216 protein-coding genes, 10 tRNA genes and 1 riboswitch (1 of these 227 cut by a window edge) are annotated in these 229,794 nt (G+C 55.2%); of the genes, 96 read left to right on the top strand and 130 right to left on the bottom strand.

Annotation, left to right across the window (positions count from 1 at the left end):
- Positions 1-60: 60 nt before the first annotated feature.
- Both purH and purD read left to right on the top strand, forming a co-directional pair.
- Positions 61-1,650, top strand: coding sequence for a bifunctional phosphoribosylaminoimidazolecarboxamide formyltransferase/IMP cyclohydrolase (gene purH, locus RY075_RS01415; RefSeq protein WP_022650212.1), 1,590 nt, complete (start codon positions 61-63; stop codon positions 1,648-1,650).
- Between the two features lie 15 nt (positions 1,651-1,665).
- A complete protein-coding gene (gene purD, locus RY075_RS01410; RefSeq protein WP_109949090.1) occupies positions 1,666-2,958 on the top strand; it encodes a phosphoribosylamine--glycine ligase in 1,293 nt (430 codons plus the stop codon).
- 47 nt (positions 2,959-3,005) lie between these two features.
- Here purD and RY075_RS01405 read toward each other — a convergent pair whose 3' ends face one another.
- The 6 genes from RY075_RS01405 to nudC form a co-directional block, all read right to left on the bottom strand.
- Positions 3,006-3,698: a DUF1481 domain-containing protein gene (locus tag RY075_RS01405; protein ID WP_045332535.1), complete on the bottom strand. Its 693-nt coding sequence runs from the start codon at positions 3,696-3,698 to the stop codon at positions 3,006-3,008.
- An 11-nt stretch (positions 3,699-3,709) separates the two neighbouring features.
- A complete protein-coding gene (gene hupA, locus RY075_RS01400; protein ID WP_002445246.1) occupies positions 3,710-3,982 on the bottom strand; it encodes a nucleoid-associated protein HU-alpha in 273 nt (90 codons plus the stop codon).
- A gap of 186 nt (positions 3,983-4,168) precedes the next feature.
- Positions 4,169-4,759, bottom strand: a complete 591-nt coding sequence (locus RY075_RS01395; protein ID WP_003862310.1) for a YjaG family protein — start codon at positions 4,757-4,759, stop codon at positions 4,169-4,171.
- A gap of 41 nt (positions 4,760-4,800) precedes the next feature.
- The gene (gene nfi, locus RY075_RS01390; RefSeq protein ID WP_003862312.1) at positions 4,801-5,472 is read right to left on the bottom strand and encodes a deoxyribonuclease V; all 672 of its coding nucleotides are present in this window, start codon (positions 5,470-5,472) and stop codon (positions 4,801-4,803) included.
- 9 nt (positions 5,473-5,481) lie between these two features.
- Positions 5,482-6,546: a uroporphyrinogen decarboxylase gene (gene hemE / locus RY075_RS01385; RefSeq protein WP_022650209.1), complete on the bottom strand. Its 1,065-nt coding sequence runs from the start codon at positions 6,544-6,546 to the stop codon at positions 5,482-5,484.
- 38 nt (positions 6,547-6,584) lie between these two features.
- Positions 6,585-7,358 (bottom strand): NAD(+) diphosphatase, encoded by a 774-nt coding sequence (nudC, locus tag RY075_RS01380; protein WP_022650208.1) that lies wholly within the window; start codon positions 7,356-7,358, stop codon positions 6,585-6,587.
- 95 nt (positions 7,359-7,453) lie between these two features.
- Here nudC and RY075_RS01375 point away from each other — a divergent pair, with 95 nt between their 5' ends.
- The 10 genes from RY075_RS01375 to RY075_RS01330 all read left to right on the top strand — a co-directional run bounded on the left by RY075_RS01375 (position 7,454) and on the right by RY075_RS01330 (position 16,240).
- Positions 7,454-7,951, top strand: a complete 498-nt coding sequence (locus RY075_RS01375) for an Rsd/AlgQ family anti-sigma factor (protein ID WP_022650207.1) — start codon at positions 7,454-7,456, stop codon at positions 7,949-7,951.
- A 54-nt stretch (positions 7,952-8,005) separates the two neighbouring features.
- Positions 8,006-8,115, top strand: a riboswitch (TPP riboswitch).
- 79 nt (positions 8,116-8,194) lie between these two features.
- Positions 8,195-10,090 (top strand): phosphomethylpyrimidine synthase ThiC, encoded by a 1,896-nt coding sequence (thiC, locus tag RY075_RS01370; protein WP_023315206.1) that lies wholly within the window; start codon positions 8,195-8,197, stop codon positions 10,088-10,090.
- Positions 10,090-10,731: a thiamine phosphate synthase gene (gene thiE, locus RY075_RS01365; protein WP_003862319.1), complete on the top strand. Its 642-nt coding sequence runs from the start codon at positions 10,090-10,092 to the stop codon at positions 10,729-10,731. Before thiC ends, thiE begins: the two co-directional genes overlap by 1 nt.
- Positions 10,718-11,473: a thiazole biosynthesis adenylyltransferase ThiF gene (gene thiF, locus RY075_RS01360; RefSeq protein WP_032608234.1), complete on the top strand. Its 756-nt coding sequence runs from the start codon at positions 10,718-10,720 to the stop codon at positions 11,471-11,473. Before thiE ends, thiF begins: the two co-directional genes overlap by 14 nt.
- Positions 11,457-11,657 (top strand): sulfur carrier protein ThiS, encoded by a 201-nt coding sequence (gene thiS, locus RY075_RS01355; RefSeq protein WP_003862324.1) that lies wholly within the window; start codon positions 11,457-11,459, stop codon positions 11,655-11,657. The genes thiF and thiS overlap by 17 nt, the downstream gene beginning before the upstream one ends.
- A gap of 1 nt (position 11,658) precedes the next feature.
- Entirely contained in the window at positions 11,659-12,426 is a 768-nt protein-coding gene (gene thiG, locus RY075_RS01350; protein ID WP_045347362.1) for a thiazole synthase, read from the top strand.
- Complete coding sequence (thiH, locus tag RY075_RS01345) at positions 12,426-13,553, top strand: 2-iminoacetate synthase ThiH (RefSeq protein WP_048209868.1); 1,128 nt, start codon at positions 12,426-12,428, stop codon at positions 13,551-13,553. The genes thiG and thiH overlap by 1 nt, the downstream gene beginning before the upstream one ends.
- Before the next feature lie 339 nt (positions 13,554-13,892).
- Positions 13,893-15,434, top strand: coding sequence for a sensor domain-containing diguanylate cyclase (locus tag RY075_RS01340; protein WP_232967781.1), 1,542 nt, complete (start codon positions 13,893-13,895; stop codon positions 15,432-15,434).
- 180 nt (positions 15,435-15,614) lie between these two features.
- Complete coding sequence (locus RY075_RS01335; RefSeq protein WP_010425948.1) at positions 15,615-15,923, top strand: PTS sugar transporter subunit IIB; 309 nt, start codon at positions 15,615-15,617, stop codon at positions 15,921-15,923.
- Positions 15,923-16,240, top strand: a complete 318-nt coding sequence (locus RY075_RS01330; RefSeq protein ID WP_003862327.1) for a PTS lactose/cellobiose transporter subunit IIA — start codon at positions 15,923-15,925, stop codon at positions 16,238-16,240. The genes RY075_RS01335 and RY075_RS01330 overlap by 1 nt, the downstream gene beginning before the upstream one ends.
- 50 nt (positions 16,241-16,290) lie before the next feature.
- Here RY075_RS01330 and rpoC read toward each other — a convergent pair whose 3' ends face one another.
- From rpoC to RY075_RS01265, 13 genes are all read right to left on the bottom strand, one after another.
- Positions 16,291-20,520 (bottom strand): DNA-directed RNA polymerase subunit beta', encoded by a 4,230-nt coding sequence (gene rpoC / locus RY075_RS01325; protein ID WP_338627988.1) that lies wholly within the window; start codon positions 20,518-20,520, stop codon positions 16,291-16,293.
- Between the two features lie 76 nt (positions 20,521-20,596).
- A complete protein-coding gene (gene rpoB, locus RY075_RS01320; RefSeq protein WP_008503453.1) occupies positions 20,597-24,625 on the bottom strand; it encodes a DNA-directed RNA polymerase subunit beta in 4,029 nt (1,342 codons plus the stop codon).
- A gap of 319 nt (positions 24,626-24,944) precedes the next feature.
- The gene (gene rplL / locus RY075_RS01315) at positions 24,945-25,310 is read right to left on the bottom strand and encodes a 50S ribosomal protein L7/L12 (protein ID WP_002445276.1); all 366 of its coding nucleotides are present in this window, start codon (positions 25,308-25,310) and stop codon (positions 24,945-24,947) included.
- A gap of 66 nt (positions 25,311-25,376) precedes the next feature.
- The gene (gene rplJ, locus RY075_RS01310; RefSeq protein ID WP_003862338.1) at positions 25,377-25,874 is read right to left on the bottom strand and encodes a 50S ribosomal protein L10; all 498 of its coding nucleotides are present in this window, start codon (positions 25,872-25,874) and stop codon (positions 25,377-25,379) included.
- 289 nt (positions 25,875-26,163) lie between these two features.
- Positions 26,164-26,868: a 50S ribosomal protein L1 gene (gene rplA, locus RY075_RS01305; RefSeq protein ID WP_006810530.1), complete on the bottom strand. Its 705-nt coding sequence runs from the start codon at positions 26,866-26,868 to the stop codon at positions 26,164-26,166.
- 3 nt (positions 26,869-26,871) lie between these two features.
- The gene (gene rplK, locus RY075_RS01300) at positions 26,872-27,300 is read right to left on the bottom strand and encodes a 50S ribosomal protein L11 (protein WP_003862340.1); all 429 of its coding nucleotides are present in this window, start codon (positions 27,298-27,300) and stop codon (positions 26,872-26,874) included.
- 156 nt (positions 27,301-27,456) lie between these two features.
- Positions 27,457-28,002 carry a transcription termination/antitermination protein NusG gene (nusG, locus tag RY075_RS01295; RefSeq protein WP_003862341.1) on the bottom strand — a complete coding sequence of 182 codons (546 nt, stop codon included), beginning with the start codon at positions 28,000-28,002 and terminating at the stop codon, positions 27,457-27,459.
- A 1-nt stretch (position 28,003) separates the two neighbouring features.
- On the bottom strand, positions 28,004-28,387 hold the full coding sequence (gene secE / locus RY075_RS01290) for a preprotein translocase subunit SecE (protein ID WP_003862342.1): 384 nt from the start codon (positions 28,385-28,387) through the stop codon (positions 28,004-28,006).
- 227 nt (positions 28,388-28,614) lie between these two features.
- Positions 28,615-29,799 carry an elongation factor Tu gene (tuf, locus tag RY075_RS01285; RefSeq protein WP_014885484.1) on the bottom strand — a complete coding sequence of 395 codons (1,185 nt, stop codon included), beginning with the start codon at positions 29,797-29,799 and terminating at the stop codon, positions 28,615-28,617.
- 118 nt (positions 29,800-29,917) lie between these two features.
- Positions 29,918-29,993 (bottom strand) — tRNA-Thr (locus tag RY075_RS01280).
- Positions 29,994-29,999: 6 nt separating this feature from the next.
- Positions 30,000-30,074: transfer RNA gene (locus RY075_RS01275), tRNA-Gly, on the bottom strand.
- 116 nt (positions 30,075-30,190) lie between these two features.
- A tRNA-Tyr gene (locus RY075_RS01270) sits at positions 30,191-30,275 on the bottom strand.
- 8 nt (positions 30,276-30,283) lie between these two features.
- Positions 30,284-30,359: transfer RNA gene (locus RY075_RS01265), tRNA-Thr, on the bottom strand.
- Between the two features lie 317 nt (positions 30,360-30,676).
- Between RY075_RS01265 and coaA the strand changes: the two genes are divergently transcribed.
- Positions 30,677-31,627, top strand: coding sequence for a type I pantothenate kinase (gene coaA / locus RY075_RS01260; protein ID WP_015569977.1), 951 nt, complete (start codon positions 30,677-30,679; stop codon positions 31,625-31,627).
- A 42-nt stretch (positions 31,628-31,669) separates the two neighbouring features.
- Here the strand turns inward: coaA and dppF are convergent, their stop codons facing one another.
- The 9 genes from dppF to RY075_RS01215 all read right to left on the bottom strand — a co-directional run bounded on the left by dppF (position 31,670) and on the right by RY075_RS01215 (position 42,081).
- Positions 31,670-32,683: a dipeptide ABC transporter ATP-binding subunit DppF gene (gene dppF / locus RY075_RS01255; protein ID WP_023315202.1), complete on the bottom strand. Its 1,014-nt coding sequence runs from the start codon at positions 32,681-32,683 to the stop codon at positions 31,670-31,672.
- Positions 32,680-33,663: a dipeptide ABC transporter ATP-binding protein gene (dppD, locus tag RY075_RS01250; protein ID WP_022650197.1), complete on the bottom strand. Its 984-nt coding sequence runs from the start codon at positions 33,661-33,663 to the stop codon at positions 32,680-32,682. The genes dppF and dppD overlap by 4 nt, the downstream gene beginning before the upstream one ends.
- 10 nt (positions 33,664-33,673) lie before the next feature.
- A complete protein-coding gene (gene dppC / locus RY075_RS01245) occupies positions 33,674-34,576 on the bottom strand; it encodes a dipeptide ABC transporter permease DppC (protein ID WP_003862349.1) in 903 nt (300 codons plus the stop codon).
- Between the two features lie 9 nt (positions 34,577-34,585).
- Positions 34,586-35,605, bottom strand: a complete 1,020-nt coding sequence (dppB, locus tag RY075_RS01240; protein ID WP_006810536.1) for a dipeptide ABC transporter permease DppB — start codon at positions 35,603-35,605, stop codon at positions 34,586-34,588.
- Positions 35,606-35,766: 161 nt separating this feature from the next.
- Positions 35,767-37,374: a dipeptide ABC transporter periplasmic-binding protein DppA gene (gene dppA, locus RY075_RS01235; RefSeq protein ID WP_003860756.1), complete on the bottom strand. Its 1,608-nt coding sequence runs from the start codon at positions 37,372-37,374 to the stop codon at positions 35,767-35,769.
- 621 nt (positions 37,375-37,995) lie between these two features.
- Positions 37,996-38,072, bottom strand: a tRNA-Pro gene (locus RY075_RS01230).
- 91 nt (positions 38,073-38,163) lie between these two features.
- Positions 38,164-39,858 carry a kdo(2)-lipid A phosphoethanolamine 7''-transferase gene (eptB, locus tag RY075_RS01225; protein WP_023323998.1) on the bottom strand — a complete coding sequence of 565 codons (1,695 nt, stop codon included), beginning with the start codon at positions 39,856-39,858 and terminating at the stop codon, positions 38,164-38,166.
- Between the two features lie 239 nt (positions 39,859-40,097).
- Complete coding sequence (locus RY075_RS01220) at positions 40,098-41,300, bottom strand: MFS transporter (RefSeq protein WP_022650195.1); 1,203 nt, start codon at positions 41,298-41,300, stop codon at positions 40,098-40,100.
- A 238-nt stretch (positions 41,301-41,538) separates the two neighbouring features.
- Complete coding sequence (locus RY075_RS01215) at positions 41,539-42,081, bottom strand: lipase (RefSeq protein ID WP_022650194.1); 543 nt, start codon at positions 42,079-42,081, stop codon at positions 41,539-41,541.
- Between the two features lie 160 nt (positions 42,082-42,241).
- Between RY075_RS01215 and tag the strand changes: the two genes are divergently transcribed.
- Together tag and RY075_RS01205 are read left to right on the top strand one after the other, a co-directional pair.
- A complete protein-coding gene (gene tag / locus RY075_RS01210; RefSeq protein ID WP_022650193.1) occupies positions 42,242-42,823 on the top strand; it encodes a DNA-3-methyladenine glycosylase I in 582 nt (193 codons plus the stop codon).
- The gene (locus tag RY075_RS01205) at positions 42,801-43,241 is read left to right on the top strand and encodes an N-acetyltransferase (RefSeq protein ID WP_022650192.1); all 441 of its coding nucleotides are present in this window, start codon (positions 42,801-42,803) and stop codon (positions 43,239-43,241) included. Before tag ends, RY075_RS01205 begins: the two co-directional genes overlap by 23 nt.
- Here the strand turns inward: RY075_RS01205 and RY075_RS01200 are convergent.
- The gene (locus RY075_RS01200) at positions 43,210-45,579 is read right to left on the bottom strand and encodes a molybdopterin guanine dinucleotide-containing S/N-oxide reductase (protein WP_338627987.1); all 2,370 of its coding nucleotides are present in this window, start codon (positions 45,577-45,579) and stop codon (positions 43,210-43,212) included. The two genes, RY075_RS01205 and RY075_RS01200, sit on opposite strands and share 32 nt — an antisense overlap.
- A 122-nt stretch (positions 45,580-45,701) precedes the next feature.
- Here RY075_RS01200 and RY075_RS01195 point away from each other — a divergent pair, with 122 nt between their 5' ends.
- The 6 genes from RY075_RS01195 to ghrB all read left to right on the top strand — a co-directional run bounded on the left by RY075_RS01195 (position 45,702) and on the right by ghrB (position 51,732).
- The gene (locus tag RY075_RS01195; protein ID WP_022650190.1) at positions 45,702-46,364 is read left to right on the top strand and encodes an OmpA family lipoprotein; all 663 of its coding nucleotides are present in this window, start codon (positions 45,702-45,704) and stop codon (positions 46,362-46,364) included.
- A gap of 157 nt (positions 46,365-46,521) precedes the next feature.
- A complete protein-coding gene (locus tag RY075_RS01190; RefSeq protein WP_015569988.1) occupies positions 46,522-47,538 on the top strand; it encodes a LacI family DNA-binding transcriptional regulator in 1,017 nt (338 codons plus the stop codon).
- 102 nt (positions 47,539-47,640) lie between these two features.
- Positions 47,641-48,390, top strand: coding sequence for a sugar phosphate isomerase/epimerase (locus tag RY075_RS01185; protein ID WP_032608229.1), 750 nt, complete (start codon positions 47,641-47,643; stop codon positions 48,388-48,390).
- Between the two features lie 3 nt (positions 48,391-48,393).
- Positions 48,394-49,332, top strand: a complete 939-nt coding sequence (locus tag RY075_RS01180) for a sugar kinase (RefSeq protein ID WP_023315195.1) — start codon at positions 48,394-48,396, stop codon at positions 49,330-49,332.
- A gap of 117 nt (positions 49,333-49,449) precedes the next feature.
- Positions 49,450-50,730 carry an MFS transporter gene (locus RY075_RS01175; RefSeq protein ID WP_001089079.1) on the top strand — a complete coding sequence of 427 codons (1,281 nt, stop codon included), beginning with the start codon at positions 49,450-49,452 and terminating at the stop codon, positions 50,728-50,730.
- Positions 50,731-50,757: 27 nt separating this feature from the next.
- Positions 50,758-51,732 (top strand): glyoxylate/hydroxypyruvate reductase GhrB, encoded by a 975-nt coding sequence (ghrB, locus tag RY075_RS01170; RefSeq protein ID WP_023315194.1) that lies wholly within the window; start codon positions 50,758-50,760, stop codon positions 51,730-51,732.
- A 58-nt stretch (positions 51,733-51,790) separates the two neighbouring features.
- On the opposite strand, the gene cspA is transcribed toward ghrB, so the two are convergent.
- On the bottom strand, positions 51,791-52,003 hold the full coding sequence (cspA, locus tag RY075_RS01165) for an RNA chaperone/antiterminator CspA (RefSeq protein ID WP_003860775.1): 213 nt from the start codon (positions 52,001-52,003) through the stop codon (positions 51,791-51,793).
- 243 nt (positions 52,004-52,246) lie between these two features.
- Positions 52,247-52,957, bottom strand: coding sequence for a DUF3053 domain-containing protein (locus tag RY075_RS01160; protein ID WP_045332942.1), 711 nt, complete (start codon positions 52,955-52,957; stop codon positions 52,247-52,249).
- Positions 52,958-53,287: 330 nt separating this feature from the next.
- On the opposite strand from RY075_RS01160, the gene RY075_RS01155 reads away from it, so the two are divergent.
- Positions 53,288-53,575 (top strand): HTH-type transcriptional regulator, encoded by a 288-nt coding sequence (locus RY075_RS01155; RefSeq protein ID WP_003860776.1) that lies wholly within the window; start codon positions 53,288-53,290, stop codon positions 53,573-53,575.
- A 38-nt stretch (positions 53,576-53,613) separates the two neighbouring features.
- On the opposite strand, the gene RY075_RS01150 is transcribed toward RY075_RS01155, so the two are convergent.
- From RY075_RS01150 to ubiD, 3 genes are all read right to left on the bottom strand, one after another.
- A complete protein-coding gene (locus tag RY075_RS01150; RefSeq protein ID WP_032608226.1) occupies positions 53,614-55,233 on the bottom strand; it encodes an ABC-F family ATP-binding cassette domain-containing protein in 1,620 nt (539 codons plus the stop codon).
- Positions 55,234-55,449: 216 nt separating this feature from the next.
- The gene (gene fre / locus RY075_RS01145; protein ID WP_003860778.1) at positions 55,450-56,151 is read right to left on the bottom strand and encodes an NAD(P)H-flavin reductase; all 702 of its coding nucleotides are present in this window, start codon (positions 56,149-56,151) and stop codon (positions 55,450-55,452) included.
- Between the two features lie 39 nt (positions 56,152-56,190).
- A complete protein-coding gene (ubiD, locus tag RY075_RS01140) occupies positions 56,191-57,687 on the bottom strand; it encodes a 4-hydroxy-3-polyprenylbenzoate decarboxylase (protein ID WP_022650184.1) in 1,497 nt (498 codons plus the stop codon).
- Between the two features lie 169 nt (positions 57,688-57,856).
- Here ubiD and rfaH point away from each other — a divergent pair, with 169 nt between their 5' ends.
- A complete protein-coding gene (gene rfaH, locus RY075_RS01135; protein ID WP_003860779.1) occupies positions 57,857-58,348 on the top strand; it encodes a transcription/translation regulatory transformer protein RfaH in 492 nt (163 codons plus the stop codon).
- On the opposite strand, the gene tatD is transcribed toward rfaH, so the two are convergent.
- From tatD to udp, 9 genes are all read right to left on the bottom strand, one after another.
- Positions 58,345-59,127, bottom strand: coding sequence for a 3'-5' ssDNA/RNA exonuclease TatD (gene tatD, locus RY075_RS01130; RefSeq protein WP_047653587.1), 783 nt, complete (start codon positions 59,125-59,127; stop codon positions 58,345-58,347). The two genes, rfaH and tatD, sit on opposite strands and share 4 nt — an antisense overlap.
- A gap of 41 nt (positions 59,128-59,168) precedes the next feature.
- Positions 59,169-59,939 carry a Sec-independent protein translocase subunit TatC gene (gene tatC / locus RY075_RS01125; RefSeq protein ID WP_023315191.1) on the bottom strand — a complete coding sequence of 257 codons (771 nt, stop codon included), beginning with the start codon at positions 59,937-59,939 and terminating at the stop codon, positions 59,169-59,171.
- Positions 59,940-59,941: 2 nt separating this feature from the next.
- Positions 59,942-60,484, bottom strand: a complete 543-nt coding sequence (gene tatB / locus RY075_RS01120; protein WP_048241557.1) for a Sec-independent protein translocase protein TatB — start codon at positions 60,482-60,484, stop codon at positions 59,942-59,944.
- A 3-nt stretch (positions 60,485-60,487) separates the two neighbouring features.
- Positions 60,488-60,742: a Sec-independent protein translocase subunit TatA gene (gene tatA / locus RY075_RS01115; protein ID WP_003860787.1), complete on the bottom strand. Its 255-nt coding sequence runs from the start codon at positions 60,740-60,742 to the stop codon at positions 60,488-60,490.
- 76 nt (positions 60,743-60,818) lie between these two features.
- Complete coding sequence (gene ubiB / locus RY075_RS01110; protein ID WP_022650180.1) at positions 60,819-62,459, bottom strand: ubiquinone biosynthesis regulatory protein kinase UbiB; 1,641 nt, start codon at positions 62,457-62,459, stop codon at positions 60,819-60,821.
- Entirely contained in the window at positions 62,456-63,061 is a 606-nt protein-coding gene (gene ubiJ, locus RY075_RS01105) for a ubiquinone biosynthesis protein UbiJ (RefSeq protein WP_003860788.1), read from the bottom strand. Before ubiJ ends, ubiB begins: the two co-directional genes overlap by 4 nt.
- A gap of 13 nt (positions 63,062-63,074) precedes the next feature.
- Positions 63,075-63,830: a bifunctional demethylmenaquinone methyltransferase/2-methoxy-6-polyprenyl-1,4-benzoquinol methylase UbiE gene (gene ubiE, locus RY075_RS01100; protein WP_003860790.1), complete on the bottom strand. Its 756-nt coding sequence runs from the start codon at positions 63,828-63,830 to the stop codon at positions 63,075-63,077.
- A gap of 66 nt (positions 63,831-63,896) precedes the next feature.
- Positions 63,897-65,354 (bottom strand): DNA recombination protein RmuC, encoded by a 1,458-nt coding sequence (gene rmuC, locus RY075_RS01095; RefSeq protein ID WP_023315189.1) that lies wholly within the window; start codon positions 65,352-65,354, stop codon positions 63,897-63,899.
- A gap of 139 nt (positions 65,355-65,493) precedes the next feature.
- Entirely contained in the window at positions 65,494-66,255 is a 762-nt protein-coding gene (udp, locus tag RY075_RS01090) for a uridine phosphorylase (RefSeq protein ID WP_003860792.1), read from the bottom strand.
- A 259-nt stretch (positions 66,256-66,514) separates the two neighbouring features.
- On the opposite strand from udp, the gene RY075_RS01085 reads away from it, so the two are divergent.
- The gene (locus tag RY075_RS01085; RefSeq protein ID WP_302378227.1) at positions 66,515-67,321 is read left to right on the top strand and encodes a dienelactone hydrolase family protein; all 807 of its coding nucleotides are present in this window, start codon (positions 66,515-66,517) and stop codon (positions 67,319-67,321) included.
- A gap of 47 nt (positions 67,322-67,368) precedes the next feature.
- Here the strand turns inward: RY075_RS01085 and metE are convergent, their stop codons facing one another.
- On the bottom strand, positions 67,369-69,630 hold the full coding sequence (gene metE / locus RY075_RS01080) for a 5-methyltetrahydropteroyltriglutamate--homocysteine S-methyltransferase (protein WP_023315188.1): 2,262 nt from the start codon (positions 69,628-69,630) through the stop codon (positions 67,369-67,371).
- A 116-nt stretch (positions 69,631-69,746) separates the two neighbouring features.
- Between metE and metR the strand changes: the two genes are divergently transcribed.
- A complete protein-coding gene (gene metR, locus RY075_RS01075; protein WP_015570000.1) occupies positions 69,747-70,700 on the top strand; it encodes an HTH-type transcriptional regulator MetR in 954 nt (317 codons plus the stop codon).
- Here the strand turns inward: metR and RY075_RS01070 are convergent.
- The 3 genes from RY075_RS01070 to pldB form a co-directional block, all read right to left on the bottom strand.
- Positions 70,588-71,487, bottom strand: a complete 900-nt coding sequence (locus tag RY075_RS01070) for a carboxylate/amino acid/amine transporter (RefSeq protein WP_003860795.1) — start codon at positions 71,485-71,487, stop codon at positions 70,588-70,590. The two genes, metR and RY075_RS01070, sit on opposite strands and share 113 nt — an antisense overlap.
- 82 nt (positions 71,488-71,569) lie before the next feature.
- The gene (gene yigL, locus RY075_RS01065) at positions 71,570-72,370 is read right to left on the bottom strand and encodes a sugar/pyridoxal phosphate phosphatase YigL (protein ID WP_003860797.1); all 801 of its coding nucleotides are present in this window, start codon (positions 72,368-72,370) and stop codon (positions 71,570-71,572) included.
- Between the two features lie 31 nt (positions 72,371-72,401).
- A complete protein-coding gene (gene pldB / locus RY075_RS01060) occupies positions 72,402-73,394 on the bottom strand; it encodes a lysophospholipase L2 (RefSeq protein ID WP_015570002.1) in 993 nt (330 codons plus the stop codon).
- 111 nt (positions 73,395-73,505) lie between these two features.
- On the opposite strand from pldB, the gene rhtB reads away from it, so the two are divergent.
- Positions 73,506-74,126: a homoserine/homoserine lactone efflux protein gene (gene rhtB, locus RY075_RS01055; RefSeq protein WP_129256557.1), complete on the top strand. Its 621-nt coding sequence runs from the start codon at positions 73,506-73,508 to the stop codon at positions 74,124-74,126.
- On the opposite strand, the gene rhtC is transcribed toward rhtB, so the two are convergent.
- The 3 genes from rhtC to pldA all read right to left on the bottom strand — a co-directional run bounded on the left by rhtC (position 74,123) and on the right by pldA (position 77,594).
- Positions 74,123-74,743, bottom strand: a complete 621-nt coding sequence (rhtC, locus tag RY075_RS01050) for a threonine export protein RhtC (RefSeq protein WP_023323988.1) — start codon at positions 74,741-74,743, stop codon at positions 74,123-74,125. The genes rhtB and rhtC overlap by 4 nt on opposite strands.
- Positions 74,744-74,804: 61 nt before the next feature.
- Positions 74,805-76,634: an ATP-dependent DNA helicase RecQ gene (gene recQ, locus RY075_RS01045; protein ID WP_003860800.1), complete on the bottom strand. Its 1,830-nt coding sequence runs from the start codon at positions 76,632-76,634 to the stop codon at positions 74,805-74,807.
- A 90-nt stretch (positions 76,635-76,724) separates the two neighbouring features.
- Positions 76,725-77,594: a phospholipase A gene (pldA, locus tag RY075_RS01040; protein ID WP_003860803.1), complete on the bottom strand. Its 870-nt coding sequence runs from the start codon at positions 77,592-77,594 to the stop codon at positions 76,725-76,727.
- Between the two features lie 160 nt (positions 77,595-77,754).
- Between pldA and yigI the strand changes: the two genes are divergently transcribed.
- The gene (gene yigI / locus RY075_RS01035) at positions 77,755-78,222 is read left to right on the top strand and encodes an acyl-CoA thioesterase YigI (protein ID WP_232967492.1); all 468 of its coding nucleotides are present in this window, start codon (positions 77,755-77,757) and stop codon (positions 78,220-78,222) included.
- A 51-nt stretch (positions 78,223-78,273) separates the two neighbouring features.
- Positions 78,274-79,170 carry an EamA family transporter RarD gene (gene rarD / locus RY075_RS01030; RefSeq protein ID WP_338627986.1) on the top strand — a complete coding sequence of 299 codons (897 nt, stop codon included), beginning with the start codon at positions 78,274-78,276 and terminating at the stop codon, positions 79,168-79,170.
- An 83-nt stretch (positions 79,171-79,253) separates the two neighbouring features.
- Here the strand turns inward: rarD and corA are convergent, their stop codons facing one another.
- The 8 genes from corA to RY075_RS00990 form a co-directional block, all read right to left on the bottom strand.
- Complete coding sequence (gene corA / locus RY075_RS01025; RefSeq protein WP_032608220.1) at positions 79,254-80,204, bottom strand: magnesium/cobalt transporter CorA; 951 nt, start codon at positions 80,202-80,204, stop codon at positions 79,254-79,256.
- Positions 80,205-80,354: 150 nt separating this feature from the next.
- Positions 80,355-80,411, bottom strand: a complete 57-nt coding sequence (gene ysgD / locus RY075_RS01020; protein ID WP_212743980.1) for a YsgD/CorL family protein — start codon at positions 80,409-80,411, stop codon at positions 80,355-80,357.
- Positions 80,412-80,560: 149 nt separating this feature from the next.
- A complete protein-coding gene (gene uvrD, locus RY075_RS01015; RefSeq protein ID WP_017383586.1) occupies positions 80,561-82,723 on the bottom strand; it encodes a DNA helicase II in 2,163 nt (720 codons plus the stop codon).
- Positions 82,724-82,802: 79 nt separating this feature from the next.
- Positions 82,803-83,519 carry a 5-amino-6-(5-phospho-D-ribitylamino)uracil phosphatase YigB gene (gene yigB / locus RY075_RS01010; protein ID WP_003860811.1) on the bottom strand — a complete coding sequence of 239 codons (717 nt, stop codon included), beginning with the start codon at positions 83,517-83,519 and terminating at the stop codon, positions 82,803-82,805.
- The gene (gene xerC, locus RY075_RS01005; protein WP_015570006.1) at positions 83,519-84,421 is read right to left on the bottom strand and encodes a tyrosine recombinase XerC; all 903 of its coding nucleotides are present in this window, start codon (positions 84,419-84,421) and stop codon (positions 83,519-83,521) included. The genes yigB and xerC overlap by 1 nt, the downstream gene beginning before the upstream one ends.
- Positions 84,418-85,125 carry a DUF484 domain-containing protein gene (locus RY075_RS01000; RefSeq protein ID WP_003860814.1) on the bottom strand — a complete coding sequence of 236 codons (708 nt, stop codon included), beginning with the start codon at positions 85,123-85,125 and terminating at the stop codon, positions 84,418-84,420. The genes xerC and RY075_RS01000 overlap by 4 nt, the downstream gene beginning before the upstream one ends.
- On the bottom strand, positions 85,122-85,946 hold the full coding sequence (gene dapF / locus RY075_RS00995; RefSeq protein WP_022646661.1) for a diaminopimelate epimerase: 825 nt from the start codon (positions 85,944-85,946) through the stop codon (positions 85,122-85,124). The genes RY075_RS01000 and dapF overlap by 4 nt, the downstream gene beginning before the upstream one ends.
- A gap of 35 nt (positions 85,947-85,981) precedes the next feature.
- Complete coding sequence (locus tag RY075_RS00990; RefSeq protein ID WP_003860815.1) at positions 85,982-86,185, bottom strand: lipoprotein; 204 nt, start codon at positions 86,183-86,185, stop codon at positions 85,982-85,984.
- 135 nt (positions 86,186-86,320) lie between these two features.
- Here RY075_RS00990 and cyaY point away from each other — a divergent pair, with 135 nt between their 5' ends.
- A complete protein-coding gene (cyaY, locus tag RY075_RS00985; RefSeq protein WP_232967490.1) occupies positions 86,321-86,641 on the top strand; it encodes an iron donor protein CyaY in 321 nt (106 codons plus the stop codon).
- A gap of 91 nt (positions 86,642-86,732) precedes the next feature.
- Here the strand turns inward: cyaY and cyaA are convergent, their stop codons facing one another.
- The gene (cyaA, locus tag RY075_RS00980; protein WP_022650172.1) at positions 86,733-89,276 is read right to left on the bottom strand and encodes a class I adenylate cyclase; all 2,544 of its coding nucleotides are present in this window, start codon (positions 89,274-89,276) and stop codon (positions 86,733-86,735) included.
- 350 nt (positions 89,277-89,626) lie between these two features.
- Between cyaA and hemC the strand changes: the two genes are divergently transcribed.
- The 5 genes from hemC (at position 89,627) to RY075_RS00955 (ending at position 95,101) form a co-directional block, all read left to right on the top strand.
- On the top strand, positions 89,627-90,568 hold the full coding sequence (hemC, locus tag RY075_RS00975) for a hydroxymethylbilane synthase (RefSeq protein WP_032634371.1): 942 nt from the start codon (positions 89,627-89,629) through the stop codon (positions 90,566-90,568).
- Complete coding sequence (gene hemD / locus RY075_RS00970) at positions 90,565-91,305, top strand: uroporphyrinogen-III synthase (protein ID WP_003860818.1); 741 nt, start codon at positions 90,565-90,567, stop codon at positions 91,303-91,305. Before hemC ends, hemD begins: the two co-directional genes overlap by 4 nt.
- A gap of 20 nt (positions 91,306-91,325) precedes the next feature.
- Positions 91,326-92,519 (top strand): uroporphyrinogen-III C-methyltransferase, encoded by a 1,194-nt coding sequence (hemX, locus tag RY075_RS00965; RefSeq protein WP_006812379.1) that lies wholly within the window; start codon positions 91,326-91,328, stop codon positions 92,517-92,519.
- A gap of 2 nt (positions 92,520-92,521) precedes the next feature.
- On the top strand, positions 92,522-93,721 hold the full coding sequence (gene hemY, locus RY075_RS00960; RefSeq protein ID WP_136467366.1) for a protoheme IX biogenesis protein HemY: 1,200 nt from the start codon (positions 92,522-92,524) through the stop codon (positions 93,719-93,721).
- Between the two features lie 168 nt (positions 93,722-93,889).
- On the top strand, positions 93,890-95,101 hold the full coding sequence (locus RY075_RS00955; RefSeq protein WP_045346008.1) for a hypothetical protein: 1,212 nt from the start codon (positions 93,890-93,892) through the stop codon (positions 95,099-95,101).
- A gap of 505 nt (positions 95,102-95,606) precedes the next feature.
- Here RY075_RS00955 and RY075_RS00950 read toward each other — a convergent pair.
- From RY075_RS00950 to trxA, 17 genes are all read right to left on the bottom strand, one after another.
- Positions 95,607-95,683, bottom strand: a tRNA-Pro gene (locus RY075_RS00950).
- A gap of 44 nt (positions 95,684-95,727) precedes the next feature.
- A tRNA-Leu gene (locus RY075_RS00945) sits at positions 95,728-95,814 on the bottom strand.
- 21 nt (positions 95,815-95,835) lie between these two features.
- A tRNA-His gene (locus RY075_RS00940) sits at positions 95,836-95,911 on the bottom strand.
- 67 nt (positions 95,912-95,978) lie between these two features.
- Positions 95,979-96,055 (bottom strand) — tRNA-Arg (locus RY075_RS00935).
- Positions 96,056-96,157: 102 nt separating this feature from the next.
- A complete protein-coding gene (locus RY075_RS00930) occupies positions 96,158-97,543 on the bottom strand; it encodes an amino acid permease (protein ID WP_017693946.1) in 1,386 nt (461 codons plus the stop codon).
- Positions 97,544-97,741: 198 nt separating this feature from the next.
- On the bottom strand, positions 97,742-98,482 hold the full coding sequence (wecG, locus tag RY075_RS00925) for a lipopolysaccharide N-acetylmannosaminouronosyltransferase (RefSeq protein WP_022646653.1): 741 nt from the start codon (positions 98,480-98,482) through the stop codon (positions 97,742-97,744).
- 12 nt (positions 98,483-98,494) lie between these two features.
- Positions 98,495-99,847 carry an ECA oligosaccharide polymerase gene (gene wzyE, locus RY075_RS00920; protein ID WP_023323983.1) on the bottom strand — a complete coding sequence of 451 codons (1,353 nt, stop codon included), beginning with the start codon at positions 99,845-99,847 and terminating at the stop codon, positions 98,495-98,497.
- Positions 99,844-100,923: a TDP-N-acetylfucosamine:lipid II N-acetylfucosaminyltransferase gene (locus RY075_RS00915; RefSeq protein WP_109948588.1), complete on the bottom strand. Its 1,080-nt coding sequence runs from the start codon at positions 100,921-100,923 to the stop codon at positions 99,844-99,846. Before RY075_RS00915 ends, wzyE begins: the two co-directional genes overlap by 4 nt.
- Positions 100,920-102,170 (bottom strand): lipid III flippase WzxE, encoded by a 1,251-nt coding sequence (gene wzxE / locus RY075_RS00910; protein ID WP_061856859.1) that lies wholly within the window; start codon positions 102,168-102,170, stop codon positions 100,920-100,922. Before wzxE ends, RY075_RS00915 begins: the two co-directional genes overlap by 4 nt.
- 1 nt (position 102,171) lies before the next feature.
- Positions 102,172-103,302, bottom strand: a complete 1,131-nt coding sequence (gene rffA / locus RY075_RS00905; protein ID WP_032608214.1) for a dTDP-4-amino-4,6-dideoxygalactose transaminase — start codon at positions 103,300-103,302, stop codon at positions 102,172-102,174.
- Positions 103,303-103,306: 4 nt separating this feature from the next.
- Entirely contained in the window at positions 103,307-103,984 is a 678-nt protein-coding gene (gene rffC / locus RY075_RS00900; RefSeq protein WP_032608212.1) for a dTDP-4-amino-4,6-dideoxy-D-galactose acyltransferase, read from the bottom strand.
- Positions 103,981-105,243 carry a UDP-N-acetyl-D-mannosamine dehydrogenase gene (wecC, locus tag RY075_RS00895; protein ID WP_045342691.1) on the bottom strand — a complete coding sequence of 421 codons (1,263 nt, stop codon included), beginning with the start codon at positions 105,241-105,243 and terminating at the stop codon, positions 103,981-103,983. Before wecC ends, rffC begins: the two co-directional genes overlap by 4 nt.
- Positions 105,240-106,370, bottom strand: a complete 1,131-nt coding sequence (wecB, locus tag RY075_RS00890; RefSeq protein ID WP_006812390.1) for a UDP-N-acetylglucosamine 2-epimerase (non-hydrolyzing) — start codon at positions 106,368-106,370, stop codon at positions 105,240-105,242. Before wecB ends, wecC begins: the two co-directional genes overlap by 4 nt.
- 56 nt (positions 106,371-106,426) lie before the next feature.
- Positions 106,427-107,473, bottom strand: a complete 1,047-nt coding sequence (wzzE, locus tag RY075_RS00885) for an ECA polysaccharide chain length modulation protein (protein ID WP_017383601.1) — start codon at positions 107,471-107,473, stop codon at positions 106,427-106,429.
- A 13-nt stretch (positions 107,474-107,486) separates the two neighbouring features.
- Positions 107,487-108,590: a UDP-N-acetylglucosamine--undecaprenyl-phosphate N-acetylglucosaminephosphotransferase gene (gene wecA / locus RY075_RS00880; protein WP_001050933.1), complete on the bottom strand. Its 1,104-nt coding sequence runs from the start codon at positions 108,588-108,590 to the stop codon at positions 107,487-107,489.
- 242 nt (positions 108,591-108,832) lie between these two features.
- Positions 108,833-110,092 (bottom strand): transcription termination factor Rho, encoded by a 1,260-nt coding sequence (gene rho, locus RY075_RS00875; RefSeq protein ID WP_001054528.1) that lies wholly within the window; start codon positions 110,090-110,092, stop codon positions 108,833-108,835.
- A gap of 341 nt (positions 110,093-110,433) precedes the next feature.
- Positions 110,434-110,763 (bottom strand): thioredoxin TrxA, encoded by a 330-nt coding sequence (gene trxA, locus RY075_RS00870; RefSeq protein ID WP_006812392.1) that lies wholly within the window; start codon positions 110,761-110,763, stop codon positions 110,434-110,436.
- A gap of 144 nt (positions 110,764-110,907) precedes the next feature.
- Between trxA and rhlB the strand changes: the two genes are divergently transcribed.
- Together rhlB and gppA are read left to right on the top strand one after the other, a co-directional pair.
- Positions 110,908-112,176, top strand: a complete 1,269-nt coding sequence (gene rhlB, locus RY075_RS00865) for an ATP-dependent RNA helicase RhlB (protein ID WP_003860827.1) — start codon at positions 110,908-110,910, stop codon at positions 112,174-112,176.
- A 6-nt stretch (positions 112,177-112,182) separates the two neighbouring features.
- The gene (gppA, locus tag RY075_RS00860; RefSeq protein ID WP_032661064.1) at positions 112,183-113,667 is read left to right on the top strand and encodes a guanosine-5'-triphosphate,3'-diphosphate diphosphatase; all 1,485 of its coding nucleotides are present in this window, start codon (positions 112,183-112,185) and stop codon (positions 113,665-113,667) included.
- A 50-nt stretch (positions 113,668-113,717) separates the two neighbouring features.
- Here gppA and rep read toward each other — a convergent pair whose 3' ends face one another.
- Positions 113,718-115,742 carry a DNA helicase Rep gene (gene rep / locus RY075_RS00855; protein WP_003860830.1) on the bottom strand — a complete coding sequence of 675 codons (2,025 nt, stop codon included), beginning with the start codon at positions 115,740-115,742 and terminating at the stop codon, positions 113,718-113,720.
- An 85-nt stretch (positions 115,743-115,827) separates the two neighbouring features.
- On the opposite strand from rep, the gene ppiC reads away from it, so the two are divergent.
- Positions 115,828-116,109 (top strand): peptidylprolyl isomerase PpiC, encoded by a 282-nt coding sequence (ppiC, locus tag RY075_RS00850; protein ID WP_006812396.1) that lies wholly within the window; start codon positions 115,828-115,830, stop codon positions 116,107-116,109.
- A 54-nt stretch (positions 116,110-116,163) separates the two neighbouring features.
- Here the strand turns inward: ppiC and cysE are convergent, their stop codons facing one another.
- The 5 genes from cysE to RY075_RS00825 form a co-directional block, all read right to left on the bottom strand.
- The gene (gene cysE, locus RY075_RS00845; RefSeq protein ID WP_022646641.1) at positions 116,164-116,985 is read right to left on the bottom strand and encodes a serine O-acetyltransferase; all 822 of its coding nucleotides are present in this window, start codon (positions 116,983-116,985) and stop codon (positions 116,164-116,166) included.
- Between the two features lie 75 nt (positions 116,986-117,060).
- Positions 117,061-118,080 (bottom strand): NAD(P)H-dependent glycerol-3-phosphate dehydrogenase, encoded by a 1,020-nt coding sequence (gpsA, locus tag RY075_RS00840; RefSeq protein ID WP_006812398.1) that lies wholly within the window; start codon positions 118,078-118,080, stop codon positions 117,061-117,063.
- Positions 118,080-118,547, bottom strand: a complete 468-nt coding sequence (gene secB, locus RY075_RS00835) for a protein-export chaperone SecB (RefSeq protein ID WP_003860835.1) — start codon at positions 118,545-118,547, stop codon at positions 118,080-118,082. The genes gpsA and secB overlap by 1 nt, the downstream gene beginning before the upstream one ends.
- 31 nt (positions 118,548-118,578) lie before the next feature.
- Complete coding sequence (gene grxC / locus RY075_RS00830; protein WP_003860837.1) at positions 118,579-118,830, bottom strand: glutaredoxin 3; 252 nt, start codon at positions 118,828-118,830, stop codon at positions 118,579-118,581.
- An 11-nt stretch (positions 118,831-118,841) separates the two neighbouring features.
- On the bottom strand, positions 118,842-119,273 hold the full coding sequence (locus RY075_RS00825) for a rhodanese-like domain-containing protein (protein WP_003860840.1): 432 nt from the start codon (positions 119,271-119,273) through the stop codon (positions 118,842-118,844).
- Between the two features lie 248 nt (positions 119,274-119,521).
- On the opposite strand from RY075_RS00825, the gene gpmM reads away from it, so the two are divergent.
- From gpmM to RY075_RS00810, 3 genes are read left to right on the top strand one after another with little or no spacing between them, the layout of a single operon-like run.
- Complete coding sequence (gene gpmM, locus RY075_RS00820; RefSeq protein WP_045346009.1) at positions 119,522-121,066, top strand: 2,3-bisphosphoglycerate-independent phosphoglycerate mutase; 1,545 nt, start codon at positions 119,522-119,524, stop codon at positions 121,064-121,066.
- A gap of 33 nt (positions 121,067-121,099) precedes the next feature.
- On the top strand, positions 121,100-122,359 hold the full coding sequence (gene envC / locus RY075_RS00815) for a murein hydrolase activator EnvC (RefSeq protein WP_026094345.1): 1,260 nt from the start codon (positions 121,100-121,102) through the stop codon (positions 122,357-122,359).
- A gap of 3 nt (positions 122,360-122,362) precedes the next feature.
- Positions 122,363-123,295: a divergent polysaccharide deacetylase family protein gene (locus RY075_RS00810; RefSeq protein ID WP_032634365.1), complete on the top strand. Its 933-nt coding sequence runs from the start codon at positions 122,363-122,365 to the stop codon at positions 123,293-123,295.
- An 11-nt stretch (positions 123,296-123,306) separates the two neighbouring features.
- Here RY075_RS00810 and RY075_RS00805 read toward each other — a convergent pair whose 3' ends face one another.
- Positions 123,307-124,107: a glycosyltransferase family 2 protein gene (locus RY075_RS00805; protein WP_104469555.1), complete on the bottom strand. Its 801-nt coding sequence runs from the start codon at positions 124,105-124,107 to the stop codon at positions 123,307-123,309.
- Positions 124,108-124,312: 205 nt separating this feature from the next.
- Between RY075_RS00805 and RY075_RS00800 the strand changes: the two genes are divergently transcribed.
- Together RY075_RS00800 and RY075_RS00795 are read left to right on the top strand one after the other, a co-directional pair.
- Positions 124,313-125,518 carry a glycosyltransferase gene (locus RY075_RS00800; protein ID WP_023323977.1) on the top strand — a complete coding sequence of 402 codons (1,206 nt, stop codon included), beginning with the start codon at positions 124,313-124,315 and terminating at the stop codon, positions 125,516-125,518.
- A gap of 15 nt (positions 125,519-125,533) precedes the next feature.
- Positions 125,534-126,448 (top strand): hypothetical protein, encoded by a 915-nt coding sequence (locus tag RY075_RS00795; RefSeq protein WP_032608204.1) that lies wholly within the window; start codon positions 125,534-125,536, stop codon positions 126,446-126,448.
- Positions 126,449-126,475: 27 nt separating this feature from the next.
- Here RY075_RS00795 and tdh read toward each other — a convergent pair whose 3' ends face one another.
- Both tdh and kbl read right to left on the bottom strand, forming a co-directional pair.
- A complete protein-coding gene (tdh, locus tag RY075_RS00790; RefSeq protein WP_017383610.1) occupies positions 126,476-127,504 on the bottom strand; it encodes an L-threonine 3-dehydrogenase in 1,029 nt (342 codons plus the stop codon).
- 9 nt (positions 127,505-127,513) lie between these two features.
- The gene (gene kbl / locus RY075_RS00785; protein ID WP_023315172.1) at positions 127,514-128,710 is read right to left on the bottom strand and encodes a glycine C-acetyltransferase; all 1,197 of its coding nucleotides are present in this window, start codon (positions 128,708-128,710) and stop codon (positions 127,514-127,516) included.
- A gap of 213 nt (positions 128,711-128,923) precedes the next feature.
- On the opposite strand from kbl, the gene rfaD reads away from it, so the two are divergent.
- From rfaD to RY075_RS00755, 6 genes are read left to right on the top strand one after another with little or no spacing between them, the layout of a single operon-like run.
- Positions 128,924-129,856 carry an ADP-glyceromanno-heptose 6-epimerase gene (rfaD, locus tag RY075_RS00780; RefSeq protein WP_003860858.1) on the top strand — a complete coding sequence of 311 codons (933 nt, stop codon included), beginning with the start codon at positions 128,924-128,926 and terminating at the stop codon, positions 129,854-129,856.
- A 2-nt stretch (positions 129,857-129,858) separates the two neighbouring features.
- A complete protein-coding gene (rfaF, locus tag RY075_RS00775; protein WP_003860863.1) occupies positions 129,859-130,905 on the top strand; it encodes an ADP-heptose--LPS heptosyltransferase RfaF in 1,047 nt (348 codons plus the stop codon).
- Positions 130,906-130,908: 3 nt separating this feature from the next.
- Positions 130,909-131,892, top strand: coding sequence for a lipopolysaccharide heptosyltransferase RfaC (gene rfaC / locus RY075_RS00770; protein WP_022646632.1), 984 nt, complete (start codon positions 130,909-130,911; stop codon positions 131,890-131,892).
- Between the two features lie 3 nt (positions 131,893-131,895).
- On the top strand, positions 131,896-133,005 hold the full coding sequence (locus RY075_RS00765) for a glycosyltransferase family 9 protein (RefSeq protein WP_022650153.1): 1,110 nt from the start codon (positions 131,896-131,898) through the stop codon (positions 133,003-133,005).
- A 5-nt stretch (positions 133,006-133,010) separates the two neighbouring features.
- The gene (locus RY075_RS00760) at positions 133,011-133,910 is read left to right on the top strand and encodes a glycosyltransferase family 2 protein (RefSeq protein ID WP_022650152.1); all 900 of its coding nucleotides are present in this window, start codon (positions 133,011-133,013) and stop codon (positions 133,908-133,910) included.
- Positions 133,898-135,109 (top strand): O-antigen ligase family protein, encoded by a 1,212-nt coding sequence (locus RY075_RS00755; protein WP_338627985.1) that lies wholly within the window; start codon positions 133,898-133,900, stop codon positions 135,107-135,109. The genes RY075_RS00760 and RY075_RS00755 overlap by 13 nt, the downstream gene beginning before the upstream one ends.
- 26 nt (positions 135,110-135,135) lie before the next feature.
- On the opposite strand, the gene RY075_RS00750 is transcribed toward RY075_RS00755, so the two are convergent.
- Positions 135,136-136,089, bottom strand: coding sequence for a polysaccharide deacetylase family protein (locus RY075_RS00750; protein WP_109948586.1), 954 nt, complete (start codon positions 136,087-136,089; stop codon positions 135,136-135,138).
- A gap of 150 nt (positions 136,090-136,239) precedes the next feature.
- On the opposite strand from RY075_RS00750, the gene rfaQ reads away from it, so the two are divergent.
- The 7 genes from rfaQ (at position 136,240) to coaD (ending at position 143,132) form a co-directional block, all read left to right on the top strand.
- Entirely contained in the window at positions 136,240-137,310 is a 1,071-nt protein-coding gene (gene rfaQ, locus RY075_RS00745; protein WP_338627984.1) for a putative lipopolysaccharide heptosyltransferase III, read from the top strand.
- A complete protein-coding gene (locus RY075_RS00740; protein WP_045350351.1) occupies positions 137,307-138,434 on the top strand; it encodes a glycosyltransferase family 4 protein in 1,128 nt (375 codons plus the stop codon). The genes rfaQ and RY075_RS00740 overlap by 4 nt, the downstream gene beginning before the upstream one ends.
- A gap of 2 nt (positions 138,435-138,436) precedes the next feature.
- Positions 138,437-139,537, top strand: coding sequence for a glycosyltransferase (locus RY075_RS00735; RefSeq protein WP_338627983.1), 1,101 nt, complete (start codon positions 138,437-138,439; stop codon positions 139,535-139,537).
- A gap of 11 nt (positions 139,538-139,548) precedes the next feature.
- A complete protein-coding gene (locus tag RY075_RS00730) occupies positions 139,549-140,538 on the top strand; it encodes a glycosyltransferase (protein ID WP_023315167.1) in 990 nt (329 codons plus the stop codon).
- A 66-nt stretch (positions 140,539-140,604) separates the two neighbouring features.
- A complete protein-coding gene (gene waaA, locus RY075_RS00725; RefSeq protein ID WP_003860874.1) occupies positions 140,605-141,879 on the top strand; it encodes a lipid IV(A) 3-deoxy-D-manno-octulosonic acid transferase in 1,275 nt (424 codons plus the stop codon).
- Positions 141,879-142,649: a glycosyltransferase family 2 protein gene (locus tag RY075_RS00720; protein ID WP_023315166.1), complete on the top strand. Its 771-nt coding sequence runs from the start codon at positions 141,879-141,881 to the stop codon at positions 142,647-142,649. Before waaA ends, RY075_RS00720 begins: the two co-directional genes overlap by 1 nt.
- Before the next feature lie 3 nt (positions 142,650-142,652).
- Entirely contained in the window at positions 142,653-143,132 is a 480-nt protein-coding gene (gene coaD / locus RY075_RS00715; protein WP_015570040.1) for a pantetheine-phosphate adenylyltransferase, read from the top strand.
- Between the two features lie 2 nt (positions 143,133-143,134).
- On the opposite strand, the gene mutM is transcribed toward coaD, so the two are convergent.
- The 4 genes from mutM to radC all read right to left on the bottom strand — a co-directional run bounded on the left by mutM (position 143,135) and on the right by radC (position 145,326).
- Positions 143,135-143,944, bottom strand: a complete 810-nt coding sequence (gene mutM / locus RY075_RS00710; protein WP_003860879.1) for a bifunctional DNA-formamidopyrimidine glycosylase/DNA-(apurinic or apyrimidinic site) lyase — start codon at positions 143,942-143,944, stop codon at positions 143,135-143,137.
- A gap of 72 nt (positions 143,945-144,016) precedes the next feature.
- Positions 144,017-144,184, bottom strand: a complete 168-nt coding sequence (gene rpmG, locus RY075_RS00705; RefSeq protein WP_003024094.1) for a 50S ribosomal protein L33 — start codon at positions 144,182-144,184, stop codon at positions 144,017-144,019.
- Positions 144,185-144,206: 22 nt separating this feature from the next.
- Positions 144,207-144,443: a 50S ribosomal protein L28 gene (gene rpmB, locus RY075_RS00700; RefSeq protein ID WP_002436699.1), complete on the bottom strand. Its 237-nt coding sequence runs from the start codon at positions 144,441-144,443 to the stop codon at positions 144,207-144,209.
- A gap of 217 nt (positions 144,444-144,660) precedes the next feature.
- Entirely contained in the window at positions 144,661-145,326 is a 666-nt protein-coding gene (gene radC / locus RY075_RS00695) for a DNA repair protein RadC (protein ID WP_006812419.1), read from the bottom strand.
- 173 nt (positions 145,327-145,499) lie between these two features.
- On the opposite strand from radC, the gene coaBC reads away from it, so the two are divergent.
- From coaBC to slmA, 3 genes are all read left to right on the top strand, one after another.
- The gene (coaBC, locus tag RY075_RS00690; RefSeq protein ID WP_338628674.1) at positions 145,500-146,711 is read left to right on the top strand and encodes a bifunctional phosphopantothenoylcysteine decarboxylase/phosphopantothenate--cysteine ligase CoaBC; all 1,212 of its coding nucleotides are present in this window, start codon (positions 145,500-145,502) and stop codon (positions 146,709-146,711) included.
- On the top strand, positions 146,689-147,147 hold the full coding sequence (gene dut, locus RY075_RS00685) for a dUTP diphosphatase (protein WP_015570042.1): 459 nt from the start codon (positions 146,689-146,691) through the stop codon (positions 147,145-147,147). The genes coaBC and dut overlap by 23 nt, the downstream gene beginning before the upstream one ends.
- Positions 147,148-147,268: 121 nt before the next feature.
- Positions 147,269-147,865 (top strand): nucleoid occlusion factor SlmA, encoded by a 597-nt coding sequence (gene slmA, locus RY075_RS00680; RefSeq protein ID WP_003860901.1) that lies wholly within the window; start codon positions 147,269-147,271, stop codon positions 147,863-147,865.
- 82 nt (positions 147,866-147,947) lie between these two features.
- Here the strand turns inward: slmA and pyrE are convergent, their stop codons facing one another.
- Positions 147,948-148,589 carry an orotate phosphoribosyltransferase gene (gene pyrE / locus RY075_RS00675; protein ID WP_003860903.1) on the bottom strand — a complete coding sequence of 214 codons (642 nt, stop codon included), beginning with the start codon at positions 148,587-148,589 and terminating at the stop codon, positions 147,948-147,950.
- Between the two features lie 66 nt (positions 148,590-148,655).
- Positions 148,656-149,372, bottom strand: a complete 717-nt coding sequence (gene rph, locus RY075_RS00670) for a ribonuclease PH (protein ID WP_015570044.1) — start codon at positions 149,370-149,372, stop codon at positions 148,656-148,658.
- Between the two features lie 125 nt (positions 149,373-149,497).
- Between rph and RY075_RS00665 the strand changes: the two genes are divergently transcribed.
- Both RY075_RS00665 and RY075_RS00660 read left to right on the top strand, forming a co-directional pair.
- On the top strand, positions 149,498-150,361 hold the full coding sequence (locus tag RY075_RS00665; RefSeq protein ID WP_003860907.1) for a YicC/YloC family endoribonuclease: 864 nt from the start codon (positions 149,498-149,500) through the stop codon (positions 150,359-150,361).
- A gap of 208 nt (positions 150,362-150,569) precedes the next feature.
- Entirely contained in the window at positions 150,570-151,187 is a 618-nt protein-coding gene (locus RY075_RS00660; protein ID WP_015570045.1) for a trimeric intracellular cation channel family protein, read from the top strand.
- Between the two features lie 26 nt (positions 151,188-151,213).
- Here the strand turns inward: RY075_RS00660 and etk are convergent, their stop codons facing one another.
- From etk to ligB, 8 genes are all read right to left on the bottom strand, one after another.
- Positions 151,214-153,391: a tyrosine-protein kinase gene (gene etk / locus RY075_RS00655; protein ID WP_045332964.1), complete on the bottom strand. Its 2,178-nt coding sequence runs from the start codon at positions 153,389-153,391 to the stop codon at positions 151,214-151,216.
- Positions 153,392-153,413: 22 nt separating this feature from the next.
- Entirely contained in the window at positions 153,414-153,857 is a 444-nt protein-coding gene (locus tag RY075_RS00650; RefSeq protein WP_015570047.1) for a protein-tyrosine-phosphatase, read from the bottom strand.
- Positions 153,845-154,978 carry a polysaccharide export protein gene (locus tag RY075_RS00645; RefSeq protein ID WP_032646765.1) on the bottom strand — a complete coding sequence of 378 codons (1,134 nt, stop codon included), beginning with the start codon at positions 154,976-154,978 and terminating at the stop codon, positions 153,845-153,847. Before RY075_RS00645 ends, RY075_RS00650 begins: the two co-directional genes overlap by 13 nt.
- Before the next feature lie 43 nt (positions 154,979-155,021).
- Entirely contained in the window at positions 155,022-157,115 is a 2,094-nt protein-coding gene (locus tag RY075_RS00640) for a YjbH domain-containing protein (protein WP_338627982.1), read from the bottom strand.
- Positions 157,115-157,852 (bottom strand): capsule biosynthesis GfcC family protein, encoded by a 738-nt coding sequence (locus RY075_RS00635; RefSeq protein WP_232967483.1) that lies wholly within the window; start codon positions 157,850-157,852, stop codon positions 157,115-157,117. The genes RY075_RS00640 and RY075_RS00635 overlap by 1 nt, the downstream gene beginning before the upstream one ends.
- On the bottom strand, positions 157,849-158,493 hold the full coding sequence (locus RY075_RS00630; RefSeq protein WP_338627981.1) for a YjbF family lipoprotein: 645 nt from the start codon (positions 158,491-158,493) through the stop codon (positions 157,849-157,851). The genes RY075_RS00635 and RY075_RS00630 overlap by 4 nt, the downstream gene beginning before the upstream one ends.
- A gap of 115 nt (positions 158,494-158,608) precedes the next feature.
- Positions 158,609-158,905: a hypothetical protein gene (locus RY075_RS00625; RefSeq protein ID WP_061856874.1), complete on the bottom strand. Its 297-nt coding sequence runs from the start codon at positions 158,903-158,905 to the stop codon at positions 158,609-158,611.
- Between the two features lie 708 nt (positions 158,906-159,613).
- Complete coding sequence (gene ligB / locus RY075_RS00620; protein WP_233132387.1) at positions 159,614-161,284, bottom strand: NAD-dependent DNA ligase LigB; 1,671 nt, start codon at positions 161,282-161,284, stop codon at positions 159,614-159,616.
- A gap of 250 nt (positions 161,285-161,534) precedes the next feature.
- Between ligB and gmk the strand changes: the two genes are divergently transcribed.
- From gmk to recG, 5 genes are read left to right on the top strand one after another with little or no spacing between them, the layout of a single operon-like run.
- The gene (gene gmk, locus RY075_RS00615; protein ID WP_006177710.1) at positions 161,535-162,158 is read left to right on the top strand and encodes a guanylate kinase; all 624 of its coding nucleotides are present in this window, start codon (positions 161,535-161,537) and stop codon (positions 162,156-162,158) included.
- A 54-nt stretch (positions 162,159-162,212) separates the two neighbouring features.
- Positions 162,213-162,488 carry a DNA-directed RNA polymerase subunit omega gene (rpoZ, locus tag RY075_RS00610; RefSeq protein ID WP_000135058.1) on the top strand — a complete coding sequence of 92 codons (276 nt, stop codon included), beginning with the start codon at positions 162,213-162,215 and terminating at the stop codon, positions 162,486-162,488.
- Between the two features lie 19 nt (positions 162,489-162,507).
- The gene (gene spoT, locus RY075_RS00605; RefSeq protein ID WP_003860921.1) at positions 162,508-164,622 is read left to right on the top strand and encodes a bifunctional GTP diphosphokinase/guanosine-3',5'-bis pyrophosphate 3'-pyrophosphohydrolase; all 2,115 of its coding nucleotides are present in this window, start codon (positions 162,508-162,510) and stop codon (positions 164,620-164,622) included.
- Between the two features lie 4 nt (positions 164,623-164,626).
- A complete protein-coding gene (gene trmH / locus RY075_RS00600) occupies positions 164,627-165,316 on the top strand; it encodes a tRNA (guanosine(18)-2'-O)-methyltransferase TrmH (protein WP_003860922.1) in 690 nt (229 codons plus the stop codon).
- 3 nt (positions 165,317-165,319) lie between these two features.
- The gene (gene recG, locus RY075_RS00595) at positions 165,320-167,401 is read left to right on the top strand and encodes an ATP-dependent DNA helicase RecG (RefSeq protein WP_045341217.1); all 2,082 of its coding nucleotides are present in this window, start codon (positions 165,320-165,322) and stop codon (positions 167,399-167,401) included.
- Positions 167,402-167,404: 3 nt separating this feature from the next.
- Here recG and gltS read toward each other — a convergent pair whose 3' ends face one another.
- Positions 167,405-168,607 carry a sodium/glutamate symporter gene (gene gltS / locus RY075_RS00590; RefSeq protein WP_006812438.1) on the bottom strand — a complete coding sequence of 401 codons (1,203 nt, stop codon included), beginning with the start codon at positions 168,605-168,607 and terminating at the stop codon, positions 167,405-167,407.
- A 225-nt stretch (positions 168,608-168,832) separates the two neighbouring features.
- On the opposite strand from gltS, the gene xanP reads away from it, so the two are divergent.
- On the top strand, positions 168,833-170,224 hold the full coding sequence (xanP, locus tag RY075_RS00585; RefSeq protein ID WP_003860925.1) for a xanthine/proton symporter XanP: 1,392 nt from the start codon (positions 168,833-168,835) through the stop codon (positions 170,222-170,224).
- Between the two features lie 118 nt (positions 170,225-170,342).
- The gene (locus RY075_RS00580) at positions 170,343-172,037 is read left to right on the top strand and encodes an AsmA family protein (RefSeq protein ID WP_048210834.1); all 1,695 of its coding nucleotides are present in this window, start codon (positions 170,343-170,345) and stop codon (positions 172,035-172,037) included.
- An 84-nt stretch (positions 172,038-172,121) separates the two neighbouring features.
- Here the strand turns inward: RY075_RS00580 and yicI are convergent, their stop codons facing one another.
- Positions 172,122-174,440 carry an alpha-xylosidase gene (gene yicI, locus RY075_RS00575; protein WP_232967479.1) on the bottom strand — a complete coding sequence of 773 codons (2,319 nt, stop codon included), beginning with the start codon at positions 174,438-174,440 and terminating at the stop codon, positions 172,122-172,124.
- 12 nt (positions 174,441-174,452) lie between these two features.
- A complete protein-coding gene (locus tag RY075_RS00570) occupies positions 174,453-175,844 on the bottom strand; it encodes a glycoside-pentoside-hexuronide family transporter (RefSeq protein WP_338627980.1) in 1,392 nt (463 codons plus the stop codon).
- Positions 175,845-176,132: 288 nt separating this feature from the next.
- On the opposite strand from RY075_RS00570, the gene RY075_RS00565 reads away from it, so the two are divergent.
- Positions 176,133-176,227, top strand: a tRNA-Sec gene (locus tag RY075_RS00565).
- A gap of 15 nt (positions 176,228-176,242) precedes the next feature.
- Here RY075_RS00565 and RY075_RS00560 read toward each other — a convergent pair.
- Positions 176,243-177,256, bottom strand: a complete 1,014-nt coding sequence (locus RY075_RS00560; RefSeq protein ID WP_023323950.1) for a DUF3800 domain-containing protein — start codon at positions 177,254-177,256, stop codon at positions 176,243-176,245.
- A gap of 5 nt (positions 177,257-177,261) precedes the next feature.
- Entirely contained in the window at positions 177,262-177,432 is a 171-nt protein-coding gene (locus RY075_RS00555) for a YlcI/YnfO family protein (RefSeq protein WP_065186978.1), read from the bottom strand.
- Between the two features lie 128 nt (positions 177,433-177,560).
- Between RY075_RS00555 and RY075_RS00550 the strand changes: the two genes are divergently transcribed.
- The 4 genes from RY075_RS00550 (at position 177,561) to RY075_RS00535 (ending at position 179,678) form a co-directional block, all read left to right on the top strand.
- Positions 177,561-177,857, top strand: coding sequence for a SymE family type I addiction module toxin (locus RY075_RS00550; RefSeq protein WP_023323949.1), 297 nt, complete (start codon positions 177,561-177,563; stop codon positions 177,855-177,857).
- Between the two features lie 376 nt (positions 177,858-178,233).
- The gene (gene tssD, locus RY075_RS00545; RefSeq protein WP_048209847.1) at positions 178,234-178,719 is read left to right on the top strand and encodes a type VI secretion system tube protein TssD; all 486 of its coding nucleotides are present in this window, start codon (positions 178,234-178,236) and stop codon (positions 178,717-178,719) included.
- A 9-nt stretch (positions 178,720-178,728) separates the two neighbouring features.
- The gene (locus RY075_RS00540) at positions 178,729-179,094 is read left to right on the top strand and encodes a tlde1 domain-containing protein (protein ID WP_075262539.1); all 366 of its coding nucleotides are present in this window, start codon (positions 178,729-178,731) and stop codon (positions 179,092-179,094) included.
- Positions 179,091-179,678: a hypothetical protein gene (locus RY075_RS00535; RefSeq protein ID WP_232967476.1), complete on the top strand. Its 588-nt coding sequence runs from the start codon at positions 179,091-179,093 to the stop codon at positions 179,676-179,678. The genes RY075_RS00540 and RY075_RS00535 overlap by 4 nt, the downstream gene beginning before the upstream one ends.
- A 32-nt stretch (positions 179,679-179,710) precedes the next feature.
- Here the strand turns inward: RY075_RS00535 and RY075_RS00530 are convergent, their stop codons facing one another.
- From RY075_RS00530 to RY075_RS00515, 4 genes are all read right to left on the bottom strand, one after another.
- On the bottom strand, positions 179,711-180,154 hold the full coding sequence (locus tag RY075_RS00530; protein WP_045346041.1) for a GNAT family N-acetyltransferase: 444 nt from the start codon (positions 180,152-180,154) through the stop codon (positions 179,711-179,713).
- Positions 180,155-180,202: 48 nt separating this feature from the next.
- Positions 180,203-180,973 carry a helix-turn-helix domain-containing protein gene (locus RY075_RS00525; RefSeq protein ID WP_263740538.1) on the bottom strand — a complete coding sequence of 257 codons (771 nt, stop codon included), beginning with the start codon at positions 180,971-180,973 and terminating at the stop codon, positions 180,203-180,205.
- Between the two features lie 353 nt (positions 180,974-181,326).
- Entirely contained in the window at positions 181,327-181,806 is a 480-nt protein-coding gene (locus RY075_RS00520) for a hypothetical protein (RefSeq protein WP_017693981.1), read from the bottom strand.
- Between the two features lies 1 nt (position 181,807).
- Positions 181,808-182,476: a winged helix-turn-helix domain-containing protein gene (locus tag RY075_RS00515; RefSeq protein ID WP_230053720.1), complete on the bottom strand. Its 669-nt coding sequence runs from the start codon at positions 182,474-182,476 to the stop codon at positions 181,808-181,810.
- Between the two features lie 954 nt (positions 182,477-183,430).
- Between RY075_RS00515 and RY075_RS00510 the strand changes: the two genes are divergently transcribed.
- Genes RY075_RS00510 through RY075_RS00485 form a run of 6 tightly spaced genes read left to right on the top strand, consistent with a single transcriptional unit; the run spans position 183,431 to position 189,466 of the window.
- Positions 183,431-184,033, top strand: coding sequence for a LuxR C-terminal-related transcriptional regulator (locus RY075_RS00510; RefSeq protein WP_233132388.1), 603 nt, complete (start codon positions 183,431-183,433; stop codon positions 184,031-184,033).
- Between the two features lie 52 nt (positions 184,034-184,085).
- Entirely contained in the window at positions 184,086-184,670 is a 585-nt protein-coding gene (locus tag RY075_RS00505; RefSeq protein ID WP_023315123.1) for a fimbrial protein, read from the top strand.
- A gap of 53 nt (positions 184,671-184,723) precedes the next feature.
- Positions 184,724-185,401 carry a fimbria/pilus periplasmic chaperone gene (locus RY075_RS00500; protein ID WP_045897279.1) on the top strand — a complete coding sequence of 226 codons (678 nt, stop codon included), beginning with the start codon at positions 184,724-184,726 and terminating at the stop codon, positions 185,399-185,401.
- Between the two features lie 23 nt (positions 185,402-185,424).
- The gene (locus RY075_RS00495; protein ID WP_232967474.1) at positions 185,425-187,950 is read left to right on the top strand and encodes a fimbria/pilus outer membrane usher protein; all 2,526 of its coding nucleotides are present in this window, start codon (positions 185,425-185,427) and stop codon (positions 187,948-187,950) included.
- Positions 187,941-188,459, top strand: coding sequence for a fimbrial protein (locus RY075_RS00490; protein WP_022650129.1), 519 nt, complete (start codon positions 187,941-187,943; stop codon positions 188,457-188,459). Before RY075_RS00495 ends, RY075_RS00490 begins: the two co-directional genes overlap by 10 nt.
- Positions 188,459-189,466, top strand: coding sequence for a fimbrial protein (locus tag RY075_RS00485; protein ID WP_032608174.1), 1,008 nt, complete (start codon positions 188,459-188,461; stop codon positions 189,464-189,466). The genes RY075_RS00490 and RY075_RS00485 overlap by 1 nt, the downstream gene beginning before the upstream one ends.
- Before the next feature lies 1 nt (position 189,467).
- Here the strand turns inward: RY075_RS00485 and RY075_RS00480 are convergent, their stop codons facing one another.
- Positions 189,468-189,992 carry a lipocalin family protein gene (locus RY075_RS00480; protein ID WP_003860954.1) on the bottom strand — a complete coding sequence of 175 codons (525 nt, stop codon included), beginning with the start codon at positions 189,990-189,992 and terminating at the stop codon, positions 189,468-189,470.
- A gap of 117 nt (positions 189,993-190,109) precedes the next feature.
- On the opposite strand from RY075_RS00480, the gene RY075_RS00475 reads away from it, so the two are divergent.
- The 5 genes from RY075_RS00475 to RY075_RS00455 all read left to right on the top strand — a co-directional run bounded on the left by RY075_RS00475 (position 190,110) and on the right by RY075_RS00455 (position 194,621).
- Positions 190,110-190,835 carry a MerR family transcriptional regulator gene (locus RY075_RS00475; protein ID WP_022650127.1) on the top strand — a complete coding sequence of 242 codons (726 nt, stop codon included), beginning with the start codon at positions 190,110-190,112 and terminating at the stop codon, positions 190,833-190,835.
- Between the two features lie 99 nt (positions 190,836-190,934).
- Positions 190,935-191,345, top strand: coding sequence for a hydroxyisourate hydrolase (gene uraH / locus RY075_RS00470; protein ID WP_338627979.1), 411 nt, complete (start codon positions 190,935-190,937; stop codon positions 191,343-191,345).
- A 102-nt stretch (positions 191,346-191,447) separates the two neighbouring features.
- Complete coding sequence (locus tag RY075_RS00465; RefSeq protein WP_325773921.1) at positions 191,448-192,407, top strand: DUF523 and DUF1722 domain-containing protein; 960 nt, start codon at positions 191,448-191,450, stop codon at positions 192,405-192,407.
- A gap of 146 nt (positions 192,408-192,553) precedes the next feature.
- Positions 192,554-193,642 (top strand): AAA family ATPase, encoded by a 1,089-nt coding sequence (locus tag RY075_RS00460; RefSeq protein WP_006812462.1) that lies wholly within the window; start codon positions 192,554-192,556, stop codon positions 193,640-193,642.
- A 175-nt stretch (positions 193,643-193,817) separates the two neighbouring features.
- Positions 193,818-194,621, top strand: coding sequence for a DUF4225 domain-containing protein (locus RY075_RS00455; protein WP_022646593.1), 804 nt, complete (start codon positions 193,818-193,820; stop codon positions 194,619-194,621).
- Here the strand turns inward: RY075_RS00455 and RY075_RS00450 are convergent.
- The 15 genes from RY075_RS00450 to RY075_RS00380 form a co-directional block, all read right to left on the bottom strand.
- Positions 194,599-194,928 carry a hypothetical protein gene (locus RY075_RS00450; protein WP_023315117.1) on the bottom strand — a complete coding sequence of 110 codons (330 nt, stop codon included), beginning with the start codon at positions 194,926-194,928 and terminating at the stop codon, positions 194,599-194,601. The two genes, RY075_RS00455 and RY075_RS00450, sit on opposite strands and share 23 nt — an antisense overlap.
- A 123-nt stretch (positions 194,929-195,051) precedes the next feature.
- A complete protein-coding gene (locus RY075_RS00445) occupies positions 195,052-196,038 on the bottom strand; it encodes a helix-turn-helix domain-containing protein (RefSeq protein ID WP_050870995.1) in 987 nt (328 codons plus the stop codon).
- Between the two features lie 25 nt (positions 196,039-196,063).
- A complete protein-coding gene (locus RY075_RS00440; RefSeq protein ID WP_022650121.1) occupies positions 196,064-196,843 on the bottom strand; it encodes an MBL fold metallo-hydrolase in 780 nt (259 codons plus the stop codon).
- Positions 196,844-196,932: 89 nt separating this feature from the next.
- A complete protein-coding gene (locus RY075_RS00435) occupies positions 196,933-198,183 on the bottom strand; it encodes an HlyD family efflux transporter periplasmic adaptor subunit (RefSeq protein WP_022650120.1) in 1,251 nt (416 codons plus the stop codon).
- A gap of 6 nt (positions 198,184-198,189) precedes the next feature.
- On the bottom strand, positions 198,190-198,939 hold the full coding sequence (locus tag RY075_RS00430) for a hypothetical protein (RefSeq protein ID WP_003860969.1): 750 nt from the start codon (positions 198,937-198,939) through the stop codon (positions 198,190-198,192).
- Positions 198,936-201,032 (bottom strand): peptidase domain-containing ABC transporter, encoded by a 2,097-nt coding sequence (locus tag RY075_RS00425; protein WP_017383654.1) that lies wholly within the window; start codon positions 201,030-201,032, stop codon positions 198,936-198,938. The genes RY075_RS00430 and RY075_RS00425 overlap by 4 nt, the downstream gene beginning before the upstream one ends.
- A gap of 67 nt (positions 201,033-201,099) precedes the next feature.
- Positions 201,100-201,285, bottom strand: a complete 186-nt coding sequence (locus RY075_RS00420) for a hypothetical protein (RefSeq protein ID WP_001196016.1) — start codon at positions 201,283-201,285, stop codon at positions 201,100-201,102.
- 23 nt (positions 201,286-201,308) lie between these two features.
- Positions 201,309-201,503, bottom strand: coding sequence for a hypothetical protein (locus RY075_RS00415; RefSeq protein ID WP_022646586.1), 195 nt, complete (start codon positions 201,501-201,503; stop codon positions 201,309-201,311).
- 73 nt (positions 201,504-201,576) lie between these two features.
- The gene (locus tag RY075_RS00410) at positions 201,577-202,230 is read right to left on the bottom strand and encodes a hypothetical protein (protein ID WP_006812468.1); all 654 of its coding nucleotides are present in this window, start codon (positions 202,228-202,230) and stop codon (positions 201,577-201,579) included.
- 6 nt (positions 202,231-202,236) lie between these two features.
- Positions 202,237-203,835: a receptor gene (locus tag RY075_RS00405; RefSeq protein ID WP_338627978.1), complete on the bottom strand. Its 1,599-nt coding sequence runs from the start codon at positions 203,833-203,835 to the stop codon at positions 202,237-202,239.
- Positions 203,813-206,407, bottom strand: a complete 2,595-nt coding sequence (locus tag RY075_RS00400) for a CS1-pili formation C-terminal domain-containing protein (protein ID WP_032627988.1) — start codon at positions 206,405-206,407, stop codon at positions 203,813-203,815. Before RY075_RS00400 ends, RY075_RS00405 begins: the two co-directional genes overlap by 23 nt.
- 6 nt (positions 206,408-206,413) lie before the next feature.
- Complete coding sequence (locus RY075_RS00395) at positions 206,414-207,091, bottom strand: pilus assembly protein (RefSeq protein ID WP_338627977.1); 678 nt, start codon at positions 207,089-207,091, stop codon at positions 206,414-206,416.
- Between the two features lie 45 nt (positions 207,092-207,136).
- Complete coding sequence (locus RY075_RS00390; protein ID WP_003860995.1) at positions 207,137-207,760, bottom strand: common pilus major fimbrillin subunit EcpA; 624 nt, start codon at positions 207,758-207,760, stop codon at positions 207,137-207,139.
- A gap of 227 nt (positions 207,761-207,987) precedes the next feature.
- Positions 207,988-208,458 (bottom strand): hypothetical protein, encoded by a 471-nt coding sequence (locus RY075_RS00385; RefSeq protein ID WP_003860998.1) that lies wholly within the window; start codon positions 208,456-208,458, stop codon positions 207,988-207,990.
- Between the two features lie 18 nt (positions 208,459-208,476).
- Positions 208,477-209,289 (bottom strand): winged helix-turn-helix domain-containing protein, encoded by an 813-nt coding sequence (locus tag RY075_RS00380; RefSeq protein ID WP_022650116.1) that lies wholly within the window; start codon positions 209,287-209,289, stop codon positions 208,477-208,479.
- Positions 209,290-209,663: 374 nt separating this feature from the next.
- On the opposite strand from RY075_RS00380, the gene RY075_RS00375 reads away from it, so the two are divergent.
- Genes RY075_RS00375 through RY075_RS00360 form a run of 4 tightly spaced genes read left to right on the top strand, consistent with a single transcriptional unit; the run spans position 209,664 to position 214,581 of the window.
- Positions 209,664-210,248, top strand: a complete 585-nt coding sequence (locus RY075_RS00375; protein ID WP_022646579.1) for a fimbrial protein — start codon at positions 209,664-209,666, stop codon at positions 210,246-210,248.
- Between the two features lie 52 nt (positions 210,249-210,300).
- Positions 210,301-210,993, top strand: a complete 693-nt coding sequence (locus RY075_RS00370) for a molecular chaperone (protein WP_059294787.1) — start codon at positions 210,301-210,303, stop codon at positions 210,991-210,993.
- A gap of 15 nt (positions 210,994-211,008) precedes the next feature.
- Positions 211,009-213,501 carry a fimbria/pilus outer membrane usher protein gene (locus RY075_RS00365; RefSeq protein ID WP_338627976.1) on the top strand — a complete coding sequence of 831 codons (2,493 nt, stop codon included), beginning with the start codon at positions 211,009-211,011 and terminating at the stop codon, positions 213,499-213,501.
- A 15-nt stretch (positions 213,502-213,516) separates the two neighbouring features.
- A complete protein-coding gene (locus tag RY075_RS00360; RefSeq protein WP_022650114.1) occupies positions 213,517-214,581 on the top strand; it encodes a fimbrial protein in 1,065 nt (354 codons plus the stop codon).
- Between the two features lie 6 nt (positions 214,582-214,587).
- On the opposite strand, the gene RY075_RS00355 is transcribed toward RY075_RS00360, so the two are convergent.
- Positions 214,588-215,223 carry a LuxR C-terminal-related transcriptional regulator gene (locus RY075_RS00355; RefSeq protein WP_015570092.1) on the bottom strand — a complete coding sequence of 212 codons (636 nt, stop codon included), beginning with the start codon at positions 215,221-215,223 and terminating at the stop codon, positions 214,588-214,590.
- Positions 215,224-215,793: 570 nt separating this feature from the next.
- Here RY075_RS00355 and RY075_RS00350 point away from each other — a divergent pair.
- Positions 215,794-216,414: a LuxR C-terminal-related transcriptional regulator gene (locus RY075_RS00350; RefSeq protein WP_015570093.1), complete on the top strand. Its 621-nt coding sequence runs from the start codon at positions 215,794-215,796 to the stop codon at positions 216,412-216,414.
- A 76-nt stretch (positions 216,415-216,490) separates the two neighbouring features.
- Entirely contained in the window at positions 216,491-217,171 is a 681-nt protein-coding gene (locus tag RY075_RS00345) for an EAL domain-containing protein (RefSeq protein WP_023315105.1), read from the top strand.
- A gap of 33 nt (positions 217,172-217,204) precedes the next feature.
- Here RY075_RS00345 and nlpA read toward each other — a convergent pair whose 3' ends face one another.
- Both nlpA and RY075_RS00335 read right to left on the bottom strand, forming a co-directional pair.
- Complete coding sequence (gene nlpA, locus RY075_RS00340) at positions 217,205-217,993, bottom strand: lipoprotein NlpA (protein ID WP_032608161.1); 789 nt, start codon at positions 217,991-217,993, stop codon at positions 217,205-217,207.
- A gap of 241 nt (positions 217,994-218,234) precedes the next feature.
- The gene (locus RY075_RS00335) at positions 218,235-219,719 is read right to left on the bottom strand and encodes an MDR family MFS transporter (protein ID WP_022650110.1); all 1,485 of its coding nucleotides are present in this window, start codon (positions 219,717-219,719) and stop codon (positions 218,235-218,237) included.
- 93 nt (positions 219,720-219,812) lie between these two features.
- Here RY075_RS00335 and RY075_RS00330 point away from each other — a divergent pair, with 93 nt between their 5' ends.
- Positions 219,813-220,460 carry a TetR/AcrR family transcriptional regulator gene (locus tag RY075_RS00330; RefSeq protein ID WP_017383663.1) on the top strand — a complete coding sequence of 216 codons (648 nt, stop codon included), beginning with the start codon at positions 219,813-219,815 and terminating at the stop codon, positions 220,458-220,460.
- Here the strand turns inward: RY075_RS00330 and RY075_RS00325 are convergent.
- Positions 220,457-220,876: a GNAT family N-acetyltransferase gene (locus tag RY075_RS00325; RefSeq protein WP_050870988.1), complete on the bottom strand. Its 420-nt coding sequence runs from the start codon at positions 220,874-220,876 to the stop codon at positions 220,457-220,459. The two genes, RY075_RS00330 and RY075_RS00325, sit on opposite strands and share 4 nt — an antisense overlap.
- A 185-nt stretch (positions 220,877-221,061) precedes the next feature.
- Between RY075_RS00325 and RY075_RS00320 the strand changes: the two genes are divergently transcribed.
- From RY075_RS00320 to RY075_RS00295, 6 genes are all read left to right on the top strand, one after another.
- Positions 221,062-221,631, top strand: coding sequence for a TetR/AcrR family transcriptional regulator (locus RY075_RS00320; RefSeq protein WP_022646570.1), 570 nt, complete (start codon positions 221,062-221,064; stop codon positions 221,629-221,631).
- Between the two features lie 147 nt (positions 221,632-221,778).
- A complete protein-coding gene (locus RY075_RS00315; RefSeq protein WP_023315101.1) occupies positions 221,779-222,900 on the top strand; it encodes an efflux RND transporter periplasmic adaptor subunit in 1,122 nt (373 codons plus the stop codon).
- On the top strand, positions 222,900-226,010 hold the full coding sequence (locus tag RY075_RS00310; RefSeq protein ID WP_063869067.1) for an efflux RND transporter permease subunit: 3,111 nt from the start codon (positions 222,900-222,902) through the stop codon (positions 226,008-226,010). The genes RY075_RS00315 and RY075_RS00310 overlap by 1 nt, the downstream gene beginning before the upstream one ends.
- Positions 226,010-227,374 carry a TolC family protein gene (locus tag RY075_RS00305; RefSeq protein WP_023323933.1) on the top strand — a complete coding sequence of 455 codons (1,365 nt, stop codon included), beginning with the start codon at positions 226,010-226,012 and terminating at the stop codon, positions 227,372-227,374. Before RY075_RS00310 ends, RY075_RS00305 begins: the two co-directional genes overlap by 1 nt.
- 49 nt (positions 227,375-227,423) lie before the next feature.
- Positions 227,424-228,581 carry a multidrug effflux MFS transporter gene (locus RY075_RS00300; RefSeq protein WP_338627975.1) on the top strand — a complete coding sequence of 386 codons (1,158 nt, stop codon included), beginning with the start codon at positions 227,424-227,426 and terminating at the stop codon, positions 228,579-228,581.
- Positions 228,582-228,663: 82 nt separating this feature from the next.
- Positions 228,664-228,960: a YicS family protein gene (locus tag RY075_RS00295; protein WP_003861030.1), complete on the top strand. Its 297-nt coding sequence runs from the start codon at positions 228,664-228,666 to the stop codon at positions 228,958-228,960.
- A gap of 48 nt (positions 228,961-229,008) precedes the next feature.
- Here RY075_RS00295 and RY075_RS00290 read toward each other — a convergent pair whose 3' ends face one another.
- Positions 229,009-229,794 carry the 3' portion of a LacI family DNA-binding transcriptional regulator gene (locus RY075_RS00290; protein ID WP_003861033.1) on the bottom strand. The gene runs 165 nt beyond the window's last position, so only the last 786 of its 951 coding nucleotides appear in the window; its start codon lies off the right edge, out of view; its stop codon occupies positions 229,009-229,011.

The following is a 229,794-nucleotide window of genomic DNA, read 5'->3' as shown; positions in this document are numbered from 1 at the left end:
GTTTTTCACAGGAAAATTCATCTAACGCTCTCTGTAATCGTGAAATCCAGGGGATTTATCATGCAACAACGTCGTCCAGTCCGCCGCGCTCTGCTCAGTGTTTCTGATAAAGCCGGTATCGTCGAATTCGCCCAGGCACTTTCCGCACGCGGTGTGGAGCTGCTTTCTACAGGTGGCACCGCGCGCCTGTTAGCAGAGAAAGGTCTGCCGGTAACCGAAGTGTCCGATTACACCGGTTTCCCGGAAATGATGGATGGACGCGTCAAAACCCTGCATCCGAAAGTGCACGGCGGTATTCTTGGCCGTCGCGGTCAGGACGACGCCATTATGGAACAGCACGATATCGCGCCTATCGATATGGTCGTTGTTAACCTCTACCCGTTCGCCCAGACCGTCGCCCGCGAAGGCTGCTCTCTGGAAGATGCGGTTGAAAATATCGATATCGGCGGCCCGACCATGGTGCGCTCCGCAGCCAAGAACCATAAAGATGTGGCCATCGTGGTGAAGAGCAGCGACTACAACGCCATTATTAATGAGATGGATGCCAACGAAGGGTCCCTGACACTTGAAACGCGTTTCGATCTCGCCATCAAAGCCTTCGAGCATACCGCCGCCTACGACAGCATGATCGCCAACTACTTCGGTAGCCTGGTACCGGCTTACCATGGTGAAAGCAAAGATCCCTCTGGCCGCTTCCCGCGCACCCTGAACCTGAACTTCATTAAGAAGCAGGATATGCGTTACGGTGAGAACAGCCACCAGCAGGCTGCCTTCTATATAGAAGAAGAGGTAAAGGAAGCCTCTGTTGCGACCGCCCAGCAGGTTCAGGGCAAAGCCCTTTCCTATAACAACATTGCCGACACCGACGCCGCGCTGGAATGCGTGAAAGAATTCAGCGAGCCGGCCTGCGTTATCGTCAAGCACGCCAACCCATGCGGCGTTGCGGTAAGCACTTCTATTCTGGATGCCTACGATCGCGCCTACAAAACCGACCCGACCTCCGCGTTCGGCGGCATTATCGCCTTTAACCGCGAGCTGGATGCGGAAACCGCGCAGGCCATCATCTCCCGCCAGTTTGTCGAAGTGATCATCGCGCCGTCCGCATCAGAAGAAGCGCTGAAAATCACTGCGGCAAAACAGAATGTGCGCGTGCTGGTTTGCGGTCAGTGGGCGGAACGCGTGCCGGGCCTGGACTTCAAGCGCGTGAACGGCGGTCTGCTGGTTCAGGACCGCGATCTGGGTATGGTGAGCGAAGCCGACCTGCGCGTGGTGACCAAACGTCAGCCGACCGAACAGGAACTGCGTGACGCGCTGTTCTGCTGGAAAGTGGCGAAGTTCGTGAAGTCTAACGCAATTGTTTACGCCAAAGAGAACATGACCATCGGGATAGGCGCAGGCCAGATGAGCCGCGTTTACTCTGCAAAAATTGCCGGTATCAAAGCAGGCGACGAAGGTCTGGAAGTGAAAGGCTCCGCCATGGCCTCTGACGCCTTCTTCCCGTTCCGCGACGGTATCGACGCTGCGGCTGCGGTGGGCATCACCTGTGTGATCCAGCCTGGCGGTTCAATCCGTGATGACGAAGTGATTGCCGCTGCCGACGAGCATGGCATCGCAATGATCTTCACCGACATGCGCCACTTCCGCCATTAATTCCCGGAGCAGAAAATGAAAGTATTAGTGATTGGTAACGGCGGGCGCGAGCACGCCCTGGCGTGGAAAGCAGCGCAGTCTCCGCAGGTTGAAACCGTCTTTGTGGCACCGGGTAATGCCGGTACGGCGCTGGAACCCGCGCTGCAAAACGTCGCCATCGGCGTGACCGATATCCCGGCACTGCTGAGCTTTGCCCAGACCGAGAACATCGATCTGACCATCGTTGGCCCGGAAGCGCCGCTGGTGATTGGCATCGTAGACGCCTTCCGCGCAGCTGGCCTGAAAATCTTTGGCCCAACGGAGGGTGCCGCACAGCTGGAAGGCTCAAAAGCCTTCACCAAAGATTTCCTCGCGCGTCATAACATCCCGACGGCGGAATATCAGAATTTCACTGAAGTGGAGCCTGCTCTGGCCTGGTTACGTGAGAAGGGCGCGCCGATTGTTATCAAGGCCGACGGTCTGGCCGCGGGTAAAGGCGTGATCGTCGCGATGACCCTCGAAGAAGCCGAAGCCGCGGTTCAGGATATGCTGGCAGGTAACGCCTTTGGCGATGCGGGCCACCGCATCGTGATTGAAGAGTTCCTCGACGGCGAAGAGGCGAGCTTTATCGTGATGGTCGATGGCGAGCACGTTCTGCCGATGGCCACCAGCCAGGATCACAAGCGTGTGGGCAATGGCGATACCGGCCCCAACACTGGGGGAATGGGCGCTTACTCTCCTGCTCCCGTTGTTACCGATGAGGTGCATCAGCGCACCATGGACCGCATCATCTGGCCAACCGTGAAAGGGATGGCGGCGGAAGGCAATACCTACACCGGTTTCCTTTATGCAGGCCTGATGATCGACAAGCAGGGTAACCCGAAGGTGATCGAATTCAACTGCCGCTTTGGCGATCCGGAAACCCAGCCGATCATGCTGCGCATGAAATCCGACCTGGTGGATCTGTGCCTTGCGGCCTGCGAAGGCAAACTGGATGAGAAAACGTCAGAGTGGGACGAGCGTGCCTCTTTAGGTGTGGTGATTGCTGCGGGTGGGTATCCGGGTAGCTACAACACTGGAGATGAGATCCACGGCCTGCCGCTGGAAGAGATTGACGGCGCGAAGGTGTTCCACGCCGGTACGAAGCTGGCTGACGATGACCGCGTGCTCACCAACGGCGGCCGCGTGCTGTGTGCGACCGCGCTGGGCCAGACCGTGGCAGAAGCGCAGAAACGCGCCTATGCGCTGATGGCGGATATTCACTGGAACGGCAGCTTCAGCCGTCAGGATATCGGTTATCGTGCTATTGCGCGGGAGCAGGGAGAGTAATTTCCCCCTCACCCTAACCCTCTCCCTCAAGGGAGAGGGGACTTAAATCAAAAACTCTTTTCTGTCGGCTGCCAGGTGCAGAAATCTTCATTCGCCACCAGCAACAGCTGAGAGCCTTCCGGCGCTTCCAGCCATGCCACACTCACCTCCACAGATGAATGCCGCTGACGACGCTGAATGTGTTCGGTTGCCCAGGATTCAAGCTCAGGCTTCACCGTCTGCCCTTCGCAGGTGGTCACCGTGCCGTCGGCATGCCAGCGCCCCTGACGCAGCACCACGCGGCCCTGACGCAGCGCATCGCTGGTCTGGCGAAGTTGTTCAGCACGGTAGCGGTAGAGGGCGACCTGATCGCTGGAAAGCTGCTTTTTCAGTCCACTGACCTCATGCTGCATAAAGCTCAGCTCGCCGTGGTCGTCGAAACGCACCTTCACGTGTTCGGGAGTCTTACTGTAGATATTCAGTTCAATGAGCGACAGGGCATCGCCCTGCCAGCGGTATTCTGCGGTCGAGGTATTGCCGTTATGCCATGGGCTGAACGCGGTGAGCATATGGACTTCATCGCTGGAATCTTTGCGCCAGATCCTGACCGCACCCTGGTTGTCAGCGTAGCCGCTGGCGGTAAACGGGGGGAGTGAGGAATCATGACTACAGGCAGACAGCAACAGTACGCCTGCCAGCGCGAGCGTTCCACGCCAGAATGACAAAAGGGGCGTTGCCGCCCCTTCGTTAAAACTGTTCACTGCCACGCGTCTTACTTAACTGCGTCTTTCAGTGCTTTACCAGAAACAAATGCCGGCACGTTAGCTGCGGCGATTTTGATTTCTTTACCGGTCTGCGGGTTGCGGCCAGTACGCTCAGCGCGGTGGTTCACTTTGAAGGTACCGAAACCAACCAGTTGTACAGCATCGCCTTCTTTCAGAGACTCAGTAATAGCAGCCAGGGTAGATTCCAGAGCAGCTTTAGCCTGCACTTTAGACAGATCAGCCTTGTCCGCAATTACATCAATCAGTTGAGTCTTGTTCATAAGTTATCCTTTCAATGTGTTTATCGCTTGCTAAGCATCGAGTGCGACGAAAATGCCAAAAAAGCACTCTCCTGCATACACGCACCGATAGCCACTTTTTTTCGCCCCCCAAATGTAGACCAGACGGGGGGCGAAAGGGAAGAGTCGAGGAGCGACAAAACAGGCGTTAAATCACGTTTTGTTGTCTCATTGGTTAAAAATTATACCAATATTGCTCTCGCCGGCCTCGCGCAGGTCCGCGCGCAGCCCTTTGATCAGCTCAATATCACGCTCTTCACACTCTGCCAGCAGGCGGAAAATCTCCCACTGAATGTCCCATTCCTGTTCTACCGCCGGGTTAGCACGCAGCTCTTCGTCGGTCATTTCACGGCCTTCCTGGGTCATTTCCAGCATCGCAACGGTGGTAATGGATGCCTTACTGACTTCAATGGCGTGTTCCAGGGTTTCACCGCTCAGACGGGAGTGGATCAGCTCGCTCAACGCCACACAGGCATCAATGGCCGGGTAGACGCCATACAGGTCGAAATCATCCGCAGCCGGAATAGCCTCTTCCAGCTTTTCGAGCTGAGAGTCAAAATTCACCTTCGCGTCTTTGACCGTCAGCGTCTCCCAGATTAAATCCAGGATACGACGATAAATCTGGCCTTCGCCAAACGCTGTCTGCTTGCAGAACGCGGCATAGTTGGGATACATGCGCTCGCACAGGCAAGCCATAAACGTCACGTGCTGCCAGCTTTCCAGCTTTTCAAGGCGCAGATGAATCGGGTTTTGTAACATGATGATGTCTCGAATCGAAAATTAGCCGCAGTTTACCTGAATCACGGCTGAATTTCCTGCCAACGAATGAATGCCGGACGTGAAGAGGCCACGGCGTCAGCCCAGCGGGTTGGCTCCGGTAAACGGTAGCCCTTCATACAGCGTTGCACCCACGCCAGGGCGCTGTCCATGCTCACCCGATGCCCGGTTGCGATAAACAGCGGGTTGCAGCGCGCTTTACTGCGCCAGACCCACGCCAGCTGCTCGCCTTTATGAATAAGCGGCGCCAGCGCGCCCGGTTCGGCAGAGAGCGGCTCAAACGCGCCGCACAGGCGTTTTTTCGCCACGCCGATGGTCGGCACGTCCACCAGCAGACCAAAGTGGCTGGCAACGCCTAAGCGACGCGGATGGGAGATACCATGCCCATCAACAAACAGCAGGTCAGGTTTTTGCGAGAGTTGTTCCCAAGCGGCCAGCAGCGCGGGATATTCGCGGAAGGAGAGAAAGCCGGGGATATAGGGCATGGTGGTGGCGATACGCGCCACCTTGTACTCCACCAGCTCCAGCGACGGGTATTTCAGCACCACCATCGCCGCTCGCGTCACTTCACCGCCCTGCTCAAACCCGACGTCCGCCCCGCCAATGTACCGCGGAGGGTCCGTATCCAGACGATCCTCACGGATCACCGATGAAGCCAGTTCGATTTGCTGAGCGCGTAGCGACGCGAGATCCATAACCACTCCTTACTTATGATACTGGGCAGAAAGCCGATGCACCGCCTCCACAAATACGCCTGCGTGTTCAGGCGGCACATCCTGATGAATGCCGTGGCCGAGGTTAAAGACGTGGCCTTCACCCTGGCCGAAACCAGACAGTATAGTCGACACTTCCTCTTCGATACGGGCAGGCTGTGCATAGAGCATGGACGGGTCCATGTTGCCCTGAAGCGCCACTTTGTCCCCCACGCGACGGCGCGCATCGGCAATATCGGTGGTCCAGTCGAGGCCCAGCGCGTCGCAGCCGGTGGCCGCCATCGCTTCCAGCCACTGGCCGCCGCCTTTGGTAAACAGCGTCACCGGCACGCGACGGCCTTCGTTTTCACGCAGCAGGCCATCGACAATTTTGTGCATGTAGTACAGGGAGAACTGCTGATAATCACGTCCGGTCAGCACGCCGCCCCAGGTGTCGAAAATCATCACCGACTGCGCACCTGCTTTAATCTGCGCGTTGAGGTAGAGCGTGACGCTCTTCGCGAGCTTGTCGAGCAGCGCATGCAGGGCCAGCGGCTCGGCGTACATCATCTTTTTGATGACGGTAAAGGCTTTGCTGCTGCCGCCTTCCACCATGTAGGTGGCCAGCGTCCACGGACTACCGGAGAAGCCAATCAGCGGCACATCGCCTTTGAGCTCGCGGCGAATGGTGCGCACGGCGTTCATCACATAGCCCAGCTCGCCTTCCGGATCGGGGATCGGCAACTTATCAACGTCGGCTTTGCTTTTGATCGGTGAGGTAAAACGCGGGCCCTCGCCGGTTTCGAAATAGAGCCCAAGGCCCATCGCATCCGGAATGGTGAGAATGTCCGAAAAAAGAATGGCGGCATCGAGCGGGAAGCGGCGCAGCGGCTGGAGCGTCACTTCACAGGCCAGCTCGGCGTTTTTGCACAGCGACATAAAATCGCCCGCCTGCGCGCGCGTGGCTTTGTACTCTGGCAGATAGCGTCCCGCCTGGCGCATCATCCACACCGGGGTGACATCAACGGGCTGGCGCAGCAGCGCACGCAGATAACGATCGTTCTTCAGTTCGGTCATTTTGCAGTTCCTTATTGCGTCAGTCCGTCAGTGTAACACTACTCATACTCGGCCCGACACATTGCCACGGTATCTTCTATCAGGCGACGCGCCACCGTTCCCGGCGGGGGCAGCAGCGGTAAATCGTCGTAGCGATACCAGTTCGCCTCCAGCAGCTCTTTCTTATCGATAACAATCTCGCCGCTGTCGTATTCCGCCATAAACGCGGTCATCAGGGACATCGGGAACGGCCACGGCTGCGACGTCACATAGCGCAGGTTTTTCACCTTAATGCCGCTCTCCTCCATCACCTCACGCGCCACCGCCTGTTCCAGCGTTTCGCCGACTTCCACGAACCCGGCGAGGACAGTATGAATGCCGTTGCGATGACGGGTATGCTGCGCCAGCAGGATGGAATCATCACGGCGGATGGCGACAATGATGCACGGTGCGATTTGCGGATAGTAGCGTTCACGGCAGTGGCCGCAAAGCATTGCCCACTCGGTTTTGCTCGGGTGCATGGTGTGGCCGCAGTAGCCGCAGTATTTGTGCGAGCGGTAAAACTCCGCCAGCTGCACGCCGCGCCCCGCCAGCTGGAACAGGCCGACATCCCGATCCAACACCTGACGAACGGATCCCATATCCTGACGACGAGCCTGTAGGATCAACCATACCGGATCGCCCTGCCACTCGCCGATCCGCAGCGCAGGTTGGCCGACGAGATCGAAGATTTCTGCCGCACCGTAGGGTATCTCCCCACCGGGCAGCCACAACTTTTGCTCGTGACTGACGATCCACCAACCCAGATCTGATTTTTCAATAATACGATCCATATCTATTGCACTACCTTCGCTTCACTGACATGTTGTTAGCATTGTGGTTACATTTTGGATAAGCAGATCCCATTCTAAACCTTATGGAGTCGACCATGTTAAACCAGCTGGAAAGCCTGACTGAGCGCGTTGGAGGAAGTAACACCCTGGTGGATCGCTGGCTACATGTGCGCAAGCATCTCCTTGTGGCGTATTACAATCTGGTCGGTCTTAAGCCTGGCAAAGAATCCTTTATGCGGCTGAACGAAAAAGCGCTGGATGATTTTTGTCAGAGCCTTGTCGACTACCTCTCCGACGGCCATTTCAACCTTTATGAACGCATTATCCGCGAAATGGAAGGGACAACGCCGTATTTAGCGGCCAGTAAACTCTGTCCGCTGCTGGAAGCCAACACCCAGCGGATCATGGACTACTACGATTCCGCGCTGGAGAACGCTATCGATCACGATAACTATCTTGAGTTTCAGCAGGCGCTTTCCGACCTTGGCGAAGCGCTGGAAGAGCGATTCACGCTGGAAGACAAGCTCATCGCCCTCGTGCTGGACAACAACCTGAATATCAGCACCAGCGATAACGTTGCGCGCCCTGCTTGAGTTCTTAATCGTTAACGAGTAATTTACAACCATTCGCCCCTCTGCGGAGGGGGATTTTTCTTGTCGGAGTGCCCAGTGTGAAAGCACGGGCTGAGACCGTTAATTCGGGATCCGCGGAACCTGATCAGGTTAATACCTGCGAAGGGAACAAGAGTCACACTGCTGTTGTATCGCCCCTGAGGCGATCTTCTCTTGCTTCATCCGTCGTCTGACAAGCCATGTCCTTCACTTTTGGAATGAGCTATGTCTACTGCAAAACTGACCCGCCGCGAACAGCGCGAACACGCACAACGCTTCATCGACACCCTGGAAGGCACCGCTTTCCCGAACTCGAAACGCATCTACATTTCCGGCTCACAGGCTGATATCCGCGTCCCGATGCGCGAAATCCAGCTCAGCCCGACGCTTATCGGCGGCAGCAAAGACAACCCGCAGTTTGAAGACAACGAAGCCGTGCCGGTGTATGACACCTCGGGCCCGTACGGCGATCCTGATGTTGCTATCAACGTCCAGCAGGGTCTGGCAAAGCTGCGCCAGCCGTGGATAGAGGCGCGTAACGACTGCGAAGAACTGAGCGTACGCAGTTCTGCGTACACCAAAGAACGCCTGGCCGACGACGGTCTGGACGCGCTGCGCTTTACCGGCCTGCTGACGCCGAAACGCGCTAAAGCGGGCAAATGCGTAACCCAGCTGCACTACGCGCGCCAGGGTATCGTCACGCCGGAGATGGAGTTCATCGCCATCCGCGAAAACATGGGCCGCGAGCGCATCCGCAGCGAAGTGCTGCGCCACCAGCATCCGGGTGAAGGGTTTGGCGCTCGCCTGCCGGAGAACATCACGCCGGAATTTGTGCGTGATGAAGTGGCCGCCGGGCGCGCCATTATCCCCGCCAACATCAACCATCCGGAATCCGAGCCGATGATTATCGGCCGCAACTTCCTGGTGAAGGTCAACGCCAACATCGGCAACTCAGCGGTGACGTCATCCATCGAAGAAGAGGTGGAAAAGCTGGTCTGGTCGACGCGCTGGGGCGCGGACACGGTGATGGACCTTTCCACTGGCCGCTATATTCATGAGACCCGCGAGTGGATCCTGCGTAACAGCCCGGTGCCGATTGGCACCGTCCCGATTTATCAGGCGCTGGAAAAGGTAAACGGCATCGCCGAAAACCTCACCTGGGAAGCGTTCCGCGACACGCTGCTGGAGCAGGCGGAACAGGGCGTGGACTACTTCACCATCCACGCGGGCGTGCTACTGCGCTACGTGCCGATGACGGCGAAACGTCTGACCGGTATCGTCTCACGCGGCGGTTCGATTATGGCGAAATGGTGCCTTTCCCATCATCAGGAAAACTTCCTCTACGAACACTTCCGCGAAATCTGCGAAATTTGCGCCGCGTACGACGTCTCCCTGTCGCTGGGCGACGGCCTGCGTCCTGGCTCCATCCGCGATGCTAACGACGAGGCGCAGTTTGCCGAGCTGCACACGCTGGGGGAGCTGACCAAAATCGCCTGGGAGTACGACGTGCAGGTGATGATTGAAGGCCCGGGCCATGTGCCGATGCAGATGATCCGTCGCAACATGACCGAAGAGCTGGAGCACTGCCACGAAGCACCGTTCTACACGCTGGGGCCACTGACAACTGACATCGCGCCGGGCTATGACCACTTCACGTCAGGCATTGGGGCGGCGATGATCGGCTGGTTCGGCTGCGCCATGCTCTGCTACGTGACACCGAAAGAGCACCTCGGCCTGCCAAACAAAGAGGACGTGAAGCAGGGACTGATTACCTACAAGATTGCCGCCCACGCGGCGGATCTGGCGAAAGGCCATCCGGGCGCGCAAATTCGCGACAACGCCATGTCCAAAGCGCGCTTTGAATTCCGCTGGGAAGACCAGTTTAACCTGGCCCTCGATCCGTTCACCGCCCGCGCCTACCACGACGAAACCCTGCCGCAGGAATCGGGCAAAGTCGCGCACTTCTGCTCCATGTGCGGACCAAAATTCTGCTCGATGAAAATCAGCCAGGAAGTACGCGATTACGCCGCCGCGCAGACCATTGAAGTCGGCATGGCGGACATGTCGGAAACCTTCCGCGCGAAAGGCGGCGAAATCTACCTCAAAAAAGAGGAGGCATAATGTACCAGCCTGATTTCCCCCCTGTCCCCTTCCGCTTAGGGCTTTACCCGGTGGTGGACAGCGTGGCGTGGATAGCGCGCCTGCTGGAGGCAGGCGTTCGCACGATCCAGCTACGCATTAAGGATAAACGCGATGAAGAGGTGGAGGCCGACGTGATCGCCGCTATCGCGCTGGGACGTCGCTACCACGCCCGCCTGTTTATCAACGACTACTGGCGGCTGGCGGTTAAACACCAGGCGTACGGCGTGCATCTGGGACAGGAAGATCTGGAAACGACCGATCTCAACGCGATCCGTGACGTCGGTCTGCGGCTGGGCGTTTCTACCCATGATGATATGGAGATCGACGTGGCGCTGGCAGCCCGCCCCTCTTACATCGCGCTCGGTCACGTTTTCCCGACGCAAACCAAACAGATGCCGTCCGCTCCACAGGGCTTGACGCAGCTGGCGGCCCACGTTAAGCGCCTTGCCGATTACCCCACCGTTGCCATCGGCGGGATCAGCCTTGAACGTGCGCCCGCCGTGCTGGAAACCGGCGTCGGCAGTATCGCCGTCGTCAGCGCTATCACCCAGGCCGCAGACTGGCAGGCCGCCACCGCACGGCTTTTACAACTGGCAGGAGCAGGCGATGAAAGATCGTGATTTTATGCGCTACAGCCGCCAGATCCTGCTGGAGGATATCGCCATTGACGGGCAGCAAAAGCTGCTCGCCAGCCGGGTACTGATTGTCGGTCTGGGTGGATTAGGCGCCCCCGCCGCGCTGTATCTGGCTGGCGCGGGCGTGGGCACGCTGGTGCTGGCCGATGACGATGAGGTACATCTCAGCAATCTGCAACGGCAAATCCTCTTCACGACAGAAGATATCAACCAGCCTAAAGCGCACGTTACGCGCCAGCGGCTGAACCAGCTTAACCCCGATATCGAACTGGTCGCGCTCCAGACGCGGCTGAGCGGGGAAGATCTGCAACGCGAAGTGGCCCTTGCCGACGTGGTGCTGGACTGTACGGACAATATGGCGACGCGTCAGGCCATCAACGCGGTCTGTGTTGCGCAGAACACGCCGCTGATCACCGCCAGCGCGGTCGGTTTCGGCGGGCAAATAATGGTGCTTACGCCGCCGTGGGCACAGGGCTGCTACCGCTGCCTGTGGCCTGACGAGGCTGAACCGGAGCGTAACTGCCGCACGGCAGGCATTCTGGGCCCGGTGGTGGGCGTGATGGGTACTCTTCAGGCGCTGGAGGCCATCAAGTTGCTCAGCGGCATAGAGACAGAACGCAACACGCTGCGGCTGTTCGACGCCCGCTCCAGCGGATGGCGTCATCTGGTGTTAAACCGCGCCAGCCACTGCCCGGTATGCGGAGGCCGCAATGCGCATTCTGTTTAACGATGAGCCGATGACGTGCGACGACGATCTCACCGTTGCCGCCCTGCTCGACACGCTGCGCCAGCTGAAGCCGGGAACGGCGCTGGCGCTCAATCAACAGATCCTGCCGCGCGAGCGGTGGGAACATCAGCAGGTCAATGAAGGCGACCAGATCCTGCTGTTTCAGGTTATCGCAGGGGGCTGAGATGTTACGTATTGCCGACAAAGTCTTTGATTCACATCTGTTTACCGGAACCGGAAAATTCGCCTCCCCGCAGCTGATGGTGGATGCCATTCGTGAGAGCGGCAGCCAGCTGGTGACACTGGCGATGAAGCGCGTGGATTTGCGTCAGCACAACGATGCCATACTTGCGCCGTTACGGGAGGCAGGCGTGACGCTCTTACCGAATACCTCCGGTGCGAAAACGGCCGAGGAAGCAATTTTCGCTGCGCAACTGGCGCGGGAAGCGCTCGGCACCCGCTGGCTGAAGCTGGAAATTCATCCGGACGCCCGCTGGCTGTTGCCCGATCCGATCGAAACCCTGAAAGCGGCAGAGAAGCTGGTGCAGCAGGGATTTACCGTCCTGCCCTACTGCGGTGCCGACCCCGTGCTGTGCAAGCGTCTGGAAGAGGTCGGCTGCGCGGCCGTAATGCCGTTAGGGGCACCCATTGGCTCCAACCAGGGACTGGAGACCCGCGCGATGCTGGAGATCATCATCGAGCAGGCGACCGTGCCCGTGGTGGTGGATGCGGGCATCGGCGTACCCAGTCACGCCGCGCAGGCGCTGGAGATGGGGGCCGATGCGGTGCTGGTCAATACCGCGATTGCGGTGGCCGACGACCCGGTGATGATGGCGCGTGCGTTCCGCCTTGCGGTGGAGTCCGGTCTGCTGGCACGCCAGTCCGGCCCCGGCTCGCGCTGCGTTCAGGCGCAGGCCACCAGCCCGCTGACCGATTTTCTGGAGGCGCTCTGATGGCTACCTTTACCGATCGCTGGCGTCAGCTGAACTGGGACGATATTGCCTTACGCATCAACAGTAAAACCTCTGCGGACGTAGAGCGGGCATTAACAGCCAAACATTTGACCCGCGAGGATTTGATGGCCCTGCTTTCTCCGGCAGCCAGTGCGTACCTTGAACCGATGGCGCAGCGCGCGCAACGCCTCACCCGCCAGCGTTTTGGCAACACGGTGAGCTTTTACGTGCCGCTCTATCTTTCTAACCTGTGCGCCAACGACTGCACCTACTGTGGTTTTTCCATGAGCAACCGTATTAAGCGTAAAACGCTGGATGAGCATGAGATCGCCCGCGAGTGTGCGGCTATTCGTGAGATGGGTTTTGAACATCTCCTGCTGGTGACGGGTGAACATCAGGGCAAAGTGGGGATGGACTATTTTCGCCAGCATCTTCCGGCCATCCGCCGCGAATTTGCCTCGTTGCAAATGGAAGTGCAGCCTCTGTCGCAGGAGGAATATGCGGAGCTGAAAACGCTCGGGCTGGACGGCGTCATGGTCTATCAGGAAACCTACCACGAGGCGACCTATGCCCGGCATCACCTGAAAGGGAAGAAGCAGGATTTCATCTTCCGGCTGGAAACGCCGGACAGGCTGGGGCGCGCCGGTATCGATAAAATTGGGCTGGGCGCGCTTATCGGTCTGTCCGACAGCTGGCGGGTGGACTGCTATATGGTGGCGGAGCATCTGCTGTGGCTACAGCAGCGCTACTGGCAAAGCCGCTATTCCATCTCTTTCCCGCGGCTGCGTCCGTGTACGGGAGGCGTTGAACCCGCTTCGCTGATGGATGAGCGCCAGCTGGTGCAAACCCTGTGTGCATTTCGCCTGTTCGCGCCGGAAGTGGAATTGTCGCTCTCCACGCGTGAATCACCCGCGTTTCGCGACCGCGCGATCCCGCTGGCGATCAATAACGTTAGCGCCTTTTCCAAAACGCAGCCGGGCGGTTACGCGGACGATCACCCGGAACTGGAACAGTTTGCACCGCACGACGGACGACGGCCCGAAGCGGTGGCGGAAGCCCTGACTGCACAGGGGCTACAGCCCGTGTGGAAAGACTGGGATAGCTGGCTGGGAAGAGCCTCGCATTAGCGCTGAAACCGACTGCAAAAATGCGAAAAGGTTACGAGGCGGCTCGTAAGATCAAAACCGGGCGATTGAGGCGATCTGCCTGGTTTTCTTATTCTTTACCACGTCAGCAACGGACGCTGACCAGGGTGAAAATGCTTCTTCCTCGTTTCGCCCTGCCCTCCGCCTCTTAAACAAAATTTTAATTGATACAATAAATACGTCGTTTCTTATCTACGCTTAAGATAAATCATCTCGTCGGTAATCGCCTTCTGTATAATTTACTACCAGCAACCGGACAGCGACTATGCTGAGGGTATCGACAGACGCAACGCGTCTACCATCTGGATTGATGTACAACTCATGGCACTCCACAGTAAAAAGCTCTCTTTTACCCGGCCAATTATGGTCAGCTTCGCGGGGATCCTGTTCAGTTTTGCGCTGATCGCCATCCTGGTTATCCTTTCACAGAGAAAGGATTTTCTTGAGGATTATCATAAGATTAATGGTAACTTCACCCATAATCTGGCGGTAAACTATACCGAATCCATCCTGCGAGAAAATGACTATATTCTTGGTCGTGCTGCGATGTACTTCGCCCGTAACGACAGAGTAAATCAGACAATTAATATCGACCCGACACACGGTTTGCAGATGTTGATGCATTTGCAGAACCTGATGCCGACGGTGTCGTCAATCTCTCTGGCGGACACAGTAGGGCGCCATCTGCGCGCGCCGGAAGTGCTGCCAACGGAGAAGGGTAAGTCGTTCGACGCCCGGACCCGTCCATGGTTTATCGGACAAGCGGAAGCCAGTAACTTTCCGCACTACACCCGCCCCTATCTGGACTATTTTACCCAACATCCTACGGTCACTCTCTATAAGCCGGTCATTTCACCGGAAGGCCGCCTGAAGGGCACGCTCGCTTTCCATCTTGATTTAACGTCCATGGGGTATACCCTGCGCCAGATGGTGGCGCCGGTTCAGGGTGAGTTTTTTGTTGTGGAGCGTGACGGCGCTGTTGTGCTGCATCCGGACACGGGAGCGCTCTTTAAGCAGTACGTAAGCGAAGCGCTGATGGACCAAATGACCAGCGGCGAGGGCCATCTTTTCGACCCCAAAAGTAAAACCTGGTATTACTACTACTCTTTCACCAATCCGGACTGGTTTGTGATTTATCGGGTTTCCGATGCCACGCTTACCGTCATCACCCGGCATGAAACCACCGTCGTCGGCTGGGGATTTGCGCTGGCGGCAATCATCATCATTCTGTTCGGGCTTTATCTTCGTCATGCCTCGCGTTCTGTGCTGATGAACATTATCAACGCCATCAAAACCGGAGACGTCAATCAGGCGCCACGTCTTGAGGCGATGCTCAGCCATACCATTCGAACCAATAAAGAACGCGAACTGGCCTATGTCCGACAGGCCACCCATGATGCGCTGACAGGCTGCAAGAACCGCCGTGCTTTCGACAACGATGTGGATGAGCTGCTGACCGCTCATCAACCCTTCGTTCTGGCGCTGGTCGACATCGATAACTTCAAGTCCATTAACGACACCTGGGGCCACCTGAGCGGGGATATTGTGCTGCGCAACGTGGCACGCGAAGGTATTCAGATCATGCAGCCGCACCACGTTTCCGTTTACCGCTACGGTGGAGAAGAGTTCGGCGTGATCTTCCCGGCCGAGCTGATGAACTCCGCGCACGCGCTACTGGAAGCCTGGCGCACCGCCGTTGAAAAGCGGACCTGGCGGGAAGAGAACCTGCGAGTGACCTTCAGCGCCGGGACGGGAGAGTGGCACTTCGAACCGCTGGAACAATTTATCGGTAGCGTAGATGAAGCGCTGTATACCGCTAAACAACAGGGTAAAAACCGCATCGTAAGCACGGCCATCCGATAATACCCTTCCTCAAATTCTGCCCGATCTGACGGGCAGAATGCTCTCCGCGGTAAAATTGTAACCGGTTTCAGAAAAATGCCGATTTCTTTGTGATGCCTGACACACAATCGCGGTAAAGCGGTTGTTGAAGCAGTCTGCACGGGATAATTATCAATAAACACATGTAGATCGAGGCTGACTATGAAGAACATCGTTTTATGCTGTGCAGCGGGAATGTCAACCAGCATGCTGGTTCAACGTATGAAAGATGCCGCGCAGAAAAAAGGAGTCGAAGTAACCATTAAAGCCGTTCCGGTCGCGGAGTTCAAAGATAACATCGCGACGGCTGATATCGTATTACTGGGGCCACAGGTCAAATACGAACAGGCAAAACTCCAGGCGCAGGCCGATCCGCTCGGAAAAAAGGTCGCGGTCATCGACATGATGGATTACGGCATGATGAAAGGTGATGCCGTACTGGAAAAAGCGCTCAAACTTCTGGAGTCATAATGGAAGACTTAGAAACCACGATCATGGAACTGCTGGTCAACGCAGGCGCGGCGCGCAGCGCGGCTCTGACGGCGTTGCAGATGGCGCGAAAAGGCGACTTTGACGAAGCCGAGAAAGCGATGGAAGAGTCGCGTGAATATGTGAAACATGCGCATACGATCCAGACGCAGCTTATCGGTCTTGACGAAGGGACAGGAAAACTGCCGGTTAACCTGATCACCGTTCACTCTCAGGACCACCTGATGAACGCGATGGTTATTCAGGATCTGGCGGGCGACATGATTGAGCTTTATCGACGCATCCCGCTGGTAAACTGAAAATGCAGATATAAAAAAACCCGCCGAGGCGGGTTTTTTTATTTACGGCATCAACGATTACTCGTGTCGGAACCGCCCAGACCTGCGTTCAGCAGTTCTGCCAGGCTCGCGGATGCATCTTCGGCAGTCACCTGCGGTGCAGCTGGCAGTTCGCCCGCTGCGCGACGACGCATACGATCCTGGTGGTACGCATAACCGGTACCGGCCGGGATCAGACGACCCACGATAACGTTCTCTTTCAGACCGCGCAGTTCATCACGTTTACCTGCAACAGCCGCTTCGGTCAGGACACGCGTGGTTTCCTGGAACGATGCAGCAGAGATGAAGGACTCGGTTGCCAGAGACGCTTTGGTGATACCCAGCAGATCGCGCGAGAAGGTCGCGCCAATTTTGCCGTTCGCTTCCAGATCGCGGTTAGCGATCTTAACGCGTGAGTATTCAACCTGCTCGCCTTCCAGGAAGTCGGAGCTGCCCGCGTTTTCGATGGTCGCTTTACGCAGCATCTGACGAACGATAACTTCAATGTGTTTATCGTTAATCTTAACGCCTTGCAGACGGTATACGTCCTGTACTTCGTTAACAATGTAACGGGTAACAGCATGCACACCACGCAGACGCAGGATGTCGTGCGGCGCTTCTGGACCGTCGGAAACCACGTCACCACGTTCTACGCGTTCACCTTCGAACACGTTGAGCTGACGCCACTTAGGAATCATCTCTTCGTACGGCTCGCTGCCATCTACAGGCGTGATAACCAGACGGCGCTTACCTTTGGTCTCTTTACCGAAGGAGATGATACCGCTGATTTCAGCCAGGATCGCAGGCTCTTTCGGACGACGTGCTTCGAACAGGTCCGCAACGCGTGGCAGACCACCGGTGATGTCCTTGGTACCGCCGGATTCCTGAGGAATACGCGCCAGGGTATCACCAGAGCTGATCTGTACGCCATCTTCCAGCTGTACAATCGCTTTACCCGGCAGGAAGTACTGCGCAGGCATATCGGTACCAGGAATCAGAACGTCGTTACCCTGCGCATCAACGATTTTCAGTGCAGGACGCAGATCTTTACCGCCGGTAGTACGTTCAGCAGAATCCAGAACCACCAGAGAAGACAGACCGGTCAGCTCGTCGGTCTGACGAGTAATGGTCTGGCCGTCGATCATGTCAGTAAAGCGGATGAAACCACTTACTTCGGTGATTACCGGCATGGTGTGTGGATCCCAGTTTGCAACGGTTTCACCGCCAGCAACCTGCTCGCCATCACCTTTCGCCATAACCGCACCGTAAGGCACTTTATAGCTCTCTTTGGTACGACCGAATTCGTCGATCAGCTTCAGCTCGGTGTTACGGGAAGTGATAACCAGTTTACCGCTGGAGTTCACAACCGACTTCGCGTTGCTGAGCTTGATGCTACCTTTGTTTTTCACCTGGATGCTGGATTCAGCAGCCGCACGAGATGCCGCACCACCGATGTGGAACGTACGCATCGTCAGCTGTGTACCTGGCTCACCGATGGACTGTGCCGCGATAACGCCGATAGCCTCACCTTTGTTGATGATGTGGCCACGCGCCAGGTCACGACCGTAGCAGTGCGCACACACACCAAAGTCGGTGTCACAGGATACAACGGAACGCACCTTCACGGAGTCAACAGAGTTCGCTTCCAGCAGGTCACACCACTGTTCGTGCAGCAGGGTGTTGCGTGGAACCAGAATGTCTGCGGTGCCCGGCTTCAGGATGTCTTCCGCGGTCACACGACCCAGTACGCGATCGCGCAGTGGCTCTTTAACATCACCACCCTCGATAACCGGGGTCATGGTGATACCTTCGAGGGTGCCACAATCGTCTTCGGTGACGACAAGATCCTGCGCAACGTCTACCAGACGACGCGTCAGATAACCGGAGTTCGCGGTTTTCAGTGCGGTATCCGCCAGACCTTTACGCGCACCGTGCGTGGAGATGAAGTACTGGAGTACGTTCAGACCTTCACGGAAGTTCGCGGTGATTGGCGTTTCGATGATGGAGCCATCTGGCTTCGCCATCAGACCACGCATACCTGCCAGCTGACGAATCTGTGCCGCAGAACCACGCGCACCGGAGTCGGCCATCATGTAGATGCTGTTGAAGGAGACCTGCTGCTCTTCTACGCCGTCACGGTTAATCACGGTTTCGGTTTGCAGGTTATCCATCATCGCTTTGGATACACGATCGTTCGCCGCAGCCCAGATATCGATAACTTTGTTGTAACGTTCGCCTGCGGTTACCAGACCAGACTGGAACTGCTCCTGGATTTCAGCAACTTCAGCTTCCGCTTCAGAGATGATCTCGTGTTTCTTCTCTGGGATGACCATGTCATCGATACCAACAGATGCACCTGAACGCGCTGCATAAGCAAAGCCGGTGTACATTGTCTGGTCAGCGAAGATAACGGTCGGCTTCAGACCCAGAATGCGGTAACAGGTGTTCAGCATTTTGGAGATCGCTTTCTTGCCCAGCGCCTGGTTGACGATGGAGAAAGGCAGACCTTTCGGTACGATCATCCACAGAATGGCACGGCCAACGGTCGTGTCTTTCAGGCTGGTGTGCGCAACGAATTCGCCGTTTTCATCTTTTTCGTATTCGGTGATACGCACTTTAACGCGCGCATGCAGAGAGGCCAGGCCAGCGCGATAAATACGCTCAGCTTCTTTAGGGCCAGTCAGCACCATGCCTTCGCCTTTGGCGTTAACACAGTCACGGGTCATGTAGTACAGACCCAGTACAACGTCCTGAGAAGGAACGATGATAGGTTCACCGTTCGCTGGAGACAGGATGTTGTTGGTAGACATCATCAGCGCACGCGCTTCGAGCTGGGCTTCCAGCGTCAGCGGTACGTGAACAGCCATCTGGTCACCATCGAAGTCGGCGTTATAGGCCGCACAAACCAGCGGGTGCAGCTGGATAGCTTTACCTTCGATCAGTACCGGCTCAAAGGCCTGGATACCCAGACGGTGCAGAGTTGGTGCACGGTTCAGCAGTACCGGGTGTTCGCGGATAACTTCGTCCAGGATATCCCAAACGACAGCTTCTTCACGCTCAACCATTTTCTTCGCGGCTTTGATGGTGGTGGCCAGGCCACGCAGCTCCAGCTTGCCGTAGATGAACGGTTTGAACAGCTCCAGTGCCATTTTCTTCGGCAGACCGCACTGATGCAGACGCAGGTATGGACCTACGGTGATTACAGAACGACCGGAGTAGTCAACACGCTTACCGAGCAGGTTCTGACGGAAACGACCCTGCTTACCTTTGATCATGTCGGCCAAAGATTTCAGAGGACGTTTGTTAGAACCGGTGATCGCACGACCACGACGACCGTTATCCAACAGGGCATCGACCGCTTCCTGCAGCATACGTTTTTCGTTGCGTACGATGATGTCCGGCGCAGCCAGATCCAGCAGACGTTTCAGACGGTTGTTACGGTTGATTACGCGACGGTACAGATCGTTCAGATCTGACGTTGCGAAACGACCACCATCCAGCGGAACCAGCGGACGCAGATCTGGCGGCAGAACCGGCAGAACGGTCAGAATCATCCACTCTGGTTTGTTACCAGACTGAACGAACGCTTCCAGCAGTTTGATACGCTTGGTCAGCTTTTTACGCTTGGTTTCGGAGTTGGTTTCGTTCAGCTCTTCGCGCAGAGTTTCACACTCTTGCTCCAGATCCATGCTCTTCAGCAGGGCCTGGATAGCTTCCGCACCCATCTTCGCGTCGAATTCGTCACCGAACTCTTCCAGCGCGTCCAGATACTGTTCTTCGGTCAGGATCTGGTTACGTTCCAGATTGGTCATCCCGCCTTCGATAACCACATAAGATTCGAAGTACAGAACACGTTCGATATCGCGCAGCGGCATATCCAGCAGCAGGCCGATACGGGACGGCAGAGATTTCAGGAACCAGATGTGAGCGGTTGGAGACGCCAGCTCGATGTGGCCCATACGCTCACGGCGTACTTTGGTCTGGGTCACTTCAACGCCACACTTCTCACAGATCACACCACGGTGTTTCAGGCGCTTGTACTTACCGCACAGGCACTCGTAATCTTTTACTGGCCCGAAAATACGCGCACAGAAAAGGCCGTCACGCTCAGGTTTGAACGTACGGTAGTTAATGGTTTCCGGCTTTTTAACTTCACCGAAAGACCATGAACGGATCATGTCTGGCGAAGCCAGAGCAATTTTGATCGCATCAAACTCTTCGGTTTTAGTTTGCGCTTTCAGAAACTTTAATAAGTCTTTCACGGATTTGCTCCCGTCGGAGTTAGCACACTCTGCTGTCGGGCGTTAACCCGACAGCAGTGACCTGTTTGAGCGAGAATTACTCGTCTTCCAGTTCGATGTTGATACCCAGCGAACGAATCTCTTTCAACAGTACGTTGAAGGATTCTGGCATGCCCGGCTCCATCTGATGGTTGCCGTCTACGATGTTTTTATACATCTTAGTACGACCGTTCACGTCATCAGACTTAACGGTGAGCATTTCCTGCAAGGTGTATGCTGCGCCGTATGCTTCCAGCGCCCACACTTCCATCTCCCCGAAGCGCTGACCACCGAACTGAGCCTTACCACCCAGCGGCTGCTGAGTAACCAGGCTGTAAGAACCGGTAGAACGAGCGTGCATCTTGTCGTCGACCAGGTGGTTCAGTTTCAGCATGTACATGTAACCTACGGTTACCGGACGCTCGAACTGTTCACCGGTACGGCCGTCAAACAGCGTAATCTGACCAGACGTTGGCAGACCACCCAGTTGCAGCAGCTCTTTGATTTCAGCTTCTTTTGCACCGTCGAATACCGGCGTTGCAATTGGCATACCTTTGCGCAGGTTCTCTGCCAGACGCAGCACTTCTTCATCGCTGAAGGTGTTCAGGTCGACTTTCTGACGAACGTCGGTACCCAGATCATAGGCACGCTGGATGAACTCGCGCAGTTTCGCGACTTCCTGCTGCTGTTTCAGCATGGCGTTGATCTTATCGCCGATACCTTTCGCAGCCATACCCAGGTGGGTTTCCAGAATCTGACCGATGTTCATACGAGACGGTACGCCCAGTGGGTTCAGTACGATATCTACCGGCGTACCGTTAGCATCGTGCGGCATATCTTCGATCGGGTTGATCTTAGAGATAACACCCTTGTTACCGTGACGACCTGCCATCTTATCACCAGGCTGGATCTGACGTTTAACAGCCAGATACACCTTAACAATCTTCAGCACGCCTGGTGCCAGATCGTCGCCCTGAGTGATTTTACGGCGTTTCGCTTCGAGTTTTTTCTCGAACTCGTGTTTCAGTTCGTCATACTGCTCAGCCAGTTGTTCCAGCTGATTCTGTTTCTCTTCGTCGGTCAGGCCCAGTTCCAGCCAGCGATCGCGTGGCAGTTTGTCGAGCTTCTCAGCTTCAACGCCACCGGCAACCAGCACCGCATAGATACGGCTGAACAGACCTGCTTCGAGGATTTGCAGTTCTTCAGACAGGTCTTTCTTAGCCTGTTTGAGCTGCATCTCTTCGATTTCCAGCGCACGCTTATCTTTCTCAACGCCATCACGAGTGAAGACCTGAACGTCGATAACCGTACCGGAAACACCGTTTGGTACGCGCAGAGAAGAGTCTTTAACGTCAGACGCTTTCTCACCGAAGATAGCACGCAGCAGTTTCTCTTCTGGCGTCAGCTGGGTTTCACCTTTCGGCGTCACCTTACCTACCAGAATATCACCGCCGGTGACTTCCGCACCGATGTAAACAATACCGGATTCATCCAGTTTGGAGAGCGCAGCTTCACCCACGTTAGGGATGTCGGCAGTGATCTCTTCTGGCCCCAGCTTGGTGTCACGGGACACACATGCCAGTTCCTGAATGTGGATGGTGGTGAAACGATCTTCCTGAACCACACGCTCTGAGACGAGGATGGAGTCTTCGAAGTTGTAACCGTTCCACGGCATGAACGCTACGCGCATGTTCTGACCGAGCGCCAGTTCACCGAGGTCGGTGGACGGACCATCTGCCAGCACGTCGCCGCGCTCAACTGGCTCACCCAGAGACACACATGGCATCTGGTTGATACAGGTGTTCTGGTTAGAGCGGGTGTATTTGGTCAGGTTGTAGATGTCGATACCCGCTTCGCCCGGATACATCTCGTCTTCGTTAACTTTGATAACGATACGGGATGCGTCAACGTACTGAACGGTACCGCCACGCTTAGCAACTGCTGTAACACCGGAGTCAACGGCAACAGCACGTTCCATACCGGTACCAACCAGCGGCTTGTCAGCACGCAGAGTTGGAACGGCCTGACGTTGCATGTTCGCACCCATCAATGCACGGTTGGCGTCATCGTGTTCCAGGAACGGGATCAGGGACGCACCGACGGATACCACCTGCTGAGTGGATACGTCCATGTAGTCAACCTGGTCGCGGCTGAACAAGCTGGATTCGCCTTTGCTACGGCAGGTAACCAGATCTTCTACAAAGTGGCCTTCGTCATCCAGGTTGGAGTTCGCCTGAGCGATAACGTAGTTGCCTTCTTCGATAGCAGACAGGTAATGAATTTCGTCAGTAACAACACCGTCGGTCACTTTACGATACGGGGTCTCGAGGAAACCGTATTCGTTCGTCTGTGCGTACACGGACAGGGAGTTGATCAGACCGATGTTTGGACCTTCAGGCGTTTCGATTGGACATACGCGACCGTAGTGAGTCGGGTGTACGTCTCGAACTTCAAAGCCTGCGCGTTCACGGGTCAGACCGCCTGGGCCGAGTGCGGAGATACGACGTTTGTGCGTGATCTCAGACAGCGGGTTGTTCTGGTCCATGAACTGAGACAGCTGGCTGGAACCGAAGAACTCTTTCACTGCCGCAGAAATCGGCTTGGCGTTGATCATATCCTGAGGCATCAGGGTATCCAGATCGCCCAGAGACAGACGCTCTTTCACCGCACGCTCTACACGTACCAGGCCAACGCGGAACTGGTTTTCCGCCATTTCGCCTACGGAACGGATACGACGGTTGCCGAGGTGGTCGATATCGTCCACTTCGCCTTTACCGTTACGGATATCGATGAGCTTCTTCATCACTTCAATGATGTCGTCTTTGCTCAGGATACCGGAACCTTCGATTTCGTCGCGCAGCAGAGAACGGTTGAACTTCATACGACCAACCGCGGACAGATCGTAGCGGTCTTCGGAGAAGAACAGGTTCTCGAACAGGCTTTCAGCCGCTTCGCGAGTTGGTGGCTCACCAGGACGCATCATGCGGTAGATTTCGACCAGCGCGCTCAGACGATCGTTGGTTGGGTCGACGCGTACAGTCTCAGAGATGTACGGACCGTGGTCCAGATCGTTGGTGAACAGCGTTTCGATACGTTTGTGGCCAGCCTGGCTCAGCTTAGCCAGCAGATCCAGGCTCAGCTCCATGTTCGCCGGGCAGATCAACTCGCCAGTTGATTCATCAACGTAATCTTTCGCGGCTACTTTTCCTGCAATGTATTCAACCGGAACTTCGATGTGTTTGATATCATCTTTTTCCAGCTGGCGGATGTGGCGCGCGGTGATACGGCGACCTTTTTCCACATACACTTTGCCGTCGGCTTCGATGTCGAACGACGCGGTCTCACCACGCAGACGTTCCGGCACCAACTCCATCTGCAACTTGTTGTCGCGGATTTCAAAGATCACTTTCTCAAAGAACAGGTCCAGGATCTGCTCAGTGGTATAGTTCAGTGCACGCAGAATGATGGTTGCAGGCAGCTTACGACGACGGTCGATACGGACAAACAGGTTGTCTTTTGGATCGAATTCGAAGTCCAGCCATGAACCACGGTAAGGAATGATGCGTGCGTTATACAGTACTTTACCGGAAGAGTGCGTTTTACCTTTATCGCTGTCGAAGAAGACGCCCGGGCTACGGTGCAGCTGGGAAACGATAACACGCTCAGTACCGTTGATAACGAAAGTACCGTTGTCCGTCATGAGTGGAATTTCACCCATGTAGACTTCTTGTTCTTTAATGTCTTTTACGGTGCCTTCCGGCGCTTCGCGCTCGTAGATCACCAGACGCAGTTTTACGCGCAGCGGTGCGGAATAGGTCACGCCACGGATCTGACATTCCTGAACGTCAAACACCGGTTCGCCAAGGCGGTAGCTGACGTACTGCAGCTCGGAATTACCGCTGTAGCTCTGAATCGGGAACACGGAACGGAAGGCTGCTTCCAGGCCGTACTGCCCTTCAGGATCTTGCTCGATAAACTTCTGGAACGAGTCAAGCTGGATAGAAAGGAGATATGGAATGTCCAGAACTTGTGGACGTTTACCAAAATCCTTACGAATACGTTTTTTCTCGGTATAGGAGTAAACCATAGGGTTCCTCAGCTCGCTGACAAGTCGACCCATCTGTCCGACGAAGGGACAGTTTGTGCAACACCATTTTGTGGACCGGAAAATTGAATACTTTCCGCAATACCTGTTGCTATCACGCTTAAACCATTTCATTGCGATTTACACAGAGCGAGCACCCTGTCGCAGTATATTAAGTCGTCGATAGAAACAAGCATTGTCAGGACAACCAGCAGTCAAACAGTGTGAAATGCTGCTGATGCCTTACAGCGCAAAAAGGCTGGTGACTAAAAAGTCACCAGCCATCAGCCTAATTGCTTAGGCTGCAACCAGAAAAGTTGGCTTATTTAACTTCAACTTCAGCGCCAGCTTCTTCCAGAGATTTTTTCAGTGCTTCTGCGTCGTCTTTGCTCACGCCTTCTTTCAGCGCAGCTGGAGCAGATTCTACCAGGTCTTTAGCTTCTTTCAGACCCAGGCCAGTTGCGCCACGTACTGCTTTGATTACAGCAACTTTGTTCGCGCCAGCAGCTTTCAGAATTACGTCGAATTCAGTTTTTTCTTCAGCAGCTTCAGCCGGGCCCGCAGCTACAGCTACAGCAGCAGCAGCAGAAACACCGAATTTTTCTTCCATTGCAGAAACCAGCTCTACAACGTCCATTACGGACATAGCTGCTACTGCTTCAATGATTTGATCTTTAGTGATAGACATTTAAATTGTTCCTGAAAATCAGAATAAGTTTATACGTAAGCAAATGCTTTATAAAGATAACTGCGATTAAGCAGCTTCTTTCGCATCGCGTACAGCAGCCAGAGTGCGAACCAGTTTGCCAGCCGCAGCTTCTTTCATGGTTGCCATCAGGCGTGCAATTGCTTCTTCGTAGGTCGGCAGGGTTGCCAGGCGATCGATTTGCGATGCCGGGATCAACTCACCTTCAAAGGCTGCAGCTTTGACCTCAAATTTTGCATTCGCTTTCGCGAACTCTTTGAACAGACGAGCAGCAGCGCCCGGGTGTTCCATAGAGTATGCAATCAGGGTCGGACCAACAAACGTGTCTTTCAGGCACTCGAACTGAGTACCTTCAACTACGCGACGCAGCAGGGTGTTACGAACAACACGCATGTATACGCCAGCTTCACGACCTGCTTTACGCAGTTCAGTCATTTTGTCTACAGTAACGCCACGGGAATCCGCAACTACTGCAGACAGCGCGCCTTTGGCTACTTCGCTGACTTCAGCAACAATCGCTTGTTTGTCTTGAAGATTTAAAGCCATTAGCTTTGCTCCTGGATGTTTGCCGGAACTCATGTTCCGGAACTCACTTCACTCGACCCAACGGGAAGAGCGTCTTAATACGGTGAGCAGAAACAAGCCAGAGTATTTAAAATAATCTTAGCGTTCTGTCACCGTCTACGCAGGGGATTAAGTTTCTTGCGAAACACCTGCGGTCTTCGACGGAGGCCTGGATAGGCCAGGCTCCAACGAACAATTCTTTTAGCCGCTAACTTTTGTTAGCAAACGTGGGGGTAAGATTGTAGACAAAATCACCGCCCACGTAAAGGCATTAGTTTGCAGCAGCGCTCAGGCCAGCCTGGTCAACTGCAACACCTGCACCCATGGTGGTGGAGATGCTAACTTTCTTGATGTACACGCCTTTCGCCTGAGTTGGTTTTGCTTTTTTCAGCGCAACCAGCAGAGCTTCCAGGTTTTCTTTCAGTTTGTCAGCGTCAAAGTCCACTTTACCGATGGTGGTGTGGATGATGCCGTTTTTGTCGTTACGATAACGAACCTGACCTGCTTTAGCGTTCTTAACCGCTTCAGCAACGTTAGGGGTTACAGTACCCACTTTCGGGTTTGGCATCAGGCCGCGTGGACCCAGAACCTGGCCCAGCTGGCCAACAACGCGCATTGCATCTGGAGAAGCAATAACAACGTCAAAGTTCATTTCGCCTTTCTTGATCTGATCAGCCAGATCTTCCATACCTACCAGTTCAGCGCCGGCAGCTTTAGCAGCTTCAGCGTTTGCACCCTGAGCAAATACAGCTACGCGTACGGAACGGCCAGTACCGTGTGGCAGTACAGTTGCGCCACGAACGTTCTGATCGGATTTACGAGCGTCGATGCCCAGGTTAACGGCAACGTCAACGCTTTCAACGAACTTAGCGGTAGCCAGTTCTTTCAGCAGAGCGATAGCTTCGTTGATGTCGTACTGTTTGGTCGCATCAACTTTGTCACGGATCACGGACATGCGCTTGGTCAGTTTAGCCATTTCTTAGTCCTCCACTACCAGGCCCATGGAACGTGCAGTACCTTCGATGGAGCGAGTCATCGCTTCAATGTCGGAACCAGTCATGTCGGCAGCTTTGGTCTGCGCGATTTCCTGCAACTGAGCGCGGGAAATTTTACCCACTTTGTCTTTGTTCGGCTTACCGGAACCAGACTTGATGCCCGCTGCTTTCTTCAGCAGAACTGCTGCTGGAGGGGTTTTGGTAACGAAAGTGAAAGAACGGTCAGCGTAAACAGTGATTACAACTGGGATTGGCAGACCTTTCTCCATGGATTCAGTTTTGGCGTTGAACGCTTTACAGAATTCCATGATGTTCACACCCTGCTGACCCAGAGCTGGACCAACTGGTGGACTTGGGTTCGCCATACCTGCTGCAACCTGCAGCTTGACGTAGGCTTGTACTTTCTTAGCCATTCTAAAATCCTCTGATTGGGTAATAACGCCTCGGAGAGGCTCCCCGTGAATAAAATTCGTTTTACGGGTCGGAACCCATAAAAACAAAAGGCGCGAAATTGTATTCCAATCTCGCGCCCTGTGCAACGATTAAATCGTCGCTTTTTTGATCGCTGCTTAGGCTTTTTCTACCTGAGCAAAGTCCAGCTCTACCGGGGTCGCACGACCAAAGATAGAAACGGAAACTTTCAGGCGGGACTTCTCGTAGTCCACTTCTTCGACGACGCCATTAAAGTCAGCAAACGGACCGTCGTTAACACGAACCATCTCACCCGGTTCAAACAGCGTTTTCGGACGCGGTTTGTCACCCACCTGCTGGAGGCGGTTCATAATCGCATCAACTTCTTTGTCGCTGATTGGCGCCGGACGGTCAGATGTGCCGCCGATAAAGCCCATCACGCGTGGTACGCTGCGCACCAGGTGCCAGCTCGCGTCGTTCATCACCATCTGAACCAGCACGTAACCCGGGAAGAATTTACGTTCGCTTTTGCGACGTTGGCCGCCACGGATCTCAACCACTTCTTCGGTCGGAACCATAACTTCGCCAAATAACTCTTCCATATTGTGTAATTTGATATGCTCACGCAGCGACGTAGCTACGCGGCCTTCAAAACCGGAAAACGCCTGAACGACGTACCAGCGCTTTTTAGGGGCTTCAGACATCTCAGAACCTCAGGCCAGTGATAAAGGATACCAGGCGAACCAGAATACCATCCAGTCCCCACAGGATCAGTGACATTACAGCGGTTACCGCCGCTACAATCAGCGTGGTGTGCAATGTTTCCTGGCGAGTCGGCCAAATGACCTTGCGGACTTCGGTACGCGCTTCGCGGGCAAACGCAACGGTCGCTTTGCCTTTCGTCGTCAACAGCGCGACACCACCCGCCGCAGCAATCAGAATTACCACTGCAAGCGCGCGTAGCGGCAGCATCATGTCACGATAAAGATAGTTGCCGACAATCGCCACAATCAGCAGCACGGCTACAACTACCCATTTCATCGCTTCCAGGCCGCGCCCGCTCCCTTGAGCTTCGGTATTCGCACTCATAAACCAACCTGTCAGAAGTATTCTACAAACATTTTCACCCCGCGAGTGCGAGGCAAACCAATCGAAATGCTATTCGCTTTTCGTATTATACGCTCTCCGCAGAGCCTGTCTCAGCAATGATTATGACAAAATTAATCACTGATGAGCCAGGTTCTGATGTGAAAGCGTGCAAAAAGGGCATCAAATGATGCCCTTTTATTGCGCATTGCGTCAAATGTTATCAGCGATTAGCCGAGAACTTTAGCAACAACGCCCGCGCCAACGGTACGGCCGCCTTCACGGATTGCGAAACGCAGACCGTCGTCCATCGCGATTGGGTGGATCAGAGTCACAACCATCTTGATGTTGTCGCCTGGCATTACCATCTCTACGCCTTCTGGCAGTTCGATGGTACCGGTCACGTCAGTTGTACGGAAGTAGAACTGTGGACGGTAGCCTTTGAAGAACGGAGTATGACGGCCGCCTTCGTCTTTGGACAGAATGTACACTTCAGATTCGAACTTGGTGTGTGGCTTGATTGAGCCTGGCTTCGCCAGAACCTGACCACGTTCGATTTCTTCACGTTTGATACCACGCAGCAGAACACCAACGTTCTCACCAGCACGGCCTTCGTCCAGCAGTTTGCGGAACATTTCAACGCCAGTACAGGTAGACTTCGCAGTCTCTTTGATACCAACGATTTCAACTTCTTCACCAACTTTGATGATACCGCGCTCTACACGACCGGTAACAACGGTACCACGACCGGAGATGGAGAATACGTCTTCGATTGGCAGCAGGAATGGCTTGTCAATCGCACGCTCTGGTTCTGGGATGTAAGAATCCAGGTAGCCAGCCAGTTCGATGATTTTCGCTTCCCACTCTGCATCGCCTTCCAGCGCTTTCAGCGCGGAACCACGAACGATTGGAGTGTCGTCGCCTGGGAAATCGTACTGAGACAGCAGTTCACGAACTTCCATCTCTACCAGTTCCAGCAGCTCTTCGTCATCAACCATGTCGCACTTGTTCAGGAACACGATGATGTAAGGAACGCCTACCTGACGACCCAGCAGGATGTGCTCACGAGTCTGAGGCATAGGGCCATCAGTCGCAGCAACAACCAGGATCGCGCCGTCCATCTGCGCAGCACCGGTGATCATGTTTTTAACATAGTCGGCGTGGCCTGGGCAGTCTACGTGTGCGTAGTGGCGAGTCGGGGTGTCATACTCAACGTGAGAAGTGTTGATGGTGATACCACGAGCTTTTTCTTCTGGTGCGTTATCGATCTGGTCGAAAGCACGAGCAGCACCGCCGTAGGTTTTAGCCAGTACGGTAGTGATTGCAGCGGTCAGCGTTGTTTTACCATGGTCAACGTGGCCGATAGTACCGACGTTAACGTGCGGTTTTGTACGTTCAAACTTTTCTTTAGACATCGATTGTCCCTCTAAGACACGGATAAATCGGTGATATCACCACATCAACCAGGCGAAAATGCCTGAACTGTTGAATACATTTACATTGAAACAGAGAGAAAGGGAGGGAGAAGTGAAGTGGTGCTGATACCCAGAGTCGAACTGGGGACCTCACCCTTACCAAGGGTGCGCTCTACCAACTGAGCCATATCAGCACGTATTGGAGCGGGCAGCGGGAATCGAACCCGCATCATCAGCTTGGAAGGCTGAGGTAATAGCCATTATACGATGCCCGCATCCTGAAACTCGGCTACCCAGTTCTTTCTGTAACAAAAAAAGAGATTTCTCTCTTTTCTGTTCGAGCTGGTCAATTTTTCCAACCAGCTCCGGCGGCGTTGACGCTGCCAGAAAGTGGTGGTGGGGGAAGGATTCGAACCTTCGAAGTCTGTGACGGCAGATTTACAGTCTGCTCCCTTTGGCCGCTCGGGAACCCCACCGGACTTGATGGTGCCGACTACCGGAATCGAACTGGTGACCTACTGATTACAAGTCAGTTGCTCTACCTACTGAGCTAAGTCGGCATCAAGTAGCGCGCATTCTATGGAGACCTGCGCAGTCATGCAACTAAAAAATTGCATAAAACGTTCTTTCGCTCACATTTTATTCGAAACCAGGGCTAACCGCTGTAAATTCATCCGCTCACGGTTAAAAATTCAACATGAACGCCTGATTTCGGCACGCTATAGCCCCACGTGATACCTGCCCGGTTAAGCATCGCTTTCCCATATTTTTTCTTATTATTCCTCTCATCTGGTGTTAACCTCCTGCCCATTGTCCAAAATTAACTATGTGATGAGCCCGCACCCGCCGTTTCGTGATGGTTCACAGAAGCATGCTTATGAGCAAAAAAGAGCAAACGTTAATGACGCCCTATCTTCAGTTTAACCGTAGCCAGTGGGCAGCCCTGCGTGACTCCGTCCCTATGACACTGACGGAAGGTGAAATCGCACGGCTAAAAGGGATAAACGAAGATCTCTCCCTGGAAGAGGTGGCAGAAATCTATCTCCCCCTCTCTCGCTTGCTTAACTTCTATATCAGCTCCAATTTGCGTCGTCAGGCCGTCCTGGAACAGTTCCTCGGCACGAACGGTCAACGTATTCCTTATATCATCAGTATTGCGGGCAGCGTGGCAGTGGGTAAAAGTACCACCGCGCGCGTGCTTCAGGCGCTGCTGAGCCGCTGGCCGGAACACCGCAGCGTGGAGCTGATCACCACAGACGGCTTCCTGCATCCCAACGAGGTGTTGAAAGAACGCGGCCTGATGAAAAAGAAGGGCTTCCCGCTCTCTTATGATATGCACCGCCTGGTAAAGTTTGTTTCAGATCTAAAATCGGGCGTACCTCACGTTACCGCGCCGGTTTACTCACATCTGATCTACGACCGCATCCCGGATGGCGACAAAACGGTTGTGCAGCCCGACATCCTGATTCTGGAAGGCTTAAACGTCCTGCAAAGCGGGATGGATTACCCTCACGATCCGCATCATGTGTTTGTCTCTGACTTTGTCGATTTCTCAATCTATGTCGATGCGCCGGAAGATTTGCTGCAACGCTGGTATATCAACCGCTTCCTGAAGTTCCGCGAAGGGGCGTTCACCGACCCGGATTCCTACTTCCACAACTACGCCCAGCTCTCTGAAGAAGAGGCTATCAGCGTGGCGACCGGGCTGTGGAATGAGATCAACTACGTCAACCTCAAAGAGAACATCCTGCCGACGCGCGAACGCGCAAGCCTGATCCTCACCAAGAGTGAGAAACACGCCGTCGACCAGATTCGTTTACGGAAGTAGACCTCAGACGTAAAAAAACCGGCTTATCGCCGGTTTTTTTATTTATGCATGCGGCTTTTCGCCGTTTTCATCCTGATCGACCGCGAAGCAGGCCACCAGCTGTCCACCATAATCCTTTAGCTGTGGCTGCAACTGCGTACACGGACCGAAGCGGCGACGGCAGCGGGCGTTAAACGCACATCCCGGCGGCGGGTTAAGCGGGCTTGGCAACTCACCGGTCAGCTTAATGCGCTCCCGGCGGTCATCCGGGTTCAGCCGCGGCGTCGCAGACAGCAGTGCCTGGGTATACGGATGACGCGGGTTAGTAAAGATCTGATCTTTCGTCCCCTTCTCCACGCAGCGTCCCAAATACATCACCATCACCTCATCGGCAATGTGCTCGACCACGGACAGGTCATGGGAGATGAAGACGTACGACAGTCCCAGATCCTGCTGTAAATCCATCATCAGGTTAAGCACCTGCGCGCGAACGGACACGTCAAGCGCTGAGACCGGCTCATCGGCAATCACCACGTCCGGGTCAAGCATCAGCCCACGAGCGATGGCAATACGCTGACGCTGACCACCAGAGAACATATGCGGGTAGCGATCGTAATGCTCGGTTTTAAGCCCCACCTTCGCCATCATCGCCAGCGCTTTTTCACGACGCTGCTCTTTGCTCAGATTGCTGTTAATCAGCAGCGGTTCTTCCAGAATCTGTCCCACTTTTTTACGCGGGTTTAAAGAACCGTACGGGTTCTGGAACACAATCTGGATTTTCTGGCGACGCAGCTTCTGTGCCTGCGGATCGTGCTTGAGCAGATCCTGGCCCTGATAGTAAAGCTCGCCGCCGGTTGGCGTTTCAATCATCGTCAGCAGACGGCCCAGCGTGGATTTCCCACAGCCCGACTCCCCGACGACCGCCAGCGTTTTACCGCGTTCAAGGCTGAAGGAGACGCCGTCCAGCGCTTTTACCAGGCGCTCAGGGGCAAAAATCCCCTTCTTCACCGGGTAATGTTTTTTCAGGTCGATAGCCTGCAACAGCGGCTGTTGCGTGGTGGCCTCGTGCGTACTCATAGTGTTGGCCTCCCGGCATCATCGAGTGGGTAGTGGCATTTTGACTGCCGACCATCGGCCAGCAGATTCAGCTCTGGCTCCTCGGCGCGGCATTTATCCGTCGCATACGGGCAGCGCGGATTCAGCAGGCAGCCCTGCGGACGGTCATATTTACCCGGAACCACACCCGGCAGTGACGCCAGACGCGCTTTGTCCTGGGCAAACTCCGGCAGCGCACGCAGCAACGCCTGCGTATACGGATGACGCGGCGCGCGGAAGATATCGTGCGAACTTCCGGTCTCCACCACCTGACCCGCGTACATCACGATGATTTTGTGCGCCGCTTCCGCCACCAGCGCCAGATCGTGCGTAATCAGCACCAGCGCCATGTTCTCTTTCTGCTGCAGCTCCAGTAGCAGCTCGATGATCTGTGCCTGGATGGTCACGTCAAGCGCCGTCGTCGGTTCATCCGCAATCAGCAGCTTTGGCCGACAGGCAATCGCCATGGCGATCATCACGCGCTGGCTCATCCCGCCTGAAAGCTGGTGCGGGTAAACGTCCAGACGCGATGCTGGGTCAGGTATCCCCACCTGGTTCAGCAGATCGATAGCACGCTGGCGACGGGTTTTCTTATTCCCACCCTGATGCACCTTAATCGCTTCCATAATCTGGAAACCCACGGTGTAGCATGGGTTCAGGCTGGTCATGGGGTCCTGGAAGATCATCGCCACTTCCGCGCCCACCAGCTGGCGGCGCTGTTTTTCGGAAATACGCTTCAGATCCTGACCGTTGAACTCCAGATTTTCCGCCATCACGCGGCCGGGGTAGTCAATCAGCCCCATAATCGCCAGCGAACTCACTGACTTACCGGAGCCCGACTCTCCTACAATCCCGACCACTTCGCCCTGATTAACGCTGTAGCTGATACGGTCCACGGCGCGAAACGGTGTGCCTTCGTCGCCAAAGTGCACGGATAATTTATTTACATTTAATAACGCCATCTCGTGCCTCTTACTGCTTCAGTTTGGGATCAAGTGCATCACGCAGACCATCACCCATCAGGTTAAATGCCAGCACCGTCAGCAGAATCGCCAGACCCGGGAAGGTGACGACCCACCAGGCGCTTTGCGCGAACTGCAACACGTCGGAGAGCATGGTGCCCCACTCCGGTGTTGGCGGCTGCGCACCCATGCCAAGGAAGCCAAGAGCGGCCATATCAAGAATGGCGTTAGAGAAACCGAGCGACGCCTGAACAATCAGCGGCGCAAGGCAGTTTGGGAAGATATTGATAAACATCTGACGCATCGCACCGGCACCCGCCACGCGAGAGGCGGTAACGTAGTCGCGGTTCACTTCCACCAGCACCGCCGCACGGGTCAGACGCACATAGTGCGGTAGCGCAACAAACGTCAGCGCAAGCGCGGCGTTACCAATCGACGGACCGAAGATCGCCACCAGCACCAGCGCCAGCAGCAGGCTTGGCAATGCCAGCATAATGTCGACGACGCGCATGATGATGTTATCAACAATGCCGCCGAAGTAGCCTGCCACCAGGCCGAGTACGATCCCCATGATCAGCGACAGTACGACAACGAGGCAGCCAACCAGCAGCGACAGGCGTGCGCCGTACATCAGGCGCGAAAGCACATCGCGACCCACGTCGTCGGTGCCCAGCAGGTGCGCCAGGCTTCCGCCGTCCTGCCATGCAGGAGGTGCCAGCAGCGCATCGCGGAACTGATCAGCCGGGTTATACGGCGCAAGGACGTTCGCAAACACCGCAATCAGGATCATGATGGAAACATACACCAGCCCGACGACCGCGCCTTTGTTGCGCTTGAAGTAGTGCCAGAATTCCTGCATCGGCGTCATTGGCACCGGTGCGGTGACCACTTTATTTTGAGTAACTTGTGACATGATGGCCCCTTACTTCTTATGACGAATACGCGGGTTCACCACGCCGTACAGCAAATCGACCAGCAGGTTGACGAGAATAATCATCGTCGCGACCAGCAGTACACCGCCCTGCACAACCGGATAGTCACGGCGTTGCAGCGCATCAATCAGCCAGCGTCCAAGACCCGGCCAGGAGAAGATGGTTTCGGTCAGGATCGCCCCCGCCAGCAGCGTACCGACCTGCAAACCGATAACGGTTACCACCGGCAGCATAGCGTTTCGCAGGGCATGAATGATGATGACGCGCATACGGGTCAGGCCTTTAGCGCGGGCAGTACGAATATAATCCTCGCCCAGCACTTCCAGCATGGAGGAACGGGTCATACGCACGATCACCGCCAGAGGGATGGTGCCCAGCACCATTGCAGGCAGGATCATGTGCGCAACCGCATCAATGAAGTTGCCCTCTTCGCCCCAGATCGCCGTATCAATCAGCATAAAGCCGGTTAACGGATTGGTGTCGTCAAGGAAAACCATATCGCTGACGCGTCCGGAGACCGGCGTCAGGTTCCACTGCACCGAGACCAGCATGATCAGCATCATGCCCCACCAGAAGATAGGCATGGAGTAGCCGGTCAGTGCCAGGCCAACAGCGGTGTGGTCAAAAATAGAGCCACGTTTAACGGCAGCCAGTACGCCAACGGGGATCCCTACCGCGGTCGCGAAGATCATGGCGCAGATACCGAGTTCCAGCGTCGCTTTAAAGCGAGGTACGAACTCGTCCCACACCGGAAGACGGCTTTTCAGTGAAATCCCTAAATCGCCGTGCAACACGCCCCAGATATAGTGGAGATACTGCTGCCACATCGGCTTATCAAGGCCGAGTTCAGCCAGCAGTTGCGCATGACGTTCAGGGGAGATACCACGCTCGCCCGCCATAATCATCACCGGATCACCCGGGATCATATGGACGAAGGCAAAAGTGAGAAGGGTGATACCGATAAACGTCGGGATAACCAGTCCCAGACGTCGGAGGATGAACTGCAACATAACCCGGATTCTCTCTGATGACGCACACTCAGTGGCGTGACGTCTGTATTGCTCACAAATGTAAATTCCCTCTCCCTGTAGGAGAGGGTTAGGGTGAGGGGGTGCATGCACGCCCCTCACCCCTGCCCTCTCCAGGAGGGAGAGGGAGAACACCCTACTTATTATTCAACAGACACGTTTTCGAAGTGGTGTTTGCCCAGTGGATCGACCACGTAGCCCTTCACTTCTTTACGCACTGGCTCGTACACGGTGGAGTGAGCAACAATCAGCGCCGGAGCCTGATCGTGCATGACAACCTGCGCTTGCTTATACAGTTCGATACGTTTGTTGTGATCGTCGGTCGCACGCGCCGGCTGGATCAGATCTTCAAACGGCTTGTAGCACCAGCGAGAATAGTTAGAACCGTCTTTCGCTGCCGCACAGCTGAACAGGGTCGCGAAGAAGTTGTCCGGATCCCCGTTGTCACCGGTCCAGCCCATCATGACCGCCTGGTGTTCACCCGCTTTGGCGCGCTTCAGGTACTCGCCCCACTCGTAGGTCACAATCTTGGCCTGTACGCCAATCTTCGCCCAGTCAGCCTGAACCATTTCCGCCATACGGCGTGCGTTCGGGTTGTAAGGACGCTGTACCGGCATCGCCCACAGCTCAACGGTAAAGCCTTTGTCCTGGCCCGCTTCTTTCAGCAGCGCTTTCGCTTTCTCAGGATCGTAGGTGTAGTCCTTAATGTCGTCGTTATAGCCCCACATGGTTGGTGGGATCAGGTTCTTGGCCGCAACGCCTGCGCCCTGGTAAACGGCTTTGATGATCGCTTCTTTGTTCACCGCGTAGGTCAGCGCCTGACGCACTTTCACGTCATCGAACGGTTTCTTCTCGGTGTTGAAGGAGAGATAACCCACGTTCAGGCCCGCCTGCTCCAGCAGGTTGATATTTTTGTCCTGCTTCATGCGCGCGATGTCAGCCGGGTTTGGATACGGCATCACCTGACATTCGTTTTTCTGCAATTTTGCGTAACGCACGGATGCGTCAGGCGTGATGGAGAAGACCAGACGGTCGATCTGCGGCTTGGTGCCCCAGTAGCCCGGGAAGGCTTTATACAGAATACGGGAATCTTTCTGGTACTGAAGCAGCTGGAACGGGCCGGTACCGATTGGGTTCAGGTCCACTTTTTCCGGAGTGCCGGCTTTCAGCATGTTGTCCGCATACTCTTTAGAGAGAATAGAGGCGAAGTCCATCGCCAGGTCAGCCAGGAATGGCGCTTCCGGACGCGTCAGCACAAACTGGACGGTTTTATCGTCCACTTTTTTCACTTCAGCGATCAGGTCTGGCAGACCCATCCCTTCGAAGTATTCATAGCTGCCGCCAGACACTTTATGGTACGGGTTCTGGGCATTTTTCTGACGGTCGAAGGAGAACACAACGTCGTCGGCGTTAAAGTCGCGCGTAGGTTTAAATTCTTTGCTGTCCTGCCACTTCACGCCCTGACGCAGGTGGAAGGTATAGGTTTTACCGTCTTCGCTGATATCCCACTTTTCAGCCAGGCCAGGAATCACTTCCGTGGTGCCGGTTTTAAATTCAACCAGACGGTTATAGATCGGTACAGAACTTGCGTCGTAAGTCGTACCAGAGGTAAAGAGCTGTGGGTTAAAGCCTTCCGGAGAGCCTTCAGAACAGTAAACCAGGGTTTTTGCCTGTACGCTTGCTGCAACGGTCATGGCCACCAGGCTCAGACCAAGCTTCAGCATCCCTGACTTCTTCAAGGAAATACTCATTATTGTGCTCCAATGTGATGTTTTGCTTTGTTGTGTTACGCCGCCTGACCTTTATTTATTTTTTACCCGGTCCGGTCGGTGATGCCCGAAGGCGTTAAAAGGGATAGAGAATCCTTTCAGAAGAGCGTTTGAGTTGCAGCGCAGATCCTCCCTGAAATGCCCCTCGTGCCCTACAATCTGTCAACAGAATGTGAAAACGTCAATACAGGTGGCGGGGATTTACGTGGAGTGTGAGAAACCGCAAACAAAGATTAAAAAAACCCTGACCGTGAGTTTTCAGCAGAGAAATTTATGCTACTCGCCATGATGCAGCACAATTATCTTCATATTTCGCAACACTCAGTGATTAAGTTTTATTCAGAATGGGTAAATTTTCTTACAGGATGGTGATTATCTGAGCACTAAATACCGCGAACGTTAAAACGCACAGCGAAAAATGCTGAGGTTATCCATAAGCAACGCGAAAAAAGATCAAACTATATATAAAAAAATACAATGGATTATGTCACAAAACCGCAAGCAGGCAGGGGGAAGCAGGGCTAAGGGGTATTTTGAGGACTCGTGCGGGGTAACGCGTTAATGCAAAAAGGGCTAACCTTGCGGTTAGCCCTTTTTAGAATGTGGTCGGCGAGAGAGGATTCGAACCTCCGACCCACTGGTCCCAAACCAGTTGCGCTACCAAGCTGCGCTACTCGCCGAATGCGGAGCGCATCTTACTGCTGAGGTGCGCCCCCGTCAATCCCTTATTTTCAAAAAGCCATTCAACTGGCGATATTCTCGCCAGACCAGCTACTGCGCGGCTTTTGTGGTGTTATCAGGGAGTTTACACCAGTTGTTGTTTTCGTTAATCCCACCGTTCGGTGAGGTATAGCCGAGACAGCCCATAATGGTGTCGTACAGCTCAACGTGACGGCGCGGTACCTTGATCTCTGCCTGCTGTTTCAGATGGGCAAACATTTTGGCTTTGTCCGGATTTTCCAGGTACTTATCCGACATCCACATGATCATCGGCACGCGGAACTGCTCAGGCGGAGCCAGCTTACGCGGCGTACCGTGTAAATGCTCTTTCTCGTTGATGGACTCGCCGTGGTCGGCCGCGTAGATCACAATCGCTTTCTTATCGCGAAGCTGGTCGATCACCCGACTGAGGAAGGTATCCACATACAGAATCGAGTTATCATAGGCATTGATCAGCTCCTGCTTGCTACAGTTCTTGTTAATGCCGACGCACTCAGGCGTCCATTTGGCGAAATCGCGCGTGTAACGCTGATAGTAGCTGTAGTGTGACCCTTTGGTATGCAGAACAATAAGATGCTTACCCTGCGGATGGTTTTTCAGTGACTGTTCCATCTCAGAGAGCAGCAGCATGTCATCAACGTTCTTTCCGCGGTTACGCGGCTCGGCGCCAATCTGCTCGCGGTAGGCGATGTTATCCGCCATGGTGTTGGTGTAGAACCACATCTCACTTTGCATGGCGAACAGATCGGAGCTAAATCCAAGCTGCTTCAGAACAGCAAAAACGTTTTGCTCTTTGAGAGTGCGCTGAGGATTATCACTCGCACCGCCCTCACGAACAAACATACAGCGCAACGAGAGCTTCGTGGCGGTATCGCAGGAGTAGCCGCGGTAAGCTACAAGATTCTTTTCCTGCGCCAGTTTCGGGGTGGTATCGCGGTCATAACCGAGGATACCCATATGATCCCAGCGCGTCGTTTCGCCGATAACGAAGACCACGTAAGTATCATCCAGCCCGTCAGCCGGAGCCTGGTAGGTGAACTTTTTGGTTGGGTTAATCAGCGATTTCACATCGCTGGATTCGTCCGCCTGAGCCCAGGCATAAAGACCTAACGCCGACAGCCAGTTAGACGGCAGATACGAGTTAGCCACCACGCCGCCGTAGCTTGGCATATCCACGCCTGTCGCTTTTTCGATCCTTTTTTGCTGTTTTTCCATCAGGCGAATAGGCGCCCACACCAGCAGACCCGCCAGAAGAACGACGGCGACGTTGCGGATGCGCTGTCCCCGGGTACGCAGCTGGCGTAACAGGGTGTAGCGGCAGGTGTTACTCCAGATAAAGAAGAGCGGGATCAGGCAGGTCAGAATCGTCCACAGGATGAACCCTTGACCCACCACCTCTTTCGAGAGGTCGATGTCCGTGGTCATCACCGAGGCCACAATACCGTAGCCAATGACCACATTCATGAATGTCATGTAATAGCTTGCGGCGGCGGAGATAATCACCACCAGCGAGGCCAGAACCTGCCATGTACGTCTGCCAAAAAGCGAGAGCAGACGTAGCAGGAAGAAGGTCGCCAGAATTGAGCCAAACACTTCAATCGCGGCAAAAATTCCATTTCTTACAGTGAGGTGTTCGAAATAACCTTCCACTCGTCTGAACAGCACCGCGCCATTCAGAAACAAACCGATATAGACAGCCAGCATCAGACACAATCTTTGCTGGGTAAGAGACCTAATATATTTCATGCAAACAACCCTGGGGGAAGGGGTATAAAGACCCGCCGAATCTCAGTGAGAAAGCTGACAGAGTAAGTAGATGCGAGAGAAACCGTTATCAGAAACGTCTACAAGCGCGATAAGTAGACCACAGCAGGAAAGAAAAGTGGCAGCAGAGAATGTGAATCGATGAAGATTTTTACAAAATAGCAAGTCCGGAAGCGATTTAGAAATAAATAAAAGAGGCCCTGCGGCCCCTTTTTATCGAATCATGCATGCGCTTCTTTATATACCTCGCGCTGCGGCTGACGAATCGTGGTGGACAGCGCCAGCGAAATAATCAGCAAGGCAAATATCACGCAGAATGTCACGTAGAAGCCACCAAACAGCGAGGCAATCAGTGAACCGCAAATACTGCCGATACCGAAGCCGAGATAAATCACGCCGTAGTTTTTCGCCAGGTTGTTCAGGCCGAAGAACTCGCTCACCAGCGACGGGAAGACGGTAATAGTGCCGCCAAAGTTAAAGGCTACGCAGGCTATCGCCGCAAAGAATGTCGCCTCGTTCAGCGGAGCGAACAGCAGTGCTGCCATACCCACCAGGGAGATCACCTGCCCCAGCGTAATCACGCGGATCCGGGCGATTTTGTCAGACAAGATACCCAGTACCAGACGACCCGAGAGGTTAGCGATGGAGATGACCGTTACGGCGTTCGCCGCCGTCGCCGCGTCCAGTTTTACCATTCCCTGCGCGATATCTTTCGCCACACCGATGACATACAGACCGCTCATGCAGGCCGTCAGGAACATCACCGCCAGCATCCAGTACTGCGGCTTACGCATGGACTGAGCGAGGGTGAAATCGTTCTCCACCACGCCGTTAACGGTTTTCACTTCCTGCTGCGGCGCATCTTTCATCAGCGTGGCGCCGAAGAGGATCATTACCAGCACAATCACGCCCCAGATCATAAAGGTTTTCTCAAGCCCAACCGAGGCCAGCAGATGCGCATCGATGAATTTGAAGCCGAGGCTGCCCAGGCCATATGAACCAATGGCAAATGCGGAGATAAGCCCTTTACGCTCCGGGAACCACTTCACGCAGTTAGACAGCGTCAGCAGATAACCTGCGCCGTCCGCCAGCCCCACCAGCACCCCGGCGCTCAGCCACAGCATCATCAGGTTGTTAGAATATGCCGTCAGGAAGAATCCCAAGCCCAGCAAGATCCCGGATGCCATGGTTACACGCTTCACGCCGAAACGTTCCTGAAGTTTGCCCGCCACGGAAGAGGAAATTGCTAACCCAAGACTCAGCAAGCCGAAGGAGAATGCCACCTGGCTTATCGGCGCGCCGAGCTTATCGGACAGGGCGCTGTTAAACAGGCTCCAGGTATAGACCGATCCCAGTGCGAACTGGGTAACGATGGTGCCGAATAGCGTCAGCCAACGCGTGCGGTTATAAGTTGATGTGTTCATGGCAGTGTCCTGCAAGATAAATTATGGAAATTCGCTGAGGACAACGATAAACAAAACATTTATAGCGCTGGGGGAAAACGGAATGAAATGCAGGAGAGAAGGAATGAAATGCCTGGGATCTGGAATGAATGACCTTGCCGGGGAATGAAGCGCTGTTCTGTTAGTGGGCACTATCGCTCCAGACCCCGTCATAATTGTATTAAATATGTTATCGTATCGTTTAAAAAAATAACAACCCTTAAAATTTGGCGCTCAATCCCAGCGTATATAAATATTCTTCTTCAGTTTGCTGGTTATAGCTGATCTTCGCCCAGGGGTGTAAATCACCATACTGCGTATCAACACGCCAACCCAATGAGTTCACGCTGGCATGCCAGAGGGGATCGGTAAGCGACTGCGTGGTGGTTGTATCCTCAAACGCATTCACCGTTACAGGGGGAGCGCCATCAGTGCGCCACGCCATGACGGGCCCGGTGGTGAAATGTCCCGCCACGGGAAAATTCCAGCCAACGCTCAGAACGGTTTCCGCATCCGAACCGGAGGGATCGTTCAGGGTAAACCCCGTAGCATTCTGCGTGCGGTTAATACGCTCCGCGAGAATATCTTCATAACGAGGTTGGTGATCGGCGTCCCATGTATAACGTTCCGTCGTATTACTTTGTGCATCTGAAACGATATATTCCTGTTGCCACGCAAAAGCGGTGTGACAAAAAAGCAGGCAGACTGAAACACCCACCAGGCCAGAAGCAGCATGGCGACCACTGATTTTTTTTATCATCATCAAAGCGACTCCAGAAAGAGCCGAGTTCGGCGATATATGTCATTGTTCGAAGAGGTATTAGGGCGTATAGCCCTGTATTAACTATTGTCTCTTTAGCAGACACGTCAAGCCGGGCAGATTGAAATTTTTGCGTTTACCGTATCAGGAAGGGAGATGACCTATGCAACGTTGCGGCTGGGTAAGCCAGGATCAGCTTTATATCGATTATCACGACAAGGAATGGGGCGTACCGGAAACCGACGGTAAAAAACTGTTTGAAATGATTTGCCTTGAAGGCCAGCAGGCCGGGCTGTCGTGGATCACCGTTCTGAAAAAGCGTGAGAACTATCGCAAAGCCTTCCACCAGTTCGATCCGGCTGCGGTTGCCGCCATGACCGACGACGACGTACAAAAGCTGGTTCTGGATACCGGTATCATCCGCCATCGCGGTAAAATTCAGGCCATTATTGGTAACGCGCGTGCTTATCTGGCGATGGAGCAAAATGGCGAACCCTTTTCAGCATTTGTCTGGTCGTTTGTGGATAACGAGCCGAAGGTGACGCAGGCCGCCACGCTTGCAGAGATCCCAACGTCGACCCCCGCCTCAGATGCCCTGTCGAAAGCGCTGAAAAAACGCGGCTTTAAGTTTGTGGGCACCACCATCTGTTACTCCTTTATGCAGGCCTGCGGGCTGGTCAATGACCACATTACGGGCTGCTTCTGCCATCCGGAGGGCCACCATGATCCGCAAATGGCAAAGTGAGAACACCGCGCCGCTTTTGAGTCTGTGGCTGGAGAGCACCACCGAGGCGCATCCGTTTATCGACGCAAGTTACTGGCAAGCGAATGAAGCGGTAGTGCGGGATGAATACCTTCCCGCCGCCGAGACCTGGGTCTGGGAAGAAAACGGTACCCTGTGCGGTTTTATCAGCGTCATGCAGTTCCAGTTCGTGGGGGCGCTGTTTGTCGCCCCGGCGTTCATCGGAAAGGGGATTGGGCGTGCGCTGCTGAACCACGTTCAGCAGCACTACCCGTATTTAACCCTGGAGGTGTACCAGAAAAACGTGCGGGCGGTGAATTTCTATCATGCTCAGGGTTTTCGCATCGAAGACAGCGCCTGGCAGGATGATACCCAACACCCGACGTGGATCATGAGCTGGCAGGCGGATCAAACGCCGTAAGGGTAAGCGCCGGCCCCTCATATTTCTCCACCCATGCCAGCGCCGTATTAGCCGCGCAGCCATTCCCCAGCTTCGAGCTGGGGAGATCTTTGGTCAGCACGTTTACGGCGCCGTTCTTACAAATACCGCCCTCGTCCAGCGCCAGATCCGGCCATGCGCCCTGATGAATGCAGAAAACGCCAGGGCGGATCCCGTCACTCACCACGGCGCCTGCCAGCACCTGCCCGCGCGCGTTCCAGACCCGAACGAGATCGCCGTCGTTAATCCCCCGCGCCTTTGCATCGTCGCTATTCAGCGCGATCGGCTCACGACCCGCCACCGCATACTGCTCGCGCAGAGCCGAATAGTTGAGCTGGCTGTGCAGACGATGGGCAGGATGGGCAGACAGCAGCTGAAGCTGCCCCGGCTGCGCATTGCCATGCCATTCGTCCGGCTCCAGCCACGCCGGATGCGGCGGACAGTCCGCGTAGCCAAAGCTGGCGATGCGTTCGCTGTAGATCACAATCTTCCCGCTTTCGGTTTTTAACGGGTGATTCTCCGGATCGCGACGGAAGTCAGCAAAGCGCACAAACCGCGCGTTCTGCTCGCTTTCTGGCATTTCGAAGAGTTGATTCGCCTCCCAGAACTCAGCAAATGGCGGCAGGGACACGCCCTGCGCAGCCCCGCGCTGGCTGGCAATCTGGTAAAATGTTTCCAGCCATTGCAGATCCGTTTTGCCCTCGGTGAAACGCTCCCGCCCGCCCGCTTCCCACATTTCACTCAGGTCGGCAAAGACGTCGAAATCATCCCGCGCTTCATCCCGGGGAGCCACGACGCGCTTCATCGGCACCATATGCTGGTTGCTGTAATCCCCCGTCATGGTGAGATCGTTACGCTCGAACGAGGTCGTGGCAGGCAAAACGATATCGGCATGTTTCGCTGACGCAGTCCAGAAGCACTCCGAGATCACCACCAGCTCCGGTTTCTGCCAGGCGCGGATTAGGCGGTTGGTATCCTGGTGATGGGTGAAATTGGCCCCACCCGCCCACCAGATAAACTTAATATCCGGGAAATGGCGATCCTGACCGTTGTGCTGATAAAACCCGCCGGGGTTCTCCAGGGCTTCAACAATGCGTGCCACCGGAATTTTATCCACAGCGTCCACGCCACCCTGCACCGAGCCCTGCATGGACGCCAGCACCGCGGCTTTACGCGTCGGGTTGCCGCCGTTGGCAAAGTGATAGGAAAGGCCAAAACCGCCGCCGGGTGTGCCAATCTGCCCAAGCATCGCGGCGAGCGTCACCAACATCCAGTGCTTTTGCTCGCCAAACTGCTGGCGCTGCATCCCCCAGCCGGACATGAGCATCGTGACATGGCTATGGAATAACGCCGCCAGTTCGCGGATTTTAACGGCATTAACGCCGCAAATCGCCGCGGCCCACTCTGCGGTTTTGGCAATACCGTCGCTTTGTCCCGTCAGATAGTCGGCAAATTTATCGAACCCCGTGGTACAACGCGCCAGAAATTCCGTGTCGTGCCAGCCGTTCTCCACCAGGGTGTGGGCGATGCCCAGCATCATCGCCACGTCGGTGCCCATATGCGGCGCGATCCACTCGGCGCTGTCGCCGAAGAAATCCAGGGTTTCAGAGCGCATCGGATCGATACAGATGATGCGCTTGCCGCTTTTGCGCAGCGCATCGAAGTAGGAAACGCCCTGCTCGTCGGACGCATTCCAGGCAATTTTCAGGGTATTGAGCGGGTTGGCGCTCCACAGCACCACCACCTCTGTATGCTCCAGCACCAGCGGCCAGCTGGTCTGCTGCTGATAAACCTCATTCCCGCCCACGACATACGGCATGATTGCCTGCGCCGCGCCGGTCGAGTAATCGCCCAGATGGCCGGTATATCCTCCGGCCAGGCTCATATAGCGTTGCAGCAGGGTTGCAGCCTTATGCAGCACGCCGTTTGAGCGCCAGCCATAGGAGCCGGCAAAAATGGACGACGGGCCATAGCTGTCGCGGATGCGTTTATGCTGCGTATGGATCAGCGCCAGCGCATCGTCCCAGCTCACGCGCACGAACTCATCCTGCCCGCGAATACCCTGCGGTTTATCCGGTGACGCCAGAAAGCCTTTACGCACCATCGGCCAGCGGACGCGGGTCTTGCTGTGTACCTGATCGCGAACGACGGTCTGTAAAGAGTTGAGATGGCGCGAAGGCAAAGCCCCGCGAGACGACAGCACAGTGTCGCCATCGGTTTCGACCAGCATCGGCCCCCAGTGGGCGGCGGTCAGAATGGTTTTTGTTGAGGTGCTCAAAGCGTGCGCTCCTGGTTGCGTGCAGGTGTTTCGGCCTTTCATTGAGGCAATTTATCGTTTGTGACAAATTTCAGAGTTATACACTGAATTTTCTCCGTATCCGGACGTCATAATCCACTGCCACGTCCGTCGTGGCAAAGAATAAAAAGGATTAAGGAAATAAGATGAAAAAACGCGTACTCGTTATTGCCGCTCTGGTGAGCGGCGCACTGGCTGTTTCAGGCTGCACAACCAACCCTTACACCGGTGAACGCGAAGCGGGCAAATCCGGCATTGGCGCGGGTATTGGTTCCCTGGTAGGCGCTGGCGTTGGCGTACTCTCCTCCTCCAAGAAAGATCGCGGCAAAGGTGCGCTGATTGGCGCAGCGGCAGGCGCAGCCCTGGGCGGCGGCGTGGGTTATTACATGGATGTGCAGGAAGCAAAACTGCGTGACAAAATGAAAGGTACGGGCGTGAGCGTGACGCGCAGCGGTGACAACATCATCCTGAACATGCCAAACAACGTGACCTTTGACAGCAGCAGCGCGACGCTGAAACCCGCAGGCGCGAACACCCTGACCGGCGTGGCCGCAGTGCTGAAAGAGTACAATAAAACTGCCGTGAACGTGATTGGTTACACCGACAGCACCGGCAGCCAGGATCTGAACATGCGTCTGTCGCAGCAGCGCGCCGATTCCGTGGCCAGCTCGCTGATCACCCAGGGCGTAGAAGCGAACCGCATCCGCACCAGCGGCATGGGTCCGGCTAACCCGATCGCCAGCAACAGCACGGCGGAAGGCAAAGCGCAGAACCGCCGCGTTGAAATTACGTTGAGTCCTGTGCAGTAGGTAAAAGCAAAACGGCAACCCCGTTGCCGTTTTAGTATTTGCGCCCTCTCCTGTAGGAGAGGGTTGGGGTGAGGGCATCAGACCGCCACCCGGCAAATTGCTTGATTCGCCAGATTTTCCCGCTAAGGTATTCTCACTAAATTCAGGGAAATCAGCGATGATCAAACCAACCCGGGCCACCATCAGCGACGTGGCGAAAGCCGCCAAAACCGGTAAAACCAGCATTTCACGCTACCTCAACGGCGAGAAACACCTGCTGTCCGATGCGCTGCTGGCGCGGATCGAACAAGCCATTGCCGATCTCGACTACCGTCCCAGCCTGATGGCGCGCGGCCTCAAGCGGGGTCGCACCCGCCTGATTGGGCTTATCATCGCCGATATCACTAACCCCTACTCCGTTAACGTACTCAGCGGCATCGAAGCGGCGTGCCGGGAAAAAGGCTTTACCCCGCTGGTCTGTAACACCAATAACGAAGTTGATCAGGAGTTGCATTACCTCGATCTGCTGCGCAGCTATCAGGTGGAAGGGATCGTGGTCAATGCCGTCGGGATGCGCGAAGAGGGGCTAAATCGTCTGCAACAATCGTCTCTCCCGATGGTGCTTATTGACCGCAAAATCCCGGAATTTGCCTGCGATGTGGTCGGACTGGATAACACCCAGGCGGCCACCACTGCCACCGAGCACCTGATTGAACAGGGTTTCGAAGCCATTCTGTTCCTGAGCGAACCGCTGGGTATGGTTAACACCCGCCGCGACCGCCTGGCTGCATTTCGCGCCACGCTGGCGCGTTATCCCGGTGTGATCGCCGAAAATGCTGAAATCCCCCTCCATGAAGCCGGACAGCTGGATAATACCCTGCGCCAGTTCCATACCCGCCATCGGGGAATGCGTAAGGCGGTGATCTCCGCTAACGGGGCGCTGACGCTTCAGGTTGCCCGCTCGCTTAAACGCATTGGCCTGCACTGGGGCAGCGACATCGGCTTGCTCGGCTTTGATGAACTGGAGTGGGCTGAACTTGCTGGCGTAGGCATTACCACCCTCAAACAACCCACCTGGCAGATCGGCTATGCCGCGGTTGAACAAGTGGTTCGCCGCATTGAAGGCACCCGCGACGCCGTACGCGAGCAGGTTTTTTCTGGCGAGCTGATCGTTCGCGGCTCTACTGCCCGTTAATTTCCCCTTCGTGACAGCGATCATAAATTCAGCATCCCGATCTTTTCTTTGGAACCGGTTCCATCTAGCGTAATACTATCGATTACGCTCTGGAGTCAGGAAATGAGCAGGAAAATTATGGTGGTCACCGCCGCGTATGGTGCGGATCAGGTGCGACAGGCAGGCGGTCAACGGGCAATGCTTCCCGTTATTGCCGGCGCAGGAGCTGATGGCGTTGAAATCCGCCGAGAGCTCTTCAGCCACGACGAGTTAATGGCCCTGCCTGCGCTGGGCGAGTCCATTGAACTGCTGGGTTTACTGGCGTGCTACTCCGCCCCGGCCCCCCTGTTTATGCCCGATGGAACCCTCAACCCGGATCTTCCGCGCTACCTTAGCGAAGCCAGCGCACTGAACGCGCTGTGGCTTAAAGTTTCGCTGGGTCATTTCAGCGACAAACAACCGCTTGAAGCCCTGCGCGCACTGCTGGATGAAAGCGGCATGACGCTGGTGGTGGAAAACGACCAGACCGACTGCGGGCAGCTCGCGCCGATGCAGCGCTTCAAAGCCGCCTGCCGGGTAATGGCGCTGCCGGTCACACTGACGTTCGATATGGGCAACTGGCTGTGGGTTGGCGACTCCCCGGAAGAGGCTGCACGACAGCTGGCTCCCGCCGTGAGCTATATTCATGTGAAGGCCGCAGTCCCGCATAAGGCGCAGTTCCGCGCCGTCGCGCCGGATCAGACCGATTCTCGCTGGCGGGATCTGCTTAATCAACTGCCTGCCGACGCGCCGCGCGGTATCGAATTTCCGCTCGAAGGGACGGATCTCACCGCCGTCACCCGCCATTACGTCAACCTGCTGCGCGAGGAGTAAACCATGCACAAGACGCTGGACGTTATCACTATCGGCGAGGCCATGGCGATGTTTGTCGCCACCGAAACGGGCGAACTGAGCGCAGTGGAGCACTTTATCAAACGCGTGGCAGGCGCCGAATTGAATGTCGCTACCGGCCTTGCGAGGCTGGGGCTGAATGTCGGCTGGGTGAGCCGCGTGGGCAATGACAGCTTTGGCCATTTCGTTCTCGACTCGCTGAAAAAAGAGGGCATTGATGCCGCAGGCGTCACGCTCGACGGACGCTTCCCGACGGGCTTTCAGCTGAAATCTAAAGTTGAAAATGGAACCGATCCCATCGTGGAGTATTTCCGCAAAGGCTCAGCGGCAAGCCATCTCTCCGTGGATGATTATCACGCCGCGTATTTCTCCTCCGCGCGCCACCTGCACCTGAGCGGCGTGGCGGCGGCGCTCTCGGCCAGCTCGTACGATTTACTCGATCACGCGGCTTCGGCAATGAAAGCGCAGGGCAAAACGATCTCCTTTGATCCGAACCTGCGCCCGGTACTGTGGAAAAGCGAAGCGGAGATGGCTGAGAAACTCAACCGACTGGCGTTTCAGGCGGACTGGGTTCTGCCGGGCATAAAAGAGGGAATGATCCTCACTGGCGAAAGCACGCCCGAAGGCATTGCTGATTTTTACCTCAACAGAGGGGTAAAAGCCGTGGTGCTGAAAACCGGTGCCGACGGCGCATGGTTTAAAACTGCCGACGGTGAGCAAGGCGCTGTCGCTGCGGTAAAAGTCGACAACGTGGTCGATACCGTGGGCGCGGGCGATGGGTTTGCCGTCGGGGTCATCAGCGCCCTGCTGGAGGGCAAACCGCTGTCGCAGGCCGTGGCGCGAGGCAACAAAATTGGTTCGCTGGCGATTCAGGTGCAGGGCGACAGCGAAGGATTACCAACACGAGCAGAGCTCGGCGTCTAAATTCCCTCTCCCCGTGAGAGAGGACCAGGGTGAGGGCAGCAATCCGCACCAGATAATTAAGCCACCGTGTACCCTACAGACAACGGCGGCAACAACCTCAACAACAGAGGCAAGCCTATGAACAGTTCGACCAATGCAGTAAAACGCTGGTGGTACATCATGCCAATCGTGTTTATCACGTACAGCCTGGCGTACCTGGATCGTGCCAACTTCAGTTTCGCATCCGCCGCCGGGATCAACGAAGACCTCGGGATCACCAAAGGGGTCTCGTCCCTGCTGGGCGCCCTCTTCTTCCTGGGGTATTTCTTCTTCCAGATCCCCGGCGCGATTTACGCTGAACGCCGCAGCGTGCGAAAGCTCATTTTCATCTGCCTGATCTTATGGGGTGCCTGTGCGTCGCTTACTGGCGTGGTGAATAACATTCCTGCTCTGGCGGCTATTCGCTTTATTCTCGGCGTGGTTGAGGCGGCCGTCATGCCAGCAATGCTGATTTACATCAGCAACTGGTTCACAAAATCGGAGCGTTCACGTGCTAATACGTTCCTGATACTCGGTAACCCGGTCACCGTGCTGTGGATGTCGGTGGTTTCCGGCTATCTGATCCAGTCCTTCGGCTGGCGCGAGATGTTCATCATCGAAGGCGTTCCCGCGATTATCTGGGCCTTCTGCTGGTGGGTGCTGGTGAAAGATAAGCCAGCCCAGGCGAAATGGCTTTCTGAAGACGAAAAAGCCGCACTCCAGGCGCAGCTGGATAAAGAGCAGCAAGGGCTTAAAGCGGTGCGTAACTACGGCGAAGCCTTCCGCTCCCGGAACGTTATTCTGCTGTGCGCACAGTATTTTACCTGGAGTATTGGCGTGTACGGCTTTGTGCTGTGGCTACCGTCGATTATCCGCAGCGGCGGTGAAAACCTTGGCATGGTGGAAGTGGGCTGGCTGTCATCGGTGCCTTACCTGGCTGCGACCATCGCGATGATTATCGTCTCCTGGGCATCGGACAAGCTGCAAAACCGTAAGCTGTTCGTCTGGCCACTGCTGCTGATCGCTGCTTTTGCCTTCATTGGCTCCTGGGCCGTAGGCGCAAACCACTTCTGGGCTTCGTATACGCTGCTGGTGATCGCGGGTGCGGCCATGTATGCCCCGTATGGTCCGTTCTTTGCCATCATCCCGGAAATGCTGCCGCGTAACGTCGCAGGGGGCGCGATGGCGTTGATCAACAGTATGGGTGCGCTGGGTTCGTTCTTTGGCTCGTGGTTTGTGGGCTATCTTAACGGTGCCACCGGCAGCCCGTCGGCCTCTTACATCTTTATGGGGGTGGCGCTTTTTGCCTCGGTATGGCTTACTCTGATTGTTAAGCCTGCTAATAATCAACAGCTACCCGTCGGCGCACGCCACGCCTGAATCCTTTTAAAATCAACGGAGATTAGCATGAAGCCGTCCGTCATTTTGTACAAAGCACTGCCTGAAGATCTGCAAAAACGCCTGGAGGAACACTTTACCGTTACCCGGGTAAAGAACCTCAGCCCGGAAACCGTGGCACAGCACGCCGACGCGTTTGCCAGCGCCGAGGGCCTGCTGGGTTCGAGCGAAAAGGTGGATGCAGCGCTGCTGGAGAAAATGCCGAAGCTTCGTGCTACCTCAACCGTTTCGGTGGGATACGACAATTTCGACGTGGATGCGCTAAACGCGCGCAACATCCTGCTGATGCACACGCCCCATGCCCTGACGGAAACCGTCGCCGACACGCTGATGGCGCTGGTGCTTAGCACCGCCCGTCGTGTAGTGGAAGTGGCCGAGCGCGTGAAAGCGGGCGAATGGACCAAAAGCATTGGCCCGGACTGGTTCGGCGTGGACGTTCATGGCAAAACGCTGGGGATTGTTGGGATGGGCCGTATCGGTCTGGCGCTGGCACAGCGCGCGCATTTTGGCTTCAACATGCCCATTCTGTATAACGCGCGCCGTCACCACAGTGAAGCTGAAGAACGTTTCAACGCCCTTTATTGCGAGCTTGATACGCTGTTGCGGGAAGCCGACTTTGTCTGCCTGATCCTGCCGCTGACGGATGAAACGCGTCATCTCATCGGCAAAGCGGCGTTTGAAAAGATGAAGAAATCGGCCATTTTCATCAACGCGGGTCGTGGTCCGGTGGTCGATGAGAAGGCGCTGATTGAGGCACTGCAAAACGGTGAGATCCACGCCGCTGGTCTGGACGTGTTTGAACAAGAGCCGCTGCCGGTGGATTCTCCGCTACTGACCATGCCGAACGTTGTCGCCCTGCCCCACATCGGCTCTGCGACTCATGAAACACGCTACAACATGGCGGCGACCGCCGTGGATAACCTGATTGCCGCGCTCGGCGGTAAAGTGGATAAGAACTGCGTTAACCCGCAGATACAACAGTAGAAACGAAAAAACCCGCCAGAAGGCGGGTTTTTGAATTTAGTGCTACTGGGCTGGAAGCTTACAGGCTTACAACGTTACCAGCTGCTGGGCCTTTAGCGCCGCTTTCGATGGTGAAGGAAACTTTCTGACCTTCATCCAGAGATTTGTAGCCATCGTTCTGGATAGCAGAGAAGTGTACGAACACGTCTTTAGAGCCATCGTCAGGAGTGATGAAGCCGAAACCTTTATCAGCGTTGAACCATTTTACCAGACCAGTCATTTTAGCAGACATAGAAATTACCTTATTAACAAATATATTGTGCCTTCCGGCTTGATGGATTGCGTTACAGATTTTTAAGCGATGAAGGAAGGGTCACTACGAAGGGTATCTATGGATAACAATCTGGACTGCTTTACTAAACTGCTTTAGGTCTGTGTAACAAACCGACGAACATAGTTATACCGATGTGGTAGATGAATGACAAGCGTTATTTTCATCAAGCATAAAAAAAACCCCGCCGAAGCGGGGGTTTTCTTATTCCGTAGCAGCGACCGCTGCGCTCCAGGCCTGGCTAAAGGCCTGATGCTGGGACGCGAGCGGACCGATCAGCGCGTTATACTGGCTCGCCTGCTGGGAGGTCGGGAACTGGATACCGTTAGAGACAAAGCTCACCTGCGTACCTTGTTCACTAATAAAGTCACCCACCTGAACCAACTGCTGAGTAAAGACCTGCGCCGCCGGGATCAGCGGTTGCAAAGCGTTTGACGGCTTGGTCACGACTTTCTCATACACCTGGTCATAGACCGGTTTAAGATCCTCGCCCTGCTTCAACGCGGAACGCGACGCATCAGCCTGCATTTTGGCATTTTGCAGCTGCTGGCTCAGTACCCCAAGCGCGCCATTTGACTGGCGTAGCGGTTCGCGCTGGGTCATATAATCCTGTGGAACACGGATGGCATTCACGCTATCCACTACCGGGCGAAGACCGGAATCCATCGCCTGGCTTACCTGCTGTGAATAGCCATACAAAATGGCGTAATCCGACACGAATGGACCAAACTGTTTTTTCTGATCCGCAGTCAGCGTTGGTAAACGCTCGCCGCTACGCATCACTGTATTCTGTAGAAAATCGATAAACGCTTTGCGCTGATCGCCTTCTTTATCGAAACACCCACTCAGGCTAACAACCATCAATAACGCCGCAATAGGCGCAAACCAGCGAGAGCAGGACTTTCCTGTCGCCATTTTATTACTCCTTTCACCCAAAAAGCGCACACCGGCACACGCGTGCCCAACGCTGACAAGGATAGTCCAGGTCAGCCTTGCAAGATAGAGTTTTCATGCAAAACGGGTATTCCCGTTTTTGTACTGACTATTTACAAAAAAATACCTGTGCATCCCTACATATGACTAATCAGGTAATTAGCATAACTATCCATATAGCTGAAACGTGTAAAGCGATCGTTATCGCACAATTAATCACAGCCGTGACGATCCTGTGTCTGGTTTAGGGACTATTCTTAACAGGCTCTCTGATGTTCATGATCCCGATGTGTGATTTATGAGGAGTTCTCAATGGAATTAAAAGATCCTGAGTTTGAGCTGCTGAGCAGCCTGGAACAGATTATTTTTAAAGATGTACCGCCGACTGTTACCCTGAATCAAAAGTCCAATCCTTTTAGTGAATTTGAGCGTTTACGCAAAGGATCGGGCCTGAAAACAGATGAATTCGCAAGAGCGATGGGTGTCAGCGTAGCAATGGTGCTGGAGTGGGAGTCAAAACGTGAAAAACCTACCCCAGCCGAGCTAAAGCTTATGCGCCTGATCCAGGCAAACCCTGACCTTCGCAAGCAGTTAGCCTGATAAAGTTTGTTTGCCCCCGCCCTTGCGGGGGCTTGTGTTTACAGGCTTTCACATCGCCATCCCGTCTCTTCCCACACCAGTTCATGCGTCAGCTTCAGCCCTGCCAGAAAAGCTTCATCGTGCGACACCACCAGCAGCGCGCCGGGATAATCGGCCAGGGCCGCTTCAATGGCCTGAACAGAGGCCAGATCAAGATGGTTGGTCGGCTCATCCAGAAGCAACAGCTGCGTTGCCGCTTCACGCCACAATACGCAGGCCAGCGCGGCCTTCAGGCGCTCGCCGCCACTCAGTTCGGCCAGTGGTAGTGTCACTTTCTCTGCGCCCAGTTGAAGCTGCGCTAAACGGGTACGCAGCGCCCCCTCTTCGAGCGGCGTATTGCCCAGGCTAAGGTGAGTCATCACCGACTGCGACAGATCCAGCCGGGAAAGATGCTGATCGAGATAAGCACACCTGACAGAGACCTTACAGATTCCCGTAACAGGGGCGGTTTCGCCCAACATCACTTTCAACAGCGTGGATTTTCCACAGCCGTTCGGCCCGCGTAGCGCCACGCGCATCGGGCCATCCATTCGCCAGTTTATCGGTGGGACAGGCACGTGCGGAAGCACCAGTTCTTCCAGCACCAGCACCTGTTTCCCTTCCGGGATTTCACTGCCCGGCAGGGTAAACATCACCGCATTATCCTCTTCAACCCGCTCGCGTGCCTGGTTGACCGCAGCGTTCAAAGCATGGTTTTGATCGCTATGCTGTTTTTTCCAGGAACCAATACGCTCTTTCGCCGCCCCTTTGTATTTGACCCGTTCAAACGAGGCGATGTTAAGGCTGTCGACCGTGCGAAGCGTTTTGGCTGAACGCCGCAGGCTGTCGTCATGCTCTTTATGCATACGGGCGCGGGTACGCTTGCGCTCGGTGGCAGCATGCTCCAGCGCGGCGCGGGCAGCCAGCTGTTCAGCATCACGCTGGGTTCGATAGTCAGCATAATTCCCACCGTAGCTGCGCAAGCCCAACGCGCTCAGTTCAAGGATTCGCGGTACCTGGGCCAGCAACTCACGGTCGTGAGAGGCCACCAGCACCCCGCCCTGATACCTGGAAAGCTGCTCGTAGAACCACTTGCGGCCTTGCCTGTCGAGGTGGTTGGTCGGTTCGTCCAGCAGCAGGTAGTCAGCATCCGCGGTGAATGCGCTGCACAGCAAGGCACGAATGCGCTCGCCACCGCTCAACTCTGCCGCGCGTTTACTCGGGTCAAAAGGGGGAAGTTTTGCAGCGATAAAAGCCTGGCTCAGCCGTTCAGCCAGATCCCAATAACCGTCGAGCGTGTCGAGATCGTCGGGTTCATAATGACCGCTGTCGATGCGCGTGCGCGCCGCAAAGATCGCGTCGTAACCAAGCAGTTCGGCAAGCGTGGTATCCGCAGAAATATCCTGCTGCTGCGCCACGTAGACGTGTGTACCAAAGCGTTCAATATGACCGCTGGCGGGTTCATCAACTCCTGCCAGCAACCGGAGAAGGCGTGTTTTACCGCTGCCGTTGCGGCCAACCAGCGCGCACACTGACGCATCCAGAGAAAGATTCAGTGGACCAAAAAGGATATCGCCCGTCGCAAACTGACAGGTGACCTGATGCAAAATAAAAGAGGGGGACTGCGCAAAATGAGCCATAAGCACTCCTGAATGAAATCAAAACATCCCCTGCCGACGCGATGCGTTGAGCAAGGATCGAAATTCATCAGTAGTGTTTGTTCATTTTTGGGGGGCGCTCCTGAGGGCGAAATTTAACGGGAACAAGAATAACGGCAATGCGCCGCCCATTTCAAGGTTAAATTTTCACCAGGCTATTGCCCGAGCATAAAAAACCCGCCGAAGCGGGTCTCTCAATCAGATAAACGCAAACGCATCGCCAAACAGACGATCTTCCCGCGCGTCACGCTCGTTGCAGAACAGGTCGCGGGCAATTTTTGCCATTTCAAAGCGACCGGCAATGTAGATATCGTGCCCGGCCAGCGTCCCGTGATCCTGCAATACCGCAGTCAGCACCGTACCGCTGCGCCCGCGCCAGCCCTCTTCCGGCTGCTCGACAACCGGCTCAATGCGCAGGTTTGGATGATTTACGCTCAGCGCCTCCAGCTCAGACAGATCGTAAAGGTGCTTCTCTTCACGGCCGCCCCAGTAGATGGTGATATCGCGATTTGGATTACGCGCCAGCGCCGTCAGCAGAATAGAGCGGACATAGGAGAAGCCCGTGCCACCGGCAATCAGGATCAGCGGACGGTCTTCGTCTTCACGCAGCCAGGCCTCGCCATGAGGAATATCGACCACGATTTCACGCTCTTTCAGGATGCGGTCCATCACGGCCATCGCGTACAGGTTAAGCTCAGACGCACCAATATGCAGCTCAATAAATTCCTTCTCTGCTGGCGTTGAGGCCATAGAGAAAGGACGCTTATCACGCTCGTCCATCACGACCATCAGGTACTGACCGGCACGGAATGAGAATGCCGCTTCAGGAACCAAACGGACGCGATATACGGTGTCGGTAATAGCATCTACCGACGTCACTTTACAGCTTAAGGTTGTCATTCGCTCTCTCTGTCGGGAAGTCTATAGGGCTAAACGGTCTTATTCTGCCTTACCGTTATTCATTATGGCCAGCTCGTCCCAGATCGCGTCAATTCGCGCGGTCACGGCAGGATCTTTTTCGATCGGGCGACCCCATTCACGGTCGGTTTCGCCAGGCCATTTGTTCGTGGCATCCAGTCCCATTTTTGAGCCAAGTCCGGAAACCGGCGAGGCAAAATCCAGGTAATCAATCGGCGTGTTTTCCACTAACACCGTATCACGCGCCGGATCCATACGCGTGGTGATGGCCCAGATAACGTCATTCCAGTCGCGGGCATTGACGTCATCATCGCAGACAATCACAAACTTGGTATACATAAATTGGCGCAGGAAAGACCATACGCCCATCATCACGCGCTTAGCGTGACCGGCATACTGCTTCTTCATCGTCACCACCGCCAGGCGATACGAACACCCTTCCGGCGGCAGATAAAAATCAACGATTTCCGGGAACTGCTTTTGCAGGATCGGCACGAACACTTCGTTCAGCGCCACGCCCAGTACCGCCGGTTCGTCGGGTGGACGGCCGGTATAGGTGGAGTGATAGATGGCATCTTCACGCTGGGTAATGTGGGTGACGGTGAACACCGGAAAGTTATCCACTTCGTTGTAATAGCCGGTGTGGTCGCCGTACGGCCCTTCGGGTGCCAGCTCGCCCTGTTCAATGTAACCTTCCAGCACAATCTCTGCGCTGGCCGGTACTTCCAGGTCATTGGAGATGCACTTCACCACTTCGGTTTTGGTGCCGCGCAGCAGTCCTGCAAAGGCATATTCAGACAGCGTATCAGGAACAGGCGTCACCGCGCCCAGGATGGTTGCCGGATCGGCACCCAGCGCGACGGAAACCGGGAAGCGTTCGCCCGGATGGGCCGCGCACCACTCCTGGAAATCCAGCGCCCCGCCGCGATGGGACAACCAGCGCATGATGAGCTTATTTTTGCCAATCAGCTGCTGGCGGTAAATGCCGAGGTTTTGACGCTCTTTATGCGGCCCACGCGTCACGGTGAGGCCCCAGGTGATCAGCGGTGCGGCATCTTCAGGCCAGCACTGCATGATGGGAATTTTGGTCAGATCCACCGCATCGCCTTCCAGCACTTTTTGCTGGCACGGCGCACCGCGCAGGCGTTTGGTGGGCATATTCAACACCTGCTTAAACTGCGGCAGTTTGTCGAACAGGTCGCGGAACCCTTTTGGCGGCTCCGGCTCTTTCAGAAAGGCCAGCAGTTTGCCCACTTCACGTAACGCCGTGACATCTTCCTGCCCCATCCCCAGCGCCACGCGGCGAGGTGTGCCAAACAGGTTGCACAGCACCGGCATGGTGTAGCCTTTTGGGTTTTCAAACAGCAACGCCGGGCCGCCCGCGCGCAGGGTGCGGTCAGCGATTTCTGTCATTTCCAGATACGGATCAACAGGAAGCGTAATGCGTTTGAGTTCGCCCTGCTTTTCCAGCAGCGCCAGGAAGTCGCGTAGATCGTGGTATTTCATGCAGTTAATCATGGCCTCTCTGTAAGCGCTTCATTATACGGCGTAAGACCGCGTGATGCTGTAATTTTGTTAAATTAGCGTGAACTTCCACGACTTACTCTCTTTTTCGCCATTATAATCACCTTAGCGATCCCGCCAGGGTTTTGGTATGCTTGCGCCCCGAACAATGGGAAGAGTGATTATGCAGGCCTGGTATTTACTGTATTGCAAACGCGGGCAACTTCAGCGCGCGCAGGAACATCTTGAACGTCAGTCTGTGAACTGCCTGACACCCGTGATCACGCTTGAAAAAATGCAGCGTGGAAGACGCACGACCGTCAGTGAGCCTCTGTTCCCGAATTACCTGTTCGTCGAATTCGACCCCGAAGTGATCCACACCACGACGATCAGTGCCACACGCGGCGTCAGCCATTTTGTGCGTTTTGGCGCCCATCCGGCAAGAGTACCGTCATCGGTTATTCATCAGCTTTCTGTCTACCAGCAGCCTGAAGATATTACCGATCCGGAAACCCCTTATGCTGGCGACAGCGTGGTGATCACCGAAGGCGCCTTTGAAGGCTTACAGGCCATCTTCGCTGAGCCGGACGGTGAAGCGCGCTCCATGCTGCTGCTCAACCTGCTGAACAAAGAGGTGTTGCAGAGCGTGAAAAACACCGATTTCCGCAAAGTTTAGAACTGCACGCCGAACAGACGACGCACGTTATCATCGGTTTGTGCTGCCAGCCACTGCGCATCTTCTCCCCGCCAGTGCGCCACTCGCTCAGCAATATGCCCCAGGTAGGCCGGTTCATTACGTCGTGATGGCGGTTTGGGCTGCATATCACGGGGCAACAGATACGGCGCATCCGTTTCCAGCAGCAAACGATCGGCCGGGATAACGGGTAACAGCTCACGCAGTTCCAGCCCACGACGCTCATCGCAGACCCAGCCCGTGATACCCAAATAAAGCCCGCGGTTCAGGCAATCCAGCGCTTCCTGACGGGAGCCCGTAAAGCAGTGCAACACCGCACCGGGCAGCTTCTCCAGCCAGGGTTCCAGCAGCGCCAGAAAACGTTCATGCGCATCGCGACAGTGCATAAACACCGGCATCTCCAGCTCTGCTGCCAGCGCAAGCTGGGCGGTAAATGCCTTCTCCTGCTCTTCAGGCGTCGAGAAGTTACGGTTGAAATCAAGCCCGCATTCGCCAATGGCAACCACTTCTGGCGTTTGTGCCAGACGATGAAGCGCCTCAGCGCTTTCATGCGTCCACTGGCTGCTGTCATGAGGATGCACGCCTGCGGTGGACCAGCAGTGTTGATAGCGTTGCGCCAGCTGCCGTGCCTGCTCACTCTCATGCAGATTTGTTCCCGTCAGTAACAGCCCGTTCACGCCGGCGGCAAAGGCGCGCGCCACCACCTCATCGTGGTCTTTCGCAAACTGGGCGCTGGTGAGGTTAAGCCCGATATCAAACATACGTATCCCCATATGACAACCGCCCTGACGGGCGGTTGGTTTTATTCTTTAGTAGTCTCTTCAGACGGCTCGTCTTCTTCGTCCCGGGTACGCCCCTTTCCGACGTAGAAACGAGCGAAGAACACGCCGACTTCAAACAGGCAGTACATCGGTATCGCCAGTAAGGTTTGCGAGAAGACGTCCGGTGGCGTTAACAGCATACCTACAACAAATGCCCCCACCAGGATGTACGGGCGCTTCTTACGCAGATCGTCAGGCGTGGTCACCCCTACCCAGCAGAGCAGGACAATCGCTACGGGCACCTCGAAGGCGACACCAAAGGCCATAAACAGCGCCATCACGAAGCTGAGGTAGCTGGCGATGTCCGTCGAAACCTGTACCCCTTCCGGCGCGGTATGCGTCAGGAAGCCAAAGGCCAGCGGGAAGACAACGAAGTAGGCGAACGCCATGCCGATGTAAAACAGCAGCGAACTGGACACCAGCAGCGGAATAACCAGCTTGCGTTCATGCCTGTACAGCGCGGGCGCCACAAATGCCCAGACCTGATACAAAATGACCGGTGCAGATGCAATCAACGATACCCAGAAGGTCAGCTTGATGGGGGTAAAGAACGGTGAAGCAACGTCCGTTGCAATCATCGTCGCGCCCAGCGGCATCTGTTTAATCAGCGGCGCGGAAACCACCTGATAGATATCGTTGGCGAAATAGACCAGACATAAAAAAATGAGGAAAACCGCAATAATGCAGTTTAACAGGCGCTTACGCAGCTCAATGAGGTGCGCAATCAGCGGTTGAGTATCATCTACTGCCATGTTTACGCTTTATCACTCGACGAGGGGGATGATTCGGAAACAGGCGCGGCGGGTTTTACTTCAGCCGTTTTGACCACGAGCTCTTCCGGCGGCACCTGCTTTTTCACTTCGGGCTCCTGCGGCGATTGCTCTGGCGAAGCGGCCTGATGCTCCGCGCTGGAAGGCGTCACACCCTCGCGCTGCTCTTCGCTGCCCTTCACCACCGGATTATGGATGGTGTTTGCTTCATCGCTCGCCTTCTCAGGATCGTTAATGCTGTATGAGCGCTTCATGGATTCAGCCGCTTCGCGTAACTCATCCATTGATGCTTTCAGCTCCGGCGTCAGGTTATCCATGCTCGCCTTTTCAACCTTTTTCAGGCTGTCCTGAAATTCCTGAAGCTTCAGCTCCTGTGCCAGCTCGTTCTGCACGGTAGTTGCCAGCGAGCGAAGTGCCCGCACCCAGCCCACGACGGTTTTCACCGCAACGGGTAAACGCTGCGGCCCCAACACAATCAGACCAATCACAAAGACCAGCAGTAACTCACCAAAACCAATGTCGAACACGAATTACACCTGCTCTTTATCGTGACGTTTAGCCTCTTCCTTTTTGGCTTCGTCCTGCTTATCGGCGATGGATTTAGCGGTAAAATCAGCATCCTGACTGGTTTTTTCCTGCTTATTCTCATCATCGCTCATGGCTTTCTTGAAGCCTTTGATTGACGCGCCCAGGTCGGAACCAATCGATCCGAGTTTTTTCGTGCCAAACAGCAGCACAACGATGACGGCAATGATCACTAACTGCCAGATACTGATACCACCCATGCGTGTTCCCCAGTGATAGATGATTAATTAGTCAGATCGCATTATACGTATGCAATCTCTCGATAGCGACGCTAATTCAGCGCGTTTTTCGCCAGCCAGCAAGCCAGACAACCACACCGGCAGCCATAATCCAGGCTGGCATCATTTCCCAGTCCGGACGATTGATCAACAGCAACGTGCCGCTTATCAGCAGCGTCGCGCCAATTCCGAAGAGATAGCGGGACTGCCCCTGACGCACGCGACTGGATTGAAGCTCGTGCGCGATTTTATCCATGCTGTGCTGAAGGTTCTTGCTCTGACGCAAACTGTCGTAAACCAGTTCAGGAATTTCAGGCATTTTTTCAATCCAGAACGGGCCTTTCTCTTTAAGCGAGCGAACCAGGGCTGGAATACCGACCTGATCCTTAATCCAGGATTCGAGGAACGGTTTCGCGGTTTTCCACAAGTCTAACTGAGGATAGAGCTGGCGGCCTACGCCCTCAACGTAAAGTAATGTTTTCTGAAGTAAAACTAATTGTGGCTGCACTTCCATATTGAAACGGCGTGCGGTGTTGAACAGGTTGAGCAGGACGTGTCCGAAAGAGATCTCCGAGAGCGGCTTTTCAAAAATCGGCTCACAGACGGTGCGGATCGCAAATTCAAACTCTTCCACGTTGGTATCTGGCGGAACCCAGCCTGAATCCACGTGCAGCTCGGCCACCTTACGGTAGTCGCGATTGAAGAAAGCGATAAAGTTCTCGGCGAGATAACGCTTATCCTCTTTATTCAGCGAGCCGACAATACCGCAGTCGATGCCGATGTATTTAGGATCTTCCGGGTGCTCATAGCTGACAAAAATGTTGCCCGGATGCATGTCAGCATGGAAGAAGCTGTCGCGGAAAACCTGAGTAAAGAAGACCTGCACGCCACGTTCGGCCAGCAACTTCATGTTGGTGCCCTGTTTTTCCAGCGCCGTCACGTCCGAGACCGGAATACCGTAGATACGTTCCATCACCATCATGTTCTGACTGCAATAGTCAGAATAGACTTCAGGAACATACAGCATCGGGCTGTCTTCAAAGTTTCGACGCAGCTGAATGGCGTTCGCCGATTCACGCAGCAGGTTAAGCTCATCAATCAGCGTTTTTTCGTATTCCCGTACCACTTCCAGCGGACGCAGACGGCGGCCATCCGGCAACAGACGCGGCACCCAGCGAGCCAGGCGATAAATCAGCTTCATGTCTGCTTTGATAACCGGCAGGATATCCGGACGAATCACTTTAATGACCACCTCTTTGCCATTTTCCTTCAGGCGCGCAGTATGAACCTGCGCAATAGAGGCAGAGGCCAGAGGCTGAATATCGAAATCATCAAACCAGGTCTCGATGGGGATATTGCCCATCGCTTCTTCGATTTGTTTCTTCGCTCTCTCTCCGTCAAACGGAGCGACGCGATCCTGCAATAGTGCGAGCTGATCGGCAATCTGCGGTGGAAAAAGGTCGCGACGTGTTGAGAGCATCTGCCCAAACTTGATCCAGACCGGTCCCAGCTCCTGCAACGCAAGACGCAGGCGTGCGCCCAGCTCCTGATCCTTATGGCGATTCGGCATCCAGAACAGCGTGCGACGCCAAAGCCGAAGCGGCAGAGTGATACGCATTCTGGGGATAAGCTCGTCGAGCCCGTAGCTCAAAAAGGTGCGAACGATAAAATAGAGGCGCCGAATTTCACCAGGCGTCATTTGCCCTCCAGTTTTTCCAGCCGTTTGGTTAACGCATCAACTGCGCGCTCAACTGCCGCGGTCTCTTCTGCAAACCAGGCGACTTCTAAAGGCCCCGGCGCCATACGCCACTCTTCGGTCAGCACCTCGGCAGCATAGCGCTGTTGACGGAGCAGACCTTTACGCAGGAAAGCGGAACCCGTGCGCAGCGTTTTGCTTATCCCTTCAGCCGCGATGTCGCCGATATAGGGCGCCAGCAGTTCCGCCGGGTCGAATTCAGCCTGATCGCTGAGTGCAACGAAGTTCTGTACCACCTGAATATCGCCTTCGACCTCCAGCTCACCGCTGCGAATAAGCGCCGTCATCTGCTGACGGTCACGCAGTTTTGGTAAGACGCTCATGTGCGTAATTACCGAGCAATCAGCTTCGCCTTCCCACTCCCCCAGAACGTCAAGCTGACGTTCGCTGAAGACCAGCACAAGCGGCGTCGAGAACTCCTTTAACACGATGCGCAGCACCTTTCCGTTAAGCCGCTGACGTGCGGTTTTCAGCGCCGGAGCGCGATACAGAAAGGCATTCAGTACATTCTCGATGCCTGCGGTGACTAAGGGTTTAATGGGCACGGGAAACCTCCACTCAGAACTTGTAACCACGATGCAGCGCGACGACACCCGCCGTCATATTGAAGTATTCCACGTTTTCAAACTCGGCATCCTGCATCATCGCTTTCAGCGTGTCCTGATCCGGGTGCATTCGGATGGATTCGGCCAGATAACGGTAACTTTCTGCATCGTTTGCCACCAGCTCGCCGATGCGCGGCAAAACGTGGAAGGAATAGGCATCGTAAGCTTTGCTCAGCGGGTCGATAATCGGTTTAGAAAACTCGAGAACCAGCAGTCGGCCGCCCGGTTTCAGCACGCGGTACATGGAGCGCAGCGCTTTATCTTTATCGGTCACGTTACGCAGACCGAAAGAGATGGTGATGCAGTCGAACGTATTATCCGGGAACGGCAGCGCTTCGGCGTTGGCCTGAACATATTCAACGTTGCCTACCACGCCGATGTTACGCAGCTTTTCGCGTCCCATTTTCAGCATGGAGTCGTTGATATCCGCCAGCACCACGCGGCCGGTTTCGCCAACCAGACGGGAGAATTTAGCGGTCAGATCCCCTGTGCCTCCGGCTAAATCCAGCACCGTTTGTCCACGGCGCACGCCGCTGCAATCAATAGTGAAGCGCTTCCACAAGCGATGAATGCCGAATGACATCAAATCATTCATCACATCGTACTTCGCCGCCACGGAATGAAATACGTGGGCCACCATGTCAGCTTTCTGCGCTTTGGCGACAGTCTGAAAGCCAAAGTGCGTTGTGTCTTGTGAATCGTCAACCATCTCAGAGCCTGCTAATCAGTCAAATGTTCGTGAAGTGTAACAGATTGGGCGCATTTGCCCTACGTTTCAACCACCGTGAAAGAAACGTGCCGGCTGCGCTTCGGGGGATAAACTCGCCGCTAAACCGTTGTCTTCATTGCGGCTATTTTGCTCACCGTCGCCTTCACGCAGACGAAACTCTTCGTCCTGAGCGGTAGCCTGCTCCACCAGTTCCGGATTAATCTCGCGTTTAACTTCCACCCCCAGGCTGCGAAACGCCTCCGCCTGCGCCAGCAAATTGCCACGCCCGGAGGAGAGTTTTTTCATCGCCTGGCGGTAGTTATCCTGCGCGCGATCCAGGCTTTGCCCCACCGAGGACATATCGTCCACAAACAGCCGCATTTTGTCGTACAGCTTGCTGGCGCGATCGGCAATCTGCTGCGCGTTACGGCTTTGGTGCTCATAGCGCCACAGGTTGGCAATGGTACGTAACGCCACCAGTAGCGTGGTGGGGCTGACCAGCATAATGTTATTTTTCAGCGCTTCGGTGATCAGTTCGGGCTGTCTGTCGAGCGCCAGCAGGAAGGCTGGCTCAACCGGAATGAACATCAGCACATAATCCAGCGATCGCAGCCCCGGCAACTGCTGATAATCTTTTCTGCCCAGCAGACGGATATGGTTACGCACGGAGGCGATGTGCTCCTGCAACGCTGTTTCGCGGGTGTAGTCATCTTCCGCGTTGAAGTAGCGCTCATAGGCCACCAGCGTCATTTTGGCGTCGATAACCACATCTTTGCCCTGTGGCAGACGAACAATGACATCCGGCTGCATCCGCGAGCGCGCATCGTTTTCAATGCTGACCTGCGTTTCGTATTCGTATCCTTCGCGCAGGCCAGAGGCCTCCAGCACGCGCGTCATGACCACTTCGCCCCAGTTTCCCTGCGCTTTGTTATCACCTTTTAGTGCGCGCGTCAGGTTAACCGCCTCCTGCGCCATCTGCGCATTCAGCTGCTGGAGATTACGAATTTCATGCGCCAGCGTGTGGCGCTCGCGGGCCTCCTGACCAAAGCTGTCCTGTACCTGACGTCGAAAGCCGTCCAACTGCTCACGCAGGGGCGTCAGCAGGCTGTTCAGGCTCTGACGGTTCTGCTCATCCACGCGGCGATTGCTGTGCTCAAAAATGCGGTTCGCGAGGTTCTCAAACTGCTCGCTAAGACGCTGCTCGCTGTTGATCATCTGACGGATTTTGTCTTCGGCGTGCAGTTGGGTGGACTCAAGACGGGTGGTCACTTCACGGAGATCGGCCTCCAGCGAGGTATTGATATCACGCAGATTGCGCAGTTCGTTATTGAGCAGTTCGCACTCGTCGCGCCAGTGGTCACTCAGCGCAAGCTGTTGTTTCGTTGCGCTGAGTTCGGCGACGATCTCTTCGCGCTCTGCCAGCTGTTCGGCTTTCTGCTGCGCATGCTGGTAGCCGGAAATGAGCCAGCCAATCCCCACGCTCACCAGCGCAACTACCGCATAAACCAGGATTGAGATATCCACAATGCCCCCTGCATCCACGTCTAACCCGCACAAAATAGAATTGTGCTGTATGAACGTCCAGTTTGAAAGGGTTTTCCTGCGAGGCGTTACGCAAAAAGAAAAGGCCGAGCATGTCGGCCTTTTAGCACTGAAGAGAGAATTAGATCAGGCGGCGCGCCGCTTCAACCACGATTTTCACCGCATGGCTTTCAGTCTGCTTCATGGTTTCAGCGTTCGGGATCTCCTGTTGGGTACGGTTGACGATAACGCCCGCCACCATACCGGCACGCAGACCCTGGCTCGCGCACATGGTCAGCAGCGTCGCAGATTCCATTTCGTAGTTCATGACGCCCATCGACTGCCACTCTTCCATGGAGCCTTTGAAACGGCTCACCACGCGACCAGAGAAGGTGTCGTAACGCTCCTGGCCCGGGTAGAAGGTATCGGAAGAGGCAGTTACGCCCACGTGGGTGGTGGCGCCCACGGATTTCGCGGCTTCAACCAGCGCGGTGGTGCATTCGAAATCAGCCACTGCCGGGAATTCCATCGGTGCAAAGTGCAGGCTTGCCCCGTCCAGACGCACGGATGCGGTGGTAACCAGCACGTCGCCCACGTTGATGTGCGGCTGAATGGCGCCTGTGGTGCCGATGCGCAGGAAAGTACGAATGCCCAGCTGCGCCAGCTCTTCAACGGCGATAGAGGTAGACGGGCCACCAATACCGGTAGAGCACACGATCACCGCTTTACCGTCCAGCTCTGCGCGCCAGGTGGTGAATTCGCGATGCGCTGCCAGCTTAACCGGCTTATCCATCAGCGCGGCGATCTTTTCCACACGCTCTGGATCGCCAGGGACGATAGCAAGCGTAGCCCCTTGTAAATCGTTTTTAGTGAGGCCGAGATGAAAAACATCAGACTTAGACATAGGTGACTCCTCTGTGGGTCGGTTTGTCAGAAGAAGTAAAACGGTACTTTACAGAAGCAATGTGCATTATTTCGTGACACACCTCACCATGAATGAAAATGATTGCAGTTAATTTCCATAAAATAGTGATTCACATCACATTAACAAGTTATATCGCCGGGTGCTGCACAAAAGATAGACGCTATAAGGCACTGTGGGTTGTTAACCTGGTGTCTATATTTATCTTTGCGCTAATCCATTCATTGGTACGGAGAATGCCATGACTGAAAAAACCGGTTTTGCACCTGCTGCGGCCCCGCACGCTTCAACCATCGTCTCAACCCCTGAAGAAGCCATTACCGCAGGCGAGACCTCCATTCCCTCCCAGGGAGAGAACATGCCAGCGTACCACGCGCGGCCAAAATCTGCCGATGGCCCGCTGCCCATCGTGATCGTGGTGCAGGAAATATTTGGCGTTCATGAACATATTCGCGACCTCTGCCGCCGTCTGGCGCTGGAAGGTTACCTGGCCGTTGCGCCGGAACTCTATTTCCGTCAGGGCGATCCGAATGATTACAGCGACATCCCGACGCTGTTCAGCAACCTGGCCAGCAAAGTGCCGGACGCGCAGGTACTGGCCGATCTCGACCACGTTGCCAGTTGGGCGGCGCGCAACGGTGGCGACCCGCACCGTCTGATGGTGACCGGCTTCTGCTGGGGTGGACGCATTAGCTGGCTGTATGCCGCGCACAATCCGCAGTTGAAAGCGGCCGTGGCCTGGTACGGCAAACTGGTAGGCGAAAAGACGCTGAACTCGCCGAAACATCCGGTTGATATCGCCACCGATTTAAATGCCCCGGTGCTAGGGCTGTATGGCGGTCAGGATACCGGCATTCCGCTTGATACCGTCGAGACCATGCGCCACGCGCTGCGGGCGGCAAACGCGAAGGCCGAAATCGTGGTGTACCCGGATGCGGGACACGCGTTTAATGCCGATTATCGTCCGAGCTATCACGCGGAATCCGCGAAAGATGGCTGGCAGAGAATGCTGGCGTGGTTCAGCCAGTACGGCGGGAAGAAAGCGTAATACCAAAAGCCCGGTGGCGGCTACGCCAACCGGGCAATCCAGCACCACTACGCCTGACGCAAATTCTGCGCCGCCTGCACCATGTTCGCCAGCGCCGCGCGGGTTTCAGGCCAGCCACGGGTTTTCAGGCCGCAGTCCGGGTTTACCCACAGACGTTCCGCCGGGATGCGCTGGGCCGCTTTTTGCAGCAGCGATTCAATCCACTCCACGCTCGGCACGTTAGGGGAGTGAATGTCATACACGCCCGGCCCGATTTCGTTCGGGTAGTCGAACTCTTCGAACGACTCCAGCAGCTCCATGTCTGAACGCGAGGTCTCGATGGTGATCACATCGGCGTCGAGCGCGGCAATGGAGTCCATGATGTCGTTAAATTCGCAGTAACACATGTGGGTGTGGATCTGCGTGTCGTCCTTCGCGACGGCCGCGTTGAGGCGGAACGCCTCCACGCCCCACTGTAAGTAAGCATCCCAGTCGCTGCGACGCAGCGGCAAGCCTTCACGCAGCGCCGGTTCGTCGATCTGAATGATGCCAATCCCCGCCGCTTCCAGATCCGCCACTTCATCACGCAGCGCCAGGGCGATCTGTTTGGCGATGGTTTCCCGGGAAACATCTTCACGCGGGAACGACCAGCAGAGAATGGTCACCGGCCCCGTCAGCATGCCTTTTACCGGTTTGTCGGTCAGAGACTGGGCATACTTCGCCCACTCCACGGTGATCGCTTCCGGGCGGCTGACGTCACCGATCACCACCGGCGGCTTCACGCAGCGGGAGCCGTAGCTTTGCACCCAGCCGTTCTGGGTAAAGACAAAGCCGTCCAGGTGTTCACCGAAGTATTCCACCATATCGTTACGCTCGGCCTCGCCGTGCACCAGCACGTCCAGACCCAGACGTTCCTGCTCGACGATCGCCTGTTTGATGTGTTCCGCAATGCCGGTGCGGTAGTGATTCGCATCCAGATTGCCCTTTTTGAAGTCCAGGCGCAGGCCGCGGATCTCGGTAGTCTGCGGGAAGGAGCCGATGGTTGTGGTCGGCCACGCGGGCAGGTTAAAGCGCGCACGCTGGGCTTCGGCGCGCACTTCATACGGGCTCTGGCGCTGGCTGTCCCGGGCGGTGATGGCCGCCAGACGTTTTTCCACCACAGGGTTATGCACGCGCGTCGAGTGACGGCGCGCCTGGATCGGAGCGCTCCAGTCGGTAATCGCTGCCGTGTCGCCGCTGTTTAGCGCGTCGCGCAGCAGAGCCAGCTCCTCACACTTTTGCAGAGCAAAGGCAAACCAGCTTTTCACCTCAGGGTCGAGTCGGGTCTCCACGCTCAGGTCGATCGGGCTGTGCAGCAGGGAACAGGAAGAGGCTACCCACAATTCACGTTTACCGACAATGTCCTTAATTTGTGCATATTTCTCGGTGAGATCGGCACGCCAGACGTTACGACCATTCACCAGACCGGCAGAGAGCAGCCACTCCGCAGGCAGACGCTTGTGCAACTCTGCCACATCGTCTTTGCCGTGAACGAGATCAACGTGCAGACCCTGAACCGGCAGCGCAGTAATGGTGTCGAGGTTAGGCGTTACGCCCTCGAAATAGGTGGTCAGCAGCAGCTTCACCTGGCCCGTGAGCGCGTCATACGCCGGTTTGAAGGCATCCAGCCACGCCTGCGGCAGCTCAAGCACCAGCGCCGGTTCATCGATTTGCACCCACTGAATACCGCGCTTACCCAGCTCAATCAGCACCTGCTTATAAACCGGCAGAATATCGTTCAGCAGGCTGAGGCGGTCGAACTGCTCACCTTTCACTTTGCCCAGCCACAGGTAGGTGACCGGCCCCAGCAGCACGGGTTTCACCTGGTGACCCAGCGCCAGCGCTTCGTCCACTTCATCCAGAAGCTGGGTCCAGGTCAGTTTGAACTGCTGGCCCTTAACGAACTCCGGCACCATATAGTGATAGTTAGTGTTAAACCACTTGGTCATTTCCGCCGCTGCCGCTGGCTCACCCGTTGGCGCGCGGCCACGGCCGATGCGGAACAGGGTATCGATATCCACCGATCCATCGTTGTTCTGATGACGAGCCGGCACGTTGCCAAGCAGCAGGCTGGTGGTCAGAACATGGTCGTACCAGGCGAAATCGCCCACCGGCAGCAGGTCTACGCCCGCCTGTTTTTGCTGATCCCAGTGACGCGCGCGCAGCTCGCGTCCCACCGCCAGCAGTTCTTCGCGGGTGGCGTTACCCGCCCAGTAGCTTTCTTGCGCTTTTTTCAGCTCGCGACGCAGACCAACGCGAGGGAAACCGAGAGTGTGAGTGCGGATTGTCATGGCATACCCCTTGTAGAAATTCGTTATTTAGACGTCCAGATGTTTACACTTCTATAATTGGCAGGTACTGTATATTCCTCAAGCGCAAAATGTTCAAGCCGAAGTGAAGGACTTTCATGATCGAGATTAAACACCTGAAAACGCTACAAGCGTTGCGGAACTGCGGTTCTCTTGCGGCGGCAGCGGCCACGCTGCACCAGACTCAGTCTGCCCTTTCTCACCAGTTCAGCGATCTGGAACAACGCCTCGGCTTTCGTCTTTTTGTGCGTAAGAGCCAGCCTTTGCGCTTTACGCCGCAGGGCGAAATTTTGCTTCAGCTGGCGAACCAGGTGCTGCCGCAGATTGCCAGCGCGTTGCAGTCCTGCAACGAGCCGCAGCAGACCACCCTGCGCATCGCCATTGAGTGTCACAGCTGTATTCAGTGGCTGACCCCCGCGCTTGAGAACTTCCGCCAGAAGTGGCCGCAGGTGGAGATGGACTTCAAATCCGGCGTCACGTTTGATCCGCAGCCGTCGCTTCAGCAGGGTGAGCTGGATCTGGTGATGACCTCAGATATTCTGCCACGCAGCGGTCTGCACTATTCGCCAATGTTTGATTTTGAGGTGCGTCTGGTGCTGGCCCCGGACCATCCGCTGGCCGCCAAAACGCGTATCACGCCGGAAGATCTGGCAACGGAGACGCTGCTGATTTACCCGGTACAGCGCAGTCGTCTGGATATCTGGCGCCATTTCCTGCAACCCGCGGGCATCAGCCCACAGCTGAAAAGCGTGGATAACACGCTGCTGTTAATTCAGATGGTGGCGGCCAGAATGGGGATTGCGGCGCTGCCGCACTGGGTGGTCGAGACGGTTGAACGCCAGGGTCTGGTGGTTACCAAAACCCTGGGTGAAGGACTGTGGAGCCGGCTGTACGCCGCCGTGCGCGATGGCGAGCAACGTCAGCCAATTACGGAAGCGTTTATTCGCTCAGCGCGGAACCACGCGTGCGACCATCTTCCGTTTGTGCGGAGCGCGGAGCGACCCAGCGGCGATGTACCCACAGCGAAGCCAGGATCACCGTTCCCCCAATAAGGAAACTCGGCCAGTGCGGCTGCTCCTGCCAGATGGCGAGGTTCACCAGTAGCCCCGCCGGCACGTGCACGTTGTTCATGATCCCCAGCGTTCCGGCGTCTACCTGCGTCGCGCCGTAGTTCCACATAAAATAGCCCAGCCCCGACGCCACCACGCCCAGCCAGACCAGAACGCTCCACTGCACGGGGGTGGTCGGCAGCTTTTGCGGGTTGCCGAGCATAAACCATGCCGCAATCGCGACAATCGCCGCACCCATATAGAACCACGCAAACGCGTTATGCTGCGGCATCGGGCGGGTCTCCATCAGGCGTTTGTAACCCACCATCCCGATGGCAAAGCTGATATTAGCGAGCTGGACGAACATCAGCCCGGTCCAGAAGTGATCGCTTACCTTGTCATAGCGAATAATCGCCGCGCCAATGACTGCCAGCGCAGCGCTCAGCAGATATCCCCAGCGCAGGCGGCGCCTGCTGAGCAAGTCATAAATCAGCGTGATGTAGAGCGGCGTCAGCACGGTGAAGAGCAGAAATTCCGAGACGGACAGGTAAACGTAGGCCCGGAAGCTGAACAGGTACATGATGCCGAGCTGCATCGCGCCTACCAGCATGTACAGCAGAATAGTTTTTAGCGACTGCCCGCGGGTACGCAGGAACGGCAGGAACACCAGCGCCGCCAGCCCCACGCGCATCAGCACCGAAAAGTAGCTGTCGACCGATCCGGCAAGGTATTCGCCAATCAGACTAAAGGAGAAGGCCCACAGGATAGTGGTGATAATGAGTAGCGCCACAATGCTTGTCTCTCAAAAAGAAGGAGAGGCATTGTAGCGAACTCTTTAGTTGACATCTGAACAATAAACAATCAAATGAAGATTATTCAAGGAACAGTTTGCGCAGATACTTAGGTACCGCGTTGTCTGCGTTCGTGCCAATCACTTCCAGCTCCGGGTGCAGATCTTTCAGGCGCTGGTGCGCGTTCTGCATGATGCAGCCTTTACCCGCCATGGAGAGCATCTCGGCATCGTTCATGCCATCGCCAAAGGCGATACAGTCTTTCAGATCAAAACCCAGCCGTTTCGCTACCGCTTCCAGCGCGTGACCTTTGGACACCCCGCCCGCCATCACTTCCAGACAGGTCAGCGTGGAGAAGCTCACGTTCACGCGGTCGCCCCAGCGGGCGTTGATCGCCTGCTCCAGCGGCAGTAACTCCTCATGATTTACACAGGTGAAAAACACCTTACTGATCCCTTCCGGCTCCAGCAGACCCGGCTCGTACAGTGAGTACTGGAATACGGCTTCCTTGAAGAAGCGCATCTCTTCCGGGCGATGGCGGTTCATAAACCACTCGTCGTCGCGGTAAACGTTAGTCACGATATCCGGGTTGTTATGCACAATGCCGAACAAATCGGTGGCGATGTCACGATCGAGATTATGGGTAAAAATCAGGTTGCCGTCCGTGTCATGTACGCGCGCACCGTTAGAGGTGATCATGTACGACTTGATCTCCAGGTTATCGCGGATCTGCCCCACGTCCACGTGGTGGCGGCCAGTGGCGAACACGAAGTTCACGCCACGGGCAGTCAGGAGTTTTAGGGTCTCTTTCGCATAAGGCGACAGGGTGTGGTCGGGGGAAAGCAGCGTGCCATCTAAATCAGATGCAACAACCTGGTACATAGGGATTTCAACCTCTGGTGGAAAACAATAATCAGTTATGCCTGTTGAAAAATTCAACAATGGCGTTGAGCGCGACTGAGCGCATAGCGTCCTTTTCAAAAAGGATCTCATGGTACGCACCGTTGATGACCAGCGGTTTACCCCCTTCACAGGGATGGCCCGCAGCGGCGCGAAGTTCACAATAGCGGTCATGCATGCGGTTATCCACCACACGCTCTTCTTCCGCCTGGATCAGGAGCGTCGGCGTGTCATCATCGCCTACGCCTGCCAGCACCTGTTCACCGGCATGAATACCTTCCCGCACCCAGTGCCAGGTGGGGCCGCCGACCCGCAGACGCGGTTCATCGGCATAAAAACGCAGGTTGCGCCGATAACGCTGCCGACTGTGGGTTAACACGTTGATGGCAAACGGTAACGCCCGCCAGCGTCCTGTTCCGATGGCATAGCCTTCTCGAATGCGCTGATGGCCCTCAGCCCAGTCGAGAAGATGGCGCACCATCCAGTCAGGAAAACGTATCACAATGCCGTACATCGGCGCGGTCAGCGCAATGGCGTCGCACTGGTGCTTATGGCGCTGCAAAAACAACGTCGAGATCGCGCCCCCCATGGAGTGGGCAAGAATATAACGCTTGCGCCACGGTCCGGGCTGCACTTCCTGCTGCCAGAACGCGGCCAGATCGTCGACGTAATCGCTGAAGTTATCCACGTGGCCGCGATGGGTATCCGGTAACATCCGGCCAGAAAGCCCCTGCCCGCGATGGTCGATAATTAACACATCAAAGCCCAGATGGAACAGGTCATACGCCAGCTCGGCATATTTGATATAGCTTTCGATGCGCCCGGGGCAGACCACAATCACCCGGTCATTTTTTTCATCACGGAAACGAACGAAGCGTACCGGGATTTCCCCGACGCCCATAAACTCATCTTCCTCACGCTGGCGCCAGAAATCGGTCAGCGGCCCCATGGAGAAAGCAGCAAATGCGTTTTCTCGTGTTTCCCAGTCCTTTTTCTGCTGAAACATTGGGTTTCCACCCCCCGTAATTCAGGGAATATCGTTTTTTTCGTCACCGGTCACAAAATGACTCAACAATAGCGTATTGTGGCATAAAAACAGACGATCCGGGAGTTTCAAATGACCTTCGAGTGGTGGTTCGCCTACCTGCTGACATCCATCATCCTCAGCCTTTCACCTGGCTCGGGCGCAATCAACACCATGACTACCTCCATTAATCACGGCTATCGCGGCGCGGTGGCGTCAATCGCCGGTTTACAGACCGGGCTTGGCATTCATATTGTGCTGGTGGGGATTGGTCTGGGCACGCTGTTCTCCCGTTCGGTGCTGGCCTTCGAGGTGCTGAAATGGGCTGGCGCAGCGTATCTTATCTGGCTGGGCATTCAGCAGTGGCGCACCGCTGGCTCGATTGATCTGCATACGCTCTCCCGGACGCAAACACGCGGCCACCTGTTTAAGCGCGCGGTGTTCGTTAACCTGACCAACCCGAAAAGCATCGTGTTCCTCGCCGCCCTGTTCCCGCAGTTTATCGTGCCGCATCAGCCACAGGTGATGCAGTACGTGGTGCTGGGCGCAACCACCATTATTGTAGATATCATTGTGATGATTGGTTACGCGACGCTGGCGCAGCGAATTGCGGCGTGGATCAAAGGGCCTAAGCAGATGAAGGCCCTGAACAAAGTCTTTGGTTCGCTGTTTATGCTGGTTGGCGCGCTGCTTGCGTCAGCGCGTCATGCTTAGCGAGAAATGATGAGATGAATGCCGAAGCCGGCGAACAACGCGCCGGCGAAGCCGTCGATCCACTTCGCGATGCGCTGGTAGCCGCGACGCATCGCCGGTAAGGCAAACAGGCTTGCCACAACGGTAAACCAGGCGAAAGTTTCCACAACGATCAGCAGGAAGATCCCCCAGCGCGCGCCCGCGCCGACGTTATCCCCCACAAACAGCGAGAATACCGAGCCGAAGTAAATAATTGCTTTCGGGTTCGCCAGGTTGGTCAGCAGCCCTTTCACAAAGCTACGGCCGCCCGTTGCCAGCTCAACCTTTGGCTCTTCCGGCTTGTTCTCTTCTTTCTTCAGCGCCCCGCGCAGCATCTGGTAGCCCATCCAGCACAGGTACAGACCGCCGCCAACCATAATGATGTTATGCAGCCACGCCATTTTCGCCAGGATCAGGTTCAGACCGAGCAGCGCAACCGCCGCCCAGACCATGACGCCCATGGTAATACCGAGCACACCCATCATCGCCTCTTTGCGGGAGCGGCTGACGGCCGTTTGCGACACGAAGAAAAAATCAGGGCCTGGGCTCATCAGCGCAACGATGTGCACTAACGCCACGGTGAGAAATAGCATTAACATAATTAGCTCGCGGGGAAATAATACAGTGAGTCACCATCCTGGCACTTTTTCGCCCGGCTGACTACTCCTCATCATCACCATCAGCGTGGGAACGGATGAGCGCCATAAACTCTTTACCGAAGCGCTCCAGCTTGCGCGTGCCGACGCCGTTGACGCTGAGCATCTCGCTGGCGCTGAGCGGCATTTGCTCGGCCATCTCGATCAGCGTCGCGTCGTTGAACACCACGTATGGCGGGATGTTCTCTTCATCGGCAATAGCTTTACGCAGCTTACGCAGCTTGGCGAACAGCTTGCGGTCGTAGTTACCGCCGTAGGATTTTTGCATCACGCGCGGCTTCAGGGCGACGACGCGCGGAACGGCGAGCTTCAGTTCAACCTCGCCACGCAGGACAGGTCGCGCCGCTTCGGTCAGCTGAAGCGCAGAATGCTGGGCAATATTTTGCGTGGCAAAGCCGAGGTGGATCAACTGGCGGATAATACTCACCCAGTGCTCATGGCTCTGGTCTTTCCCGATGCCGTAAACCGGCAGCTTGTCGTGACCCATATCGCGGATACGCTGGTTGTTAGCCCCGCGCAGCACTTCAACGACGTAGCCCATCCCAAAGCGCTGGTTCACGCGTCCGATAGTCGAGAGCGCTTTGCGCGCGTCCATCAGGCCATCGTACTGCTTCGGCGGGTCGAGGCAGATATCGCAGTTGCCGCACGGCGCCTGACGCCCTTCACCAAAGTAGTTGAGTAACACCAGACGGCGGCAGGTTTGCGCTTCGGCGAAGGCCCCCATCGCGTTAAGCTTGTGGCGTTCGATATCCTGCAACTGCCCCTGCGGTTTCTCTTCCAGACAGCGGCGCAGCCACGCCATATCCGCCGGGTCGTAAAACAGCATCGCTTCCGCAGGCAGACCATCACGCCCGGCGCGGCCGGTTTCCTGATAGTAGGATTCGATATTGCGCGGAATGTCGAAATGCACCACAAAGCGCACGTTGGGCTTGTTGATCCCCATCCCGAACGCCACCGTTGCGACCACGATTTGCAGGTCGTCGCGCTGGAATTTTTCCTGCACGTCGGCGCGGATGTGGTTCTCTAACCCGGCATGGTATGCCGCCGCGCTAAAGCCGCGATTTTGCAGACGCGCAGCGGTGTCTTCCACCTTTGCGCGGCTGTTGCAGTAGATGATGCCGGACTTGCCGCGCTGCTCCTGCACGTAGCGCAGGAGCTGATCCAGCGGCTTGAACTTTTCCATCAGCATATAGCGGATGTTCGGGCGGTCGAAGCTGCTGACCTGAATATACGGGTCGTTCAGTCCCAGCAGGCGAACGATGTCCTGACGCGTGGTGTCGTCCGCCGTGGCGGTAAGCGCCATAAACGGCAGCTCGGGGAAGCGCTGACGAAGCTGGCCGAGGGCGGCGTATTCCGGGCGGAAATCGTGCCCCCACTGGGAGATACAGTGCGCTTCATCCACCGCCAGCAGCACCGGGTTCCAGTGCGCCAGGTGGTCGAGGAAGTTGTCCAGCATCAGGCGCTCTGGCGCGATATACAGCAGGCGAACCTGTCCGGTGCGGCACCCGGCCATCACCTCTTGCTGCTGCTCGCGAGTTTGCGTTGAGTTAAGACAGGCCGCCGCCACGCCGTTGGCGAGCAGCTGGTCGACCTGGTCTTTCATCAGGGAAATAAGGGGTGATACCACAACCGTCAGGCCATTAAGCACCAGCGCGGGCACCTGATAGCAGAGCGATTTACCGCCGCCGGTCGGCATGACCACCAGGCAATCGCGGCCTTCCAGAACGGTTTCAATGATGGTTTCCTGGCCAGGACGGAACTGCTGGTAGCCAAAGGTTTCATGCAAAACCTGTTTAGCCAGCGATTCCTGATTCAATACTTCCGCCTGCGCCACGTTAACCCCATATGCCAGAAATGAAACAGGCGCTATTTTCAGCGCCTGAGAGAGAAACTTCAACGTTTAACGCAAAAACATTCGAGCAGCTTAGAAAATATCGTTCAGCATGACGCCCACACCGACGCGGGTCTGGTTGAAGTTGTAGTCGATCAGCGATTCGCCGTAGCCGCTATACACCTGGGTATAGAGACGCACGTGTTTCGTTACCGGGTAGCTCAGGCCCAGCTCTGCACCGCCGTAGCCGGTATTCCAGTTGTACTGGCCTTTGGCGCTCAGCACCGCGTCACCCAGCTGATAGCCCACCTTAAGCTGATAGTATCCCATGTATTTGGTGATATCCGGGTTGTCATCGGTGCTGCCTACTACGTACCACGGCTTCACTTCCACCATGAAATTGCCGTTCTGCGCCATCAGACGCGTATAGATGCGGTTCCAGCTGCGTGAGGTTGGGTCGGAACGACCGTTGGAATCGTGGTTATAGCCCACCTCCACGTCTCGCAGCGTCCAGCCTGCAAACTCATAATCGGTGGCGAAACCGAGGAACAGCTGCGGTTCATAGTTGGTTTCGCGGAACGGTGATGACTCCCCGCTGTTGGAGAGTTGCCACCATGACTTCTGCGTGTAGGACGCGCCAAGTACCGAGTTCGGCCCCAGGATGCCGCGCCAGAACGGGAAGGCGAGGCTGAGCTGGAACTTCACCTCATCTTTACGCGCATTATCAGACCAGTTATAGGAGCTTATCGCCTCTTTGTTGAGATCGCTGGTCTGGGTGTAGATCACGTAGTTTGTGTCATACGGGTACAGCGTGAACGGATTGTCATGCTCCTGAAGCATATTGGCGATGATGCTGCCCTTAACGGCAGGTTTATCATGCACCTCTTTGATCGTCGCTTCCTGCGCATATGCTGTGAGGGGCAGCGCAACCGCCGCCAGTAACCAACCCAGATACGTCCGCATCGGTGGTGTTCTCCTGAAATGGTGACATTTAATGAATAGTTTTGTCCGGGCATTCTACAGACTTCTGCGATAACTTCCGCTTCCTCGTTTCTTAAAGTGGCATTCCTTTATCCTGAAGCATAAAATCAACATTTTGTTAACAACAAGGATGCCACGTCAGATGTTAGCCACACTCACCGCCGAAGAAACCTTAAAGCTCGTGGGCGAGATTTTTGTGTACCACATGCCGTTCAACCGTGCACTGGGTCTTGAGCTGGAGCGATACGAAAAAGACTTCGCTCAGCTGAGTTTCAATAATCAGCCAATGATGGTCGGTAACTGGGCGCAAAGCATTTTGCACGGCGGGGTAATTGCCTCCGCGCTGGACGTGGCGGCCGGTCTGGTGTGCGTGGGCAGCACGCTGACGCGCCACGACACCATCAACGAAGATGAGTTACGCCAGCGCCTGTCGCGCATGGGCACCATCGATTTACGCGTCGACTACCTGCGCCCAGGACGCGGAAACCGCTTCACCTGTACCAGCAGCCTGCTGCGCGCCGGGAATAAAGTTGCCGTCGCCCGCGTTGAGCTGCATAACGAGGAGCAGGTTTATATCGCCAGCGCAACCGCCACTTATATGGTGGGTTGAGACGGCAAATTCGGGTAAAATTACTTCACTTTTTTGTAACGGATTTTCCCGATGGATGCTAAACAGACGCGGCAGGGCGTTTTACTCGCCCTTGCCGCTTATTTTATTTGGGGTATAGCACCGGCGTACTTCAAACTTATCGCCTATGTCCCGGCGGACGAGATCCTCACTCACCGCGTCATCTGGTCGTTTTTCTTCATGATTGCGCTGATGAGTATCAGCCGTCAGTGGTCAGGCGTCAAAACGCTGCTGAAAACCCCGAAGAAGGTCTTCCTGCTCGCCCTCTCTGCGGTGCTGATTGGCGGAAACTGGCTGCTGTTTATCTGGGCGGTGAATAACCATTACATGCTCGAAGCCAGCCTGGGCTACTTTATTAACCCGCTGGTCAATATTTTGCTGGGGATGATTTTCCTCGGCGAGCGCTTTCGCCGGATGCAGTGGGTGGCAGTGATTCTGGCCTTCTGCGGCGTGCTGGTACAGCTGTGGACCTTCGGCTCACTGCCGGTTATCGCCCTGGGGCTGGCGTTCAGCTTTGCCTTCTACGGCCTGGTGCGTAAAAAAATCGCCGTGGAAGCGCAGACGGGAATGCTGTTTGAAACCCTGTGGCTGCTGCCTGTCGCCGCGATCTACCTGTTCGGTATTGCCGACAGCGCCACCAGCCATATGGGCAGCAACCCATGGTCGCTGAACCTGATGCTGATGGCCGCGGGCGTGGTCACGACGATACCCCTGCTGTGCTTCACCGGCGCGGCAACGCGTCTGCGCCTCTCCACGTTGGGCTTCTTCCAGTACATTGGCCCGACGCTGATGTTCCTGCTGGCGGTGGTGTTTTACGGCGAGGTGCCGGGTGCGGATAAGATGGTGACGTTCGCCTTTATCTGGGTGGCGCTGGCCATCTTTGTTGCGGATGCGATTTATACCCAGCGCAGGGTGCGCAAAGGGCTGTGATGTTGCCCTCACCCTAACCCTCTCCCACAGGGAGAGGGAATTCGATCGTAGGGCGGGTAAGCGCAGCGCCACCCGCCAGATTTTTACAGCCAGTTCCGGCGTTTAAAATAGAGATACGGCGCCAGCCCGGCGAGGATCATAAAGATAATCGCCCCCGGGTAGCCAAAGCTCCACTTCAGTTCCGGCATAAACTCGAAGTTCATCCCGTAGCTGGAGGCTACCAGCGTCGGCGGCAGGAACACCACGGACACCACCGAGAAGATCTTGATGATGCGGTTCTGCTCGATGTTGATGAAGCCCATCGCCGCCTGCATCAGGAAGTTGACCTTCTGGAACAGGGATTCGTTGTGCGGCAGCAGGGATTCGATATCGCGTAAGATCTCACGCGCCTGCTCCAGCTGACCGCCCGGCAGACGCGCCTTGCGCACCAGGAAGTTCAGCGCGCGCTGGGTATCCATCAGACACAAACGCACCTTCCAGCCGATATCTTCCAGCTCTGCCAGCGTGGACAACGCTTCGTCGTACTCATCACCCTGATGGCCTTCCATGATCACGCGGCTCAGCTTTTCCAGGTCGCTGTAGATGTTTTCGATTTCATCCGCCAGCTGTTCGATTTTGGTTTCGAACAGATCCAGCAGCAGCTCATAAGCGTTGCCGTCCATCATCGCCTGGCTGCGGGCACGCATACGGTAGAGACGAAACGCAGGCAGTTCGCGCTCGCGCAGGGTGAACAGGCGGCCATCGCGGATGGTAAACGCCACGGTGGAGTTCCCCGCGTGGTCTTCGGCATCCTCGAAAAAGAAGAAGGAGTGAATGTGCAGGCCGTCTTCGTCTTCAAAAAAACGGGCGGATGCTTCGATGTCTTCCAGTTCCGGGCGTGTCGCCAGGCTTTGCCCCAGTTCAGATTGTACGCGAAGGCGCTCATCGTCGTCCGGCTCGACCAGATCCACCCATACGGCATCAATGAGGGGCTGTGACTCTTCGGCTTCAAGCCGAGTCAGTCGGTTATTTTCGAGTTGAAATGCGCTCAACATGACCGGGACTCCCAATGCAAAAAATATCGGACAGTTCGGTGGGCACACAGAAACAAATTGGGTTTCAGACCATTAAACAGCCTGACTCAGCGCGACGGGAATGATGCAGTCGCTGACAACCACTAAGGCCATCAGCAAGAGGAGATAGCCTTAGGAGTTGTTCCTGGATGACAGGGAATTGAGCCAGTATCTACTGGGTGTGTCCAAGGCGAATGTCCTCTTAGCGTAATCGTGCGCGCATGTTACGCCAGCAATAACTGTGGCGTCAACACGCAACGGAACGCTGAAGGGCATTAATTGACCTTCAACGTATAAGGCTAGCAGATTATTACAAAATAGTGATATTTTTCTGAAAGTTACACACTTTCCAGCTTGGCATAGGCTGCCACCAGCCATTTGATCCCCTGCCCCTGGAACGCTACCTGCAAACGGCTGTGCTCGCCGCTGCCTTCCAGGTTGACGATGGTGCCTTCGCCAAACTTCGAGTGGCGCACGCGCTGGCCCAGCTTGTAACCGGTGTCGGTTTCAGAGATCGGCGAGCCCATACGCTGATGGCTGACCGGACGGCTGATGCTGGCGCGCAGGCGCACCTCTTCCACACACTCTTCCGGCAGTTCGCCGATAAAGCGCGACGGACGGTGATACACCTCTTTCCCGTACAGGCGGCGGGTTTCCGCGTAGGTCAGAGTCAGTTTCTGCATCGCACGGGTCACGCCCACGTAGGCCAGACGACGCTCCTCTTCCAGACGCCCGCCTTCATCCAGCGACATCTGGCTCGGGAACATCCCCTCTTCCATCCCGACGATGAACACCTGCGGGAACTCCAGACCTTTCGCGGAGTGCAGGGTCATCAGCTGAACCGCATCCTGCCAGGTATCGGCCTGCCCTTCACCCGCCTCCAGCGCGGCGTGAGAGAGGAATGCCTGCAACGGCATCAGGTCTTCGTCTTCTTCGTTGTAGCTGAACTGGCGCGTTGCCGTCACCAGTTCCTCTAAGTTCTCAATACGGGTCTGGCCCTTCTCGCCTTTTTCCTGCTCGTACATGGTGCGCAAGCCGGAATCTTTAATCACCCGGTCGGTCTGGACGTGCAGCGGCATGTCGGCCGTTTCCTGCGCCAGTGCGTCGATTAACTCCAGAAAGCGTTGCAATGCGCTGGCGGCGCGCCCGGCGAGGGCTTTTTCCTGTAACAGCTCGCGGCATGCCTGCCACAACGTGAGCTGACGATCGCGCGAGGCCTGACGCACCACGTCCAGCGTACGATCGCCGATACCGCGCGTCGGCGTGTTCACCACGCGCTCAAATGCCGCATCGTCGTTACGGTTGGCAATCAGACGCAAGTACGAGAGCGCATCTTTGATCTCCTGACGTTCGAAGAAGCGCATACCGCCATAAATGCGGTACGGCATGCTCACCTGCAACAGCGCCTCTTCCAGCACGCGCGACTGGGCGTTGCTGCGATAGAGAATGGCACACTGCTCCAGCGCGCCGCCGTTCTCCTGCCAGGTTTTAATGCGGTTCACAACGAAACGGGCTTCGTCGAGCTCGTTGAAGGCGCAGTAAATCGAAATCGGTTCGCCGTCGACGCCATCGGTCCACAGCTTTTTACCCAGGCGCCCGTTGTTGTTCTCAATCAGGGCGTTGGCCGCGCTCAGAATGTTGCTGGTAGAACGGTAGTTCTGTTCCAGACGGATGGTTTGCGCGCCGGGGAAATCGTTGAGGAAGCGCTGGATGTTCTCCACCTGCGCGCCGCGCCAGCCGTAGATAGACTGGTCGTCATCGCCTACGATCATCACCTTGCCGGTATCCCCGGCCAGCAGGCGGATCCAGGCGTACTGGATGTTGTTGGTATCCTGGAATTCGTCCACCAGGATGTTGGTAAAGCGTTCACGGTAGTGTTGCAGGATATGCGGTTTGTTCAGCCACAGCTCGTGGGCACGCAGCAGCAGTTCGGCGAAATCCACCAGACCGGCGCGATCGCACGCTTCCTGATAGGCCTTGTAGACGTTCTGCCAGGTCTGCTCGACCGGGTTACCGAAGCTCTGAATATGATGCGGACGCAGCCCTTCGTCTTTCTGACCGTTGATGTACCACATCGCCTGACGCGGCGGCCACTGCTTCTCGTCGAGATTCATCGCCTTGATCAGGCGTTTCAGCAGGCGCAGCTGATCTTCGCTGTCGAGGATCTGGAAATCCTGCGGCAGGTTAGCGTCCATATGGTGCGCGCGCAGCAGACGGTGCGCCAGGCCGTGGAAGGTGCCAACCCACATGCCGCCCTGGCTGGTGCCCATCAGCTGTGCGATACGGTGGCGCATCTCCGCCGCCGCCTTGTTGGTGAACGTCACGGCCATAATCGAGTACGGCGAACAGTTCTCCACGCTCTGTAGCCAGGCGATACGGTGAACCAGCACGCGCGTCTTACCACTGCCCGCTCCAGCCAGTACCAGCAGGTTTGTACGCGAGGCGGCAACCGCGTCACGCTGTTTATCATTAAGGCTGTCGAGCAGGTAAGAAACGTCCATTGGCACCGTCACGTCATGGCGGGCAGGCAAATGTTTCCATTCGCCAAAACCCTGTTAATTTATACAGAACAATTGATGATTATATCAGCGTCGTGAGGGATGCCAACCGTGAAATTTCCACGTGCGGCAGAAGACGGCTATCCGGCGTAGTCATCAGATCGGCATTTTCCGGCTTGATCCAGCAGGCCTGCATGCCGCAGCGGATCGCCCCGGCGACGTCCGTGGTCAGGTCGTCGCCCACGTGCAGGATCTCACCGAGCGGCAAATCCAGTTTTTCCGCTGCCAGATGATACATATCGTTGAACGGCTTCGAGCGTCCGTGCGGGCCCGCGCGCAGAACGAACTGAAAATAGTTCCCCAGACCAAACAGTTCAGGCTGAGCGTTGCCGTTGGTGATGGCCACCAGCGGCCACTTTTCGGCGAGCTTCGCCAGCGTGTCGTGGGTCTCCTGCGGCACGTCGATCCGACTGCGCCATTTGGCAAAGTTTTCCATGGCCGCTTCGGCACCCGTGGCCGCGTCCTGCGCGCTCAGGCCGGCATTGAGCATCGCCTGCTCAACCGCACGGCGGCGCCATTCGGTCACGTCATGGTAAATTTCCGGCTCGGTTTCCCGCAGGGACTGACGCAGCTTCTGGAAGTCTTTGTTCTGCATCGTTTTCAGCGCAGGATGGTAGTTCTGCACAAACGCCAGCGACTCCTGCTCGGTACGCAGGATCACCGGACGATTGTCGTAAAGGGTGTCATCAAGATCAAACGTCAGGGCTGAGATCTGACCGAGTGGGCGGTAAAAACGCATTATTTCCCCCGTTTGGCGCGTGGATGCGCCGCGTCATACACCGAGGCAAGGTGTTGGAAGTCTAAGTGGGTATAGATTTGGGTGGTCGACAGATTCGCGTGACCAAGCAGCTCCTGTACGCCGCGCAGGTCGCCGCTTGATTCCAGCATGTGCGTCGCAAAAGAGTGGCGCAGCTTGTGGGGGTGAACGTGGCTGTTCAGCCCCTGCTTAATGCCCCACTCCGCAAAGCGCTTCTGCACGTTACGCGCCGAGATCCGCTTGCCGAGTTTCGACAGGAACAGCGCATCTTCGTCGGCGCCAAACAGCCCGCGAAGGTCCAGCCAGTGCTCAATCCAGGAGACCGCATTGCGGCCGATCGGCAGGCGGCGCTCTTTGCTGCCCTTGCCCATCACCCACACCTCGCCGGATTCCAGATCGAGGTGCTTCAAGTCGAGGTTCACCAGCTCAGAGAGACGCAGGCCCGCGCCGTACATCACCTCCAGCATCGCGCGGTCGCGCACGGCCAGCGGATCGTTAAGATCGATATCCAGCAGGCGGTTTACGTCGTCAACGTCGATATTTTTCGGCAGATGACGCGGGGCTTTCGGCGTGGCGATCCCTTTCGCCGGGTTGGCTTTCAGACCGCCCTGACTGACCAGCCAGTCGAAGAAACTGCGCAGGGCAGAGAGCCGGAGCGCCAGGCTCGCCGGGCTTAAGTTTTTTTTACGGCTACGCACGACGAACCCGCGTACCGTGGCGGCGTCACATTGTTGCCAGCTTTTCAGGCCGATTTCATCGGCAATCTGCATGATGGCATCAAGCTGACGCTGATAGTTGAGCAGCGTAATAGGGCTGAGCTGGCGTTCTACGCCCAGATAGCGCAGAAAGCGGTTGACGTCAGTGGCGAGCAGTCCGTCCGTCATACGCGCTCAATCCAGCGCTCCAGCAGCTCAGGCAGCATCAGGGCGATCTCCTGCAACAGTTGCGTACCCTGCCCCTGTTCATAGTGATGCGCGTCGCGGCTGGTAAATAACATCACGCCCAGGTCACCATCGCGCCCCATCAGCGACATCGCCACCGAGCCGATAGCTTTGGCTTCCGGCAGCACCACCAGCAGTTCTGGCCCGTTAAGCGGCCCCAGATAGTGGTGCTCATGGCCCAGACGCTGAATGCGCAGCGGCTCAAACGCCTGACGGCTCAGCGCCAGATGGGTAAACCCGGACGGCGCGCCAATGCGCCAGCGGTCAGGGAAGAGGCGGATCGTCGCGCCTGCCAGCCCCAGCTCGCGCGCCCAGCGGTGGAAGCGGTTGAGGAACTCTTCGAGACTGTGTGCGGAAGCCAGACGCGCCTGAAGGTGCAGAAGACGGTAGAACAGGCTTTCGTTATTGCTGGCCTGCTCCATCAGCAGCGTCATGTTCTCTTCGAGCTGATTGATGTGGTTGCGCGAGCGCGCCATGTGCCATTCAACCAGCGACACGGTCTCGCGAACCGGATGCGGCACGCGCATCCGTTCGACGACGCGTGCATTGCGGATAAAAAACTCAGGATTGTGCAGCAGATAATCCACAACAGTGCTGTCGTCCAGCTCTGTTACAGGTTCCCGCAGTTCTTCCCCTGGTTGCTTCATAGATGGATAAACCCGTCATAAACATGTGTCGCCGGGCCAGTCATGTACAGTGGATGACCCGCTCCTTTCCAGGCGATATCAAGCCGACCGCCTGGTAATTCCACGCGAACCTCTTCTGCCAGTAACCCCTGTGAGATACCGACGGCCACCGCCGCACAGGCACCGCTTCCGCAGGCCTGGGTTTCGCCCGCGCCGCGCTCGTAAACCCGCAGGCGAATATGTTCACGCTTCACCACTTGCATGAAACCGATGTTCGCCCGCTCCGGGAAGCGCTCGTGGCTTTCCAGCACCGGGCCGAGCGTTTCAACCGCCGCGGTTTGCACATCATCCACCTGAATCACGCAGTGCGGGTTACCCATTGAGACGACGCCGCACAATACTGTCTGCTCGGCGGCACGCATGATATAGGTCTTTTCCGCTTTGTTGGCGCGAAACGGCACGGCAGAGGGTTCGAAGTTCGGCTCTCCCATGTTCACGCGCACCAGTTCGTCGTCGGTGACGCTGAGCACCATCCGGCCATTGGCGGTGCTGACGCGGATATCGCGCTTGTTGGTCAGCCCTTTCAGCCGAACAAAGCGGGCAAAACAGCGCGCGCCGTTGCCGCACTGGGAAACTTCGCTGCCGTCGGCGTTAAAAATGCGATAGTGAAAGTCCAGGTCAGGATCGTAAGGCGGCTCCACCACCAGCAGTTGGTCAAACCCCACGCCCACGTGTCGATCCGCCAGACGACGGATCAGTTCCGGGGAGAAAAAGACATTCTGCGTTACCGCGTCGACGACCATAAAGTCGTTGCCAAGGCCATGCATTTTAGAGAACTGCATCATTTGCTCCATTGCGCGGGTACAGAACGTAATTGTCAGAGATTGACCTGAGTCGGGCCGCCGTTATTGCCGCGATCGTTGGTATCCGGCGTAGATGACTCGATACCACTTTGCACCGGTTTTGTCGGCGGTGGTGCGTTTTTATCCTCTGGCGGGAAGTACAGTGGTCCCTTCAGTCCACAGCCGGTCAGGCTAAACAGAGTGACAAGAACGACAAGCGTTCGGAAGACGTTTTTCATGTAGAGGTTGCCCGTAAGTTCAAATCTGTTTCTATCATCGCAGGAGAAGACACAAAAGCAAGAGTTTGCCGCTTTCCTGCAACGGGAATTATTTAGCGTTATACTGCCGCCATCACGAAAAACAGGAATAAAACCATGAACGACAGTGAATTTCATCGCCTTGCCGATACCCTGTGGATGACCATCGAAGAGCGTATCGACGACTGGGACGGCGACAGCGATATCGATTGTGAAATCAACGGCGGGATCCTGACCTTAAGCTTCGAAAACGGCAGCAAGATTATTATTAACCGTCAGGAGCCGCTTCACCAGGTGTGGCTGGCGGCGAAACAGGGCGGCTATCACTTTGATCTGAAAGGTGACGAGTGGGTCTGCGACCGCAGCGGCGAAACGTTCTGGGATCTGCTGGAGCAGGCGGCGACCGCGCAGGCGGGTGAGGACGTGGGTTTCAGGTAGTTTTGTTGCCCGGTGGCGGCTACGCCTTACCGGGCCTACAACGGCTCGAACCGTAGGCCGGGTAAGCGATAGCGCCACCCGGCGAAAAGCCTCAGGAAAAATACTGCTGCAACAGCGGCGCAGTTTCCTGGTTAGCGGGCGCCGCAGGGGTAATCGCCTGCGTACGGAACGGGATCACCTGCGCTCGCCCATCCACATTCACAATCTGGTAGAACTGCGGCAGGTTGAAGTTGATAAAGCTTGAGCCGTAGGTAAAGCGATCGTGCGAAGACGAATAGAAGCGGCTGACGTCGCGCACCAGCTCCTCTTTGCTGCCTTCACAGTGGTGATACACCTCGGCACGGTTGGTTTCATCCAGAATGTAGATGTTAAACCCGGCATTATCGCCCGACTCTTCGAAGAAGAACTGAATAATCCCTTCACTCGCAAAGCCATCCACCACTTGCGGCAGCTTAACGTGGTTGGTTTCCACCTGAACCGACAGGCCATGCAGTTTGTTGTGTGAAATCGCGCCGTAGAATTCAATGGCGTTCTCCAGCTTCTGCACCGACACGTTCAGGCGCTCAAAGAACAGGCCCCAGGTCTGGCCGGAGACGCGCAGCGCTTTAAAGCGCCCGGTTTCCTGACGGGTGCTGGAGAGACGCAGTTCGATGCACTCAGACACCAGCTGCTGCACGCGGGTACGAATCAGGCCGCGCAGGTGCTGGCTGTAGCAGAACACCTCCACGCTGTCCGGGGGTGCGGCATCCTGGTGCATCTTGCCGAGGATCGTTTTCAGCGCCTCGATCATCGCCTGCTCGCCGTTAAAGTGTAAGGTACGCACTTCGTTCCACGAGTTGCGGTACAGCAGATCCACGCTACCCACCAGGCAGTTTTGCTGCTCGCCGAAGCTAAAGACGTCCAGCTTGCGGAAGTCAAAGTGAACCACCTGATTGCGGAAGGCCGCCGTCGGGTCGTATTCCAGGTTGACGATGATCGCCAGATGGCGAATCTCACACGGGCTGTAGAGCGCTTTTGGCGTCGGCGCAGGCAGACGCAGCGGGAAGTGGTGCGAGACATCCGCCACCATCTCCTGCAACTTGGCTAAATCGACCACCTCGTTACCCTTGATAAACAACCGGGTGCGTGAGGTGAGAAGGCCGTTAAACCAGGCCCAGGCCACCAGCTTGTTCAGATAGCGGTTATATTCCAGCGGCTGATGGCTGATGATCGAATCCATGCTTGGCGCACGGTTGTACAGATACCACCCGGTGCGGTTTGCGCGGCCCGGCGGCACGTAGATAAAGGTCAGATTCGGCTCAGACAGGTCAGGCGAAATCTGTGGGTTAACCAGCGTAACCTTGCCCGGCAACGCTTCAAACGCGGCGTACAGTTTACGGGTCAGCACCCCGATATCCTGTGGGCTGGCAGAAACGCTAAGGTTGTTACGGCGGGCAAAGCGGATCAGGTTGCGGTAGCTCTGCATCATCGCATCAAGCAGTTCGTTGTGCGCCTCGCGCACCTGATCGATCTTCCAGTTGGCGCGGTTGTCCAGCATGGCGAGACGCGCTTCGTCCCATCCCCACTCTTTGACTAACTGGCTGACGACTTCACGACGCCAGCCCACGCAGGCGCGTTCGCGGCTCAGTTTTTCACAAACTTTGAGATAGAAACATCGACGCACCAGGTCAAGACGCGTGGCGTCCTCAATGGCTGTCAGGTATTCGGTGACGCGTTCCAGCATCATGCAGTAGGCATCAAGCCCGTAGGAGACGATCTCCCCGTCGTGCAGACGCTGTTTAATATCTTTCGCCAGCAGGCGCGGCGTGGGGTATTCCCAGGAGTAAGCTTCCAGCAGCAGGGTTTTCAGCACCGCTTTGTACGGTGAATCAATGCTCTTATAAAGCTGCCAGAGGCTTGCGCCAAAGTACTCTTCGGCGGACAGGGAGCTCAGGCCGCCCAGATCCAGCCACTCGTTTGGCGTCAGAACGCCCTGCGAGTAAAGCGACATGACGTAGTCGTCATAATTCTCTTCTTCATCGCACGGCACCATATTCCACAGAATACGTTTCCCGGCCAGGCGAACGGCAGTACGGTAAAACTCATCCAGCAACAGGATGTGCTGAGTCGAGCCGCAGTCTTCACCACCCAGACTGCCGCTTTCGTTATGGCGGAAACGGTTTTCATCAATCAGGAAGAAGCTCACTTCCACGCCGAGCGACGCCGCCCAGCTCTCCAGCAGGCTGCATTTACGCTGCAACAGCTGGCGCTCTTCATTGTCGAGCCAGGACTGATGGCAGACCCAGATATCCAGGTCAGAAGAGCAGCTTTGCCCAACCGATGATGTGCTGCCCATGGAGTAAACCCCGGTAATCGGTAGCTCGCCTTTCGGCGAATCCTGCGGCGGCATACCACGGTAGAGTTCAAGTTCAGTCAGGTAATGCTGTTGGGTTTCATCAGGCGTGAAGAGGCAAATGCCCTGGGGAACGTTACCATCGAGGTAACCCGGCATTAGCGGATGGTGATAGTGCAACAATGTCGGCAGAAGACTGTATACCTGCTGGAAAGCAGGGCCCATGGCAGCAAGCGCGCGATCCACGCGCAATTGATTGATGGCATCCAGTCTCTGTTTCAGAGTCTCAATATAGAGGTACAAGACGTATCGCCTGATGTTTCCGGGTGTCGCATGCCAGTCAGAACAGAAAAAGCAGCGGACCCGCAGTATTTCAAAAAATAACCGTTACCCTTTTTTCGCCTTTTGCTTTTCTGGTGGTACAGACGAAAAAATGGTCTAAAACGTGATCAATTTAACACCTTGCCGGTTGACCGTAAAGAAAGATGCGCTACATACAAGTGTAGCACCGTTCTGTACGTGTAAATTCCTGAATACGGCGATGGCTGACGAATACGCCGCCCTGTCCCTCTCACTCTTCATCAACCGTAAAACTGCCATCCGAGTGTCAACAATGTTAGGATGGTTAGCGATTGATAATGACGGTAACAAGCATGTTAGACAATGTTTTGAGAATTGCCACACGCCAAAGTCCTCTTGCACTCTGGCAGGCACATTATGTTAAGCAGCGCCTGGAAGCCTGCCACACCGGATTACGCGTTGAGCTGGTGCCAATGGTTACGCGTGGCGATGTCATACTGGATACGCCGCTGGCCAAAGTGGGCGGAAAAGGTCTGTTTGTCAAAGAGCTGGAGCTGGCATTGCTTGAGAACCGCGCCGATATCGCCGTGCATTCGATGAAGGATGTGCCCGTTGAGTTCCCGGAAGGGCTGGGGCTGGTGACCATCTGCGAGCGCGAGGATCCGCGCGATGCGTTTGTCTCTAATCGATATGACTCGCTCGATGCGTTGCCGGCAGGCAGCGTGGTCGGCACGTCAAGTTTACGCCGCCAGTGTCAGCTGGCTGAACGTCGCCCGGATCTGGTGATCCGTTCGCTGCGCGGGAACGTCGGCACACGCCTTGGCAAGCTGGATAACGGCGACTACGATGCCATTATTCTTGCGGTTGCGGGCCTGAAACGCCTGGGGCTGGAAAAACGCATTCGCGTGGCGTTGCCGCCGGAGCTGTCGCTGCCCGCCGTCGGCCAGGGCGCCGTCGGCATTGAGTGTCGTCTGGATGATGTGCGCACTCAGGCACTGCTGGCGCCGCTGAATCATGACGATACCGCCGTTCGCGTAAAAGCCGAGCGCGCGATGAATACACGCCTCGAAGGAGGCTGTCAGGTGCCAATTGGCAGCTATGCTGAATTAACTGACGGTGAACTGTGGCTGCGTGCGCTGGTTGGCGCGCCGGACGGCTCGCATATGGTTCGCGGTGAACGTCGCGGCAAACCGCAAGATGCCGAGGCGCTTGGCGTATCGCTGGCGGAAGAGCTGCTGAATAACGGCGCACGTGAAATTCTGGCCGAGGTCTATAACGGAGAGCCCCCTGCATGAGCATACTTGTCACCCGCCCTTCTCCCGCAGGAGAGCAGTTAGTGAGCCGTCTGCGCGCACTGGGGCAGGTGGCCTGGAGTTTTCCGCTGATTGAATTCTCCCCCGGTCGCGAGCTGCCTGAGCTCGCTGACCAGATGCGTCTCTTGCAGGAAGGCGATCTGCTCTTTGCGCTGTCGCAGCATGCCGTGGAGTTTGCCCATGCGCAGCTGCAACAACAGGGCGTTCGCTGGCCTCACGCCCCCCGCTATTTCGCCATCGGGCGCACTACGGCGCTGGCCTTACATACCGCGAGCGGAATCGATGTTCGTTACCCGTTAGATCGGGAAATCAGCGAAGTCTTGCTACAATTACCTGAATTACAAAACATTGCCGGAAAGCGCGCGCTTATTTTGCGCGGCAACGGTGGCCGCGAACTGCTGGGCGAGACGCTGCGCGAACGCGGCGCAGACGTGACGTTTGTGGAGTGCTATCAGCGCTGTGCAAAACACTATGATGGCGCGGAAGAAGCAATGCGCTGGCACGCCCGCGGTATTAATACGCTGGTGGTCACCAGCGGTGAAATGTTACAACAGCTTTGGTCGCTGATTCCGCTTTGGTATCGCGAAAACTGGTTACTCCGCTGTCGGCTTCTGGTCGTCAGTGAGCGTCTGGCGAACCACGCCCGGGAACTGGGCTGGCAGGATATTCGGATCGCTGAAAACGCCGACAACGATGCGCTGCTGCGCGCATTACAATAACTCTCAAATGGGAAGCCATAATGACGGAACACGAAAAATCCTCCGCCGTGGTTGAAGAGACCAGGGAGACTGTGGACACCACGTCACAGCCAGAGACGACAGACACAACCGTTGAGAAGAAAAACGGCAGCAATAAAACCAGCCTCACGCTGAGCGTGATTGCCATCGCGATTGCGCTGGCCGCAGGCGTGGGTCTCTACGGACTGGTGAAGAAACAAGGCACCAACCAGACGGCCACCAGCGACGCGCTGGTTAACCAAATCACTGCCCTACAGAAAGCGCAGGAGACGCAAAAAGCTGAGCTGGAAGGTGTGATCAAACAGCAGGCTGCCGCCCTCGCCGACGCGAACAGCAAACGTGAAGAGTTGACCAAACAGCTGAGCGAAGTGCAGGAAAAAGTCGCCACAATTTCGGGAACCGATGCCAAAACCTGGCTACTTTCACAGGCCGATTTTCTGGTGAAACTGGCCGGGCGCAAGCTCTGGAGCGATCAGGATGTCACCACCGCCGCCGCGCTGCTGAAAAGCGCCGACGCAAGCCTGGCTGATATGAACGATCCGAGCCTCATCAACGCACGCCGCGCTATTACGGAAGATATCGCCAGCCTGTCCGCGGTTTCTCAGGTCGACTACGACGGTATCATCCTTAAGGTGAATCAGCTCTCGAACCAGATTGATAACCTTCAGCTGGCCGATAACAACGACGATGACTCTCCGATGGATTCCGACGGTACCGAGCTGTCCAGTTCCCTGAGCGAATGGCGTATCAACCTGCAAAAGAGCTGGCAGAACTTTATGGACAGCTTTATAACCATTCGCCGCCGCGATGAAACTGCCGTGCCGCTGCTGGCACCGAACCAGGACGTCTATCTACGCGAAAACATTCGTTCCCGCCTGTTGGTCGCGGCGCAGGCCGTGCCGCGTCACCAGGAAGAGACCTACAAACAGGCGCTGGATAACGTTTCAACCTGGGTACGTGCTTACTACGATACCAATGATGCAACCACGACCGCGTTCCTTGAGGATATCGACAAGCTGAGCCAGCAAAACATCACCATGAACGTACCGGACAAGCTGGAAAGCCAGCCGATTCTGGAGAAGATCATGCAGACGCGCGTGCGTAACTTGCTGGCCCAGCCGGGCGTTCCGGCAGAGCGTCCGGCTGAAGCACCTGCCGCCGCGCCAGCGCCTGAAAGCGCGCCGCAAGGAGAGTAATGATGCTAAAAGTCTTCTTACTCTTCATCCTGCTGATCGCCGGGATTGTACTGGGGCCGATGCTTGCGGGTCACCAGGGTTACGTATTGATCCAGACCGATAACTACAACATCGAAACCAGCGTAACAGGGCTGGCGATTATCCTGATCCTGGGTGTGGTCGTTCTGCTGGCAGTGGAGTGGCTCCTGCGTCGTATTTTCCGTACCGGCGTACATACGCGCGGCTGGTTCGTTGGCCGTAAGCGCCGTCGCGCCCGTAAGCAGACCGAGCAGGCATTGCTGAAGCTGGCCGAAGGTGACTATCAGCAGGTTGAAAAGCTAATGTCGAAAAATGCCGACCATGCAGAACAGCCGGTTGTTAACTATCTCCTGGCCGCTGAGGCGGCGCAACAGCGAGGCGATGAGGCCCGCGCCAATCAGCATCTTGAACGCGCGTCTGAGCTCTCTACTAAGGATCCGATTCCGGTTGAGATCACCCGCGTTCGTCTGCAACTGGCGCGCAATGAAAACCATGCCGCACGTCACGGCGTTGACCGTCTGCTGGAAATTACCCCTCGTCATCCGGAAGTGCTGCGTCTTGCTGAGCAGGCATATATTCGGACCGGTGCATGGGGCTCGCTGCTGGACATTATCCCTTCCATGGCGAAAGCCGACGTGGGTGATGATGAACATCGTGATGAACTTCAGCGTCTGGCCTGGATTGGCCTGATGGATCAGGCGCGCGCCGATCTCGGCAGCGACGGCCTGAAAACCTGGTGGAAAAACCAGAGCCGCAAAACGCGCCAGCAGGTTCCTCTTCAGGTTGCGATGGCAGAACATCTGATTGAGTGTGACGACCATGACACCGCGCAGGAGATCCTCCTCGACGGTCTCAAGCGACAGTATGATGACCGCCTGGTGATGGTCATCCCGCGTCTGAAAACCAACAATCCGGAACAAATTGAAAAAGCACTGCGCCAGCAGATCAAAACCGTGGGCGATCGTCCGCTGCTGTGGAGTACGCTGGGCCAGTCTCTGATGAAACACGGCGAGTGGCAGGAGGCGAGTCTCGCCTTCCGCGCCGCGCTGAAGCAACGCCCGGACGCATTTGATTACGCCTGGCTTGCTGATTCGCTGGACAAGCAACACAAGCCGGAAGAGGCCGCAGCTATGCGCCGTGATGGGCTGTTATTGACGTTGCAAAATAACGGAACGCAGCAGTAATTAACAGGAGGCCAGATGGCCTCCTTTTTTTATCTCATTTCTCCTGCTACATTCTTTTAACACTCACCTGCAAACGAACCCGCCAATGTAACGATGTCTTTTCCTTAACTTTTTTTTTGCACACGCGCTTACCCGCGTGGAATAAACCGTTTCTGAAAGGATATCGTCATGAACTCGCTTTTATATGCGCTTTTCGAAGCGCTGCGGTGCTATCGCTGGCTCCGCCTGCTGGCCTGCGCCTTTATCTTTAGCTCCCTGGGTAATGGCTTAACTCAGGTTGTTGTTTTCGGATTATTGTTACAGTGGTCAGCCCCGTCAGCGCTGTTAACCCTCGCCTTCCTTTTTGCTACGGTGCCCGGTTTTATCGGCAGCCTGATTGGTGAAAAGCTGTGCCAGCGGTTTTCACCTCTCTACCTGTTGATGCTGACCGAATGGCTGGGCTTGCTCGCCCTGCTCTTTCCCCTTTCAGGCGCACATTACCACAGCATACCGGCGCTGCTTGCGGTGCAATCCACAGAAGCGTTGCTGAGCGGGATGAGCTGGCCTGCGTTAACGCTTCTGTTTAAACGCGGACTGCATGAGGCAGAACTGCCTGCGGCAACGTGTCTGGAAAATGTGATTTTTGCCTCCCAGGTTTTGTTAGGAACCGGGCTGGGTGTGGTGTTGTTCCAGCGCATCCCGGTCTTCGCCTTACTGGTCATCGACGCCGCCAGTTTTATGGGATCGCTGGTCATGCTGTTTCTCGCAGAACGCCAGTATGTAGCGCGTCCAGCACCGTTGCCTGTCGGGGACCCTCAACCTGTGGCATTGCGCTGGCAAACTCTGACCCTTCGACAAAAACGCAGTTTGCTGATTTTGCCTGCCCTTGCTGCCGTAGGCTCGCCTGCAATGGCGTTGCTGCCAGCACTGGCGCAGCAGATCAACCCCGAGAATGCCGCTGGGCTTGCGCTGCCCTTGCTTTTTGCCAGAAGCCTGGGACAGCTTTGTGGCCCCTTGCTGCTCAGAAAAGAGAGTCTGACGCGCTTTGCAGCAAGAACGCCTTTGCTACTTAGCTGTCTTGCTCTTTTTCTGGCAGCCTATGGGTTGCTTCCGTTTTTATCCGCATGGGTCGTGCTTGCGCTGGGGATGATCTTTATCGCGCATCTGGCGTCGAATATCGTTTTTGCGGCGGGTACGTTTGGGGTACTGAGTAATTTTCAGGCTATACAGATATCCGCTGCCAGCGGTAAGGCCTGGCGCTGGCAAACGTTGAGCGCTTCCCTTTTTACGGGCCTCGCCGCAATGACGGCGACGATATTGGGAGCGGCTCAGACGCTATATGCTGTCTCTGCTATCGCACTGCTGTTGGTGGCGCTGGTCCTGGCCCATTATCGTGAATAAGGCATAAAAAAACGCCTGCTATAAAAGCAGGCGTTAAAACAGGTCTGTAAGACAACATATTTGGTGCTTCACTCAACGTTGTGTCCATGGTGTCTGATGAGGCCGAAGCGACATCTGTCAGTGGACGATAAGCACCGTAAACGGCTCTGCGTCATTCCTGAGTTTATGAGGCCTTAAGGCGAACATAAGAGATGGAATGAGCATCTACACGCATATTATTGCATGTAATGTGCCAGGTTTACACGCAGAACTTTTACATCGCGCAACATTTTAAGATAAAAGGAAATTATGCTGTTAAGAACCGCCTGAAGCCATACAACATCGCGCTAAAGTCGGTGAACTGTCGCCACAAGGAGACAGGTTAAGAGGTAAAATAACAAATACTTAAATATTAATGGTTTATATGTCGCTGAATCGCGACAAGGATGTGGGGTGTTGTCGGGAAATGACTACAGGATAAAAAAACGCAGAAAACAAAAAACCCCGCCGAAGCGGGGTTCAAAATTGGTCGGCGAGAGAGGATTCGAACCTCCGACCCACTGGTCCCAAACCAGTTGCGCTACCAAGCTGCGCTACTCGCCGATGTACTGCTTTTTTGAATTTTTAGTTCAACTCATTAAAAGTCGTGGTGCGAGGGGGGGGACTTGAACCCCCACGTCCGTAAGAACACTAACACCTGAAGCTAGCGCGTCTACCAATTCCGCCACCTTCGCAATTCACAACTCTTTCAATAATGGGGTGGCTAATGGGATTCGAACCCACGACAACTGGAATCACAATCCAGGGCTCTACCAACTGAGCTATAGCCACCACTGTATTCTTTCACGCGGTTCTGACTACTTCTCAGACCACCGCAGCTCTAGCGCCGGGACTAAAATGGCGCGCCCGACAGGATTCGAACCTGAGACCTCTGCCTCCGGAGGGCAGCGCTCTATCCAGCTGAGCTACGGGCGCTTAGCGCCGTTGCGGGGCTGGATATTACGTACCTCCGTCCCCGCTGTCTAGTGCTTTTTTGAAAAAAATGCGCGTTTGGTTATGGTTTGCACATTTTGCCGCTTATTCCTCCACTTTATGGGCGGAGCCACGGCGACCCAGGCCAAAAAGTTTATATGCAGCTGTGACGGCAGCCAGGAAGATCATCCCGACAAACAGCGACATGCGGGTATCTTCATTAAAGTACATTCCAATTAATACGCAAATCAGGAACGCCATCGTCAAATAGTTCGCATACGGGAACAGAATGGAGCGGAACGGATGGCTGGCGATCGCTTTTTTGTGCGCCTGCCGGAAACGCAACTGGCTAATCAAAATGACAAACCACGGTACCATCCCCGGCAGCACGCTGGCGCTATAGACGTAAACAAACACGCGCTGCGGATTTGGGATGATGTAGTTCAGGCAAGAGCCAATCAGCAAAATCACAATCGACACCGCTACGCCCGCCACCGGTACACCTACGCGGGAGACTTTGCCCATCACAGCCGGCAGCTGTTTGTTTTGCGAGAGCGCGTAAAGCATACGCCCACAGCTGTACATTCCGCTGTTACAGCCGGAAAGCGCCGCCGTCAGTACCACAAAGTTGATAATGGCGGCTGCCGCCGTGATGCCAATCTTAGCGAAAGTTAGGACAAACGGGCTGCCGGTGGTGCCGATCTCGTTCCATGGGAAAATGGTCACGATAACGAAGATCGCGCCCACATAGAAAATCAGGATACGCCACAGCACCTTGCCTACCGCGCTACGCAGTGTGACCTGCGGGTTTTTCGCCTCACCGGCGGTAATGCCGATCAGCTCAACGCCCTGATAGGAGGCGACAACGATACAGAGCGCCGTCAGAAAGCCCTTCCAGCCACCCGCAAAAAAGCCGCCGTGCCCGGTCAGGTTACCGAAACCGATAGCGTGCCCGCCGTTACCGAAGCCAAAGAAGATGACACCCAGACCCACAACAATCATCACGATGATGGTGGTAACTTTGATCATCGCAAACCAGAACTCGATTTCACCGTAAAGACGAACGGCGGCAAGGTTCGCCAGCGCCACTAGCCCTACGGCAATAAGCGCAGGTATCCACTGGGCCATCTCCGGGAACCAGAACTGCACGTAGACCCCGATGGCGGTGATCTCCGAAATCCCGACGGCCATCCACATAAACCAGTACGACCAGGCCGTGAGATAACCAAAGAACGGGCTCATATACCGGTGGGCGTAAACGGCGAAAGAGCCCGTTACCGGCTCCAGGAACAGCATTTCGCCCATTGAGCGCATGATGAAGAAGACGAACAGTCCGGCAATAATATACGCCAGCAGGACGGAAGGCCCCGCCCATTTCAGCGTGCTTGCCGAGCCCATAAACAGGCCAACGCCGATAGTCCCGCCCAGCGCGATCAATTCAATATGTCGAGCTTCCAGCCCACGCTGAAGCTCCGGTTTTTTCTCTGCCATAATTCCTCGGTTGTGTTTGCTGTTTCCCGACTTATTGCCGGGTATTGTTTTTGAGGGGTACTGAAATACGGAGCGAATGGTTTCTTAAATTCTGGCAAATGGCAAACAATGCATTAAAAAAATGAATGCATTGCACAGAAATTCAGCAGCTTTGCAGGGGGCGTTGCAGCGCGAACAGCAGATCGCGCTGCATATTGATTACATTTTACCGGTGTAGTGCCAGGCGAGGTAGCGCAGAAGACGAATCTGTCGTTTGATTCGTGTCGGTTGAGAAAGCAGGCGGTAGAGCCACTCCAGCCCCAGGTTTTGCCAGACTTTGGGCGCACGCTTAACGTGGCCGGTAAAGACGTCGTAGGTGCCGCCGACGCCCATATAGAGCGCATCCGGGCTGACCAGACGGCAATCGCGCATTAGAATTTCCTGGCGCGGCGACCCCATGGCGACAGTGACAATTTTCGCCCCGCTGTCGCGCACGCGCTCATATAACGCCTGGCGATCTTCCGGCCTGAAATAGCCATCCTGACTGCCCACGATGTTAACATTCCACTGGTTACGCAGCTTTTGTTCGGTCTGCGCCAGCACCTCTGGCTTGCCGCCGATCAAAAATACCGGTGTGCCTTCAGCGCCTGCGCGTTCCATAAGCCGCTCCCAAAGGTCAGCTCCCGCCACGCGAGACACATTAGCGTCTGGAAACTTTTTACGAATTGAACGCACCACGCTAATACCGTCTGCGTATTTAAACTCCGCGGCTTCAATCAGGCTTTTCACTTCCGCATTATCTTCAACCGCCAGCATTTTTTCTGCGTTGATGGCCACAAGCGTGCCCGATTTCATCTGCCCGTCCGCGAACAGGAAATCCAGCGCGTGCTGCATGTCTCGCCAGCCAATCAGCTGTAGCCCGCGCAGCGCATAACGCGGGGCTGAAGTTGTATCCGTCATGATAATCCCTACTCAGACTTGCGACAGCGTTGTGCTGCCCTGTGGCTCACGTCTGTGCACAAGCCCTGCACTGTCAAACAACCAGTACAGCAGTTTTGCCAGCAGCAGACAGAGTCCGAAAACGACCATAAAGAACACCACGCGTGAGACGAATGAATCCAGCCCCTCGCGCGCCAGAACGATCATATTGAAAATGGCACCGAAACAGAAACTGTGCAAAACAGCGGCTTTGTAGCGGTTGGTCTCTTCGTTACCCAGCGTATATAGCCAGTCGAACCATTTTATTATCAACCCGACCGCGATCGCGCCCGGCAGGATAAACCACGTTCCGCCCATCACTACCAGCGAGCCAATCAGGGTTGGGGAAATCGCCAGGCCCGAATGGTTGTTCAGCACTTCCCAGGTAAAGTAGTTCGCCGTGTTCAGGACAATACCGGGACGGTCAGGCCACAGCCACGTCGGTATAAAGACATAGAAATCGCGAACAATCGGCGCCAGCCCCTGGAATTCGATTTTGTCGTAGTTTTGCAGCAGCAATGCCAGGTTTTCCCACGGCGAGAAGGTGTCGCGCGTCAGATACAGGAAGGTATAAAACGCTTCGTCGCCCGCCACGTTCAGTCCGTAGCGCTTCAGCGCCAGCCAGAACATCCCCACAATGCCAAAGACGCCTGCCGCCGCCAGCATCCACAGCGAGATCCAGCCGCGAATAATGCCGATAAACAGGAAAATCGCGAAGGCGATAATGATGTTGGCGCGGGTGCCGCCGACGATCATGTAGGTCAGAATGCCAAATGCGACGGTGCTGACCAGGAAGAACAGCCAGGCTTTGCTGTCCTGACGCAGGAAAAAGACCACCAGCATCGCCGGAATGAAGAAATAGAAGAAACGCTTGAGCGCGACACCAGAGACTTCGGCGGAGAAAATCTGGCTATAGGACTGTAACTTAAACAGTAAAAAGCCGTTATGCATGAAGAAGATCGCCACGCTGACGAGGGCGATGGTCATCAGCATAACCCACGTCAGATGGGTTTCTACCCGGTTCATGGTAAACAGCGGACGACGGGGTGCGGTGTCTTTCGCCGCGCGCAGGCGCGTTTTATAGGTGACGTAATACACCGCGTAGAAGCAGGTCGCAGAGAGCAGTGCCTGCAACAAGATTTCCGGCGGAGCGACGCCAACATCAAAGCGGAACACGAGGATGCTGGTCAGCGGGAAGCCAAAGAAAAAGGTCAGCAAAAACAGCAGCGAGAAGAAAACGTTGAAGTTAAAACGTACGCGCCGGAACTCAAACCAGGTGAGCGTGGCGATAAACAGCGTGCTCAGCAGCCAGACCACCAGCAAGCCGCTAAATTGCAACTGGCTCATGCGTTGTCTCCTGAAGCAATACGCAGCGCGTGGTGCCACGGCGTGAGGTAGTTCGGGCTGAAAAAGTCGATGCTATTTTTATCCACCAGCGTGAGCTGACGCTGCGCTTCCCGTACGACCTCGACATTAAGCGTGTCAGAGGTAAACAGCATCGGAATATGCTGTTCGGCCATGTCCTGCCAGAACGGGTTTTCGCGGTTGAGCACGCACGGTACGCCTGCCTGAATCAGCAGACACAGCGTACCAATCCCCTGCTGACGGGCAAAGATGAAATAGCCCAGATCGCATTTTCGCAGGAGCGCGAGATAGTCATCAAATTCCAGCTTATCGTTGAGAATGTGCAGATTTTCCGCGCTAAACAGCGCAAGCCCCTGCTGGCGAACGTCATTGATGTAGGCGTCGTTATTGGCGGGATAGCCCATCGGCACCACTACGTTCACCGTATCGCCAAACTGCTGATGCACCGCCCGCAGCGCCGCGACATGCTCGTTACTGCGATCGCCGGAATTTCCCACCAGGATGGTCAGTTTGCCCTCACGAACCGCGTCATTCGCCAGGGTGTTCAGCGCAGGATCCATACGGGTCGGAAAATAGAGCAGCTCCCCGCGAACCTTCGGGTGCTGTTTAGCAAAATAGTTGAGATCGCCACGGGTAGCAAAAACGCAGCCCACGCGCGCCTGGGCCAGACGACGCAGCGGATAGAAAAGACGGAATTTCCAGCCACGGGAGACTTCGTAGAGATCCGCTCCCCAGATATGCCAGCTGAACTGGGAAGGTTTTATCCCGCCGCTTAACAGCGCCAGCCACAGGCCAGTATTGAACTGTCCGTGGAAGAAGAAACGCTGGCTTCGGTCCGCTTTAGCTTTCGCGACAACGGCTTTGGTCAGCGCCGCTTTGTCTGGCCAGAAGGTGATGTGCAATGCCGGACACGCCGCGCTCAGACCGTTATCGCGTCCAACGACCATAAACTCGCGCGCATCGGGCGTGCCGGATGCCAGTTCATCATTGAAGAAACGTAGAACGGTCTGGTTGTGATGCGGGATATCCGATCCCAGTATGTGTATCAGTGCAGTCATGCGCGTTTACGCCAAAGTAAAAATACGCCGCAACAGGCAGCGAAATAAACGATATAAGTTGCCATATAGGCCTGAGCCGCCCCCAGCGCACCGTGGGTGGGGATCAGCCAGTGAGAAAATGCCGTCAGCAGCGCAAACTGGCCGATCTCTGCCAGGATATACAACCGCAGCGAAGCCTTCGCAATCACCAGATAGCCGAAAACGTATGCCCCCACTTTCAGCACATCGCCGACCAGTTGCCAGGCAAACAGATCGCGCATGGCGGTAAACTTCGCCGAAAACAGCAGCCAGATGGCGAAATCACGCATTAACCAGACGGTAAAGCTGGCGATCGCAACCGCCGGCAACACAAAACGCAGGGAGCGAAAAATCTCGCGGGTAATATCCTGCCTGGAAGTCAGGCGCGATAAGGTTGGCAGCAAATAGACGCTAAAGGAAGCCGTAATAAATTGGAGGTAAGCATCTGAAATACTGCTCACGCCCTGCCAGATCCCCACTTCATCCCAGCTGTAATGCGCTGCCAGCAGGTTTCGCATCATCACGTAGGCAACGGGAAGCGTTACCGAAGTGATGAGCGCCATCAGGGTAAACTTACCGAGCTGCCCCGCCAGCATCTTGTCCCACTGCGGTTTCAGGTAACTCAGCGGGACATTGCCTCTGCGCATCAGCATAAACGCAGCCGGAATGACAACGAGCGCAGGCACCAGCGCCAGCCCCAGCAGCGCGCCTTCATAGCCGCCCAGCCGATAGCAAAAGTAGTAGGCGATAACGCCGATGATGCTGCCGAGGATCAGCGCCAGCGCATTCCCGGCGGCATCACGGAAGCCTTTCATCAGCGCCAGCAGCAGGTTCGCCCAGGCGATCCCCATCTGAACCAGCGCCACCAGGCGCACCAGCCCCTGATAATGCGTGTGTCCGAACAGCCCCTGGCTGATGGGTGCCGCCGCCAGCAAAAAGACGACGGCCAGCAACGTAGAGAAGCCCAGCACCATAGCCGAGGAGGTGCCCACCACCGTGCGGAGCTTTTCGGCATCGTCATGATGCTGCGCGACGTATTTGGTGACGCCATTGAATATCCCGGCTCCCGCCAGCACGCCAAGCACCGTGACCAGCTGGCGGAAGTTCCCTGCCAGCCCAACGCCTGACGGACCAAATGAGACGGCCAGCAGCTTGACGACCAGTAACCCGGCGCCAATTTTTACTAGCGTGGACGCTGCCGTCCACACCGACGCTTTTGCCAGAGACATATCAGGCGAAATAACTCAGAAGCGAATTGATCACCGTACGCTGGTTCACCGGCGCGAGGTTGTAGAACAGGGGCAGGCGGAGCAGACGTTCGCTCTCTTTGGTGGTGTAGCGGTCTTCACCGGCAAACATCCCGAAGGCTTCGCCAGCCGGGCTGGAGTGCAGCGGAATATAGTGGAATACCGCCATAATTTCCGCCTCTTTCAGCCAGGCAATCAGCTTGCTGCGATCGTCGTTATCGCGCAGCTTGATGTAGAACATGTGAGCGTTGTGGATACAGTCTGCCGGAATAGTCGGCAGTTCAATACGTCCGGCTTTTGCCAGCGGCTCCAGCGCGTCGTAGTAGGTTTGCCACAGGGAGAGGCGTTGCAGATTGATTCGCTCTGCCGCTTCCAGCTGCGCCCAGAGATACGCGGCCTGCAAATCCGCCATCAGGTAGCTTGAGCCGATATCGCGCCAGGTGTACTTATCCACCTGACCGCGGAAGAACTGGCTGCGGTTGGTCCCTTTTTCACGGATCACTTCCGCACGCTCCACCAGGGCACGATCGTTAATCAGCGTCGCGCCGCCTTCGCCGCCTGCGGTGTAGTTTTTGGTTTCGTGGAAGCTAAAGCAGCCGATATGACCGATGGTGCCCAGCGCGCGACCTTTGTAGGTGGACATCACGCCCTGCGCGGCGTCTTCCACCACAAACAGGTTGTGCTTTTTGGCGATGGCCATGATGGTGTCCATCTCACAGGCCACGCCCGCGTAATGCACCGGCACAATCGCCCGCGTTTTGTCAGTGATCGCCGCTTCAATCAGCGTTTCGTCGATGTTCATGGTATCCGGACGGATATCCACAAACACGATTTTCGCCCCGCGCAGGACAAACGCGTTCGCCGTGGAGACGAAGGTGTAGCTCGGCATGATCACTTCATCGCCAGGCTGGATATCCAGCAGCAGCGCCGCCATCTCGAGCGATGCGGTACAGGACGGCGTCAGCAGCACCTTGGCACTGTGAAAACGTTGCTCCATCCACTGCTGGCAGCGGCGGGTAAAACCGCCGTCGCCACAGAGCTTGCCGCTGCCCATAGCCGACTGCATGTAATCAAGTTCAGTGCCCACAACGGGAGGCGCGTTAAATGGAATCATCTTGTCACCTGTATAACCAGTAGGCGGTGGCGTCGATGCTGGCACCACTCGCAATATAACGTTTAAGCGCAGCGGTGTTGCCCATCTGGGTTGCGACCCGCAGCGTCGATACCTGTTGTTGCTCCGCCCAGTGCAGCGCCGCCTGCATGAGTTTCTCGCCCATGCCGCGCCCGGCTAACAATCCGATGCGCGCCTCGTGCTCGGTGAGCCTGCGAAGCGAAACAAAACCCTGAATCTGTCCCCCGTCAGTACGGAACACCAGACAGACGTGGTCAAACGTGCCTTTGACCGCATTCTCTATCCACTGAGCATAAAAGCGACCGCTGTCATCGGGCGCATACCAGGGCGCCCGGAAACGGCTCTGAGCGAAGGCCAGCGCCGCCATCTTGCGCAGCGTGGGGATATCCTGCTCCGTTGCAATTTCCGCGCCCGGTGAGGCGTAGCGCGCCACGGTAACAGAGAGATCAACCTCGCCCTCGACCAGCCGGAATCCGTGCTGCTGGAGGGCGTCCAGCAGATCGGCGCGGTCCGCCGGGATCTTAGCCTGTACGCGCTGCCAGGCGCTGAAGTCTGCATCCTGCAACGCAGGGGCATTGTCGTGCAGACGCACTATCGCTGAGGGACGCGCAAAAAATGCGCTTTCCCACTCAAGAGACTCCAGCACGCCGTTGAGGATACTCAACGCCACACGCCTTTGGTATCAACAACATACTGCTGACGTACGGCATCACCGGAGACCGCTTTAAACGCATTGTGATCCACCAGCAGCACCAGCACATCCGCCGTCGCCAGCGCGTCATCCAGGGCGGTAAGGGTGCAGTGACCGGCAAGTTTTGCCGGCAACGCATGAATATTCGGCTCAACCACCAGCGTTTCACCGCTGTGCCAGGCAGCGATCATTTCGGCAATTTCCATCGCCGGGCTTTCGCGCAGATCGTCAATATTCGGTTTGAATGCCAGACCAAAGCAGGCAATTTTCAGCTCACTGGCGCGTTTGCCGCTGTCGGCCAGGCAATCCGCGACCGTGGCTTTGACCTGGTTGATAACCCAGTGCGGTTTATGGTCGTTTACTTCGCGCGCGGTGCGAATCAGGCGTGCCTGTTCCGGATTTTGCGCCACGATAAACCACGGATCGACCGCGATGCAGTGCCCACCCACGCCCGGCCCCGGCTGAAGGATGTTCACGCGGGGGTGACGGTTGGCAAGGCGAATAAGTTCCCAGACGTTAATCCCCTGATCGGCGCAAATCAACGACAGTTCATTCGCAAACGCGATGTTAACGTCGCGGAAACTGTTTTCGGTCAGTTTGCACATCTCGGCGGTGCGGGAGTTGGTCACCACACATTCGCCTTCAAGGAAAATTTTATACAGCTCGCTGGCGCGCGCGGAGCAGACTGGCGTCATGCCGCCAATCACGCGGTCATTTTTAATCAGTTCCACCATCACCTGGCCTGGCAGTACGCGCTCAGGGCAGTAGGCGATATTGATATCGGCCTGGTCGCCCACCTGCTGGGGGAAGCTAAGATCGGGACGCGCCTCGGCCAGCCACTGTGCCATCTGCTCGGTTGCCCCAACAGGTGAAGTGGACTCAAGGATAACCAGCGCCCCTTTCTTCAGCACAGGCGCAATGGATTTTGCCGCCGCCTCGACGTAAACCATGTCAGGCTCATGATCGCCTTTAAAGGGCGTTGGAACCGCAATCAGGTACGCATCGGCTTCTACCGGCGTGGTGCTGGCGCGCAGGAAGCCACCGTCCACCGCCTTTTTCACCACGCGATCGAGATCGGGCTCCACGATATGAATTTCGCCACGGTTGATGGTTTCCACCGCGCGCGCGTTGATATCTACGCCAACGACCTGCTTTTGACGAGAGGCAAAGGCCGCCGCAGTAGGCAGCCCGATATAGCCAAGACCAACAACAGAGATGGTAGTAAAACTCATAGCGTTACCCGATTGTGTTTAAGTGCGTGCAAAATACGACCACAAGCCTGCCCGTCACCGTACGGATTGTGGGCCCGGCTCATCGCCTGATACTCTTCATCGTCATGCAGTAAGCGCGTGACCTCTTCGACAATACGACGCGGATCCGTTCCCACCAGACGCACGGTACCAGCAGTGACCGCTTCCGGGCGTTCGGTGGTTTCACGCATCACCAGTACCGGCTTACCGAGTGAAGGCGCCTCTTCCTGAATGCCGCCAGAATCGGTCAGGATCAGCCAGGCGTGGTTCATCAGCCAGACAAATGGCAGATAGTCCTGCGGCTCGATCAGGAGCACGTTTTCCACGTGACCCAGGATACGGTTGACCGGTTCGCTGACGTTCGGGTTGAGGTGCACCGGATAGACAATCTGCACATCCTCGTTCTGCGCGGCGATTTCAGCCAGCGCGTGGCAGATTTGCTCAAAGCCACGACCAAAGCTTTCGCGGCGGTGGCCCGTCACCAGAATCGTTTTCTTGCCGTTGTTCAGGAACGGATAGCGCGCAGCAAGTTCTGCCTGAAGCTCGCTGTTAGCCAGCACGCGGTCACGCACCCAAATCAGCGCATCAATGACCGTATTGCCGGTGACGAAGATCTTGCTGTCGCTGATATTTTCGCGCAGCAGGTTTTGGCGTGAGTTCTCGGTTGGCGCAAAATGGTACATCGCCAGGTGACCGGTGAGCGTACGGTTGGCCTCTTCCGGCCACGGGGAATAGAGATTGCCGGTACGCAGACCCGCTTCAATATGACCAACGGGGATACGCTGATAGAACGCGGCCAGGCTGGTTGCCACGGTAGTGGTGGTGTCGCCGTGCACCAGCACTACATCCGGCTTGAACGACTCCAGAATAGGCTTTAATTCTTGCAGAATACGGCAGGTGATTTCCGTCAGTCCCTGTCCCGGTTTCATTATATTGAGATCGTAATCCGGGACGATAGAAAAGAGGGTTAAGACCTGATCGAGCATCTCACGGTGCTGGGCAGTCACGCACACTTTCGCTTCAATATCAGGATCTCTGGCCAGCGCATGAACCAGAGGCGCCATCTTGATGGCCTCCGGCCTGGTGCCAAATACGGTTAGTACTTTCACATCGATTCTCTTCGATTAGACGATGAAGGCCGCAGCCTTCATCGTAGACGGCGTTCTTAGTTTGTGCGGCGACGCAATAACGCTACGCCAGCGCCAGTCAGTGCGCCCACAATCCCCCACATGATCATCAGGAATGCGCGACGCGGACTATCGCGTTTTACAGGCTCTTCAGGCGTTCTTAAATAACGATAGGTCTGAAAACGCGGGTCCAGCGTTGGACCGACGTTGAGCGTATTGAGCATGGCGCGGTTTTGGTCGTAATCAAGGTCAAAGTCAGGGCCAACGGCCTGGATATTTTCCAGACGTGCCTGAAGCATTGGGCGACCAAGAAGGAACATTTCTGAATCCGGGAGTTCGTCCGCCGGAACATCCGTTTCGCTACGGGAAATATTGTGCTGTTCCGCAATCTTCAGCGCCTGCTCAAGATTATGCACGCGACGGGCGAAGATGGCCTTAGCGACCTCTTCCTGGCGTTTGACCTGCGCTTTCATCTGGATAGTGCGCGCAGCCCAGGCGCCTTTCAGCTCGTCATTCAAATGACTGGCCGCGCGCTGGCTGGCAAAAGCAACGTACTGACGCAACAGGTTATTGGCGTCCGGCGCCGTTTCCGCAATCAGCTTCACGCTGTCGCTAACGTTACGAAGCACATCGCCAGGCATAAACTGAATGTTATTAATCAGATCGTCCAGCAGCGCGGCATCCGCTTTGCTGTTACCGACCATGCGCTGCTTGTAGTAGTCCGTCTGGGACCAGAAATCGCGACGTGTATCCCACGACGCCAGCTGCATCACAAACTCTTTGTAGGATTCATCCATCACCGAGGCCTGATCCGGGGTCGCCAGATTGGCCTTGATATCAAGATTACGCAGGAATTGCTGCTGGGAGTAGTAGCCTCCAAGCATATTCACCGTTGGTCGGTCTGTGATCGCCGTGGCGCTCCACTCTTGTTTTGCAAAGAAGGTGTAAGCAAGCGCTAACAGCGCGAACCCCAGGGCAATCCCTACAATCCACAGTTTGCCCTGCCATAACACGCGAAACAAACCACGAATATCCAGCTCGTTCTCAGTGCCCACTGATTTCGCTCCCGCCAACGGTTGAGTCATCATAGTCCCGGTTTTACTTAGTTAATGTTGTGTTTTTGCCACTGTTCCGACGCATCCTGCGTTTTAAACGTTTAATAAAACGCGCGACTTTCCATGCACGCTTGATGCAGTAACCGTACATGAAAAATGCTAGCAAGAATAATACCAACATTACCCATTCAGGAATGAAATGTGCGTATTCCGCGGCAACGCCAATCGCAGCCAGAATAGCAGCCGCAAGCGTAATCAACACAAATGCCTGACGAGACGTGAAGCCGGCGCGCATAATCAGGTGGTGAATATGCTGCCGATCGGGAGAAAACGGGCTCATCCCTTTACGCAGACGGCGGTACATAATAGCGACCATGTCCATCAGCGGGATGGCGATAATCCAGAGGGCCGTTACCGGGCTGATAGGGTGCGTTTTACCCTGCGTGGTTTCCAGCAGGACCCAGATAACCGTAAAGCCAATCAGGGTACTGCCCGCATCGCCCATAAAGACTTTATAGCGACGCCCTAACACACCCAGGTTCAGGCAGATGTATGGCAGGATGGCGGCAATCATAGCAAAGCACCACATTGACAGGCTGTACTGGCCGTCAAACCATAAGATGATGCCGATCGCGCCAAACGAAACAGAGGACAGCCCACCAAGCAGACCGTCTATACCGTCAACCATGTTAAAGGCGTTGATAGCCGCCCACACGGCAAACAGCGTCAGGAAGAAGCCGAATGGCCCAAGCACCAGCTCCCAGGGACCAAACACGTAGCCCAGGCTTCTGAGATAGAGGCCGCCTACCACCATCATAATGATGCCAATGGCCGCCTGTACCGTCGCGCGGAACTTCACGCTGATATCAAAACGATCATCAAGGGCGCCGACCAGTACCAGCACACCGGCACATGCCAGATAGAGTGCGGCATGGGGGATATAATAATCCGCGATCCCGAATGTGAAACAGATGCCTGCGTATACCGAAATGCCGCCCACCAGCGGAATAAGCCCCTGATGACGTTTACGGAAGTTCGGTTTGTCCACTAACCCAATTCTTTTTGCTACCTTGCGCGCAATGAACAAAAAACAGGTTGTGAATAAAAAAATACTGATCAGCTCAGTTACTGCAGTGAGTAGATTCACAATGGATTGCTCTCAACAAATGTTAGTCCCGGAAGTATAACCATGAAGCCTCTGCCTCAGAAGGATTAAAGATGGCTTCTCACAACTCCCTTTGTATGTTTTTCAATCAATTATTTCTTTGACTGTGCAAACATTCTTATTGTCGCACCGACAGGTCAAAATTGGGAGTGTGTGGTAATAGCGTATAGTCCATAAATAAAAAACGCCACGTAAAAACGTGGCGTTTACTGGGATTATTTGCGTTACGAGCGTTTCATCATGTCGAAGAAATCGTCGTTCGTTTTGGTCATCGCCAGTTTGTTGATGAGGAATTCCATTGCGTCGATTTCGCCCATTGGATGGATGATTTTGCGCAGGATCCACATTTTCTGAAGCTCTTCCTGAGTGGTAAGCAGCTCTTCTTTACGGGTACCGGAACGGTTGTAGTCGATCGCCGGGAAGACGCGTTTTTCTGCGATTTTACGAGAAAGGTGCAGTTCCATGTTGCCTGTACCTTTGAACTCTTCGTAGATAACTTCGTCCATTTTGGAGCCGGTATCGATCAGCGCCGTCGCGATAATGGTCAGGCTACCGCCCTCTTCCACGTTACGCGCCGCACCGAAGAAACGCTTCGGACGATGCAGGGCGTTGGCATCCACACCACCGGTCAGTACTTTACCGGAAGCCGGCACCACGGTGTTGTAGGCACGCGCCAGACGGGTGATGGAGTCGAGCAGGATGATCACATCTTTCTTGTGCTCAACCAGGCGTTTCGCCTTCTCGATAACCATTTCCGCAACCTGAACGTGGCGGGAAGCAGGCTCGTCGAAGGTAGACGCAACCACTTCCCCTTTCACCAGACGCTGCATCTCGGTCACTTCTTCCGGACGTTCGTCAATCAGCAGCACCATCAGCACACAGTCTGGGTGGTTGTAAGCAATGCTCTGCGCGATGTTTTGCAGCAGCATGGTTTTACCGGCTTTTGGCGGCGCCACAATCAGACCACGCTGGCCACGACCAATTGGCGATGCCAGATCCAGCACACGCGCGGTTAAATCTTCAGTAGACCCGTTACCACGCTCCATGCGCAGGCGAGAGTTCGCGTGCAGCGGCGTTAAGTTCTCGAACAGGATCTTATTGCGGGAGTTTTCCGGTTTGTCGTAGTTAACTTCGTTAACCTTCAACAGCGCAAAGTAGCGTTCACCCTCTTTTGGAGGACGAATCTTACCTGAAATGGTGTCACCAGTGCGGAGGTTGAAACGGCGGATTTGGCTAGGGGATACGTAGATGTCGTCAGGGCCGGCGAGGTAGGAGCTGTCTGCGGAGCGGAGGAAACCAAATCCGTCTTGCAGTATCTCCAGCACACCGTCGCCAAAGATATCTTCGCCACTCTTAGCGTGCTGCTTCAGGATGGCGAAAATGATGTCCTGCTTGCGCATACGAGCCTGGTTTTCCAGTCCCATATTTTCGCCGAGAGTGATCAGCTCAGAAACCGGCGTATTCTTTAATTCGGTAAGATTCATAATGGTGTGGGTTCTTAAACTCGGGGTGATTCTCGAACTTAATGTTGTGAATGGTATGGCAGGGTCATCCATGCCTGTTTAGCGGCCATCACCTCATGTCTGTTCGCTGTCTGGTCACAGGGAAAGAACGCAGAACTGAAACGACAAGACGGATTGAGTGACAAGCCCGGAATCTAGCAACTTCACGCACTGTTTATGTTAACAACGGGAAGTATCGGGTAAAACAAGATTCAAACAACAAGATATGTTTAAAACGTAGTCATAGCTAACTTAGCACGACTAAAGCCGGGCGTCCAGATCTCGCCGTTAATTAGGCGCTCTGGACGCTCAGCTGAGAAACCTTACGCCAGGTTAGCGTCCAGGAACTCTTTCAGTTGACCTTTGGACAGTGCGCCCACTTTGGTCGCTGCCACGTCACCGTTCTTGAACAGCAGCAGGGTCGGGATGCCACGGATACCGTATTTTGGCGCGGTGCCCGGGTTCTGGTCGATGTTCAGCTTGGCAACGGTCAGTTTGCCCTGATATTCGTCAGCGATTTCATCCAGAATCGGAGCGATCATTTTGCAAGGACCACACCATTCAGCCCAGAAATCAACGAGGATCAGCCCGTCAGCTTTAAGTACGTCCGTGTCAAAACTGTCGTCAGTCAGGTGAATAATTTTATCGCTCATATATAACTCCACAGGAATAAGCCTGGTACGTTGGTTTTGTCTCCACCAACGACGTGTTGATGTCGCATTAACCAACTAAAGGTTGACTTTATTTCACCGGATACGCTTTCGTAAAGCAATAGTAAGCTGATATTCTACCACACTATGAGCAAAACACATTTAACAGAACAGAAGTTTTCCGACTTCGCCCTGCACCCAAAGGTGATCGAAGCCCTTGAAACTAAAGGGTTTCATAACTGCACGCCCATTCAGGCTCTCGCCCTGCCGCTGACGCTGGCCGGTCGCGATGTTGCAGGGCAGGCGCAAACCGGTACTGGCAAAACGATGGCGTTTTTAACGTCAACGTTTCATTATTTACTTTCTCACCCAGCGATTGCAGACCGCAAAGTTAACCAGCCGCGCGCGCTAATTATGGCCCCGACGCGAGAACTGGCGGTACAGATCCACGCAGACGCTGAGCCCCTGGCGCAAGCCACCGGCCTGAAACTTGGCCTGGCCTATGGCGGCGACGGCTACGATAAACAGCTGAAAGTGCTGGAAAGCGGCGTCGATATCCTGATTGGGACCACTGGCCGTCTTATCGACTACGCCAAACAGAACCATATCAACCTCGGCGCAATCCAGGTCGTGGTGCTGGATGAAGCAGACCGCATGTACGATCTGGGCTTCATTAAAGACATCCGCTGGCTGTTCCGCCGTATGCCTGCGGCAAACCAGCGTCTGAACATGCTGTTCTCCGCAACCCTGTCATACCGCGTACGTGAACTCGCATTCGAGCAGATGAACAATGCGGAATATGTGGAAGTAGAACCGGAGCAGAAAACCGGGCACCGCATTAAAGAAGAGCTTTTTTATCCTTCTAATGAAGAGAAAATGCGCCTGTTGCAAACCCTGATCGAAGAAGAGTGGCCGGATCGCGCGATTATCTTCGCGAACACCAAACACCGCTGTGAAGATATCTGGGGACACCTGGCGGCAGATGGTCACCGTGTGGGTCTGCTGACCGGCGACGTGGCGCAGAAAAAACGCCTGCGCATTCTCGACGAATTTACTCGTGGCGACCTTGATATTCTGGTCGCGACCGACGTGGCGGCCCGTGGCCTGCACATTCCAGCCGTGACGCACGTCTTTAACTATGACCTGCCAGATGACTGTGAAGACTATGTACACCGTATCGGTCGTACTGGTCGTGCAGGCGCAAGCGGTCACTCCATCAGCCTTGCGTGTGAAGAGTATGCGCTGAACCTTCCGGCCATTGAGACCTACATCGGTCACTCTATTCCACAGAGCAAATACAATCCGGAAGCGCTGTTAAGCGAGTTGCCGCCACCTAAGCGCCTTACACGTCCACGCTCCGGCAATGGCCCGCGTCGTTCCGGCGGTGCACCGCGTAATCGTCGTCGTTCAGGTTAAGAAAATATGCTCAGCTCCACCTCGCTTTATGCGGCAATTGATCTCGGTTCGAATAGTTTTCATATGCTGGTTGTGCGCGAGGTGGCGGGAAGCATACAAACGCTGACGCGCATTAAGCGCAAGGTCCGCCTCGCGGCGGGCCTGAGCAGCGATAATCATCTCTCCCCGGAAGCCATGGAACGTGGCTGGCAGTGTCTGCGTCTGTTTGCAGAACGTTTACAGGATATCCCGCTCAGTCAAATTCGCGTTGTTGCCACGGCGACCCTACGTCTTGCGGTTAACGCTGGCGATTTCATTGCCAGAGCACAGGAAATTCTGGGCTGTCCGGTGCAGGTCATCAGCGGTGAAGAAGAAGCGCGTCTGATTTATCAGGGTGTGGCGCATACGACCGGCGGCGACGATCGTCGTCTGGTGGTCGATATCGGTGGCGCCAGTACCGAACTGGTCACGGGCACAGGCGCGCAGGCGACGTCGCTCTTCAGCCTGTCAATGGGCTGTGTGACCTGGCTGGAACGCTACTTTACCGATCGAAACCTTGCCAAAGAGAATTTTGACGAGGCGGAAAACGCGGCGCGTGCGGTCCTGCGCCCGGTCATGGACGAACTGCGCTATCACGGCTGGAAAGTGTGTGTCGGCGCGTCCGGAACCGTGCAGGCGTTGCAGGAAATCATGATGGCACAGGGGATGGACGAGCGGATCACGCTTGCCAAACTCCAGCAGCTTAAACAGCGCGCCATCCAGTGTGGTCGTCTGGAAGAGCTTGAAATAGAAGGGCTGACGCTTGAACGCGCGCTGGTTTTCCCCAGTGGGCTCGCCATACTGATTGCCATTTTCACCGAGCTTAATATCCAGTGTATGACCCTGGCAGGCGGTGCGCTGCGTGAAGGTCTGGTCTACGGAATGCTGCACCAGTCGGTCGATCAGGACATCCGTAGCCGTACGCTGCGTAACGTTCAACGCCGCTTTATTGTGGATACCGACCAGGCGCAGAGAGTGAGTCAACTGGCGTCACAGTTTGCCGATCAGGTGAAAAAAAGCTGGGATATTGAACCGTTAAGCCGCGATCTGTTGCTAAGCGCCTGTGCGCTACATGAAATTGGTCTCAGCGTGGAGTACAAGCAGGCACCGCTGCACGCGGCCTGGCTGGTGCGTAATCTCGATTTGCCGGGTTATACGCCCGCCCAGAAGAAGCTGCTGGCCACCCTGCTGCTGAATCAGACTAACGCCGTCGATCTCTCTTCCCTTCACCAGCAGAACGCTGTGCCGCCGCGCGTGGCGGAGCATCTGTGTCGTCTGCTTCGGCTGGCGATCCTGTTTGCCAGTCGGCGTCGAGATGATTTGCTGCCAGCCATTACGCTGGCGGCAGACGAGGAGAAACTGACGCTGACGCTACCGGAAAACTGGCTTGAGGATCATCCCCTTGGGGCGGAACTGATTGAGCAGGAGTACCAGTGGCAGAGCTATGTGCACTGGGCGCTTGATGTGAAGTGACCCTTGAAGCGTGCCGGGTGGCGGCTTCGCCTTACCCGGCCTACAAATAGTTATCCCTTCTCTTTGGCTTTTGCCAGCATCGCGCGAATGTTTGCCACGTTTGCCTGCCCTTTATGCATACGCTCTTCAGCGGTAATGACTTTACGCTCCTGCTCCCAGATAAGATCGTCCTGAGGCAACTCCAGCAGAAAACGGCTCGGCTCCGGGCGCACCAGCTCACCATACTGACGGCGCTCTTTGCACAGCGTAAACGTCAGCTCTTTCTGCGCACGGGTGATCCCAACGTAGGCCAGACGGCGCTCTTCGTCGACGTTATCTTCATCAATGCTGCTCTGGTGCGGCAATAGGCCCTCTTCCATCCCCACCAGATAGACATAAGGGAACTCCAGCCCTTTCGAGGCATGTAACGTCATCAGCTGAACCTGATCGGCCTCTTCTTCGCTTTCCCCGCGCTCCATCATATCGCGCAGCGTGAAGCGGGTGACCACCTGCGTCAGGGTCATGGGCTCGTCAATCTCAGATCCTTCAAGCATTTCGGTCATCCAGCTGAAGAGCTGGTTAACGTTTTTCATGCGCATCTCTGCCGCTTTCGGGCTGGCGGAGGTTTCATACAACCAGGATTCGTAATCAATGCCGTGGATCAGATCGCGTACTGCCGCCACAGGCTCGCGCTCAGCCAGACGCTGCACCTCACCCAGCCAGTGGGTAAAGCGGGTTAAGGCCTCATAGCCGCGCCCGGTCAGGGTCTGGCTCAGCCCCATATCGAAGCTGGCGGTGAACAGGCTTTTGTTGCGGGTCATCGCCCATTCACCCAGCTTTTGCAGCGTCGCAGAGCCAATCTCGCGCTTCGGCGTATTTACAATGCGCAGGAAAGCGCTGTCGTCATCCGGGTTGGTCAGCACGCGCAGATAGGCCAGCAGATCCTTGATTTCCGGACGCGAAAAGAACGATGTACCGCCGGAGATTTTGTAGGGGATGCGGTTCTGCATCAGCATCTTTTCAAAGACGCGCGACTGGTGGTTACCGCGATAGAGGATCGCGTAATCCTTGTATTCAGTTTTGTTGACGAAGTGATGGGCAATCAGCTCGCCGGTTACGCGCTCCGCTTCGTGCTCTTCGTTATTGGCGCTGAGCACTTTCAGCTCGGTCCCGTAACCCAGTTCAGAGAACAGGCGCTTCTCAAAGACGTGCGGGTTGTTGGCAATCAGGATGTTCGCCGCCTTCAGGATACGCCCGGAAGAACGGTAGTTCTGCTCCAGTTTAATCACCTGCAACGCCGGGAAGTCTTTGCTCAGCAGCACCAGGTTTTGCGGACGTGCGCCACGCCAGGAGTAAATCGACTGATCGTCATCGCCTACAACGGTAAAACGCGCGCGCTGTCCTACCAGCAGCTTTACCAGCTCGTACTGGCTGGTGTTGGTATCCTGGTATTCATCCACCAGCAGGTAACGAATTTTGTTCTGCCAGCGCTCGCGCACCTCTTCATTCCGCTGAAGCAGCAGCGTCGGCAGCAGGATCAGATCGTCGAAATCCAGGACGTTACAGGCTTTCATATGCGCGTCGTACAGACCGTAGCAGTGGGCAAAGATGCGGTCGCGCTCGCCTTTGGCACTTGCCGCTGCCTGGGCCGGCGTCATCAGATCGTTTTTCCAGTTCGAGATCGTCGAGATCAGCTGTTGCAACAGCACTTTGTCATCTTCGATCAGCCCTTCCGTTAGCTCTTTAAGCAGCGCCACCTGGTCGGTGTCATCAAAGAGAGAAAAGTTGGACTTCATGCCCAGCGCCGCGTATTCGCGCTTGATAATATCCAGACCCAGCGTGTGGAAGGTGGAGATCATCAGCCCGCGCGCCTCTTTACGGCCCAGCGTCTGGCCGACGCGCTCTTTCATCTCACGCGCCGCTTTGTTGGTAAAGGTGACCGCCGCGATATGGCGCGCCTGGTATCCACAACCCCGAATTAAATGGGCGATTTTGTTGGTGATCACACGTGTTTTACCGGATCCCGCTCCCGCCAGCACCAGGCAGGGTCCGGTGACGAATTCGACAGCTTGTTGTTGTCCGGGGTTTAAACGCATAAATGATCACTCAATGAAAGTCGGGAGAGGAGGAAAAACGCGTGGTAGTATACCGACCGTAAACTCGTTGACTCAAGGCACGATCATGGCAAAAACAGCAGCAGCACTGCATATCCTTGTTAAAGAAGAGAAACTGGCACAGGATCTGCTCGAACAGATTAAAAACGGCGCCGACTTCGGCAAACTGGCGAAGAAACACTCGATTTGCCCGTCAGGCAAACGCGGTGGTGACTTAGGCGAGTTCCGCCAGGGCCAGATGGTCCCGGCGTTTGATAAAGTGGTTTTCTCCTGCCCGGTGCTGGAGCCAACCGGCCCACTGCATACGCAGTTCGGCTATCACATTATCAAAGTGTTATACCGCAACTAATCAAAAGCCCGGTGCATTGACTCACCGGGCTTTTTTATTTGGCTGTTCCGGCGTTCAGATGCCGTCGCCGTATTCGAAGGTGTGGTGAATACCGTTGAAGTGCTGATCCATATCCATCGACGGCTTATCGCTGTCTGGCTTACCGACGATGCGCGCCGGGACGCCAGCGGCGGTGGTGTGCGGCGGTACAGGCTGGAGCACAACCGACCCCGCGCCAATCTTCGCGCCGCGTCCGACTTCAATATTGCCGAGGATTTTAGCACCCGCGCCAATCATCACCCCTTCACGAATTTTCGGATGGCGATCGCCACTGGTTTTACCGGTACCGCCCAGCGTAACGGATTGCAGGATCGACACGTCATCTTCGATCACCGCCGTTTCACCGACAACAATGCCGGTGGCGTGGTCGAGCATGATCCCACGGCCAATTTTCGCCGCCGGATGAATATCGACCTGGAAGGTCACGGAAACCTGGTTTTGAAGAAAGATGGCCAGCGCGCGGCGTCCCTCATTCCATAACCAGTGGCCGATGCGGTACGCCTGTAAGGCGTGGAATCCTTTGAGATACAGTAGCGGCGTGGAGTATTTATCCACCGCCGGGTCACGCGTACGCACGGCCTGAATGTCGCAGGCGGCAGAAGCAATCATCTCCGGATCTGCGGCGTAGGCCTCTTCCACCACCTCGCGAATGGCAATAGCAGGCATGATAGGGGAAGCCAGTTTATTGGCGAGCATATAGCTCAGGGCGCTGCCGAGATTTTCGTGCTTAAGTAGCGTCGCGTGATAGAAACTGGCCAGCATGGGCTCACAGTCGGCCAAAGCTCGGGCTTCGGCTTTAATATTATTCCAGACGATATCCAGTTCTTCACACGGCATTGCTTGCTCCAGACGATAGTTAATGACCAGCCAGTTCTGCGCTGGCTGGGTCATTCAGGTGACGATACTTCCCGGCTAATTGCTGCTGCGCTCGTCCTTGCGCGCACGACCTAATAAGGTCAATGCTGCCTCGCGCGCATTTTTTCCGCAATACAATACCTGATAAATTTCCTCGGTTATTGGCATTTCGACACCGAAACGGTGCGCCAATTCGCGAACTTCTTTGGTATTGCGATAGCCTTCAACCACCTGACCAATCTTCTCCTGCGCGCTTTTTACATCGCTGCCCTGTCCGAGCATCATGCCAAAGCGGCGGTTACGCGACTGGTTATCGGTGCAGGTCAGCACCAGGTCGCCCAGCCCAGCCATTCCCATAAAAGTGGCCGGATCGGCACCGAGCGCTTCGCCCAGGCGGGACATTTCGGTCAGACCACGGGTGATCAACGCCGTACGCGCATTCGCGCCGAAACCGATGCCGTCAGACATCCCGGCCCCGATGGCAATGACGTTCTTCACCGCGCCGCCCAGCTGCACGCCGATAAAATCGGGGTTGCTGTACACGCGGAAGCTTTTGCCGCAGTGCAGCAGTTGCTGAAGATCGTCTGAAAATGCCTGGTCGGTGGACGCCAGCGAGATCGCCGTCGGCAAGCCCGCAGCCAGCTCTTTGGCAAAGGTCGGCCCCGAGATCACCGCCAGCGGGATCGCTGTTCCCAGCGCTTCGCGGGCAACGTCCTGCAACAGACGTCCGGTTTCCGCTTCCAGCCCCTTCGTCGCCCACACAATACGCGCATCCGCACGCATCAGCGGCTTAATCTGACGCAGGACTTCGCCAAACACGTGGCTTGGCACCACAATCAGAATATTGCGGCTGGCCGCCAGCGCGGTCGCGAGGTCGCTTTCCAGATAGAGAGAGTCAGGGAACGGAACGTCCGGGAGAAACGCCACGTTGCAGCGGTCGTGTTGCAACGTCGCGATATGTTTTGGATCGTGGCCCCACAGGACCACGTCGTGACCATTTCTTGCCAGCGTGATGGCAAGAGCGGTGCCGTAAGAGCCGGCACCGATCACAGTCATTGACGCATTAACAGTGCTCATCAGGCATCCTGATGTTGTTCGGCACCTTCGCCAGCCTGCTGCTGTAGATAGTTCATGAACAGCGCATCAAAGTTTACTGGCGCGAGGTTCAGTTGCGGGAATGTACCGCGAGAAACCAGGCTGGTGATGCATTCACGCGCATACGGGAACAGGATGTTCGGGCAGTATGCACCCAGGCAATGCGCCATCTGGTTACCTTCGATGCCGCCGATGGAGAAGATACCGCCCTGCTGAACTTCGCACAGGAACGCAGTTTCTTCGCCCAGAGAGGCGGTCACGGTGACACGCAGTACGACTTCATACACATCATCCGCCAGCTGGGTGGATGCGGTATCCAGATCAAGTTTAACCTCTGGCTGCCAGTCTTTCTGGAAAACGTGCGGCGCATTTGGCGCTTCGAAAGAGACATCCTTGGTATAGATGCGCTGGATCTGGAAAGTCATCTCGGTGTTATTTTGTTCTGACATGGAAAAACCCTTTTTAATTGTCCTAAAGTCTCTAGCTCAGCAGCGGATCGAGTCCACCACGGGCGTCGAGCGCATACAAGTCATCACAGCCGCCAATGTGCTGCGCATCAATAAAAATCTGTGGAACCGTTGTGCGACCACTGCGTTGGATCATCTCTTCGCGTTTAATCGCGTCACCATCGATCGGCAGTTCCTTGAACGTTACGCCTTTGCTGGACAGCAGCGCTTTCGCTCTGTGGCAGAACGGGCACGTTGCTTTGGTGTAGATCTCAATATTGGCCATCACTTAACTCCTTATTTACCGCGCACTAAAGGAAGATTCTCCCCGCTCCAGCCGGAGATGCCTTCTTTCAGCACCGTTACGTTTTCAAAGCCTGCTTTATGCAGTGCGTTGGCAGATTCCTGCGCCTGCATGCCAGTGCCGTCAACAACAATAATCGGCTGGGCTTTATGCTTCTCCAGCTCACCAATGTTGTTCGCTTTAATTTCCGCTGGCAGCAGGTTGATAGCACCTGCAATATGGCCCTTGCGGAAATCGTCGCGCTGACGCAGATCGACAACCACGGCGTCCTCTTTGTTGATCAGACGTGTCGCTTCACCGCGGGTGATCACCTTAATTTTAGACGTCAGTCCCTTAAATGTGGTGAACAGTACAGCGACCAGCAGGCCAATCCACGCGATGCTCAGAACCGGGTGGCGGCTAACGAATTGCATAATTTCTTGCATGGGGGGTAACAACTCCCGACTAAGTGATTAAAAAAACCAGGACAGGAGTATACCTGTGCGCTGTGGCAAATACAGCCAGCGACATAAAGCTAATCTATTTTCTGCGGCATGCCACGTAAAAAAAGCCTCAAAATGGCCTGAGAACAGCCTTGCCCCCGCGCTTTCTTTGATCTTCTGCGGCTATTTTATCGATTCAGCTGTAGTAAAATTACGCAAAATTTTTGTCTCTTGAGCATGAGGTTGTCGCAATGTCGGTTTCTAAAAAACCTATGGTACTGGTGATTCTGGATGGCTATGGCTACCGTGAAGATCAACAGGATAACGCCATTTTCAACGCCAAAACCCCGGTTATGGATGCGCTATGGGCAAAACGTCCCCACACCCTGATTGATGCGTCTGGCCTGGAAGTGGGTCTGCCGGATCGTCAGATGGGCAACTCAGAAGTGGGTCACGTTAACCTGGGTGCGGGCCGTATCGTTTATCAGGACCTGACGCGCCTGGACGTTGAAATCAAAGAGCGTACATTCTTTGCCAACCCAACGCTCACCGGAGCGGTTGATAAAGCCGTTGCCGCAGGCAAGGCTGTTCACATTATGGGTCTGCTCTCTGCGGGCGGCGTTCACAGCCACGAAGATCACATCATGGCGATGGTAGAACTGGCCGCTGAGCGCGGTGCGGAAAAAATCTATCTGCACGCCTTCCTGGATGGTCGCGATACGCCACCACGCAGCGCAAAAGGTTCTCTTGAAGCGTTTGAAGACAAATTTGCCGCACTGGGCAAAGGCCGCGTGGCGTCCATCATTGGTCGTTACTATGCCATGGACCGCGACAACCGCTGGGACCGCGTTGAGCAAGCCTATGATCTGCTGACCCTGGCAAAAGGCGAGTTCCAGTTCCCGACCGCCGTTGAAGGCCTGGAAGCGGCTTACGCGCGTGATGAAAACGACGAATTTGTGAAGGCAACCGTGATCCGCGCTGAAGGCCAGGCCGATGCCGCCATGGAAGATGGCGATGCGCTGATCTTCATGAACTTCCGTGCCGATCGCGCGCGCGAAATCACCCGCGCCTTCGTCAACAGCGATTTTGACGGTTTCGCCCGTAAGAAAGTGGCGAAGATTGATTTCATCCAGTTGACCGAATATGCAGCGGATATCAAAGCCCCATGCGCGTATCCGCCCGCCTCGCTGGCAAACACCTTCGGCGAGTGGATGGCGAAAAATGACAAAACGCAGCTGCGCATCTCCGAAACTGAGAAGTATGCGCACGTGACATTCTTCTTTAACGGCGGCGTAGAAGAGCCGTTTAAAGGCGAAGACCGCATCCTGATTAACTCACCGAAAGTCGCCACTTACGATCTCCAGCCAGAAATGAGCTCTGCGGAGCTGACCGAAAAACTGGTGGCCGCGATCGAAAGCGGTAAATACGACACCATCATCTGTAACTATCCGAATGGCGATATGGTGGGCCACACCGGCGTGATGGAAGCAGCCGTTAAAGCGGTTGAAGCGCTGGACCACTGCGTTGAGCAGGTTGCGAAAGCGGTTGAATCCGTAGGCGGCCAACTGCTGATTACCGCTGACCACGGTAACGCAGAACAGATGCGTGACCCGGCAACCGGTCAGGCACATACCGCCCATACCAACCTGCCTGTTCCACTGATTTATGTGGGTGATAAATCAGTGAAAGCAGTGGAAGGCGGCAAGCTTTCCGACATCGCGCCAACCATGTTGTCGCTGATGGGTATGGAAATCCCTGAAGAGATGACTGGCAAGCCGCTGTTCATCGTGGAATAATCGCTCCCCATGAGGGGAAAGGCGATTTTTTCAATCACATGGGTCGTGAAGCCGCTTCGGTTATCAGTCAGACCTCTGCTTTGCGCCAGCGCACTCAGCGCTGGCGTATTGCTGTGCGCCGCATCCGCCCATGCGGATGACCGCGATCAGCTTAAATCCATTCAGGCCGATATCGCCGCCAAAGAGCGTGCGGTACGTCAGCAGCAACAGCAGCGCGCCACCCTGCTCGCCCAGCTTAAAAAGCAGGAAGAGGCCATTTCCGCCGCCGCGCGTAAGCTGCGTGAAACACAAAACACCCTTGCCCAGCTCAATAAGCAAATCGATGAAATGAACGCGTCGATTGCGAAACTGGAGCGTCAGCGCGATGCCCAGGAGCGGAACCTTGCTGCACAACTTGATGCTGCTTTCCGTCAGGGTGAACACACAGGCCTTCAGCTGATCCTCAGCGGTGAAGAGAGCCAGCGAGGTCAGCGTTTACAGGCCTATTTCGGCTATCTTAACCAGGCGCGTCAGGAGACCATTGCGCAGCTGAAACAGACGCGCGAAGAAGTCACCACGCAAAAAGCCGAGCTGGAAGAGAAGCAGAGCCAGCAGCAAACGCTGCTCTACGATCAGCAGGCGCAGCAGGAGAAGCTTGAGCAGGCGCGCAATGAGCGTAAGAAGACGCTCGCCGGGCTGGAGTCCTCTATCCAGGCAGGACAAAGCCAGCTGAGCGAAATGCGCGCCAACGAATCGAGACTGCGTAACAGCATTGCCCGGGCAGAAGCCGCGGCCAAAGCGCGCGCCGAAAAAGAAGCGCGCGAAGCGCAGGCGGTGCGTAACAAGCAGCAGGAAGCCTCCCGCAAAGGCACCACCTACAAACCGACTGAAAATGAACGTTCCCTGATGTCCCGTACCGGCGGCCTCGGCTCCCCGCGTGGTCAGGCTTACTGGCCCGTTCGCGGTACGATCCTGCATCGCTATGGCGAACAGTTGCAGGGTGAGCTACGTTGGAAGGGGATCGTTATCGGTGCGTCTGAAGGTAGCGAAGTGAAAGCCATCGCCGATGGCCGCGTGATCCTGGCCGACTGGCTACAGGGTTATGGGCTCGTGGTGGTGGTTGAACACGGTAAAGGCGACATGAGTCTTTACGGCTACAACCAGAGTGCGCTAGTCAGCGTTGGCACTCAGGTGCGCGCGGGTCAACCCATTGCCCTTGTGGGCAGCAGTGGCGGTCAGGGCCGCCCGTCACTCTATTTCGAAATTCGTCGTCAGGGTCAGGCGGTCAATCCACAGCCGTGGTTGGGAAGATAAGTTTTGCTTCAATTTCGTCGAATTGTTTTTTCCGTAGTCAGCGCACTGGCGCTGGCTGCACCGGTTTATGCAGGCAAACTCGCGATTGTGATTGATGACTTCGGTTATCGACCACACTATGAAAATCAGGTGCTGGCGATGCCGTCAGCCATCTCTGTCGCCGTCCTGCCTAATGCGCCTCACGCGCATGAAATGGCGACCAAAGCGCACAATGGCGGCCATCAGGTCCTTATCCATCTGCCGATGGCCCCCCTCAGCAAGCAGCCGCTGGAAAAAGATACCCTGCGCCCGGACATGAGCAGCGACGAGATCGATCGCATCATCCGCGATGCATACAATAAAGTGCCGTATGCCGTGGGTCTGAATAACCATATGGGCAGCGCGATGACCTCCAGCCTGTACGGTATGCTGAAAGTGATGCAGGCGCTGGAGCGTTACAACCTCTATTTCCTCGACAGCATGACCATCGGCAACAGCCAGGCGATGCGTGCCGCTCAGGGAACGGGCGTGAAAGTCATCAAGCGCAAAGTATTCCTGGATGACTCCCAGAACGAAGCGGATATCCGCGTCCAGTTCAACCGCGCGGTACAGCTGGCGCGCCGTAACGGTTCGGCGATTGCCATTGGGCATCCGCATCCATCTACCGTTCGCGTTTTGCAGCAAATGTTGCCGGGCTTACCCGCCGATATCACGCTGGTGCGTCCGAGCGATCTGCTCAATGAACCTCAGGTGGATACTTCTCGTCCGGGTAGCGCGCAACCACCCGCAACGCGGCCACGTAATCCATTCCGCGGCGTGAAGAACTGCACGCTGAAACAGCCGCCTGAACCGGTCTATGCAACCCGCTTCTTCACGGTGATTGGCGAAAGCATCAGCAGCAGTACGCTGGTTAAATACGTCCAGCAACAGTGGCAGGGTTGGGGAAAAAAAGCCTGATCGGCTAACGCCTATTCTGCCAGATAAGAGTCCGACTGCTCTTTTGCAACGGACTCTTTCTTTTCTCGATCCTGATACCAGGCCTTGAAATACTTCAAAAAACTGTACGCCGTGGCATAAAACCCTGTCACCACACCCACTTTGCCCTGACGCCAGGCACCACTAAACAGATACCATTTGAAAAATGCGCCGATAGCGCTGATCGCTCCGCGACTAAGAGAGGGACGTATCGTCTGATATTGAACCAGGCGAGTGGTATATCCGTTTAATTTATTGAAAAGTTCATGCAGTGAATAAAATGTATCATGTCTGACATAGCCAGGAATACGTTCAGAATGGAGAAAACCTTCGACCTGATCGTCTACTGGCCGGTTATTAAATCGCGACTGCGTACGGTTAAAAAGACGCACCGGATAATCCGGTGATGAGACGGGATAAATCGTTCGGACATTTTCTCCCAGAACAAACCAGTGACGACATATCCGCCACGCCATATCCGGTTCGGGTTCATCGCCCATTTTTAATTTTAAAATAGCATCAACGGTTTCTTGATCGAGTATTTCGTCGCTGTCCATGCACAGCACCCAGTCGTTGTGCGCATGGGATACGGCATGGTTCATCTGCTCGCCGTGCCAGCTATATTTTTTGAATATGGCCGACAATCCATAACTCTGGCAAATATATATCGTTGCGTCTGTACTTCCGGAATCAACTACAACGAATTCATCCGCTATTTTTAAAAGAGGAGGAATAACATCGTGCAACGTTCTTTCGGAGTTAAACGTTAATAAGCAGACCGTTATTTTAAACATTTTCTCACTCTCTCAATAACAACATAAATATTTTCGCTAATAGTATCTAATTGAGAAGAGGCGATTAAAGTCTTAAATCACACTTTTAAAATAAGCGTGTTTAAAACGTTTTCTTATAAAAAGACAAAGAAATACAAAAAATCTATTTTATTTCAACAAATTCTTTATAATGCGGTCAGATGAAGGGTAGCATACGGATTCAGACATGCCGCAAAAACGTAAAATCCTCCTCCTGGACACGGGCAAAGAATGGGGGGGAGGTACCAACAGTATGCTTGAGCTTCTGAAGCGAATCAACCGCGAAAAATTCGACATTACTTGTTGTTTTTACAGTGATTATAGTCGTGCTGAAGGTGAAACGATAGGCCAGGTGCTCAATAGCATTGGGATACCTCTACTCGTTATCCCTCAACGTAAGCAACCGGCATGGGCAAAACTCCTGAAAGAAGCGGGACGTGGTCTGCTGTTTTTCTCGCGTTCGGCGCGCAAAGCATTTACGCGACATATCGATACCCTGTGGCGCATTCGCCCCAACGTCAGCAAGATCGAGACCATTTTCAGGGAAGGTGGTTTCGATACGCTGTATATGAACAACCAGCCAGGCTCTAACGAAGAAGGGTATCTGGCGGGCGCAAACCTGCATGCGCGGATAATCCAGCACTGCCGGATTGAACCGGTGCTGACCCCGCCGCTGGTGAAGCTGGTGAATGCCCATGCCACAAAAATCATCGCCGTCTCGCACGGCGTTGAACGTGTGCTACTTCAGCATGGCGTCCGGCCAGCGCTGTGTACCACGGTCAACAATGCTATCGACATCCACCAGCCTTTGCCTGACCGACGCGCGATGCGCCAGCGCCTGAACATTGATGATGACACGTTTGTGTTCGGCAGCGTTGGCTCGTTAATCCCTCGCAAGGCCAACCATCACACGCTGGAGGCGCTGGCCCAGTTCAACCAGAGGCACCCGCAGGCAAAATGGAAGATGGTGCTGGTCGGTGAAGGGGCTGAGCGCGGCGCGCTGACGGCACAGGCTGACGCGCTGGGGATTGCTGAACACGTGATTTTTACCGGTTTCCAGAACACGCCTTTTGACTACCTTGCTACCTTTGACGCGTTTATTCTGGCCTCGAAGAGCGAAGGTCTGCCGCGCGTCGTGCTGGAGGCAATGCTGCTGAACATCCCAGTGATTGGTTCAAAAGTGACCGGCACGGCAGAATTGATCGATCATGAGTCGACCGGCCTGCTGTTTCCGTGGAGCGACGTGTCGCAACTTGCTCAACATCTGGATAATATCTGGCAGGATCCTGCTCTGCGCGCCCGGCTCGCCGCTGCCGCACACCAGAATGTCTGCAACATGTATGCCATTGAAAGCTATGTTAACGGTGTCGAGGCCGTTCTTGGCGCGCAATAACCAAACGAGAAGAACATGTTTAAATTCCTGAATGCTCGCTACCGCCACATTACCGGGCGTCATAACATTCCCTACGCTTCCCTTCCGGTCACGCGCGATCTCGTTGCGGTTGATTCCATCGTGATCCCTTGTACGGGCGCGGATTTCGTCGAAGAGGCGTTATTATCAGCGACCTTTGCAGAGCGTTACGCCACCGACGTCAGCGAGATTGTTATCGTCAGCGATCAGCCTGAATCCGCTTTCGGCGAGCTGCCGCTAAAAACCCGCGTTGTCACCCTCACGCTTCCAAAACGTGAAGAGGGGTACCGCTATAAGCAGATCTACCTCAGTCGTCTGGTGAAGCTTAATGCTCCGTTGCAGGCGCGCGGTGAAGGGGTGCTGATGATCGACTCCGATCTCAACCTGCTTAAAATGCCAGAGATCAACATGGCGGATATGCACATCTACTCCAGCTTCCGTCAGGGCAAAATGATTGCCAAGCTGGACGGCGCCCCCGCAGAAAAAGTGCCGGCCTATTACAAAGAAACGGTGCGCCCGTATCTGGTCGATCACGTTAACGGCGCGTTTCTTGCGGCCACCAAAAAGACCTGGCGCCGTATCTGCCCGCTGTGGCTGACGCTGTTCCAGGATACCTGGGAGCTGATGGACGATACGCAGCCGCCGACCGATCAGCTGCCGCTCGCTGCGCTGCTGGACATGCTGGATGTAAAAACGGTTAACCTGGGCGACTGGATGAACTGGCCGGTCTCCAAGAAGATCGGCGGTCAGGAAGCCGTTGTGCCGAAAGAGGTGATTGGCGCGCACGGTGGTTTCCCGCTTTCCGAGTGGCAGAAGTATCTGGAATCGCCGGATAACAAACTGCTGTTCAAAGGTCAGGACTACACCCGCAAGGTGCGTTACCTGACGGACGAAGAGAAAAAGAATCAGTAAAATAAGGGGCCGCTGGCCCCTTTTTCATTATTTATCCCAGCTCAGGATCACTTTCCCTGACTGGCCGGAACGCATCGCGTCAAAGCCCTGCTGGAACTCATCGATGGAGAAACGGTGAGTGATAATCGGGGACAGATCCAGACCAGACTGGATCAGCGCGGCCATCTTGTACCAGGTCTCAAACATCTCGCGGCCATAGATGCCCTTAATGAATAGCCCCTTGAAGATGACTTTGTTCCAGTCGATGGACATATCTGACGGCGGAATACCCAGCATCGCGATACGACCACCGTGGTTCATGGTGTCGAGCATGGTGCGGAACGCGGGTGGCGCGCCGGACATCTCCAGACCCACGTCAAAGCCTTCGGTCATGCCCAGCTCTTCCATCACGTCGGTCAGGCTCTCTTTCGAGACATCCACCGCGCGGGTGACGCCCATTTTGCGCGCCAGCGACAGGCGGTATTCGTTCACGTCGGTGATCACCACGTTGCGCGCACCCACATGCTTCGCCACGGCTGCCGCCATAATACCGATGGGGCCTGCGCCGGAGACCAGCACGTCTTCCCCCACCAGGTCGAAGGAGAGCGCCGTATGTACCGCGTTGCCGAACGGGTCGAAGATGGAGGCCAGATCGTCAGAGATATTGTCCGGGATTTTGAACGCGTTAAACGCCGGGATCACCAGGTATTCCGCGAAGCAGCCCGGACGGTTCACGCCCACGCCGACGGTGTTGCGGCACAGGTGGGTACGCCCACCGCGACAGTTGCGGCAGTGACCACAGGTAATGTGGCCTTCACCGGAGACGCGGTCGCCAATGTTGAAGCCTTTCACTTCCTGGCCGATGCCGACTACTTCGCCGACATATTCGTGGCCGACTACCATTGGCACGGGAATAGTTTTTTGCGACCACTGGTCCCAGTTGTAGATGTGAACGTCAGTACCGCAGATGGCGGTTTTACGAATTTTGATCAGCAGATCGTTATGACCGACTTCCGGCTCCGGTACGTCGGTCATCCAAATCCCTTCTTCCGCTTTCAGTTTGGATAACGCTTTCATCACACGTCCTCAGGCAATTACGCCCAGCTGTTTGCCGATGCGGGTAAAGGCTTCCACCGCACGTTCAATTTGTTCAGGCGAGTGCGCCGCAGACATCTGGGTGCGGATACGCGCCTGACCTTTTGGTACCACCGGGAAGAAGAACCCGGTCACGTAAATCCCTTCTTTCTGAAGCTCACGAGCAAATTGCTGTGCGACAACCGCGTCACCCAGCATCACCGGAATGATCGCGTGGTCAGCACCGGCCAGGGTGAACCCTGCTGCGCTCATTTTTTCACGGAACAGGCGGGCGTTAGCCCACAGACGCTCGCGCAGTTCAGCTCCTGATTCCACCATCTCCAGCACTTTAATAGAGGCAGCCACAATCGCCGGCGCCAGGGAGTTGGAGAACAGGTACGGGCGGGAGCGCTGACGCAGCCACTCAACCACCTCTTTACGCGCAGCGGTATAACCGCCAGACGCGCCGCCGAGCGCTTTGCCCAGCGTACCGGTGATGATGTCCACGCGGCCCATTACGTCACAGTATTCGTGGGAGCCGCGACCGTTTTCGCCGACAAAGCCAACCGCGTGAGAGTCATCCACCATCACCAGCGCGTCGTATTTATCCGCCAGATCGCACACGCCCTTCAGGTTGGCGATCACGCCATCCATGGAGAACACGCCGTCGGTGGCGATCAGCACGTGGCGGGCACCGGCTTCACGGGCCTCTTTCAGGCGGGCTTCCAGCTCAACCATGTCGTTGTTGGCGTAGCGGAAACGCTTCGCTTTACACAGGCGAACACCGTCGATGATGGAGGCGTGGTTCAGGGCGTCGGAGATAATCGCATCTTCTGCGCCGAGCAGGGTTTCAAACAGACCGCCGTTGGCGTCGAAGCAGGATGAGTACAGAATCGCGTCTTCCATTCCGAGGAAGTTCGCCAGCTTTTGCTCAAGCTGCTTGTGGCTGTCCTGGGTACCGCAGATAAAGCGAACGGAGGCCATACCGAAACCGTGGGTGTCCATGCCGTTTTTCGCCGCGGCAATCAGCTCAGGGTGATTCGCAAGACCTAAGTAGTTGTTCGCGCAAAAGTTGATCACATGGCTGCCGTCGGCAACGGTGATGTCCGCCTGCTGGGCAGACGTGATAATACGCTCTTCTTTGAACAACCCTTCCGCACGTGCGGTCTCGAGGTCGCTGTTTAACTGTTTGTAAAAATCACCACGCATTGCAATTCTCCAGACTCGGCAAATTTTGGCACATATTACCCAAACCAATAGTTCATGACGAGATGACGCAGTATCTCTTCTCGTTTTTGCAGCATAAATCACGCGTACCCCTGCTGCATATCGGTGAATGGCTGAAGCCTGAGCATTGTGATGATATGATAAAGAGATTAGCGTTTGGGATATTCCCCGACTCATACTTCAAAGGTTACAGTTATGATCATCGTTACTGGCGGCGCGGGCTTTATCGGCAGCAATATTGTTAAGGCCCTCAATGACAAAGGCATCACCGACATTCTGGTGGTGGACAACCTGAAAGACGGCACCAAGTTCGTGAACCTGGTGGATCTGAACATCGCTGACTACATGGATAAAGAAGACTTCCTTATCCAGATTATGGCGGGTGAAGAGTTCGGCGAGATCGAAGCCATCTTCCACGAAGGTGCATGCTCCTCCACCACCGAGTGGGACGGCAAGTACATGATGGATAACAACTATCAGTACTCCAAAGAGCTCCTGCACTACTGCCTGGAGCGTGAAATTCCGTTCCTGTATGCCTCTTCCGCGGCAACCTACGGTGGGCGCACTTCAGATTTCATCGAATCCCGCGAATATGAGCAGCCGCTGAACGTCTACGGTTACTCCAAATTCCTGTTTGATGAGTACGTGCGTCAGATCCTGCCAGAAGCGAACTCGCAAATTGTCGGCTTCCGCTACTTCAACGTCTACGGGCCGCGCGAAGGCCACAAAGGCAGCATGGCGAGCGTCGCGTTCCACCTGAACACCCAGTTAAATAACGGCGAAAGCCCGAAACTGTTCGAAGGCAGCGACGGCTTCAAGCGTGACTTCGTCTACGTGGGCGACGTGGCGGCAGTGAACCTGTGGTTCCTGGAAAATGGCGTGTCCGGCATTTTCAACCTGGGCACCGGCCGCGCGGAATCCTTCCAGGCGGTGGCAGACGCGACGCTGGCGTACCATAAGAAAGGCAGCATCGAGTACATTCCGTTCCCGGATAAGCTGAAAGGCCGCTACCAGGCATTCACTCAGGCGGACCTGACTAACCTGCGCGCCGCAGGCTATGACAAGCCGTTCAAGACCGTTGCCGAAGGCGTAACGGAATATATGGCCTGGCTGAATCGCGACGCATAAGTATGAAAATTCTGGTGATCGGCCCGTCATGGGTGGGCGACATGATGATGTCGCAAAGTCTCTATCGCACGCTCAAGGCGCGTTATCCCCAGGCGATAATCGACGTGATGGCACCCGCATGGTGCCGTCCGCTGTTATCGCGTATGCCGGAAGTGAACGAGGCGATCCCGATGCCGCTCGGCCACGGGGCGCTGGAAATCGGTGAACGCCGCAAACTCGGCCACAGCCTGCGCGAGAAACGCTATGACCGCGCCTACGTGCTACCTAACTCCTTCAAATCTGCCCTTGTGCCCTTCTTTGCGGGCATCCCGCATCGTACCGGCTGGCGCGGTGAAATGCGCTACGGCCTGCTGAACGATGCTCGTGTGCTGGATAAAGAGGCCTGGCCACTGATGGTCGAGCGCTACGTGGCGCTGGCCTACGACAAAGGCGTGATGCGCAGCGCGAAAGATCTGCCGCAGCCGCTGCTGTGGCCGCAGCTCCAGGTAAGCGATGGGGAGAAATCCCACACCTGCAACGCATTTGGCATTTCGTCCGAACGCCCGATGATTGGGTTCTGCCCTGGCGCGGAGTTTGGTCCGGCAAAACGCTGGCCGCACTATCACTATGCAGAGCTGGCGAAACAGCTTATCGATGAAGGCTATCAGATTGTGCTGTTTGGCTCGGCGAAAGATCATGAGGCGGGCAATGAAATTCTCGCCACGCTCAGTACCGAGCAACAGGCCTGGTGCCGAAACCTGGCCGGGGAAACGCAGCTCGAGCAGGCGGTTATTTTGATTGCCGCCTGTAAAGCCGTGGTGACGAACGACTCCGGTTTAATGCACGTCGCCGCCGCGCTGGATCGTCCCCTGGTTGCGCTGTATGGCCCAAGCAGCCCGGACTTCACGCCGCCGCTGTCGCACAAGGCGCGTGTGATCCGTTTAATCACCGGCTACCACAAGGTGCGTAAAGGCGATGCCGCAGAAGGCTATCATCAGAGCCTGATCGACATCACGCCGCAGCGCGTCCTTGAAGAACTCAACGCATTGCTGTTGAGCGAAGAAGGATAACGGATGCGGGTATTGATCGTTAAAACCTCCTCAATGGGTGATGTTCTGCATACGCTGCCGTCGCTGACGGACGCCATGCGGGCCATTCCTGGCATCCGTTTTGACTGGGTGGTGGAAGAAGGCTTCGCGCAGATCCCCACCTGGCATGAAGCGGTTGATCGCGTGATCCCGGTGGCCATTCGCCGCTGGCGCAAAGCGTGGTTCTCCGCACCGATTAAAGCCGAACGCAAAGCCTTCCGCGAAGCGGTGCAGGCCCGGCGTTACGACGCGATCGTCGACGCCCAGGGGCTGGTGAAAAGCGCCGCGCTGGTCACGCGTCTGGCGCACGGCGTAAAGCACGGCATGGACTGGCAAACCGCCCGCGAACCGCTGGCGAGCCTGTTCTATAACCGTCGACACCATATTGCGAAACAACAGCACGCCGTGGAGCGCACCCGCGAGCTGTTCGCGAAAAGCCTGGGCTATGCAAAACCTGAAGCCCAGGGTGACTACGCTATTGCACAGCATTTTTTGCGCGAGACGGAGGAGCATGCCGAGCCGTATCTGGTGTTCCTGCATGCCACAACGCGCGACGATAAGCACTGGCCGGAAACGCACTGGCGAAGGCTGATTGAACTAATGCAACCTTGCGGTATCCATATTAAACTCCCGTGGGGCGCTGAACATGAGCGTCAGCGTGCGGAGCGTCTGGCAGCCGGTTTTTCCCATGTCGAGGTGTTACCCAAACTCACGCTGGCGCAAGTTGCCGCACAGCTGGCGGGCGCAAACGCCGTCGTTTCTGTGGATACAGGGTTAAGCCATTTAACCGCCGCACTGGATCGACCTAATATCACGATTTTCGGCCCGACCGATCCGGGGTTGATCGGGGGTTACGGTAAAAACCAGCATCAGATGGTCAGCCCTACGCAACAAACGAAGGATATTAGCGCAGATGCTATTTTTTCATTTTTACAGGGCAGCCATCGGCTTTCCAACAGGGATATTTAACCCATGAGTTATGTATTTCTGCTGATTTTACTCTTTCCGGTGAAACTCATCCGGAAGCTGTTTCGAAAGGACACGGGCAAGAACCTTGTCATTCAAACAGCCAAAATCGGTGACTTTATTAATGCGACGCCTCTTCTGGCCTGGCTGCAAAAAAGCGATGTGTTGATCAGTCGCAGCGTTGGCGCGCTGGCGAAGCATGATGAGACTATCGAGCAGATCTATTTTATTGAGCAGCATAAGCGCAACCTGTGGCGTAAACTGTGCTTCGCGTGCAGGATCATGAACCGCTACGACAACGTCTACCTGCTACAGCCCAACAGCGTGAACCTCTTTTTTGCCGCCGTCTGCAATGCCAAAAACAAACAATTTTTAAGCATTTACACGCGCAGGTGGTATCACGGGATTTTCTATCTCGCGGCCGACGGTACCGTTGAGCATGGCAAAAAAACGCTTTCGGTGACGAACTACCTGAAACTGGCCGACCGCTCGCTCACATGGCAAGACTCTCCCAAGCACGCCACAAAGCCGCTCTTCAAGCCGACGACCTGGCCGGCTATTCTTGATAAACCTGACGTTATCCGCATCGGCATCAGTATTGCGGCAGGCAATAAAGCCAAAACCGTCCCTCCGGTTATCTGGAAGCGGATTGTTGATCAACTCGCTGATTTACCCTGCGAGTTTTATGTCTTCGGCGCGCCAAACGAACAGTCGTGGATGGATGATATCACCCGCCTTTACGGTGAAATCCCTAATTTTATTAATCTTATTGGCAAAATTTCGCTAGAAGAGCTTCCCTGGGCCATTTCAAAGATGGACTGCTATATCGCGTCTGACTCGGGGAATGTCTATATCGCAGACGCCGTCGGCGTGCCGGTGGTCCTGCTGTTTGGACCGTGTTGTCATTACGAACAGCGTCCGCTTGGCAATGTGATGCTGATCGGGAATGACGACAACATTTGTTCTTATGTGTTTGAAACGCGCTATTACTTCCCGCAAGAACGGGAAGCGCTATTCTCTGTCACTGACTCCGCGTTACACGATCTTCAGCAGTTTGTCCGTACATTACCCAAAGCCCGCTCACTGGCTAGCGCTACCGACGCTCAAGGAAACTAATTTTTATGGCTTTTTTAAGCGTCATTATTGCTGCGCATAACGCTGAAGCTACGCTGCACGCCACGCTTTCAAGCCTGCTGGCAGCAATCGGTCAGGACACTGAAGTCATTATTTTCAATGACAGTTCTGAGGATGCCACGCAGGCAATAATTGAAGAGTGGTCGCCGAAATTTCCTCAGATCATCACGCGCACCGTGAACTTTCGTAACGTAGGCCGGGTACGAAACAGCGCTGTCGCGCTGGCATCGGGAGAGTATATTACGATGCTCGACAGTGACGATTGCTTAAAGCCGGGCAGCCTCGGGGACGCAATAGCCTTCCTGAAAGCGCAACGTCCGGATATGTTACTGACACGTTTGCTTGAGATTCGCGATCCCCGGAAAATGACTTCAGACTGGCAGGGATTTAATCCTGTGCCATTGCCACGAAATGAAGCAGTCGCTCGTTTCTTACGCCATAAAGACTTTCAGGCACATCTCATTGGCCAGTTTATTCATCGTAGCCTGTACGAGAGTAACCCTATTCCTCCGATGTTATGTTATGAGGATTTCGCTGTCTTCCCTGGAATGCTGATGCAATCGAACAAAATAGTCTATCAACGCCAGGGGCATTATTATTACATCAAGCGTCGCGACAGTTTGTCGAGCACTCTGGACGCCAGCAAAATTTCAACGCTTGTCGAATGCACGTTACAGATGGAAAGAACATTTCCGTCAAGCTACAAGCATCTCGTCAATTGCCACTGGTTTGATATTTACAGCAACCATCGGTCCTGTCTTACAGACCAACAATTGCAGCTCGTGAAACAACGCGTAAAGGCCATGTATACATTGTCTTTTTTCCTCTCCACCGATGTTCGTTTTAGCTATAAAAAAAGGGTTATTGAGGCATTATGGAAAAAATAAAACCACGGCTCTATCAACTGACGATCGCTTTGAGCCTCATCTCTTTGATACTGGCTTTAGTCAGTTCAGGGAAGCAAAGAGAGTTTTTCTATATTGCTATTTACGTCAGTATTATTGGCCTGGCTTTCGAATATAAAAAAATCACTCTGCGACCTTTTACTATAGCGCTGCCCATTCTGCTGATTGGATTACTTAACCTCGGCTGGTATTTACTCTATGAGTATCATAACGAGGGACTCAACCTTTACAGCGACTATCTCGGTGCCAGCAAAAAATTAATTTTAGCGAGTGTCCTGATTTTCTATATTGACCGCTTTAAGTTTTATATCGATAAGGACACCTTCAGGAAATTTTTCTTCTTCGCAACGGCCTTAGGGTTTGTGCTCGCCACAGGGTATGGCTTGTGGCAGGCCTCACAAGGTATGACTCGCGTTGAGATGGCAATTAACCGTGCCACCGTTTCAGCCTATGTTTATTCTGTCCTGTCACTGGCTTTCGTATACAGTCTTTACCTTCAACAGAACGTGAAGCTGTATGTTGTTGCGGGCTTCACTATATTAATCTCTTACTTCGTCATACTGTTGACGGGGACCCGTGCTGCGATGGGTTTATATCTGCTTCTGGCAATTGTGCTCACGCTTTATCATTTCAGAAAGATTCATCTTAAATCCGCCCTCATCTTTCTATGCATTGTTGCAGGCGTTGTAATCGTTAGCTACAATCCATTGATTTCGCCGAAAATTAAACAAACCCAACGTGAGGTTGAACGTTATCAACAAGGTTTTGACCGCACGTCATTGGGCGCACGTTTTTCGATGTGGACTGTCGGGATCGAGAATGGTCTTGCGCATCCGTTAGGGCAATCGCTGGAACAGCGTGAAGCGTGGACGCGGCAGTATATTAAAGACGGACATCCGCACCTTGGCAGTGCACTCGAATACATCAAAGTTCATCTGCATAATGAATTTATTGAGAAATACTCTTTGCAGGGGATCCCCGGCGTAGCGGTAATGCTCTTTTTCTTCGTTTCGATGATTGCGTATGCCCTACGAAACAGAAACGCGCTGCTGCTAACGTCAATGCTTCTTTTGCTTTTGTATGGACTGACGGATGTCATACTGCTCAGTTCAGAAGCCTTAATCTTCTTTATGATTTTGTTTGCGTTAAGTACACCTTTCTCACAAACAAAGCAGCAATAACAAATATGCCCGCCTGGCGGGCATAACTATTTTTTGTACTGGTAAAACTCCGCAAGCGTCATCCCCACGGTCTTATCTGATAACCAGGTAAAGAGCTGCTCCAGATCCTGATACAGTCCCTCAATCGCGGCCTGGTCTTTAAAAGTAGGGCTGCCGCCAGGCATAAATTCCGACGAATGCAGCATGAACTCTACGTAGTCATTCCCCTGAGCCAGGCACTGCTGCGCAACCTTAATCATCTCCTGCGCGTTACCGCCGGACGGGCGTAACCAGTTAACTGACGGAGAACGGTATTTACCGCGCAGATGATCGTAACCCTGCTTCAGGGAATTCAGCCATGCCGGGTGTTTATACTGGATACTCATCGGCACTTCGAGGAGAGGGCTGTTTCCCGGCCGGGAAATGTCGTCTACGTCCAAAAAATAGGCGCGTTCGGGAAAATGCTGGTAATTCGTTCCGCCATTACCCTGCGGGGCACCTTTCGCGTTGCGCCAGTTCACGCGCGGCGTAACGGAACAATCTACCTGATAACCCAGCTCAATCAGCAACCGGGCATAACGGCTGTCGAATGCCCAGCGCCCGGCGCGATGGCTGAGCATTTTTGTCTGGAAAGTCTCTTCCAGTAAGCGGGTCATGAACAGCACTTTCTCACGCATGACCTCGTCTGAAAACTCAATCAGATAAGGCTGCCAGCGCCAGTCATCACCGGTCAGATCGTGCTCCGGAGGGCTATTCCAGGCATGGAGATGCATTCCCACCTCACCCTGGCCGCGGGCTATGACCTCTTTCGCGAACTCAATGAATACCGGTTCGACGGCCATCTCGTAGTTGGTCAGCCAGACGGGCTTAAAGCCGAAGCGTTCACAAAGCGCCTGAAACCGCGCCAGGTAGCGCGCGTTTTCCGTTTTGATCACCCGGTGGTTCTGCCAGAGATTATCCCCTTCGGTATCGATCGTGATGATAAACGCTGGTTTTTTCATAATAAGTCCGCAAGACAAAATAGTTAGCGCTATGTTACGCACGCCCGAAAGCAGGAGTAAACCCTTCCAGGGAAATTCCTGACATTATGGAGAAAGAGTGCAAGTCGTTACCAGGTCTATTAGAATTGCCAATAGTACAACGCCGATAAGATGATGATGAATAACTTACCTGACACGCCTGATTTGCGCATTTTACTGATCAAACTTCGCCATCATGGCGACATGTTACTCACCACCCCCGTCATCAATTCATTACGCCAGAAATGGCCTGAAGCCCAAATCGACGTGCTTCTCTATGAAGAGACGCGAGACATGCTCGCCGCGCATCCGGCAATCGGGACGATCTATGGTATCGATCGTAAATGGAAGCAGCTGGGGACGCTGAAGCACCTGCAAAAAGAGTGGCAGTTGCTTCGTGCTTTACGCGCTCAGCATTATCATCTGGTGATCAATCTTGCCGATCAGTGGCGCAGCGCGATTGTCACCCGCTTCACCGGCGCATCGGTTCGGCTCGGGTTCGCTTTTAACAAGCGCAATAATGCCTTCTGGCGTTTTTGTCACAGTGAACTGGTCTCGGTCGCCAGCCATCAGTCGCTGCACACCGTTGAACAAAATCTCTCCATACTGTCAGCGCTGCCGGTAATGGCCAACCCTACCGTCACCATGGCTTACAGCGCGGATGACTGGCGCCATGCTCACCAAAAGCTGACGCAAAAGGGCGTGGGAGACCGCTACATCGTTATTCAACCCACGTCACGCTGGTTCTTTAAGTGCTGGGACGAAGGCAAAATGGCGCAAACTATCGCCGCGTTGCAGCAGGACGGCCACACTATCGTCCTTATGGCGGGACCGGATAAGAAAGAGCTGGCGATGATTGACCGCATTCTTGCCGCCTCCCCGCAGACGGGTGTTGTATCGCTGGCAGGGCAGTTAACCCTGCGCCAGCTGGCCTCGCTAATCGATCACGCGATCCTGTTCATTGGCGTTGACTCCGTACCCATGCACATGGCCGCCGCCCTTCAGACGCCCTGCGTGGCGCTGTTTGGCCCGTCAAAATTGACGTTCTGGTCGCCATGGCAGGTTAACGGCGAGGTCATCTGGGCAGGTAACTACGGCCCGCTTCCCAACCCTGACGCCATTGATACAAAAACGACGGAACGTTATCTCGACGCCATCCCCGTTGATGCTGTCGTCTCCGCCGCAAGGAGATACCTGCAATGAAGCTTCATCGTCTGGCCATTGTGCGCCAAAAATATCGTCCGGATGGAGGAGCAGAACGTTTTGTCTCCAGGGCACTTACCGCGCTGAGCAATCAAAATCTTGAGCTCAACGTCATCACCCGCGAGTGGCAGGGCGAAAAGCAGGACGACTGGCATATTCATATTTGCGATCCACGAAAGTGGGGCCGCATCAGCCGTGAGCGCGGCTTTGCACACGCCGCACGCGCGCTGTGGCAGCAACAGCAGTTTGATATTGTCCAGAGCCACGAACGTATTCCGGGCTGCGATATTTACCGCGCCGGGGATGGTGTACATCGACGCTGGCTGCTACAGCGTACGCGTATTCTTCCCGCCTGGCGTGCGAAGCTGCTTATGCACGATCGTTATCACCGCTACGTGATGAACGCAGAACGTGAAATGTACCAGGCTCCCGAGTTGAAAGCCGTTATCTGTAATGCGGAGATGATCAAACGCGAAATCGTCGAAGACTTTGATATTGACGCAAAAAAGATACATGTGATTTATAATTCAATAGATTCCAGCCGCTTCGTTCCGGCAGAAGAGAGACAACGCGCTGTACTGCGTCAGCAATTTGGCTTACCCGCTGATGCCGTCATTTTCTGCTTCGTGGGTTCAGGGTTTGAACGCAAGGGGCTGGCAAGCGCTATTCGGGCTATAGCAGGAACATCGGCGTGGCTGGTTGTGGTCGGTCAGGATAAAGCGGAAAGCCGTTATCGCGACCTCGCCCGTTCATTAGGCTGTGAAAGGCAAATCCGTTTTCTGGGGATGCAAAAAGAGACGCTGCCATTTTATCAGCTTTCTGATGGTTTACTGCTGCCGACGCTGTATGATCCTTTCCCTAACGTCATACTTGAAGCAATGGCCTGTGGATTGCCCGTCATTACGTCAGAGAGTTGCGGTGGTTCAGAATTTATTGAGCAAGGCCAGAACGGGTTTTACTGTGATGCACTTGATATCCACACATTGAAGGAGGCCGTCATGTCCATCCCTTCACTGGAAAAAAATAATAATATGGGGCTTGCGGCGCGTGAACGCGTCAGAGAAGCAACCCCTGAAAAACTATCAAGTCAGCTTATTTCGCTTTATCAAAAATTACTGGATTAATAATGCGCATCCTAATGGTTATTGATGGTTTACCCGGTGGAGGAGCCGAAAAAACGGTTCTCACCCTCTCCAGCGGACTGACAGAACTGGGGCATCAGGTCACCCTTTTCTCCTTACGGAAGGTGTGCGACTACGCCATTCCGGAAGGCATCGATTTTCAGATTGTGCAGGATACCTGTAAAAAACCCTGGCGGAAGCTGACCGAGATCCCGCGTCGCGCCCGTTTGCTGGATCGCGCCATCGAGAAGGCAGAACGCAGCGGTAAATTTGACGTCGTGTTCTCGCATCTGCATAAAACCGACCGTATCGTGGCGCACAGCCGCGTGCTGGATCGGGATAAGGTCTGGTTCTGCGTTCACGGGATGTTCTCCTTCTCCTATTTGCGCCATCGCAGCGGGCTTTCTCGCTGGTTTAAGCATTATAAAATTCGGCATACCTATGAAAACCGCAACGTGGTGGCGGTTTCCGGCGCCGTGCTGCACGACCTCTCTGAAGTACTCGCGATCCCCCTGCGGCGCAAAGCGGTTATCCATAACCCCTTTGATATCCCTGAAATTCAGCGTCTGGCGGAAGCGCCCTTTGAGATGCAGGGGCAGGATTACATTATCCACGTTGGCCGTTTTCATGAACACAAACGTCACGACCGGCTGCTGCGGGCGTTTGCGCTGAGCAAGATCGACGCATCGCTGGTGTTGATGGGCAAAGGTTCTGACGCGAAAATAAACCAGCTCAAACAGCTTGCCGCTAAGCTGGGAATTGAAAACAAGATCGTCTTCCGCCCGTTCGAAACCAACCCCTACCCGTGGATCAAAGGGGCACGCCTTTTAGTGTTAAGTTCCGACTGCGAAGGTTTTGGTAATGTACTGGTAGAGTCCATTATCTGTCAGACCCCACCGGTGAGTACAAACTGCCCTGGCGGTCCTGCTGAGATCCTTACTGGCCCCCTGGCGCGAGGTCTGACAGCGTTAACCGACGAATCACTGGCGAAAACACTGGCAGAATTGTATGCCTCTCCGCCAGTTGTTGATCGCGAAACGATCGCATCGTTCGGTATTAACGCCATTTGCCAGCAATACATTGCTTTGGTCGACAACCAAAAATAATCAGGTTTCATATGCAAAATTCAGCGCCTTTATTAAGCGTGGTGGTTGCCGTTTATAACGGTGAAGCTTTTCTCGATCAGTTCTTTACCTGCCTTGTAAATCAACACATCGACAGTATGGAAGTCATCATCGTGAATGACGGCTCCACTGACCGCTCGATGCAGATTGTCGAAAAATGGCGCGAAAAGCTGCCACAGATGCGGGTTATTGAACAACCTAATCAGGGCGTGTCTATCGCGCGTAATACCGGCCTGGCGGTTGCGACCGGGCAGTATCTCTCTTTCCCGGATATTGATGATGTCTTCAAACCCGGCATGTACCAGCGTCTGCTGGATATGGCCGTCACGCAGAACCTGGATGTCGCCACCTGCAATGGCAACTACGTCTGGGAAAATAACAAAAAACCGTCTCGCCCTATCTTCCCTGAAGATAAGCTCGCCTCGACGGGCGTCATGAATGGTGCGGTATGGTTAAAAAAGGCGCTAGATTCACGTAAGTTCCTGCATGTGACCTGGCTGAATATCTATCGTCACGATTTTATTCGTCAGCACGGCTTCCGTTTCGAGCCTGGCCTGCGCCATCAGGATATTCCGTGGACGACTGAGGTGCTGCTTGCCGCGGAACGCGTTCAGTACACCAGCGAACGCTTTTACGACTACTACATTCACTCCGCCTCGGTATCGCACACCCCGGATAATGACGACACGCTGATTCGCTCTGCGCGCCATTACATGAAGATACTGAAGATGCTTGATGCCATTAACCAGCGCTACCCGGATAAAGTGAAAAATATCCCGGCCTGCCACTGGCAAATCGCCAAAGAGGGTCTGGGAATTATTCATACCTTCGACAACATGAAGGATGAGGCGAAGAAAGCAATGATAATCAAAGAGTTCTTCGACACCGGGATCTGGAAGCTCATCTGGAAAAGTGCCAAAAGCCCGCGTTTGCGCTGGCGCCTGGGCCGACGCTACTTCCGTTTAAAACGGTATCTGGCATAAGAGATAGCTTTAGCACGCTTAAATGCTTAGAATTTCCCGGCCGAAACTAAAAAAACGGATAATCGCTTGGAATTGTTGTATACCGCCCTGCTCTACATCATTCAGCCACTGGTTTGGCTGCGACTGTTGCTTCGTAGCCGTAAAGCGCCTGCGTACCGTAAACGCTGGGCCGAACGCTATGGCTACTGCCGCAATAAAGTGGCGCCGGACGGTATTCTGCTGCATTCCGTGTCAGTCGGGGAAACGCTGGCCGCCATTCCACTGGTGCGTGCCCTGCGCCACCGTTATCCGTCACTGCCCATCACCGTCACCACGATGACGCCAACCGGCTCAGAGCGCGTGATGTCTGCCTTCGGTAAAGACGTGCATCACGTCTACCTGCCGTACGATCTCCCCTGCGCCATGAACCGTTTCCTGAATACCGTGCGCCCTAAACTGGTGATCGTCATGGAAACCGAACTGTGGCCGAATATGATTTCCGCCCTGCATGCCCGTAAAATTCCTTTGGTTATCGCCAACGCGCGTCTGTCGGAACGCTCGGCTAAAGGGTACGGCAAGCTGGGTAAATTTATGCGTCGCCTGCTCAGCAAAATCACGCTGATCGCCGCGCAGAACGAAGAAGATGCCGCGCGCTTTATCGCCCTCGGCCTGAAGCGCAACCAGCTTGCGGTCACGGGTAGCCTGAAGTTCGATATTTCCGTCACCCCTGAACTCGCCGCCCGTGCGGTAACGCTGCGTCGTCAGTGGGCGCCGCGTCGCCAGGTCTGGATTGCCACCAGCACCCATGATGGCGAAGAAGCCATTATTCTTCAGGCTCACCGCCAGCTGCTGGAAAAATTCCCTGATTTACTGCTGATTCTGGTTCCTCGCCATCCTGAGCGTTTTAAAGATGCCCGCGAGATGGTGCAAAAAGGCGGTTTCAGCTTCACCCTGCGCAGCAGCGGCGAAATCCCCTCTGGCAGCACGCAGGTGGTGATTGGCGATACGATGGGCGAACTGATGCTGCTGTACGGCATTGCAGACCTCGCCTTTGTTGGAGGTAGCCTGGTGGAGCGAGGTGGTCATAACCCGCTGGAGCCGGCAGCCCACGCCATTCCCGTGCTGATGGGTCCACACACGTTTAACTTCAAAGATATCTGCGCGAAATTGCAGCAAGCCGATGGCTTAATCACCGTGACCGATGCGGACTCGGTGGTCAAAGAGGTCTCAACCCTTCTGACTGACGAAGATTACCGCCTGTGGTACGGTCGTCACGCCGTTGAAGTCCTGCATCAGAACCAGGGCGCACTGACCCGTCTGCTGCAACTTCTGCAACCTTATCTGCCGCAGCGGAGCCACTAATGTCAACGCGTCTGTCGGTCGTGATGATCGCCAAAAACGCCGCCGACCTGCTTCCGGATTGCCTGGCCTCTGTTGCCTGGGCTGACGAAATCGTCATTCTCGACTCCGGAAGTACGGACAATACGGCGGACGTTGCCCGTGCAGCCGGGGCAAAAGTCTTTACCGACACCGACTGGCAGGGCTACGGTATTCAGCGTCAGCGTGCGCAGGGTTACGCCACGGGCGATTACGTGTTGATGATCGATACCGATGAGCGCGTCACCCCAGAACTCCGACAGGCCATTCAAACGGTGCTTGCCGCGCCACAGCCTGGCGCGGTCTACAGTATCGCGCGTCGTAACTATTTCCTGGGCCGCTTTATGCGCCACAGCGGCTGGTACCCCGACCGCGTGATGCGCCTCTATGCCCGCGAGCGTTATCAGTACAACGACAACCTGGTCCATGAATCTCTGGCCTGCGATGGCGCTCAGGTCATCCCCCTGACGGGCGATCTGCTTCATCTGACCTGCCGCGATTTCGCCAGCTTCCAGCGTAAACAGCTGAACTATGCCACCGCCTGGGCACAGGAGCGGCATGCGCGCGGCAAGAAGGCCACGCTGACCGGCATCTTCACCCACACGCTGGGCGCGTTTCTGAAAACGCTGCTGCTGCGTGGCGGCGTGCTGGACGGCAAACAGGGCTGGTTACTGGCCGTAGTGAATGCCCAGTATACTTTTAACAAATACACCGAGCTGTGGGCGCTGAACCGCGGCTACTCAGAGAAAACGTGAGCCATGAGCACAAAAGCGATTTATCCGGGTACCTTCGATCCGATCACTAACGGTCATCTTGATATCATCACCCGAGCGGCGTGTATGTTCGACAAGGTGATTCTGGCCATTGCCGCCAGCCCGAGCAAAAAGCCGATGTTCGACCTGAACGAACGCGTGCAGCTTGCCACCGATGCGATTTCGCATCTGTCGAATGTTGAGGTCGTCGGATTCAGCGACTTGATGGCAAACTTTGCCCGTGACCGGCAGGCCAATATCCTGATCCGCGGTCTTCGCGCGGTAGCAGACTTCGAATATGAGATGCAGCTGGCACACATGAACCGCCATCTGATGCCGGAGCTGGAGAGCGTATTCCTGATGCCCTCCAAAGAGTGGTCCTTCATCTCTTCTTCGCTGGTGAAAGAGGTGGCGCGCCATCACGGGGACGTTACCCACTTCCTGCCGGTTAACGTCCACCAGGCGTTGATGGAAAAGCTAAAGTAACCCTACTTCTGGCACTGACGGCAGTAAAACGTGGCGCGCTGAGCGTGCTTCGTGGCAATAATCGGCGTCCCGCAGGCTCTGCACGGCTCACCCTTACGGCCATAAACCTGCAACTCCTGCGCAAAATAACCCGGCTTCCCGTCGCTTTGCAGGAAATCCTTCAGCGTCGTCCCGCCCTGCTCAATTGAGCGCAGCAGTACCGCTTTAATAACCCTGACCAGCAGTTCGCACTCCTGCGCCGACAGCGAGGAGGCCAGCCGATCGGGATGGATCCCGGCGGCAAACAACGATTCGCTGGCGTAGATATTCCCCACGCCCACCACCAGCTTGTTATCCATCAGCCAGGGTTTAATCGGGGTTTTCTTTTTCGCGCACTTCTCTTTGAGATAATCTGCGTTAAACGCCTCTGAGAGCGGCTCAGGTCCGAGATGCGCCAGCACGTTGTGTCCTTCCAGCTCTTTGGTCCACAGCCATGCGCCAAAGCGACGCGGGTCGGTGTAACGCAGCACTTTGCCGTTACTCATCACCAGATCAACGTGGTCGTGCTTTTCCGCAGGCAACTCTTCGGTAAGAATACGCAGGCTTCCCGACATGCCCAGATGGATAATGATCCAGCCGTCAGGCAGCTCCAGCAGCAGGTATTTCGCGCGGCGCTGCACGCTCAGGACGGGTTTGTCACTTAACGCGTGGATCTCATCGGACACCGGCCAGCGCAGACGCCCGTTGCGAACGACAGCATGAAGAATAGTCGCGCCAACCAGATGGGGCTCAATGCCGCGGCGGCTGGTCTCTACCTCAGGTAATTCAGGCATGGTTCCTCCGTTGAGATGCAGAATGCAAAAAACCCCGCAGTTGCGGGGTTTTTCAATACAAGGAGACTAAAATTATTTGATTTTAGCTTCTTTGTACAGTACGTGCTGGCGTACAACTGGATCGAATTTTTTCAGTTCCAGTTTTTCCGGCTTAGTACGTTTGTTCTTCGTGGTGGTGTAGAAGTGACCTGTACCAGCAGAAGAAACCAGCTTGATTTTCTCGCGAATACCTTTAGCCATGATTTATTTCCTCTTTAAGTACTTAGTACTTTTCGCCACGGGCACGCAGTTCGGACAGAACTGTATCGATGCCTTTCTTATCGATTACACGCATACCTTTAGCAGATACGCGCAGGGTGACAAAACGCTTCTCGCTCTCAACCCAGAAACGGTGAGAGTGCAGGTTCGGCAGGAAACGGCGTTTAGTCGCGTTCAGTGCGTGGGAACGGTTGTTACCGGTCACCGGACGCTTGCCAGTAACTTGGCAGACTCGGGACATGTCTATTCTCCAAAAATCAAATTAGCTCGAGCTTCGTATGGGGTATCGGCGCCTCGTCAGGCTTTACAGCCCGGTCATCGCATAGTTCTATTGAACTCTCGATTGCCAGGCCCAAATGCCAAACCCGAGATTCTCAAAGGTGGCGTAGTATACGCTGACTCGGCGGTGTGCTCAAGTCCCGAACAGACAAAGATCCCGATGGATCGCGAGAAAAGGCCTAAATCCAGCCACGTTCGGCAAAAGAAATGTACTCTCCGCGGCCAATTATCAGATGGTCCAGCACACGAATGTCCATGAATTGACAGCATTTGATAATACGTTCGGTAATTGCTTTGTCAGCTCTGCTTGGTTCTGCACAGCCAGAGGGGTGATTATGCGCGAGGATCACGCCGGCTGCATTCACTTTTATCGCTTCCCGCACAATTTCACGCGGATGCACCTCAACATGGCTCAATGTTCCCGAAAAAAGGCGGGTATGTTTCAGTACCCGGTTTTTGTTGTCGAGAAAGATCACCATAAAGATCTCCCGCTCCAGATCGGAGAGCTGGCTTTGCAGAAATTCGCGGGTCATGTCGGGGGTGAGGATCGGGTCTTCTTCCTCCATACGCACGTTGTAAAATCGCCGGGCCAGCTCGGCAATGCCCCGCAACTGGGCATATTTCGCCACGCCAATGCCCTCAACGTGCGTAAACGCCTCCAGCTCAGCGGTCAGCAATCCATACAGTGAACCGAAATGGTCTATCAGTTCTTTCGCCAGCGTAAATACCGTTTTCCCCGGCGTGCCTGTGCGTAAAAAGAGCGCCAGCAGCTCGTCGTCCTTTAACAACGTGACGCCATGACGCAGCATTTTTTCACGCGGTAGCAGCAGTTCAGTCTCTTCCATGCCTGGCCTCCTTCTGTTTGCCATTATGCTGCCACAGGCAAATTCGGGGTTCGATGCTGGCATTTCGTTCTTGCGTAACGCCTCGCAAAGTGAATTAAGGACATCATCACCCCGTTTTAGGGATTGTGATAAAATGCCCGCTCTCTGGTGAAACCCAACAGGAAAGAATCATGATGAGCCTGGCCGGTAAAAAAATCGTTCTTGGCGTCAGCGGCGGTATTGCTGCCTATAAAACGCCAGACCTGGTGCGCCGTTTGCGCGAGCGCGGGGCCGACGTACGGGTCGCGATCACCGAAGGCGGCAAAGCCTTTATCACCCCGCTGAGCCTGCAAGCCGTCTCGGGATACCCGGTATCCGACAGCCTTCTCGACCCGGCGGCCGAAGCCGCAATGGGCCACATTGAGCTGGGGAAATGGGCCGATCTGGTTATCCTTGCCCCCGCCACGGCAGATTTAATTGCCCGCCTGGCAGCCGGTATGGCGAACGATCTGGTAACGACCATTTGCATCGCCACGCCTGCGCCCGTCGCGGTTGTGCCCGCAATGAACCAGCAGATGTACCGCAACGCCGCTACCCAGCACAATCTGGACACGCTGGCCTCGCGCGGCCTGCTGATTTGGGGACCGGACAGCGGCAGCCAGGCCTGCGGCGACGTGGGGCCAGGGCGTATGCTCGACCCATTAACGATTGTTGATATGGCCGCCGCCCATTTCTCGCCTGTCAACGATCTGCAACATCTCAACATCATGATTACCGCGGGCCCCACGCGCGAGCCGCTGGATCCGGTGCGTTACATCACCAACCACAGCTCCGGCAAAATGGGCTTTGCGATTGCTGCCGCGGCAGCCAAACGCGGCGCGAACGTCACGCTGGTGAGCGGCCCGGTGTCGCTTACCACCCCTGCGTTTGTGCAGCGTATTGATGTGACGACCGCGCTGGAAATGAACGCCGCCGTACAGGCACATGCTCAACAGCAGCATATTTTTATCGGCTGTGCGGCCGTCGCTGATTACCGCGCCGAAACTATTGCTGACGCCAAAATTAAAAAGCAAGGCGATGAATTAACAATAAAAATGGTGAAGAACCCGGATATCGTTGCCGGTGTCGCCGCACTGAAAACTCATCGTCCTTACGTTGTTGGGTTTGCCGCAGAAACGAATAATGTGGAAGAATATGCCCGGCAAAAACGTACCCGCAAAAACCTCGATTTAATTTGCGCGAACGACGTATCGCTGTCCACGCAAGGATTTAACAGCGACAGCAACGCATTGCACCTTTTCTGGCAGGATGGAGATAAAGTCTTACCGCTTGAGCGCAAAGAACTCCTGGGCCAACACTTACTGGACGAGATCGTTACCCGTTATGATGAAAAAAATCGACGTTAAGATTCTGGACCCGCGCGTTGGCGAGCAATTTCCGCTGCCAACGTATGCCACCTCCGGCTCTGCCGGTCTTGACCTGCGCGCCTGTCTCGATGACGCCGTAGAACTGGCGCCGGGTGCAACGACCCTGATCCCGACCGGGCTGGCGATTCACATTGCTGACCCGTCACTGGCAGCGGTGATCCTGCCGCGCTCTGGCCTGGGCCATAAGCATGGCGTCGTGCTGGGTAACCTGGTCGGCCTGATCGACTCTGACTATCAGGGTCAGCTGATGGTATCCGTATGGAACCGTGGCCAGGACAGCTTCACCATTGAGCCGGGCGAGCGTATCGCGCAGATGGTGTTTGTACCGGTGGTGCAGGCAGAATTTAACCTGGTGGCAGACTTCGACGCTACCGACCGTGGCGAAGGCGGCTTCGGCCATTCCGGGCGCAAATAACCGCCCGACAAACACGCATCTCACAGCGCCATAATGCAATAACAAACCGCAAACGTCAGTTTGCGGGTCGCTGTGTGGTTGCCAGCCTGACAAGTGCTTATTTTCAGGGGTATTTTGTAACATGGCAGAAAAACAAACCGCGAAAAGGAATCGTCGCGAAGAAATACTTCAATCTCTGGCTCTGATGCTTGAATCCAGCGACGGCAGTCAACGCATCACCACCGCAAAACTGGCGGCCTCTGTGGGCGTGTCAGAGGCGGCGCTGTATCGTCATTTCCCGAGCAAAACCCGGATGTTTGACAGCCTGATCGAGTTTATCGAAGACAGCCTGATCACGCGCATCAACCTGATTCTGAAGGATGAAAAAGACACCAGCACGCGTCTGCGTCTGATTGTGCTGCTGATTCTGGGCTTTGGTGAACGTAACCCGGGTCTGACCCGTATTCTGACCGGCCACGCGCTGATGTTTGAACAGGATCGTCTGCAAGGCCGTATAAACCAGCTTTTTGAGCGTATCGAAGCCCAGCTGCGTCAGGTTCTGCGCGAGAAGAAAATGCGGGAAGGCGAGGGATATAATACGGATGAAACCCTGCTGGCAAGCCAGATCCTGGCATTTTGCGAAGGGATGCTCTCCCGGTTTGTGCGCAGCGAGTTTAAATATCGACCAACGGACGATTTTGACGCCCGCTGGCCGTTAGTGGCTGCTCAGTTACAGTAACGCCATCGCCGGATGGCGGCTTCGCCTTATCCGGCCTACGAACGGGTAGGCCCGGTAAGCGCAGCGCCACCGGGCAATTGAATTAAACGCCAAACTCTTCGCGGTATTGACGCACCGCCGCCAGATGATCAGCCATCTCAGGCTTCTCTTCCAGATACGCAATCAGATCTTTCAGGGTGATAATCGACGTCACTTTGCAGTTGTAGTCGCGCTCCACTTCCTGAATAGCAGAGATGTCGCCGCGCCCACGCTCCTGACGATCGAGCGAAATCAGCACGCCCGCAAGCGTTGCACCGTTAGCCTGGATTATCTCCATCGATTCACGGATCGCGGTACCTGCGGTGATCACGTCATCCACCAGCATCACGCGGCCCTGCAACGCGCTGCCTACCAGGTTGCCGCCTTCACCGTGGGTTTTGGCTTCTTTACGGTTAAAGCAGTACGGTACGTCGCGGTCATGGTGCTCCGCCAGCGCCACCGCCGTGGTGGTTGCGATTGGAATGCCTTTGTACGCGGGGCCAAACAGCAGGTCGAAATCAATCCCGGAATCCACCAGCGCTTCGGCATAGAAGCGGCCTAACAGTGCCAGGTCGCGCCCGGTATTAAACAGCCCGGCGTTGAAGAAATACGGGCTTTTACGCCCGGATTTCAGCGTGAACTCGCCAAACTTAAGTACCTGCTTGTTAAGCGCAAACTCAATAAACTGGCGCTGATACGATTTCATGGATTTGCTCCTTTGTCTTTTCAGTCTTACAGGCAAAAAAAAGGCGACTCATTGGTCGCCTTAAAATCAATTTTCTAACGCCGCTTTCTGCGTCGCTACAATAGATTCGATTCCCCCTCGGGCCAACGCCAGCAAGGTGAGCAGTTCTTCGTGGGTGAATGGCTCGCCTTCTGCCGTACCCTGCACTTCAATGATGCGACCATCTTCGGTCATCACCACGTTCATGTCGGTTTCTGCGGCAGAATCTTCAACGTATTCCAGATCGCAAAGCGCTTCGCCGTTAACGATACCAACGGAGACAGCAGCAACCATCCCTTTCATTGGGTTGGTTTTCAGCTTACCGGCGGCAACCAGCTTGTTCAGGGCGTCTGCCAGCGCCACACAGGCACCGGTAATAGAGGCCGTACGCGTGCCACCATCGGCCTGGATCACGTCGCAGTCCAGCGTGATGGTGAACTCACCCAACGTTTTCAGGTCAACCGCGGCGCGGAGCGCACGCGCGATCAGGCGCTGAATCTCCATAGTACGGCCGCCCTGCTTACCTTTTGCCGCTTCACGGGCATTACGGGTATGGGTTGCGCGCGGCAACATACCGTATTCGGCGGTGATCCACCCCTGGCCCTGACCTTTCAGGAAGCGAGGCACGCCCTCTTCAATGGACGCGGTGCAAAGCACCTTGGTGTCACCAAACTCAACCAGCACGGAGCCTTCAGCGTGTTTTGTATAGTTACGGGTCAGGGTGACGGGACGCACCTGGTTGGCGCTACGACCTGCTGGACGCATGATGGATTCTCCGGCTTGAAACGAATGTGGCTGCGCATTATACGGATAAAGGACGCTTATTCCTATCCTGAGAAGCCCCTGAAAGCTATAATCCCCCCATCTCTCCTTTAAAAACGGGAATGTCTATGATCCGCAGTATGACCGCCTACGCCCGGCGTGAAATCAAGGGTAGCTGGGGTAGCGCTACCTGGGAAATGCGCTCGGTAAACCAGCGCTATCTGGAAACGTATTTCCGTATGCCGGAACAGTTCCGCAGCCTGGAGCCTGTGGTGCGTGAGCGTATCCGTACGCGTTTGACCCGCGGGAAAGTGGAATGTAATTTGCGTTTTGAGCCCGATGCCAGTGCACAGGGCGAACTGATCCTGAACGAAAAGTTGGCAAAACAGCTGGTTAATGCGGCGAACTGGGTCAAAATGCAAAGCGATGAAGGCGAGATCAACCCGGTTGATATTCTGCGCTGGCCTGGCGTGATGGCCGCCGGAGAGCAGGATCTGGACGCGATTACCGCTGAGATACTGGCTGCACTCGACGGCACGCTGGACGACTTTATCGTTGCCCGCGAAACCGAAGGCCAGGCGCTGAAAGCGATGATTGAGCAACGCCTTGAGGGCGTGAGCGCCGAAGTCGCTAAAGTGCGCGCTCATATGCCAGAAGTGCTGCAATGGCAGCGTGAGCGTCTTGTCGCCAAACTGGAAGAGGCGGAAGTCCAGCTGGAAAACAACCGTCTGGAACAAGAGCTGGTGCTGATGGCGCAGCGTGTGGACGTGGCTGAAGAGCTGGATCGTCTGGAAGCGCACGTTAAAGAGACCTACAACATTCTGAAGAAGAAAGAAGCGGTAGGCCGCCGTCTCGACTTTATGATGCAGGAGTTCAATCGCGAGTCGAACACGCTGGCGTCTAAGTCTATCAATGCAGAGGTAACCAATTCAGCGATTGAACTGAAGGTCCTGATTGAGCAGATGCGCGAGCAGATCCAGAATATCGAGTAATTCCTTTCAGGGTGGTATTGCCTCGCATACCACCCATTACTTTTTCTAATCCTTTCTTAACCCTACTTCCTTTCTATCCCGCCTTATATCAAGCCTGCCTGGCATGCGTTGATAATTTTCTGTAGGGCAAACCCCCTCACCTTAGAAAATCTCAATCGTGATCTTCCGCACAAATCGCTAATCTCCTTCTCTTCATTCCGGAGGGTTTATGCTGCTTCACATTCTTTATCTTATTGGCATTACCGCAGAAGCCATGACCGGCGCGCTCGCTGCCGGACGTCGCCGTATGGACACCTTCGGCGTGATTATCATTGCCACAGCCACCGCGCTCGGCGGCGGGTCCGTACGCGATATCCTGCTTGGCCATTATCCGCTCGGCTGGGTAAAAAACCCTGAGTACGTCATTATCGTGGCAACGGCAGCCGTGCTAACCACGATTGTGGCCCCGGTGATGCCTCATCTGCGCCGCGTGTTCCTGGTGCTGGATGCGCTTGGGCTGATTGTTTTTTCCATCATTGGCGCACAAATCGCTCTCGATATGGGTGAAGGCCCGGTTATCGCCACCATTGCTGCCGTGATCACGGGCGTGTTTGGCGGGGTGCTGCGGGATATGTTCTGCAAACGTATCCCGCTGGTTTTCCAGAAGGAACTGTATGCCGGCATCTCCTTTGCTGCGGCAGTGCTTTACGTCGCCTTGCAGCACTATGTCACCAGCCACGATGTGGTGGTTATCTCCACCCTGCTGTTTGGCTTCACCGCGCGTATGCTGGCATTGCGCCTGAAGCTGGGCCTGCCCGTTTTTCATTACAAACACAATGCGCATTAATGTCAGAACGGGCAGGCGCCGGATAATCAGTTACTCGAGTAGTTGTAACCGTAGTGATGATAGCCGTAGCCGTAAGCGTTGCTTGCCCGCTTAACGACGCCGTTGAGAATCACCCCTTTGGTATTGACGCCACTCTGCTCCAGACGCTGTACACAGACCAGCATCTCCTTCACGCTGTTCATCCCGAAGCGGGCGACCAGCAGCGTGGTGCCTGCGCGACGGCCGACAACCGCCGCGTCGGTGACCGCCAGGATCGGTGGCGTATCGATAATCACCAGATCGTAGCGTTCATTCGCCCAGTCCAGCAGCTGCTGGAAACGCGTATGCATCAGAAGCTCCGCCGGATTAGGAGGGATCTGCCCGCGCACGATGGTATCGAACCCGCCTTTATCGAATGTCTGAACGCCCTGGGTATACTCCGCCTTACCGGACAACATCTCCGACAAGCCGCAGGTATTGTCGAGCTTAAACAGATCATGGGCATACCCGCGACGCATATCCGCATCAATATAGAGCACTTTCTGGCCCGCCTGCGCCACGACGGCCGCCAGGGTACTGCTGACAAAGGTTTTACCGCTGTCAGGCGTGGCGCCAGAGATCATCAGTATATTGTTCGCTGACTCCATCATCGCGAAATGCAGGCTGGTGCGCAGGCCGCGAATCGCCTCCACGGAGAGATCGACCGGATTATCCGCCGCCAGGAAGGGGATATGTTTGGTCTTATGGCGCAGCCCTGGGGACATAAAGTCTTTTTTACGCAAACGCATCTTTTTAGCCAGCCATTCTGACAGCGGTACGGTGGCATAGACGTTAATCCCATGCTCCTCCAGCTGCTCCGGCGTTTCAATGCCCATACGCAGCATACTGCGCGCCAGGATCCAGCCCGCAGAGACGAACAGACCCAGGAGAACCCCCAGAACGACGACCAGCGCTTTTTTCGGCTTGACTGGCTGCGGCCGGGTCACGGCCGGATCGATAATGCGGACGTTACCAATTGCGCTCGACCGGGCGATGCTCAGCTCCTGTTCGCGGTTAAGCAGCTGCTGGTAGATAACGCGTCCCGACTCCACATCACGGCTCAGGCGCAACACCTCCTGCTGGGTTGACGGCATGGACGATACCCGTTTATTCAGGCGGTTTTTTTCCTGCTCCAGCGTCTGGCGTTTCTCAATCAGCGCCCGGTAGGTGGGGTGATCTTTTTTGTAGAGCTGCGAAATTTCCGCTTCCCGGAAGGTCAGTTCATTGAGCTGATTGTCCGCATTCACAATCTGCTCCAGCACCGCTTTTGCCTCCAGGTTCAGGTCAACGGAGTCGTTTTGCTGGCGATAGCGGTTGAGCTTCTCCTCGGCCTGGTCCAGCTCGCTGCGTACCTGCGGAAGCTGCTGCTTCAAAAATTGCAGGCTTTTCGCATCCTGCGCCGCCTGGCGAGCCACGTTCTGTTGTAAATAGTTGTCGGCGATGCAGTTAAGCACGCGAGCCATCTCGTCGGGGTCTTCCCCCGTGATGGTCAGGCCAAGCATCCCGCTGTCCTTGCTGCGCTCGCTCACGGAAAAACGCAGCTGTAGCGCGTCAATGGCCTCCAGCTCACTCTGCTGTGTAATCGTAAATTGCGTACCCGGCTTCGCCTGGATATCGGCAATGGTAATGGCGATATTCGCCGCGCTCAGGGGTTGTCCCACAACGCCCTGTAACGTCACATTATCGCCTTCCAGCTGATAGTGGCCCTTCTCGCCGACGGTCAGCGTCAGCTTTTGCGCCCGGCCCGCAACAGGGGGAAGATTGAGCATACGGATATCGACGATCCCAGGCTGTTGGCCGGTGAGCCGCGCCCAGCCGCGTCCGACAAGGGGAAAATAGTTTTCACTTACCTGCGTGCGCAGGTTCAGGTCATCAATCGTTTTACCGAGGATCATGCGCGACTGGAGAAGCTGAAGCTCCGGTGCCGACTCCGGCGAGGAGTCAGGGATGAACTCGCTAAGGTTACTGAGTAGCGCGTTGCCCTGCTTCTGTTCCACCTGTATCAGCGCATCGGCCTGATAAACCGGTGTGGCAAAGAGCGCATAAAGCAGGGCCACCAGCGTGAACAGCGCGGTAAGGATGAGAATAAATTTTCGGTGGTCGAGCAGCTCACCCAACAGGCGCACAAGATCGATCTCGTTATTCGCGGCAGACGCATCATGGGCGTGAAGGTTATTTGTTGACATAAAACGTAACTATCCCGTGTGATTAACTGAGCCGTTTCGCCCATTCCAGACTGGCCTGCTCCAGCAGCCCATAAACATATTCAAATGCGTCCCGGTTTTTACGGTAGGGGTCCGGGATCTCTTTTCTGCCCGTCCAGTGACCAAAGAGCATCATTTTGCCGCGCGCCTCCGGTGCGATAGCCGTGACCTGCTCGATATGTTCCAGCTCCATCGCCAGAATCAGATCGTAGTCGCGCACCATGGCGGGGGTGAGCCTGCGCGCCACGTGGCCCTCAAGCAGGGTGCCGCGTTCGGCGGCGATCTCTGTCGCCTGTGAATCGGCGGTGCGCCCTTCCAGGCCACACGTTCCCGCTGAATCGACCCGGGCAGCGGGAAGCAGCCGGCGCAGCAGCCGTTCCCCAATGGGGGAGCGGCAGATATTGCCGGTACAGATCACCAGGATGGCGTTAAACGTTAGTTTGGCCATGTTCTGATATATCTCCCTGTTTCAGTCAGGTCATGTACGCCGGTAATGGTCGGCACAAGCTGAGAGATCACGCGGTTCCAGCGCACCAGCGGCGCGGTGGTGACATAGACGATGTCGTAAGGCTCAAGCTGAAATTCGGTGCTCAACACCATCGCGGTGGCATCCCGGGCGTTAAGCTGGTAGACGTTGGCGATTTTGCCGTTCTGCTTGCCCTGCAACGGACGAATCACAAAGATTCCGGTGGCGTCGGCCATATCCTGATTCACGCCCTGTGCATTACCCAGCGCTTCCGCCAGCGTCATGCCGCTACGGTCCATCTTCAGGGTGCTCTGTTTACCCACCTCGCCCATGACAAACACTTTCAGGTCGTCATTACGGGGAATGAAGAGAATATCGCCCGGATAGAGGAGTTTGTTCTGGGTGAGATCGCCGCGCTGCATCAGCGCGTAGAGCGAAATGTGCGTGTCCTGGCCGTTATGGGTCAGCACCACGTGCCGCCAGTCCGCCTCTGACGTCAGGCCGCCTGCCGCATTGATCGCATCCATTATCGTCAGCGGAATGTTGGTGATGGGCTGCTGGCCCGACTTAGCCACTTCGCCCGTCACGTAGGCTTTTTGCGAGCGGAACGCCGCGACGCTGACATCCACCTGCGGGCTCTCAATCACCGAGTCCAGCCGGGCGGCGATCTCATCGCGCACCTGGGCCAGCGTTTTGCCGACGACGCGAATTTTGCCGATATAGGGATAGAAGATCGTGCCATCGGCATTCACCCAGTTGCCCGTATCGCTGGCGCTACGGTACTGACCTGCGGGGGTGGTCAGCTCCGGGTGGTCCCAGACGGTAACCATCAGCACGTCGCCGACGCCGATGCGATATTGGTAGTTCTGGAGCTGGCGATCCAGTTCAGGATTCGCGCGGGAGTCGACTTTGCCAGGCAGCAACTGCTCCACCAGCCCCGGCGTGAGCGGATAGACGTTGACCATCTTATTCAGATCGTAATTGCTGTCAGGCAGATCGATAATATCTTTGCCCTGGGTGCTAAGTCCCTGGCCCGGTACGATAGTACAACCGCTTAACGCCATCATAGCCAACGCCAGCACGGAAAATTTAACGTTTTTCATTCAGGAAAATCATCTGGTTAAGTAATGCCTGTTTCATCCGGTACTACTGCCCTACCGGGGTTTCGCGTTCTGACGTCATGTCATAGAGCTGATATTTACGGCCTAACATCTGGCCGCCATCACGCGTGAGAGGCGTCCAAGAGACCACCGCCCGGTTGCGATTTGGGCCGATCGTCATCAGATCAAGCGGGATCGAGATGTAGAAGCCTTTGCTAAAGCCACCTTCGCCATAATCCTCTTTCGAGACGTTGGTCAGCGCCGCCCAGACGCCTACCGTCACGCCGCTGTCGAATCGCTTCGCGACGTCGAGGGTGGCGCCTTTATCCTTCGCCAGGTACTGCCCGACGCTCAGCTTCATTAGCACACTGTTGAGCTTCGCCGGGTTCCAGTAGGCGGTGATAAATCCGGTTGGCACGCTGTAGTCGGTGAAGCGCATCATGTCGTCCCAGTCGCGCTGCTTGACGTAATTCGCATCCACGCCCAGCGCCCAGTCGCTATCCAGCGGGCGCCAGAGCGCCTCTGCTCCCACGCCGCCGTACATGGTTTCGAGGTAGCCGCCATAAATCTGGGCATAGAAGCCGTTCCCCAGCGCATCGACATAGTTGGCTTGTAAGTTGTTGATGTAGAAGTCATTGCTGACATAATCGCGAATATGGGTTCTGACGCGCGGCAGGCTGGAGTCAGCGGGAAGTAGCGAGGATTTGAACTTGTCGTAGTTGTTATAGAGGTTGGCGAACACGCCGCCGTCGAGCAGCAGACGATCGGTCAGCCAGTAGCTGGCGCTGGCCATCACCCCCACCTGGAACATATAGAAATCTTCCGGACCGCCCAGCGACTGCGCCAGCGTCGGTTTAACGCTGTAGCTGAAGCGATCGGCGCGAATACGGTAGCCACGCCCGAATGCTGTGGTATCCACAGGCTCGACGCGCTGCTGCCTGAGCGCCTCCTCCTGGCCGAGCGGCTGCCCCGCCAACTGTTTGCGCAGGCTGGCGACATCGGTTTGCGTCGTGACGAGCGGCAGATGATCACGCTGCTGGGTGATAGCGATCGTGTCGACCCCGTCGGGCAGGTTATTGATCAGAATACGGTTGGCACGATCCACCGCTTCGCGCGGATCGCGATAGCGATACTGTTCGCCGGTCATGTATAAGGTATTGCCGTGCTGAAGGATCTCCGGCGCATCGAAGCCTGCGTTGTACTTAAGCGCGGTGAGCTGGTTCGCCGCAGAGGTATAGTCCAGCGTCTCGCCTGCCGGTGCCGGTTGCCAGGCCGGTTTCGGGTTATCACGCAGCGCGGGGCGCAGGTCGTTAAAGTTGGTCCGCAGGGTGAAGCCAAACATCAGCGTATTGCCGCGCTCGTAGCTGAGGTTGAGATCGGCCCAGTCGGCAACGCGATAGACCGCTCCCACGTTAATATGGCTCGACTGCTTAATGGAGCCGGCAAAATCATCGGCATAATTGTTGCCGTCATACTCAAGCTTCAGGCGCAGGGGCTGCCAGGGCGTCTGATACTGGAGGCCGCCAAACAGAGACGCCGGACCACGAAACATATCGCTAAAGCTGATATCTCCGGCATCATGCGACTCGCCGCGGGTGCAATACTTATTGTTGTCATGGCAAAGCGGGTTACCCACGTTGTCGCTATTACCGGGATATCCCCAGGCTATTCCAAAGGTAAAATCGACCGGTCCGGCCATTTTACTGGCAACCAGATATTCACCATCGAACAGGCCGGTGCCTGCAATATCACGCTTGCCGAGCGCCACCTGCGGCAGGCTATAGTCCTCTTCCCACAGACGAACTTTAAAGTCGAACGACTTATCCTTGTAGCTTTGATCGCCGCTGAAATCCTCGTCGCTGCTGTATTTACGGGTGCGGACGTCGGTATAGCGAATTGTCCCTTCCAGCCACGGGAAGAGCACGACCGAAGAGGAGTAAAAACGGTACTGGTTGTTATCGCGGTAGTTGACGCTGAATTCCCCTTCCCGGCCAAAGCGCGCGTCGGGCATTTGCATCAGGCCGGTGCCGCCAAAATCGGACTGTGACGGTCCGATCGGATCGGGCCAGGTACGCAGCTCCGCGTGGCAGGCAGAAGAGATCGCCAGAGCAAGGCCGCTCAGTAAAAAAAGTTTGTTCATCAGTCATGTATCCGCCGCGTCAGGAGCGCAACGATTTGCTCATTCAGACCGGTAAAATCGTCCGGTACCGCCCGGGGATCAAACCCCACCCACAGAACAGCGCCCGGCTCTGCTTCAATATGGCGTGCGTTCCAGTACGCCACCGGCGCAACAACCGTACTGCCGTCAGGATCGATAACGGTCACGTTATTCCTGTCGGCGCCGGCCAGCCGCAACTGCCCCTGTAAGTAGTCCCGGATGCTTGCGCCCGGTCGCCAGGCCCGTTTCCCCGGCGTGACGACCGCCCCCATCAGCGTGACGGTACGGGGCGCAGGAGAGAGCCACAGATCGTAACGGCCCTCAAGGGAGCGATCGCCGCGGGCGTCGGTACGCACGGCATCTGGGTCGAGGCTGACAAACTGCCGCCCGACGATCCGCAGGGAGCGGATCTGTGCAGCGACAGCGCGAATGGTCGCGATCCGCTCGTCATCGGCGCGATTCTGCCAGGCTGAAAGCGACGCCAGCACCTGCTGTTGCGTCTGTTGCGCGCGCAGCGTGGCGGAAGGGGTTGCGATGACAGCCCCCTGCCACCAGACGTTGTTCAGCTGCGGCTGGGTGACCAGCCGGGAGAGCGTATCAGCCGGTTCAGCAGACCACGTTTTGCCCGGCTGATGCACGGTAACGACACTTGCGCATAAGGCGGACAGGCTGAAGAGAGATAGCCCTACGCCAGGTAACCATTTTCTGAGTCTGTTCATGGGGCGGGCTTCAACATCGTCATGGCGACAGGGAATACGCCCGCGCCGAGCATCTGTTCGCTCTGGCGTACCTCGCCGGTAGCGGAATCAATCCAGAAGGTGTTATGCCAGCGACGATCGAGGCCGTCGGCCTGCACCGCCTCCTGCCAGACCTGACAACGTAGCGTGTTTCCGCCAAGGGTCAGGTTTTCCGTCCCGCTCAGGGAGAAGCGCGAGGTCAGGTGTGCGGAGCGATACCGCCCCTCTTCCTGCCAGCGCACATCACGCGACCACTGGCTGCCGTCGCGGAGCTGCGGCGTGTGGCGCAGCGGATCGTGCTCAAGATTGGTTACCTCAAGCAGGTTATAAGGAAGCTTGAGCGTGTGGATAAGGCGACCGTTATGCGTGACGATCATCGCATTATCCTGCGATAACCATTTACTGTTTCCCTGTTCGATGTATCCGAGAACCACCAGGATCCTCGGGCCATTATCCAGTCGCAGGCACATGGTTGAGTATGGGAGCGCCTGAATCTGCCCGTCCGTTACCGTCACATCCTGGCGCCCGTCCAGACTGGCGTTAAAGGTCTCAATAATGCTCTGCTGGCTCGGCGTACACCCCTGGATCAGCAGAGTCATGATGAGCAGAATAAACAGTCTCACCAGAAATCCTTGATTAAATAACATTGAAATCAATCAAATACCCGGCTTTGATATCGACGCCGGGTCAAGTCGTTGCGCTGTTCAGCGCAAGGCTATATCGCCTTGCGCACCAGCCTTAGCGGGTAACTGTCGTCGTGGAAGTACCATTGCTTGAGTCATCGCCACTGTCGCTTGCCGCGACAACGGCTAACGTCGCTACGCCGGCAATCGCAGCGGTGGTGACAACAGCGGTTGTCCCAATCGCCCCTGCCGCCAGTCCCCCCGTAGTGCCAGCGGTAGTTCCCACCGTTGCTCCGGTTGTTGTTCCGATTGTTGCTGCGCTGGTGCTACCTGCTTCGGTGGTAGCGCCTATAGCAGGCAAGGCAGTCGCCAGCGTGAGTGCCGTCAGCACTGTACAAAGCGTCCTTTTCATTTTTGGTCCTCATTCAAATGAAGGAAAATATGAGCACCTGGAAACCAGGTCCCGGTTAACGGGCATAAAGCCCGGGGCTGAATTCCGGCCCGACAGGGACGGAAAATCATCCATGTAAAAGCCCTGGGCTCTGAACACCAGCGCATATAAACCGCCAGGATATATTTCGGTACCCTTAATTGCTTCAATTGGAGTTCAGATAGTTAACTCCCTCACGGGGTGCAAAAAGAAAGGAAAACGCAGCAGTGATGCAAAATGCACCCCAGCGGTAACTACCTTAAAAATTTTGGATAAGATAATTCTTATAATAATTTGACGCAATGATTTCCGGCAGAATAAATATGACCAATTGTTAACCAGAAAAAACTCAATATATTATTAATTAAACATTTAACAAACTGAAATTAAAAGCAAAACCACGTCAAGCACACAGACTACATCACCTATAACGCCTTCATTACCGGCTAGTGTTCTCGATTAATAATGATTGAGATCAATTAAACCAACCTCTCGAGAAAAATAAAAACACAAGCAGAGCAAACCCTGAAATCAGGATCGGGAATAATATTTCCTCAAAATATATTTATCATGAATAATTCATTTATATTCATAATTACTGCGTATATAAACCGCGTCTCATAAATACGCTATTTCACGGCAGCGAAAATGTTTTCCTCCCTCGCCAGTCTGTTCAGGAGCGCACGCAGATTAAAATCCACCGATGTGCTCTGCGGCCAGCCATTTTGCCAGGGCATCAATCTGAGGCTGATGCAGCCAGTTTACGATCTGGCGGGCCTTCTCCTGCCCGACACCCGGCAGCATCCGCCACTCCGCTTCGCTTCGCTGAATCAGCGCCTGCCAGGTGCGATCCCCTGCCGCCCTGAGCGTCGACCGGGCCAGCGGTATTCCCATCGCGGTGATCCAGCGGATAAAAGGTCGCTCCCGCGCCAGGTTAAACTGATGCCACAGCGCAGCGCCATGCGATGCCGATATCCCCGGCGTCGCGGTGAGCTGCGCCTGCGTGAGCTGTAGCCAGGAGAAGAGGTGCTCAAACCGATGCGCCTGATAGAGGGTCCGCCATCCTGATTCGCCCACTCCTTCGATATCTAACGCCTGCCTGGAACTTAGCCACGTCAGCCGGGCAAAAAATTGCTCCATGCACTCCGGGGAGGCATAGAAACAGGTTAAGCCGTTATAGCGCGATGAGGGCGGCTGCGGTTTACGGCGATCCACATTGCGCCACACCACGTTATCCAGCCGGGGAATACCTTGTCCCGCCAGGCTTACCAGCACCTGATCGCCGGGGGCAATATCCAGCCTCTGCCAGCGGTTAACCGACCCTAAGCTGACGCGCTGTACGCGTTTATCGTCGAGCATCAGCGGCTCAAGCTGCGCAATCGCGGTGATCCGCCCGGTACGGCCAACGGTAAAGTGAATCGCTTTGACTTCCGTCACCTGGGCCACAGGAAGGTATTTCCATGCGACGACCCAACTCCCTTCCCCCGGCAGCCATCGCTCGCCCGGCGGCTCTGCCGAGGCGCGAACCACAATGCCATCCGTGGCGAAGGGCAACGAAGCCTTAAACCAGGCCGTCCGCTGCGCTTCCACGTCAGCCGCGTTTTTAACCGGCAGGGTATAGCGGGCCGTCAGGGTAAAACCTGCCTCCCCCAGCGCGGAAAGGCGTGCTTTCATCGCTTTTGGGCCGTCCGGCCAGGCCCAGATAAAAATGCCTGTCTGCTTCAGCGCTGCGCGATCGGTCGCGCGCATCATCGCTCCCGCTACCTTCGCACGCGCGTTCATCCCTCCCATCCGCTGCTGGATATGCCCCTCGCGCAGCAGAAAAAGTTCACCCTGCAACACGCTGTTGGCAAGCGGCCCGGCCAGCGTTTGCGGAATAGCGGGGATCATTCGCGCCTGTGCCGTCCACTCTTCCCCCTGTAAGCCGTCGCCCCGGCTAATCGCTTGCACCAGCTTGCCGTTTTTGTAGACCAGGGTGACCGCAACACCATCCACCTTTGGCTGTACCCAGAGATCCTGCTTCGTCGCCATCCAGCGGCTAAGCGCCTGCTTGCTTTCTACTTTATGCACGCCGGTATGGGCGAAGGGATGTTTCACCGTCCCACTGGCGGCTGGAAGATCGTCGTGCAGCGGTTCATCGTGAAAACAGCGCTGCCACTGTTTTAAGCGGGCGTTAAGCCTGTCGTAAACGTCGTCGCTCACCTCGCTGCGGCCCTGCTTCCAGTAATCATCATTCCAGCGGGTCAGCTGCGCCTTCAGGGCCGCGATCTCCTGCCCGGCTTTAGCCGGTGACCAGACCGGGCAGATAGCCATCGCCCCGCTGCTTAAGAAGATCATCAGTATGCTTATCCATTTCACCATTATTACCCCTCCCTGTTTTGCGAAGGGTATACCCTGCCCGGGAGCCGCAGACCAGCTGCAAAATTGCATTTTACGAGCGCGCTTCAGCGCATTGTTTTTATTGCAGCAAAAAGAAGGTAAAAGCTGAAAACGGCACGCAAAATTTAATCATCCAGGGGAAAAAGTGTGACAAAGGCTACGTCACACAGCGGCGACGTGTATAATAAGCCCGTATGTAGGACTTCTTCGTTAACACATACAAAAGACTCTCATGGCTCAAGGCACGCTTTATATTGTTTCTGCCCCTAGTGGCGCGGGTAAATCCAGCCTTATTCAGGCACTGTTAAAAACCCAACCGTTGTACGATACGCAGGTTTCTGTTTCTCACACCACGCGAGCACCGCGTCCGGGTGAAGTGCACGGTGAACACTATTTCTTTGTGAATCACGACGAATTCAGAGCGATGATTGGCAGAGACGCGTTTCTTGAACATGCAGAAGTTTTCGGTAACTACTACGGTACTTCGCGTGAAACCATTGAGCAGGTTCTGGCGACCGGCGTTAACGTGTTCCTGGATATCGACTGGCAGGGCGCGCAGCAAATTCGTAAGAAAATGCCTGATTCGCGCAGTATCTTTATTTTACCGCCATCGAAAGATGAACTGGATCGCCGCCTGCGTGGTCGCGGCCAGGACAGCGAAGAAGTTATCGCGAAGCGTATGGCGCAGGCAGTTGCAGAAATGAGCCATTACGCGGAATATGATTACCTTATTGTGAATGATGATTTTGATGCCGCGCTGAGCGATCTCAAAACTATCCTTCGCGCAGAACGTCTGCGTATGAGCCGCCAGAAGCAGCGACATGACGCATTAATCACCAAACTGTTGGCAGACTGAACCCACTTTCAGTATCATGCCCAGTCATTTCTTCACCTGTGGAGCATTTTAAGTATGGCACGCGTAACTGTTCAGGACGCTGTAGAGAAAATTGGTAACCGTTTTGACCTGGTGCTGGTCGCCGCGCGTCGCGCTCGTCAGATGCAGGTAGGCGGTAAAGATCCGCTGGTACCGGAAGAAAACGATAAAACCACCGTTATTGCACTTCGCGAAATCGAAGAAGGTCTGATCAACAACCAGATCCTCGACGTGCGTGAGCGCCAGGAGCAGCAAGAGCAGGAAGCCGCTGAATTACAAGCTGTTACCGCTATTGCTGAAGGTCGTCGTTAATTAAACCTGCGGGTCGCCCTTGTATCTGTTTGAAAGCCTGAATCAACTGATTCAAACCTACCTGCCTGAAGACCAGATTAAGCGTCTTCAGCAGGCGTATCTCGTTGCACGTGACGCTCACGAGGGCCAGACACGTTCAAGCGGTGAACCCTATATCACGCACCCGGTAGCGGTGGCCTGTATTCTGGCCGAGATGAAACTCGACTACGAAACGCTGATGGCCGCCCTGCTGCACGACGTGATCGAAGATACCCCTGCCACCTACCAGGACATGGAACAGCTGTTTGGCAAAAGCGTTGCCGAGCTGGTGGAAGGGGTCTCTAAGCTTGATAAGCTGAAATTCCGCGACAAGAAAGAGGCGCAGGCCGAAAACTTCCGCAAGATGATCATGGCGATGGTGCAGGATATCCGCGTCATTCTCATCAAACTGGCTGACCGCACCCACAATATGCGCACGCTGGGCTCACTTCGCCCGGATAAACGTCGCCGCATCGCCCGTGAAACCCTCGAAATTTACAGTCCGCTGGCGCACCGTTTAGGTATTCATCACATTAAAACCGAGCTGGAAGAGCTGGGTTTTGAGGCGTTGTACCCGAACCGCTATCGCGTGATTAAAGAGGTGGTGAAAGCCGCTCGCGGTAACCGTAAAGAGATGATTCAAAAGATCCTCTCTGAAATCGAAGGGCGTTTGCAGGAAGCGGGCATTCCGTGCCGCGTGAGCGGTCGCGAAAAGCATTTGTACTCTATCTACTGCAAAATGGTGCTCAAAGAGCAGCGTTTTCACTCGATCATGGATATCTACGCGTTCCGCGTCATCGTCCACGATTCAGACACCTGTTATCGCGTGCTGGGGCAGATGCACAGCCTGTACAAGCCGCGTCCGGGGCGCGTCAAAGATTACATCGCCATTCCAAAAGCGAACGGATACCAGTCTTTGCACACCTCCATGATTGGCCCGCACGGTGTCCCTGTTGAGGTGCAGATTCGTACCGAAGATATGGATCAGATGGCGGAGATGGGTGTCGCGGCGCACTGGGCTTATAAAGAGCACGGCGGCGAAAGCAGCACCACCGCGCAAATCCGCGCCCAGCGCTGGATGCAGAGCCTGCTGGAGCTGCAACAGAGCGCAGGTAGCTCGTTTGAATTTATCGAGAGCGTTAAATCCGATCTCTTCCCGGATGAGATTTACGTTTTCACGCCGGAAGGGCGCATTGTCGAACTGCCTGCGGGCGCGACACCGGTCGACTTCGCTTACGCCGTGCATACCGATATCGGCCATGCCTGCGTAGGTGCCCGCGTTGACAGGCAGCCTTATCCGCTGTCGCAGCCGCTTTTCAGCGGACAGACGGTGGAGATCATTACCGCGCCGGGGGCACGTCCTAACGCCGCCTGGCTGAACTTTGTCGTGAGCTCAAAAGCGCGCGCAAAAATCCGCCAGCTGCTGAAAAACCTCAAGCGCGACGACTCCGTTAGCCTGGGGCGTCGTCTGCTCAATCACGCGCTGGGTGGCAGCCGCAAACTGGCAGAGATCCCACCAGAAAACATTCAGCATGAGCTGGAGCGTATGAAGCTCGCCTCGCTGGATGACCTGCTGGCAGAGATTGGTCTCGGCAACGCCATGAGCGTGGTCGTGGCGAAGAATCTGCAACAAGGCGAAACGACAGCCGTTCCTGCCACCACGCAAAATCATGGTCACCTGCCGATCAAAGGCGCTGACGGGGTGCTCATCACCTTCGCCAAATGCTGCCGTCCTATCCCGGGCGACCCGATTATTGCGCACGTCAGCCCAGGTAAAGGGCTGGTGATCCACCATGAATCCTGCCGTAACATCCGTGGCTATCAGAAAGAGCCAGAGAAGTTCATGGCGGTCGAGTGGGATAAAGAGACGGCGCAGGAATTTATCACTGAAATCAAGGTGGATATGTTCAACCACCAGGGTGCCCTGGCGAACCTGACGGCAGCGATCAACACCGCCTCATCCAACATTCAAAGCCTGAATACGGAAGAAAAAGATGGCCGCGTTTATAGCGCCTTTATTCGCCTGACCGCCCGTGACCGTGTGCATCTGGCCAATATTATGCGCAAGATCCGCGTGATGCCGGACGTCATTAAAGTCACCCGTAACCGAAACTAGCATTATGAATTCAAAACGTTACGAGCGAATCTGCGAAATGCTCGCCAGGCGTCAGCCTGATCTGACGGTCTGCATGGAGCAGGTCCATAAACCTCATAACGTCTCTGCTATCGTCCGCACCGCAGATGCCGTCGGCGTGCATGAAGTCCACGCCGTCTGGCCAGGCGCACGTATGCGTACCATGGCCTCCACCGCCGCAGGCAGCAACAGCTGGGTATCCGTGAAAACTCACCAGACTATTGGTGAAGCGGTCTCGCACCTGAAAGGGCGTGGCATGCAGGTTCTGGCAACCAACCTCTCTGCTAAAGCCGTGGATTTCCGTGAGATCGACTACACCCGTCCGACCTGTATTTTAATGGGCCAGGAGAAAACGGGGATCACGCAGGAAGCACTGGATTTGGCCGATCGGGACATCATCATTCCGATGATCGGCATGGTCCAGTCACTCAACGTGTCGGTCGCCTCAGCGCTGATCCTGTATGAAGCGCAGCGCCAGCGTCAGAATGCCGGAATGTACGAGCGCAGCAACAGCATGCTGCCGGAAGAGGAGCAGCAGCGCCTGCTGTTTGAAGGTGGCTATCCGGTGCTGGCTCGCGTTGCGAAGCAGAAGAAATTGCCTTACCCCCACGTCAACGCGCAGGGCGAAATTGAAGCCGATGCCGAGTGGTGGTCCACCATGCAGTACGCGGGGTAAATCATGAAAGGCCGCCTGCTGGACGCCATACCGCTCAACAGCCTGACGGGCGTGGGCGCGGCACAAAGCAGTAAACTGGCGAAGATAGGCCTGCACACCGTGCAGGATCTCCTGCTCCACCTCCCCCTGCGCTACGAAGACCGTACTCAGCTTTATAAGATTGGCGATCTGCTGCCCGCTATTTACGCCACCGTTGAAGGGGAAGTGCTGAACTGCAACATCACCTTTGGCGGACGCAGGATGATGACCTGCCAGATCAGCGACGGCACCGGCATTCTCACCATGCGCTTTTTCAACTTCAATGCGGCAATGAAAAACAGCCTTGCCACTGGACGACGCGTACTTGCGTACGGTGAAGCCAAACGGGGCAAATACGGCGCGGAGATGATCCACCCGGAATACCGCGTGCAGGGCGATCTCAGCTCACCTGAGCTACAGGAGACGCTCACGCCGGTCTATCCAACCACTGAAGGCATTAAGCAGGCTACGCTGCGCAAGCTCACCGACCAGGCGCTGGAGCTGCTTGATACCTGCGCCATTAACGAGCTGCTGCCGCCGGAGCTGGCGCAGGGCATGATGAGCCTGCCGGATGCGTTGCGCACCCTGCACCGTCCACCGCCAACGCTTCAGCTTGTTGATTTAGAGAGCGGGAAACACCCCGCCCAACGGCGTCTTATCCTTGAGGAATTACTGGCTCACAACCTGAGCATGCTGGCCCTGCGCGCAGGTGCGCAGCGTTTCCACGCGCAGCCATTAAGCCAGCGTGATGAGCTCAAAGATAAGCTGCTGGCCTCACTGCCGTTTAAACCCACCGGCGCCCAGGCGCGGGTGACTGCCGAGATCGAACGCGATATGGCGCTGGATGTGCCGATGATGCGCCTGGTGCAGGGCGATGTGGGTTCCGGTAAAACGCTGGTCGCCGCGCTGGCCGCTTTGCGCGCCATCGCCCACGGTAAGCAGGTGGCGCTGATGGCGCCGACGGAACTGCTGGCCGAGCAGCACGCCAACAATTTCCGGAACTGGTTTGCCCCGCTGGGAATTGAAGTGGGCTGGCTGGCCGGGAAGCAGAAGGGCAAAGCGCGCCTTGCGCAGCAGGAAGCCATTGCCAGCGGGCAGGTGCAGATGATTGTCGGCACGCACGCCATTTTCCAGGAACAGGTGCAGTTTAACGGCCTGGCGCTGGTGATTATCGACGAACAGCACCGCTTTGGTGTTCATCAGCGTCTGGCGCTGTGGGAGAAAGGTCTGCAACAGGGCTTCCACCCACATCAGCTGATCATGACCGCCACGCCGATTCCGCGCACCCTGGCGATGACGGCCTATGCCGATCTGGATACCTCCACCATCGACGAACTCCCCCCGGGCCGTACGCCGGTGACAACGGTCGCCATTCCGGACACGCGCCGCAGCGACATCATTGACCGCGTGCGCAACGCCTGCACCCAGGAAGGGCGTCAGGCTTACTGGGTCTGTACCCTGATTGAAGAGTCTGAGCTGCTGGAAGCGCAGGCTGCCGAAGCCACATGGGAAGAGTTAAAGCTCGCCCTGCCGGAGCTGAACGTCGGTCTGGTTCACGGGCGCATGAAGCCTGCCGAGAAGCAGGCGGTGATGCAGTCGTTCAAACAGGGCGAACTGCATTTACTCGTTGCGACCACGGTCATCGAAGTGGGCGTGGACGTGCCGAACTCCAGCCTGATGATTATTGAGAACCCGGAGCGCCTGGGCCTGGCGCAGCTCCACCAGCTACGAGGCCGCGTGGGCCGTGGCGCGATCGCCTCTCACTGCGTGCTGCTCTACAAAGCCCCTCTGTCGAAAACCGCGCAGATGCGTTTGCAGGTATTACGCGACAGCAATGACGGCTTCGTCATTGCGCAAAAAGATCTGGAGATCCGCGGCCCGGGCGAATTGCTGGGCACGCGTCAGACGGGTAACGCCGAGTTTAAAGTGGCGGATTTATTGCGCGATCAGGCCATGATCCCCGAAGTACAACGCCTTGCGCGTCATATTCATGAACGCTACCCCGAACAGGCGGCAGCGTTAATTGAACGCTGGATGCCGGAAACCGAGCGGTATTCCAACGCCTGACGGTCAGCCAAACATCGGCAGCATCAGGTAGAGCTTAATGACCAGCGCGTTGACGATATCAATGAAGAATGCGCCCACCATCGGCACCACCAGAAACGCCATGTGCGACGGACCGAACCGTTCAGTGATCGCCTGCATATTCGCGATGGCCGTTGGCGTCGCTCCCAGACCAAACCCACAGTGGCCCGCAGCCAGTACCGCCGCATCATAGTTTTTGCCCATCATGCGCCAGGTAACAAAGATGGCATACAGCGCCATGAACACGGCCTGCACCGCCAGGATCGCCACCATCGGCAGCGCCAGCGAGGCCAGTTCCCACAGCTTGAGGCTCATCAGCGCCATCGCCAGGAACAGCGACAGGCTGACGTTCCCCAGCACGGACACTGCGCGCTCAAAGACGCGGTAGAAGCCCATCTGCGCCAGACCGTTGCTCAGGATCACCCCGATAAACAGCACGCAGACAAAGGTTGGCAGTTCGAAAGCCGTTCCCGCCAGCCATTGCGCAACGATTTTGCCCACGGTAAGGCAGATGGCAATCATGGCGATGGTTTCAATCATCACCAGCGAGGTGATGCTGCGGCCAACGTCCGGTTTTTCAAATGCCGTCGGCACCATTTCATCGTCTGGCCTGCCTTCCGGCGTGGTGGAGTGTTTCACCAGATAGCGCGCCACCGGGCCGCCAATCAGCCCGCCAAGCACCAGGCCAAAGGTCGCGCAGGCCATTGCCACTTCCGTTGCGTTTTCAAAGCCATAGCGTTCGATGAACAGCTTGCTCCACGCCGCGCCCGTTCCGTGGCCACCTGACAGGGTAATCGACCCCGCCAGCAGACCCATCAGCGGATCCAGCCCCAGCAGCGACGCCATACCGATGCCGATGGCGTTTTGCATCAGCAGCAGGCCCACCACAACAATCAGAAACACGCCCAGCACCTTGCCGCCCGAACGCAGGCTTGCGAGGTTAGCGTTCAGGCCGATAGTGGCAAAGAAGGCCAGCATCAACGGATCTTTCAGGGACATATCAAAATCGATTTCCCAGCCCATGCTTTTTTTCAGCACCAGCAGGGCCAGCGCCACCAGCAATCCACCGGCGACAGGTTCAGGAATGGTGTACTTTTTCAGAAAGGAAACACTGTGTACCAGCTTGCGACCAAGCAGAAGAACCAGCGTTGCGGCAACAAGGGTCGACAACGTATCGAGATGAATCATAAAAGGCTCCTGTTATGCGCGTATTCCATACACACGCGGCGTTATCCTGGGCCGGGTGATGCTCGTCATGAGCCGCCGGCGCGAAAAGTGTAATTTTTTTTTCCTGTTCGTTGTAGAAAACCTGCTCACACCGGCAGATTTTCTCTCTTTTTTTTGCTGGCAATCGTTTGCTTTTACCAGGTGGTCAGCTAAAATGCCCGCTTTTCCACCGTGGGATTGCCGCCGATGTCTGTTAACACTCTGGAGTCTGCTGATGCGCAACCGATTGCGCAGAAGCAAAACAGCGAACTGATTTACCGCCTTGAAGATCGTCCCCCGCTGCCTCAAACCCTGTTTGCCGCCTGCCAGCACCTGCTGGCGATGTTCGTTGCGGTCATCACGCCGGCTCTGCTGATTTGCCAGGCGCTAGGGTTACCGGCGCAGGATACGCAACACATCATCAGTATGTCTCTGTTCGCTTCCGGCGTGGCCTCCATCATTCAAATTAAAGCCTGGGGTCCGGTGGGTTCAGGTTTGCTGTCGATTCAGGGCACCAGCTTTAACTTTGTGGCTCCGCTGATCATGGGCGGTACGGCACTGAAAACCGGCGGCGCAGATGTCCCGACGATGATGGCGGCGCTTTTCGGCACCCTGATGCTGGCAAGCTGCACAGAGATGTTCATCTCCCGCGTTCTGCACCTGGCGCGCCGGGTGATTACCCCGCTGGTCTCCGGCGTGGTGGTGATGATTATCGGCCTGTCGCTGATTCAGGTGGGTCTGACCTCCATCGGGGGCGGCTACGCGGCAATGAGCGACCATACCTTCGGCGCGCCGAAAAACCTGCTGCTGGCAGGCGTGGTGCTGGCGATCATTATTCTGCTTAACCGTCAGCGTAACCCGTACCTGCGCGTGGCATCGCTGGTGATCGCCATGGCGGCCGGTTACCTGCTGGCGTGGGCGCTGGGTATGCTCCCGGAGAACACCACCCCAACCAACAGCGCGTTGATTACCGTGCCAACGCCGCTCTACTATGGCCTGGGCATTGACTGGAGTCTGCTCCTGCCGCTGATGCTGGTCTTTATGATTACCTCGCTGGAAACCATTGGCGATATCACCGCCACCTCCGACGTGTCCGAGCAGCCGGTCTCCGGCCCGCTGTACATGAAACGTCTTAAAGGTGGCGTGCTGGCGAACGGACTGAACTCGTTTGTCTCGGCGGTGTTCAACACCTTCCCGAACTCCTGCTTCGGCCAGAACAACGGCGTGATCCAGCTGACCGGCGTGGCCAGCCGCTACGTGGGCTTCGTGGTGGCGCTGATGCTCGTGGTCCTCGGCCTGTTCCCGGCGGTAAGCGGATTTGTACAGCACATTCCCGAGCCGGTGCTGGGCGGCGCGACGCTGGTCATGTTCGGTACCATCGCGGCCTCCGGCGTGCGTATCGTCTCCCGCGAGCCGCTGAACCGCCGCGCAATCATGATTATTGCGCTGTCTCTCGCCGTAGGGCTTGGCGTCTCCCAGCAGCCGATGATTTTGCAGTTTGCCCCGGACTGGGTGAAAAACCTGCTCTCTTCCGGCATCGCCGCGGGCGGTATTACCGCTATCGTGCTGAATCTCATTTTCCCGCCTGAAAAGAACTGATCCCCACACGGCAGGCTGTCAATGCCTGCCGTGACATCTCTTTACACCATTCCCGCCTTGAGCATTGCGCATAAATCGTGCATAACACCCTTATGTGCGTTTCGCGGGAAGGAAGACCATGAAATTTATTGGAAAGCTGCTTATCTATCTTCTGGTAGCCCTGCTCATTGTAGTGCTCGCCTTTTATTTTCTGCTCCAGACCCGCTGGGGCGCATCGCAGGTCAGCAGCTGGATCACGGTGAATACCGATTACGAGCTCAACTTTGACCTGATGGATCACCGCTTTTCATCCCCTTCTCACATCCTTCTGGAAAACGTTACCTTCGGACGAGATGGCAAACCGGCCACGCTGGTCGCTAAAAAAGTGGATATTGGCTTAAGCAGCCGCCAGATCACCGACCCGCTGCATATGGATGCCATCACCCTGTTCGATGGCACGCTGAATTTATCGCCGCAGACGGCGCCGCTGCCGTTCCAGGCCGACCGTCTGCAACTGAATAACATGGCCTTTAACAGCCCGAATACGGAGTGGGATCTCAGTGCGCAAAAGGTGACCGGCGGCGTCAGCCCGTGGCAGCCCGAGGCGGGGAACGTACTGGGGAAAAATGCGCAAATCCAGATGAGCGCCGGGTCGCTCACCCTCAACGGCATACCGGCCAACAACGTGCTGATTCAGGGACAACTCAACGGCAAAGAGGTGGCGCTGAATACCATCGGTGCCGATATGGCGCGCGGCTCGCTTACGGGCTCGGCTCTGCGTAATGCCGACGGTGGCTGGGTTATCAACACCCTGCGTCTGAATGAGATCCGCCTGCAAAGCGACAAATCGCTGCTGGATTTCTTCGCCCCTCTCTCCACCCTGCCTTCGTTACAGATTGGGCGGCTGGAAGTGACCGATGCCCGTCTACAGGGGCCAGACTGGGCGGTAACCGACCTCGATCTCAGCCTGCGTAACCTCACCCTGAGTAAAGGTGACTGGCAAAGCCAGGAGGGACGGTTATCCATGAACGCCAGCGAATTTATCTACGGCTCGCTGCATCTGTTTGACCCTATCCTGAACGCGGAATTCTCCCCGCAGGGCATTGCGCTGCGTCAGTTCACCTCCCGCTGGGAAGGGGGCATGGTGCGCACCTCCGGCAACTGGCTGCGCGAGGGTCAGGCGCTGGTGCTGGACGACGTTGCGATTGCCGGGCTGGAATATACGCTTCCGGAAAACTGGAAAACGCTGTGGATGGACCCGCTCCCGGCATGGCTGAACAGCGTGACGCTGAAAAAATTCGGCCTGAGCCGCAACCTGGTGATCGACATCGATCCGGCGTTCCCGTGGCAGATCACCTCCCTCGACGGTTATGGCGCTAATTTGCGGCTGGCGCAGGATCACAAGTGGGGCGTGTGGGGCGGTAACGCAACCCTCAACGGGGCGGCAGCGACCTTTAACCGCGTCGACGTGCGTCGCCCGTCGCTGGCGCTGAATGCCAACGCCGCAACGGTAAATATTACCGACCTGAGCGCCTTTACCGAGAAAGGGATCCTGGAGGCGACCGCCACCGTGTCACAGCTGCCACAGCGACAAACCACCGTGAGCCTAAACGGGCGCGGTGTACCACTCAACGTTTTGCAGCAGTGGGGCTGGCCAGCGCTGCCGATTGCGGGCGACGGCAATATTCAGCTCACCGCCAGCGGAAGCGTGCAGGCGAATGCGCCGCTGAAGCCGACGGTGAACGGGAAGCTGAGCGCGGTGAATATGGATAAACAGCAGGTGCAACAGACGATGACGGGTGGTGTGGTGTCGACGGTGGCTCCGGCACAGTAAATAGCCGGGTGGCGGCTTCGCCTTACCCGGCCTACGATCTCATGTAGGCCCGGTAAGCGAAGCGCCACCGGGCATTTTTCCAGCTCAGAGGTGAACCACCACCTCATCCCCCTCGGCTTTCACCACCACACCCCACTCGCTGCCCGCATGTGAACCGCCTTTTACGCCGCCGACCTTCTGCACGTTGCGCAAGCACACCGACCAGTTTTGCGCATCTCCCGTGCCGGTAAAGGTCACGACGTCGCCCTGACGTGACGCCTTCAGCGTAAACAACACGGAACCGTCCGCCGCAGGCACTTCACTCACCGCCGTTGCGCCATCGCTCAGGTTGAAAAGCTGGAAGGCCGTCCCCTCGTGCCACGCATAGTCCGGCTTCTGGTTATTATTGCCGAGCGCCAGCAGCGTGTTGTCGCGCACATAGACCGGCAGGCTCATGAAATCGTGCTGCTGCTTATGCCAGCGGCTACCCTCGATTTCGTCGTTGTGCCACAGGTGCGTCCAGCGCCCTTCCGGCAGGTAAAACTGCACATCGCCCGCCTCGGAGAACACCGGCGCCACCATCATTGAATCCCCCAGCATGTACTGACGGTCAAGATAGTCACACGCCGGATCGTCCGGGAACTCCAGCATCATCGCCCGCAGCATCGGCGTGCCGAACTCACGCGCCAGAGCCGCCTGACGATACAGGTACGGCATCAGCTGGCATTTCAGCTGCGTGAAGTGGCGCACCACATCGCAGGACTCGTCATCGTACGCCCACGGCACGCGGTAGGATTTGCTGCCGTGCAGGCGGCTGTGGCTGGAGAACAGCCCGAACGCGCACCAGCGTTTGTAGACGTGCGCCGGAGCGGTGTTTTCGAACCCGCCGATATCGTGGCTCCAGAACCCGAAGCCGGACAGGCCAATCGACAGCCCGCCGCGCAGGCTTTCGGCCATCGATTCATAGTTGGCGTAGCAGTCGCCGCCCCAGTGTACCGGGAACTGTTGCGCCCCCACGGACGCGGAGCGGGCAAACAGCACCGCCTCTTCTTCTCCCACCGTCTCTTTCAGCACGTTCCACACCAGTTCGTTGTAGATGTAGGCGTAATGGTTGTGCATCTTCTGCGGATCGGACCCGTCAAACCACTGGACGTCCGTCGGGATACGCTCGCCGAAATCGGTCTTGAAGCAGTCGACGCCGATCTCCACCAGGCCTTTCAGTTTGTCCGCATACCACCTGCACGCGTCCGGGTTGGTGAAGTCGTAGATCGCCAGCCCCGGCTGCCATTTGTCCCACTGCCAGAGGGAGCCGTCCGGACGCTTGAGCAGATAGCCCTTCTCTTTCAGCTCCCGGAAGATCGGGGATTTCTGGCCGATATACGGGTTGATCCACACGCAGACCTTCAGCCCTTTCTCTTTCAGGCGGCGGATCATCCCTTCCGGATCCGGGAAGGTCACCGGGTCCCACTCGAAGTCGCACCACTGGAAGGCCTTCATCCAGAAGCAGTCGAAGTGGAAGACGTGCAGCGGCAGGTCGCGCTCGGCCATGCCGTCGATAAAGCTGTTCACCGTGGCTTCGTCGTAGTTGGTGGTGAACGAGGTGGTGAGCCACAGGCCGAACGACCACGCAGGCGGCAGCGCCGGACGGCCAGTGAAGCGGGTATAGCGGTTCAGCACTTCTTTCGGCGTCGGGCCGTCGATCACGAAGTACTCCAGATACTCCTCTTCCACGCTGAACTGCACTTTGGACACTTTTTCGGAGCCGACTTCAAACGAGACGTTTTCCGGGTGATTCACCAGCACGCCGTAGCCGCGGTTGGTCAGGTAGAACGGGATGTTTTTGTAGGATTGCTCGGTGCTGGTGCCCCCGTCGCGGTTCCAGGTTTCGACCGTCTGACCGTTGCGCACCAGGGCGGTAAAGCGCTCGCCCAGGCCGTAGACCGTTTCCCCCACGCCCAGATCCAGACGTTCAAACACATAGTTGCGATCGGTGTTGCTGTCCTGCACGTAGCCGTTGTTTTTCAGCTGGCTGCCGGTAATGCGCTGGCCGTTGCGCAGGAAATCCAGCGCCCAGAACTCGCCTTTGGTAACGCGCACGCTGACACTGCCGCTTTTCAGCTCGGCAAATTCGGCGTTGTTTTCAATCCCGACCTTCACGTCTTTCAGAACGTTCAGCGGATAGTGCGGGCCGTTATTCAGCGCACCCTGGAAGTGCTCAATGCGCACCCCGACAATCCCCTCCTGCGGGGCAAACAGGCGCACCGTGAACATCAACGTGTCGAGCTGCCAGGTGCGTTCGCGCACGTCACGCGGCGCGACGTACACCACCAGGTCATTGCCCTGCTGCTCCACGTCGAACACCTGAACCGGATACGTCACGTTAAGGCCCGGTTGAATAAGCCAGTTTCCATCACTGATTTTCATGCTTTCGTCCTCTTAGTTCTGCAATTCTTTGCTGACCGGCAGGTTTTCAAACTCCTGCTGATTGCGGCGCGCACTCTGCGCCAGCTCGCGCAGGATTTTGGTCAGGAAGGGGGTTTTCAGCGTGTAGTAGCGTTTGGCGATGATGGCGCTCAGCACGTAGCAGATCGCCGGGGCCAGGGTAAACAGGCCGATAATGATGCTGATGGTCGCGCTGTTCTGGGTTTTGGCCGCCGCGTCGTAGCCGCCGCCTGCCAGCATCCAGCCGATCATCGCCCCGCCCAGCGCCAGGCCGAGCTTCAGCACGAACAGCGTGCCCGCAAAGCTGATGCCGGTCAGACGTTTGCCGTTGGTCCATTCGCCGTAGTCGACGGTATCGGACATCATTACCCACTGAATCGGCGTCACCAGCTGGTGCAGCACGCCGATAACGAAGATGAAGCCGAATATCAGCACGGTGGCATGCATCGGCACGAAGAACATCGCCACGCTGACCACCGCCAGCGCGGCGTTGGTCCACCAGAAGATGCTCACCTTGCACTTCCAGTCGGTGAGCGGTTTCGCCAGCGCGGAGCCGATCAGGTTACCGACGCAGTAGGTGGTGAGGAAGGCGACGAACACCTCCGGCGAGCCCATGATCCAGGTGCAGTAGTACATCATCGCGCCGCCGCGCACGCAGACGGCGAGAATGTTGAGGATGGTGAGCACGCCGACGATACGCCACTGGTCGTTTTGCCAGATGTCGCGCAGATCTTCCCGCATGGAGGTGGTGCTCGGCGGCACCTGGATGCGCTCTTTGGTGGTAAAGAAGCAGAACGCCAGCATCAGGAACGCGACCACCGACAGCACGGCGATCCCGCCCTGGAAGCCGAACGCTTTATCGTCGCCGCCAATCAGGTTCACCAGCGGCATCATCAGCACCGTGGAGAGCATGCCGCCCGCCGTCGCCAGCACAAAGCGCCACGACTGAAGGGAGATACGCTGCGTCGGGTCGTTGGTGATCACGCCGCCCAGCGCGCAGTACGGGATGTTGACCACGGTATAGAGCAGGGTCAGCAGCGTGTAGGTGATGGCGGCGTAAACCATTTTGCCGTTGAGGCTCAGGTCCGGCGTGGTATACGCCAGCACGCAGACGATGCCGAACGGGATAGCGCCGAATAAAATCCATGGACGGAACTTGCCCCAGCGGCTGCGGGTGCGGTCGGCAATCAGCCCCATGCACGGGTCGGAGATCGCATCCAGCGCGCGGGCCAGCAGGAACATGGTGCCGACAAACCCGGCGGGAATACCAAAAATATCGGTGTAGAAAAACATCATATAAAGCATGACGTTATCAAAAATGATATGGCTGGCGGCGTCTCCCATGCCGTAGCCAATCTTCTCTTTTACTGACAGTACTTCGCTCATATTTTTATCCTTCACGCTGTAGGGGGCGCTGAGACCGGTTGCATTGGTTTTAAACCATTGTTTCAGGAGCGGGTATTGCGTTTTCTGGTTAAGAGATTACGTTTCTTGTTTTTTGTGATCGGGATAAAAGTTGATGAGCACGAAATGCTAACCTGAGGATTTTCTTAAGAATTAGCTGAAACCGGGGGGTTAAGGTCAAAAGAGAGGTGAAAAAAGTGGTGTGGGGTATGTGGTAAATGCCTGAAAGTAGCTATAATGCGCCCCGCCTCCATGTAGCAATGCAGGCGCGGAAGATCGTCATCTCCGGTGAGGTGGCTGGACTTCAAATCCAGTTGGGGGCGCCAGCGTTCCCGGGCAGGTTCGACTCCTGTGATCTTCCGCCAAATATTTTACCTACTTCAACGTATCATTCGTTTTGAGTTTTTAATTAATATTTTTACAAGCTCATCTAATTCTTTTCTTAAAGCAGCAGATTTTTCATCGAAAACAATTATGTCTATGGGCGGATTATTATATTGCTGCTGTATCATGAGACTGCCGAGTAGATTGGCTATTAAAGTATTATCTGCAAATCTCATTTTTAAAAGCTTACGCATACCAGAAGCCAAAAGATCTATAACTTGCAAACCGTCATTTTTCATTGAATCCTCATAGCTAATGTCATCCCGTAATATTTTTTGGATGTTAAAAGCGCGGCTATTAGCTAAGGATGTTTTTTTCTCGATCAGATAATTAGGTATCTCTCCTTCATTATAAATAAACTCTCTCATATATTTATAGTTAAAACCATTCACTATACCTAAAGGGTTTTCAAGGGTATACATTTGCAACAAAGCTGGTGAAAATTTTTCAAATATCAACTCATACTTAGTTTTGTGAGACGGCTGTTTTTGATCTAAACGCCATTTGAATTTTTTTAACGTCTGTGGTTGTCGTTGTGCATAGTAATTTACAGATTGGGAGATTATTGTATGCACTAATCTTATTTGGCACATCAACTGAATATAAAGTGGGAGAGATACAGACAATAATTCTTTTGCCATCAAATGTTGAGCAAGTTTTCCCTCGTGATAACGCATCTGCTCAATACTATTTACTATGGTTTTCACATGCGTATCTTTATGATTTTCGATAAAGCTTTTATTATTATAATATGAGTCTGTTACAACACAAAAAAGACTACCGTTCAGCTGCGAAATTTCTTGAAGAAACAAAATATAGTTACTTTCACTAATGTTAACTAATTTTATCTCTTGTCTGCCCAAACCATTCCTTTTTTTTAAATTATTGAGGGCATTCCTATATTTCCTTTTTTCAGTTTCCGGACAAATATAAGCAGCAACTACACTCCAAGAATTTTCTAGTTCACTTTCAGGAGTAAATGAACCTGATTCATCAATTAATATTTCCATATTTACTACTCTCTTTGGCTAGATAATAATCTTAACCTACAAGCCTCCTTCACCCATTTACTAAAATTCCCTTTCCCCGCCGCCTTCTCGATCTGCTCCAAAAGCTCATCCTCGAAACGTATGTTCTTCATCGTGCTCTTAGTGCGGTCAAAATTTGGTTTCTTTTTCTCTTGCATGGTAGGTACCACTTCGGTTAATTTATTCGCACGTGGTACCTACCACATGGATTCGGAATTTTGACAACGCCCAGCAGTGTTGGAGCACTAAAGGGCGTCTAACCTCACCAACTATCAAGGAGTTGATTATGGCTGATTCGCATTCTACCCCAGACACCGACCAATCCGGAACCGAGCGTTCGTTAATTGTGGGATACCGCCCGAATGTTTACGACAAATCTACGCCAAAAATCATCCTTTCCGGCAAGTGGCTGCGCGCGGCGGGTTTTGATACCGGACAGCAGGTCACGGTAAAGGTCATGAAAGGGTGCATCGTTCTGGTAGCGTATAACGAGCAGGAGCAAAGGATTCTGGACGATTACAAACGCACTAAAGCAAAGTTATGCCAGATCGAGAACACGCTGGCGAGCCTGCAATTATCATAACCGTTCCCGCTGTTATCAAGTTGGCTGCTGGGCATGCAGCCAACATAAAAAACAATATAGAATGCCAGATTTCTTCCATAACATCCAAAAAGCAATCGAACCCAACATGTAATGCTAACTTACAAGTTCAATATTTGATGACATTCATCATTTCAATACCTGATGCTATTTTTACTTAGCATTTATCTTACGATGGCAACGAAATCATAATTCAATGTTATAATTTTTGGAAATATATTTGAGAAACTTATACATCGCAAAGAGCAATTTTAAGTCCCACTTCCATATTTTATTTTATTTTCTATTTTGAAATAAATGTCACAATTTAAATCCATAATGAAGAGTAGTTTCCCTCAGTCTATAAAAGGAGATTGAGATGGCTATACCTGTTTACTTATGGCTTGAGGACGATGCAGGCCGGAGAATTAAAGGCTCTGTCGATGTAAAAGATCGCGAAGGCTCAATAGAAGTTATTGAATTTATGCACTCAATCGAACAACCTATTGATAAGCACTCCGGAAAAATCACTTCAAAACGTATTAGTAGCACCTATGCATTCATGAAAGAGATTGATTCCTCATCCTCATATCTATACAAGGCCTTGAGCACTGGACAAACACTAACAAGAGCAGAATTTATATTTTACAGGATCAACTATAACGGGCTCGAAGAGGCTTACTTTAAGACAACTTTAGAAAATGCAAGAGTAGTTCAAATTGAACCACTCATGTTTGACATTAAACTACCGCAAAACGAACGCTATACACATTGTGAATATGTAGATCTAACATATGAAAAAATAACATGGCATTACATAGATGGAAACATCATTCATTCTGATACCTGGAAGGAACGCGCTTAAGGAGAAAGTATGTCCTGGGAATATAATGTAAAAGAGCACAAATTTTATCTTGATGGTGTTTATCAGTTCGATGCAGATTATGCAGGAGCAAGTGGTTACAAAAACGATCCATCTCAAGAATGTGTAAAAAACAGTGGGCCTCTACCTCGAGGGAAATACACAATTGGTTCCCCTCATAATTCTGCCCACACAGGAAAATATACCCTCAGCCTCACGCCCTACTCGACAAATGATATATGTGGCAGAGACTCATTTAAAATTCATGGCAAAAGCAGTTTGCACCCTGATGACTCTTCAGAGGGCTGCATTATTGCTCCTTTGAGTGCGAGAAGAAGCATCTGGAAAAGCAACGATACGGTGTTGATTGTCAAATGAAGCGTTTAATTTGTTCATTGCCATTACTCGTTGCAGTCAGTTCGCACGTCTCAGCATCTGAAATGACCGGCTTCGCAACACAGTATTACGATGAAGACGGCTCGCTGACGGAAATTTCAACCATAGTGCCCCTTTCCCCGACCATCACGATCGGCAAGAAAACGGTTCAGATGGAAGTTACTCATCTGTCTCAGATTTTCAGTACATACGTGGAGAAAGACAGCTCCGCGCACTGGATCTGCCTTCATGACGACGATGGCACCAATTATTGGTTCATTTCAGATAACGAAATGGGTGCAGGGCTGTTAACTGCGCTAGCCATATCCAGGGATGGCATCCATAAAGAGTGTGTGAATACAACGGAACGAGTCAGTGTCTCAGTCTCTGGCGTTCCATTGTTAAATGCCACTCACGGGGATTTAGTTGAATTGTTCGGCAAAAAAGCAATCGGCAACAGAAAAAAGATCCTGCTTTATCAGGAGACACCTGTACAGGATGGATTTGTTCAGAACAATACCGTCTCTTATTACTTTGATGGCGGAAAATTGCGCGGCGTAATTATCGGGCAAATAACCAGTAACTAGCTTGCAGGCTCCCTCTTTTACAGAAGAGGGCGTTAAGCCTGTCCACTCAACCGCATATGCAACAGCGGAAACGGATTCCCCTGCCCGTCCAGTGCCGAGCGCCCGACCTGCTCAAACCCCATATGACGATAAAACGCCACCCCCTGCGGATTCTGCTCGTTCACATCCACTTCATTTACGCCGAATTCTGCAATGGCATATTGCAGCAGCATTTTCCCAATACCCCTCCCCCGGCTCGCATCATCCACAAACAGCATTTCAATGCGATTTTTATCCACGCCCAAAAAGCCGTGAATAATACCCACGTCATCCCGGGCAATCACAACCCTGAGATTAGGCAAATATGCGTTGAGCAATAACGGACGCAGCGCCGCGATATCGCTTTCCTGCAAAAAGCGGTGCGTGGCGCGAACTGACGACTCCCAGACTGCGACGAGGCGTTCAAATTGCGAGGGGTGTGCGGCTTCTATTTTCATGGTGATATTCCGGTTGAGTAAAGTTTCAGGGCAGCAATGTAATGATATTCAGCTCTGCGACGTGCGCCACACGCCAGGCGTACAACCATACTCCGTCTGGAAATGACGAATAAAGTGCGCGCAGTCGCTGAATCCCATCCGCTGCGCAATATCCGTCACGCTTTGCTGCGAGTTCTTCAGCAGCCAGCAAGCATAGCGCAGCCTGGCGCTGCGGATAAATTCGCGGGCCGTTTTGCCGAATTCTGCGTGGAACAGACGGTTGAGCTGGCGTTCACTCAATGCCACTTCTCGCGCAAGCCCGGCGGTGGTGAGCGGCCGGGTCAGGAACTGTTCAATCAGCATGACGGCGCGGCGCAACCGCGAGTCAGGGATAAGCGCAAGATTCGCCGGACGTGGGGTGGCAATTTCATGCGGAACGAGCGACAAACGCTGGCAGGTGGTGCTGGCGATATCATCCCCGGCATGGGCGCGGATAAGCTCAGTTGCCAGCGTCAGGGTGGAAATACCGCCCGGGCAGGTCAGCACATCGCCATCGTCGATGAAATCATACCCTTGCTCAGCATAAACCAGCGGGAAAGCCTGCCGAAATGCATCAAGGTGGAAAGGATGGATGGACGCTCGTCGTTCATTCAGCAATCCTTCCTGTGCGAGGACAAAACTGCCGGTGCCAATGCCAATGAGCGGAACCCCGGCATGGTGGGCATGTGCCAGATACGCTTTATCCCCCTGATACCCTAAGTCCAGATACTGCAATTCACCGCCGATAACAGCAAGGTAGTTAAAACTGTCCGGCGGCGCATGGGTGGAATCCGGTCTCATGATAATCCCCGCATTGCTGATAATCGGGATATCAGGAAATTCACTTATCAGGCTGATTTTAAATGCTAATTTATCCTGAGCTTTCGCTGCATAACGCAGCGCCTCCAGCAATCCGGAGACGGCCAGGAGTGAATAACGGGGCCATAATATCAACCCAATATGCAGACACTTTTCCGGTACTGATTTCCCCCTATCGGAGGAGTCAAATACACTTTTCATTTACTTGCCAAATTTAAAATTAATTACATTATCGCAACATGATCTGTCGCACTTTATATTTCTAAGATAATCCTGATATTTTAAATCAAGCATAAATGAGAAGGGAGGAAAATATAATGTTTTTCTCGTTTATATCATTCTTTTTTTGAACCACGACACACATATGTCGGTAATGTTCCTAAGGTAAAGATATAGTTACCATTATGTTGTTCATTGATCCGCATATAAATACTCTTGCCCGGATAGACAAAAAATTGCGGTTCATATTTTTCCAGCCAGCTGTCGTCAACATTATCGTCCGGGAACGTCATATTTTTTTCTGACGTCAGCAAATAGAGATGATCTTGCCTCTCCACCCGAAAGGAAATTTTCCTGTCGATGGTTTTACCCGGATCGCTCTTTGCCCGGCCATTCATGCTCAGGGTGCCGAATTTCCCGTCGAAGGTGTAATTCAGCCAGACCGTCAGCGTCTCATCCGGATGGTGCTGGACCAGATTAGCCTGGCATGAAAAAGGCTGAACGTAAGTTCGGTGCCACAGGTAATAGCCCGTCAGCACGCCTGCGGTGACGAGGCCCGTCACGATGATATACAGCATCTGCCGAAAACGAGTCATGCTAGCTATCCTTCAGGAAATAATCAGATATACAGCGGTTCGGTTCTTTCATTGGCCGGTCGCAGCGAATAACCGACGCACGAGGAAGCAGAGCGTACCAGCTGATGTAAACCCAGGGATATTGCGCGCATTCAGCCTTGAATTGTTCCACATAGGTCAGCGCGGAAGCGCGTTCAGCGTGAGTCTGAATGTCGTTCGCAAGATAAACGCGACAGGCCCCGACGGATGCTGCAAAACGGTAATCCTCAACAAAACGGTTTTCTGTGGCGTTCATATATCCCGTCACGCCTGCCCCGGCCAGGACGATCAATAGCCCCATGACGACAGCCAGCCAGCGCGTGGGCTTCCTGGCAACGGGCGTTGCTGGCGCGGAGGATGCAGAGACCTCCTCGATCGCTGGCGCCTCCACACATTGTTCCTCTGCGGGTTGAGGCGCGACAGGTGAAGACTCTCTGACGGTTATTTGCGTGTCGCTTGCCAGCGTCAACCCAATCCGCGGAATGGTAACGATAGGGTCAGTTTCAAAACCAATCTTTTTGAGCCCTTTGCGCAGGATGGAGATGTTCTGGTAATAGGTATTGGAGGAGACAAGCATGCCGCGGCTTTGCCAGACAATATCAAGGAACTCTTGCTGAGTGACAATCGACCCCGCTCTGTCGATTAATAACAACAGGCATCGGCCTGCTGGCGAATTTAACACAACCACACGGTCAGGATTGTTGATATCACGTAACGTGCTGGCCGCAGGATGAAATTCGACGATATTATTTATAATGTAATGCTTATGCATAGGGGCAGTATGAATTCTCCGGTTAACAGATGTTGAACCTGGGTCACCGCATGTATGGGATGACATTCACGTCGGGATTAATGTGACTGATTAACGGCATGCTGTATATCTTCGCCATTGGCGAAAAATCTTAATTTATATTTCATCCCTTAAGCTTCACTGAACCTGCATAAGAACTCAACCCTTGTAGAATGCGGCTTGCAGAGCCACTTCATCCGCGATCATCCTCATTCTGATGTTTTGTGAAGTGAATTTCCGCTCCACAGAAGTATCTCACTACCGGCAGCATCTCATTTATCAGAGCCTCACCTTTTGGCGCACTCCTCGCCTCTTGACATTGACAAATACCTACATAAAAAAACATTGTACGCCACGGACATGCGTGTCTGAAATATTCAGCACCCTTAAGCCTTAACTTTTCTCAACCAGAACAATATCAATAACTTATATGGTTTTTGTATGCTTTTCAGCCACCGTTCTATCAGTTTTTATCGATGATAACATTCGTAAATTGTTATTCCCCGTCAGCAACTTCACACCCGCACTGACACCAGACGACAAACTCCTTACAAAACATTTATCAAAGCTAAATTTTCATTAAAAATAGAAGCTATCATAATTTACAGAAAGCGAAGCGGAATAAGACCAATCAGAGGGAAGCGTCGTAACCGGTCTCGATCTTAGTAATTAATACAATTTTAGATTAATTCAGATTACCTCTTTATTGGCCGACGTATAGTAGGCCTACACTATGCAATACGTCATTGCTTCGAGAATACTGGCGATAACCTTATAAATAATTCGCCTGATTACTATTATAAATCGAGGAATAACATGACGAACAATAGCCAAATAACACAGCATATAACTGTTGCACTGATGGGCGGCGATCATTATGCAAGAAACGGCATTAAAACATTAATAAGCAGCATCCGCGACGACCTTCACATCATTATCATCGAAGGAGGTTATCAGCAACTGGATAAGGCGCTGTCGTCGATTCGTGTCGATATCTTATTTATATCCGGCGCAGAGAAATACCATACAGGGTATGACTCACTGAAATATTTAAAAAAAATCAAAGCCACGCACCCTGAAGTGATGATCTGCCTGTACTCAACCTCTGCCCATTCCCTGTTATGGGTCCGGGAAGATATTGATGCCTATATCTCGCTACAGAACACGGTTTATCAGTGGCGGATAAAGCTAGCAAAAATGGTCGATAGCCATTATCGGCCCCAAAAGCAGCCAGCGGCGTTATCGCTAACGCCTGGAGAAAGGAGGGTATTAAAGGAACTCAGGAACGGACTGGATATACGTTACATCGCAGAACTGGAGAAACTTTCTTATCGCCGCGTGAGCGCCTTAAAAAGCTCAGCGATAAGGAAACTCGGGCTCAGGAATAAGACAGATTTGCTGGTCTTTTTAACCAGTTAGACCTGCCGCTTTCAGAGCAAATCTCGTAATAAAAAAATCAAGGAATTATGAAATGAAAGCACGCCTTACTTGCCATTCTCTGCTGGCATTAAGCATTGCCGCCCTGCTGCCAGCGGGCTCAGCACTGGCCGCCACCACCAGCGGCGGCACGGTTAACTTCAGCGGTAAAGTGGTGACCTCCGCCTGTGCCATCAGCGCCGGTAGCGCCAATATCGACGTCGACATGGGGGAAGTGCGTACCGCCACGCTGGCTGCCGCAGGCAGTGAAGCCAGTACCGCAAAAGCCTTCTCCATCACCCTGGAAGATTGCGAAATCGCCGATACCTCCGCGTCCACGGAAAATAACCCCATCGCCGCAACGACCGTGGCTATCACCTTCACCGGTACGCCGGACAGTACCGATGTCAATAGCCTGGCCGCGGGAGTAAACGGCGGCGCGGGCTCGGCGCAGCATGTCGCTATCCGTCTTTATGACGAACAGGGCAACGTCGTCAGGCTGGGTGAGCCGGCAGCAGCGATCCCCCTGCGTGCGGGGGCGAACACCCTGAACTTCAGCGCGAAATATTACTCCCCACTGGGCAACGCCACGGCGGGTGATGCCAGCGCGGTCGCCACCTACACCGTGACCTATTCGTAATCTTCAGGCCCGGTCTGCTGGCCGGGTCTGACTCAGCTTTCAGGAGACGCACAATGCGCGTAAACACATGGATTTGTCTGGCTGGCACGTTATGTTCATCCGCCGTGTACGCAGGCGGCGTGGGATTAGGCGCAACGCGGCTGGTCTACACCGGCGCGGCTACGCAGACGATGATGCAGGTAAGAAATACCCACCCTGATGCCACGTTCCTGATCCAGTCATGGATGGAAGACGAGAAAGGGAGCCGTACCAACGACTTCGTCATCACGCCGCCGCTGTACGTCATGAAGCCCGCCAGCGAAAGCGCGGTGAAAATCATGTTCAGCGGTGACGCCCTGCCAGCCGATCGCGAGACGCTGTACTGGATGACGGTCAAAGCTATCCCACAGCAGGTTAAAAACGGTTCCGGCAATTCGCTGCAATTCGCCTCTGCCAACCGCATCAAGGTCTTTTATCGCCCGGAGCGGCTCAGGGAAGGTGCAGGGGAGGCATGGAAAAACCTTGCCGGCGCCTACCGCGCGGGCAAGGTCACGCTGACCAACCCAACGCCGTATTACCTCACCACCATTAACGTGAAAATTGATGGCAGGCCGGTATCGCCCGTCATGGTACCGCCGAAAGCCAGCGTGACGCTGGCAGACACCTTCAGCCATGCGAGCAGCATGAGCTACCAGACGATTAACGATTATGGGGCCTGGACGCCCGTCACCCGCACGTCATTGTCCCAATAATAAAAACAGTAAGGCGTGACCACATGAAAATTAAAATCCTGTGCGCCACGGCGATCGCCCTGGTGATTCGGCAAGCCGTGGCTGCCGAAAGCGAGCTGCAATTTAATCCTGCGTTTCTCAACGGCGAGCGCGCCAACAGCGCCGATCTCGCCTGGGTCAACGCCGGGAGCGCGTTGCCGCCGGGCGAGTACAATCTTAACGTGTATATCAACACCCAGTTCGCGTTCACAGGTAACGTCACGTTTCGCGTCGCTGAAAGCACCGCTGGTGAAGCCCTGCCGTGCCTTACGCCTGCACAATTCGCCGCACTTGGCATCGACAGCCGTCAGGCTAAAGGGGGTGAGCTGCCGCCTGCGCAGCGCTGCATTTTTTTAACCCAGTCATTCGCCGATACCCGGTTTGATTTTGACCAGAGGACGCTTACCCTCAACTTCACCGTACCGCAAAGCGCGATGCGCGCTCTGCCGCGCGGATACGTCAGCCCGGAGAGCTGGGAGTCCGGCATCCCTGCCGCGTGGCTGAACTATGTGGTCAATGGCGCGAATAATGACTACCGGGGCGAGACGCGCACGCGGGAACAACAGCTGTTTGTGAGCCTGAACAGCGGCGCCAACCTGGGCGCATGGCGGCTGCGTGATTTCACCACGTGGACCAAAGAGAGTAACGAGCTCACCCACGTCCAGACCTGGCTACAGCGGGATATCCGCGCCCTGCGTGCCCAGGTTTATGCCGGTGAAACGTTCACCTCCTCGCAGGTGTTTGACGCCGTTGGCCTGCGTGGGATTGCCCTGAAGACCGATGACAATATGTTGCCCGCCAGCCTGAGCGGTTACGCGCCTGAAGTGCGCGGCATCGCGCGCAGCAATGCCACGGTGACGGTTCGCCAGAACGGTAACGTCATCTATCAAACCTCCGTTCCGCCGGGGGCGTTTGTGCTGAAAGATCTCTATCCGACCTCTTCCGGCGGCGACCTCGCGGTCACCATTCAGGAGAGCGACGGTAGCCAGACGCAATACACCCTGCCCTTTGCCAGCGTGCCGAATCTGGTGCGTAACGGTCAGGTCAAATATGCTCTGGGTGCGGGGAAATACCGCCCTGCGGGCAATCAGATCTCGCCCTCCTTCGCGCAGGGCGAGCTGTTCCTGGGCTGGCGATACGGCCTCACGTTTTATGGCGGGGCGCAGTTTTCCGATCGCTACACCGGCCTGGCCTTCGGGATCGGGCAGAATCTCGGCCGCTTTGGCGCCTACTCTCTCGACCTCACCCATGCCCGCAGCCAGCTGGCTGATAACCAGCACTACACCGGTGATTCGGTGCGCCTGCGGTACAGCAAGCTGCTGAACGATATCGGTACGCGAGTCAATTTCTTCTCGCTGCGTTACTCAACGGCAGGGTTTTATACTCTCAGCGATACCACTTACAAAGGCATGGCGGGCGGAGCGCCAGAACAGACCGTGGAAGACGATGGCACCGTCACCACTCACTACGACACGGTTTACAACCTGCATATGTCGCGTAAGGCAAAAAATCAGCTGCTGTTGTCGCAGCCGATGGGCGAATACGGCGCGCTGTCGCTGTCCTGGGATCAACAAACCTACTGGAATACGTCAAAAACCACGCAAAGTTTGCAGTTCGCGTGGAACGCGACGTTTCGTAACCTGTCGCTTGGCATCAGCGCCCAGCGTAGCTCTGGCCTGTACGACAACAAGAAAGACAATATCCTCGCGTTGTCCCTGTCGGTGCCGCTGGGTAATCCGGCGCTGTCGACCCGTCTCCGTTTTACCGCTACCCATGCGGATCCCGCTGGCACCACCGCCAGTACCGGTGTCAGTGGTTATCTGCTGGGGCAGGAGAATCTTTTCTATAGCGTCAACCAGCGCTACAGCGCGCAGCAGCACTACGGCGGCGATGCCGCGCTGCAATACGAGGGCGCGTGGGGAGACTATAACCTGGGCTACAGCTACGCCGGTGACTCCCGCAACCTCAGCTACGGGATGAGCGGCGGAGCGGTGCTGCATGAGGATGGTCTGACGCTGAGCCAGCCGCTCGGGAACACCAATATTCTGGTGAAAGCCCCGGGCGCCAGCCATGTCGCCGTGCTCAACCACAAGGGCATCAAAACCGACAGCCGGGGCTATGCGGTGATCCCGTACGCCACGCCGTATCGCGTTAATCAGGTTGCGCTGGATGTCACCACCGTGGGCAATGACGTGGAACTTGAGAACGCCATCGCCAATAAAATTCCCACCGACGGGGCACTGGTTCGCGCCACCCTCACCACGCGTCAGGGAGCAAAAGCGATGTTTATCGTACGTCACGCTAAAGACGTGCTCCCCTTCGGCACGCTGGTCTCGTCAGAGGATGACAAAGCCAGCGGTATCGTCGGCGACGGCGGCAGCGTGTATCTGACCGGCCTGTCAGCGCAGGGAACCTTGCATGCCGTATGGGGACGCGACAGCGCCCAGCGCTGCACGATCCGCTATGCGTTGAACCCGCAGAATTATCACGACCGCACCGGGCTTTATTCCCAGGAGGCCATATGTCAGTAACCGTCCGTTTCCTCCCCCTGATCCTGCTGATGGTCATCACCGTCCCCGCGCGCGGCTATGACGTGCTGGTTTCCGTGACCGGCAACGTGATCGGCAATACCTGCATTGTCTCGGAAGATTCGAAGGAGCAAAACGTGCCGCTGGGCACCCTCGGCGTGAAGCAATTTAGCGAGGCGGGGGCAGTCAGCAATATCAAAACGCCCTTCACGCTCACCCTTGAAGCGTGCGGCCCCACCTTTGCTGGCGTGAAAATCCGCTTCAGCGGTACGCCGGATGACGAAAACCCGCAGCTTCTGAAAGTCGCTGACGGCGGCGCGACCGGCGTGGCAGTGCAGATACTGGATAAAGACAGCGTACTTATCCCGCTGGACACCCAAACCGCTGCTTACGGCGCGGCGGGGGATGACAGCGTAAAAATGACCTTCTATGCGCGACTGGCCGCCACGGGTGCGCCGGTCAATGCCGGAGACGTTTCGGCAGTGGCGACCTGGACGACGGAGTATCAATAATGCGTTTACTGTTTTTAGCCCTGTTTTTCATGTCCTCTCAGGCGCTTGCCCTCTCCTGGACATCGGATATCACCCTTTCGCCAACGCCCATGTCATGGTCCGGCCCGGCAGACTCCATCGTGCCTGGAAAGACGATCGGCTCTGAATGGAGCGCCACTGCGAGCGTCTCGGAAGTGTTCTGGTGCGGCCTGGTATTTACCTGCTCCAAAGGGACGCTGGAGCCGAGCAGCAGTATAACCGCCACCGGCATCACGGTTATTCTTGATGGCGCAAATTACATGGTATTTGAAACGGGCGTGCCCGGCATCGGCTTCATTCTTGGGCTCAAAGATTATAACGGCACCACCTATGTGCCGATGCAGACGGGCATTACGCAGAGCTATCCGGCCGATGGGACTAACGGTTACGCCACCGCACTGGGCTGGTCGGCAAAAGTGACGTTTATCAAGACCGGCGTTCCGCTGAAATCCGGCGTATACCAGACCCCGACCATTAACGCGGCGATCCTGACGGCCTATAACAACGAAGTGAAAACCGCGCAGGTGATCATCAACCCCACCACCATCACGGTGACGGCAAGCGGCTGCACGGTAGGCACAAAAAGCGCCAACGTCGACCTGGGCACCATTGATGTTCACACGCTGCCCAGCGTAGGCAGCACCTCGCCGTCGGGGGAGTTTAACGTCAGCCTGACCTGCGATGAGAACGTGGCGGTTAACGCAGTGATGACCGATCAGACCACACCGTCAAATACCTCGTCGGTCGTGACGCTGACCGGGGACTCCACGGCCTCCGGCATTGGCGTACAGTTTTTCTATAACGGTACCGGGCCGCTGATGATGGGGCCAGACAGCTCGGCCGCAGGCACGACGGGACAGTTTTTCATCCAGACCACCAGCGCAGCACAAACGCTATCCCTGCCGTTCCAGGCGCAGTACATCCGAACCGGAGACCTGGTCCCCGGCTCGGCCAATGCCCTGGCAAGCATCACCTTTTCGTATCAGTAGGTTAGTGCTTCACCCACACCAGCTGATCGACCCGGAAGCCCAGACCGCGTGCGGTGTTCAGGTAGTCCTGTTTTACCGCATCCGGAATGGTCGGGGTGCGCGATAAAATCCACAGGTAGTCACGGTTCGGGCCGCTGACCAGCGCGTACTGGTACTTATCGTCCAGCTTGATCACGTTATATCCGCCGTAGAACGGGCCGAAGAACGATACCTTCAGCGCAGCCGTAGTCGGTTCGCCGGTAAAGTACGCCTTTCCTTCGCTCTCATTCCATTTGTTCTTCACCGGATCATAGCCGCGGTTCAGTACGCTGATACCGCCATCGCTGCGCTTGCCGTACGTCGCGGTGACCTGTTCCAGACCGCGCTCAAAGCGGTTTTCCAGTCGGGCGACTTCATACCATTTGCCGAGATAGCGGCTGGCATCAAAGCCGGTAATGGGCTGCACGCCTTTCGGCGGCGTGGGAGATTTACAGGCAACCAGAGTCAGCGCAATGGCGACACCGGTAACTACAGGCCATAGCCTCATGAGAACTCCTTTCATTTACGCGGTTGGAAGTTAAGTGTAGCGCACCCGTGCGGCGCTTCATCCCGTCGGAGAATATTCGTAGTATATTGAGACAACTCCTTCTCTTCGGATGCAGACATGGCTTACTCCATCGGCGAATTCGCCAGACTCAGCGGCATCACCGCCACCACGCTGCGGGCGTGGCAGCGACGCTATGGCTTGCTCAAACCCGAGCGTACGGACGGCGGTCACCGCCTGTACAGCGATGAGGACGTTCAGCAGGCGCTGAAAATCCTCGACTGGGTAAAAAAAGGCGTACCCATCGGTCAGGTTAAATCACTGCTGGAACGCCCTGCGCCGCGCCGCGCCAATAACTGGCAAACCCTGCAACAGGCCATGATGCAAAAGTTGCAGGAGGGGAAAATTGAATCCCTGCGTCAGATGATTTACGACGCCGGACGCGAATACCCAAGGCCAGAGCTGGTCACTAACGTGCTGCGTCCGTTGCGCAGCCAGATATCGGCCAACGTCGCCGCCGCCATGACGCTGCGTGAGATCCTCGACGGCATCCTCATCGCCTATACCTCGTTTTGCCTTGAGGGCGATAAAAAAGCGCCGGGCGATAACGTTCTCATCAGCGGCTGGTACCTCAACGACCCGTGTGAAATCTGGCTCGAAGCGTTAACGCGCACCGGCCAGGGCCACCGCATCGACATCCTGCCGGTTCCCCCTGCCGCGCTGGCCCCGGAAATTTTCCCGGATCGCAAATGGCTGCTGGTCACCAGCGGCAAACTCACCGCCGCGCGGAAAAAGCAGGTTGCGCAGTGGCAGCAGCAGGTTTCCCTTGAGGTAATTATCCTCTGATTATTTTCTGCTGTGGCAATCTTCACGAAAAGTTGAATATTTTTTCGCGCAGCGAGTGCTAACGTTTTCCTGTCACCGACAACTCAACAGGAAAACACGATGAAAAAGACACTCCCTCTGATGATGCTGGCTGCCATGGCTTTCGCGCCTGCCACATTCAGCGCCCCGGCAGGCACCCTGAGCGTCCACGTTCTGGACCAGCAAACCGGTATGCCGCCAGCGGATGTGACCGTTACGCTGGAGAAGCAGGAGCAGGACAAGTGGACCCCGATTGCCAGCGGTAAAACCGACCACGACGGGCGCATTAAATCGCTTTATCCGCAGGATCAGGATATGGCACCTGGCGTGTATAAAGTGACCTTCAAAACCGCCGATTACTTCCACGGCAAAAAGCTGGACTCCTTCTTCCCGGAAGTGCCGGTGCTGTTCACCGTCACCCGCATCAATGAAAAACTGCACATCCCTCTTCTGCTCAGCCAGTACGGTTACTCAACCTACAAGGGCAGCTGATTGCTCTTGATTTTAAAGACGATTAAAAAATAATCTCGCCAATACTTGGACAAACTCGCATTGTTGTGTAACTTTTAGATATGAGATCGGGAGGTGCACACCATGACAACAAAACCTGTGCTGGGTATTAGCGGATGTTTGACCGGTTCCGCCGTTCGCTTTGACGGCGGGCATAAGCGTATGGGCTTTGTGATGGATGAGCTGGCGCAGTGGGTCGCTTTCCGCCCGGTATGCCCTGAAATGGCTATCGGCCTGCCCACGCCTCGTCCGGCGCTGCGCCTGGTGATGACCACCGACGGCGAGACAGAAATGCGGTTCAGCAAAGCGCCCCACGATGACGTCACGCAGAAGATGGCCGCATTTACGGCAAATTATCTGCCGAAAATCGGCGATCTGTCGGGGTTTATCGTCTGTGCAAAATCCCCCAGCTGCGGCATGGAGCGCGTGCGGCTGTACGACGAAAACGGCAACCGGGGCCGCAAGGAGGGTGTCGGGCTGTTCACCGCCGCCCTCCTTGAAACTTTCCCCTGGCTGCCCGTCGAAGAAGACGGTCGCCTGCACGATCCGGTACTGCGGGAAAACTTTGTTGAGCGCGTTTTTGCCCTCCACGAACTGAACGTAATGCGTAAAAATGGCCTGACGCGCCGTGCTCTGCTGGACTTTCACAGCCGCTATAAGCTTCAGCTTCTGGCGCACCATCAGGCAGGCTACCGTGAAATTGGCCCGTTCGTGGCATCACTGCACGAGTGGGACGATCTGGACGCGTATTTCGTGGCCTATCGCGACAAACTGATGACCATCCTGAAAAAACCTGCTTCGCGGAAGAATCACACTAACGTGCTGATGCACATTCAGGGCTATTTCCGTAACCAGCTGAACAGCCGCCAGCGCGGAGAACTGCGTGATGTGATCCTGCATTACCGGGACGGACTGCTGCCGATCCTCGCGCCGCTGACGCTGCTTAAGCATTATCTGGCTGAATACCCTGACCGGTATCTGATGACGCAAAACTACTTTGATCCCTATCCTGATGATTTGGGTCTGCGTCTGGCCGTTACCTGATAAGAAAGAAGCGAAGGCCCCATTGACCCACAGAGGCCCAAAGCTGTACCCCGTTTAGACGACACCCTCACTGTCGTCTTTTTTTTGCGCTCAGCGTAAAACACTGTAATTCTGTACAGGTTAAGCGTGCACAGCGGAGTAACCCGATGATCAAAAATCTGCATATTCAAAACTACCGCTCAATTCGCGATATGTCGCTTGAGCTGGAACAGCTCAATATCGTGTTCGGCCCCAACGGCACCGGAAAATCCAATATTTATAAGGCGATTTACCTGATGCACAGCGCGGCGCAGGGGCAATTCTCCCAGGCGCTGGCAAACGAGGGGGGCATTTTGAAAGTGTTCTGGGCGGGCAAAACCCGCAGCGACCAGCTGCGGCGCATGAACCTGGCGGTGGAAACGGAAACCTATGAATATGAGCTTCAGGTCGGGTTTGTGGAAAAGCTGCCCTACCCCTCACAGTTTCAGCTCGATCCGGTGATCAAAGAGGAATCTATCTGGCTGAGCGGCCAGCACCGTCGTCCGTCGTCACAGCTGATGAAGCGTAAGAACCAGGCCGTATTCCTGAACAACGTACATCACGAAAAAGTGACCCACAGCGGTACGCTGTATGAGAACGAGTCAGTGTTCGGTCAGCTCGGTGAACCGCACCTCTACCCCGAAGTGTCGCAGATGCGTGAGTCCCTGCGTAACTGGCGCTTTTATCATGAGTTTTCCGTTTCATCCGGCTCGGCGATCCGCGCGCCGCAGGTGGGTTTCCGCTCCCCGGTGCTGGCCAGCGACGGCGCGAACCTGGCCGCCGCGTTTCAGACCATTGTCGAAATTGGCGACGAGCTGCTGCTGATGCGCATTCTCGACCAGGCCTTCCCCGGCTGCGTGTTTTACAGCGACAACACCGGCGGGCGCTTCCGCATGATGATGCAGCGCGAGGGGCTGAGCAGACCGCTGGAACCGGCAGAGTTCTCCGACGGCACGCTGCGTTTTTTATGCCTGGCGGTGGCGCTGTTAAGCCCGCGCCCTCCCGCATTTATCGCCCTCAACGAACCGGAAAACAGCCTGCATCCGCAGATGCTGCCCGCCCTGGCAAGCCTCATTGCCGAGGCCAGCCGCTATTCGCAGATCTGGCTCACCAGCCACTCGCCGGAGCTGGCGCATTTGATTGAGAAGCACCGATCGTTTTCGCTGTATCAGCTGTCGATGGCGGAGGGGGAGACACGGATGGAGCGGCTGGGGTAATGCACTTCTTTTATGCTGTCACCACTTTCAAGGTCGCCATCAACGACGAAGATGATTTCCGTCGGTATATACCTTCGGCGAATTCTGCGCTCGCGACAGATTATCCAATTTATTGTTGCCAGTTTCTGATGTCAGGATAATCTGTAAACGTTGGTTATCAGATGAGAAAATTAAAATGGATATTGTACTTTTCCCTGGTCAGAACGCCCGCGCATGGGCTGAAACAATGATAAATCTTGAAGCCCGCAAGCTCATCAATACTGCGAATATTGTCGGAGGGCAACATCTCAGCGACGGACTCGCACGGATTAAATTTATGGATGATATTCGGCAGTTTGTGATGCAACAATTTAGTGCTACCCGGGCAGCCAGAAGTGATGAGGAGTGCATGGAATGCCTGAAAAACATCCGGGCTGAGAACGAAAGTCTTCTTGAGCAAAGCAGAATGCTTCGCTCCCGTACAGCTCAGCTTTTTGCTCAGATTGAACTGGTTAAAGAAAATAACAAAGTCGTCGGTTACGTTATCTCATCGATTAAGGTTGTGCTTTCAGGGTTACAGATTGTTGCAGGTGTTGGTGCAATGATGACAATGAATCCAGTGGGTGCGCTTGCAGGAGCGATTCTGGTTATGGATGGTGCAAATGCCATTTCAAAAGAAATTAACAGAACGCTTCAACATCAACCAAACTCCGAAGGTATGCTGGCAGATGGCGTCATGGATATCGCTCAGTTTATGGGATTTAAACGTGAATCAGCACTTGGGGTATTCAATAGCGTAAGCCTGGCAGCAAGCGTCTATACGGTATTTGGCGCCATCCGGAAACCCGAATCATGGCGTCTGTTTCGTTATCTCCCGCTGGATTTCTACCGCAAAGTCGACGGAATGAATCGCGCAGCGCTCACTATGAAAATTGTCGGCTGGGGTGTCTCTGCAAAAGTCTCGTTTGATTTAATTTCTAATGCGTCTGGACAGAACTAATGTATTTCTTTCTGAAGCGCCAGGCTTTGTAGGTAATGATCGGGGGTTGAAAAAACCAGGCAATAATCAATACGATGAAAAGAGAAATGCCACCGGAAACAATATTATAATGTTCAGCGAAAAAAAGAAGCGCCAGGAAAATCAGGGCCACAGTCGCAGTAATACACAGAACCATGATAAATCGCTTACCTAACTCAAGCACTACCTCGAGCAGGGATGAACCATAACGGCTAATGTTTCGGTTCAGATACGCTAATTCTTTTACGGTGAAACCTGATTCAAGTAACTGCGTTTCAATATTGTTCATGCCACTACCTTTTCTTCTGGAAAGTAACGTGGATTATCTTAACCGGAAGAGAAGTGCTTGTAACCCGTCTGATGCATATCCATTGCCGCCAGCTTTAAAGGCAAAGAAGCCGCCCACGTCTTTTTATTCCATCGCGCCAGCATTATTTTTCGCTGCATACGGCTTAACGCGAAACGTCTTACGCCACTCCGCCGGACTGACACCAAAGCGCGCCTTAAACTGCTGCCGATACGTCACCGCTGATAAAAACCCCACCTGCTCAGCGACGCTTTCGATTGGCAGACTGCCGGACTCCAGCAGGATCTGGCTGCGCCGCAGGCGCTCGGCGGTAAGCCAGTCGGCAACGCTCATGCCCGTCGCCTTGATAAAATGGCGGGTCAGCGTGCGTCGGCTCATCGACACCACGTCCGCCAGCGAATCCAGGTTATGCGGCTCGGAAATGTGCTGCTGAAGGTAGTCAATGAGACAGTTAATCCGCCCGTCGCGGGTATCTTTCGGCACAGGTTGCGCAATAAACTGCGCCTGCCCGCCCTCGCGGTGCGGCGGGACGATCATCCGGCGGGCAATCTGATTGGCGACAACGCTGCCAAAGCGCTGGCGGATGATATACAAACAGCAGTCGAGCGCGGCGGCGGTACCTGCCGAGGTGATCACATTGCCGTCGTCCACGTAGAGCGCGTTGATGTCCAGTCGAACGTCCGGAAACAGCGTCTGAAACTGGTGTTCAAACTCCCAGTGGGTGGCGGCCCGTTTGCCGCTGAGTATGCCCGCATAGCCCAGTACAAACGATCCCAGACACAGCCCAACAATTTCCGCCCCGTTGTCTCTGGCCTGAACCAGGCTGTCGAGCAGCGTCTGAGGCGGGCGCTCCAGCACGTGCTGCCAGTAGGGTACAACTACAATTTCAGCCGATGCGATTGCAGAAAAATCCTGCGTCGCATGCAGGGCAAAACCGTCTTTCGAGGTCAGGAATCCCGGTTTTTCAGCGCAGATCGTAACGTTAAAGCGCTTTTCCCCGGATACCGTATCGCCAAACAGAATGCAGGGGACGGAGTAGTGGAACGGGCTAAACCCGTCCACCGCGACAATGGCAACGTTAATAAGCGGCATCTGTCTCTCCTATCCCCCTTAACAGTCAGAATATAACGGTTTCGCCGTCCTGAGGAATGCTCACCGCGTCACTTATCTCGTTGGCGTCAACATACTCGCGCAGCGCGCGGCGGGTCAGCAGGCAGTGGTTGATAGCTTCCATATGGGTCGCCACGATTTTCGCCTGCGGCAGCAGGAAATGCACGTTAAGCAGATCTTCTTCCCCCATGATAATCGGCCCAAACCCAATGACATGAGCGTAACCGGCGTTGAGCACGACGATATCCGGCTGGTGCTTTTGCAGATCGGCCGCCACCGCATCGCGCCAGATGGTATCCCCTGCGATATAAAGCGTCTTCTCATCGGGATGACGGAACACCACGCCGCAGGCTTCCCCCAGAAACTCTGCCAGCTCCGGCACGGCGTAAGCGCGGTCAGTACCGTGCTGGCCGCCGTGGGTTTTCACTATCCGGATATCGCCGTATGTTGTTTCCCCGGTCATGATCGTCAGGTTGGTAAATCCCTGGCTGCGCAGCAGCGCGGCATCGCTATCATTTTGCACGTAGATCGGCTTGCCTTTGGCGATCAGCTCAACGGCGTACTGATCCCAGTGATCGGCATGGGTATGGGTGACGATCACCGCGTCAGCATCCAGAAGCGTTTGAACGTCAACGGGAAGCTCGACCATCGGGTTGCGAATATCAGCCCGCGCCGTGCCGGGAAAACCCGGATAAGTGCCTTTTGGCGCCAGCATTGGATCGATTAAAAAGCGTTTTCCCGCGTAAGTGATCAGTTGGGTGGCATTGCGAATTTGCGTAATGTTCATGGGCTATCCTCCGGTTGGTATGAGAAGGAGAATAGCCCCAGGGTGCCGTTAAGAATGTGGGCCAAAGGGCGATGATCGATGAAATCGGGTCAATCGATAAACCGCTTGCGCACCCTTTCCAGCGGGGCAATCAGCAGATTGATAAGCGGCTTACGATCGATAACGATATCGGCGTTCACCGTCATCCCGCCCATCAGCATGCGCTTTTTCTTGTCCGGGTCGGTAAACCAGGAGGGGACGCGCACTTTAGCCAGGTAGTAGTTCTGCCCTTCCTGGAGCGGGATCAGCGCCGAATGGGCATCAATGTTTACCTCATAGAAATCGGACAGCGTCGCCTCCACCGAACCGTATTTGTCCACGGGCCAGGAGTCGAAGCGCAGCTTAACCTTATCGCCTTTCGCCACGCGCCCCACCCCCGTTGCCGGAACATACAGGTACCCCTCCATCGTCGCCGCGGTATTTTTACGGATCACCACCACCACCTCGCTATTTTGCGTAATGGCCCGGCCAGGCGGGAAGTTAATCGCCACCACGTAACCATCGGAAGGGGCCAGCATCGCCATGGTGGAACTTCCCCGGCTGGACAGGTTGCGATCGATTTCGCTGATGCGGTTTTTCACATACAGCTGCTCTTCGCTCAGAGAGTCAATTTGCGACTGGGTGCTGTCGGTCAGGCTGGTTTTGCGTGCCTCAAGCTCAAGAATAGTGCTCTCCTCCAGCGTCAGGTTGAGCTGCGCATTGAGCACATCATTGTGGCTTTTATCGAGATCCACTCTGGAGACATAGCCCTTCCCGGAGACGGATTTCCACGCCTCGTAGGTGTCGGTGCTGTTTTTTAACAGCGCGCGCAGCTTCTTCACCTTATCGCGGGAAACGGCGATCTGCTTGTCGGTGAGAGCCAGCTGCTGCGCCAGATTTTTGCGATACGACGCAATCGAGTCCTCAATGGCCTGAATGCGCTGCTCGCTGCGCTTCTTCTCCGCTTCCATCTGCTGGCGGTCAAACTGCACCACCGAGCCCTGCTTGCCGCCATAGTCCTGCGACACGGTGAACAGCGGATCGTTTTCCTTCACGTACTGACCGGGCCGGACGGCAAAATCGACAAGGGTACCGGACTCTCTGGCGCGGACTTCCACATCGCCCTGCGCCGGGATCAACACCCCGCGTGCCAGCGTGGTTTCCGAAAAATTAAAGACAATCGCAAAGACCAGCAGGCAGAGAAAAAAGGCGATGAACAAGGTCAGCACGGCTTTCAGCCGTGGCGCGTTGATGTGATAGCTTTTTGAGAAGTGATGCGGGATCAGAGCCCGCCGCTGTCCGCTTCGGTTTTTTAATTTCACGATATGTCATCCATGATAAATCACTGAAAGATCATCCCATGCACTCCAGAGCGTGGGGGTTTTGCGCAGCGCGTTCAGCGTGTCGGCGGCGGCCTGACGGTAATCCTCCGGCGCATACGCCTGACTCTCCAGCCCAAACTCCGCCGCGTGCAGCGAACAGATCGGCAGCAGCGTTCGGACGCTGTAGCCATAGCGCGATAAAAACCGCGTTGAGACGTCCGTTAACCACGCCTTTTGATCCCCTGCCTGGGTGGAGAACAGCGGCGCATCCGGCAGGCGTTCGTCCATCAGCAGCACCGTCACCAGGCGGTGAGGGGCGAAAAACGAGCTGGCGCGTCGGCCTTCGTGCGCGGCCATCAGCTTATGCAGCGCAGGGTGACGGGTAATAAACTGAAAGCGCACATCGGCTGGCGCGGTGGCGAGCAGCGCATCCACGATCAGACCAAAGCCCGCCCAGCGCATGCCCAGTAGCAGGGTGCGAGATGAACTGTAAAATGCCTGCTCCCGCGTCCACTGCGCCACGTACCCGTGCAGATCAAAACTAACGTTGCGCGCCCAAAGCGCGGGCGGGAAGATCTGCTCCACGAAGTTAAACCCGCTCAGCTCATGCGCATTCTGATGCAGAAAATCAGCCGGAACATCGGCCTCCGGGCAGCGCATAAACTGGCTGTAGTTTTGCGTGATCCGGTTTGCCAGCAGCGTGCGCCCGGCCTGGCGCGCGCAGAGTCGCGCATAGAGACGCGGCAAAAGCATCATTGCTCACTCTCCCGCAGGGTGCCGTTTTCCATGGTATAGAGACGCCCCTGACAGCCCACCACGTCCGGCGAGTGGGTGACAAACACCAGGCCAATCCCCAGGCTACGCAGGTTCGCCAGCACTTTCTGCGCGGTCGTTTTATCCAGGTTCGCCGTCACTTCGTCACAGAGCAGAAGCTTAGGCTGGCTGTACAGGGCGCGCGCCAGAACCAGACGCTGCATCTCCCCGGCAGAGAAAAAGGTGTTCCCCGGCAGCATCTCCGTTTCGTAGCCGTGCGGCAGCCGGGCGACGACGTGATCCACCTCCGCCAGCCGACACGCGGCAATGACCTGCTCTTTATCCGGTGCGCTGTCAAAGCAGGCGATGTTGTCCAGAATCGAGCCGGTGAAGAGAATATCGTCCGCATGGACGATGCGGATGTGCTGACGCAGCGAGGAAAGATCGCACTCCTCAATGGGGATCTTATTGATCCGCAGCGTGCCAGACGATGCCAGCAGCATGCCGGAGATCAGACGCAGCAGCGTGGTTTTTCCCGACCCGCTCTGGCCCACAATCACCGCCTCTTCGCCCTGCTTCAGGGTCATGTTGATATGCTGTAGCGTGGCCTCCCGGCCAGGATAGGCAAATGAGACATCCTCAAATTGCAGACAGACCGGCGAGGTGACAATCCGCTTCCCAAACTGGCTGGTTTCAGAGGGGGCAAACAGCAGGTCGCCCACGCGATCCAGCGGCCCCTTGAGGGCATTTTTGTCCAGCAGCTTCTGCGCCACCTGCACCATGGCATCGGAAAAATAGCGCTTATAGCTGATATAGGCGTAAAGCATCCCGATGCTCATTTGCCCTTCCAGGATCAGCCACGCGCCAAAGCAGACCACCAGCAGCTGCTCGGCATTGATCACCAGCAGCGAAGCCACGTCAAAGCGGGCCAGTAGCCGCTCTTTACGCATCAGCCCGGCGATGTGTTCGCGCTGGGATTTGTCCATCACCGCATCCCGGGCCTGCTCCATGTTGTTCGCTTTGAGCGTTATGATCCCTTTCTGCGTCTCCACTAGCAGGGACTCATACTGGGCGGTGCGCTCGATGGAGTCATCCACCGCGCGTTGATAGGGGCCGATCAGCGAAAAGCGGATCAGAAAAAACACGCCCATCAGCAGCATTGTCAGCAGCGCAATTTTGACGTTATACAGCAGCATAAACAGCAGGCTGGTGACGGCGATCAGGCTGGAAAAGAGAATTTGCACGTAACCATTGCTGATGAACTCCGCGCAGGCGTGGAGCGATTTCTCAATAGCCAGCACGATGCCCGGCGGGCGCGAGCGGAACCAGCTGGTCTGGGTGCGCAGCATGTAGTGGCGCACGGACTGGCTTAAATCGTCATAGGCAATGTTACGCATCAGGATCTCAAGCAGCTGCTTGAGGAATTTACCGATGACTTCAAAGATAAAGACGATAGCGAAGATCGCGGTGAGCAGGATCACCAGATCGCTGTCGCTGCGGGAAATGGCCTCATCCATAATCAGCTGCACGTAGGTGGGGCTTGCCAGCATGGTGATGAGAGTAAAAATACAGAGCACAAACAGCAGCAGCTGGCGCTGGAACAGGCTCGGAGATTTATTGGCTAAACGGCCAAGCGTGAGCTTTTCATCCGGGGATTTCTTTTCGAAGCACGGCGTGGGCTTAAGCTCAAGCACATAGCCGGAAAAGAGTTTTTCCGCCTCTTTCAGACGGTAACGACGCACGCCGCTGGCCGGGTCGTGAACGGTCACGCTGCGGCTGTCGATCTTCACGATGACCACGAAATGGTTGCCGCGCCAGAAGGCGATGAGCGGCAGCTCAGACGTTTCTATTTCAGTGATTTCGCCTTTAAGCACCCGGCCAGACATATTTTTATCGCTGGCAAGGGTCATCAATTCCGCCATTGAGGTTCCCGCATCGGCGGAAACGGAAATCTCCCGGCGCAGCTGGCTGACGGAGACATGGTGGTCGTAGTGCCCCAACACCATCGCCAGGCAGGCCAGTCCACATTCGGTAAATTCATGCTGGCGAATAACAGGGGTCTTACCCTGTTTTTTATACTGAAAGAGCGAAAACATAATGATCCGTGGCTGAAATAAAAAAATGGCCCGGCAATGCGGGCCATGCGTACAACGTGCTTCTCGCTTAGGCGCTGAAGAAACCGCCGATGAAGCCGCCCACCAGGCCGAATACGCCGCCGATGGTGCCGCCCAGCGCGCCTAACATCTGGCTGCCCGCGTTATAGCCCGCACTTGCGCCCTGAATAGCGGCAGCAAACGGATCCCAACCACCGATGATGGCCTGTGCTTTTTTGAAATCGATAACTTGCATGATACTTTTCCTGTTAACGTGAATTAGTTGTAGCTACCAACCAGCGCGCCCAGGAAGCCCATTGCGCCACCCAGAACTCCGCCAACCACACCGCCAACCATGCCCATGATGCTGGCGCCAGTGTCGTAACCCAGCTGTGCACCTTTAACCAGACCAGCGAACGGGTTTAACGCGCCGCCAATAATGTCTTTCGCTTCTACGAATGAAATCGCTTTCATTTTTATCTCCTGTAGTGATGGATCTTTAGCATGATGCTAAAGGCTAATTTCCTTTTATGAAGGAAAGCGGTTGCTACGGGCAGGTGGTCAGCGGAATGATTTTATTGCCATAAATAATCATCCGCCTTGCAGCCTGCCCGGCATTATCTATTTCCAGCCGTTGCCCCGGTGGAATATATTTTGAATTGTTGTATTGCGTACTGCACCCGACCGAGGAAACATATTTAAAATAGGTATTCCCGGTATTACTCACCACCCCGTTGCTAAACGCATAATCAAAATGTCGTGTCCATGGTCGGACAATCAAAATAGCCTCAAGCGAGACCACCACATCCGACTGGATGCGCTGGCCTTTGCGCGTGATAACCTTTGCCTGGAGCGGCGTCTCGGTGAATTTTACGCGATAGTATCGCTCTTTGTTGTCATGCGGGCCGGTATAATAAAATTTAAAACCCGCGCGTTCACCGCTCCCCAGCGTTAATTGCTTAGGCGAATACATGACTTCGCCGTCTTTTATTTCGGTTTCTTTTCCCTTCTCTTTAGGAACGTCTACCTGAATAAGCGACACGGTATAATTCTGACGCTCGCTGGTATCGTTTTTTATCGGCTGAAAAACAACTTCTCTTTCGGGAAGAAAATCAATATTCAGACTTTCGATAATTAAAGCATTTGCCCCTGTGGAAATGAAGCAATTTATTGCAAAAATAGCCAGGAATTTTCCAGTCATGGTTGATTAATTCCAGGATGCGCTAACATCTATTCTTCCCTGCGCGGTCACTTCACCAAACCAGCTATTTCCGTCATAGGTGGTTTTCGATACCGGATTATCCATAACGAACTGGAGGATCAGCGGTGTTTTCCAGAGCCACATATCGGTCACGCCGGAACTCATTTTGTCCCACTCTTCCGCATGGGTGGCCGGCGCCGGGATCGACAGTACTTCGCCTTTACAGTTGTGCGCCATCAGCGTCTGGCTTTTCCCCACCAGCACGTTGCCCGGAATGGGAACCGTAAAGCCGTTGCCGCTAAAGGCGCAGTAGTCCACCCCATTCAGGCTTTGGGTAGGCCCGGTGACTTTTACCGTGACCGCAATCGCCGCATCTTTTTGCGCCCCGCTGTAGGTGATGGTGTAGGGGATCTCAATGGGCGCTTCGCCGATAATGCCTTTCCCTGAGCCGCCCAGACCGTCAGGATCGAGGGTGTAATCCGGGTTGTCTGGCACAATTTCCAGCCCGGGTTCGATAGGGTTAATCACCAGGCCGCCCCCCGGCTGGAAGCAGAAATCCGCCGCCAGCGAGCTGTTGCCGGGCGTCAGACACAGGCTGACGATATTGCCAATGTTGCTGCCGTCCCCCGCCTGCGCCACGCTCAGAATTAACGCTTTCGGCAAAAAGATTTTAAGGTACGCTTTGCCGCCGTTTTTCTGCGGCGCTGCAAGGAAGGTGTTCGCCAGGACACGCGTATCGCTCAGGATACCGCCGGAGATACTGTACCAGGTGTTTTCATCGAAGGTCAGCTCGGCGGCAAGCCCGGTGCCGCCGCTCATGTGCGATTGCAGCACGCTGTTGACGCGGGAAGAGGTGAGCGCCAGCCCTCCGTTGTAACCGGAGATATCTTCCCCAACAAATGTGTATTCGAGCAGGTCGCACAGGACGCCAGAGACCGTGTTACGGGTGTACTTGGTGCAGGTGGCCCCCGTTGATCCATCGACAATCGTCACCTCGCCGCTGATCGGGTCAATACCCAGGTTAAGCGCTCTGGAGTTGGTCATGGTCAGCGTGCCCACCTTGTGAAGCGTATTGGTGGTGGTCACTTTGTTGATGGAGCTGATTTGCGGCGTGGAGGTGATGGTCACTTCATCCCCTGGCGCGGCGTTGAGCAAATAGTTAAAGAACGGATCGCCCAGTACCCAGCGCCCGTATGACGTGCCGGGCTCCATCACCGGCGGCTTAACCACCATCGACGTGTCGGTATAGCTGGTCGTCGGGGTGTACCCCGTGTTGCCGCAGGACGAGGAACACGCCGTCCCTTTAAAGAACGGAGAAGCGCTGGAACCGGTCACCGAAAAGTCGATAGTTAACGCGCTGCCTGCCGGGCCGTTGAAGCTGTTGTCCGGGATGTAAGTGGCGATACCGTTATTCGTTTTCGCACTCAGGGTCGGCCACTCGCGCGAACCGTGTAAAAACGCGGTCGACATGCTGTTCAGACTAAACAGCCCCGCGCTGTTTCCCGTACCGTTATTGTCCGGGTTATTAATGGCGAAATAGGGCAGCTCCTGCGCCTGGGCCGCCGCGCTCATCAGCAGTAAATTAAGAGCGAATATCTTTTTCATCGTCACGTTCCTGCGTTCCTTTTGCTTCCTGCCAGACGAAATCGCCTTTGTCGCAGGAGATGTCCCCAAGCCACAGCGCACCGCGGTTAGACTCGATGTCCAGGCGCACTTCGCAGACGCTGTCGTCCGGCGTGGCGATACTCAGGACAGGGTTGTTCTTATCAACGTCGATCACGAAGCGTCCGTCGTTTTCCGTCCGGGTCAGCCCGACGTGGTTTTTGATCTGCATGGCGCCAATCGGGGCCCCGTTTGCATCCACAAGACGACCAAACAGAGTGACGATTTTCTTCACCTGCGGCTTCATCACCACGGTATTGCCCGGATAAACCGTGATATGGCGACGCGCATTCGCGCCAATCTCATAGCTTTCCGTACCGGTTTCACTGTTCATCACTTCCAGGTCATAAGCCTGGTATGCCGGCAGCGACAGCCAGGTCTTATCCCCTTTGATGCGTTCTGCCCGGCCGTTAAGCTTCAGGGTCAGCGCTTCATCAGATTTGAGACCGGTACTGACAATCACCCCTGCGCTTTCGGTGCCTTTCCCGGCGGCGATGGCCTCTTTGGACCAGCCCACGCTGCCGTCACTGGTCAGCGTGGAGTTCCAGCCTTTACTCATGCCGCTCTGGACGCTGAGGATGTTGCTGTTCCACGGCGTGTCGAAGTTCACGCTGCCGCCGCCGCTTACGCTGCGATCCTGGCGGCTGTTAAAGGCTTTCGAGACGTTGGCGGTAGCCGATTTCAGGTAATCGCCTTCAAACTGGCGGCTGGCGCTGACGTTCAGCGCCGTGCCGGTATCGCGATTGTGGGAAACGCCAACCGACACGGTATTGCCGAGCGGTATAGCGAAATCGAGCATCACGTAACGATCTTTCTCTTCGTAATACCCGTCGTATTTGTTGCGCGACATTCCCACCCGCAGGCGCGCCGTACCGTAGCGACCGGCGTATAACCCCTGGGAGTAGTCCAGCTGATAGCGTTTATAGCGATAGAGGTCGTCCTCCTGGCGCATCAGGCTCAGGTTGCCCGCCGAGGGCAGACCGAACGACGGCAGGCTAAAGGAGGCGCCCCAGGTATTGCCCTTGCTCTCATAGATATCGAGGAACTTGCCACTGGAGAGCTGTTCATGGGAGTACCACACCGAGCCGATCTGCCACGGCAGGCTGAGATTCGCCCCATAGTTGGCGCGATAGGTTCCGTCGGAGGCGGCCATGGTCTGGGTATTCACCGAGAAATAGCCCGTCAGGTTCAGGGAGGCCCACAGCTCGCTGACGATGTGTTCCCGCATCATGTAGGTGGAGGCGTTCCAGTCGACCATCCCGCTGCGCTTGCTGAACGAGGCTCCCACCAGCGACATGGTGTCTTTATGTTTGGTGTCGTAATCGTAGTAGTAGGTGTTGTCCTGCTCGTTTTTGCGTTTCGCGTATTTTTTATAATTGACGACGGATTTATCGCGGCTATACATCCCGCCCCACATCTGCCAGCGCAGCGTTTCCGACACGTTGCTGGAGAACGGCTTATTTACGGTGTACATGTTACGCGACACGGTGCGGCTTCCGCTCACCACCTCAACTTCGATGCTGTAGATCCCGTAGGGCAGGCTGCTGGTGTCAATTTCATGGTTGCCGACGTCAAAGCGCTGAATGCCGATAAGCTGCCCGTCACGACGAATACGGGCCTCGCCCGCCGTGGGGAAATAGACCACCACCGGCGTCAGAGAGAGCGTGTTATCGCGTTTGCGGGAGTTGGCCTGGTTGCCCATGGAAACGCCGTAGACTTCACCGCCGGAAATCCCGCTGACGCTCGCCAGAGACTGCATCGCCCAGCCGTTCAGCATGCCTGCGGCGTAGCGCATCCCCTGATAGTCGCGCTCCCACATAACCGCATTCATCTGGGTATCGCTGCTGCTCTCGTTGACGTAGCCAGAGCCGTCGATCAGCACATGATCGACGCCCATTGAGATCCAGTTTCTCGCGTTCAGATAGCCCGACGACCAGCTGTCACCGTAGCCGCTCTCGGTGTGATACGCCCCGAGGTTGTAGGAGAACGTGCCGCTCAGGTCGTCAGACTCCGGCGCATCAATATCCACCTCACGCGGGCGAATATTCACCCCGTAGTCGCTCTGCGACAGATTCAGCAACAGGCGCATTTTTTTCTGATCCAGCTCGAACGCGGACCCCGTACTTACCGGAATGCGCATCTGGTCATCAAACTGCTTATCGTTAATGCTCTGCAATAACGTTCTCATCTCTTTTGACAGACGAATGCCGTTATCAGACTCCTGGACCTGAACGTCCCTCAGCCCCAGCTTCAGATCTTTTGCAAAGAGCGTCACGTCACCGATACGAACATATTCGCTCGCCGTGCCTTCGTGGTTCCCTTGTTGTGCTGAGTGTGGACGCGTATTCACCAGATAGACGGGAATTTTGATCCCCTGCTCCAGCAGTGCATAAAGCGAGTCGGGAAAACGGTAATTAGCGATAACCACGGAGCTTGAGGCTGCATGCGCAAGCGCGGGCAGCGTGCCGGATGCGCAAGCCATCATCACCGGCAACACTAATTTATTTTTCACCATGCATCCTTACTTAACAGGAATGAACTGTTTCAGGTCCCATATTCCGAGATGAAAATGGTTATCCGTAACGTTGATATCCTCGATAGCGCGCGAGGTCTCTGGCATCAGGTAGAAGTTTTTGCTACACGGCGTGCCGGGGGATTCCGGATTCGGCTTCAGGCAGGTCCCGGTCGCATTGACGCGAAACGAGGTGTTCCCTTTATTGGTTATTTTTCCCGCCACATAGACGAAATCAATCTTCTTATCCCGGGGCTGAACCACCAGAATGGTGCTCACCACCGCGCGCGTCATCCCGGTGCCGTTTTTTGGCGAACCGCTGTCCACCTCTTCGCTTACCCCTTCATTCGTGAAGGTAATGCGGTAGTAACGCTCTTTGTTATCGGCGTTCCCGTGATAGTAAAATTTGACGATATTGCTGGTACCGGCGGGCATCACCATGCGCGTGGGCGTCAGCAACAGTTCGTCCACTTTCTCCGGATTGATGACGATCCCTTCATCCATTGGGCTGCTGATCCGCTGTGCGCGAACAGAAACAATGCGCACGCTGTCTGCTTCGTTTTTTATTTCCTTGGCGGTGGAGTCAGCATCCGCAGAAATAATGGTGGTGACTTTTCCCACATTAATGGCCAGCGCGGAGGAAGAGATAAATAATAAAAATAAGAAGGCGGATTTGAGGTTAAACATGCTATTTCCCTAAACAGGGGCTTGCGCCCCTGGATCGATCAGGCCTTAGCCCCAGGTTGCGCGGAACGCAACAGACACGGTCCCTTCCCACAGGCTGTTGGTCAGGTCTTTGAACTCTTTCGCCGTACCGGCGTTGTCCTGAGCGGAGTCAACGTAGAAGACAAATTTGTCCTGGCCGGTAATTTCGGTATCTGCCGCCGCGCCTGCGCTGGTGGTCAGGTTCCACAGGCCAGAAGAGACGCCGGTGTTAGAAGAGGAATCAACCAGCGTGGTCCATGCGGTTGATTTCGCCCCCACGGTGCCACCGATAGAGCCCAGGTCGTTACCGCCCCAACGCGCACCCACTTTCAGCTTGGTCGCTTCACCACCCACGCTGAACAGCGTGTTGTTTGAATCGTCGAGGATAGCTTCGAGTTTGAAGCTGGTCGCCGTAGAGTGATCGCCACGGATAGCCACATCAAACAGACCGGTGTCGGTGTTGAAAGATTTGGTGTTGGCGCTGTAAACAAAGTTCAGAGCACGCGTTGGCGTAACAACCAGATCGGATTCGCTGTCTTTGGTCGCGGTTGCCTGCCATGTGGCAGAAGCCGTCGTTTCTGCTGCATTAACTGCGCTCAGGGCAGAAACAGACAGCAGGGAGCCCAGAACGATAGCGTTCAGTTTGTTCATTTATTTAGTCCTTCAAAAAAGAATCCACGTGTATAAAAAGGGGAGCCCCTTTTTCGAGGCGGAGTATAGACAGCCGCAAAATAACGAGGCAATACAGAAAAATTCACTCGACGGAGAGCAACAATAAAAATATAAATAAATTTCTCGTATCTTATTGTTACGTATTGAGTAAATTACTCACTTTCCCGAGTAATAGATAAATATCGATTTTTTAATAAAGAGAAATATCAGGACGTCGGGACAGCCACACACATCATTACAGGCAACACCAGCCCCTTAATTAACCACGCATGTTTTTTTACGCTGGTAATATAGAAGAAGTTGATATTATCAAGTAACATTTCGTTTACAACGCCATCCGGCGCCGCATCATCTTCAGACTTATTCAGCTTTTTATCCTTAATATAAAAGATATTGCTTCCATCGACTTTTTCCACGCTGAGCGTGTAATTTCGGTCAATCAGGTAGCTTTTGCCCTCTTTCTTGAGCACGCCTTTATGAATAACCGTCACAACATCTTTGTTGTTAAACAGGAAAAGCGTGGTTAGCGACATATCGGTTGACTCACCCGTGGAATAGGTTTTCCAGGAAATGGTATCTGACTGGCAGCCAAACCCCTCATCCTGCGTTCTGGTAAAATAGATCCATAACAACGCGATGACAGACAGCGCCAGTACGATACTGAACAGTACACTCATTTTAGTCCTTGACATATTTTAACTCCCGGTCAGGCTTCTGTAAGAAATACAGTTCTTATAATCGTCGATACTGTCCTGCTGATAACAGATGGCCAGGAAATAATTTTCTATCTGCGACTTTTTAAACCTGGAATAGTAAGCATCTGCAACCTGATGTTGACAGTCGATATGTTGACTGGCGATGACCTCTTTTACGTGATTAAAGTAGTGCTGTCGCGGCTGATACATATTCTTATCGATCAGGTATACCGTACACCGGTCCACTTTACCGAGCAGATGCATATCAGAATCTTTCAGGCTCTCGGCATAGGAATCCCTTTGGTGCAACAGTAAAACAGCGGTGCCGATAACGGTAATCAGTAATAAGGTGCAGAGAGAAATAAAGAGTCTGTGCAGCGATATTAATTGTTTAGGCGGATCGGCATCTTTCTTATGCGCTAGCGTATCGAATGATTCAGAGGCAGATTGTTCACTAAGCGTTGAAACAACCGGCGGCCTGACCGTGTGGTGTTCAATATGCGCGGCAAGGCTAAATCCCTTGCCACGTATCGTTTTTATCAGTAAAGGGTCGCATCCTAATGTACGAAATGCTTTTCTGATTTCACTTATGGCAACATTCAGACTCACCGAAGAACCAGAGAAACCATGATCCTCCCAGACCTTCTTTATCAGGTCGTCTCTGTCGAGAGTTTTACCATTATTGATGATAAGTTCATAAAGCAGACGACCCGCCTGGTTAGATAACTTAATGGATGACTCTTCCTCTCCATTAATCATGATCATACCGGTGTCGACTTCATAAAGCATTGTAAGATCAATGAGATACTTCATATTATTATTACGCCATTGTTAAAATTATGTGCATTTGCCAGGCAATAATAAGTCTAAAGTTTGTGTGGTCAAGTCGCGTGATATTAATTGAGAGATGAATTCATAAAGCTTCATTAATTAACAATTATTAAATCATTAATAAAAATATTTGAACCAACGCATTTAGGTTAAAACATTAAAAAAAACTAACACACAAGATTATAATCTTAAACTTTAGAAATTGTTGGAATAATGTTTTGTTATGTACTTTTTTAGTGAAACATAATATCGTCAAAGCATTCTCCCGAGTCGCCATGCGTCTAGCCGGTACATCAGGGACATGTGTAGCCGATTAACATTCATTTTAAATAACACAAATCTTCATGGAGTTTATCATGTTCAAATCGATCATGACCGTATCACTGCTGGCCGCCGCTATTGCCTCTACCAGCGCAGTGGCCGCAGACAATTCAGCGGGTGGTATCATTAACTTTACCGGCGCTATTACCGATACAACCTGTACCATTAACGGCGGTAAAAGCGCAGACTTTACCGTTGCGCTTTCCCCTATTTCGGTAAAAGATGCAGGCACCACGGTTGGCCTGATCACTAAGAATAAAAAATCTATTGCGCTGACTTTCTCAGGTTGTTCACCAGCAGCCGGAACGACCGGCACCCCGCTGAAAGTGTATTTCTCCAGCGCGGATAATATTTCCACTGACGGTAAATACCTGCTGAATAACAGCGTGAACGAAAGCGATGCCAGCGTGGCACGTAATGTCGGTTTTGCGTTAGTGGAGCCAGGTTCGTCTACGCCAATTACCCTGAACCAGCCTTACACCACAGATATTATGGGTACAGCGACCGCGCCAGATTCCGAGACGCTGACGCTGGATGTTTATTATTATAAAACGAACGCCGCTGCCGCCACCGTGGGCGAGTTAAGCTCCAACGTAACGTATACCATTTCCTACCTGTAATAATGATTATTCAGGCTCTGTTTTCGCAGAGCCTGTATTTAAGGTTGCAATCATGCGCAAGGCAATTTTGCTGGCAGGTTTACTGCTAAGCACCGGTCACTCGTGGGCCAATATTGTCATTAATGGCACCCGTGTCCTTTATCCTGAAAATAACAAAGAGGTGATCGTCCAGTTAATGAATACGGGCGATGCGCCCGCTCTGGTGCAATCCTGGATAGATGACGGTGATATTAATTCCACGCCGGAAACAGCCAATGTGCCGTTTTTGCTGTCGCCGCCAGTGATAAAGGTTAACGAACATAATGGCCAACAGCTTCGTATTAAAAAGCTGCCGTCCAGCTTGCCTGTGGATCGCGAATCCGTCTTTTTCCTGAATGTTCTCGACATTCCGCCCAGACCTGAAAATCTGCAAAATCAGAATACCGTTCAGCTGGCGATTAAATCCCGTATCAAACTTTTTTACCGGCCCGCTGCGCTGAAAGGCACGCTGGATGACGCGGTGGCGAAACTGACGCTCGCCGCCGAAGGCGATCGCTTTCGCATTACAAATAACAGTCCGTTCCATATTACGGTCGCCAATATTTCGCTGGGTAAAACGAAATTGCTCCAGGAGTCCCCTATGGTTTCCCCGTTTGGGCAGCTGACGGTCGCCGCAAAAAATACGGTTAAGCGCGGACAGACCTTCCAGCTGATGTATGTGGACGATCTTGGCGCGTATAAAACCCGGACTTTCACCAGTCAGTGATCGGAAAGACTCACCATGAAAATGAAACAAAACAGACTCTGTCTGCTGGCAGTCTGCACGCTTCTGCTTTCGCATAAATCAGGGGCCGTCTCGTTTGATCCCTCCCTGCTTGCTGGCGCATCCGGTGAGTCCGATCTGTCTCGCTTTTCCGAAAACAACGCCATGCCTGCCGGCAGTCAGGAGATGGATATCTACGTAAACGGCAGCTGGAAGGGACGTTATACCGTCATCTACGGCGAGCAGCGTGACGACATCCGCATTGCCTGGAAAGATGCCCGGTCGCTTGGCATCAACGCCACGTCCGTGCCTGCGCCCGCCATTGCGCACGGGCAGGTTCAGCTGCGCGATCTGGTTCAGGGCGGTGAAGTCAAAACCGATACCAGCACCCTGAGTCTGGCGCTTACCGTTCCGCAGGCGGCCGTGCTGCGTACTGAAGAAGGTTACATTGCCCCCCAGTTCTGGGACGAGGGGATACCGGCGCTGATGCTCTCGTGGAACACGACCTGGTACAACACCCGCGCGAAAGGCGCTGCGAAAGACACAAATGATGATTTTTATGCCGGGCTGGATTCCGGCGCCAACCTGTTCGGCTGGCAGTTTCGCGACAGCAGCGCCTGGCGGAAAACGGCCAGCGGAGAGAGTAGCTGGCAGAATAATACCCGCTACCTGCGCCGTCCCCTGGCCTCGCTGAAATCCAACCTGACGCTGGGTGACTTTTATATTCCTGGCGATCTGTTTGATTCCCTGCGCGTGCGCGGCGTGTCGCTGGCGTCGGACATGAAGATGCGCCCAAATTCACAGCAGGGTTTTTCACCGGTGGTTCACGGCGTGGCACGGACGAACGCCCTGGTGAAAGTTATCCAGAATGGCAACGTGATCTATCAGGAGAATGTGCCGCCGGGCCAGTTTACCCTCGACAGCATTCAGCCTACCGGCTCCGCGGGCGATTTGCTGGTGGTGGTGCGTGAAGCGGACGGTTCACAGCAGTCCTTCACGGTGCCGTTTTCCGCCGTACCCGGGATGCTAAAAGAAGGGGTGAGTCAGTACAGCGTGGTGGCGGGTAAAGTGCATCAGAACACGCTCGATGCCGAACCCGCATTCATGCAGGCCACGCTGCGCTACGGGTTTAATAACCTCATCACCGGGTATACCGGGACGATTATTAGCGATAACTACCAGGCCGGGCTTGTCGGTACCGGGTGGAACCTTCCCTTTGGCGCGGTCTCGTTTGATGTCACCCACGCCAAAACCACCCTACAGGATCGCACCAGCAGCGGTCAGAGTTATCGCGTGTCGTACAGCAAATTTATCGATACCACCGCCACCAACTTCACCCTGGCGGCCTATCGCTATTCCACTAAAGGCTATTACAGCTTCAGCGACGCGCTCTATTCGCGCGAAGGGTATCAGCGCCTGAGAGCGCAGTACGACGACTATGAAGATCGGTTTGGCGTTGCGCCCGACATGTCGCTAAGCACCTGGGACGCCATGCGCGCGGCGCAGCCCAAGAATACCTTTACGCTTAACCTTAATCAGCGCCTGCTCAATAACTGGGGCACGGTGTTTGTCTCCGGCACACAGCGCGATTACTGGAACTCACAGCAAACCACGCGCGAATACCAGATGGGCTATTCCAACGCCATCGGCCGCGCCAGCTATACCCTGTCGGCCAGCCGGGTACGGAACAGGGACAGTGAAGAAGAGACGCGCCTTTACCTCTCCCTCAGCCTGCCGTTCTCGCTGTTTGATAATAATGCGTGGATCACCTCCAGCCTGACGGCCAGCGATTCGCATTACGAGCAGAGCAATATCAGCATGAGCGGGAACGCGCTGGCGTCGAACCGACTGAGCTACACCCTCTCCGGCAGTAATGCGCGGGGGGGGAAAAATGCGGCAAGCGTTAACGCCGCGTACCGTTCGAACTTCGCGACACTCGGTGGCTCTTACAGCGAATCCTCCGACTACCGCCAGACCGGGCTCAGCGGACGCGGCAGCCTGGTGGCCTACCCGTGGCACGTTCTCGCCTCAAACGAAACCGGCACAACCATGACTATCGTCGATGCGCCAAAGGCGGAGGGGCTGATGGTGAACGGCGATGAAAGCATTATGACGAACCGCGATGGCGTGGCGCTGGTGCCTTACGCCACCCCGTATCGCAAAAACGCCATTACGTTAACTGAAACGGAAAACAGCGCTGGCGCGGAGGTGATCGGCAATATGGCTAACGTGGCTCCTTACGACGGGGCGGTGAGCTATATCCGCTTTGAAACCGACAAGCGCCAGTCATGGGTACTTCATGCGACGCGCGCCGACGGCAAACCGCTGCCCTTTGGCACCGAAGTGCTGGATGAACATGGTGAATCTGTCGGGTATGTCGGACAGGCCAGCGTACTGTATATCCGTGCTGAACAGCCGCCACGCGCGCTCAACGTGCATCTCCGCGGCGGAAAGTGCGAAATCTCCTCCCCGGCCTGGGGGCTGAACAGCCCCTCATCGGTTTGCCATTAATTACGGATTATCAAAATGTTACGATCATTCATGTTCCTGCTCCTCACCAGCGTTAGCGGGATGAGCTATGCCACCTGCTCCGGCAGCAGCATCGTTTATGGCACACCGATTACCATTGATTTATCGGATAAGCTGAGCCCGGCCACGCCCACATGGACCGGCAGCTTCACCACCCAGTACAGCGGCTCGTTCAACTGTACGACGGGTAATAGCGAATTTTCTTACACGCCGATCCTCTCGACCGACAGCAAATACGCGACCATCCTCGGATTCAGCAACAACAAGTATATGGTGCGGGCGGAGATCACCAATCCCCCGGCCAATAAAACCCTGTCTGCCAGCGGTAGCCATACGGCGTCTGAGCTGAATACACCGTTTACGGTTCGCTTCACCCTCGTTAACCAGAGCGGCACCACCCTGACGGGGGATACGGCGAACATGAGCGACGTTCTGTTCGTCAGCGACATGAGCGGGTTATCTATCTGGGAAATCATCACCTGGCCAATCAATCAGGTCATCAAGATAGCGCAGTGGTTATTCAGCGGGTTCAAGTGGCCTTACGACAACCGCGATATGTTTGGTCAGCCGATGATCATCAAATACGCGCCAAAACTGACTACCTGTTCCTTTGATAATGCGGGGCTGACCGTGGCGCTGCCGACGCTCGGCATTCCCCAGCTCAGTGCATCCTCACAGCCGGGGCTGACGCCTTTTTCACTGAACATGAGCTGTCAGAACGTCGGGGTTAATGGCAATTCCGATCGGGCAATTGAGATGTTTCTGTCCAGCACGCAGCTGCTTTCGACCGACAGCTCGGTGCTGATCGACAGCAGCAGTAGCGCGGCGCAGGGCGTGGGGCTCCGCCTGATAAAACGTGACGCCCCGCAAACGCCGGTGACCTTCTCTACCTCGACCACCAGCCGTGGCAACGCCACAATGATCTTCAGCGTGGCGGCTGGCGCGGCGCTGGACGAACATTTCACCCTTCCGATGGCGGCGTACTATTACGTGTGGGCACCCGCCCAGGTGAGCCAGGGTAAGATCAATACATCGGCTACGCTGAATATTATCTACCCCTGATGTGGACTATTCCTCCATCTTTCCAACCGCCTGCACATACTTAATCAGTTCGCTGTGGTTGGAAAGATTCAGCTTTTTCATCGCATTATGCTTCTGCGTCGCAATAGTACTGACCGAACGGTTTCGATGACGGGCAATCTCCGTCGTTGAAAATCCTTCCACAATAAGATGAAGCACCTCCCACTCTCTGGCCGAGAGGATGGAGCGCGCCCGGGAGCCGGACCGCATTACCCGCCTGAGCCACGAAGAGATCGACGGTTTTTGCCCGTCCGCCATGAGCAACGCGGGTAATTCCTTTTTCAGTTCAGTCAATTCATCCTGCTGACTGATGGTTAATTCAAATTTCATCTCCAGAACTTTTTTTAACAGCCCGTAAGGCAGCTCGGGCACCAACAGAACACGCCTGACGTGATGGGTTTTACATAAAGATGTAAAACGGCTGCTGACCTCCGCACTCCACTCTTTATGATTAAGCAGATAATTAAATTCAGTGAAGAAAACATCCACGTTATTATCCGCCACCGCCGCCAGCGCCTGTTCTGTGGAATCGACCTGAGTAATGTTCAGTACGTAATCGGGTAAAAGATCCTGGAGCGCCCGGAATATTATCTCTTTAAATATATTTATTTTGTAAAACACCATTACCCTTACGATACGTTCAGTATTATTCATGTCTTTTCTAAATTCTCGTGACCGGAGGAAAATGATAATAGTTTATGTACTCACCACTCACAACCTCTTCGCGCCAGGATTTTATCCTTCTCAGGCTTAAAAATCTGAACAAGGACATTAAATTCATAGAAAAAATTCTATTTTATTCTGCACGCCGTTTCCCCTCGCAGATAAAGCCCTGTCGATAACCCTGCCACGATCACAATTTTTCTTACAGAAACAGCAGTAACTCACTGAAAAGGCGGTGGATTAACCCCATTAATCAACCTTCTGATGCTTATTATCCGCTCATTTACAGAATAAAAATCTGGCATGAATATTATTAGAAGATTAAAACAATTGCATATACCATTAAAACCCTTTTTCAATTTTATCTTCCTCTAATAATTGGCATCAGCTTTACTCGACGGTTTGTATTGGCTTACATTGATGCCATCGCATCGCGTTATATAAAAAAGTGCTCGCTATTCTTTTAATAAGAGAGTGCGAACCGCCATTTTCTCTTATATGGACTGTTTACTCAGCGAAAGGAGAATGCCAATGCAAAATAAAAAAACAATTCACGTTGCCGTTGTTGACAGCTGCGAATTCACGATGATTGGCCTGCAATCGCTTGGAAAGCGTGAGCCTGATGAAAAACACGACGTTATTTTCCATGGGTTTACCCATATCGAAGAACTTGCTATGAGTGAACAACTCTTTGATATCATCATTTATGATCCGTTGAATACGCGTCATTTCCGGGTGACGACAAATGACGACATTCTCTGCATTAAACAGAAACAAGTGACGGCGAAGATCTATATCTATTCGTTATCCGCCGGCTATTTGAAATTCAAACATGTCGATGGGGTCATCAGCAAAAGAGTCTCCCTGGGGGATATCAAAGCGCTGTGGCAAATACTGATGAGCCAGACGCCGCAAGAGTCTGGCCGTTACAACGTAGGCATGACGACCCGCTTACGCACCCCGGCGAGGCTGTCCAGCGAGGAGGCCAGCGTATTGCGCGGCTATTCCTGTAATCTCAAAACCAAGCAAATCGCCCGTCAGCTGGGGTGTAACGTCAGGCTGGTTTACTTTTATAAGAACAACGCCATGAACAAGCTTAAAGCCGTGCGTGGCCCCTCGTTTTACCAGAGCATTCGCTGGATCCTGAATTAAGAATTTGACCGTGTGTCGTTTGCCTTTTGTTCCCGTGTCCGCGGGAACCTTTTTTTCATTTTCTGAAGGCTGTTCCATGTATACCGTTCTTCCCTCTCCCCTGTTGCAACGTATCTCAGGGCTGCGCTTCCAGCCGCTTGTCGATCTTCATTCGGGCCAGGTGTTCGCGCATGAAGTGCTTGTGGAGATCCGTAACGTCAATCTTGAGGTGCTGTTTGCCTCGCTGCCCTCGCGCAGCGCGCTGCAAATCTTCTTCTGGCAGGCCAACACTCTCTTACAGATACCCGCCCGGGACGGTTACTGGCTAAACCTTCCGGCAGAGCACCTTCTCGACGAACGCGCTATCCGGTTGTTGCTGGCGTTACGCCATCAGCAGCGGTTAACGATTGAAATTCAGGATCCCCTGACCATCACACGGCTGAGCGAGGCTGAGCAACGTCATCTTCATGCCACGCTTGTTCGGTTAAAAGAGGCGGGATGGCAAATCTGGCTGGACGATTTAACCCGGGAGTTGGCGGAGGCGTTCGCGCGGCTTGCGCTACCGCTGGATGGGGTAAAAATTGACCGTTCAGCACTGCGCGAGCGCGCGCCGCTTGCCCCGTTTGTGCAGGAGGTCAGGACAGGTATCGCGCAATCAATTCTTATCGAAGGCATCGAAAACTCGCGGGATCTGGCGCGCGCCCGCACGTCCGGCGCACAGTCTGGCCAGGGTTTTCTGTGGCCCGAAAGCCGAACCGATGCCCGCGTAACGCTTTGACGGCCAGCGGAGCGCTGGCCTTTTTACCGGGGCTTACCAGCCCGGCACCGCGCCACCGTTAAAAAGGGTCTCTGCCGCTTTCGCCACTTCCGGCGACTGATAGGACTGGATAAATTCCTTCACGTTTTCAGCGTCTTTGTTGTCTTCACGCGTGACCACAATATTCACATAGGGTGAGTTTTTGTCTTCAATAAAGACGCTGTCGTGTACCGGAGACAGCCCCGTTTGCTGGAGATAGGTGGTACTGATGATGGCCACATCCACTTTCGGATCGTCCAGCACGCGCGGCAGCTGCGCCCCTTCCAGCTCCATAATCTGTAAGTTTTTCGGGTTCGCGGTAATATCCAGCGCCGTTGGCAGCAGGCCAACATCCGGTTTAAGGGTAATCAGCTTCTCTTTTTGCAGCAGCAACAGCGCGCGGCCAAGGTTGGTGGGATCGTTTGGAATCGCAATGGTTGCGCCGTCCTTCAGCTCAGAGACCGATTTAATCTTTCGGGAGTAACCCGCCATCGGGAAGACGAAGGTATTGGCCACGGCGACCAGCTTGTAATTGTGCGCCTTGTTATCTTCTGCAAGGAAAGGGCGATGCTGGAAGACGTTGGCGTCCAGTTCGCCCTGGTTGGTGGCATCGTTGGGTAGCAGCGAGCCGCTAAAGCCCACCAGCTCAACATCCAGACCGTATTTCTCCTTTGCCACCTTTTTGGCGACTTCCGCCACGTCCTGCTCAGCGCCATTGATTACGCCGACTTTAATGTGTCTGGCATCATTGCCGCCCTGGTCACAGCCCGCGAGCAGCAGGCCAGTCAGGAGAAGCACACCCATTCGAAGTTTCACGAGACAGTTCCTTTTGAAAGTCGTTTTGAAGACTATATCGACAACGAGACGGCAGGCTAAAAAACGAAAAGGAATCAGTAAGACGGTTAAGTTATATGCGGCCTGTTGCCGGGTGGCGCTGCGCTTACCCGGCCTACGTGACGGGGGAAGTGTAGGCCCGGTAAGCGTAGCGCCACCGGGCGATGGGCATCAGGCTACGGTAGTCCAGGCGCAAGCAGAACCGCTAACCTCACGCCTGCCGACGCAGCGGCGCTTCGCGCAAAAACCACGACAGCACAAACGCCAGCACCATAATCCCCGCCGCCAGCATGAACACCGCATGGATCGCCGAGCCGAACGCATCCAGATAGTCCAGACGCAGGGCATCAGGCAGATGGTGTATGGCAACGGGATTAAGTTCACGCGGCAGTTCCGCCCCTTCAGGCAGCCTGTCGATCAGACCTGATTGCAGAATATGGGTGAACACCGCGCCAAACAGCGCAACGCCAATCGCCCCGCCAATGGAGCGGAACAGCGTCACCCCAGACGTCGCGACGCCGTATTGATCGGCTGACACGCTGTTTTGCACCGCCAGCACCAGCACCTGCATCACCAGTCCCAGCCCCATGCCCAGCACGCCGGTAAACAGGTAAAGCTGCCAGGTTGGAGAGGTGATTGAAATGCGCGTCAGTAACATCATCCCCACCACGCCGAGCAGCGTGCCGAGGATCGGGAACAGACGATATTTCCCGGTACGGCTGATGATGCGCCCGCTGATGATGGAGGTGAGCAACAGCCCCCCCATCAGGGGGATGAGCTGCAAACCGGCCTGCGTCGGCGTGGCGTCTTTTACCACCTGTAAATAGAGCGGCAGGAAAGTGACGGAGCCAAACAGCGACATGCCGATAATAAAACCGATCAGGCTACAGAGCAGGAAGCTGCGGTCGCGGAAGAGCGACAGCGGGATAATCGGCTCCCACGCCAGCCGCTCTTCGTAGATAAACCCGGCGATCCCCGTCAGGCCGAAGGCCAGAATGCACCACAGCTGCGGGTCGCTCCATTGGCGGATCGTCCCCCCCTCGGTGGTAAACAGAATGATGCACAGCAACGCCATGCTGAGGTAAATCGCCCCCAGGTAATCAATCTCATGCTTGCTGCGCCGCGCGCTGCCGTGGAAAACCGCGCCAATCACCAGCAGCGCAAACAGCCCCAGCGGCAGGTTGATGTAGAAAATCCAGCGCCAGGATGCGTGCTGAACGATAAACCCGCCGATCAGCGGCCCTATCACCGTCGCCAGGCCAAACACGCCGCCAAACAGCCCCTGATAGCGACCCCGATCGGCAGGCGGGATCACGTCCGCCACGGCAGCCATGCTGATCACCATCAGACCCCCGCCCCCCAGCCCTTGCAGGGCGCGCATCAGCACCAGCTGGGTCATGTTCTGCGCCAGACCGCACAGCGCGGACCCTACAAGGAACAGCACAATCGCGATTTGCAGAACGATTTTTCGGCCAAACAGATCGCCGAATTTGCCGTACAGCGGCACCACGATGGTCGAACTGAGGATATAGGCCGTTACCACCCACGAGAGCTTATCCAGCCCGCCCAGCTCACCGACGATGGTCGGCAGCGCGGTGGAGACAATGGTCTGATCCAGCGCCGAGAGCAGCATCACCAGCAGGAGTGCGCTGAACAGCAGCTTAATCGACGGCGCCTTTTTCGCAGGTTGAGTCATTACGTCGGACTCCATAAGACATCACTTGAAATTAATTAATCGTATAATTAATATTTGTGGAAGTGATGAATAAGATCAAGAGATACGGTGACCATGCCAGCACAAAAGGACAATTCTGAACCCCGCCGCCCCGGTCGGCCACGCGGCGGCAAGCGCGTTACCGCCAGCCGTGAACAGCTGCTGGACATCGCCCTGAACCTCTTTTCCCGCCAGGGGATCGCCAATACGTCGTTGAACGCCATCGCCCGCGAAGCAGGCGTGACGCCCGCCATGCTGCACTACTACTTCAACTCCAGAGAACAGTTACTGGATGCGATGATTGAGGAGCGCTTCCTGCCGTTACGCGAGCGGATCGGGGCGATTTTCGCCGACAACCGGGATTCGCCGGTGGATGCCCTGACGGAAATGGTCAGGGTGCTGGCCGAACTGGCGGAAAAGTATCGCTGGTTTGCCCCGCTGTGGATGCAGGAGGTGATTGGCGAGATGCCGGTACTGCGCACCCATTTGCAGGCACGCTTTGGCGATGAGAAATATCACACCACGCTGGCAACCATCAAAGGCTGGCAGCAGGAAGGAAAGCTGAATCCGGCGCTGGCCCCCGAACTGCTGTTCACTACGCTGCTGAGCCTGGTGCTGGTGCCGTTCTCCCGCATGCGCAATGACGAGAGGCTTAGCGCCCTCTCGCCGGAGATCGTGGTGCGCCACGTGTTAGCCGTGATAGGCACCGGGATCGGCGGTTAAAGATTTTTGGACAGATAGTGTCTCTGCATTCCCTGATAAGGGTAATCCTGCAAGGACATCTGCACCTGATAACCCTGTTTTTCATAGAACGGACGCGCCTGGAAGCTGACCGTATCCACCAGCACGTGACGACAGCCTTTGCGACGGGCCTCCTCTTCAGCCGTTTTGATAAGCTGGCTTCCCACACCCGTACCCCGCACGCTGTCACTGACCCACAGATAGTCGATGTTCAGCCAGTCGCCTTTCCGTACGCCGATTAACCCGCCCAGCATGACGCCATTGTCGTCTCGCATATATACGCCAATATCGCCACTAAACGTCGCCAGATCTAAATACTGCGCGTTATAGGCTCTTAGCCCCGTTAATAATTCTTCTTTTTCTTCAGCCGTGACTTTATCTGTAATGCTCAGGTGCATAAATCTCTCCTTATTTTCAGCGCAATCTGAATATCTCACAGCTTAACCTTCATAAAAACTCCTTATTTCCTCCATTGTTTAAACAAGGAAATATTCATTCAATATGTAAATAAAAAAAACCTTTCCAATAGGCTCCGAAAACGTATAATGAGAACGATCATTCTCACTTTTTACGGTAGCCGACGATGAGCACAAAGCTGGAAGAACGACAAAAACTACGGCAGGACGAAATCATCACCGCCGCGCGCCGCTGCTTTCGCGCCAGTGGATTTCACGCTGCCAGCATGTCGCAGATCGCCAGCGAAGCCAGGCTCAGCGTCGGACAAATCTATCGCTATTTCAGTAACAAAGACGCGATCATTGAAGAGATGATCCGGCGCATTATCGACTCACGTATTGAGGAGATGCAGGGCAAAACCCTGGTTGAAGGGATGCCGCAGGCGCTTGCCTGGCGCCAGACGCTTAACGAAGATGATGACGCGCTAATGCTCGAAATGTCCGCAGAGGCCACGCGCAATCCGCTGGTGGCAAACATGCTGATCGAAGCCGAAGCCCGCATGTTCGCCAACGCTTGTGAGCACCTTAAAAAGCAGTTCCCCCACCTGAGCGATGAGCATATTCGCTGCTGCGTGGAGATTACCGCTGTGATGATCGAAGGCACGATTTACCGTCGACTCACGCCTTTAAAAGTACCGTCAGAACAATTAGAGCCCATATACCAGAATATTTTAAATATGCTTTTCTCTGCGAAGTAATCGCATGTGAATAATTAGCGGAAATAATTAATTTCCCTTTTTTCATTTCTGGCTCTGCCAGAGATGCGGGATCGCTGTGCTTTTAATTAGCCCTCCTCCCTGTTAAGCGATTAACAGGGCAGGCTTCGTTCACCCTGGAAAAAGATTATGAAAACCATAACAACCTCCATCGCAGCATTACTCCTCCTGACAGGGTGCGATAATGCGCAAACATCTGCTCCTCAACGTCCTCTTCCGGAAGTGGGGATTGTCACACTCATGAGCCAGCCGGTGTCCGTCGTTAGCGAGCTGACCGGCCGCACCGCCGCCGCGATGAGCGCCGAAGTGCGCCCTCAGGTGGGCGGCATTATTCAGAAACGGCTCTTCACCGAAGGCGATACGGTCAAGGCCGGGCAGGCGCTGTATCAGATCGATCCTTCCAGCTACCGCGCCGCTTATAATGAAGCTGCCGCCGCACTGAAACAGGCGCAGGCGCTGGTGCAGGCCGACTGCCAGAAAGCCCGACGCTATGCGCAGCTGGTGAAGGACGACGGCGTATCACGTCAGGATGCGGAAGACGCGAAGTCCACCTGCGCGCAGGACAAGGCCAGCGTCGAGTCAAAGAAAGCCGCGCTGGAAAGCGCCCGCATTAACCTCAACTGGACCACCGTCACCGCGCCGATTGCCGGACGTATCGGCATCTCCTCTGTGACCCCCGGCGCGCTGGTGACCGCCCAGCAGGATACCGCGCTGGCCACCATTCGCGGGCTGGACAGTATGTACGTCGATTTAACCCGTTCCAGCGCCGATCTGCTGCGTTTACGCAAGCAAACCCTCGCCAGCAACAGCGATACGCTGAACGTGTCGTTGATCCTCGAAGACGGCAGCAGCTACAGCGAAAAAGGCCATCTGGCGTTAACCGAAGTGGCGGTGGATGAGTCTACCGGCTCAGTTACCCTGCGCGCCGTCTTCCCGAACCCGCAGCATCAGCTTCTGCCGGGCATGTTCGTCCGCGCCAGAGTGGATGAAGGCATCATGAATGACGCGATCCTCGCCCCGCAGCAGGGCATCACTCGCGACGCCAAAGGCACCGCCACCGCGCTGGTGGTGAACGCCAGCAACAAGGTCGAACAGCGTCAGCTGGAGACGGGTGATACTTACGGCGACAAATGGCTGGTGCTGAGCGGTTTGAAGGCTGGCGATAAGCTGATTGTGGAAGGCACCGACAAAGTCACCGCCGGGCAGGAAGTGAAAGCTGAAGAGATGAAAACCAACGGAGGAAACGCCTGATGTTTTCCCGTTTCTTCGTGCGTCGCCCGGTCTTTGCCTGGGTTATCGCCATTCTCATCATGCTCGCCGGGATACTGGCGATCCGCACGCTGCCCGTTGCGCAGTACCCGGACGTTGCCCCGCCGTCGATCAAAATATCCGCCACCTACACCGGCGCCTCCGCACAAACGCTGGAGAACAGCGTGACGCAGGTGATCGAGCAGCAGCTCACCGGGCTGGATAACCTGCTCTACTTCACCTCCACCAGCAGCTCGGACGGGTCGGTGAGCATTAACGTCACGTTTGAACAGGGAACCGATCCGGACACCGCTCAGGTACAGGTGCAGAATAAAGTCCAGCAGGCAGAATCGCGCCTGCCGACCGAGGTGCAGCAGTCCGGGATCACCGTCGAAAAATCCCAGAGCAACTTCCTGCTGATCATGGGCGTATATGACAAAACCGACACCGCCAGCAGCTCGGATATCGCCGACTGGCTGGTGAGTAATATGCAGGATCCGCTGGCGCGCGTGGATGGCGTCGGTAGCCTACAGGTGTTCGGTGCAGAATACGCGATGCGCATCTGGCTCGACCCGGCGAAGCTGGCGTCGTACTCGCTGATGCCCTCCGACGTGCAGAGCGCGATTGAAGCGCAGAACGTGCAGGTTTCCGCCGGTAAAATCGGCGCGCTGCCCTCGTCGAACGCCCAACAGCTGACCGCCACCGTCCGCGCTCAGTCGCGTCTGCAAACGGTCGATGAGTTCAAAAAGATCATCGTCAAGAGCCAGTCCAACGGTGCGGTGGTGCGCATCAGCGACGTCGCGCGCGTGGAGATGGGCAGCGAAGATTACACCGCCACCGCGAAGCTGAACGGCCACCCGGCGGCGGGTATGGCGGTGATGCTCTCACCGGGCGCCAACGCGCTTAACACCGCCACGGCGGTAAAAGATAAGATCGCCGAGTTCAAAAAGTCGATGCCGGAAGGCTACGACGTGGCCTACCCGAAAGACAGCACCGAGTTCATCAAGATCTCCGTTGAGGACGTGATTCAGACCCTGTTCGAAGCCATTATCCTCGTGGTGGTGGTGATGTACCTGTTCCTGCAAAACATCCGTGCGACGCTGATCCCGGCGCTGGCGGTGCCGGTGGTGCTGCTGGGCACCTTCGGCGTGCTGGCGCTGTTCGGTTACTCCATCAACACCCTGACGCTATTTGCGATGGTGCTGGCGATAGGGCTTTTGGTGGATGACGCCATCGTGGTGGTGGAAAACGTCGAGCGTATTATGCGCGACGAAGGGCTGCCCGCCCGGGAAGCGACCGAAAAATCGATGGGCGAAATTTCCGGCGCGCTGATCGCCATTGCGCTGGTGCTCTCTGCGGTATTCCTGCCGATGGCCTTCTTCGGCGGCTCTACCGGGGTCATTTACCGCCAGTTCTCGGTCACCATTATTTCGGCGATGTTCCTCTCCGTGGTGGTGGCGCTGACCCTGACGCCCGCGCTGTGCGGCACGATCCTGAATCACACCGCTCCGCACAAAAAGGGCTTCTTCGGCGCGTTTAACCGCTTCTACAGTAAGACCGAGCACGGCTATCAGAACAAGGTGCTGCGCGCCCTGCGCCGTTCCGGTGGCATGCTGGTGATCTACGCCCTGCTCTGCGGCGCGATGGGGTTCGCCATGCTAAAACTGCCGGGCAGCTTCCTGCCAACCGAAGACCAGGGTGAAATCATGGTGCAGTACACCCTGCCTGCCGGCGCAACCGCGGTGCGTACCGCCGAGGTAAGCCGCCAGGTACGCGAGTGGTTCCTCACCAAAGAGAAAGCCAACACCAACGTGATCTTCACCATTGAAGGCTTCAGCTTCAGCGGCAGCGGCCAGAACGCCGGGATGGCGTTCGTCTCCCTGAAAAACTGGTCAGAGCGCAAAGGCGATGAGAATACCGCCCAGGCCATTGCCCTGCGCGCCACGCAGGAGCTGAGCACCATTCGGGATGCCACAATTTTCGCCATGACGCCCCCGGCGGTGGATGGTTTAGGCCAGAGCAACGGCTTTACCTTTGAGCTGATGGCCAGCGGCGGCACCGACCGCGACGCGCTGCTGAAACTGCGTAACCAGCTGATTGGCGAAGCCAACCAGGACAACTCGCTGCACGCCGTGCGCGCCAACGATCTGCCGCAGATGCCGCAGCTTCAGGTGGATATCGATAACAACAAAGCCGTGTCGCTGGGGCTGTCCCTGAGCGACGTCACCGACACCCTCTCCAGCGCCTGGGGCGGGACCTACGTGAACGACTTTATCGATCGCGGCCGCGTGAAAAAGGTCTACATCCAGGGCGACAGCGACTATCGCGCCGTGCCGTCGGATCTCAACAAGTGGTATGTGCGCGGCAGCGACAGCACCATGACACCGTTCTCCGCCTTCGCCACCACCCGCTGGGAGTACGGCCCGGAAAGCCTGGTGCGCTACAACGGCTCGGCGGCGTATGAGATTCAGGGCGAAAACGCCAGTGGCGCCAGCTCCGGCACGGCGATGAGCAAAATGGAGCAGTTGGCAAACAGCCTGCCGTCCGGCAGCACATGGGCGTGGAGCGGTTTGTCGTTGCAGGAAAAACTGGCGAGCGGCCAGGCGATGAGCCTTTATGCCCTCTCGATCCTGGTGGTGTTCCTGTGCCTGGCAGCGCTGTATGAGAGCTGGTCAGTACCGATTTCGGTCATCATGGTGATCCCGCTAGGGGTGCTGGGCGCGGCGGTTGCCGCCTCCCTGCGCGGCCTGAACAACGACGTCTATTTCCAGGTGGCGCTGCTGACCACCATCGGTCTGTCGTCGAAGAACGCCATTCTGATTGTCGAGTTTGCCGAAGCCAAAGTGGCCGAAGGCTACTCCCTGACGCGCGCCGCCCTGCGGGCCGCCCAGACGCGTCTGCGTCCGATCATCATGACCTCGCTGGCGTTTATCGCAGGCGTGACGCCGCTGGCGATTGCCACCGGCGCCGGGGCCAACAGCCGCGTGGCGATCGGTACCGGTATTATCGGCGGGACGCTGGCCGCGACGCTGCTGGCCATCTTCTTTGTTCCTTTATTCTTTGTACTGGTGAAACGTCTGTTCTCCGGTAAGCACGCAAACCGGAGGTCATAATGTTTCGTGTAACCGTATTAACGTTAGCGCTGCTGAGCGCGGGCTGTGTGTCATTAGATCCCACGTATCAGCGCCCGGACGCCCCCGTCCCGACGACGTTGCCGGGCGCCCATGGCGAAGCCAACGCCGTGGTGAGCCAGTGGCAGCAGGTGATGAATGATGCGCGGTTGAAAAGCGTGGTGACGATGGCGCTCAACAGCAACCGCGACGTGCAAAAAGCGATTGCGGATATCGACGCCGCCCGTGCCCAGTATGGCGAAACGCGCTCGTCCCTGTTCCCGACGGTGGACGCGGAACTGAGCCACACCCGCAGCCGCACGCTGGCGAGCGGTGTCGCGACAAGTGACGAAGCCAACGGCGCGGTCTCCAGCTTCGAACTGGATCTGTTTGGCCGCAACCAGAGCCTGTCGCGTGCCGCGCGTGAAACCTGGCTTGCCAGCGAATTCACCGCGCAGAACACGCGCCTGACGATGGTCAGCGAGCTGACCACGGCCTGGGTGACGCTGGCGGCGGATAACAGCAATCTGGCGCTGGCGAAGTCCACCCTGGAGAGCGCCGCAAACTCACTCAAGATTGTGAAGCGCCAGCAGGAAGTAGGCGTGGCAGCGGCAACGGACGTCAGTGAAGCGATGGCGGTTTACCAGCAGGCGCGCGCCAGCGTGGCGAGCTACCAGACGCTGGTGATGCAGGACAAAAACGCTCTCAACCTGCTGGCGGGCGATACGGTGCCCGAGAACCTGCTACCCGGCACGCTGGAGAGCCTGAGCGACAACGCCATCACGCTGATCCCGGCGGGCGTTAGCTCCAGCGCGCTGCTGCGTCGTCCGGACATTCAGGAGGCGGAACACAACCTGCTGAGCGCCAACGCCAACATCGGCGCGGCGCGCGCCAACTTCTTCCCGACCATCTCGCTCACCGCCAGCGCGGGCGTCGGCAGCGATTCGCTGTCGTCCCTGTTCAGCCACGGGATGAAGGTCTGGTCGTTTGCCCCTTCCATCACCCTGCCGCTGTTCAGCGGCGGCAACAATATGGCGCAGCTGCGCTATGCGGAAGCCGAGAAAAAAGGGTTAATTGCGACCTATGAGAAAACCATCCAGAGCGCGTTCAAGGACGTGGCCGACGCGCTGGCCCGGCGCGAAACGTTGAGTGAACAGCTTGATGCCCAGCGTGAATACGTGGCGGCGGAGCAAAAAACGCTGGATGTGGCGACGCGCAGTTACAAGGCTGGCGCGGGCGATTATCTGACGGTGCTCACCGCGCAGCGGTCGCTGTGGTCGGCGCAGGAATCACTGATTGCCTTGCAGCAAACCGACCTGGAAAACCGCATCACGCTGTGGCAATCGCTGGGCGGCGGGATTCAGTAACATCACTGCCGGGCGGCGCAACGTTGCCCGGCCATCAGAGTAAATACCTATGGCAAAAGTCTCTTCTTCTTTCGCGGCCATCCTTGGCCTGCTGACGGCGATCGGGCCGCTGTGTTCCGATTTTTATCTTCCGGCGCTGCCGGAGATCGCCACCCAGCTCAACACCTCCACAACGCTGACGCAGCTTTCTCTTACCTCGGCGCTGATTGGCCTGGGGCTGGGACAACTCTTTTTCGGCCCGCTAAGCGATCGCATCGGACGTAAAACGCCGCTGCTGTTCTCACTTTTGCTGTTTGTACTGGCTTCAGTGCTTTGCGCCAGCACGCAGAATATTTACGCCCTGATCGGCTGGCGATTTGTGCAGGGCGTTGCCGGGGCGGGCGGCTCCGTACTTGCCCGCTCCATCGCCCGCGATAACTATCATGGCACGATGCTAACGCAGTTTTTTGCCCTACTGATGACGGTCAACGGCATCGCGCCCGTGGTGTCCCCGGTACTCGGTGGCTATATCGCGTCGCATTTCGACTGGCGGATGCTGTTCTGGGTAATGGCAGGGGCGGGTCTGGCGCTGCTGATCGCCAGCCAGCTTTTTATCCGCGAGTCCCTAACAGAGAAACAGGGCAGGGGATCGCTGACGCAAACCGCCAGGACGGTACTTAAAAATCGTCGCTTTATGCGCTACTGCCTGATCCAGGCCTTCATGCTGGCGGGGCTGTTCGCCTATATCGGGGCATCCTCCTTTGTGATGCAAAACGAGTATGGCCTGAGCGCCATGCAGTTCAGCCTGCTGTTCGGTGTGAACGGTATCGGCCTGATCGTCTCAGCGCTGATTTTCTCCCGTCTGGCACGCCGCCATCTGGCGGAAAGATTGATGCGAACAGGCCTCGTTCTGGCGTTGTCCTGCGCGGGGCTGACATTGCTCTTTGCGTGGATGCAGCTTTCCGTTCCGGCACTGGTTGCACTCTTTTTCACCGTCGCATTTAACAGCGGGATCAGCACCATTGCGGGTTCAGAAGCGATGAGCGCAGTCGACACGAAGGAGTCCGGCACAGCGTCAGCCATTCTGGGCATGCTGATGTTTTTATTCGGCGGGATCGCAGCGCCTCTCGCGGGTATCGGCGGAGAAACGATGCTGAAAATGAGTCTCGCGGTGTTAGTAAGCTATGGCATTGCACTGGCGATCGGATCCCGCACACAGAATGCGTAAATTCATACTTTTGGCTTGAATCGCGTTGATGAATGTAACGATATATTTCAGGGGAAGCATGTGACTTTCAAAGGAGGTTTCGATGAAATCTGCACACCTGGTTTGCCTGCTCGTTTGCCTGATTTTCGCTGCGTTTGTTCACGCGCAGGAGAAGAGCGCTCCGGAGAAAGAGGCCCAGATAAAACAGCAGGTCCTGAAAGATGTAAAGAAAACCTGTACCCCGCAGAAAAAGCAGAGCGATAAGGCCTGGCAGGCGATGATTTTGTCGTCTGAGGCCAATCAGCTGCTGATCAAAAACGCCATCACCGCCGTGAAGCGTGACAACCTGGACGCCTACTGGGATGCAGTCAGTCAGGTGGATTGTATGGAAGATTACTGAGGGTTGAGCGCCGGGTGGCGCCGCGCTTACCCGGCCTACATTACACGTTTAACGCTTCCGCACATCCGGAATAATTAAATCCCCGCGCAGCACGTAGGACCCCAGCATCTGCGTTTTCTCTGTCAGCCAACTCACGATACGCGCCGCCATGGCGTCCATGGAATACTCAATGGCCGGGATCACTGGGATACCCGGCAGATGCAGCGAACCGCCGAGGCTAAAGACCATGATGTCTTCCGGTACCGATTTATTAAACGCCTGTAACTGCGGGATCACCCGCTGGGCTTCCTGCTCATCCGCCACCAGCAGCGCGTTGAAGTTCAGCGTGGACGCGTTGTTGAGTAATTCCTGAAGCGCAACGGACGATGAAGTTGCGTCCATAAACACGAGGTTGCGATTAAAGGGCAGGAAGTTTTTCTCCAGCGCATGTTTGTAACCCAACAGCACCTGATCGGCAAAGCCGCTGCCGTGCGGGTGGATGAGCGCTATCTGGCGACGCCCCTGGCTGGTGAGATAGTTGCAGGCCGTTTCAGCCGCGAACGCGTGATCGAACTGAATGCTGTTGGCGTTATCGGCTTCCATACAGTCGACCAGAATCACGTTGTCCATGTCCACGTCCAGCGGGAAACGCGCGCCAATCACCAGAATGTCATCACATAAGCCGCAGGAGAGTTCTTCAAGGGCGTTCATCACTTCTGTTTTCGTGTGTGCGAAACGCAGCAGCAGATGTTTTTGATGCTGGCTGAGGTGTTTTTCCAGCGCGTACAGGTAACCGGTGGTCTGGTTAATGTTTTCCTGCGCGCAAATCACCCCAATGCAGCCCGTCGACTGGCT

It is taken from the genome of Enterobacter sp. JJBC, from assembly GCF_036936505.1.
GTDB lineage: Bacteria > Pseudomonadota > Gammaproteobacteria > Enterobacterales > Enterobacteriaceae > Enterobacter > Enterobacter hormaechei_C.
Note: the sequence above shows the minus strand (reverse complement) of the source record. Positions and strands in the feature narration are given on the sequence as shown.

Excerpts from the sequence above, each read along its gene's own strand:
- purH (WP_022650212.1), top strand. The coding sequence starts at position 61 with ATGCAACAACGTCGTCCAGTCCGCCGCGCTCTGCTCAGTGTTTCTGAT.
- purD (WP_109949090.1), top strand. The coding sequence starts at position 1,666 with ATGAAAGTATTAGTGATTGGTAACGGCGGGCGCGAGCACGCCCTGGCG.
- hupA (WP_002445246.1), bottom strand. The coding sequence starts at position 3,982 with ATGAACAAGACTCAACTGATTGATGTAATTGCGGACAAGGCTGATCTG.
- RY075_RS01395 (WP_003862310.1), bottom strand. The coding sequence starts at position 4,759 with ATGTTACAAAACCCGATTCATCTGCGCCTTGAAAAGCTGGAAAGCTGG.
- nfi (WP_003862312.1), bottom strand. The coding sequence starts at position 5,472 with ATGGATCTCGCGTCGCTACGCGCTCAGCAAATCGAACTGGCTTCATCG.
- hemE (WP_022650209.1), bottom strand. The coding sequence starts at position 6,546 with ATGACCGAACTGAAGAACGATCGTTATCTGCGTGCGCTGCTGCGCCAG.
- nudC (WP_022650208.1), bottom strand. The coding sequence starts at position 7,358 with ATGGATCGTATTATTGAAAAATCAGATCTGGGTTGGTGGATCGTCAGT.
- RY075_RS01375 (WP_022650207.1), top strand. The coding sequence starts at position 7,454 with ATGTTAAACCAGCTGGAAAGCCTGACTGAGCGCGTTGGAGGAAGTAAC.
- thiC (WP_023315206.1), top strand. The coding sequence starts at position 8,195 with ATGTCTACTGCAAAACTGACCCGCCGCGAACAGCGCGAACACGCACAA.
- thiE (WP_003862319.1), top strand. The coding sequence starts at position 10,090 with ATGTACCAGCCTGATTTCCCCCCTGTCCCCTTCCGCTTAGGGCTTTAC.
- thiF (WP_032608234.1), top strand. The coding sequence starts at position 10,718 with ATGAAAGATCGTGATTTTATGCGCTACAGCCGCCAGATCCTGCTGGAG.
- thiS (WP_003862324.1), top strand. The coding sequence starts at position 11,457 with ATGCGCATTCTGTTTAACGATGAGCCGATGACGTGCGACGACGATCTC.
- thiG (WP_045347362.1), top strand. The coding sequence starts at position 11,659 with ATGTTACGTATTGCCGACAAAGTCTTTGATTCACATCTGTTTACCGGA.
- thiH (WP_048209868.1), top strand. The coding sequence starts at position 12,426 with ATGGCTACCTTTACCGATCGCTGGCGTCAGCTGAACTGGGACGATATT.
- RY075_RS01340 (WP_232967781.1), top strand. The coding sequence starts at position 13,893 with ATGGCACTCCACAGTAAAAAGCTCTCTTTTACCCGGCCAATTATGGTC.
- RY075_RS01335 (WP_010425948.1), top strand. The coding sequence starts at position 15,615 with ATGAAGAACATCGTTTTATGCTGTGCAGCGGGAATGTCAACCAGCATG.
- RY075_RS01330 (WP_003862327.1), top strand. The coding sequence starts at position 15,923 with ATGGAAGACTTAGAAACCACGATCATGGAACTGCTGGTCAACGCAGGC.
- rpoB (WP_008503453.1), bottom strand. The coding sequence starts at position 24,625 with ATGGTTTACTCCTATACCGAGAAAAAACGTATTCGTAAGGATTTTGGT.
- rplL (WP_002445276.1), bottom strand. The coding sequence starts at position 25,310 with ATGTCTATCACTAAAGATCAAATCATTGAAGCAGTAGCAGCTATGTCC.
- rplJ (WP_003862338.1), bottom strand. The coding sequence starts at position 25,874 with ATGGCTTTAAATCTTCAAGACAAACAAGCGATTGTTGCTGAAGTCAGC.
- rplA (WP_006810530.1), bottom strand. The coding sequence starts at position 26,868 with ATGGCTAAACTGACCAAGCGCATGTCCGTGATCCGTGACAAAGTTGAT.
- rplK (WP_003862340.1), bottom strand. The coding sequence starts at position 27,300 with ATGGCTAAGAAAGTACAAGCCTACGTCAAGCTGCAGGTTGCAGCAGGT.
- nusG (WP_003862341.1), bottom strand. The coding sequence starts at position 28,002 with ATGTCTGAAGCCCCTAAAAAGCGCTGGTACGTCGTTCAGGCGTTTTCC.
- secE (WP_003862342.1), bottom strand. The coding sequence starts at position 28,387 with ATGAGTGCGAATACCGAAGCTCAAGGGAGCGGGCGCGGCCTGGAAGCG.
- tuf (WP_014885484.1), bottom strand. The coding sequence starts at position 29,799 with ATGTCTAAAGAAAAGTTTGAACGTACAAAACCGCACGTTAACGTCGGT.
- coaA (WP_015569977.1), top strand. The coding sequence starts at position 30,677 with ATGAGCAAAAAAGAGCAAACGTTAATGACGCCCTATCTTCAGTTTAAC.
- dppF (WP_023315202.1), bottom strand. The coding sequence starts at position 32,683 with ATGAGTACGCACGAGGCCACCACGCAACAGCCGCTGTTGCAGGCTATC.
- dppD (WP_022650197.1), bottom strand. The coding sequence starts at position 33,663 with ATGGCGTTATTAAATGTAAATAAATTATCCGTGCACTTTGGCGACGAA.
- dppC (WP_003862349.1), bottom strand. The coding sequence starts at position 34,576 with ATGTCACAAGTTACTCAAAATAAAGTGGTCACCGCACCGGTGCCAATG.
- dppB (WP_006810536.1), bottom strand. The coding sequence starts at position 35,605 with ATGTTGCAGTTCATCCTCCGACGTCTGGGACTGGTTATCCCGACGTTT.
- dppA (WP_003860756.1), bottom strand. The coding sequence starts at position 37,374 with ATGAGTATTTCCTTGAAGAAGTCAGGGATGCTGAAGCTTGGTCTGAGC.
- eptB (WP_023323998.1), bottom strand. The coding sequence starts at position 39,858 with ATGAAATATATTAGGTCTCTTACCCAGCAAAGATTGTGTCTGATGCTG.
- RY075_RS01220 (WP_022650195.1), bottom strand. The coding sequence starts at position 41,300 with ATGAACACATCAACTTATAACCGCACGCGTTGGCTGACGCTATTCGGC.
- RY075_RS01215 (WP_022650194.1), bottom strand. The coding sequence starts at position 42,081 with ATGATGATAAAAAAAATCAGTGGTCGCCATGCTGCTTCTGGCCTGGTG.
- tag (WP_022650193.1), top strand. The coding sequence starts at position 42,242 with ATGCAACGTTGCGGCTGGGTAAGCCAGGATCAGCTTTATATCGATTAT.
- RY075_RS01205 (WP_022650192.1), top strand. The coding sequence starts at position 42,801 with ATGATCCGCAAATGGCAAAGTGAGAACACCGCGCCGCTTTTGAGTCTG.
- RY075_RS01200 (WP_338627987.1), bottom strand. The coding sequence starts at position 45,579 with ATGAAAGGCCGAAACACCTGCACGCAACCAGGAGCGCACGCTTTGAGC.
- RY075_RS01195 (WP_022650190.1), top strand. The coding sequence starts at position 45,702 with ATGAAAAAACGCGTACTCGTTATTGCCGCTCTGGTGAGCGGCGCACTG.
- RY075_RS01190 (WP_015569988.1), top strand. The coding sequence starts at position 46,522 with ATGATCAAACCAACCCGGGCCACCATCAGCGACGTGGCGAAAGCCGCC.
- RY075_RS01185 (WP_032608229.1), top strand. The coding sequence starts at position 47,641 with ATGAGCAGGAAAATTATGGTGGTCACCGCCGCGTATGGTGCGGATCAG.
- RY075_RS01180 (WP_023315195.1), top strand. The coding sequence starts at position 48,394 with ATGCACAAGACGCTGGACGTTATCACTATCGGCGAGGCCATGGCGATG.
- RY075_RS01175 (WP_001089079.1), top strand. The coding sequence starts at position 49,450 with ATGAACAGTTCGACCAATGCAGTAAAACGCTGGTGGTACATCATGCCA.
- ghrB (WP_023315194.1), top strand. The coding sequence starts at position 50,758 with ATGAAGCCGTCCGTCATTTTGTACAAAGCACTGCCTGAAGATCTGCAA.
- cspA (WP_003860775.1), bottom strand. The coding sequence starts at position 52,003 with ATGTCTGCTAAAATGACTGGTCTGGTAAAATGGTTCAACGCTGATAAA.
- RY075_RS01160 (WP_045332942.1), bottom strand. The coding sequence starts at position 52,957 with ATGGCGACAGGAAAGTCCTGCTCTCGCTGGTTTGCGCCTATTGCGGCG.
- RY075_RS01155 (WP_003860776.1), top strand. The coding sequence starts at position 53,288 with ATGGAATTAAAAGATCCTGAGTTTGAGCTGCTGAGCAGCCTGGAACAG.
- RY075_RS01150 (WP_032608226.1), bottom strand. The coding sequence starts at position 55,233 with ATGGCTCATTTTGCGCAGTCCCCCTCTTTTATTTTGCATCAGGTCACC.
- fre (WP_003860778.1), bottom strand. The coding sequence starts at position 56,151 with ATGACAACCTTAAGCTGTAAAGTGACGTCGGTAGATGCTATTACCGAC.
- ubiD (WP_022650184.1), bottom strand. The coding sequence starts at position 57,687 with ATGATTAACTGCATGAAATACCACGATCTACGCGACTTCCTGGCGCTG.
- rfaH (WP_003860779.1), top strand. The coding sequence starts at position 57,857 with ATGCAGGCCTGGTATTTACTGTATTGCAAACGCGGGCAACTTCAGCGC.
- tatD (WP_047653587.1), bottom strand. The coding sequence starts at position 59,127 with ATGTTTGATATCGGGCTTAACCTCACCAGCGCCCAGTTTGCGAAAGAC.
- tatC (WP_023315191.1), bottom strand. The coding sequence starts at position 59,939 with ATGGCAGTAGATGATACTCAACCGCTGATTGCGCACCTCATTGAGCTG.
- tatA (WP_003860787.1), bottom strand. The coding sequence starts at position 60,742 with ATGGGTGGTATCAGTATCTGGCAGTTAGTGATCATTGCCGTCATCGTT.
- ubiB (WP_022650180.1), bottom strand. The coding sequence starts at position 62,459 with ATGACGCCTGGTGAAATTCGGCGCCTCTATTTTATCGTTCGCACCTTT.
- ubiE (WP_003860790.1), bottom strand. The coding sequence starts at position 63,830 with ATGGTTGACGATTCACAAGACACAACGCACTTTGGCTTTCAGACTGTC.
- udp (WP_003860792.1), bottom strand. The coding sequence starts at position 66,255 with ATGTCTAAGTCTGATGTTTTTCATCTCGGCCTCACTAAAAACGATTTA.
- RY075_RS01085 (WP_302378227.1), top strand. The coding sequence starts at position 66,515 with ATGACTGAAAAAACCGGTTTTGCACCTGCTGCGGCCCCGCACGCTTCA.
- metE (WP_023315188.1), bottom strand. The coding sequence starts at position 69,630 with ATGACAATCCGCACTCACACTCTCGGTTTCCCTCGCGTTGGTCTGCGT.
- metR (WP_015570000.1), top strand. The coding sequence starts at position 69,747 with ATGATCGAGATTAAACACCTGAAAACGCTACAAGCGTTGCGGAACTGC.
- yigL (WP_003860797.1), bottom strand. The coding sequence starts at position 72,370 with ATGTACCAGGTTGTTGCATCTGATTTAGATGGCACGCTGCTTTCCCCC.
- pldB (WP_015570002.1), bottom strand. The coding sequence starts at position 73,394 with ATGTTTCAGCAGAAAAAGGACTGGGAAACACGAGAAAACGCATTTGCT.
- rhtB (WP_129256557.1), top strand. The coding sequence starts at position 73,506 with ATGACCTTCGAGTGGTGGTTCGCCTACCTGCTGACATCCATCATCCTC.
- rhtC (WP_023323988.1), bottom strand. The coding sequence starts at position 74,743 with ATGTTAATGCTATTTCTCACCGTGGCGTTAGTGCACATCGTTGCGCTG.
- pldA (WP_003860803.1), bottom strand. The coding sequence starts at position 77,594 with ATGCGGACGTATCTGGGTTGGTTACTGGCGGCGGTTGCGCTGCCCCTC.
- yigI (WP_232967492.1), top strand. The coding sequence starts at position 77,755 with ATGTTAGCCACACTCACCGCCGAAGAAACCTTAAAGCTCGTGGGCGAG.
- rarD (WP_338627986.1), top strand. The coding sequence starts at position 78,274 with ATGGATGCTAAACAGACGCGGCAGGGCGTTTTACTCGCCCTTGCCGCT.
- corA (WP_032608220.1), bottom strand. The coding sequence starts at position 80,204 with ATGTTGAGCGCATTTCAACTCGAAAATAACCGACTGACTCGGCTTGAA.
- uvrD (WP_017383586.1), bottom strand. The coding sequence starts at position 82,723 with ATGGACGTTTCTTACCTGCTCGACAGCCTTAATGATAAACAGCGTGAC.
- yigB (WP_003860811.1), bottom strand. The coding sequence starts at position 83,519 with ATGCGTTTTTACCGCCCACTCGGTCAGATCTCAGCCCTGACGTTTGAT.
- xerC (WP_015570006.1), bottom strand. The coding sequence starts at position 84,421 with ATGACGGACGGACTGCTCGCCACTGACGTCAACCGCTTTCTGCGCTAT.
- RY075_RS01000 (WP_003860814.1), bottom strand. The coding sequence starts at position 85,125 with ATGAAGCAACCAGGGGAAGAACTGCGGGAACCTGTAACAGAGCTGGAC.
- dapF (WP_022646661.1), bottom strand. The coding sequence starts at position 85,946 with ATGCAGTTCTCTAAAATGCATGGCCTTGGCAACGACTTTATGGTCGTC.
- RY075_RS00990 (WP_003860815.1), bottom strand. The coding sequence starts at position 86,185 with ATGAAAAACGTCTTCCGAACGCTTGTCGTTCTTGTCACTCTGTTTAGC.
- cyaY (WP_232967490.1), top strand. The coding sequence starts at position 86,321 with ATGAACGACAGTGAATTTCATCGCCTTGCCGATACCCTGTGGATGACC.
- hemC (WP_032634371.1), top strand. The coding sequence starts at position 89,627 with ATGTTAGACAATGTTTTGAGAATTGCCACACGCCAAAGTCCTCTTGCA.
- hemD (WP_003860818.1), top strand. The coding sequence starts at position 90,565 with ATGAGCATACTTGTCACCCGCCCTTCTCCCGCAGGAGAGCAGTTAGTG.
- hemX (WP_006812379.1), top strand. The coding sequence starts at position 91,326 with ATGACGGAACACGAAAAATCCTCCGCCGTGGTTGAAGAGACCAGGGAG.
- hemY (WP_136467366.1), top strand. The coding sequence starts at position 92,522 with ATGCTAAAAGTCTTCTTACTCTTCATCCTGCTGATCGCCGGGATTGTA.
- RY075_RS00955 (WP_045346008.1), top strand. The coding sequence starts at position 93,890 with ATGAACTCGCTTTTATATGCGCTTTTCGAAGCGCTGCGGTGCTATCGC.
- RY075_RS00930 (WP_017693946.1), bottom strand. The coding sequence starts at position 97,543 with ATGGCAGAGAAAAAACCGGAGCTTCAGCGTGGGCTGGAAGCTCGACAT.
- wecG (WP_022646653.1), bottom strand. The coding sequence starts at position 98,482 with ATGACGGATACAACTTCAGCCCCGCGTTATGCGCTGCGCGGGCTACAG.
- wzyE (WP_023323983.1), bottom strand. The coding sequence starts at position 99,847 with ATGAGCCAGTTGCAATTTAGCGGCTTGCTGGTGGTCTGGCTGCTGAGC.
- RY075_RS00915 (WP_109948588.1), bottom strand. The coding sequence starts at position 100,923 with ATGACTGCACTGATACACATACTGGGATCGGATATCCCGCATCACAAC.
- wzxE (WP_061856859.1), bottom strand. The coding sequence starts at position 102,170 with ATGTCTCTGGCAAAAGCGTCGGTGTGGACGGCAGCGTCCACGCTAGTA.
- rffA (WP_032608214.1), bottom strand. The coding sequence starts at position 103,302 with ATGATTCCATTTAACGCGCCTCCCGTTGTGGGCACTGAACTTGATTAC.
- wecC (WP_045342691.1), bottom strand. The coding sequence starts at position 105,243 with ATGAGTTTTACTACCATCTCTGTTGTTGGTCTTGGCTATATCGGGCTG.
- wzzE (WP_017383601.1), bottom strand. The coding sequence starts at position 107,473 with ATGACTCAACCGTTGGCGGGAGCGAAATCAGTGGGCACTGAGAACGAG.
- rho (WP_001054528.1), bottom strand. The coding sequence starts at position 110,092 with ATGAATCTTACCGAATTAAAGAATACGCCGGTTTCTGAGCTGATCACT.
- trxA (WP_006812392.1), bottom strand. The coding sequence starts at position 110,763 with ATGAGCGATAAAATTATTCACCTGACTGACGACAGTTTTGACACGGAC.
- rhlB (WP_003860827.1), top strand. The coding sequence starts at position 110,908 with ATGAGCAAAACACATTTAACAGAACAGAAGTTTTCCGACTTCGCCCTG.
- gppA (WP_032661064.1), top strand. The coding sequence starts at position 112,183 with ATGCTCAGCTCCACCTCGCTTTATGCGGCAATTGATCTCGGTTCGAAT.
- rep (WP_003860830.1), bottom strand. The coding sequence starts at position 115,742 with ATGCGTTTAAACCCCGGACAACAACAAGCTGTCGAATTCGTCACCGGA.
- ppiC (WP_006812396.1), top strand. The coding sequence starts at position 115,828 with ATGGCAAAAACAGCAGCAGCACTGCATATCCTTGTTAAAGAAGAGAAA.
- cysE (WP_022646641.1), bottom strand. The coding sequence starts at position 116,985 with ATGCCGTGTGAAGAACTGGATATCGTCTGGAATAATATTAAAGCCGAA.
- gpsA (WP_006812398.1), bottom strand. The coding sequence starts at position 118,080 with ATGAGCACTGTTAATGCGTCAATGACTGTGATCGGTGCCGGCTCTTAC.
- secB (WP_003860835.1), bottom strand. The coding sequence starts at position 118,547 with ATGTCAGAACAAAATAACACCGAGATGACTTTCCAGATCCAGCGCATC.
- grxC (WP_003860837.1), bottom strand. The coding sequence starts at position 118,830 with ATGGCCAATATTGAGATCTACACCAAAGCAACGTGCCCGTTCTGCCAC.
- RY075_RS00825 (WP_003860840.1), bottom strand. The coding sequence starts at position 119,273 with ATGCAAGAAATTATGCAATTCGTTAGCCGCCACCCGGTTCTGAGCATC.
- gpmM (WP_045346009.1), top strand. The coding sequence starts at position 119,522 with ATGTCGGTTTCTAAAAAACCTATGGTACTGGTGATTCTGGATGGCTAT.
- RY075_RS00805 (WP_104469555.1), bottom strand. The coding sequence starts at position 124,107 with ATGTTTAAAATAACGGTCTGCTTATTAACGTTTAACTCCGAAAGAACG.
- RY075_RS00800 (WP_023323977.1), top strand. The coding sequence starts at position 124,313 with ATGCCGCAAAAACGTAAAATCCTCCTCCTGGACACGGGCAAAGAATGG.
- RY075_RS00795 (WP_032608204.1), top strand. The coding sequence starts at position 125,534 with ATGTTTAAATTCCTGAATGCTCGCTACCGCCACATTACCGGGCGTCAT.
- tdh (WP_017383610.1), bottom strand. The coding sequence starts at position 127,504 with ATGAAAGCGTTATCCAAACTGAAAGCGGAAGAAGGGATTTGGATGACC.
- kbl (WP_023315172.1), bottom strand. The coding sequence starts at position 128,710 with ATGCGTGGTGATTTTTACAAACAGTTAAACAGCGACCTCGAGACCGCA.
- rfaD (WP_003860858.1), top strand. The coding sequence starts at position 128,924 with ATGATCATCGTTACTGGCGGCGCGGGCTTTATCGGCAGCAATATTGTT.
- rfaF (WP_003860863.1), top strand. The coding sequence starts at position 129,859 with ATGAAAATTCTGGTGATCGGCCCGTCATGGGTGGGCGACATGATGATG.
- rfaC (WP_022646632.1), top strand. The coding sequence starts at position 130,909 with ATGCGGGTATTGATCGTTAAAACCTCCTCAATGGGTGATGTTCTGCAT.
- RY075_RS00765 (WP_022650153.1), top strand. The coding sequence starts at position 131,896 with ATGAGTTATGTATTTCTGCTGATTTTACTCTTTCCGGTGAAACTCATC.
- RY075_RS00760 (WP_022650152.1), top strand. The coding sequence starts at position 133,011 with ATGGCTTTTTTAAGCGTCATTATTGCTGCGCATAACGCTGAAGCTACG.
- RY075_RS00755 (WP_338627985.1), top strand. The coding sequence starts at position 133,898 with ATGGAAAAAATAAAACCACGGCTCTATCAACTGACGATCGCTTTGAGC.
- RY075_RS00750 (WP_109948586.1), bottom strand. The coding sequence starts at position 136,089 with ATGAAAAAACCAGCGTTTATCATCACGATCGATACCGAAGGGGATAAT.
- rfaQ (WP_338627984.1), top strand. The coding sequence starts at position 136,240 with ATGATGATGAATAACTTACCTGACACGCCTGATTTGCGCATTTTACTG.
- RY075_RS00740 (WP_045350351.1), top strand. The coding sequence starts at position 137,307 with ATGAAGCTTCATCGTCTGGCCATTGTGCGCCAAAAATATCGTCCGGAT.
- RY075_RS00735 (WP_338627983.1), top strand. The coding sequence starts at position 138,437 with ATGCGCATCCTAATGGTTATTGATGGTTTACCCGGTGGAGGAGCCGAA.
- RY075_RS00730 (WP_023315167.1), top strand. The coding sequence starts at position 139,549 with ATGCAAAATTCAGCGCCTTTATTAAGCGTGGTGGTTGCCGTTTATAAC.
- RY075_RS00720 (WP_023315166.1), top strand. The coding sequence starts at position 141,879 with ATGTCAACGCGTCTGTCGGTCGTGATGATCGCCAAAAACGCCGCCGAC.
- coaD (WP_015570040.1), top strand. The coding sequence starts at position 142,653 with ATGAGCACAAAAGCGATTTATCCGGGTACCTTCGATCCGATCACTAAC.
- mutM (WP_003860879.1), bottom strand. The coding sequence starts at position 143,944 with ATGCCTGAATTACCTGAGGTAGAGACCAGCCGCCGCGGCATTGAGCCC.
- rpmG (WP_003024094.1), bottom strand. The coding sequence starts at position 144,184 with ATGGCTAAAGGTATTCGCGAGAAAATCAAGCTGGTTTCTTCTGCTGGT.
- rpmB (WP_002436699.1), bottom strand. The coding sequence starts at position 144,443 with ATGTCCCGAGTCTGCCAAGTTACTGGCAAGCGTCCGGTGACCGGTAAC.
- radC (WP_006812419.1), bottom strand. The coding sequence starts at position 145,326 with ATGGAAGAGACTGAACTGCTGCTACCGCGTGAAAAAATGCTGCGTCAT.
- coaBC (WP_338628674.1), top strand. The coding sequence starts at position 145,500 with ATGAGCCTGGCCGGTAAAAAAATCGTTCTTGGCGTCAGCGGCGGTATT.
- dut (WP_015570042.1), top strand. The coding sequence starts at position 146,689 with ATGATGAAAAAAATCGACGTTAAGATTCTGGACCCGCGCGTTGGCGAG.
- slmA (WP_003860901.1), top strand. The coding sequence starts at position 147,269 with ATGGCAGAAAAACAAACCGCGAAAAGGAATCGTCGCGAAGAAATACTT.
- pyrE (WP_003860903.1), bottom strand. The coding sequence starts at position 148,589 with ATGAAATCGTATCAGCGCCAGTTTATTGAGTTTGCGCTTAACAAGCAG.
- rph (WP_015570044.1), bottom strand. The coding sequence starts at position 149,372 with ATGCGTCCAGCAGGTCGTAGCGCCAACCAGGTGCGTCCCGTCACCCTG.
- RY075_RS00665 (WP_003860907.1), top strand. The coding sequence starts at position 149,498 with ATGATCCGCAGTATGACCGCCTACGCCCGGCGTGAAATCAAGGGTAGC.
- RY075_RS00660 (WP_015570045.1), top strand. The coding sequence starts at position 150,570 with ATGCTGCTTCACATTCTTTATCTTATTGGCATTACCGCAGAAGCCATG.
- etk (WP_045332964.1), bottom strand. The coding sequence starts at position 153,391 with ATGTCAACAAATAACCTTCACGCCCATGATGCGTCTGCCGCGAATAAC.
- RY075_RS00650 (WP_015570047.1), bottom strand. The coding sequence starts at position 153,857 with ATGGCCAAACTAACGTTTAACGCCATCCTGGTGATCTGTACCGGCAAT.
- RY075_RS00645 (WP_032646765.1), bottom strand. The coding sequence starts at position 154,978 with ATGAAAAACGTTAAATTTTCCGTGCTGGCGTTGGCTATGATGGCGTTA.
- RY075_RS00640 (WP_338627982.1), bottom strand. The coding sequence starts at position 157,115 with ATGAACAAACTTTTTTTACTGAGCGGCCTTGCTCTGGCGATCTCTTCT.
- RY075_RS00635 (WP_232967483.1), bottom strand. The coding sequence starts at position 157,852 with ATGAACAGACTCAGAAAATGGTTACCTGGCGTAGGGCTATCTCTCTTC.
- RY075_RS00625 (WP_061856874.1), bottom strand. The coding sequence starts at position 158,905 with ATGAAAAGGACGCTTTGTACAGTGCTGACGGCACTCACGCTGGCGACT.
- ligB (WP_233132387.1), bottom strand. The coding sequence starts at position 161,284 with ATGGTGAAATGGATAAGCATACTGATGATCTTCTTAAGCAGCGGGGCG.
- gmk (WP_006177710.1), top strand. The coding sequence starts at position 161,535 with ATGGCTCAAGGCACGCTTTATATTGTTTCTGCCCCTAGTGGCGCGGGT.
- rpoZ (WP_000135058.1), top strand. The coding sequence starts at position 162,213 with ATGGCACGCGTAACTGTTCAGGACGCTGTAGAGAAAATTGGTAACCGT.
- trmH (WP_003860922.1), top strand. The coding sequence starts at position 164,627 with ATGAATTCAAAACGTTACGAGCGAATCTGCGAAATGCTCGCCAGGCGT.
- recG (WP_045341217.1), top strand. The coding sequence starts at position 165,320 with ATGAAAGGCCGCCTGCTGGACGCCATACCGCTCAACAGCCTGACGGGC.
- gltS (WP_006812438.1), bottom strand. The coding sequence starts at position 168,607 with ATGATTCATCTCGATACGTTGTCGACCCTTGTTGCCGCAACGCTGGTT.
- xanP (WP_003860925.1), top strand. The coding sequence starts at position 168,833 with ATGTCTGTTAACACTCTGGAGTCTGCTGATGCGCAACCGATTGCGCAG.
- RY075_RS00580 (WP_048210834.1), top strand. The coding sequence starts at position 170,343 with ATGAAATTTATTGGAAAGCTGCTTATCTATCTTCTGGTAGCCCTGCTC.
- yicI (WP_232967479.1), bottom strand. The coding sequence starts at position 174,440 with ATGAAAATCAGTGATGGAAACTGGCTTATTCAACCGGGCCTTAACGTG.
- RY075_RS00570 (WP_338627980.1), bottom strand. The coding sequence starts at position 175,844 with ATGAGCGAAGTACTGTCAGTAAAAGAGAAGATTGGCTACGGCATGGGA.
- RY075_RS00560 (WP_023323950.1), bottom strand. The coding sequence starts at position 177,256 with ATGGAAATATTAATTGATGAATCAGGTTCATTTACTCCTGAAAGTGAA.
- RY075_RS00555 (WP_065186978.1), bottom strand. The coding sequence starts at position 177,432 with ATGCAAGAGAAAAAGAAACCAAATTTTGACCGCACTAAGAGCACGATG.
- RY075_RS00550 (WP_023323949.1), top strand. The coding sequence starts at position 177,561 with ATGGCTGATTCGCATTCTACCCCAGACACCGACCAATCCGGAACCGAG.
- tssD (WP_048209847.1), top strand. The coding sequence starts at position 178,234 with ATGGCTATACCTGTTTACTTATGGCTTGAGGACGATGCAGGCCGGAGA.
- RY075_RS00540 (WP_075262539.1), top strand. The coding sequence starts at position 178,729 with ATGTCCTGGGAATATAATGTAAAAGAGCACAAATTTTATCTTGATGGT.
- RY075_RS00535 (WP_232967476.1), top strand. The coding sequence starts at position 179,091 with ATGAAGCGTTTAATTTGTTCATTGCCATTACTCGTTGCAGTCAGTTCG.
- RY075_RS00530 (WP_045346041.1), bottom strand. The coding sequence starts at position 180,154 with ATGAAAATAGAAGCCGCACACCCCTCGCAATTTGAACGCCTCGTCGCA.
- RY075_RS00525 (WP_263740538.1), bottom strand. The coding sequence starts at position 180,973 with ATGAGACCGGATTCCACCCATGCGCCGCCGGACAGTTTTAACTACCTT.
- RY075_RS00520 (WP_017693981.1), bottom strand. The coding sequence starts at position 181,806 with ATGACTCGTTTTCGGCAGATGCTGTATATCATCGTGACGGGCCTCGTC.
- RY075_RS00510 (WP_233132388.1), top strand. The coding sequence starts at position 183,431 with ATGACGAACAATAGCCAAATAACACAGCATATAACTGTTGCACTGATG.
- RY075_RS00505 (WP_023315123.1), top strand. The coding sequence starts at position 184,086 with ATGAAAGCACGCCTTACTTGCCATTCTCTGCTGGCATTAAGCATTGCC.
- RY075_RS00500 (WP_045897279.1), top strand. The coding sequence starts at position 184,724 with ATGCGCGTAAACACATGGATTTGTCTGGCTGGCACGTTATGTTCATCC.
- RY075_RS00495 (WP_232967474.1), top strand. The coding sequence starts at position 185,425 with ATGAAAATTAAAATCCTGTGCGCCACGGCGATCGCCCTGGTGATTCGG.
- RY075_RS00490 (WP_022650129.1), top strand. The coding sequence starts at position 187,941 with ATGTCAGTAACCGTCCGTTTCCTCCCCCTGATCCTGCTGATGGTCATC.
- RY075_RS00485 (WP_032608174.1), top strand. The coding sequence starts at position 188,459 with ATGCGTTTACTGTTTTTAGCCCTGTTTTTCATGTCCTCTCAGGCGCTT.
- RY075_RS00480 (WP_003860954.1), bottom strand. The coding sequence starts at position 189,992 with ATGAGGCTATGGCCTGTAGTTACCGGTGTCGCCATTGCGCTGACTCTG.
- RY075_RS00475 (WP_022650127.1), top strand. The coding sequence starts at position 190,110 with ATGGCTTACTCCATCGGCGAATTCGCCAGACTCAGCGGCATCACCGCC.
- uraH (WP_338627979.1), top strand. The coding sequence starts at position 190,935 with ATGAAAAAGACACTCCCTCTGATGATGCTGGCTGCCATGGCTTTCGCG.
- RY075_RS00465 (WP_325773921.1), top strand. The coding sequence starts at position 191,448 with ATGACAACAAAACCTGTGCTGGGTATTAGCGGATGTTTGACCGGTTCC.
- RY075_RS00460 (WP_006812462.1), top strand. The coding sequence starts at position 192,554 with ATGATCAAAAATCTGCATATTCAAAACTACCGCTCAATTCGCGATATG.
- RY075_RS00455 (WP_022646593.1), top strand. The coding sequence starts at position 193,818 with ATGGATATTGTACTTTTCCCTGGTCAGAACGCCCGCGCATGGGCTGAA.
- RY075_RS00450 (WP_023315117.1), bottom strand. The coding sequence starts at position 194,928 with ATGAACAATATTGAAACGCAGTTACTTGAATCAGGTTTCACCGTAAAA.
- RY075_RS00445 (WP_050870995.1), bottom strand. The coding sequence starts at position 196,038 with ATGCCGCTTATTAACGTTGCCATTGTCGCGGTGGACGGGTTTAGCCCG.
- RY075_RS00440 (WP_022650121.1), bottom strand. The coding sequence starts at position 196,843 with ATGAACATTACGCAAATTCGCAATGCCACCCAACTGATCACTTACGCG.
- RY075_RS00430 (WP_003860969.1), bottom strand. The coding sequence starts at position 198,939 with ATGATGCTTTTGCCGCGTCTCTATGCGCGACTCTGCGCGCGCCAGGCC.
- RY075_RS00425 (WP_017383654.1), bottom strand. The coding sequence starts at position 201,032 with ATGTTTTCGCTCTTTCAGTATAAAAAACAGGGTAAGACCCCTGTTATT.
- RY075_RS00420 (WP_001196016.1), bottom strand. The coding sequence starts at position 201,285 with ATGCAAGTTATCGATTTCAAAAAAGCACAGGCCATCATCGGTGGTTGG.
- RY075_RS00415 (WP_022646586.1), bottom strand. The coding sequence starts at position 201,503 with ATGAAAGCGATTTCATTCGTAGAAGCGAAAGACATTATTGGCGGCGCG.
- RY075_RS00410 (WP_006812468.1), bottom strand. The coding sequence starts at position 202,230 with ATGACTGGAAAATTCCTGGCTATTTTTGCAATAAATTGCTTCATTTCC.
- RY075_RS00405 (WP_338627978.1), bottom strand. The coding sequence starts at position 203,835 with ATGAAAAAGATATTCGCTCTTAATTTACTGCTGATGAGCGCGGCGGCC.
- RY075_RS00400 (WP_032627988.1), bottom strand. The coding sequence starts at position 206,407 with ATGGTGAAAAATAAATTAGTGTTGCCGGTGATGATGGCTTGCGCATCC.
- RY075_RS00395 (WP_338627977.1), bottom strand. The coding sequence starts at position 207,091 with ATGTTTAACCTCAAATCCGCCTTCTTATTTTTATTATTTATCTCTTCC.
- RY075_RS00390 (WP_003860995.1), bottom strand. The coding sequence starts at position 207,760 with ATGAACAAACTGAACGCTATCGTTCTGGGCTCCCTGCTGTCTGTTTCT.
- RY075_RS00385 (WP_003860998.1), bottom strand. The coding sequence starts at position 208,458 with ATGAGTGTACTGTTCAGTATCGTACTGGCGCTGTCTGTCATCGCGTTG.
- RY075_RS00380 (WP_022650116.1), bottom strand. The coding sequence starts at position 209,289 with ATGAAGTATCTCATTGATCTTACAATGCTTTATGAAGTCGACACCGGT.
- RY075_RS00375 (WP_022646579.1), top strand. The coding sequence starts at position 209,664 with ATGTTCAAATCGATCATGACCGTATCACTGCTGGCCGCCGCTATTGCC.
- RY075_RS00370 (WP_059294787.1), top strand. The coding sequence starts at position 210,301 with ATGCGCAAGGCAATTTTGCTGGCAGGTTTACTGCTAAGCACCGGTCAC.
- RY075_RS00365 (WP_338627976.1), top strand. The coding sequence starts at position 211,009 with ATGAAAATGAAACAAAACAGACTCTGTCTGCTGGCAGTCTGCACGCTT.
- RY075_RS00360 (WP_022650114.1), top strand. The coding sequence starts at position 213,517 with ATGTTACGATCATTCATGTTCCTGCTCCTCACCAGCGTTAGCGGGATG.
- RY075_RS00355 (WP_015570092.1), bottom strand. The coding sequence starts at position 215,223 with ATGGTGTTTTACAAAATAAATATATTTAAAGAGATAATATTCCGGGCG.
- RY075_RS00350 (WP_015570093.1), top strand. The coding sequence starts at position 215,794 with ATGCAAAATAAAAAAACAATTCACGTTGCCGTTGTTGACAGCTGCGAA.
- RY075_RS00345 (WP_023315105.1), top strand. The coding sequence starts at position 216,491 with ATGTATACCGTTCTTCCCTCTCCCCTGTTGCAACGTATCTCAGGGCTG.
- nlpA (WP_032608161.1), bottom strand. The coding sequence starts at position 217,993 with ATGGGTGTGCTTCTCCTGACTGGCCTGCTGCTCGCGGGCTGTGACCAG.
- RY075_RS00335 (WP_022650110.1), bottom strand. The coding sequence starts at position 219,719 with ATGACTCAACCTGCGAAAAAGGCGCCGTCGATTAAGCTGCTGTTCAGC.
- RY075_RS00330 (WP_017383663.1), top strand. The coding sequence starts at position 219,813 with ATGCCAGCACAAAAGGACAATTCTGAACCCCGCCGCCCCGGTCGGCCA.
- RY075_RS00325 (WP_050870988.1), bottom strand. The coding sequence starts at position 220,876 with ATGCACCTGAGCATTACAGATAAAGTCACGGCTGAAGAAAAAGAAGAA.
- RY075_RS00320 (WP_022646570.1), top strand. The coding sequence starts at position 221,062 with ATGAGCACAAAGCTGGAAGAACGACAAAAACTACGGCAGGACGAAATC.
- RY075_RS00315 (WP_023315101.1), top strand. The coding sequence starts at position 221,779 with ATGAAAACCATAACAACCTCCATCGCAGCATTACTCCTCCTGACAGGG.
- RY075_RS00310 (WP_063869067.1), top strand. The coding sequence starts at position 222,900 with ATGTTTTCCCGTTTCTTCGTGCGTCGCCCGGTCTTTGCCTGGGTTATC.
- RY075_RS00305 (WP_023323933.1), top strand. The coding sequence starts at position 226,010 with ATGTTTCGTGTAACCGTATTAACGTTAGCGCTGCTGAGCGCGGGCTGT.
- RY075_RS00300 (WP_338627975.1), top strand. The coding sequence starts at position 227,424 with ATGGCAAAAGTCTCTTCTTCTTTCGCGGCCATCCTTGGCCTGCTGACG.
- RY075_RS00295 (WP_003861030.1), top strand. The coding sequence starts at position 228,664 with ATGAAATCTGCACACCTGGTTTGCCTGCTCGTTTGCCTGATTTTCGCT.